The sequence below is a fragment of the Kumtagia ephedrae genome (assembly GCF_003012745.1).
Taxonomy (GTDB): domain Bacteria; phylum Pseudomonadota; class Alphaproteobacteria; order Rhizobiales; family Rhizobiaceae; genus Kumtagia; species Kumtagia ephedrae.
In genome coordinates this window covers 1-222,137 of the sequence record NZ_PXYK01000006.1, presented here as the reverse complement: position 1 = coordinate 222,137, position 222,137 = coordinate 1, and the positions used below count along the sequence as shown (strand labels likewise).

The following is a 222,137-nucleotide window of genomic DNA, read 5'->3' as shown; positions in this document are numbered from 1 at the left end:
GGGCATCGCGCTCTATTTCACCCAGGGCATCCCGATCTACGGCGTCACCGATACCTTCGTCAGCGGCGTCGGCCGCGGCCAGCTTCTCGGCCTGCCGGTCGTGCTCTGGGTGGCGCTCGCCGTGCTTGCCGGTTGCATCGTGCTGCAGCGGTTCACCGCGCTCGGCCGTCACATCTATGCCGTCGGTAGCGACGAGCGCTCGGCCCGCCTTTCCGGCGTGCGCACCGGCCGCACCCTGATGGCGGCCTATGTGCTGGCGGGTGTGCTGGCCGCGCTCACCGGTTTCCTGATGACGTCGCGGCTGGGCGCCGGCCACGCGACCATCGGCACGACTTTGGCGCTGGAGACCATCGCGGCGGCGGTGATCGGCGGCGTGTCGCTGCGCGGCGGCGTCGGCCGCGCCGAGCATGTGGCGCTTGCCGCCCTGTTCCTGGCGGTGGTCGCCAACGCCATGAACCTGGTCCAGGTCGACAGCAAGTACCAGACGCTGGTGCTCGGCGCCGTGCTGATCGTGGCGCTCGCCATCGAGCGGCTGCTTCTGCGGAGGCGGCAGGCATGAGCACCCCTTCGGGCACGCAAGCGGCAGCGGTGCGGGCCTCCGCCACGTCTTTAGTTGCCGGCCTGCGCGCCGCCCGCCTGCCGATCGCCATCCTCTGCACGCTGGTGCTGTTCGGCCTGATCGAGCCGCGCGTGTTGTCGCTCGGCAATTTCCGCAACATCGCCATCCAGGCGAGCTACCTCGCCATCTTCGCCATGGCGCAGACCATGGTCATCCTGACCCGCGGCTTCGACCTGTCGCTCGGCTACACCGTGTCGCTGGTCAGCGTGGCGGCGTCGATGGCGATGGTCGCGATGGGCGGCGGCGATGCCGCGATCCTCTGGGGCCTCGGCGCCGGCATCCTCGTCGCGGCGCTGATCGGCCTTGCCAACGGGCTGCTGATCGCCGGCATCGGCATCAATCCGCTGGTCACCACGCTGGGCATGGCCAATGTGGTGATGGCCTTCGCCTCGACCGTCAGCGACGGTTTTCCCGTCACCGGCCTGCCGCCGGGCTTCACCGCCATGTTCGCCCAGGCGAGCGTCCTGTCGATCCCGGTTCCGATCCTGGTCGCCGCGCTGGTTTTCGCGCTGCTGTTCCTGACGCTCAAGGCGACGCGTTTCGGCCGCAGCCTCTACATCATCGGTGCCAATCCGAGGGCGGCCGTTGCCGCCGGCATCCGCACCATGCCGGTGCTGGTGGTCGCCTACATGCTCTGCTCCGTGCTGATCGGCCTCGGCGCCTTGCTGCTCACCGCCCGCACGGGTTCCGGTGAGCCCAATCTCGGCGGCAACCTGACGCTGGAGGCGATCGCCGCGGCGGTGGTCGGCGGCGTGCGCCTCTCCGGCGGCGAGGGCGGCGTCGGCGCGGCGGTGCTCGGCGCGCTGTTCATCACCGTGCTCTCCAACGGCATGAACCTCGTCCAGATCGACGGCTATCTCCAGCAGATCTGCCTGGGCGTCATCATCATCGTCAGCCTGATCGTCAGCCGCGACGTCAGGCGCTGAGATCCCGCAAGATATCTTCGAGGACCCGTATGGCATATCAGGTTTGCATCGACATCGGCGGGACGTTCACCGACTGCCTGGTCTCCAACAGCAAGGGCGAGATCGCGATCTTCAAGTCGCCGACTACGCCGGGCGAGTTCGAGAAGGGCTTCATCGACGTCCTGCATGTCGCGGCCGAAGGCTACGGCCTGACGCCGGCGGACTTCATGAAGCAGGTCGACCTGATCGTGCACGGCTCGACGGTGTCGACCAACGCGCTGGTCGAGCGCAAGACCGTGAAGGTAGGGCTGATCCTGACGGAAGGCCACCAGGACATCCTCGTGCTGCGCGAGGGGCCGCGCAAGGGCGCCTTCCAGTGGCGCCTCGACTATCCCGATCCCTATGTGCCGCGCCATCTCACCAGGACCGTCGGCGGCCGCATCGACGCGCGCGGCCGCGAGCTGGTTGCGCTGTCGCTCGACGATATCGGCAAGGCGGCGGCCGACTTCCGCGCCCTCGGCGTCGAGGCGGTTGCAGTCGGCCTGCTCTGGTCGGTGGTCAACCCGGCGCATGAGCTTGCCGTGCGCGACCTGCTGGAGCGCGAGCTGCCGGGCATCCCGATCACGCTCAGCCACGAGATCAACCCGATGCCGCGCGAGTACAAGCGCATCATCGCCGCCGCGATCGACGCGTCGATCAACCCGATCGTGCGCACCTATATCGAGAAGCTGAAGACGGCGCTCGACGACGAGCGCTTCGGTGGCGAGCTGCTGCTCGCCAACTGCGTCGGCGGCATGATGCCGCTCGCTGACATGATCAGGAAGCCGATCTACAGCGTCATGTCCGGCCCGACGCTGGCACCGATGGCGGCGCTGGCGCTGTCGGACGAACCCGACATCATCGTCGGCGACATGGGCGGCACCACCTTCGACGTCTCGGCGCTGCGCGACCACCAGATCATCGTCACGCCCGACAGCATGATCCACGACGATTCGCTCGGCATCCCGAAGGTAGACGTGCGCTCGGTCGGCGCCGGCGGCGGCTCCATCGCCTTCGTCGACGAGGGCGGGCTGCTGCGGGTCGGTCCGCGCAGCGCCGGCGCGCGGCCGGGCCCCGCCTGCTACGGCAAGGGCGGCACCGAGCCGACGGTGACCGACGCCAATGTCGTGCTCGGCATCGTCGATCCCGACTATTTCCTCGGCGGCAAGATGCAGCTCCGCCGCGACCTCGCCGAAGCGGCGGTGGGCAGCATCGCGGCACGCCTTGGCGTCTCGCTGCACGAGGCGGCCTACGCCATCTACACCACCAGCAACCACAACATGGTCGCCGCCATCGAGGAGATCACGGTGCGCGAGGGCATCAACCCGCGCGACAGCTTCTTCGTCTGCGGCGGCGGCGCCACCGCCATCCACATCGCCGAGATGGCCGACATCCTCAGCCTCAAGCGCTACATGATCCCGCGCTTCATGGCCGGCCTCAGCGCCTTTGGCGGCCTGATCTCGGATATCCGCAACGAGGAGAGCGCCGTCTTCCTCACGTCCAGCGCAACCTTCGATGCCGCGGGCGCCGCCGACACGCTGCGGCGCCTGCGCCGCACCGGCGACGGCTTTCTCGCCGAGGCCGGCGTGGCGGCGGAGAACCGGCAGTTCGAATTCGCCTTCCTCGGCCGCTACGAATACCAGTCCTTCGAGATCGAGGTGCCGTTCGAGGCCGAAGGCGGCATGCTGACGGACGACGACCTGCCGGGCCTGGTGGAGGCCTTCCACCGCATGCATGAGCGCATCTATTCGATCCGCGCCGACAACGACGTCGTCGAGTTCACCGCCTGGAAGCTGCGCGCCATCGGCAAGCGCTCCGGCCAGGACATCTGGCAGAGGAACACGCTAGCCGATCAGGCGGGCGATGTGGCGCCCAAGGCGAAGCGCGGCGTCTACCGGCAGGAGAGCGGCCGGGTGGACGAGCTGCCCGTCTACGAGATGGGCGATCTCGGCGCCGGCGTCCGTCTTGCCGGGCCGTGCCTGGTCGAGGCCGAGACTTTCACCGCCTACCTCAAGGACCGGCACCACGGCGAGATCGACCGCTACGGCAATCTCGTCGTCGCCGTCGCCTGATCCAATCGTCGAACGAGGAAGTGACCGTCATGGACGCCATCAACACATCTGACCTCGACATCGCCGACCGGCGCGTGGACCCCTTCCTGATGTCGGTGCTGAAGAGCCGTTTCGAGGCGATCGTGCGCGAGATGACGCTGGTGGTCATGCGCGCCAGCCGCTCGGCCGTCATCAAGAACGCGCGCGACTTCTCCTGCGCCATCCTCACCTTCGACCACAAGCTGGTCTCGGTCGAGGATGCCTTGCCCATCCACGTCATGTCGATGGACATGGCGACCAGGCCGCTCACCGAGCTCTTCGACGACATCGCCCGGGGCGACATCTTCCTCAACAACTGCCCCTATACCGGCGGTACTCATCATGCCGACCTGATCATGGCGATGCCGGTATTTCATGAGGGCGAGCCGCTGTTCTGGGTGGTGGCGCTGTCGCATCATGCCGACACCGGCGCGCCGGTGCCGTCGACCTATCTGCCCTTCGCCAAGAACATCTTCGAGGAAGGGCTGCATTTCCCCTGCGTGCGGGTGGCGCAGGACTACCGGGAGAAGCAGGACATCCTGCGCATCGGCACCATGCGCAACCGCGTGCCGGACATGTGGCTGGGCGACGTGCGCGCCCAGATCGGCGCCTGCCGCACCGGCGAGCGGCGCATCGGCGAGTTGTTCGCTCGCTATGGCCGCGACACCATCATGGGCTTCGTCGAGGACTGGTTCGACTACGGCGCGCGCTGCGCCAAGGCGGCCATCGCCAAGCTGCCGGCAGGCAGCTACACCTACGAGACCAGGCACGATCCGGTGCCGGGCGTGGCCGAGGAGGGCATCCCGGTGCGTGTCACCATCCATGTCGATCCGGAGAAGGGCGAGATCGTCGTCGACGCCCGCGACAACATCGACAACGTGGCCGGCGGCCTAAACCTCTCCGAGAACACCGCCACCGGCTCCTGCCGCATCGGCGTCTTCAACAATCTCGACGAGAGCGTCCCGCACAATGAAGGCGCCAAGTCACAGATCAAGGTGCTGCTGCGCGAGGGCAGCGTCGTCGGCAAGCCGAAATATCCGGTGGGCACCTCGGTCGCCACGACCAACGTCAACGACCGCCTGATGATCGCCGGCAACTGCGTGTTCGCCGAGATGGGCGCGCCGCACGGCCAGGCCGAGAGCGGCAACCACCTGCCGGCGGGCGTCGGCGTCATCTCCGGCCACGATCCGTTCAAGAACGGCAAGCCTTACGTGAACCAGGTGTTCGTGGGCTATGCCGGCGGCGGCGCGCGCCACGGCTTCGACGGCTGGCTCACCTATTGCGGCCCGGCCAATGCCGGCCTGATCCAGCTCGACTCCGTCGAGGTCGACGAATCGATGTATCCGATCGTCATCGAGCGCCGCGGCGTGCTGCCCGGCTCGCAGGGTTTTGGCGAGTTCGAGGGCGCGCCGGCCATGGCCGGCGTCTTCTATCCGCTCGACCACGACATGACGATCGTCTACGCGGCCGACGGCACCAGCTTCCCGCCGCGGGGCGTGCTGGGCGGCGGCGACGGCAAGGAGAGCGAATCGATCAAGCTCGCCGGCTCGGAACGGGTCGTGCTGCCCGCCTTCGCCGAAGAGACGATCGAGGAGGGCGCCAAGATCGCCTTCACCGCCTGCGGCGGCGGCGGCTATGGCGATCCGCTGAAGCGCGATCCGCGCCGCGTCGCGGCCACCGTCAATCGCGGCTGGCTGTCGCGCGAAGCCGCCGAGACGGTCTACAAGGTCGCGCTGGTCGAAGGCGGTGAACTCGGCGTGCTCGTCGTCGACGAGGCGCGCACAAGGACGCTGCGCGCGGCCTGATACCAGCGGCTGCTTGCGCTGACCGTTCCGTTGTTAACTCTTCGCGCCCCCTCCACCATGCTTCGCATGGTCCTCCTCCCAGGCTAACGGGCAGGACGATCGCATATGGAAGTTCTGGAAGCGTCGCGCGGCCGGCTACCCCCACCCCTAACCCCTCCCCTCAAGGGGGAGGGGGACTTACGGCCGCCATGCCGAGCGAAATCGTCACCGTTTCATGTCTGGCACAACAGCGGCAAGATCCCCCTCCCCCTTGAGGGGAGGGGTTAGGGGTGGGGGTAACTACATATGCGATTGCCCTGCCTGCGCTAACGGGGGAGGATCGGGCGTGCAGGCGGCACCGCCAATCCTCCCCTGCGAAGCGGGGCAAGCGCGAAGCGGGCAGCTTCCATGCTCCCGGCACCGCTCATGTCGGGCACGGCATGCGACAATTCGCCGCGTGCAGCTTTGGCTCCGACCGTTAGCGCAGCAGAATCAAGCACTAAACATGATAAAAAGAGTAAGGTTTTAGCGAGAGCTCTCGGAAACCCGCTGCTTTCCCTAACGCCTTGGGCTTGCAGGGCATTTTTTGGTGGCCTAGTGGAGCGCTGAAGCTGCTGCTGCCGGCGGTGCCACGAAACGGGGTCCGGATGGAACTCACCAGGCTGCTCTCCAATTTCGCTGCGATGCGCCCGCGCGTCGAAGCGCTGACGCGTGGCCGGGTCGGATGCAGCGCCACCGCCGAGGACCTCGTCCAGGACGTCTGGATCAGGCTCGCCAGCGTCCGCAACGACGATTCCATCGACAACCATACGGCCTTCACCATGCAGGCGGCCAAGAACGCGGTCATCGGGCATTTCCGCAAGCAGAAGCGGCGCGGCGAGATCGACGCCGAGGTGCAGGACCTGCTGTGGCAGTCGGTCGACGAGATCTCGCCCGAGCGCGTGGTCATGGGCCGCGACCTCCTGCGCGCGGTCGAGACGGCGCTGCAGGCGATGCCGGAAAAGAGCCGCCGCATCTTCCTGATGAACCGTCTCGGCGGGGTCTCGCATCGCGAGATCGCGCGCCGCCTCGGCATCAGCGAGGAGGCCGTCTATTACCACATCCGCCGGGTGGTCGAGCGGCTGGCCGAACTGCGCGACACGCTCGACAGCGCGTCTTAGCAAAATTTTTTGCCCAAGAGCTTAGGCGTAGTGCCTTCTCGCCTGTCTATGATAGGCAAACGAGGGAGCATGCCCGGTACCGCGGGCTTTTGCTGCGTGACCGGGCAATGGGCAAAAGGCTGGGACAATCCGAAATTGACCGCAGGGTGGCGCTGGACGCCCGCGACTGGATCGTCCGGTTGTCGTCCGGCAATGTCAGCCGGGCGGAGCTTGAGCGCTTCCAGGCCTGGCGGGCGCAGTCGCCGGAGCATGACCGGGCGTTCGCCCGCGAGCAGGAGTTCTGGCAACTGCTGCAGGGCGTGAGCGACCGCGGCGAACTCGCTGCGATGAAGCCGTCTCCCGCCGCGCGATGGACCCTCAGCCGCCGCGCCGTCCTTGCAGGCACGGCCTTTGCCGGTGTTGCAACCGCGATCGTCGCGCCGCGCATCCTGACATGGGTGACGACCGACTTCGCCACCCGGTCGGGCGAGCAGACCACCGCTCGTCTGCCGGACGGCTCGACCATGCTGCTCAACACCAACAGCCGCGTCGCCCTCGATTTCGGCCACGGCCTGCGCCTTGTCGACCTCATTGAGGGCGAGGCCGAATTCACCGTCCGGCCGGACATCCCTGCGCCGTTCCGCGTCGCCGCGCTCGGCGGCCATGGCGAAACGGCGGCCGGGCGCTTTGCCATGCGCAGCGTCGAAGGCGAGGTGGCCGTCACGGTGTCCGAAGGCGCGGTCTCCGTCGCAAGCGGCGGTCCGGCAGGCGCCCGGTCGGCCGTGGTCGTCGCCGCCGGCCAGCAGACCCGTTATGCCGAGGGCGGCGTGCCGCTGCCAGCCGCGGCCGTCGATCTCGACGTCGAGCTGGCCTGGCGGACCGGCCGGCTGGTGTTCGAGGGCGAGCCGTTCCGCGCGGCGGTGAGGGAGCTCGGCCGCTACGTGCCCGAACGGCTGGTCATCGCCACCCACGCCTATGACGACAGCCCGGTCAGCGCGGTCGTGCAGACGCGCGACGCCCATGCCGCAATCGAGGCGCTGGCGCATGTCCACGGCCTCGCCGCGCACCGTATTCCCGGCGTCGTCATCCTGATCTCCTGATCGCCGGCGGCGAGCCCGAAAAATTTTCAGAAAAAGTGCGGACGGCCTTTAGGCGGCGATCCCCCTCGCGCGTCTTTGCGATCGAGGGCGGCCGATGAACGGATGCGCCCGAGAGTTTCTTGGGGGTTGTGGGATCGTGGGCAAGGACGGGGTTGAATTGGAGACCAGGGCGACGCGTCGCCTGCTGGCGAGGCTCGGCTTGGCGACCGTGCTCGGCACCGGGTTGCTGGCGCTGCCGGGCGTGCAGGGAGCGGCCTTTGCCCAGTCGGCCGCGGTCCACGACGTCAACCTTCCTGCCCAGCCGCTCGGCCGCTCGCTGAACCAGCTTTCCCGTCAGACCGGCCTGCAGATCGTCTTCGGCACGTCCGACGTCGCTGGCGCGCGGGCACCGGCGGTGAGCGGGTCGATCCCGGCCGAGCAGGCGCTGGCGCAGCTGCTCGCCGGCACCGGCATGCGCTACCGCTTCACCGGGCCGAACACGGTGTCGATCCAGTCCGGCACCGCCGCTGCCGCAGCGCCGGGTATCGCCGCGCCGGCAGCGGACGGCTCGGTGATCCTGGATCCCGTCACAGTGGCGGGCGGAGCCTGGGACGGCGGCGTCAACCAGGTTGAGATCACCGCCGAGGATCTGGAGCGCAAGAACCCGACCGACCTGCGCGACGTCTTCGCCGACGAGCCGAAGATCGCCGTCGGCAGCTCGATCCCGATGTCGCAGAAGGTCTATGTGCAGGGCATCGAGGAGACCAACCTCGCCGTGACGGTCGACGGTTCGCGGCAGAACGCAAAGGTCTTCCACCACAACGCCACCAACCTGATCGATCCGGCCCTGCTGAAGGCCGTCAGCGTCGATGCCGGCGTCGCTCCGGCCGATGCCGGCCCGGGCGCGCTCGCCGGCTCGATCAACTACGAGACCAAGGATGCGCGCGACCTTCTTGAGCCGGGCAAGACCTTCGGCGGGCTTGCCACCGCGAGCTACGACTTCAACAGCAACACCCACACTGTCGGCCTGTCGGCCTTCGGCGCGGAGGATGGCTTTGAATATCTCGGCTACCTGAATTTCGCCAAGGGCGACAATTATACAGCCGGCGACGGCAGCGTGGTTGACGGCTCGAGCTCCGACCTGATCAGCGGCCTCGGCAAGGTCGCCTACGAGATGGAAAGCGGCCACCGCTTCGAGATCAGCCACGAGCAGGTCCGTGACGACGCCCCGCGGCCGTTCCGGGCGAATATCCGTGAACTGACCAATCCCAGGCCGTGGGAGCCGAAGGTCCGCGACTATACGCTGAACCGCACCAACACGGTTTTCACCTATACGGACGTGTCGCCGGAAGGCTGGTGGGATCCGAAGGTGGTGGTCGCCTATTCCCGCAGCGAGGTCGAGACGCCCATCTACACGCGCTTCGACATCTATCCCGGCATCGGTACGACCGACAGCTTCAACGGCAAGGCAGAGAACCGCTTCGCCCTCGAGAACGGCAGCATCACCGCCGGCTTCGACTTCTACAAGGACGACGCCGATCTCGACGCCCGCGAGGATTCGGCCACCGAGCACGCCAGCAATGTCGGCGTCTATGCGCAGGCCCGGCTGGAGCCGTGGGATCATACGCGCCTGTCCTTCGGCGCCCGCGGCGACCACCAGTGGTTCGAGGGCACGACCGGCGAGAAGTGGGAGAATGCCGGCTTCAGCGGTAACGTGTCTGGGGAGTACGATCTTGTCCCGGAATTCCTGACGGCCAAGGCCGGCTTCTCGCATGTCTGGGCCGGCGTGCCGCTGGCCGAGAACTTCATCTTCAATCCGGGCTGGGACTACGGCGACGGGCCGGAGCCGGTCACCTCCAACAACGTCACGGCCGGTCTGGTGGCGACCTACAACGGCTTCACGCTGGAGGGCAACGTCTTCCGCACCGACATCTATGATGCGCGCGTGGCCAGATATGCGGTGGCCAGTGCCATCGCCATGAGTGACGTGCGCTCAGAGGGTTTCGAGGTCGGCCTCGGCTATGACTGGGGAGCGGGCCGCGCCAGCGTCAAATATGCCGACATCGACGTCACCATCAACGGGAGCGCTGCCGATTCCGACATCGGCACCTATCTCGCCACGCCGGTCGGCCAGATCATCACGCTGGCGGCCTACCACAGTTTCGACGAATGGAACGTGACCCTCGGCGGCGACGTCGAGATCGCGCTGAAGTATGACAACCCGTCCCTGCCAAGCTACGAGGTCGTCAACGTCTTCGCCGAATACAAACCCGAGGCGGCGCCGAACTTCACCTTGCGCGGCGACATCAAGAACCTGTTCGATGAGGACTATGTGAGCCGGGCCACCTATGGGCAGGAATTCGACAACGTGGAGCCGCTGCCGGAGCCTGGCCGCAGCTTCAAGCTGACGGCGACGGCGAGGTTCTGAACGGATGAACGGGCCGGGGGCGGCACGAAGAATCTGACGAGGAAGATCATCATGGTCGAGTCGACGGGACGCTTCGAGACCGCGCACGGTCCGAAATATCTCACCCAGCTGTGCAAGCACTTCGCCCACAAGATCGAGGTGGTGCATGGCGAGCGCCACGGCGAATGCCGTTTTTCATTCGGCACCGCCGTCATGGATGCCGACGACGAGGCGCTGACGGTCCGCCTCGCCGTTTCCGAGGCGGACCAGTTGCCCCAGGCGAAAGCGGTGATCGCCGACCATCTCGCCCGTTTCGCCTTTCGCGAGGAAGACCGGGCCATCGCCTGGAGCAGCTGACGCTCCCTGGGAAATCCGTTTCCAACAAACCGTCAGGACCCCAGCCGCTGCCACGGATTCTAATCGGTCAACCCTCGTGGTGATGACAGATGAAGCAGACCTCGCGGCAGGTCGCGGAACACGCGACGTTCCAGAATTTCGCCAATTGTTATGTGCGCGAGGTATCGCCCGGCCGGGTGATCCAGCACTGGAGCGACCCCGAAGAAGCGGTCGACTGCATCGAATGGGTTCTGTCGGCGCAGCAGGCGACGCTCCGCGCGGAAGTCGTTTCGCATTCCCGGTGCGGGCCGCATCGTTTCGGGCGGGCGTGGCTGCGGCGCAGCGGCGAGGCCGGCTGGCGGCAGGCGGAGCCGCTCGCCGCCCTGCAGATGCTGCTGCAGGAAGCATACCGGCAGCTGCCGGAGGAGCGCAGCGACCGGCTTCGCGGCCATGAGCTCGAACTGCTCGGCCGCGCGCTGCTGAGTTACCAGCAGACGGAGCGCTACATCGATGCGCGGCCGTGGCCGGCCGACGACGATTCTTTCATCGCCGCCGAGCAGTCGCTGGTCTTCGGGCATGCACTGCATCCGACGCCGAAGAGCCGCCAGGGCATGACCGGCTGGCAGGAGCCGGCCTATGCGCCGGAACTCGGCGGGAACTTCCAGCTGTTCTGGTTCGCCGCCGATGCCACGATGGTGAGCCACAAATCAGTGGCGGACCTTTCGGCGCCGCAGATCGCTGCGTCGCTGATCGGGCCGGAGACCGCCGGCCTAAAGCTGCGCGACGGCGAAGTGCCGCTGCCCATGCACCCCCTTCAGGCCGAGGCGCTGCTGCTCGATCCGGAGGTGCGCGCGCTGGAGCGCACCGGCCGGCTGCGGGCGCTCGGCCCGGCTGGTCCCGCCTTCACGGCAACTTCGTCGGTCCGCACCGTCTACAGCCCGGACGTGCCGTGGATGCTGAAGTTCTCGCTGCCGGTGCGCATCACCAATTCCATCAGGCTCAACCGCCGCAAGGAGCTGGAGGCGGGCGTCGCGATGGCCAAGCTGGTTGGACGGACCGGCATCGCCACCGCCAATCCACGGTTCCGCATGATCCTCGACCCCGCATTTCTCACGCTCGACATGCCGGATCGCGCCGAGAGCGGCTTCGAGGTGATCCTGCGCGAGAATCCGTTCGCCGCCGGCGCCGCACGGGGCAAGGTCACCGTGGCCGCCCTGACCGCGGAGCCGCTTAGCGGCGAGCCGTCTCGGCTGGAGCGCATCGTGCGGACCATCTGCGCCCGCGACGGCGCGCATCCCGCGCTGGTCGCCGAGCAGTGGTTCCGCCGCTATCTCGACTGCGTCCTCGACCCGTTGGTAATGCTCTACGACGACTATGGCGTCGCCCTCGAAGCGCACCAGCAGAACAGCCTGCTGGACGTGAGCGAGCTTTATCCGACGGCCAGCTACTATCGCGACAACCAGGGTTTTTACCTGTCCAGGCGCCACCGCGCCCGCTTCAGCCTGCATGTCCCGGAAACCGCCGGGATCGGCTCGCTCTTCTACGACGACCGCGATATCCAGGATCGTTTTGCCTATTACCTGATCGTCAACCAGGTCTTCTCCGTGGTCGCCCGCATGGGCCATGACGGACTGGCCGACGAGGAGCTGCTGCTGCGCATCCTGCGCGACCGCCTGGAGCATCTCGCCCGCACCACCGGCGGCGTGGGTCGCGAATTCGTCCGCGGCCTGCTCGACCGGCCCACCGTCACCTTCAAGGCGAACCTGACGGCCCGGCTGTTCGACGTCGACGAATTGCAGACCGACAACGAGCGCGCGCTCTATGCACCCCTGCCCAATCCGATCTTCGGCCTTACCGCCAGCTTCCATGGAGATGGCAGTGCCATTGCCTCTTGACCTGGGATCGGCACCTGAGCGGCGGGTCGTGCGGCAGCTGGCCGAGGCCATGCTGTTCGAGGGGCTTGTCGACCCCGAACTGCGCAAGAACGGCGACCGGCTCCGCTTCGAATGGCGGGCGGGTGGCAAGCACTTCCGTTGCCTGGGTGCCATCGCCGCTTATGACAGGGTACGGGTGGAGGCGGATTCGGTCGAGGCCGATTCCGACAAGGGATGGCGTGCAGCCCGACTCGCGGAACTCGTCGAATGCCTGCCCGGCGAACCGGAGCGCAGGCTGCGCTTGCTGGACGAACTGGAGCGCACCGTCGCCAACTGCCGCTGGAACGACGCCAACCTGCCCGCTGCGCACCGTCGCCCGATGGACTTCGCCGCGCTGGAGGGCGCCCTGGACGAGGGGCACGCGTATCACCCCTGCTTCAAGGCGCGCACCGGCTTCAGCGAGGACGACCAGCGCCGCTACGGGCCGGAAGCGGGTAATGCCTTCCAGCTCGCCTGGCTGCTGGTGGACCGCAGCGACGTCCACCAGCGCCTGCCGCGCAGCGAGACGGCTTTCTGGACCGAGGAACTCGGCGAGCCGGCATTCCATGAGCTGCAGCGGCGGCGCGTCGAGCGCGGGCTGGACAATGACCGCTTCGCCCTGCTGCCGCTGCATCCCTGGCAGTGGGGGGCGCTCAAGGACGGGCTGATGGCGCCGTGGCTGGCCGCCGGCAAGGCGCATTTCCTCGGCCTGGCCGGCGACCGCTACACGGCGAGCCAGTCGGTCCGCACCCTGCTCAACGCCGACCGTCCGGCCAGCGCCAACGTCAAGCTGTCCATGAACATGGTCAACACCTCGTCGCTGCGCACCATCGAGCCGCATTCGGTCTGCACCGCACCGCTGCTGTCGCGCTGGCTGGGCGACGTCGTCGCCGGCGATCCGCTGTTCGATACGCGCTACCCGCTCGCCGTCCTCGACGAATATGCCGGCATCATCGCCGGCCGCGAGGGACCGCTCGCCGGGCAGATCGCCGCGATCTGGCGCCGCAGCGCGGCCTCTATCCTCGGCCCCGGCGAGGCCGCCGTGCCGTTCAATGCGCTGATGATGGTCGAGCGCGACGGGAAGCCGTTCGTCGACGAATGGATCCGACGCTACAGCTTCCATGCCTGGCTGGCGCAGCTGCTGCAGGTCGCCGTCCTGCCGGTCTGGCACCTGCTGGTCGGCCACGGCATCGCCACCGAATCGCACGGCCAGAACATGGTTCTGATCCATCGCAACGGCTGGCCGGTGCGGCTGGCGCTGCGCGATTTCCACGACAGCCTCGAATACGTCCCGGACTTCCTGCGCAGCCGGGAGGGTCTTCCCGATTTCCTGGCGCTCGACCCCATCTACCGATCCGCACGGCCGGACGAGTTTTACTGGATGGAAACGGTCGAGAGCCTCGGCGAACTGGTGAGCGACGCGCTGTTCGTCTTCAATCTCGCCGAGATCGCGCACCTTTTCCAGGCCGGCTACGGCCTTCCCGAAGCCGATTTCTGGAGCACGGTGCGGCAGCTGCTGGCCGCCTATGCAAGCGAGCGCGGCCTCGTCGCTCGCCAGGATCGCCTTGGCCTCTTCCGGCCGAAGATCGCCGTGGAAACGCTGCTGGCCCACAAGCTCGGCACCGGCCGATCGAGCCGGCTGGTCGCCAACGCCCTCCATGCCTGAAGGAAAACGACGATGATCGAGATCGACGACAGGTATTTCGACAGACGGCAGTTCGATGAATTGGTAGCCGAAACCGCGGCGCAGGCCGGGTTGGGTGAAAAGCCGGACCGGCGCTATGCCGTCTGCTTCTCCGACACGGCGCGCTGGCTGGCGCTGTTCTTCGCCATCCGCGGCATCGGCGCCAGCGTCTTCCCGATTCATCCGGCGACACCGCACGCGGCGGCGCGGCGCATGGCCGAGGCGGCGGGCTGCGACACGCTGTTCTGGAACAGCCTCGCGGCGGAAGCCTTGTCGTCCGAGCCTTCCCAGCCGCCGCAGGGCCAACTCATCCAGATGAGCTCCGGCACCACCGGCGCGCCGAAATGCATCGCCCGCGGCTGGCGGGAGATCGACGCCGAGGTGGCGAGCTACGCCGCCGCCTTCCGCGAGCCGCGGGACATGACGCCGGTCGTGGCCTGTCCGACGACGCATTCCTATGGGCTGATCTGCGGCATACTGGTGGCGCTGCATCGCGGCAGGACGCCCGTCGTCGTCGATGCCGGCAACCCGAAATACCTGCTGCGCCGGCTGCACGGCATCGAGCGGCCGCTGCTCTATTCCTCGCCGGCGGTTCTGCACACGCTGGCGCGGCTCTTGCCGCAGGGCGAGGCGATCCACGCCGCCATGACCTCGGGCACCATCCTGCCCGGACCGTGGTTCGAGCGCATCCGTGCCCGCACCACGCATCTCTATCAGCAATACGGCTGCTCGGAGGCCGGCTGCATCGCAATCAATCCCGACCTCGCCGACCCCGCCGACATGGGCTTCGTGCTGCCGCATCACGTTGTGACAGCAAGCAACGATCCGACGGCGCCGGCCGAGATCGTCGTCTCCGGTCCAGCCGGCACGGTCCTCACCCGCGATCTTGGCTATCTCAGACCCGACGGCATGCTGGTCTTCGTCTCGCGGCTCGATGACACCATCAACGTCTCCGGCCTCAACGTCTATCCGAAGGAGGTCGAGGACGTGGTGATGGCCATGCCTGGCGTCACCGACGCCGTCGCCTTCCGCAAGGCCGATGCGCTGGCGGGCGAGCGGGTCGGCCTGCTGTTCAGCGCCGACAGGGCGCTCGATGGCCAGGCGCTGCGGGCCTGGTGCGCCGAAAATCTCGCCGGCCATCAGGTGCCGATGGAATTCGTCCAGATCGAGGCCGTACCGCGCCAGGCCAACGGCAAGATCAGCCGCCGCGAGGTGGCGGCGCAGTATGCCGCCGGCCGCTTCGCTGTCCCGGCGCGGGAGGTAGCGTGATGACGAAGGACCAGGTGATCGAGGCGATCCGCAGCGTTTTGCGCGATCAGCTCAACCACGCCCATCTCGACCGTTTCGGGCCCGGGGCGCGGCTCAACGAGGATCTCTATCTCGACTCGGTTCTCATCCTCGAGATCTTTCTGGCACTGGAGCTGCAGTTCGGCCTGTCGGCGCCGGAGGAGGCGATCAACCGGCAGGACATCGCCACGGTGGCGGAACTCGCCGGGCTGTTCACCGGTGACGCCATTGTCGCCGTCGCTCCCGCCAAGGCGGAGCCGGCGGGGGAGGGCGTCCATGGCGAGGACTATATCGACATCAAGGTGCATTGTTTCGTCAGCAGCGTCTGCGACGCGCTGAAGCGCTCCGGCATCGACCAGCGGCCCTTCTATTTCGGTGTCTGGGACGCGGATTTCGCCATCACCGAGCGCTGGGCGCTCGCCTATCACCACGGCTCCGTCGACCACCAGTTCTTCCGCTCCTGGTACGAGCGTCTCTACGGCGTGCGCATGCAGGAATGGTACGACCGCGCCCGCTCGAAGGACGAGAACGTCGCAGTCATGCTCGACCTCATCGAGCGCCGGCGCGACGGCCAGCACCTGATGGTGATGCTGGACCTGTTCCACCTGCCGGAGCGCGAGAACAAGTTCAACCAGAACCCTTTCCCGCATTACCTGATGCTGGAGAAGACCGACGACCCGATGGTCTGGCAGGTCAACGATCCCGACTTCCGCTGGGAAGGCCGCATCGAGCGCGACAAGATCCTCGACGCGATCCGCCAGCCGACCGTGGCCGGCGGCTTCCTCTTCGACCGCCACGAAGCCCGCCCCCCTGCGGATGCCGACCTGCGCGACTACTTCCTCGCCTGCCACCAGCCGCATGCCAACCCGCTGGTCGCCGCCGTGCGCCGTATCGTCCGCGCCCATCTCGACGGCCGGGACGGCGTGACGCTGGCCGACCTCGCCACGGCGCTGCGCGAACTGCCGGTCATCTCCATCCGCAAATACGCCTATGAGCACGGCTTCGCCTTCTTCTGGCGGTCGCTGAAGCTCGCCAATGCCGATTTCGACTTCTGGTGCGACGAGATCGAGCGGCTGATCCAGGAGTTCAAGGCCGTGCACTACGCGGCCATGAGGCTCGCTCAGACCGGCGACCGCGACCTCGCCGCTGACCTGTTCCGCCGGCTCGACACGCTCGACGGCATCGAGAGCCGCATCAAGGCGCGGCTGGGCGAGGTGTTCCGCGACTGGTGCGCCGCCCGTGGACTTGCCCCTGAAAATCCCGTCCCGATGCTGGGAGCCGCCGAATGAAGATCTCGCTCTGCACCATCAGCTTCCGCCACCATCTGGTCTCGCTCGAGGACATCGCCATGTGGGCGGCCGCGAACGATTTCCAGGGCATCGAATTGTGGGGCGTGCACGCCCGCAACCTCGTGCATCAGCCGCACCGCAACGCCGACTGGCTGGCTGGGCTCGGCCTGAGCGTGCCGATGCTCAGCGACTACCTGCCGCTCGAGGGCGACGCCGAAGCCTTGCGCAGGAAGACGGTCGACCTCTGCCGCCTTGCCTGCAACTGGCGCGCCGGCAAGCTGCGCACCTTCGCCGGCAGCCGCGGCAGCCGCGACACGCCGGCCGATGTCAGGCGTCTCATCGCCGCGCGGCTGCGCGAGATATCGGCCATCGCCGCCGATTTCGGCCTGTCCATGCTGGCCGAGACCCATCCCGACACGCTGGCCGACACCTGCGCCTCGACGCTCGACCTCGTCGCGGAAGTCGACCACCCGGCCTTCCGGCTGAACTTCGACACGCTGCATGTCTGGGAGGGCGGCGACGATCCCGTGGCGGCGCACGCGGCGCTGCGGCCCTATGTCAGCCATTACCACTTGAAGAACGTCCGCTCGCGCGCCGATCTCGCCGTGTTCGCGCCGGCCAACGTCTATGCCGCCGCCGGCAGCCGAGACGGACTGACGCCGCTCTTCGAGGGCGAGGTGGATTACGCACCTTTCTTCGACGAACTGGTCGGCGACCCGCAGGTCGAGGCGTCGCTCGAATGGTTCGGCAACGACTGCTTCAACGTGCTGCGCAAGGACCGGCTGGCGATAAAACGCCTGACGGGCCGTCATGACGCCTTGCCGCGCCCCGCCGCCTTCCCGTATGTGCAAAACCAGAGCGTTGCACGAAGGATTTAGCGGCGGCCCGGAGCATGCCGGCCGCGGAGGACGGAGACGGGATATGAAGCATGTTCGGCTGCTGGCCGGCCTGGTTGCGGCCATGGTCTTCGCGGCGGTCCCGGCGAACGCGGTCGAGATCGACACCGCGCGCGGTCCGGCGACGATCGACGGCGTTCCCGCCACGGTGGCCGTCTACGACATCGCCGCGATCGACACGCTGCTCGCCCTCGGCGTCGTGCCGGCCGGCATCCCCGACAAGCTCTATCTGCCGGAACTGGCACCGCTGGCCGAAAAGGCTGAAGTCGTCGGCACGCTGTTCGAGCCCGACCTCGAGGCGCTCAACGCGCTGGAACCCGACCTGGTGATCGTCGGCGGCCGCTCGTCGACCAAGGTGAAGGCCACCGCCCAGGTCGCGCCGACCATCGACATGACCGTGACCGGCGACGACCTGCTGGCCGAGGCGAAGGCGCGCGTCGCCGCCTATGGCGCGGTCTTCGGCAAGACGGAGGAGGCCGAGGCCGCCGCCGCCGAACTGGACGCCGCGATAGACGCCGTCCGCCAGGCGGCGAAGGGCAAGGGCAGGGCGCTCATCGTCATGACCAACGGGCCCAAGGTCACGGCCTACGGCCCCGGATCGCGCTTCGGCTGGGTGCACAAGACGCTCGGCGTCGAGCCCGCCGTCGAGGACGTGGAGGCGGCGAGCCACGGCGAGGCCGTCTCATTCGAGTTCATCGCCAAGGCCAACCCCGACTGGCTGCTGGTGCTCGATCGCGCCGCGGCGATCGGCACCGGCGAGCAGAACGCCAGGGCGACGCTCGACAACGAGCTGATCGCCGGCACGACCGCCTGGAAGAAGGGGCAGGTGATCTACCTGCCCGCCGCCGACTTCTACATCGCCGCCGGCGGCCTTCAGGCGACCCGCCGCGTGCTGTCGGCGATCGAGCAGGGCTTCGCGACGCCGCGATGACGGAGGCGGCACGGCCGGGTTTCCGGCTACTGCTCGTCGCCGGCCTGGTTGCCCTGTTCGTGGCGAGCCTCCTTGTCGGCGTCGGCGACCTGCCGCTGCGGCGCATCGCCGGCGATCCGGCGGCGCTCCAGCTTCTGCTGGTCAGCCGGCTGCCGCGCACGCTGGCCGCCCTGCTCGCCGGCGCCGGCCTGGCGATCGCCGGGCTGGTCCTGCAGATCCTGGCGCGCAACCGCTTCGTCGAGCCGGTGACCACCGGCACCGGGCAGAGCGCCGCGCTGGGCATCCTGCTCGTCACACTGCTGTTTCCGGCGGCCTCGATCGCCATGAAGACGGCCGTCGCGACGGTCGCGGCGCTCGCCGGCACGTCGCTCTTCCTCGCCGTGGCGCACCGGCTGCCGCCCACCCAGCCCTTCCTCATCCCGCTGTTCGGCCTCGTCTATGGCGGAGTGGTCGGCGCCGCCGCCACCTACATCGCCTGGCAGGCCGACCTGCTGCAATTCATCGAGGTGTGGACCAATGGCGAGTTCTCCGGCGTGCTGCGCGGCCGCTACGAGCTGCTGTGGATCACCGCGGCGGTCGTCGCCCTTGCCTGGTGGATCGCCGACCGGCTGACCATCGCCTCGATGGGCCGCGAGGTCAGCGTCGGCCTCGGCCTGGATTACCGGCGCATCGTCCAGCTCGGGCTGGTGATGATCGCGGTCGTCTCGTCGCTATGCGTGGTGGTGGTCGGCATCATCCCCTTCGTCGGGTTGGTCGTGCCCAATCTTGTGTCGCGCCTGCTGGGCGACAATCTGCGGCGCGCCCTGCCGTGGGTCGCGGCGGCTGGCGCGGCGCTGGTGCTCGCCTGCGACATAGTCGGCCGGCTGATCCGCTACCCCTACGAAGTCCCGGTCGGCACCGTGCTCGGCGTTGTCGGCGCCGGCCTGTTCCTGTGGATCCTATTCGGGCGGGCGGCGCGTGCGTAGCCTCGCTGTCTCGCGCCTGTCGGCAGCCACCCGGCTGTGGCTCCTCGCGGCGCTGGCCGTGGCGGCCATGGTGGCGTTCATGACACTCGGCCTGCGCGGCAACCTCACCTTCGCGCTCGAATTGCGGGCCGTGCGGCTGCTGGCACTGGTGCAGGTCGGCGTTGCCGTGGCGGTGTCGACGGTGGTGTTCCAGACGGTCACGGCCAACAGGGTGCTGACCCCTTCGATCATGGGGTTCGACGCCCTCTACGTGTTCGGGCAGATGCTGCTCGTCCTGCTTCTCGGCGCTGCGGGATTCGCGGCGCTCGACCCGCGCCTGAAATTCGCCGGCGAGGCGGTCGTGATGGTGGCGATGGCGCTGCTTTTGTTCGTTCCGCTGCTGCGCCGCCGCTTCGACATCGGCCTGCTGCTGCTGGCCGGGGTGGTGCTCGGCGTGCTGTTCCGCAGCCTCGCCAGCCTCGTCGCCCGGCTGATCGATCCCAACGAGTTCGCCGTGGCCCAGGGCATGAGCTTTGCCAACTTCAACACGGTGCGCCCCGACCTTCTGGCGATCGGCCTGGTCGTTACCGTGGCGGCGGCGGCGATCGTCTGGCGGCAACGCCACCTGCTCGACGTGCTGTCGCTCGGCGCCGACAGCGCCATCGGCCTCGGAGTCGACTGGAGCCGCGTGCTGATCGGCTTGTTGCTGCTGGTGGCGCTGCTGGTCGCGGTGTCGACGGCCCTGGTCGGCCCGGTGACGTTCCTGGGCCTGCTCGTGGCGGCGATCGCCGAGCGGGTGGTCGACAGCCGGCGCCACTTCCTGCTTCTGCCGGCCGCCGTGCTGACGGCGGTCGTCGTGCTGGTCGGCGGGCAGACGGTCCTGCAGCACGGGCTGGGCCAGGCGACGACGCTGGGCGTGGTCATCGAATTCGTGGGGGGCCTGGTGTTTTTGGGCATGCTTCTGGCGGCGGGCAGGCGATGATCGAGATCGAGAACGTTTCGCTGCGGCTGCAGGATACGCGGATCCTGCACGATATCTCCCTCACCCTGCCGAAGGGCGGGCTGACCGCGCTTGTCGGACCGAACGGCGCCGGCAAGTCGAGCCTGCTGTCGCTGGTCGCCCGCCTCCAGCCGCTGCAGTCGGGCAGGATAGTGGTGGATGGGCTGCCGGTGGACGCGACGCCCGGCCGGCAGCTCGCAAAACGCCTCGCCATCCTGCGCCAGGACCCCGCCGTCGCGGCCCGGCTCAGGGTGCGCGAACTCGTCGGCTTCGGCCGCTTCCCGCACGGGCGCGGACGCCTGGACGACCGCGACAGGGCGCTGATCGAGGCTGCATTGCAGCAGTTCGGCCTGCAGGACCTGGCCGACCGCTTCCTCGACACGCTCTCGGGCGGGCAGCGCCAGCGCGCCCTGGTCGCCATGGCCTTCTGCCAGGGCACCGACTACATGCTGCTCGACGAGCCGCTCAACAACCTCGACATGCAGTTCGCCCGCCAGTTGATGCGCGACCTGCGCAAGGCGGTGGAAGAGGAGCGGCGCACCGTCATCGTCGTGCTGCACGACATCAACCATGCCGCCGTCTATGCCGACCGCATCGTCGCGATGAAGGCGGGCAGGGTGGTCGCCGACGGACCGCCGTCGGCCGTGCTGCGGACGGAGGTGCTGGCCGAGGTCTTCGGCTATCCCATGCAGGTCGTCGAGATCGACGGCGCCCCGCTGGTGCTGCATCACCGGTAGATAGTCGATCAATCGAGCGGTCGGATCACCCTCACCGGCCCCTGCGTCGCTCGCGTTCGGCGGGAGAACTGGTCGCTGGGGACATGGCCATCGACCATATTGACATTTGTCTGGTCTCAGTCGACATATGTCAAAGCTGATGGGCGATCGGAATGGTCCGGCACGCCGGTCGGTTCCCGTCGTCCGCCGGTAGGTGGCGGACGCCAGTCCTTTGGGAGGAAAATCGATATGACTGTTGGTTCCGGATCCCGTGCCGGAAACGGCCTCGTGCTGCCTCGTCGCACGCTGCTCAAGAGCGGCGCGGCGCTCGGCCTCTCCGGCCTCGTTTCGGCTCCGTTCATCAATCGGCTCATGGCGCAGGAGAGCCACCCGCTCGCCGGCCAGAAGATCGAGATGAACATCCTCGGCATCGCCGGCTGGCTGCCATCGTCGCTCGGCGTGCAGATGTCGCCGCTGTTCGCCGAGTTCGCCAAGGAGAAATACGGCTACGACGTCAGCTTCGGCTTCGCCGAGGCGCCGTTCTCCGACCTGTTCCAGAAGGCGGCCACCTCGCTCGCCACCCGCAGCCAGGAATACAACATCATCATTTCCGACAGCCAGTGGCTCGGCGCGCTCGCCCGCCCCGGCTGGATCCTGCAGCTCGACGACATCATCGCCAAGAACCCGAACCTGCAGCTCGAGTGGTACTCGCAGACGGTCGTCGACACCTACATGACCTACCCCGACAACTCCGGCAACCGCTGGGGCCTGCCGCAGGAGGGTGACACCATCGCGCTGTTCGTGCGCAAGGACCTGCTCGAGAACGAGGAGGAGAAGTCGGCCTTCCAGGCCAAGTACAACATCCCCCTGCCGCAGACCTTCGAGGACTTCGAGAAGCTGACGATGGAGGACTTCGAGAAGGTCGCCGAGTTCTTCACCCGTCCGGACCAGCAGCTCTGGGGCACCGCCTCGCAGTACAGCCGCGTCTACGACTTCTGCACCTGCTTCCTCTACCCCTATATGTGGAGCCAGGGCGGCGAGATCTGGAACCCGGAAACCGGCCAGGTCGAGGGCATCCTGAACTCGGACATCAACGCCACCGCGATGGACCAGTACAAGGGCCTGCTCAAGTACCAGCCGCAGGGCGCGCTCAACTACGGCATCGCCGAGATCATCGACGTGTTCACCCAGGGCAAGGTGTTCTCGGCCTTCCAGTGGGCCGCCGTCGGCCTCGGCATGATCACCGACGCCAACCGCGACCAGGTGATGGTGGTGCCGCCGCCCATGCACGGCAAGGGTGCCGACGCCAAGCGCGTCTATTCGATGGGTGGTCAGCCCTGGGTGCTGAACGCCTTCAACGACGAGACCAAGATGCGGGTCGCCATCGACTTCCTGAACTGGTGGTACCTGCCGGAGACGACGCTCGAATTCGCCAAGCGCGGCGGCAACCCGACCGACAAGGCGACGCTGTCCAACCCGGATTTCGACAACATCAATCCGTGGAACCGCGCCTACAAGTACATGCTCGAGCCCGGCCGCTCGCGCGACTTCTGGCACCATCCGCGCTACTCGGAAATGCTGGCCGTCCAGCAGGAGGGCTTCACCTCCTTCATGACCGGCACCACTGCCTCGGCCAGGCAGGCGCTCGACTACATCGCCTGCCAGCAGCAGCAGATCCTCTACGATGACGGCTCGGCCGCCGAGCGTCCGTCGGACGCCTGCTCCGCCGTCTCGCTCTGAGTATCCGACCGTGATGGCGATTGCCGGGGCCGCGCGCCTCGGCAATCGCCGCTTTCCCGAGGGCCGATAGACGATGTCTTCCCGATTGATGCCCGGCGTGCTGGACAACCGGCGCTTCCTGGTGTTTGCGCTGCTGGTTCCGGTGCTGGCGTTCTTCGTGGTGTTCAACACCATCCCGACGCTGTGGCTGCTGGGCCTGTCCTTCCACAAGTTCTCGCTGATTTCCGGCATGCCGCCGGAGTTCTTCGGCCTGCGTAATTTCGAGGACATCTACTACAACAAGAACGGCATCTGGGGCGATCTCGGCCGCACCTTTCTGTTCGTCGGCGTCGGCGTCACCGTCCAGACGGTGCTCGGCGTGCTGCTCGGCTTCCTGTTCTGGGGATCGAAGGACATGCCCGGCCGGCGCATCGCGCTGACCCTGCTGTTCACGCCGATGGTGCTGACGCCGGTCGCCACCGGCACCTTCTTCCGCTTCATCTACGACCCGACCTTCGGCGTGCTCAACGCCCTGCTGACCGGCGGCCTCGGCATGGGCGTGGTCGATTTCCTCGGCAATCCGAAGATCGCCTACTGGGCGGTGCTGGCCGTCGACTGCTGGATGTGGACGCCGTTCATGACGCTGATGACGCTGGCCGCGCTCGGCTCCGTGCCCAAGGCCGAGTTGGAGGCCGCCGAGATCGACCGCCTGTCATGGCCGAAGCGCATCTCGCTGGTGATCTGGCACCACGGCAAGTTCATCCTGATGCTCGGCATCCTGCTCAGGACCATCGACGCCTTCAAGACGCTCGATCTCATCATCCCGATGACCAAGGGCGGACCCGGCCAGACCACCCGCCTCGTCGCCGTCGAGCTCAACAAGCAGAGCTTCGAGAGCTTCAACATGGGCTGGTCGTCGGCCTATTCGGTGCTGCTGCTGCTGATCTCGATCGCCATGACCTCGATCTTCATTTACATCCTCAACCGCCGCAGGAGGGCACGCTGATGTCCCACCGCCTGCGCACCTGGACCTATTACGGGGTCCTCTGGCTGGTCTCGCTGCTGTTCTTTTCGCCGGTCGCCTGGATCATCCTGTCGTCCTTCAAGACGCGTAACGACATCCTGGCGACGCCGCCGAAGCTGGTCTTCACGCCGACGCTCGACAACTACATCGACCTGTTCACGCGCAACACGTCGTTCCTGCTGCAGCTCGGCAATTCGATCCTGCTGTCGGTGTCGGCGGTGGTGATCGCGGTGTTCGTGTCCTTCCTCGCGGCCTTCTGCTTCTCGCGCTTCAAGCCGAAGGGCACCGACTTCCTGATGTTCCTGCTGTTGTCGATCCGCATGCTGCCGGGGCCGGCGGTGATCCTGCCGGTGTTCCTGATGTATGTGGCCTTCGGCTGGAAGGACAATCACCTGGCGCTGATCCTGTTCTACGCGATGTTCTCGATCCCCTTCTCGGTATGGATACTGAAGGGGTTCCTCGACGGCGTGTCGACGCGCTTCGACGAGACCGGTCGCGTCAATGGCGGCTCGTGGTTCCACGTCATCTTCAAGGTGGTGCTGCCGCAGGTAAAGCCCGGCCTGATCGCCGCCTTCATCTTCAACCTGATCTTCGTGTGGAACGAGTTCCTGTTCAACTTCATCATCGGCGGCGTGACCACCCAGAACATCCCCTATGCGCTGGCGGTCGGCGCCTATTCCGATGGCGGTCTCAACTGGACCTTCATCTCGGCGCTCACCTCCATCTACATCGTCCCGCCGGTGCTGTTCATCTACTTCTTCCAGAAGTATCTGCTGGTCGGCATGACCTTCGGCACCGTCCGCGGAGAGGTCTGATCATGGCAAGCAAGACCCCTTTCGCCGAGCGCGCCGAAGGCGTGCTGATGGCCTCGATCCTGGTCGGCATCGTGCTGGTCGCGCAGCAATATTCGCTGCAGCTCTACCGCTTCGGGCTGTGCCTGCTGGTCGCGGCCACCTTGCTGCAGATCGCCGTCGGCAACATCCCGAAGCATCTGGGTGCGGCGGCAAGCCTGGTGCGGATCGTCGTCATCCTCTGCGTCGTGGCGCTTATGTTCCTCCTCGGCATCCTGCTGGTGCCCTATTTCGCACAGTTGGGACGCTGACATGGCGGCGATCGAGTTCGACCGGGTTTCCAAATCCTTCGGTCAGGCGCGCGTCCTCGACACCTTCTCCTTGTCGGTGGAGGAAGGCAGCCTGACAGTGCTGTGCGGTCCGCCCAAGTCGGGCAAGTCGGTGCTGTTCCGCCTGGTGGTCGGGCTGGAGACGCCGGACGGCGGTACCATCCGGCTTTCCGGCCGCGACATCACCCATGAGCCGGCGAGCGCGCGCAACATCGGCTACGTGCCGCAGAGCTTTGCGCTCTACCCGCACCTGACCGTGTTCGACAACATCGGCTACCCGATGCGGCTTGCCGGCGCGCCGCGCGAGGAGATCGCCCGCCGCGTCGACCGCACGGCGGCGATGCTGTCGATCGGCCACCTGCTCAGGAAGACGCCGGACAAGCTCTCCGGCGGCGAGAAGCAGCGCGTCGCCGTGGCCCGCGGCCTGATGAAGGACGCGTCCGTCTTCCTGTTCGACGATCCGCTGGTCGGCCTCGACTACAAGCTGCGCGAGCGCCTGATGGACGAGCTGAAGCAGCTCTGCGAGACACTGAAGGCGACCTTCTTCTACGCCACCTCGGATTCGCTGGAAGCGCTGACCATGGCGCAGACGCTGGTGGTCGTCGACGATGGCCGGCTGGTCGAGCGCGCCGGCACGCTGAAGCTCTATGCCGAGCCGGGGCAGGTGCGCAGCCTGGAATTGATCGGCTTCCCCAAGGCCAACGTCATTGAAGGGATTTGCCGCAACGGGCGCATCGAGGCGGCCGGGCTGTCGCTGCCGGCGCCGGCCGGTCTCGCCGACGGCCCCGTCAAGGTAGGCATCCGCCCCGAGCATGTCCGGCTCGGCCGCCGCGAAGGCGTCGGCGCCGATGCGCGCGTCGCCATCGTCGAGCATCTGGGCTCGGAGATCGTCGTCTATCTCGACCTGAACGGCCACCCCGTGACGGCCGCCTATGCCGCCGGCCACGCCGCGCCGCCGGAGATCGACAGCGCGGTCAAAATCGACATCGATCCCGCGCGCGCCATGATCTTCGACCCGAACTCGGGCGCGCTGATCGGCCGCTGCGCGGCGGGAGGGGTTTGACATGGTGAAGATCGTCATCGACAAGGTGACCAAGCGTTTCGGCCCGTTCACCGCCATCGACGCCATGGACGCCGTCTTCGACGACGGCGCCGTCACCTGCCTGCTCGGCCCGTCGGGTTGCGGCAAGACCACGCTGATGCGCATGATCGTCGGCCTGGAGCAGCCGACCGTCGGCCGCATCTTCTTCGGCGACCGCGACATGAGCGGCCTGCCGCCGCGCAAGCGCAATGTCGGCATGGTCTTCCAGTACCCGGTCATGTACCAGACGCTGTCGGTCGAGGAGAACATCGCCCTGCCGCTGACGCAGGACAGGTCGCTGTCGGCGCAGGAACGCGACAAGCGCATCGACGAGGTGCTCGACATCCTCGACATGCGCGACAAGCGGAAGTTGTTCATCGGCGATCTCGACGCCGGCAGCCGCCAGAAGGTGGCGGTCGGCCGCGCCGTCGCCCGCCGCTCCGACATCGTGCTGTTCGACGAGCCGACCACCAATGTCGAGGTGCAGGCGAAGCTGCTGCTCATCCGCGCCTTCAAGCTGGTGACGCAGCGACTGAAGCAGACCATCGTTTACGTCACCCACGACCAGACCGAGGCGATGACGCTGGCCGACTGCGTCGCGCTGATGCGCGACGGCCGCATCATCCAGTACGACCGGCCGGCCGACCTCTATGCGACGCCCGCGACGGAATTCGCCGGCTGGTTCCTGGGCAATCCCGGCATGAATTTCATGCCGGCCCGCAAGACGGCGGCGGGTATCGAGACGCCGCTGACGGCGGCGCCGGTCGCCGCGGACGCCGAGGTGTCCGGCAACGGCACGCTGACCGCCGGCATCCGGCCGGAGCATGTGCGCCTCGGCGCCACCGCCGCCCCCGGCGCCGTGCCCGGCGTGCTGAAGGACCTGAGCGTCACCATCGCCGGCCGCTTCATCGCCAATGTCCGCATCGAGGGCGACACCATCGTCAAGGTGAAGACCGACGAGGCGATCGCCGCGCGGCCGGGCGACACCGTCTACCTGGCGGCCGACCCGGCGGGGCTCAGCTTCTACAGCGACGGCAACCGCGTCGCTGCCGCGGTCCGGCAGTCGCAATGACCAACGACAACAGGCCAGGGAGGTCCAAAATGGTTCATGACGTGTCCGTCGTCGGACTTTACATCCTCGACATCCTCGGACGCCCGGTCGATGCCATCCCCGCCGGCGGCAATGTCGAGTTCATCGACGAGATCCGGCTGACCGTCGCCGGCACTGCCGGCGGCACCGTGGTCGACCTCGCCAAGCTCGGGCTGAACTGCCTGGCGGTCGGCGCCGTCGGCGAGGACGAAAAGGCCGACTTCATGCTGGCCACCATGCAGCGCTTCGGCATCGACACCTCGGCCATGCAGCGCATCGCCGGCGTGCCGTCCTCGGCGACCATCCTCAACGTGCGCCGCAACGGCGAGCGGCCGGCGCTGCATGTGCGCGGCGCCTCCGACCATTTCGACGTGCCGCCCTCCGACTACGACCGCGTGCTGGCCCCGCGCATCGTTCATCTCGGCGGCACCGGGCTGCTGCGGCGGCTGGACGGAGAGCCGAGCCGCGTCCTGCTGGAAGAGGCCAAGCGGCGCGGCTGCACCGTTACCTTCGACCTGATCGCGGCGACCGCCGAGACCATCGGCCTGATCCGGCCGCTGCTGCCCTACATCGACTACTTCATGCCCTCGGTGGAGGAGGCGACGGTCATGTCCGGCCAGAAGACGGCCGAGGACGCGGCGCGCTGGTTCATCGACGCCGGCGTGCAGTGCTGCGTCTTCACGCTGGGCGGCGAGGGTGCCTTCTACGCCCATGCCGACGGCACGCGCCTGAAGCGGCCGGCCTATGACATCCAGGTGGTCGACACCACCGGCTGCGGCGACGCCTTCGACGCCGGCTTCGTCACTGCGCTGCATCACCAGATGGATACCGAGGCCGCGATCTCCTTCGCGCAGGCTTCCGCCGCGCTGGTCGCCACCGGGCTCGGCTCGGACGCGGGCATCCGCTCTTTCGAACATACTCTGGATTTCATGAAGACCTGCCCTGTGCGACAACAGTAACGGTTCGGCATTGCGGCGAAGGCAGGAGGACGGGTTCTGATGCAGACCAAGAAGATCATCAACAATGGTGACGACGCAGTCGACGAGATGGTCGAGGGCATCCTCGCCGCCCATTCCGACACGCTGCGGCCGGTCGGCGGCAACCTTCGCGCCCTCGTCGCGAAGAATGGCCCGCGCCCCGGCAAGGTCGGGCTGGTGATCGGCGGCGGCTCCGGCCACGAGCCGAGCTTCGTCGGCTTCGTCGGCAAGGGCCTGGCCGACGCGGCCGCCATCGGCAACGTCTTCGCCTCGCCGCCGCCCGATCCGATCATGGAATGCACCAAGGCTGCCGACGGCGGCGCCGGCGTGCTCTACATGTACGGCAACTATGCCGGCGACGTGATGAACTTCGACATGGCCGCCGAGATGATCGGCATGGACGGCATCGAGGTCCGCACCGTGCTGACCACCGACGACATCGCCTCGGCGCCGCCCGCCGAGCGGCACAAGCGGCGCGGCGTCGCCGGCAATTTCTTCGTCTTCAAGGCGGCTGGGGCGGCCTGCGACATGATGCTGTCGCTCGACGAATGCGAGCGCATCGCCCGCAAGGCCAACGACCGCACCTTCACCATCGGCGTGGCGCTCGGCGCCTGCTCGCTGCCGCAGACCCGCAAGTGGAACTTCGAGATGGGACCGGACGAGATGGAGGTCGGCATGGGCATCCATGGCGAGCCCGGCATCGCCCGCGAGCCGCTGCAGAGCGCGGATCAAATCGTCGACCGCATCATGGACCAGCTGCTGGCCGAGATGGATGCGCCCAAGGGCTCGAAGGTGGCGGTGCTGGTGAACTCGCTGGGCTCGACGCCGCTGATGGAGCTCTACATCATGAACCGCCGCGTCCACCGCCGCCTCGCCGACGCCCGCATCGAGACCCACCGCACCTTCGTCGGCACCTATTGCTCCTCGCTCGAAATGGCGGGTGCCTCGATCACGCTGATCCATCTCGACGACGAGTTGCAGCGGATGCTCGACCATCCCTGCGACTGCGCGATGTTCCAGGTCAAGTAGAAGGCTATCCCCATGTCGGCACTCACATCGGCGGATCTGATAAAAATGTTCCGGGCGCTGTCGGAGCGCATCGAAGCGGAGAAGGGCTTTCTCTGCGAGCTCGACGGCCATATCGGCGATGCCGACCACGGCATCGCCATGGCCCAGGGGTTCGGCGCCGTCGCCAGGGCGCTGGACGCGCTCGACCCTGCCGCCATCTCTCCGACCGACGTCTTCAACACGGCGGCGAAATCCTTCCTGAACGCGGTCGGCGCGTCCTCCGGGCCGCTCTATGCCACGGCCTTCATGCGCGCCGGCGCCGCCTTCAAGGGCAAGGACGCGATCGCCGCCGACGAGGCGCCGGCGATCATCGAGGCGATGGCGCGCGGCATCCAGGATCGCGGCAAGGCCGAGCCCGGAGACAAGACCATGATCGATGCCTGGCAGCCGGCCGCCGTCGCGGCCGCCGCCGGCCGCGAGGCCGGCAAGCCGGCGGCCGAGGTGTTCGCCGCCGCGCGCAAGGCCGCGGAGGAAGGCGCCGCCGCGACCGCCGGCATGGTAGCCAGCAAGGGCCGCTCCTCGCGCCTCGGCGAGCGCTCGCTCGGCCATGTCGACCCAGGGGCGGCGTCGGCGGCGATCGTCGTCGCGGTGATGGCGGAAAGCCTCGCCGGCTAGGCCCCGTCGCGCGACCGGGACGGTTTTTGCGGACGGTCGGAATGCTCGGGAGCGATGCCACGGCAGCCTGTCTTTGCCGACGCGGTGCGATCGGCCGGCGGCGGCCATGCGCATGCCGGAACTCGCCATCGACTCCGCCTCTGACTGCGCCTTCGACATCTCTTCGTCGATCGACGGGTAGGGCGATCGCATACGGCAATCGGCGAGAACCTTCGCCGCCTCGCACCCCCACCCCTAACCCCTCCCCACAAGGGGGAGGGGGACTTTGCGGCCGCCATGCCGCGCGAAACCGTCGACGATTGAGGCCTTGCGGTGATGCCAGCCAGTCCCCCTCCCCCTTGTGGGGAGGGGTTAGGGGTGGGGGTATACTCACATGCGGTCGTTCCCGTCCAACGGTGGAGAGGTGCCGATCCCGAGCTTGGCGAGGGGGAGGCAGTGAGGGGGTCGACGAACCGAGCTTCGGCCCAGGTTCAGAGCTCCGCCCCACCCCTGTTGATCGCCCCGCGCGCCGGGCGCATGCTTGCGCGCAAAAGCGACTGCCCGGCGGCTCCCGTGCCGGGCGAGGGGAGTGGCGATGAGGGGAAAGCAGGCGGCGCGCGCCGGGACGGCGGAAGCTCCCGTCCCCATACCGCTGCGCTACGGCGACGATCCCCTGGTCTGGGCCTGCTGGCTCTATTACGAAGAGCGCATGACCCAGGGCGACATCGCCGAGGCCATGGGCATCTCGCGCGCCACGGTGAACGCCTACCTGGCCGACGCCCGCGAGCGCGGCATCGTCAACATCACGCTCGACCCCGCCCGTCTGGCCTCACTGACGCTCGCGCAGGAGCTGAAGCGGCATTTCGGCCTGCGCGACTGCCTGGTGGTGCCCAGCGACGGCAGTTCGCGTTCGCTGATCGACCGGCTCGGCATCGCTGGCGGCCAGGCCATGCGGAAGCTGCTCAAGTCGGGCGACACGCTGGCCGTGGTGTGGGGCCGCACGGTGCTCGCGGTCGGCCGCAACACCAAGGTCGCCGGCCTGCATGACGTCACCGTCGTCCAGGCGACGGGCGGGACTGCCGGCAGGACCGACTACACGCCAGATCTCTGCGCCGCCGCCTTCGCCGACGCGGTCGGCGGCCGCTGCGTCAGCATCATGGCGCCGATGCTGGTGAGCTCGCCCGAGATCGCCAGGCTGCTGCTCGCCGAGCCGCTGCTGGAGGAGCAGTTCGCCACGCTTGCCGAAGCCAACAGGGTCGTCTTCGGCATCTCGTCGCTGCGGCCCAATTCGACCATCCATATGAGCGGCCTGCTCGAGAGCGTGTCGCTGCAGGATTATCTGGCGAAGAACGCCGTCGGGGTGATCGCCGGCCGTTTCATCGACGAGCGCGGCCAGCCGGTCGCCGGGCCGCTCGAGCAGCGCACCATCGGCATCTCGCTCGATGCGCTGAAGGCGATCCCGATGCGCATCGCGGTCGCCGGCGGCTTCGACAAGGTGCCGGCCATCCTCGCCGCGCTGCGCGGCGGCTATGTCAGCATCCTGGTGACCGACGCGGCGACGGCGCGCGGCATCCTCAAGGCCGACGGCATGGCCGGCATCGACGACAAGCTGGTGCAGCGGCCGAAGGCGGAGACGCTGCCCAACACCTATCGCAGCCACGTCAAGAAATTCATCAACGACCCGCAGGATGTCATCGAGGAGATGCTGGCGGGAGCGGTGGCAGCGCACCGCAAGCACATCGCGCCGATCGGCGGCTCGCACCGGGCGCTGGTCGCCCGCGACGGCCCGCGCCCCGGCAAGGTCGGGCTGGTCGTCGGCGGCGGCTCCGGCCACGAGCCGTGCTTCCTCGGCTATGTCGGCAGGGGCATGGCCGATGCCGTCGCCGTCGGCAACGTCTTCTCCTCGCCGCCGCCCGATCCGATCCTGCAATGCGCCAGGGCCGCGTCGCGCGGCCGCGGCGTGCTGTTCGTCTACGGCAACTATGCCGGCGACGTCATGAATTTCGAGATGGCGGCCGAGATGGCGGAGGAGGAGGGCATCGAGGTCCGTACCGTGCTCACCACCGACGACATCGCGTCCTCGCCGGTGGAGGACCGCGACGGGCGGCGCGGGGTGGCCGGCAATGTGTTCGTCTTCAAGATCGCCGGTGCCGCCTGCGATCTCGGTTGGAGCCTCGAGGCCTGCGAGGCGGTGACGCGCAGGGCTAATGCCCGCACCTACACCGTCGGCGTCGCGCTCGAACCCGGTTCGCTGCCGCAGACCAGGCGCCCGAGTTTCGAGATCGGCGCCGACGAGATGGAGATCGGCATGGGCATCCACGGCGAGCCGGGCGTGGCGCGCGAGCGGATGAAGACCGCCGACGAGATCACCGACGCGATGATGGACCGGATCTTCGCCGAGATGACCGCCGGCCGCGGCGACCGCGTCGCCGTGCTGGTCAATTCCTTCACCGCCACGCCGCTGATGGAGCTCTACATCCTCTACCGGCGCGTCGAGCAGCGGCTGTCCGCCAAGGGGATCGACATCGCGGCCAACTGGGTCGGGCCGTATTGCACGTCTCTGGACATGACCGGGGCGTCGATCACCATCCTGCATCTGGACGACGAATTGGACTCGCTGTTGAACCATCCGTGTGAGACTGCTTTCCTCCGCGTCGGTTAGCATGGGAAGACGCGTTTGAATGCGTCCGCTGGAGGAGGAGAAGTGGAGGCCAATATGCCGGGCAACGGGGCGCGCCGCCTGATCAGGATGTTTCACCTGATCTCGGCCGTTATCGAGCGCGAGAAGGATCGCCTGTCCGAACTGGACGGGGCGATCGGCGATGCCGATCATGGCATCACCATGTCTATCGGCTTCCTCGCCGTGAACGGCGCGCTCGCCAGGCTCGATCTCGACCGGACCATGCCGGCCGACGTGCTGTCGGTTGCCGCCACCGCCTTCCTGAACGCCGTGGGCGCTTCCACCGGCCCCCTCTATGCCACGGCCTTCAAGCGGGCCGCGCAGGCTCTTGCGGACCGCGAGGAGGAGACGCTGGGACTGGCCGGCCAGGCGGCGATGCTCGGCGCGATCGCATCTGGCATCCGCGACCGCGGCAAGGGCGAGCGCGGCGACAAGACCATGCTCGACGTCTGGATTCCGGCGGCCGAGGCGGCGGCGGACGCCGCGGCACGCGGCGACCCGGAAGCCGCGGCATGGGCGAAAATACTCCAGACGGCGCAGGCCGGGGCGGACGCGACGCGCACCATGGTGGCAACGCGCGGCCGCGCCGCCCGCGTCGGCCCGCGCTCGCTGGGCCACATGGATCCGGGCGCCGCCTCGGCAGTCTGCATCCTCGGCGCCATGCGGGATGCCTTTTGCGAGGGATGAGTTCGCAACGCTCTGGTTGCCCACGGTCTTGACCTTTGGGGCTGTTGCCAAATACCCCCTCTCCGTCTCGCCCTTCGGGCTCACCTCTCCCCCACTTCGTGGGGGCGAGGAACCGCTGCCGCGATGCCGGCGCCTCTCCAGCCTGGGTTCCTCGCCCCCACGAAGTGGGGGAGAGGTGAGCCCGAAGGGCGAGACGGAGAGGGGGGCTTCAGCGGTCAAAATTCGCTGCGTCACCCCACTTCCGCTTCACCTCGCCCCGCCAGGAAATCGATGACGGCCCGCACCGATGGCAATTGCCCGCGGCGGTGATGCGTGAGGATCGTCGTGGTGACCGAGCCGGCGGTCCATTCGGGCAGCACCCGCACGAGCTCGCCCCGCCCGATGGCCGGCGCGGCGATGGTCTCCGGCAAGCAGGCGATGCCGAGCCCCGCAGTAGCGGCGCCGAGCAGCACCACGGATTCATCGGCCAGGAAGCGCGGGACCGGCGTCACCTCGACGGCGTCGTCGGCCCGCCTCAGCCGCCATTGCCTTGCCGAGGGGCCGACGAGCAGGCCGTCGTGTTCCGCGAGAGCGTCGGGCTGTCTCGGCTCGCCTCTCCCTGCGAGATAGCCGGGCGCGGCCACCAGGATGATCGGTTCGGTACCCAGCCGCCGCTGCACCAGCCCGGAATCGGGCAGCGGTCCGAAATGGCTGCGAACTGCGATGTCGAAACCTTCCTGGACGAGGTCGACGAACCGGTCGGTGACGTGAAGCTGCACTTCGAGCTTCGGATAGGCGCGCGCCAGCGCCGGCAAGCGGTCGGCAAGCTGGAATTGCGCCGTCGGCACCGAGGTGGTGATCTTCACCACGCCGCTCGGCTCCGCCAGCCGCCGCCGCACCACGCTTTCGGCCGCCTCGGCCTCGATGACCGCGGCGCGTGCGTGGTCATGGAAATCGCGGCCGAGCTCGGTGAGCGCGAAGCTGCGCGAGGTGCGGTGGATCAGCCGCGCGCCCAGCGCCGCTTCCAGCTCGGCCACCCGCTTGCTGACGGTGGACTTCGGCAGGCCGAGCCGCCGCCCCGCCGCCGCGAATCCGCCCGTCTCGACAGCCTGCACGAAAATCACCAGATCGTTGAGGTTGTACATGCAATGTCCATATATGTGGACTTTGAAGCGCATAATGCCCCGCTACAGGTTCAAAGTCCATACAGCCATATTGCCGTCATCGACAACCAAGGAGACGGCACATGGAACCCATCCTTTTCTACGGCATCCCTTCGGGCTGCTCGTTCGGCTCGATCGTGGCGCTCGAATGGCTCGGCATTCCCTACAGGCTCAGCCGCATCGAGATGCCCGAAACGGTGCAGAGCGGGCGCTACCGCCGCATCAACCCGGTCGGCGAGACGCCGACGCTGATGACCGCCGACGGCCGGCTGATCTCGGAAAGCATGGCGATCCTCAACCATCTCGCCCCACACGGCGTCGGCAAGGGCCTCGCCTTTGCGCAGGGCACACCCGGCTTCGACCGTCTCAACCAGATGATCGCCTATCTGAACACCAGCCTCTTCAACGGCTTCAGCCCGCTCTGGTACGCACTCGAGCACGAGCTGGAGGGCGGCGAGAAGAAGGCCCTGCGGTCCTACGGCGCCGCCAACCTGCACAAGGTGCACGCCGATCTGGAGCGGATGCTCGGCGCGAGCGACTGGCTCCTGGGCGAGAGCCGCACGCTGGCCGACGCCTATTTCGCCGGCATCGCCCGCTGGACGAAATACCACGACGTCATCGACCGCAAGGACTATCCGGGGCTGCAGCGCCTGTTCGAGCGCCTGGAGGCCGATCCGGCGGTGCGGTTCGCCCATGCGATCGAGCGTGGCGAGGAGGCGCGCGGCGCCGGCGGCTTCCGCGGCCATGTCGGCCTCGACGAGGCGCTGGAGCGGCTTGGCGCGGCCTACGCCTGAGCCCGGCCGGGCGCCGCCGGAACGATCACCTGAAGTGCCCGCCGTCGAACGGCAGGACGCGTGCATCGCCGCCGACGTCGGTCAGCGTGATCGTGTCGGCGGCGATCTGGATGTCGCCCACCTCGGTCCAGCCTTGCGGCGCGGCGATGGCGCCGAAGGCATAGCGGATCGCCGTCGTCTTGCCGTCGCCGAGCGTCAGCCCGGTCGGCAGGCCGTCGGTATCGCCGCCGCCGGCGAGATGAAAGCCGACGACGGCTTCCTCCATGCCGATCACCGCCCGGTGCCGGCTGTTCCAGGGGGAATAACTGCGGCCGCCATTGCTCATCCACAGCACGGTGTGCGGCAGGGCCCGCGCATCCTTGACGGCGAAGAACAGGAAGCCGCCGGACGCCGCCAGCGCCGCCGTCCAGCCGATCGCGGTGCCGGGCATTTCCGACAGCGCCACCAGATCCTCGTGTCCACCGTCGAACGGATAGAGGCGCGCATCGGTGACGCCGCCGTCGGCCCGCCGCACCGCCGCAAGCGACGCGAAGCGCTGCGGGTAGGCGAGGATGGAGCGGCCGCGGGCCGGATCGGGCTCCGGCGCGCCGGAGGGGGTCCTGCCCGCCGATTTGGGCGAGAAGCTGAGCCGTGCGCCGCCCGGAACATGCAGCATGGCATGGTGCGCCACCGGGATCTTTCCGGCACCGCCCTCGAAGACATGGGTCTGGTAGACGACCGGATGGCCGTCGCGCAGCGCGATCTCCTTGGTGAGCCGCGCGCCTTCGACCGTCTCGCGCAGGCGGTAGCGTGCCGTCACCGTCCCGCCCGTCCGCGCGACCGTGCCGGCGCTCTCCCAGGTGCCGTTGGCCGGCCAGCCATGGATCGGCACGTCCGGCCCGGCATCGCCGAACGGTGCGCAGAAGAAGTCGCCGGCGAGCCGCCGCTCGACCGGCGCCACATGGTCGGGCAGCACCTCGCCGCCGTCCAGCCACGGTGCTCGGTGCAGCGGGCGCAGGTCGCCCGTCTCCGTGGCGATGACGAGGCCGTCGATGACCCCGCCCTCCGGCCGGAAGGAAAGCGTGATGCCCTCTGCCTCGATCGTGTCCATCGGTCTCTCCCCGGGCGCCTCGTCCGGGCACCCTTCTAGCGGAAGATCGAATGGAAAAGCATCCCCGCCGCCTCGATGCAGTCTCGTGGCGCCCGGACGGACCTTCGCGTCGGCACCGCCGCGAGCTTAGCCCACCCGGACCCGGACGCCTTCGCGCGAGGAGCGCTGGATGGCCTCCACCAGCTCTTGCACGCGCTGGCCGGCGCGGAAACCGAACGGTTCCGGCCGCCTGCCGGCGATCGCCTCGAGGAAGCGGGCGGCCTCGATCGCCTTCAAGTCGTTGAAGCCGAGCTGGTGGCCGGGCGCCACGCAGAACAGGCCGTAGGGCTCGTGGTCCGGCCCGGCCTCGATCCTGCGGAAGCCGCGCCGGCCGGAGGGATCGGCGGCGCTGTAGAAGTGGAGTTCGTTGAAGCGCTCCTGGCTGAAGACCAGCGCGCCCTTGCTGCCGTAGACTTCGAAATCGTGCTGCATCTTGCGGCCCATGGCGATCCAGTTGGCCTCGATGCAGCCGGTGGCGCGGCTGGCGAAACGCAGGAAGGCGCGGCCGATGTCGTCCACCTCGACGCTGCGCCGTCCGCCCCTGCCGTCGGGGCGTTCGCCGATCACGGTGATGCACTCGCCCGTCACCGCGCTGATCGGCCCGAGCAGGTATTCCGCGGTGGCGAGCGCATGGCTGCCGATGTCGGCGAGCGCGCCGCCGCCCGCCGGGTCGTGGCGGAAGGTGAAGGGGCCGTCCGCATCGGCCATGTAGTCCTCGGCATGGACGCCGCGATAGCTGCGGATCTCGCCGAGCTCGCCGCCGGCGATCAGCTCGCGCGCCAGGCCGAGCATCGGGTTGCACAGATAGTTGAAGCCGACCTGCGTCTTCACGCCGGCCTTCTCGGCCGCCTCCGCCATCGTCCGCGCATCCTGCGCGGAGGGCGCCAGCGGCTTCTCGCAATAGACGTGTTTTCCCGCCGCGATCGCCGCCAGCGCCATCTCCTTGTGAAAGGCGTTGGGCGCGGTGATGTCGATCAGGTCGATCTCGGGGTCGGCGACGAGCGCCCTCCAGTCGCCGCTCGATTTTTCGAAGCCGAGCGTGCGTGCGGCGTCCGCCGCCAACGCTTCGGTGCGGTCGGCTATCGCGTGCAGCACGATCTCGAACGGCAGGTCGAACACCCGTTGCGCGGTGGTGAAGCCGAACACATGGGTCTTGCCCATGAAGCCGGTGCCGATCAGGCCGAGGCGCAGGGGCGGCTTGTCACTTGCCATTGAGGTAGGCTCCGTTGACGACAAGGGCAGGATCGATGCGGCCGGCGAAGAAATCCAGCACGTTCTGCACGGCAGAGATCGCCATGCGCTCGCCGCATTCGGCGCTGAGCCCGGCAATGTGCGGCGTCAGCACCACCTGGTCGAGCGCGAGCAGCGGATTGTCCGGCTTCGGCGGCTCGTCGTCGAACACGTCGAGGCCGGCGCCGGCGATGCGGCCGGCGCGCAGCGCCTCGGCAAGGGCCGCCTCGTCGACCAGGCCGCCGCGCGCGGCGTTGACCAGGATGGCGGAGGGTTTCATGGCGGCGAGCTCGGCGGCGCCGATCAGCGGCCGCTCGGTCCTCGGCACGTTGAGCGACACGAAATCGGCCCAGGCGAGCGCCGCCGGCAGATCCCTGGCCGGCAAGGCCGGCCCGTCCGGCCAGCCGGACCGTTCGAGATAGGGGTCGTGCGCCCTGACCTCCATTCTGAAGGCGGCGGCCATGCGCGCCAGATGCCGGCCGATGCGGCCGTAGCCGACGATGAGCAGGTGCTTTCCGGCGAGGTCGACCGGCTCCAGCCGGCCGCGCCAGCTCCAGTCGCCTTGCCGCACCGAACGGTCGGCCGGCAGCGCCCGCTTGGCGGCGGCAAGCAGCAGCATCATCGCATGCTCGGCCACCGACACCGAATTGACGTCGCCGACGATCGCCAGCGCGATGCCGCGCGCGTTGAGCGAGGGCAGGTGCACGGCATCGTAGCCGACGCCGTGGCGCGACACGATCTTCAGCCTTTCCGCCCGCGCCACCGTGGCGGCCGAAAGCGGCTGCGTGCGGATCACCAGGCCGTCGGCGGCGGAAATCAGCGGCGCATAACTCGGCTCCGATACCGCCTCGACATAGTCGTAGGTGACATCGGGGGCGCCCTCGAGCAGCGCCATCCCGCTCGGGTGGATCTTTCCGGCGACCAGCACATGCGGCATCAGTAGCCTCCCTTGCCGCCCGTCGCCTCGTCGCCGGCCAGCGCGGTGAATTTCCTGACGCTCGCCTCCGCCGTGGCGGCGCGCATGCGCACGTCGTTGGGTACGGTGGCCATCTCGAAACCCCAGCGGATGGCGCGGGCCGCTGCCGCCTTGCGGCTGATCATCTCGTCGGCCGCCGCGTGCCGGGCGTCAGCCCGCGAGGCGCGAGGGCGCGCAGCGATGTCCGCCGAATGCATCCTGCCGATGCGACCGCAGCCGACGACGGCAATGCGCAACATCTAATCCTCCGAGGATTTTTGCAATGATCGTTGCGATCGAATTGCACTGTCAATAATCATTCTGTAGGAATCGAGAAAATCGTCGCGGGGGGCGGGAATCCGTGCCGCGCATGCGGCGCAGGTGGGACGCCCACGTCAACGCGTCGGGGTCTGACTTTCCCGTCCGGCTTTGGCCGGCACTGCCCGCAGGGGCGCTCTGCCGGCGCGGTGAGGGCTTAGGCCTCCCCCGCTTCGCCGCGCCGGCAGTTGGAGGCTGGGGCATGATCCCGGAAGTTGCAGGCGTTTCAGACAAAGATCATGCGCCAAAAGGCGGAGTGCCGATCCATTCCTGATCGTATTCGGCTCTAGTATCGTCCCGTCACCTTGTCGAAGCGGAGACCTGACATGAAAGCCAAACTGGGCATCGCGCCCATCGCCTGGTGGAACGACGATCTCGCCGAACTCAGCGACGACGTCTCGCTGGAGGAGTGCCTGTTGCAGGCCCGCCAGGCCGGCTTCACCGGCATCGAGACGGGCCGCCGCTTTCCGCTCGATCCGAACGAGCTCGGCCCCATCCTGACAGCGCATGGCATCCAGGTGTGCGGCGGCTGGTTCTCCGGACGCCTGCTGGACGGCGACATCGAAGCGGAGAAGGACCGCATCGCGGCGCAGATGGCGCTGTTCAAGGCGATGGACGCGCCCTGCATCGTCTACGGCGAGACCGCCGGCACCATCCAGGGCGACCGCAACGCGCCGCTCGCCACGCGGCTGCGCCTCGACGAGGATCAGATCAAGGCCTACGGCCGCAAGATGACGGCCTTCGGCGAGTGGTGCGCCGACCAGGGCATGCCGATCTCCTATCACCACCACATGGCTGCGCCGATCGAGTCGGAGGAGGACGTCGAGCTTTTGATGAAGCATTCCGGCGAGGGACTGCCGCTGCTCTACGATGCCGGCCATATGGCTTTCGCCGGCGGCGACGTGCTTCGCGTCATCGACAGGCACCACAGGCGCATCTCCCATGTCCACACCAAGGACGTGCGCCGGACCGTGATCGACGGCCTCGACCGGACGAAGGAGAGTTTTCTCGACGCGGTGGTGAAGGGCGCCTTCACCGTGCCGGGCGACGGCTCGCTCGACTTCGTCGCGATCGTCAGAAAGCTGGCGGGCTACGGCTACGAGGGCTGGTTCGTCGTCGAGGCCGAGCAGGACCCGCTGAAGAGCCCGCCGCTGGAGATGGCGCGGATCGGCCATGCCGAGCTGCTGCGCGTCATGGCTGCGTCTGGCTATACGGTGGAGGGGTGAGCATGAACCGCATGGATGGGAAGATCTGCGTCGTCACCGGCTCCACCCAGGGGCTCGGCGCGGCGGTCGCACGCCGCTTCGCCGAAGCCGGCGCGGCGGGCATCGTGGTGCTCGGCCGCAATGCGGAGAAGGGCGGGGCGGTGGCCGAGGCGATCACCCGCGACATCGGCGTTGCCGCGCATTTCGTCGCCGCCGACGTCGGCAGCGTCGAGGATTGCCGCAAGGTCATGGCCGAGACGGACCGCCTGTTCGGCAAGGTGCATGTGCTTGTCAACGCCGCCGGCATGACCGATCGCGGCACCATCCTCGACACCTCGCCGGAGCTGTTCGACCGCATGTTCGCTGTCAATGTGCGCGGCCCCTATTTCCTGATGCAGGAGGCGATCCGCCGCATGATCCGCGACGGCATCGAGGGTGCGATCGTCAACATCGGCTCGATCTCGGCGCTTTCCGGCCAGCCGTTCATCAACACCTATTGCGCCTCCAAGGGCGCGCTGACGACGCTGACCGCCAATACCGCCTTCTCCGTCGCGGCCAACCGCATCAGGGTGAACCAGCTCAACGTCGGCTGGATGTCGTCCGACAACGAGCGAGCGCTGCAGGCGCGCTCCGGCGATCCCGACTGGGAAGCCAAGGCTGCGGCGAACCTTCCGTTCGGGCGGCTGATCGATCCCGAGGAGGCGGCGCGCGCGATCAACTTCCTGGCTTCCGACGATGCCGGCCTGATGACGGGCGCCATCGTCAATTACGATCAGACGGTCTGGGGCGCGGCAGCCGGCGGCATGCCGGTGCCGGATGGCCCGATGAAGCTCTGAATGCGGCTTCGCCGTTGACAGAGCCATGCAGGGATGCACTAAATATTGCGCAATTGATGTGGAGGGAAAAGTCGTTGCAACAAACTCGCCGGCCGACTTTCCAACCTGGGGAGTTGAGTGGGATTGGCTGACGCTGCTCCGGCTCCGCTTCTCGAAGCGAAGGGCATTTCGAAATATTTCGGGGCGATCATCGCATTGCATGGCGTGAATTCCACGTCGATGCCGGCTAAGTGCTCGGCGACAAGTGGACGCTGATCAAGGCGGGCAAGACCGTCGACGAGGTGATCGACACGGGCACGCAACTCGTCGCCGGGGAGAATGCCGGACAGTACAAATACTGGCGGGATGCAATTACCTCCCCGTCTGCGACTTCTACCCGCAAGCCGGGAGCAACTCGCCATTGAAACCAGGAGAACTTCCATGCTGGGAATAGCCGTTCTGGGCGCCGGACGGATAGGCAAGATCCACGCGGCGAACGCAGCCACGAACAAGCGGAGCAGGCTGGTCGCCGTCGCCGACCCGGTCGACGCGGCGGCGGCCGCCCTCGCGGCGGAATGGGGCGCCGCCCCGCTCGCCGATCCGATCGCCGCGATCGAACGCGCCGACGTCGATGCGATCGTCATCGGCACGCCGACGCCGACCCATGTGGAGCTGATGCTGCACGCGGCAAAACTCGGCAAGGCGGTGCTGTGCGAGAAGCCGGTCGACCTCGACCTTGCGCGCGCCGACATGGCCGCGAAGGAGATCGGCCGGCTCGGCGCCCGTGTCATGGTCGCCTTCAACCGCCGCTTCGATCCCTCCGCGCGGCAGTTGCGCAAGGCGATCGACGACGGCGAGATCGGCGACGTCCGGCAGGTGGTCATCACCAGCCGCGACCCGGGACTAGCCCCGCGTGACTATCTGCGCAGCTCCGGCGGCATCTTCCGCGACATGACCATCCACGATTTCGATATGGCGCGCTGGTTCCTCGGCGAGGAGCCGGTCGAGGTCTCCGCCGTCGGCAGCCGCCTCGTCGACCCGACGCTCGACGAGCTCGACGACTACGACACGGTCATGGTGCAGATGAAGACGGCGTCCGGCAAGCAGTGCCACATCAACTGCTGCCGCGAGGCGGTCTACGGCTACGACCAGCGCTTCGAGATCTACGGCGCCCGGGGGATGGTGATGAACGAGAACCTGCGCCCTTCCACCATCCGCCGCTGGTCGAGCACCGCCACGGAGGTTCGCGAGCCGCTGCTCAACTTCTTCCTCGAGCGCTATGCCGACGCCTACAGGCTGGAGCTCGACGCCTTCATCGACGCGGTGGTCGACGGGCAGCCGATGCCGGTCACTGTGCATGACGGCCGCCAGGCGCTGCGGCTCGCCGACTGCGCGGTGGAATCGGCCGCCACCGGCCGGGCCGTCGCGGTCTGACATCGGGCGCGGGAGGACGGACGATGACGGCCGCTCCCCGCCGCCGTCGCGGCTGCCGCGACTGGAGGCAGGCTGGAGGTGTGACCGGCATGCATAACCAACGGAATCGGTACCGGCATTCGGAGCCCGCCCTATGACCGCGGAAGAAAAACCGCTGATCCTGATCGCCGATCCGGAACCGCGCACGCTCGACATGATCTTCGAGCCGGACGATCTCCGACGTCTTCATGCGCTGGGCGAGGTGATCGTCCATGCCGACGGCAGCCGGCTCGCCGCCGCCGATCTGGAGGCGGCGCTGGCGAGCGCGAAAGTGGTGATCGGCCAGGTCGACCTGCCGGCCGAGCGGCTGTCGCGCATGCCGAACCTGCGCGGCGTCATCAATGTCGAGGGCAATTTTTTGCCCAATGTCGACTACGACCACTGCTTCGCCCATGGCATCCACGTGCTCGTCACCAGCCCGGTCTTCGCGACCTCGGTGGCCGAAACGGCGCTCGGCATGGCGCTCGATCTTTCGCGCGAGATCACCGCCACCCACGAGGCCTTCCGCGACGGTTCGGAGAAATGGGGACTGGCCAGCAATGCCGGCAGCTTCCTGCTCACCGGCGCAAAGGTCGGCATCGTCGGCCTGGGCGATCTCGGCACGGCGCTGCGCCGCATGCTGGTGCCGTTCCACTGCGAGGTGCGCGTCTACGACCCGTGGCAGCCGGAGCGCCGCATCCTCGAGCAGAACTGCATTCCGAGCGGGCTGGACGAGTTGCTGTCGGCGTCGCGCGTCGTCTTTCTGTTCGCCAGTTCGACCAGCGAGAACCAGGGTTTCATCGGCGCCCGCGAGTTGGCGCTGATGCCGAAGGGGGCGGTGCTGCTGCTGATGAGTCGGGCCGGCATCGTCGATTTTCCGGCACTGGAGGAGGCGTTGCGCAGCGGCCACATCCGCGCCGGCATCGACGTCTTTCCGGTCGAGCCGCTCTCCGCCGACGCGCCCCTGCGCAAGCTGGACGGAGTGATCCTGTCCAGCCACCGCAGCGGCGGCATGCGCGAGAGCTTCCTGGAGATCGGCCGCCTCGTGCTCGCCGACACCGAACTCCTGCTGCGCGGCCTGCCGCCACAGATCTGCAAGCGCGCGGAACGCGAGACGGTTGCCCGGATGCGCAGCAAGCCGGTCGAGGTGTCGTGACAAGCCTCGCCCGACCTGCGCGAGCGGCCGGACGAGACGGCTGGCCCGTGTCTGAACGAAGGGCTTCCAACGGACCGGGACAACGGTAAGAACCGCTGTCGGCACGCGGCCAGGAAAGAGGGAACCGACGTGGCAAAGATGCCGCCAGCCAACTACGAAGCCTTCATGCGCGTCATCGAGGAAAGCTATGACGACCTCAGCGCGACTTACCAGCTCATCGGGCGGTTCCTGACCCAAAACCCCAACGACGTGGCGATCCGGACGCTCAACTGGATCGCCGATCGTTGCGGCGTGCATGCTTCCAGCCTCGTCCGCTTCGCCCAGCTCTTCGGCTACTCCGGCTTCAAGGAACTGCAGAGCATCTTCCAGGCCCGGCTGGCCACCGCGGCTCCCGGCTACGAGACCAGGGTGAGTGCGCTGAAGTCCGAGCTGGAGCTGCACAAGAGCGGCCCGCGCGGCGTGCTTGGCGACCTGGTGGCGCGCGACATCGCCTCGCTGCAGGATCTGCTCGGCCAGGCCGACGGGGACAAGTTCGCCCGGGCGGTCGACGTGCTCGCGGCAGCCGACACCATCTATCTTGCCGGCCAGCTGCGGTCCGAGCCGATCGCGCTGTTCATGCGTTACGTGCTGTCGATGCTGAACCGCCGGGTGGTGCTTCTCGATGCCAATGGCGGACTCGCCACCGAGATGGCCAAGGTCATGCGCGCGGGCGACGCGCTCGTCGCGGTGTCGTTCCGCTTCTACGCCAAGGAGGTCGTCGCCATCGCCGAGACCGCGCATGCGGCCGGCATTCCCGTTGTCGCCATCACCGACAGCCGGCTGTCGCCGCTCACCAAGACGGCAAGCGTGCTGTTCGAGATTCCGGAGGACGAGTACACCTTCTCGCGCTCGCTCGCCGCGCCGATGTGCCTCGCCCAGGCGCTGATGGTGGCGCTCGCGGCAAAGCTGCAGTCGGTCGAGGTGACGCATATCCGCATCCCGACCGTCACGCAGCCGGGGTGACGGAGCGGACACGCGCTTGACAAGCACCTGCCGTTGCGCGAACCGACGGCTATGTTCGTCCAGGTGAGGGAGGGCGGCGTGCGGCTCGGATGGTTGCGGCTCCCGCAATGCACAGGCGCATCGCGCCGCGTCGGCAGGTCGCGATGAGGCCGCGCACGCGACGCGGCGGCGGGCGGCCGACCATCGCCGACGTGGCGCGCAAGGCCGGCGTCGGCGCCATCACCGTGTCGCGCGCCCTGCGCGAGCCGGACCGCGTTTCCCGCGAGCTGCGCGAGCAGATCGACAAGGCCGTGGCGGAGCTCGGCTATGTGCTCGACCGCAATGCCCGGGCGCTCGCCTCGGCGCGTGCCGACGTGGTGGCGGTGCTGGTGCCGTCGCTCACCAACAACGTCTTCGCCGATGTCGTGCGCGGCCTCTATGACGGCCTCGGTGACAGCCACCTGCAGCTCCACATCGGCAATACCCATTATTCCGGGCTCGAGGAGGAGCGGCTGCTGCAGGGTTTCATCGGCCAGCGTCCTTCCGCGGTGGTCCTGTCCGGCATCGACCAGACGGCGACGTCGCGGGCGATCCTGAAGGAGGCGGGCTGTCCCGTGGTGCAGATCATGGAGATCGGCACCGACCCGATCGACATGATGATCGGCTTCTCGCATGTCGAGGGCGGCCGCGCGGTGACGCGCCACCTGATCGAGGCCGGCTATCGCCGGATCGGCTTCATCGGCGCGCGCATGGACCCGCGCTCGCAGCGGCGCCTGGCGGGTTACCGGGCGGCGCTCGAGGAGGCGGGGCTGTTCGACCTGCGGCTCGTCACCACGACGACCGCACCGTCGAGCGTGTCGCTCGGGCGCGAGCTCTTCCGCGATGCGTTGGCCAAGGTGCCGACCCTGGACGCCGTCTTCTGCAACAACGACGACTTGGCGGTCGGCGTGCTGTTCGAGTGCAACCGCGCCGCGCTCGCCGTGCCGGGCAAGATCGGCATTGCCGGTTTCAATGATCTGGAGATGATGGACGTCGCCTATCCCTCGATCACCAGCGTTCGTACCCCCCGCTATGACATCGGCAGGCGCGCGATCGCCATGGCGCGCGCGGCGATCGCTGGGGAGCGTCCCGAGCAGCGGGTAGTCGACACGGGCTTCGAACTGATGCGGCGGGAAAGCACGGCCCGCTGAGGTCGCGACCCCGTACGATTCCGCTTTACTCGCGATCTTGGTAGCGCTACCATTTCCCTTGCGTCATGACAGCTTAAACTTGGTCTCGTCCGGCATACCAAGATAATTCCCGGAGAGACGAGGTGCGGCTGGCAAGAGCGGAACGGAGGCCGCTCGACGAAGGCCAAAAAGCCATCCATGGGAGGACTACAATGATCAGGTTCGTCGCTGGCGGCGTGGTTGCCGCCGCAGCACTCGTGTATTTATCGTCATCGGCGCTCGCCGAGCCGGAGGTGGTCAGCGGTCCGGCCGGCGACCCCAACTGCTTCGCGCCGTGGGCGTCGGAAACCAAGTTCTTCAAATACCCGGCCAAGGAAGGCCCTTATCGGATCGCGCTCGCCAACGGCTACATCGCCAACACCTGGCGCATCCAGATGATCCAGACCGCCAAGGCCTATGCGGCGCAGCCGGATGTCGCCGCCAAGCTGAAGGAGTTCAAGGTGGTCTCGACCGGCGAGGACGTGCCGGCGCAGATCTCGGCGATCAACAACTTCATCGATTCCGGCTATGACGCCATCGTCGTCAATGCGCAGAACCCGACCGCCTTCACGCCGGTGATCAAGCGGGCCAAGGAAGCCGGCGTCGTGCTGGTCGCCTTCGACAACATCCTCGACACCGAGGACGCCATCAACGTCAATGTCGACCAGAAGGGTCTTGGCGTGCTGTGGGCCAACTGGCTGGCGAAACACCTGCCCGAGGGCGGCAAGATCCTCGAGGTGCGCGGCGTCGCCGGCACGTCGGTCGACACCGATCGCCACACCGGCATCCACGAGACCTTCGCCGCGACCGGCAAGAAATGGGACGTCGTCGAGGTGCTCGGCAAGTGGGATGACCCGACCGCGCAGAAGGCGACCGCCGACGCGATCGCCGTGCACAAGAAGTTCGACGGCATCACCGCGCAGGGCGGCGACACCGGCGTCGTGCAGGCGATGATCGATGCCAAGCATCCGTTCGTGCCGTTCGGCGGCGAGACGGAGAACGGCTTCCGCAAATTCTGCGCCAAGTTCGCCGGCGAGGGGCTGAAGTGCTCGTCGGCCGGCACAGGTCCGGCACAGGTCGCGGTCGCCATCAAGACGGCGATCGCCGCTTTGGAAGGCCAGGTGGTGCCGCAGTCGGTCAAGCTGCCGACCGCCATCGTCGAGGACCCGAACTTCAAGGAAGGCGAGGATTTTTATCCCGACCAGTCGGACAACTTCTTCGTCGGCAACTCCTTCCCGACCTGCGGCATCAACTTCACCGCGCAGGAGATCATGGGGCAGACCAAGGAGAACCAGTAGGCGAGTGGCTCTCTTCTCCCCGCTTACGGGGAGAAGATGCCGGCAGACAGATGGGGGGCCGCGTGATCGTACCTGGCGCAACCCCTCATCTTACCCTCCGCCCGTGATTCTTCGGGCGGCCGGGGAAGGGGCGTCATCGCCGGCCGGCTCTCTTCCCGCCCTTCGTGGAAAGCAGGTGCGGGCAGGCGAATGAAGGCTGCTCGGATCGGCCAAATCCAGCTCCGGTGATCGAAAACCAGCGATGCTTCAGGAACAAGCGGACCGACCTTCCCTCTTCCGCATGGAAGGCATCTCCAAGCGCTACGGCGGCGTGCGCGCGCTGGAGAAGGCCGAACTCGTGGTCGAGGCGGGCCGTATCCACGCCATCCTCGGCGAGAACGGCGCCGGCAAGTCGACGCTGATCAAGGTCATGGCCGGCGTCGTCTCGCCGGACGAGGGCAGGATGCTGCTCGACGGAAAGGAGGTGCGCTTCGCCGCGCCCGCCGACGCCAGGGCCGCCGGCATCGCCTGCATCTTCCAGGAGCTGTCGCTCGTCCCCGACCTCAGCGTCGCCGACAACATCGCCATCGCCGATCCGCCGAGGCGTTTCGGCCTGATCGACCGGCGCGCCCAGCGCCTGCTCGCCGAGGAGGCGCTGGCGCGCGCCGGCGCCGGCGACATCCACCCGCGCGCCCTGGTCCGCGACCTGCCGCTGTCGCGCCGGCAGATGGTCGAGATCGCCAAGGCGCTGGCGTCGAGGCCGCGCATCCTCATCCTCGATGAGGCGACCTCGGCGCTGACCGCCGCCGATGTCGCAAAAGTCTTTGCCGTGCTCAAGCGGCTGCGCGCCGAGGGCCTGGCGCTGCTCTACATCTCGCACCGGATGCACGAGATCGCCGAGCTGGCGGACGAGTGCACCGTCTTCCGCAACGGCCGCAACGTCGAAAGCTACAAGGCCGGCACGCGGACAGACGCGGAAGTCGTCCAGATGATGATCGGGCGCGAATACAGCAACGTGTTCCCGCCAAAACCGCAGCGATCGGATGACGCAGCGCCGCCCATGCTCGAATGCCGGGAGCTCGGCTGGGGCGGCCGGCTGCGCGACATCAATTTTTCCGTCCGCGCCGGCGAGGTCGTCGGGCTCGGCGGGCTGGACGGGCAGGGCCAGCGCGACCTGCTGCTGGCGCTGTTCGGCGTGCTGCGCGGCACGACCGGCGAGGTGCTGGTCGACGGCCGGCCGGCCACCATCGCCAGCCCGGCGCAGGCGCGATCGGCCAAGGTCGGCATGGCGCTGATCCCCGAGGATCGCAAGACCGAGGGCTTGATGCTGCCCATGACGGTGCGCGAGAACCTGTCCTTCGCAGTGCTCGACCGGGTGTCGATGGCCGGCATCATCGACCGCGAGGCGGAGGAGCGGCTGATCGACGAGATGGTGCAGTTGCTCGCCATCAAGACCGCCGGCATCGATGTGCCGGTCGGCGCGCTGTCGGGCGGCAACCAGCAGAAGGTGGTGATCGCCAAATGGCTGATGCGCAAACCCCGCATCATCCTGCTCAACGATCCGACCCGCGGCATCGACGTAGGCACCAAGCAGGAGATCTATCAGCTGCTGCGCCGTCTCGCCGACGCCGGGGCGGCGATCCTGTTCTATTCCACCGACTATGACGAGCTGATCGGCTGCTGCGACCGTGTGCTTGTCCTCTATGACGGCCGCATCGTGCGCGAGCTCGAGGGCAGCGGCATCACCGAGCATGCGCTGATCTCCAGCGCGCTCAATGTCGAGGCGGAGACGAGAGGGGCGGCCGCATGAACGCGCGAGACCAGGGGGAAGGCAAGCCGCCCGGTCGGGCCGCGGCGCCGGCTGGACTCGGGAGAGAGTTTCGTCCGGTCCACAGGGTAACCCGAAACTCGCCCGCGCGGGATCGACGCTCGAAGCGCGGCCAGGGGGGGCAGTTTATTTTGTTTCCGTCCCCGCCAGCCTTGAAGCGGCAGTGCCTTTACGCGGGAAAAAGTAAACTCTTTCCGTCGCTTGCCCGCCCTGCGGCGCGGCGTTCACATTTGAAGACATCCGCTTTTCGCGGGTATTTTATCCCCTCCGCTCTCGCTTGCCCTATACTTGCGTCCGAAAGCCGCTCCCTTGCGGGAACTTGGTGCGCACCGGGTATCAGGAGGGAGCGTCGGCGCCGGGTCGGTCGTGCAATCGGTAGCGCGGCTGGCGAGAGCTGGAGACCCGGGCCCCAGCCGCGAAGGTCGCGCGAATGCGGGCTAGCGGACGGGCAAGAACGCCGGCGGGGCGCGGGTCACCGCGCCACGTATTTCATTAGAGGCTCGGCCCCGCGCCCCGCTTCCCGCAGTTTCTTTCAATGGCCAGGGCCGAAGGGCAGCGTGGCGAGGATGAAGCTTGGCCGCAGGGGACAGTTTATTTTCCTTCCGCAGAAAAGCAGTGCCGCTTCAAGGTTGGTGCCGGTGGAAGAAAGCAACGGTCCCCGGCGCTTGCGCCGTTGCGGCCACGAGCCTCCGAAGCCGATTCCGGCTTATCCGCTGGACGGAGAAAAATGTCCCCGGTGCTTCCCAATCCGGAGCCACGCGCATGAGTGAATGGCGCTACTGGCTTGCCGAGCAGCGCGCCACGCTGATGGCGGTCGGCATCTTCGCCCTGATGTTCCTGATCTATGTCGCCAACCATCCGGCCGGTCTCACCGCCAACGTGGTGCAGACGGCCTCCAACAAGGGCGTGCTGCTCGCCTTCGTGGCGATGGCGCAGACGCTGGTGGTCATCACCGCCGGCATCGACCTGTCGGTCGGCATGATCTTCATCCTCACCAACTGCCTGGCCTCGTGGCTGGTGGTCGGCACCGCCATGGAGACGACGCTGGGCCTGTTCGCCGTGCTCGGCACCGGCCTCGCCTGCGGGGCGCTCAACGGGGCAATCGTCATTTTCGGGCGGCTGCAGCCGATCGTCGCCACCATCGCCACGGGCGCCATCTATTTCGGCCTGGCGCTGCTGCTGCGGCCGTTCCCCGGCGGCTCGGTCAACGAGGGCCTGGCAGACGCTTTGACCGGCCGGCTGTTCGGCTTGATACCCGCCAGCCTGGTGGTGCTGGCGGCCGTGGTGCTGGTGGTCTGGGTGCCGTTCAGCCGCTCGCTCACCGGCCGCACCGCCTATGCCTCGGGATCCTCCGAGGTCGCGGCCTACATGTCGGGCGTGCCGATCCGGCGGGCGAAATTCGCCGCCTATACGCTGGCGGGACTGCTTGCGTCGATCGGCGGGCTGTTCCTCACCTTCTTCACCTATACGGGCGAGGCGGCGCTGGCCAGCGGCAACGCCTACACGCTGTTCTCCATCGCCGCCGTGGTGCTGGGCGGCGTGTCGCTGTTCGGCGGCAAGGGCAGCGTCATCGGCGCGATCTTCGGGGCGCTCGCCTTCCGCACCATCGGCGACCTGCTGTTCGTCTTCGACCTTGAGCCGCTGTGGCAGCCGCTGTTCCAGGGCGTGGTGCTATTGGTGGCCGTCAGCCTCGGCGCCTTCGCGCTGTTCCGGGTCAAGAACCGTCTGGAGTGGTTCGGATGAGCGAGATGACGACCGAGCGGCAGCCGGCGCGGCGCCTGCCGAAATTCCTGCACGGGGTCGACCCGGCGGTGGCGACCGCCTTCGCCTGCATCCTGCTGCTGCTTGCCTTCGGCAGCTTCTACTCGACCAGCTTCCTGTCGCCCGAATATCTGCTGCAGCAGCTCAAGGTCGCCTCCTTCCTCGGCGTCATCGCCACCGGCATGATGCTGGTCATCCTGCTCGGCCAGATCGACCTGTCGGTGCCGTGGTCGGTGGCCGTCGGCGGCATGATGGCCTGCGCCGCCGCCGCCTTCGGGCCGGCGGGCGAGGTGCTGGCCATTCCCTTCGGCATCGCCTGCGGCATGGCGATAGGCCTGGTCAACGGCATCGGCGTGGCGTATCTGCGCATCCCGTCGATGATCATCACGCTCGCCACCAACGCCGTCGCCCAGGGCCTCATGGTCGTCTACACCGGCGGCTTCTCGCCGCAGGATTCGGCGACCGCGGCCATGCGCTGGCTGGCCACCGGCTCGCTTCTGCCGGGCGTGCCCAACGCCGTGGTGATCTGGGCGATCATCGGAGCGGTGGCGGTCTTCCTGCTCACCCGCACGACCTTCGGCCGATCCGTCTACGGCATCGGCAACCGCGAGCGCGCCGCCTACCTCTCCGGCGTCGACACGCGGCGCATCGTCATGGTGGCCTTCATCATCTCGGGCGCGCTCAGCGCCTTCGGCGGCGTGCTGCTTGCCGGCTACGCATCCAAGGCGGCGCAGTCCATGGGCGACACCTACCTGCTGCCGGCAATCGCCGCGGTGGTGCTCGGCGGCACGTCCATCCTCGGCGGCCGGGGTTCCTATCTCGGCACCGTCGCCGGCGTCATCCTGATCACGCTGCTGCAGTCGATCCTGTCGGTCATGCAGATGCCGGAGGCCGGCCGGCAGATCATCTACGGCGTGGTGATCGTGGCGATGCTGCTGCTTTACGGCCGCACGCCTCCGGTCCGGTGAATTGGGCAGTCCATGAACATACGATCTGGCGCTGCGGCGGGCATCCTTTCCGTCGCGGTGATGGGCGTGACCGGCTGCGGCAAGACCGAGGTCGGCCGGGCGCTCGCCGCCCGCCTCGGTGCGCGCTTCATCGAAGGCGACAGCCTTCACCCGCCCGAGAACATCGCCAAGATGTCGGCCGGCGTTCCGCTCACGGACGAGGACCGCGCCGGCTGGCTGGAAAAGATCGCCGCGGAGATTGCAGCATCGACCGCAGCCGGCGAGAGGACGGTTGCCGGCTGCTCCGCGCTCAAGCGCCGCTACCGCGACCGGCTGCGCGCGAAAAATCCGCGACTTGTCTTCGTCCATCTCGTCATCGACCGCGAGACCGCGCATCGCCGCGTCGCGGCGCGGCGCGGGCATTTCATGCCGTCCAGCCTGGTCGACAGCCAGTTTGCCGCCCTCGAGCCGCCGGGGCCGGATGAGGCGGCACTTCCCCTCGACGGGACGCGGCCCGTGGACGAACTGGTCTCCGAGGCGGCTGCCGTCCTGGCCGAAGCCTGAAGCGCCGAGTTCGGACCTTCCGAGCTTTTTTCGACTTTTCCATGTTCATGATTTGTTCTAAGCTGTGCCGATGCAGTACGAACTGGAGCTGGACGGCGGCCCGGAGGTCGCGGGCAAGGTGCGTCCGAAGCCGGCACCCCGTCCTCGGTTTCGCCGGACGGATGAAGGGCAGCCATTCCTTCCCGGTTGCCAGGTCGCCCGGCTCGACAGTCTCTTCTTCGGCATCCGCCCCGACGGCGCCGCCGCTCTGCGGATCACTGCCGAAACGGAAAGGCTGCGTGCCGAGCATGGCCTCACCGGCAGGCCGCTCGGCACGAAACGCCTTCACGTAAGCCTGCATGGCGTCGGGATCTATGAAGGCGTGCCGGCGGGGATCGAAGCCAGGGCGATCGCGGCGGCCGGGTTGCTGCGGGAGGCAAGTTTCGAGGTCTGTTTCGACCGTGCGATGAGTTTTGGGCAGGAGGACGGCGGCCGGCCGCTGGTGCTGTGCGGCCGCGGCGACGATCTCGTGCAACTGCACGCCTTCCACCGGCGGCTCGGCGAGGTCATGAAAACGGCCCGGCTCGGAAATATCCGCAAATCCTTCACGCCGCACATGACGCTGCTCTACGACAGGCGCGCGGTGGCGGCGGAGGCGATCGCGCCCATTCGCTGGCGCGTCGAAAGCTTCGTCCTCGTCCACAGTCTTCAGGGTCTTTCGCGCCACCACGATCTGTGCCGATGGAAACTGGCGACGTGACGAGGATCGTATTGAGATTTCTCCCCTGCGAGACGGTATTCCCGACAGCAGATATCGCCGCCACGCCGCGAAAAACGCCGCGCGGACCGTGCATCCCGATCTTCGTGCCCGGCAGGCCGCCGTCACGATGTGTCGGGCGGCTCCAGCGCCCACTGGGCAAGCCCGTGCACGACGTCCAGAACCTCGTGCACCTCGTGAACGGGCTTTTTTCGCCGCCAGCCCGGAGGCCGGCCGGGCTTCAGCGGCGAGAAGCGGCCGAACCGGCGCAGACCGCCGGTTTCCCGCTCGCGCGCGAGGGCCGCGTCGCGGCGTGCTCGCCAGCGGGCGAAGCGTCTGGCCTGGCCGGGCAGGTCGTCCAGCGCCAAAACCAGCGCCCGCAGCCGCGAGTCCAGCCGTGACGCGTCGATCGGGTCGTTGGGCGACCAGGCGGGGATGCGGAACGGCTCGCTGTAGCCGGGACAGGAGATGCGCGGCACGCCCCTGGGCGCCCGCCGCGGGCGGCGGTTCCAGGGTTTCAGCGGATCGAGCAGCGGCAGGGAGGTGCTGCGGGCGCGGGCTTTCGGCCGCGCCGGCATGCGGACGGGGCCGGCCCCGGGCCGGAATTTCGGCTGCGGCTTCTGCCGGGGCGGCGGCAGGACGACCACGAGGCCGCGCGCGGCCACGACGATGAGGCGCCGCACCGCGGCTTCGGCAGGGCGCAAGAGCCGGAGTATGGCACGGTGGAGGCGGCGTTGAAGGGTAAGTTCTGGGGACAGTTTACTTTTTTCGGCCCGCGAAAACCTTGAAGCGGCTGTGCCCTTCTGCCGAAACAAAGTAAACTGTCCCCTGAGTTCCTCGAGATCCAGCCCGGCCATGGCGACGAGCATGGCGAGGATGCGCTTCAGCGCCTCGCGATTCTTCTCGATTGCCGCATCCCAGTCCACCGCCGCCTCCTTTCCAGCACAGGCGGCGCAATTATCGCTGTGGTCGGGAAGGGAGGGGATAAAATGAAGGAAAATAATCCTGACGGATGCTGACAATGATCCGGGGCTGGCCTCGGCGGCGCTCCGTCCAGTACCCCTCATCCGGCCTCGCTTCGCGAGGCCACCTTCTTTCGCAAGGGGAGAAGGGGGAGCGTTGCTTTCCGCCTCGGCCAATCGCCGATGTTGGAGATTTGCCGAAGCGTTGGGTATGGCCTGATCAAAAGATGTGCATTTGCATCGAATTGCTGCAATGCAGCACGTGCGACCGCTTGACGCAGCCGGCGAACGAGCGGACATTCCTCGCAGGCAAGTTTTTTTATCAGACAATCGCCGCCGGACGGGCGGCTTGCCTCCGGGAGGGAACCTTGGCAGTCAGTGTCGGAGAAGGGATCGATGCACGATCCCTCGAAACGCGCATCGAGCGCATGCATCAGCGAGACAGAAAGGGCGCGATCGCCTTCGTCGTCGGCCTGTGGGTCGCGGTGCTGTTCGTGCTGTTCACCATGTGGCCGCTGGTCGGCGACGGCGCCATCCGCATCGTGCTGGCGGTGGCCGGCATCGCGGTGCTCGCCTTCAACACGGCGGCCATCGTCGCGATGCTGCGCCACTACCGCGACGACAAGCATTTCATCTACGGCCTCGACATCAAGCATCTCGACGAGATGCGTCGCCGCAAGCGGATCTAGGAGGAGCGCGTCATGGCTTATCAACCTCCGAAACAGAGCCTCGCCGGCCAGGTCGTCGACGTCATCGTGCTGCTCGTGCTGACCGTCGGGGCACTCTACCTGCCGCTCTACATGGGACTCGCGGGCGCGGCCAAGACGCCGGCTCCGATCGAGAACCCGACCTGGGAAGCGCTCGGCCAGAACGCGGCCGAACAGCAGCAGTGGGCGGCGCTCGGCTTCCCGGACGCGGCGTCGGCAAACGACATCATCACCGCGCGCTTCGATTACACTTTCAGCTGGACCGCGCTGATCGTCATGGTGGTCGCAGTCGTCGGCTACTTCATCCTCGTGGTCCGGCTTTCCGACAAGGAATACCGCGAGGTGATCGACGAGCGCTTCGGCAAGAGCGGCAAGGGCTGAGGGGCGCGTCATGGATATCTGGAATTATCTCGAAATCGCGGCCTGGGTGATCTCGGCGATCATCGCGGGGATCATGCTGCTCGACATGATCAAGGTCGACACGACCTACGACAACGAGCTTCTCACTTCATCTCGAGAGGGTGAACTCGAGCTGACGCAAGAACGTCACGAGCTTTAGGGGACGACGATGAGCAACGCTTCTGCTGTTCAGGCGCCAGAGAGGCTCGGCCTCCTGCGCGTGCTTGGTCCCGGCCATGTCTGGGCGCTCGGCGTCGGCATCGTGCTGGTCGGCGAATACATGGGTTGGAATTTCTCGGTCGGCAAAGGCGGCATGATCGCCGGCCTTGTGGCCTGCTGGGTCGCCGGCCTGCTCTACACCTGCGTCGCCATGATCGACTCCGAGGTGACCTCGACGGTCGCTGCCGCGGGCGGCCAGTACGCGCAGGCCAAGCACATCGTCGGCCCGCTGATGGCCTTCAATGTCGGCCTGTTCCTCGTCATGGCCTACACCATGCTGGAAGCGGCGAACGCCATCACCATCGGCTTCCTGCTCGACACGGTGGCGGGCATGCTCGGCCATACCGGCCTCAACCAGCAGCCCTTCATCATCATGACCATCCTGGCGCTCGCCTATCTCAACTATCGCGGCGTGCTGGCCTCGCTGTCCTTCAACCTTGTCATCACGGCCTTTGCCTTCGTCGCCATCATCGTGCTGTTCCTCGCGGTGCAGTTCGGCGCGTCGGCGGTGCCGCTCGACTTCTCGGCGGTGACCAACGAGCCGCTGCCCTATGGCTGGCTCGGCATCATCGCGGCGCTGCATTTCGGGCTCTGGTACTATCTCGGCATCGAAGGCACCTGCCAGGCGGCCGAGGAAGTGCGCTCGCCCGCCCGCTCGCTGCCCTTCGGCACGATGGCCGGCATCATGACGCTGGTGATCGCCGCGACGCTGACCTGGTACGTCTGCTCGGGTCTGATCCCGTGGGAGTATCTCGGCAGCGCCGGCACGCCGCTCTTCGACGCGGCGCGCGTGACGGGCAATTCGAGCCTGATGGTGCTGCTCTTCATCGGAACGGTCTTCGCGACGACCGCATCGGCCAACGGCTGCATCAACGATGCGTCGCGCGCGTGGTTCTCCATGGGCCGCGACCGCTACCTGCCGAGCTGGTTCGGCGCGGTGCATCCGCGCTACCGCACGCCCTACCGGTCGATCGTCTTCCTCATCCCGATCGCGCTGATCTTCGCGCTCGGCGCACCGCTCGACCAGGTGGTGACCTTCTCCATCCTGTCGGGCCTGCTCGGCTACACCTTCATGACCTTCAACATGGTGATGTTCAGAAAGAAATGGCCGCTCGACACGATCAAGCGCGGCTACGTGCATCCCTGGCATCCGCTGCCGGCGGTCGTGCTGCTGGTGCTGTGCGCGGCGACCTATTTCGCGGTGTTCCTCGGCTACGGCACGCAGCTCATTGCGATGCTCTGCTTCTACATCATCGCGTCGCTGTGGTTCCATTTCTGGCGCTACCGCTTCGTCAAGCGTGGCGACCAGTTCACCATGCCTTGGCCCAGGCCGCAGGGTTACTGAGGGCGTAGACCCATGCCCTCGGCGTTCGAGCAGTTCGCGATGCCGCTCTCCCTCCAGGGCATTGGGCTGCTCGTCTTCTGCCTAGCCGGCGTCGCGGTCATCGCGATGCTGGCCCGCAGGGAACTGTCACGCGACCTCCAGGCGCGAAAAGCCCTGCTCGACACGGCCGCCGCGCTGATCGACGACGCGCGCGTCTCGATCGGCGCCGACGGTTATCCCCGGCTCGACGGCAAGAGTGGCGGCAACCGGGTCAGCCTGGAAGTCGTCGCCGACAGCCTCGTGCCGCGCCGGCTGCCGCAACTCTGGCTGAAGCTCACCATGCTGAATCCCGAAGCCGCCGATTCTCGACAGAGTGGCGCCTCCATCGGCGTGCTGGCGCGGCCCTTCGGTACCGAATTCTATTCGCGCGTGCTCGGCCTGCCCGACACGATCGTGCCGCCCTTCGCCGCCGATTTTTCCCTTCTCGCGCGCGGCCGTGGCGTCACCGCTGCGACCGTCGAGAAGACAGGCGCACTTTTCCGCACGCTGTTCGCCGATCCGACCTTGAAGGAAGCCGTCATCACGCCGCGCGGTGCGGGCATCGTCCGGCGCATCGCCGAGGGCGATCGCGGCGCGCATGTGCTCTACAGGCAGATGCGCTTTCCGGTCGCTTCGGTGCCGGCCGACCTCGTGCGCACCGCGCTCGCGGAGCTGAGGCTGCTTAACGAGGCGCTCGGTCACGAAGCGGACCGCGAGCCGGAATCCATTCCCGCGTGACGGAGTTTCGATGAACCGCCCGATCAACCCCCGTCTCGTCCTCCTCCTCGCCATCCTGCTGCCCGGCGCCGGGCATGTCGCGATCGGCCAGGTGCTGCGCGGGCTGTGCTTCGTGCTCTTCGCCATCCTGCTGATGGTCTTGACGTACGTCACCACCACGCCCGATCAGTCCTTCATAGGCCGCCACGCCGGCGGGCTGTTCGTCTGGGCGCTGTCGATCACCGACGCCTACAAGCTGGCGAAGATACGCTGGGAAGCGTTTCGCCGGGCGGGCGTCCGGGGCTGAAGCGCCCCGTTTTCCGTAAACGCTGGACGTTACGAAAATCGCTTCCTCATATGAAGATTAGTTTCATGGGAGTTGAAAACGTCGCGCCTTCCTGATAGCAGTCTGATCACACGGGAGATTGCAGCCATGTGCGGAATTGTCGGACTGTTTCTGAAGGACAAATCGCTGGAACCGCAGCTCGGCGCCTTGCTGTCCGAAATGCTGGTCCTGCTGACCGATCGCGGGCCCGACAGCGCCGGCATCGCCATATATGGCGGCGCCAAGGAAGGACGGGCCAAGATCACCATCCAGTCGCCGTCGCCGGCCAGGGATTTTCCAAAACTCGCCGTCGAGCTGGAGAAGGAGATCGGCGCCAGGCCGACGGTGACGGTCAAGTCGACCCATGCCGTCGTCGAGGTGCCGGCCGACAAGGTCGGCGAGGCGCGCGAGGTCATCCTGGCGCTGCGCCCGGACGTGCGCATCATGGGCTCGGGCGAGGCAGTCGAGATCTACAAGGAGGTCGGCCTGCCCGAGGCGGTGGCGAAGCGCTTCGATCTCTCCGCCATGACCGGCACGCACGGCATCGGCCATACCCGCATGGCGACCGAATCGGCCGTCACCACCATGGGCGCCCACCCGTTCTCGACCGGCCCCGACCAGTGCCTCGTCCACAACGGCTCGCTGTCCAACCACAACAATCTGCGCCGCGAGCTGAAGCGCGAAGGCATGAGCTTCGAGACGGAGAACGACACCGAGGTCGCCGCCGCCTATCTGTCCTCGAAGATCGCGCACGGCCAGAACCTGGGCGAGGCGCTGGAGAGCGGGCTCAAGGATCTCGACGGGTTCTACACCTTCGTTGTCGGCACCAAGAACGGCTTCGGCGTGCTGCGCGACCCGATCGCCTGCAAGCCGGCGGTGCTGGCCGAGACCGACCGCTACGTCGCCTTCGGCTCGGAATACCGGGCGCTGGCCAATCTTCCCGGAATCGAGGACGCCAAGGTCTGGGAGCCCGAGCCCTCCACCGTCTATTTCTGGGAGCATTGAGATCATGAACGTTTCCAATGTCGCGACGGCGCCGGCGCGCGCGGTGAACTACGCGCCGCGGGTCTTCGACCTTGCGGCGACGCCGCTGCGCGAGCTCAACCTTGCTCTCCACCAGATCGCCGACGCGGCCGACGAGCCGGCCTGGGAGGTCGTCAATCCGAAGGGCAGCCACGCGGTGGCCGCCGGCGTCGACAAGCCGGTCGCGGTCGAGGTACGCGGCAGCGTCGGCTATTATTGCGGCGGCATGAACGACGGCGGCGAGATCACCGTCCACGGCTCCGCCGGCCCCGGCGTCGGCGAGAACATGATGTCCGGCAAGATCGTGGTGAAGGGCGACGCCAGCCAGTATGCGGGCGCCACAGGCCGCGGCGGCCTGCTGGTCATCGAGGGCAATGCCTCGTCGCGCTGCGGCATCTCGATGAAGGGCATCGACATCGTCGTGCGCGGCAATGTCGGCCACATGTCGGCCTTCATGGCGCAGTCCGGCAACCTCGTCGTGCTCGGCGACGCCGGCGACGCGCTGGGCGATTCGATCTACGAGGCAAAGCTGTTCGTGCGCGGCAGCGTGAAGAGCCTCGGCGCCGACTGCATCAAGAAGAAGATGCACCCGAAACATCTCGCCCGGCTCCAGGCGATCCTCGATCGCGCCGGCATCACCGACGTCAAGCCCGAGGAGTTCACGCGCTACGGCTCGGCCCGCACGCTCTACAATTTCAACATCGACAACGCCGACGCGTATTGAGGGGCGCCAGCATGACCTACCACAATCCGCCGACGACGCCGCGCCGCTCGGCGACGTTCGACGACTACACGCTGTCGGAAATCCGCCGCGCCGCGGCGACGGGTATCTATGACATCCGCGGCGGCGGCGCCAAGCGCAAGGTCCCGCATTTCGACGACCTGTTGTTCCTCGGTGCCTCGATCTCGCGCTATCCGCTCGAAGGCTATCGCGAGAAGTGCGAGACCAGCGTCACGCTCGGCACTCGCTACGCGAAGAAGCCGATCGAGCTGAAGATCCCGATCACCATCGCCGGCATGAGCTTCGGCTCGCTGTCCGGCCCCGCCAAGGAGGCGCTGGGCCGCGGCGCCACCATCGCCGGCACCTCCACCACCACCGGCGACGGCGGCATGACCGAGGAGGAGCGCGGCCATTCCAGGACGCTGGTCTACCAGTACCTGCCGTCGCGCTACGGCATGAACCCGCGCGATCTGCGCCGCGCCGACGCCATCGAGATCGTGGTGGGGCAGGGCGCCAAGCCGGGCGGCGGCGGCATGCTCCTCGGCCAGAAGATTTCCGACCGTGTCGCCGAGATGCGCACGCTGCCCAAGGGCATCGACCAGCGCTCGGCCTGCCGGCATCCCGACTGGACCGGCCCGGACGACCTCGAGATCAAGATCCTCGAGCTGCGCGAGATCACCGACTGGGAGAAGCCGATCTATGTGAAGGTCGGCGGCGCGCGGCCCTATTACGACACCGCGCTGGCGGTGAAGTCGGGCGCCGACGTGGTGGTGCTCGACGGCATGCAGGGCGGCACGGCGGCGACGCAGGAGGTGTTCATCGAGAATGTCGGCCAGCCGACGCTCGCCTGCATCCGTCCGGCGGTGAAGGCGCTGCAGGAACTCGGCATGCACCGAAAGGTCCAGCTCGTCGTCTCCGGCGGCATCCGCAACGGCGCCGACGTGGCCAAGGCGCTGGCGCTGGGCGCCGACGCCGTGTCCATCGGCACGGCCGCGCTGGTGGCGCTCGGCGACAACGACCCGCGCTGGGAGAGCGAATACGAGAAGCTCGGCACCACCGCCGGCGCCTATGACGACTGGCATGAGGGCAAGGACCCGGCGGGCATCACCACCCAGGATCCGGAGCTGATGAAGCGCGTCGATCCGATCGCGGCCGGCAGGCGCCTGGCGAATTATCTGAAAGTCATGACGCTGGAGGCACAGACGATCGCGCGCGCCTGCGGCAAGAATCATGTCCACAATCTCGAGCCGGAGGATCTCTGCGCCCTGACCATCGAAGCCGCCGCCATGGCCGGCGTTCCGCTTGCCGGAACGAGCTGGATACCGGGGCAGGGCGGTTTCTAGGAGGTCCCGCCGGGGACGGTTTGCGTTCTTGCCCCGGAGAAGGAGCGGCAGTTCAGGACATGGCGTCCGGGGCAAAAGGTAAACCGTGCCCAGCGCATTCGCGGGGAAAGCCCCGGGAGAAACCGGCAATCGGAAGGAGGCGCGGCGGACAACAGGAACTGTCCCGGCGCCAGACAGGGGAACGGCAATGAACAAGACGGTCGAAACGAAGGTGAACGCCGAGGTGGGCGATCTTCGGGAATTCGCCAAGGCGCGCGGCGTCAAATATTTCATGATCTCCTATACCGACCTGTTCGGCGGCCAGCGCGCCAAGCTGGTGCCGGCGCAGGCGATCGCGGACATGCAGCAGGACGGCGCGGGTTTCGCCGGCTTCGCCACCTGGCTCGACCTGACCCCTGCGCATCCGGACATGCTCGCCGTGCCGGACCCGGCCTCGGTCATCCAGCTGCCGTGGAAGCCGGACGTCGCGTGGCTCGCCTCGGACTGCCTGATGGAAGGCAAGAGCGTCGCCCAGGCGCCGCGCAACACGCTGAAGCGGCTGGTCGCCGAGGCGGCAGAGCTCGGCATGTCGGTGAAGACCGGCGTCGAGCCGGAATTCTTCCTGACTACGCCGGACGGCAAGCAGATCTCCGACGAATACGACACGGCGGCAAAATCCTGCTACGACCAGCAGGCGGTGATGCGCCGCTACGACGTGATCGCCGAGATCTGCGACGGCATGCTGGGTCTCGGCTGGGAGCCCTACCAGAACGACCATGAGGACGCGAACGGCCAGTTCGAGATGAACTGGGCCTTCGACAACGTGCTGGCGACCGCCGACAAGCACTCCTTCTTCAAGTTCATGGTGAAGTCGATCGCCGAGAAGCATGGCCTGCGCGCCACCTTCATGCCGAAACCGTTCCAGGGGCTGACCGGCAATGGCTGCCATGCCCACATCTCGGTGTGGGATCTCGCCGGCAAGACCAATGCCTTCGCAGATAAGAACATGGAGCTCGGCCTGTCCGAGCAGGGCCGCCACTTCCTCGGCGGCATCATGAAGCACGCCTCCGCGCTCGCCGCCATCACCAACCCGACCGTCAATTCCTACAAGCGCATCAACGCGCCGCGCACCGTCTCCGGCGCCACCTGGGCGCCGAACACGGTGACCTGGACCGGCAACAACCGCACCCACATGGTGCGCGTGCCCGGCCCCGGCCGCTTCGAGCTGCGCCTGCCCGACGGCGCCGCCAACCCGTATCTGATGCAGGCCGTCATCATCGCCGCCGGCCTGGACGGCATCCGCTCGAAGGCCGATCCCGGCCCGCGCAGCGACATCGACATGTACAAGGACGGCCACACCGTCAGCCATGGCGCGAAGCTGCCGCTCAATCTGCTCGACGCGCTGCGCGAATACGACAAGGACACGTCGCTGAAGGCGGCCATGGGCGAGGAGTTCTCGCAGGCCTTCCTGCGGCTGAAGCACCAGGAGTGGAACGCCTTCGCGTCGCACTTCACCCAGTGGGAACGCGACAACACGCTCGACGTCTGAGGCTGCCGGCAAGGACCGGAAGAGGCAAATGCGGTATTCGATCTTCTCGCTCGCCAGGGCGGCGCTTTCCGGCCACAAGGGCTGGACGCGCGCCTGGCGCGATCCCGAGCCCAAGAAGCACTACGACGTGGTCATAATCGGCGGCGGCGGCCACGGGCTGGCGACCGCCTATTTCCTGGCCAGGGAATACGGCATCCGCAACGTCGCCGTGCTGGAGAAGGGCTGGATCGGCTCCGGCAATGCCGGCCGCAACACCACCATCATCCGCTCCAACTACATGCTTCCCGGCAATACCGGCTTCTACGAGCTGTCGATGAAGCTGTGGGAGCGCCAAGAGCAGGACCTCAACTACAACACCATGGTGAGCCAGCGCGGCATCATCAACCTCTACCACTCCGACGGGCAGCGCGACGCCTTCGCGCGGCGTGGCAACGTCATGCGCATCAACGGCATCGACGCGGAGCTGCTGGACGCCGTGCAGATCCGCAAGATGCTGCCGTTCCTCAACTACGACAACGCCCGCTTCCCGGTGATGGGCGGGCTGCTGCAGCGCCGCGCCGGCACCGCCCGCCACGACGCCGTGGTGTGGGGCTATGCGCGCGCCGCCGATTCCTTCGGCGTCGACATCATCCAGAACTGCGAGGTCACCGGCTTCACCCGCGACCAGAACGGCAAGGTGACCGGCGTCGAGACGACGCGCGGCGCGATCGGCGCCGGCAAGGTCGGCATGGCGGTGGCCGGCAGCAGCTCGCGGGTGGCGGCCATGGCCGGCCTGCGCCTGCCGATCGAGAGCCATGTGCTGCAGGCCTTCGTCTCCGAGGCGATCAAGCCGCTCATCCCCGGCGTCATCACCTTCGGCGCCGGCCATTTCTACGTCAGCCAGTCTGACAAGGGCGGCCTGGTGTTCGGCGGCGACATCGACGGCTACAACTCCTATGCCCAGCGCGGCAACATGCCGGTCATGGAGGACGTCTGCGAGGGCGGCATGGCGCTGATGCCGATGATCGGCCGGGTGCGGCTGCTGCGCCAGTGGGGCGGCATCATGGACATGTCGATGGACGGCACGCCGATCATCGACCGGACGCCGGTCGACGGCCTCTACGTCAATGCCGGCTGGTGTTACGGCGGCTTCAAGGCGACGCCGGCCTCCGGCCTGGTCTTCGCCCATCTGCTCGCCCGCGACGAGCCGCACGAGGAGGCGAAGCGCTTCCGGCTCGACCGCTTCCGCCGTGGCGCCATGATCGACGAGAAGGGCCAGGGCGCCCAACCCAATCTGCATTGAGAGAAGCGCCATGCGCATAGCCTGCCCGTTCTGCGGAGAGCGCGAGCTCGGCGAGTTCACCTATCTCGGCGACGCCGCGCCGAAACGGCCCGCCGGCTTTGCCGCCGACGGCGGCGAGCTGCCCTCCGCGCAGGATGATTTTTTCGACTACGTCTACCTGCGCGACAATCTTGCCGGCGACATGACCGAGCACTGGTATCACGGCGGCGGCTGCCGCTCATGGCTGGCCGTCACCCGCAGCACGACCACGCATGAGATCAAGGCCGTCAGGCCAGCCCCGGGTGCCGGAGCGTCGAGGGCGGGATGATGCAACCAACGAGCTTTGCCCCCCACCCCAGCCCTCTCCCCTCGATCCTTCGACAAGCTCGGGACGAGGAGAGGGAAGCGGCACCGTTGCGGCCGGGCCCCTTCTCTCCGCTCGCGGCAGGGCTATCGCATATGGGTTCACCCCCACCCCTAACCCCTCCCCACAAGGGGGAGGGGGACTTGCTGGCCTCTCCGCTAGGCGCCAATCGTCGACGGTTTCGTGCGACATGGCAGCCACAAAGTCCCCCTCCCCCTTGTGGGGAGGGATTAGGAGTGGGGGCACGAAGCGGCGAAATTCATCGCTGTTTGCCATATGCGATTGCCCTGCCGCTGGCGGGGGGAAGGTCCCCGCAGGCGGATGAGGGGCGGACATGGTCTTCGGTGCGCACGCCTCTTGTCGCCTCAAGCAGGGAGTTCCCCAATGGCTGAGGCCGTGCAAACCGACCGGCTGCGGCGCGTCGACGCCTCCGGCCATGCTGCGTCGGCATCGGCGACCGCCCAGTCGCATCGCCTCGCATCGGGCGGGCTAGTCGACCGCGCAGAACCGCTGTCCTTCAGCTTCGACGGCAAGGTCATGACCGGCTTCGCCGGCGACACGCTCGCCTCGGCGCTGGTGGCCAACGGCGTAAGACTGGTCGGCCGCTCGTTCAAGTATCACCGGCCACGCGGCATCCTGACCGCCGGCGCGGAGGAGCCCAACGCGCTGGTCGAGCTGCGCACCGGCGCGCGGCGCGAGGCCAATACGCGGGCGACCACGACCGAGCTTTATGACGGGCTCAGCGCGCAGAGCCAGAACCGCTGGCCATCGCTGCGCCACGACGTCATGGCGGTGAACTCGCTGCTGTCGCCGATCTTCGTCGCCGGCTTCTACTACAAGACCTTCATGTGGCCGGCGAAACTTTGGGAAAAGCTGTACGAGCCGGCGATCCGCCGCGCCGCCGGGCTCGGCAGGACGGCGGGCGTCGCCGATCCCGATCACTACGAGAAGGCGTGGGCGCATTGCGACGTGCTGGTGGTGGGCAGCGGCCCGGCCGGCCTGTCGGCCGCGCTTGCCGCGGCCAGAGCCGGCGCGCGCGTCATCCTCGCCGAGGAGGACAGCCGCCTCGGCGGCCGCCTGCTCTCCGACGGCGGCGAGATCGACGGCAAGCCGGCAGCCGAGTGGCTGGCCGCGGCACTCGGCGAGCTCTCCGGCCTGCCTAACGTCCGCATCATGAGCCGCACCGCCGTGTTCGGCGTCTATGACGGCGGCACCTACGGCGCGCTCGAGCGCGTCAACGACCATGTCGCGGAGCCGCCCCAGCACCAGCCGCGCCAGCGGGTCTGGCGTATCGTCGCCAGGCGCGCCGTGGTGGCGGCCGGTGCGCTGGAGCGGCCGATCGTCTTTCCGGGCAACGACAAGCCCGGTGTGATGATGGCGTCGGCCGTGCGCACCTATCTCAACCGCTTCGCTGCCCTGCCGGGCAAACGCATCGCGCTGTTCACCAACAATGACGACGGCTGGCGCACCGTCGCGGCCCTGCGCCAGGCAGGCGTCGACGTCGCCGCGGTGGTCGACCCGCGCGGCGCTGCACCCGACCGGTACAGGGAGGCGGCCGCGGGTGTGCCGCTGATCGCCGGCCAGGTCGTGGATGTGAAGGGCGGCGTCGACGGCGTCTCCAAGGTCGTGGTTGCGCCATCAAGCGGCGGCCGGCACGAGATCGAGGCGGACTGCCTGGCGATGTCCGGCGGCTGGAACCCCAACGTGGCGCTGTCCTCCTTCCATCGCGGCCGCCCGGCCTGGCGCGACGACATCGCCGCTTTCGGTCCCGGTCAGTGCCCGCCCGGCATGGTGATGGCCGGGGCCGCCAATGGCGATCTTTCGCTCGGCGCATGCCTGCGCGACGGTCATGCCGCCGGAGCACAGGCCGCCGCGGACACAGACTTCTCGGGCGAAACCGGCGCTGCCGCGACGGCGGACGACGAGCCCTTCGCGATCAGGCCGCTCTGGCATGTCAAGGGCGGCAAGGCTTTCGTCGACTTCCAGCACGACGTGACCGCTTCCGACGTGACGCTGGCGCAGCGCGAGGGTTTCGAATCCGTCGAACACCTGAAGCGCTACACCACGCTCGGCATGGCGACGGACCAGGGCAAGCTCTCCAACGTCAACGGCCTCGCCATCATGGCCGAGGCGACCGGCCGCGCCATCGCCGACACCGGCACCACCATCTACCGGCCGCCCTATGCGCCGGTGGCGATCGGCGCGCTCGCCGGCCACCATCGCGACGAGAATTTCCACGCTTGGCGCCTGACCCCGTCGCACCACTGGGCCGCCGAGCGCGGCGCCGTCTTCGTCGACACCGGCCTGTGGAAGCGCGCGCAATGGTATCCGCTGCCAGGCGAGAAGGACTGGCTGGACTCGGTCAACCGCGAGGTGAAGGCGGTGCGCGGCGGCGTCGGCTTCTGTGACGTCTCCACGCTCGGCAAGGTCGACGTGCAGGGGCGCGACGCCGGCATCTTCCTCGACCGCGTCTACATCAATTCCTTCTCGACGCTTGCCGTTGGCAAGGCACGCTACGGCCTGATGCTGCGCGAGGATGGCCTCGTCATGGACGACGGCACCACCGCGCGGCTGGCCGAGGACCACTATTTCCTCACCACCACGACCGCCAAGGCCGGCCCGGTCATGCAGCATCTCGAATTCTGCCGGCAGGTGCTGTGGCCGGAGCTCGACGTACAGCTGACCTCGGTCACCGACCAGTGGGCGCAGTTCTCGATCGCCGGGCCGAAGACCCGCGACCTGCTGCGCGAGCTGGTCGACCCTGCCGAAGACCTTTCCAACGAGGCTTTCCCGTTCATGGGCGCGCGCGCGGTGGCGCTGAGGGGCGGCATGCGGGCGCGGCTCTACCGCATCTCCTTCTCCGGCGAACTGGCCTTCGAGATCGGCGTGCCGGCGCAGTATGGCGAGGCGATGGCGCGCAATCTGATGCAGGCCGGCGAGCGATACGGCGTGACGCCCTACGGCACCGAGGCGCTCGGCGTCATGCGCATCGAGAAGGGCCATGTCGCCGGTCCCGAACTTAACGGCACGACGACGGCCGGCGATCTCGGCCTCGGCAAGATGGCCTCGAAGAAGAAGGATTTTATCGGCCGCGCCATGGCCGGGCGCGAGGCGCTGAACGCTCCCGACCGGCAGGTCGTGGTCGGCATCAAGCCTGTGAACCCGGCGAGCCGCCTGCGCTCCGGCGCGCACATTGTTCCGAAAGACGCCATTCCCGGCCCCGACACCGACCAGGGCTATGTCACCTCCGTCTGCTTCTCGCCGATGCTCGGCCAGTGGATCGGCCTGGGGCTGGTCGAGCGTGGCCGCGAGCGTCTTGGCGAGATCGTGCGTGCCCACGACCCGCTGCGCGGCGAGGACATGGACGTCGAAATCTGCAGCCCGGTCTTCTACGATCCCGAGGGAGGGCGCCAGCGTGGCTGATTATCTGTGGAGCGTGGGCTCGCCGCTGCGGAAGGCTTTCGTGCCGGGCCGACAGGGTGTTCTCTCCGGCGAGGCCGGCGTTTTTCTGGCCGAGCTGACCGGTTTCAGCCTGGTCCAGGTGATGGCGCGACGCGGCCGCTGGGCCGACACGGCGAAGGCTGCAAAGACGCATTACGGCGTCGCCGCGCCGGACCGCCCGACCGCGCTGTTCGGTAAGCAGGCCACGCTGGTCTGGTCCGGTCCCGACCAGTTCTTCGCGTTGACCTCCGCCGACGGCCTGGCCGATCCACTGGCTCCGTTGCGCGGCGTTTTTGCCGGAATAGCGTCGCTGTCCGACCAGTCGGGCGGCCGCTGCCTGATCCGGATATCAGGAGCGCGCGTCCGCGACGCGCTTGCCAAGGTCTCGTCGCTCGACTTCCACGACACGGCGTTTCCGGTGGGCACAGCGGCGGCGACATCGATCGACCACACCAATGTCGGCCTGTGGCGCGCCGCGGATGCGGCCGACGGCAGCCCGGTCTACCACCTGCTCGTCTTCACCAGCTTCGCCGACAGCCTTTGGCACACCATCCTGGATGCCGCCGCCGAATACGGCGTGGACGCGTCGCGGGCGGGTGTCTTCGCATAGACATACAGTGCGTTCGCCGATGTGACGGCGCTTTTGCGGGGCGCCCGGTCGTGTCGCACCATATCGTCGGCGCCTTGCCGGCGGAAACGGGCGTCGGAGGACGCCCCGCCGGTCAAATCAGCATCTTATGTCACGCATCTCCCGGCACATGCTCGGGCCCGCGCGTGCGGCGATGCTGGATGAAGCTGTAGATCTTCGGCGCGAGCAGGGCGAGCAGCGCAAGCAGCAGCAGCGTCAGCGACAGCGGGTGCGTGTAGAACACCGACCAGTCGCCGGCGGAGATCGTCATGGCGCGGCGGAACTGCTGCTCCGCCAGCGGTCCGAGGATCATGCCGATGATGACGGGCGCCGTTGGGAAGTCGAAGCGTCGCATCAGGAAGCCCATGGCGCCGAGAACGTAGAGCAGCACCAGGTCGACGGGTGACTGCGAGATGCCGTAGGTGCCGACCGTAGCGAACACCAGGATGCCGGCATAGAGCTGCGGCGCGGGGATACGGAGAAGCCTGACCCACAGCCCGATCAGCGGCAGGTTGAGGATGACCAGGATGACGTTGGCGATGAACAGGCTGGCGATCAGCCCCCAGACCAGGCTGGACTGCGTGGTGAGCAGCAGCGGCCCGGGGTTGATGCCGTAGCTCTGGAACGCCGACAGCATGATCGCGGCGGTCGCCGAGGTCGGCAGGCCGAGGGTGAGCATCGGCACCAGCACGCCGGCGGCCGAGGCGTTGTTGGCTGCTTCCGGCCCGGCGACGCCCTCGATGGCGCCGGTGGTGCCGAACTCCTCCTTGTGTTTCGACAGCTTCTTTTCGACGGCGTAGGACAGGAAGGTCGGGATCTCAGCGCCGCCCGCCGGCATGGCGCCGATGGGGAAGCCGATGAGGGCGCCGCGGAACCACGCCTTCCACGAGCGCCCCCATTCCTGCGCCGACATGTAGAGCGAGCCTTTCAGCGGGATGATCTCGTCGCGGCCCGTGTAGCGCCGCGCTGCGACGTAGAGCGTCTCGCCGACGGCGAACAGGCCGACCGCGGCGATGATGACGTCGATGCCGTCCAGCAGCTCCGGCAGGCCGAAGGTGAAGCGCGCCTGGCCGGTCTGCAGGTCAATGCCGACCATGCCGATGAAGAAGCCGATGAACAGGCTGGTCAGGCCGCGCACCGAGGAGGAGCCGAGCACCGCCGAGACCATGACGAAGGCGAGCACCATCAGCGAAAAATACTCGGCCGGCCCGAAGGCCAGTGCCAGGCCGACCACCACCGGCGCCAGGAAGGCGATGCCGGCGGTGCCGATCGTGCCGGCGACGAAGGAGCCGATCGCCGAGGTCGCGAGTGCGGCGCCGGCGCGGCCGTTGCGGGCCATCTTGTTGCCCTCGAGCGCGGTGACGATGGTGGCGCTCTCGCCGGGCGTGTTGAGCAGGATCGAGGTGGTCGAGCCGCCATACATGGCGCCGTAGTAGATACCGGCGAACAGGATGAAGGAGGCCTCGGCCGGCACCTGGAAGGTGATCGGCAAAAGCAGCGCGATGGTGAGCGCCGGCCCGAGGCCCGGCAGCACGCCGATCGCCGTGCCGAGCGTGGTGCCGAGCAGGCACCACAACAGGTTCATCGGAGTGAAGGCGATGGCGAAGCCGTTTGCGAGTTGCGACAGCGTGTCCATGCATCAGGCTCCGAGCAGCCGTTCGATGACGCCGGCGCCGATGTTGACGCCGAGTGCCTTGGCGAAGCCGAAATAGGCGGCGAGCGACAGGACGAGGCCGATCGCCGCGTTGTGCAGCGGCTTGCGGCTGCCGAAGCCGTGCGTGACCAGCACGAAGAGCACGGTCGAGGCGAAGGTGAAGCCGAGCGGCTTGATCAGCAGGACGTTGGCGAGCAGGCCCGCGGCGACGAAGCCGGTCGAGCGCCAGTCGACGGCCACCTCCTTCTCGTCGTCCGGCTGCCAGCCGCCCCGCCACGCCTGAATGATCAGCAACACCGCGAACAGAGCCAGCCCGAACGCGGTCATGTAGGGGAAGACAGTCGGCCCGACCTTCGAATACATCGGCGAGACCGGCATTATCGCGGTCTGCCACAACACCACGGCCGCCACGAGCAGCAGGCCGACCCCGATCGTCGCCTCCGGCAGGGCGAATGGCGGGCGGGCGGGCGGTTGTTCGATGGACATGCTGCTCTTCCCCTGGCGTTTCTGTTCTTCGGAGCCCGGCTTGCAACGTTGCAGTGGCTTGGCCAGTTAGCAACTCGGCGGCGGGCGCCGCAGCGTCCGGCATCTACGCCCTGTCGACAGCAGGGCAATCGTATGCGGGATTACCCCCACCCCTAACCCCTCCCCACAAGGGGGAGGGGGATATTGCTGCGGCTCCGCCAGACGCCAATCGTCGGCAATTTCGCTCCGCACGGCGGCCGCAAAGTCCCCTCCCCCTTGTGGGGAGGGGTTAGGGGTGGGGGTGAGAAGTTGCGCAATCCCTCATTGCTCGTCATCTGCGATTGCCCTGCTGCTCATAGAGAGAAGATGCCGGCAGGCGGATGAGGCGCGGAACCTTCAGAATGGGTGTCCTCCATCCGCCCCTGCGGCACCTTCTTCCCGTCCTTCGACAAGCTCAGGACGGGAAGGGAGCGGGGCCGCAGCGCCGGCCGCTCCGCCTTTACGCCAGGCCGAGATCCTTCAGGATGCCCTCGACCCGCGCGGCATCCTCGGCGAGGAATTTTGCGAAGTCGTCGCCGGTGAGCAGGATCGGCGTCCAGTTGCGCTTGCCGAGCTGCTCCTTCCAGGAAGCGCTGTCGGCCATGGATTGGACCAGCTTGATCATCGCGTCCTTGTCCTCGGCCGAGACCTCGGGCGGGGCGAACACGCCGCGCCAGTTGAACAGCTCGACGTCGATGCCCTGTTCCTTGAGCGTCGGCGCGTCGATGCCCTGCTGGCGCTCGCCGGCGGAGATCGCCAGCAGCCTGAGCGCGCCCGCCGCCACCTGCTCGGAAAACTCGCCGTAGCCGGAGATGCCGGCCGCCACCTGGTTGCCGAGCAGGGCCGCCAGCGCCTCGCCGCCGCCGGCATAAGGCACGTAGGAGATCGTCGTCGGGTCGACGCCCGCGCCCTTGGCGATCAGGCCGAACATGATGTGGTCGGTGCCGCCGGCCGAGCCGCCGGCCACCGGCACTTTTCCGGGATCGGCCTTCAGCGCGGCGACGAAGTCCTGCGCGGTCTTGAACGGCGAGGCGGCGGGCACCACCAGCGCCTCAAACTCGCCGGTCAGGCGGGCGATCGGCGTGGTCTGGGCAAGCGTGACCGGCGCCTTGTTGGCGATGATGGCGCCGACCATCACCATGCCGCCGACCATCAGCGAATTGCCCTTGCCCTTCCACTGGTTGACGAATTGCGGCAGGCCGACCGTGCCGCCGGCGCCGCCGACATTGGTGATCTGCGAGCCGGAGATCAGGCCTTCCTTGCGCAGCACCTCGTCCATGGTGCGCGCCGTCTGGTCCCAGCCGCCACCGGGGGCGGCCGGCACGAAGATGTTCAGTTGCGGCGCCTGCGCGAAGGCGGGCGTCTGCCAGCCGGCGAGACCGGCGGCGCCGATCGCCGCGCCGCTCAAAAGAAGGCTGCGTCTGCTCAGCATGTGTTCTCCTCCAAGGGCACGTCCTCCGGTGCCTCGGGCGAACTCTGCCACAGAAAGAACGGGCTCGCACCCGGTAAAGCGAAATAAGGAATCCCGCCGCCGGCGTCTCCGCGCCGGTCTTGGAGGGGACGTCCGCCGGGCGGCCGGATCGCGCGCAGCTTGCTATAAGGCGCGGGAAACCGCCGATTCGACCGGGAAGAGGACCGATGGCGACGATCATCTACGGCATCAAGACCTGCGACACGATGAAGAAGGCGTGGACCTGGCTCGACGGCCACGGACACGCCTATCGCTTCCACGACTATCGGGTGGACGGCCTCGACGCGAAGACGCTCGACCGCTGGATCGGGCAGGTCGGCTGGGAAAAGCTGCTCAACAAGGGCAGCACCACCTTCCGCGAGCTGCCGGCCGCGGAGAAGGAGAACCTCGATGCCGCAAAGGCGGCGGCGCTGATGCTCAGGCAGCCGACCATGGTCAAGCGTCCGGTGCTGGACGTCGACGGAAAGCTGACCGTCGGCTTCAAGCCGGAGGTGTATGCGCAGGTCTTGGCGGGCTGAGTCCAGAGCCCCTGACTATCCAAGGCTCCCGGCAAAGCGCTCGGCGAGGCGCTCACGGCGAAGCACTCGACACGGCTGGAGATATTGCCATCGCTGGCTTGATACACAATGTGTATGCGTGCATTATGGACAGGAAGGAGCATGATCATGGCCAAGTCCGCAGCCCACGCCCGCGCCGTCAACCTGCGCATGCGCGAGGACGTGCGCGCGGTGATCGACCGCGCTGCTAAAATCCGCGGCAAGACGCGCTCGGATTTCATGATCGACGCGGCCTATCGTGCCGCCGAGGATACGCTGCTCGACCAGACGCTCGTCAAGGTCGATGCTGAGAGCTACAGCCGCTACCTGGCAATCCTGGACCAGCCGCCCGGCGGGGCAGGCTTTGCCCGGCTGATGAATGCGCCAAAACCCTGGAAAGCGTGATGCTGTCCGCGCCGTCGCTGCTGGCCGACGCGCACGACCTGGACTCCTTCGACAGCGGCAACGGCGCGCTCGACCAGTGGCTGCGGCGGCGGGCGCGCGCCAATCAGCTGAGCGGGGCTTCGCGCACCTATGTCGTGGCCGAAGACCAGCGCGTGGTCGGCTACTACTGCCTGTCGTCCGGCGCGCTCGCGCTGGCCGAAGCGACCGGCTCGCTGCGGCGGAACATGCCGGATCCGATTCCGATGGCCGTTCTCGGTCGGCTGGCCGTCGATGCGAACTGGCAGGGGAGGGGCATCGGCGTCGCCTTGTTGCAGGATGCGGTGGTGCGCGTCGCTCAGGCCGCGATGATCGTCGGCATTCGCGGCGTGCTGGTCCACGCGATTTCCGGCGAAGCCAAGGCGTTTTATGAGCGATACGGCTTCACTGCGTCACCGGCCAACCCGATGACCCTGGTCCTGTCGTTGAAGGGCATGACCGCAGCGCAGGATAAATAGGCTTACGCCCATTCGCCCTTGCGCATCACCGGCACCCTCGTGCCGTCGGCGCGCAGGCCGTCGATGTCGATCCGATCGGAGCCGATCATCCAGTCGATGTGGATCAAGCTCCGATTGCCGCCCTGCGCGGCGATCTGGTCGGGCGGGAGCTTGTCGCCGTCGACGAAGCATTTCGCGTAGCACTGGCCGAGCGCGATGTGGCTGGCGGCGTTCTCGTCGAACAGCGTGTTGTAGAACAAAAGCCCGCTCTTCGAGATCGGCGAGGAATGCGGCACCAGCGCCACTTCGCCCAGCCGGCGGGCGCCCTCGTCGGTGTCGAGCACCTTGTTCAGCACCTCCTCGCCGCGCGAGGCCTTCGCCTCGACGATCCGGCCCTGCTCGAAGCGCACCTGGATGTTGTCGATCAGCGTGCCCTGGTGCGACAGCGGTTTCGTGCTGGCGACAAAACCCTCGACGCGGCGCGCATGCGGCGTGGTGAACACCTCCTCGGTCGGGATGTTGGGATTGCAGGTGATGCCGTTCCTGGCGGTCGAGGCGCCGCCGTTCCACTCGTGCCCGTCGGCGAGCCCGATGGTGAGGTCGGTGCCGGGCCCGGTATAGTGCAGCGCGTCGAAGCGCTCGCCGTTCAGCCAGGCGGTGCGCTCGGCCAGCGTCGCATTGTGCTCGCGCCAGGCGGCGACCGGATCGTCGACGTCCACTCGCGACGCCGCGAAGATGGCGTCGGCCAGCTTGGCGACGGCGACGTCCTCTGCGTCGTCCGGGAACACCAGCTTCGCCCAGGACGGGCCGGGATAGGCGACGATGTTCCAGTTGATGTCGAAGCCGGCGATCTTCTCCAGCGCCGGCTTGTAGGCGAGCGAGTTCGCCTTGTTGGCGCGCGCCACCAAGGCCGGGTCCTCGCCGGACAGCAGCATCGGATTGTCGCCGACAATGGCGAGCCGCGCCGTGTTGGCGTCGAACGCCTTGGCGATGCCGTCGTAGAGCCAGCCCGGCGCCTTGTCGAAGCTGGCATCCGCGGCATGGCGATAGCGCGCCAGCGTGATCTCCTCGTCGGCGAAGATCGGCGTGACCAGCCCGGCGCCGGCCTCGTAGGCATGCGCGGCGATGCGGCGCACCAGCGGCAGCGCCGCCATCGGCGCCGTCAGCACCAGATCCTGCCCCGCCTGAAGCTGCAGGCCGATCTTAACCGCCACCTCGGCCAGCCGGTCGAGTTTTTCTGGATCGATCGAGGCGGAAAGCGAGCCGGGATGCGAGGTCATGGAGAAAATACCTTCAGAATCGGGATCGGGCCTTCCTAGATAGGGCAGTGTCGGGTGCCATTCCACGCCAAAAGCCATGCTCACTGCGCGCAGACCAGCGGCCCGAACTGGCGGATCGTCTGCTCGATCTCCTCGCGGATCCAGGCCTTGAACTGCGTCACCTTGCGCTGCTCCCGCTCCGACTGCGAGGAGACCAGCCAGTAGCCGAGGCCGCTGGTGGCGCGCACGCCGAAGGGCGCGACCAGCCGGCCGTCCGCAAGCGCGTCGGCGGCGAGCAATTGCCAGGCGAGCGTCACGCCGTGGCCGGCGATCGCCGATTCGAGGCAGAGCATCGGATCGGTGAAGCGGGCGCCGCGATGCATCGTCACCGGCTCGGCGCCGGCCGCCCGGAACCATTGTTCCCAGGTGAACATCGCATTCTCGTCGGTGATCTCCCAGGCCCCGGCGAGGTCGGCGGGCGTCTTCAGCGTCGCCGCGACTGCCGGGGCGCAGACGGGAAAGATCTCCTGCGCGATCAGCAGCTCGGAGTGCGCGCCGGGCCAGGTGCCGTCGCCCATGCGGATGGCGATGTCGATGTCGGAGTGGTCGATGTCGACCAGTTTCGTCGAGGCGTCGATGCGCAGGATCACCTCGGGATAGCGGGTGAAGTGGCGCGACAGCCGCGGCAGCAGCCATTTCGAGGCGAAGGCGGGCGCCACCGACACGGCGAGCACGCAGGCCTTCGCCCGCTCGGCCAGGGCGACGGCGCCTTCCAGCTCGCGGAAGCCGGCGGTCAGCCGCGCCGTGAACTCGCGGCCGAAGGCGGTCGGCTGCAGGCCGGTCGGCGAACGCTCGAACACCGCCTGGCCGATCCGCGCCTCGGTGCGGCCGATCTGCTGGCTCACCGCGCTCGCCGACACGCCGAGCTCCTCGGCCGCCTTCTGCAGCGATCCGCGCCGCGCCACCGCTTCGACGGCGCGAAGCCCGTTGAGATGCACGGAATTGAGCGGCATGGGTTTAGATTCTCTAATGGCGCCTATCCGCATTCTGGATTGCGGAAATGCCATCTTGGATCAGAATGGCGGAACGTGAAAGGCTTCGCAGGAGAGCCGAGATGAAGTTTTTCTCAAGGATACCAGCGGTCGGCCGCATCCTCTTCGAGCCGGCGGAACCGGAATTCGCTGGGGATGAGGACTGGCGGCGCGATCCGATCGCCCACCCGGTCCTGGCGGCGATGTCGCCGCGCGAGCTCGCCGACCTGCCGTTCGACCGCTGCTATCGGCTGCCCCGGGGATTCGCCGAGGGCTGATCCTGCCTGCATCCCGGCGGCGTCCGGCCGGCTCGTGCCCGGCACGCACGATCGCTGCTCCGGATCGACGCGCATGGATCGGCGAATGCTGACCGGCCCGGTTTGACATGCCGCGACGCGACGGAGGCGACATGTCTCCCGGGGACTGGCCCAATCGAAGCCTGTTGTGTTGCGGCGCAGCAAACCTATCCTGCCGGCCATGCTCGCACCGCTGCCACCGCTCCGACTTGCCCTTGCCGGCATGGTGGCGATGGCGGTGGCCATGGGCATCGGCCGCTTCGTCTACACGCCGATCCTGCCCGGCATGATGGAGGAGGTCGGGCTGTCGGCACGCGATGCAGGACTGATCGCCTCGGCCAACTTTCTCGGCTATCTCCTCGGTGCCGTGGCGGCGGGCGGGAATTGGGCGCAGGGACGGGAGCGGACGATCATGATCGCCGGCCTGGTCGCCAACGCGCTGCTGTCGGCCGCGATGGCGGTCGGCACCGGCGTCCTCGCCTTCATCGTGCTGCGCTTCCTCGCGGGTCTGGCCAGCGCCTTCGTCATGATCTTCACCACCGGCATCGTCTTCAGCCATCTTGCGGCGGGCGGTCGCGACGATCTGCAGGCCTTCCACTTCGCCGGCGTCGGTCTCGGCATCGTCGCCTCCTCGGTCATGATGGCGGGGCTGATCGGCGTCCATGCCGGCTGGCAGGCGGGCTGGCTCGGCGCGGCGGCACTGTCGGCAGCCGGTATCGCGGTTGCTGGCCTTGTCATCGACCGCGGGCCCGTCGCCACAGGTGGCAGCATCCGCCGCGAGCCGCCGCTGTCGGGCGGGCGGCCGATCGTCTTCACCATCCTCGCCTACGGGCTGTTCGGCTTCGGCTACATCGTGACGGCGACCTTCCTGATAGCCATCGTGCGGGACGGCGGCGGCGGGCGCCTGTTCGAGACCGGCGTCTGGCTGGTGACCGGGCTCGCCGCCCTGCCGTCGGTCTTCCTGTGGAACGCGGTGGCGCGCCGCATCGGTCTGGCCGCCGCCTTCGTGCTCGGCTGCCTGGTCGAGGCCCTGGGCGTGGCGGCCAGCGTCGGCCTCGGCGGCTGGACCGGCCCGCTGCTGGGCGGCGTTCTGCTCGGCGGCACCTTCGTCGGCCTCACCGCGCTCGGCCTGCAGGCCGGCCGCGAGCTGGCGCCTGCGTCGCCGCGCCGCGTGCTGGCGGTGATGACCGCCGCCTTCGGCATCGGCCAGATCCTCGGGCCGATCGCCGCCGGCTTCATCGCCGAGCGGACCGGCGACTTCGTCCTGGCCTCGGTTTTGGCGGCCGTGGCGCTGCTTGCGGCGGGGTTGGCGAGCCTGATGTCGCGTGGCACGGCAAAATCGCCATAATTTGCTTCTTCCTGCGCGGAAATGGCGACCGGCGCGCATTCTCTTTCGCGCCGAACTGTGACTTCATGCCGCCAGACGCCGCCGCTCGGGCGAAATGCCGGGTGACGGCGGCCGTCCAACCATGCGCTCCCGCGCCCCGCCCAAGGAAACCGCCAACGTGTTCGTATCCTTCTTCCCGCGGCCGAAGCTGTTCTTTCTCTCGGCCGTCCTGTGGAGCGCGGTGCTGATTGCTCTGTGGTATCTGGGCGGCGCGCGCCTTGGCGGGCTTTTCGGTCTGCCGCCGGCCGCGCCCGACGCGCCGCCGATCATCGGCATCAGCGTGTTCTGGTCGACGCCTTTCATATGGTTTTATCTGTATTTTATCGCCGGCGCCCTGATTTTCTATGCCTTCTGGCGCTGGTTTTCGCCCCATCCCTGGCTGGAATGGTCCATCCTCGTCACCTCCGTCATCCTTTTCCTGCTCTACTTCAACGTTCAGGTCAGCGTGGCGGTGAACAACTGGTACGGGCCATTCTTCGACTACGTCCAGGGCCTGATGGCCGGGACGCGCCAGTCTACCAATGCGGAGTTCTACGCGGGTGCATCCAGCTTCGCCTGGCTGGCGCTGATCGGCATGAACGTCTCCGTCGTCAATGCCTTCGTCGTCCAGCATTGGATATTCCGCTGGCGCACGGCCATGAACGACTACTTCATGGAGAATTGGGGCAAGCTTCGCCACATCGAAGGCGCCTCGCAGCGTATCCAGGAAGACACGATGCGCTTTTCGCAGATCATGGAGGATCTGGGATCCAGCTTCGTGACGTCCATCATGACGCTGATCGCCTTCGTTCCGGTGATGCTCGAATTGGAGAAACACATCAGCGAACTGCCGATCATCGGGGCGGTGCCGCATCCGCTCCTCGTGGCTGCGCTTGGCTGGTGCCTGTTCGGGACGCTGTCCGTCATGCTCGCCGGCATCAAGCTGCCGGGCCTGCAGTTCCGCAACCAGCGTGTCGAGGCGGCGTACCGCAAGGAGCTGGTCTATGGCGAGGATCACGCCGACCGTGCCCAGCCGGCGACCACCACCGAGCTGTTCGGCAATGTGCGCCGGAACTATTTCCGCCTCTATGCCCACTACGTCTACTTCAATGTCGTCCGCTACACCTATTTGCAGGCCGACAACATCTTCTCCTTCATCATCCTCGGGCCCTCGCTGGTCGCGCACAAGATCACGTTCGGACCGCTCAACCAGATATCGAACGCCTTCGGGCGCGTGACGTCGTCGCTGCAGTTCCTGCTCAATTCCTGGTCGACCATCGTCGAGCTGCAATCGGTGCACAAGCGCCTGCGTGCCTTCGAGGCAACGCTCCGCGGCGAGCCGCTGCCCGACATCGACCAGCTTTATCTCGAACACCGGGCCAAGCTCGGCCAGGAGGCGGCCGGCGCCGAATGAGGCGACGGGCCGACCGGGATCACAAGCTTGAGATGCAGCGTAGGCGTCGTCAGCCGCCGACGCCGCCCGCCGGCTTGTCCTTCTCCGTCTGCCGCGCCACGAAGTCGGCATAGCTGATGCAGTCGACGTCCGGCCGCGTGCAGACGTCACGGGCAAAGCGTTCCAGCGCGCGCCAGTAGGCGCCGCCGTTCATCAGCGTGAAATGGAAGCCGACCTGCAGCGGGGTGCGGTCGCCGCGATATTCCTTGTCGAAGGCGGCGAGCAGCGCCTTCACCGTGCGCTCCTCGAATGCGCCGGTCTCGTCGCCCCTCTCGAAACCGCCGGAATGGCGGACATAGAGGTTGTAGTCCATGGCGATCACCTTGCGGCCGGCCGGGCCTTCCGGGATCTGCGGCAGGGCGAAGGCGAGCAGCCCGCCCTTGCGCACCGGCTCGGCCGGCCCGCGCGACACGCCCGACGCGTCGTAGGCGAAGCCGGCTTCGGCGAGCGCCTGGTCAAGATGGCGACCGGTTGACAGGTAAGGCGCGCGAAAACCCTTCACCTCGGTCTCGGCGAAGTGCCGCCACCCCTGCGGCTCGCCGGCGAGGCCGTTGATGCGCCAGGCGTCGCGCAGGATGGTAGAGAAGGAAGCGAATTCGCGTCGCCAGTCGGCGGCACTCCATTTGGCGCCGTCGAAATGGCCGCAGCCGTGGCTGGCGATCTCGTGGCCTTCGTTGCGCGCCAGCCGGATCTGGTCGAGCCGCGCCGCGACGTCGGAGGTCGACGGCGCGAAGCCGACATTGGAGCGTCCGGCCTTCTCGCCGGGCGCCTGGTAGAGGCCGCGCGTGTCGCGCGTCAGCAGGAAGACGCAGGAGAGGAAATAGGTGAAGCGCGCGCCGGTGACCGCGGCGAGCGAGCGGCTGCGCTGCCACTGGGCGATGTCGTTGGCGCCGTCGAAGGAGACGATCACCACCTGCCGCGGCTTTGCCGGGAGGTTTTCCGCGGCTGCCGGGAAGGCGATCAGGCAGGCTGTCAGGGCGGCGGCGACGCGCGGATAAAGGGACATCGGCACTCGTGGACAAGGTACAAAGATGCCAGCTATGCCATGATTGTGGCACGGTTGGGAATGCGTCCAGGGTCCCCAACCAACATGTGAACCCCACCGCAGCGCGCAAAAGCCCGATTCTGGGGCGCGCCCCTTCCATGCCGACAAAATTCCGCTACAAGGCGGTTCCAGGTCGCCCCGGCGGCGAAAACGGTTTTTGGAACGATGTCGGACGACAGCTTTATCCGCGAAGTCAATCAGGAGATCCGCCAGGAGCAGGCGAAGGCGCTGTGGAACCGTTTTGGTCCCGCGGCGATCGCGGTCGCGGTTGTCGTCGTGCTTGGGACCGCCGCGTATGTCGGCTACCAATACTGGGTCGAGACCCGGGCGAACGCTTCCGGCGACCGGTTCTCGCAGGCGCTCACGCTCGCCGGCAGCGGCAAGCCGGACGAGGCGCTGACCGAATTGCGTGCGCTCGAGACTGACGGCTACGGCGCCTATCCGCTGCTCGCCCGAATGCGCGCCGCCACGGTGCTTGCCGACAAGGGCGACCTCGCCGGCGCGGTGGCCGAGTTCGACAAGGTGGCGGCCGACACGTCGATCCCGCAGGTGATCCGCGACATGGCCAAGCTGCGCGCCGGCTACATCCTCGTCGACACCGGCTCCTACCAGGATGTCTCGACGCGCGTCGAGGTGCTCGCCGCCGACACCAACACGTTGCGCCATTCGGCGCGCGAGGCGCTCGGCCTGTCGGCCTGGAAGGAGGGCAGGGGCAAGGACGCGCTCGCCTTCTTCGAGCAGATCGTCAACGACGAGGCGGCGCCGCGCGGCCTGCGCGACCGCGCCTCGATGATGTCCGAGCTGATCCGCGGCTCCGGCGCTTCCTAGGGCCATGAGCTTCAAGGTAGCCATCATCGGCCGGCCGAATGTCGGCAAGTCGACCCTGTTCAACCGGCTGGCCGGCAAGAAGCTGGCGCTGGTCGACGACACGCCGGGCGTGACGCGCGACCGGCGCATCCATCCGGCGAAACTCTACGACCTTTCCTTCGACGTCATCGACACGGCCGGGTTCGAGACGGCGGCGCCGCACACCTTGCAGGGCCGCATGCGCGAGCAGACGGAGATCGCCATCCGCGAGGCCGACCTGGTGATCTTCATGGTCGACGCCCGCGCCGGCCTGCTGCCCGACGACAAGGCCTTCGCCGATATCGTGCGAAAATCCGGCAAGCCGGTGGTGCTGGCCGCCAACAAGTCGGAATCGCGTGCCTCCGAAGGCGGCACGCTGGAGGCGTGGGAGGCGGGCCTCGGCGAGCCGATCCCGATCTCGGCCGAGCACGGCCAGGGCATGCCCGACCTGCGCGACGCCATCGTCGAGGCGCTCGGCGAGGCGCGCTGCTTTCCGGACGACGAGGAAGACGACCTGCCGGCCGAGAGCGACGTGCTGGTCGGCGAGGACATTTCCGAGGCCGACGCGGATCACGAGCCTGCCTATGACGAGACGAAGCCGCTGCGGATCGCCGTGGTCGGCCGGCCCAACGCCGGAAAGTCGACGCTGATCAACACGCTGATCGGCGAGGAGCGGCTGTTGACCGGCCCTGAGGCCGGCATCACACGCGACTCGATCTCGGTCGACTGGGACTGGCGCGGCCGCAGGATAAAACTGTTCGACACGGCCGGCATGCGCCGCAAGGCCAAGGTGCAGGAGAAGCTGGAGAAGCTCTCGGTCGCCGACGGCCTGCGCGCCATCAAGTTCGCCGAAGTCGTGGTCATCGTCTTCGATGCCACCATCCCGTTCGAGAAGCAGGATCTGCAGATCGCCGACCTGATCATCCGCGAGGGCAGGGCGCTGGTGATCGCCTTCAACAAATGGGACCTGATCGACACGCCGCAGGCGACGCTCGCCGAACTGCGCGAGAAGACGGAGCGGCTCCTGCCGCAGGTGCGCGGGCTGCGCGCCGTGCCGATCTCGGCCGAGACCGGCCGCGGGCTGGACAAGCTGATGGAAGCGGTGGTCGAGACGCACCGCGTCTGGAACAGCCGCGTCTCCACCGGGCGTCTCAACCGCTGGCTGGAGGGCATCCTGGCGCACCACCCGCCACCCGCCGTGGCGGGGCGCCGGCTCAAGGTGAAATACATCACCCAGGTGAAGGCGCGCCCGCCGGGCTTCGTCGTCTCCTGCTCGCGGCCCGACGCGATGCCGCAGTCCTATGTGCGTTATCTGTCGAACAGCCTGCGCGAGTCCTTCGACATGCCGGGCGTGCCGATCCGCATCGCGCTCAGGGCATCCGACAATCCCTACGCCGGGAAGGCGAAGAAGCGGTGACTGCGGCGATCCCTCCCCCTTGAGGGGAGGGTGCCGAGCGAAGCGAGGCGGGTGGGGTCATCGCGGCCGTACTCCAACGCTGCCTTGCGTCGAGTACGGCCGCGATGACCCCACCCGGCCGCTTCGCGGCCACCCTCCCCTCGAGGGGGAGGGATCGTTGCGGCTGGCAGCCGCCTCATTCCCGCCTCACCCCGCCTGTTAACCGTCCATCAAGGTTAATGCATCACTCTCGCTCTCCGGTGGGTTGCTGTTGCGTCCTGGAGAGTCAGTCTTGTTTCGACATCTTGTGTCGCGACGGTTTGCCGTTGCCTTGGTCGCGAAGACCCTTCTCATTGTCATTTCCTGTCTGGTCGCCGGCGCCCGCGCGGCACGGGCGCTGGGCGTCGCCGCGGGCGGCATGGCGCGGCGGGCGGCGCGGTCGCTGCCGCGCCTCGTGCCCCGGCTGGCGGTGCTGCCTGCGCTGGTCGTGGGAACCGGCATCTGGCTCGGCTTCCCCACCAGCGTCGCCTACCAGGACATGGCCAGCATGGTCTCCGGCACCGAGGCCGGGTCGACGCGCTGGAGCGGCTATGTCGAGAAGGCGGTCGCCGGCTCGGTGCATGCCGCCGAGATGCCTTTCACCGATACGGACGTTACCGGAACGATCTCCGGCTCCGGCATGTCCGCGCCCGGCATCGGCGCGGTGGCTTTCCGCGGCAAGGTCGGTGCCGCCGCTGCGCTTCCGGACGAGGATCGCATCAACCGCGCCGACAAGAAGGGCCGCATCGTCAATGTCGCGCCGGTGGCCCCGCCGAAATTCTTCAATGCCGGCTCGATCCTCGAGCGCACCTCGATGCTGCTGAGGCCCACGATCGAGCCCGAGCTGAAGATGGCCTTCGCCAAGCCCGACATCAAAGGCAAGGAGATCCAGATCGCCACCGCCTTCTACGTCAAGGAGGCGAAGAAGCCGGACCCTGCGATTCCCGCCTATCTCGCCGACCTGGTCACCAGCGACAAGGCCGACGTCCTGGCCACCGCCTATGCGGCGCGCGAGCCCGACTATGCCAGCGCCTCGCCCTTCGAGGCGCTGCTGAACGACGATCCCAATGACGGGCGCTTCGTGCCGCCGCTCGCCGAGGGCGACCACGCCTGGATGCAGCAGCCGCTGCCGGCTTCGGTATTCTCCGACAAGGAGCAGCAATGCCTCGCCAGCGCCGTCTATTTCGAGGCGCGCGGCGAATCCTTGCGCGGGCAGGCGGCCGTCGCCCAGGTGGTGCTGAACCGGGTGCGCAACCCCACCTATCCGAAGACGATCTGCGGCGTCGTCTATCAGAACGATTCCTGGTTCAACCGCTGCCAGTTCTCCTTCGCCTGCGACGGCAAGAAGGACCGCATACTCAGCCCCGGCCACTACCGCCGCGCCCAGGAAGTGGCGATGGCGGTCACGGCTGGAAAGATATTCATTCAGGAGGTCGGCTCCGCGACGCATTATTACGCCGAATATGTGAGCCCGGGCTGGGCGCGCGCCATGCAGAAGATGACCAAGATCGGCCTGCACATCTTCTACCGCACCTATGGCGGCGGCTGGAGCTGACGACTCTCCAAGGGCGCGTCGACCACGGCTTTTGCCCGATCCGGCGCCGACACGGCTGCCGAAATCGCGGGTCAGGATGTCGCACCCGAGCAAGCCATTGAATCATATCAGGAAAATACAACTGCTGTGAAGTCCCGACGCGGCTTGACGGGGGCAGGGCCTCTAACTATGTTGCCGGCGACTTTGAAGCGGACGGACACGAGCTCCCGTCCGGGCGAGGGGGTTGCGGTGGCTGGCGAAAAAAAGCCAGGTAAAGCCGGAAGAACCGGACCCGGAAGCGGCGACCCGCAGCATGCTGCGGACGACGAGCTGGAGCGCCGAAGGCAAAGGCTCGAAGCATCGCTTGCGGCGCGCGGCCGCGGCGAGGGCGACACGGGGAATGCAGCCAGATCGTCTGGCGCGGTCGGCTACGGCCAGGCGCTAAGGCTGTCGAGCGAATTCATCGCCGGAGTGGCGGTTGGAGCCGGCCTTGGCTGGTTCATCGACCGGTTGGCCGGAACCTCGCCCTGGGGACTGATCGTGTTCCTGCTGCTCGGGTTTGCCGCCGGCGTGCTCAACGTGATGCGGTCGGCGGGAAAGATCGCCGATGCAGGCGCCAGGGTGCCAACCCCGGACCGCCGCGAGGATTGAATTTGACTGGCGCGCTGCGCCGCAAGCCGAGGGGGGCCGAATGGCCAACGATCCGATCCATCAGTTCCAGATCGCGAAGCTGATTCCGATCGAGATCGGCGGCATGGACTTCTCATTCACCAATTCCTCCGCCTTCATGGTGGCGACGGTCGCCGTCTCCGGCGCCTTCCTCTATCTGACGACGTCGAGCCGCGGCCTGGTGCCGAGCCGGCTGCAGTCGCTGTCGGAAATGTCCTACGAGTTCGTCGCCAACATGTTGCGCGACGCCGCCGGCTCGCACGGCATGAAGTTCTTCCCGATGGTGTTTTCGCTGTTCATGTTCGTGCTGGTCGCGAACCTGCTCGGCCTGTTCCCCTATTTCTTCACCGTCACCAGCCACATCATCGTCACCTTCGCCCTGGCGCTGCTGGTGATCGGCACGGTGATCGTCTACGGCTTCATGAAGCACGGTTTCGGCTTTCTGAAACTGTTCGTGCCGCAGGGCGTGCCGGGCATCCTCGTGCCGCTGGTCGTGCTGATCGAGGTGATCTCGTTCCTGTCGCGGCCGATCAGCCTCTCGGTCCGTCTGTTCGCCAACATGCTCGCCGGCCACATCACGCTGAAGGTCTTCGCGGGCTTTGTCACCTCGCTCAGCGCGTTCGGCGCGGTCGGCGTCTTCGGCGCCATCCTGCCGCTGATCATGACGGTCGCCATCACCGCCCTCGAATTCCTCGTGGCGTTCCTGCAGGCCTACGTCTTCGCCGTGCTGACCTGCATGTACCTGAACGACGCGCTGCACCCCAGCCACTAAGGACGAACCGGCGGCGCGCGCCGCTCTCGTAGATTTTCTCAACCGGATTACGATCCACAAGGAGTTTGACATGGAAGTAGATGCAGCAAAGGCGATCGGCGCGGGTATCGCCTGCCTCGGCATGGGCGGCGCCGGTATCGGCCTGGGCACCATTTTCGGCAATTATCTGGCGGGCGCGCTGCGCAATCCGTCGGCCGCCGACGGCCAGTTCGGCCGCCTGATCTTCGGCTTCGCCGTGACGGAAGCGCTGGGCATCTTCTCGCTGCTCGTCGCCCTCCTGCTCCTCTTCACCTGATCTTTTCGGGTGAAGATGTTGCCGGCCGCATGGCGCGGCCGGTTCCGGACAGGGGAAGAAGATGTTTGTGACACCTGGCTACGCTCAGGAAACCGCCCCGGCGGAAGGCGAAGCTCATACGCAAGGCGGGACGCACCCGGCGGGCGAAGCGCATCCGATCGGAGAAGCCCATCCCGAGGGCCAGGCGCATCCGGCAGGCGGGGCTCATACCGAAACCGGCGCCGACCACGGCTCGGACCTGTTTCCGCCGTTCGATTCATCGACCTTCCCGTCGCAGCTCCTGTGGCTGGCGATCACCTTCGGGCTTTTCTACCTGTTCCTGAAGAAGGTCGTGCTGCCGCGCATCGGCGGCATCCTCGAGGTGCGGAGCGACCGCATCGCCCAGGATCTCGATCAGGCTGCCCGCATGAAGGGCGAGGCCGACGCGGCCGTCGCCGCCTATGAGCAGGAACTGGCCGAGGCCAAGGCCAACGCCAACACGATCGGCCAGCAGGCGCGCGACAAGGCGCGGGCCGACGCGGAGGCCGAGCGCAAGCGCGTCGAGGCCGATCTGGATCGCCGTCTCGGAGAGGCCGAGGCCAGCATCGCCGCGATCAAGGGCAAGGCCATGAACGAAGTCGGCACCATCGCCGAGGACACGGCAACCGCCATCGTGCGCGAGCTGGTCGGCGGGACCGTCGACAAGGCCGCGGTCGCCGCGGCCGTGAAGTCGGCGCAAGGCTGAGGGAGCGGATCATGGACGCCACATTCTGGGCCACCGTAGCCCTCGTCCTCTTCCTGGCCCTCATCTTCTACATGAAGGTGCCGGGCACGGTCGGCAAGTCGCTCGACGCCCGCGCCGAGAAGATCAAGGCCGAGCTGGAGGAAGCCCGCCGCCTGCGCGAAGAGGCGCAGCAGCTCCTGGCCGAGTACCAGCGCAAGCGCAAGGAAGCCGAGAAGGAAGCGGCCGAGATCGTCGAGCACGCCAAGCGCGAGGCCGGCCAGCTCGTCGCCGAGGCCAAGCAGAAGACCGAGGATTATGTGACGCGCCGCGCCGCGCTGGCCGAGCAGAAGATCGGCCAGGCCGAGCGCGACGCCGTCAACGAGGTGCGCGCCAGGGCGGTCGATATCGCCGTCGAGGCGGCGCGGACCGTGCTCGCGGGCAAGGTCGACCAGAAGGTCGGCGGCGAGTTGTTCAAATCCTCGCTCGACGCGCTGAAAACCCGCCTGAACTGATCGCTTTTTCGGTTAGCAGATACAAAAAGCCGCCGGATTCCGGCGGCTTTTTGTTGTGATCCGGCGGTGATTTGCGTGTGACACCGCCGGTTCGGCCTCAGAACGGCGCGATGATCTCGTGCCCCTCGACCACCAGGCGCAGGCCGAGGTCGCCGGCCTTGCGGCGCACCAGGAAGCGCGGCCGGCGCGCCCGGGTGGCGCGCCCCTGGCGCCGCGCCTGCGGCGGCAGCGCCCTGATCGCGGCGCCGAGCGATTCCTCCAGCGTGCGGGCGACGCCGTCGGCCTCGACCAGCAGCATCGGCAGCCCGTAGGCGTCCGACCAGGCGCGCCAGTCGGCGGCCACGTCCTCGAGATCGTCGGCGACCAGCAGCGGCACCGACAGCATGGGGTCGCGGTGCAGGAGCTCAAGCGTCACCGTGACGGTGCCCGTCTCGTCCTCCATGGCGCGGGCCGCCACGCCGAGAAAGGCGCGCGCCGGCAGCGCCACCGTCACCGGCAGGCCGCTGCGGTCGAGCCGCCGGCGCAGCACGGCGCCGCGGCGGTCGATGGTGAAGGTGACGTCGCCGAGGTCGTCGCGGCTGGCGTAGCTCACCACCTGCGGCAAGCGGGAGGGGTCGAGGCGCATGTTGCGTCCCGCCCAGACTGGCATCAGTCGGGTGCTCGTGCTCATTTTTGACTGCCTTCCTGTCGCTCTCGAGAGCCGGTGTTCCGGTCTCCCTGTCCCGGTTGGCCGGGTTCTTTATGAGCAAGACAATAGCGCGGCGGGTTTACCTGCCCGCTTAAGGAAATCGGTTAAATTTTCCCTGATCCGGCCGATGGTTAGCGGAATGCAACCCACCGCAAGGATTGGGAAATCCATCTCAACGGGAGGTTAAATGCGCGAGCAGAACGCCGCTCACGAGCGCATGCCATGGCATGCGCCTGAACACCGAAGCGACGGCAGCTGGTGCCGGCGCCGGATCAGGTCGGATCGAGCAAGGCCTCGTCGCAGAGGACTTCGGCCACCTCCCGGGCGGCATCTTCCTCGCGCAACCGGGCGCTGGGCGCTTTGGCGGGGACCGGTGCCTCGCCCTCTTCCGCGGCGTGCTGGAAGAACAGCCTCATGACGTGGCGCACGCCCTCCTCGGTCACGGAGCGCAGGTCCCGGTCGAAGTACCGCCCCTGGGCATGGTTGCCCGTGATGATCTCGTAGGACGGGAAATAGGCGACGTTGGCGATCTCGCGCGACAGCGTGTCGGCGGCGACGCGCAGCACGCTCTTCGACAGCGTCGTCGACACCAGGACATGGCGGTCCTCGGCCGTCGCCGCCAGGGGAACGGGCGAGACCGTGAGGATGATCTTGAGTTTCGGATTGAGGCGCCGCAGCGCCTGGATCGCCAATTTCATGTCCAGGAGGACTTCGGCGAGGGAGAAGTTGACGAATGCGTAGCGGTCCGGGCTGAACGTGCCGCCCTCCACCCCCGGGCAGATCGGGAAGACGGCTCCGTCCTCGCGGTCGACCCACGCCTCGGTCAGCCCGAGCGTGAAGACGAACACGCGAGCGGCCTTGAACGCGTGAAGCACCCGCTCCAGATGCTGCTTGCGGTCGCGGCGAAGCTCCTCCAGGGAATGGAAGCCGCCGGGATTGATCTGCGGACGAAACGGATCGAGATACCGTTCTCCCTTCAGCCAGTACTCCTCCTTCGGCACGAAGCGGCCATGCGCGCGCTGCAGAAGCTGCCGCAGCTGGCGGGCCGTATAGATGTTTCCGTACCGGGCCGAGAACATGCCGTAATTGTGTTCTCTTGCGACCTCTTCCCTCAGGACCGTGTGCGGCCGCTCGGCGATGTAATGGTTGAAGCCCTGCTCGGTGAGATAGCGGGCGATATGCTGGGCGAAGCAGCTCCCGGCGGTCACGACCCGCTCGGTTCTGCCGACCCTGAAGGGGAACGACACGACGGGATCGACGGCCTCGCCGGCGAGACCTCCCATCGCCCGGCTCCAGCGTCGGTAGTCGGGCGCATTCCTGTAGGGATGTGTCACGCGTGCTGCCTCATCTGTTCGAGGACGAGCTTGCCGTAGGCGGCGTTGGCGTGCGTCGGGTCGCCCCAATATTTCCGCTTCAGGAAGCCCGACCGCGTTATCGAGGCAGACGGCACGGGAACGAACTTGACCCCGAGTTCGGCGCACCTTTCTTCGAATATCTCCGAGTTGAGCCGCCACAGCTTGTACCGCAGGGCGGCGGGGGCGATGCCGAATTTTGCCAGCCCGGTCTTTCTGGCATCCGTTCCCTTGTCCACGATACCCTGGCGAATGAAGGTCTCGTCCTCGATCTGCGGTGGCGACTGCAGGTGGACCACGCGTCCGGGATAGCGTTCCGCAAAGCCCTGCAGGAGCCGCAGGAATGTTCCGGCGGTCTGCTCGATGCTCTGCTTGACGGCCGAAAACGGCACCCAGGTCCTGTCATCGTCGGTCTTGGCCTTGGTCTTGATCCTGGGGTGGACGAAGTCGAAGGGAGCCCGGTGCTCGATCAAGCCCATGACGTTGTGGCTGTTGCCGCCCAGCGACGAGAAGATGGTGCCTTCGAGACCGTTGAACTCTGCCAGGAATTCCGGCTGGAACAGCTCTTTTCCGGATGGCCAGAGCGGGGAGTTGCGGTGAAAGACGTGGAAGTTCAGGTCGACACCCATCGACCGGGCCGCCTGACGTATCGCCGTTGCATGGCTGCCACCCACCAGGATCATACGGCCGCCTCTCTCGCGCTTGCGAAGGGATGCCTTCGCATCTGCGAGATGCTAGGCCGGCATCGGCGCGACAGTCAAGAGACAGGGCGGGCCGAGCGCCTCGAAAGCCTTAGCAGCAGGCAGTCGCAGTTTCGCTGCCGGTCCCGCGACGCTTCGGGGCGGCCAAGCCGGGGCGATCGATCCTGCGTCGGGGAGGTGCGGCGGAACCGGGGCGTGGGCAGGACGTTTGAGCGCAAAGGAGGTCCCGATGCAATCGAACCCGCCCAGACCGTTTCCCGATCCCGATCCTGCGCCCGACCCGACGCCGACACCGGTGCCGCCGACCGGGCCGATCCCGGTGCCGCCGGTGCGGTGAAATCTGTGCAAAGCCCCTTGTCAGAGCCCCGAGGGCACGGAAGCGGATCCCTCAGATCACCTTGCCCGGATTCATGATCCCGGCCGGGTCGAAAGCGGCCTTGACGCGCCGCATCAGGTCCAGTGCCACGGGCGGGGCGGTGAGGGCGAGTTCGGCCCGCTTCATCTGCCCGATGCCGTGCTCGGCCGAGATCGAGCCGCCGAGGTCGCGCACGACATCGTGCACGGCCTTGTTCATCGGCTTGTAGAGGGCGAGATATTCCTTCGGGTCGGCGCCTACCGGCTGCGACACATTGTAGTGCAGGTTGCCGTCGCCCATGTGGCCGAAGCAGACGACGCGCGCCTGCGGGCTGACCGAGGCGACGGCCTCGGCCGCGCGCGCGATGAAGGCGGGGATCGAGGCGACCGGCACCGAGATGTCGTGCTTGATCGAGGCGCCCTCGGGCTTCTGCGCGTCGGAAATGTCCTCGCGCAGCTTCCAGAAGGCGGCGGCCTGCGCCAGGCTCGCGGCGATCACCGCGTCGCCGACCAGCTCAGCCTCCAGCGCCTCGCCGAGGATTTCCTCGATCGTCGCACGGGCTTCCTCGGCCGAGCGGCTGGAGGAGACCTCCATCAGCACGTACCAGGGCCATTGATCGGCGAGCGGAGCGACACCCCCGGACAGATGACGCAGCGCGAACTCGATCGGGCGCGCGCCGATCAGCTCGAAGGCGGTGAGTCCCGAGCCGGCGCGCTCCTGCGCGCGGCCGAGCAGGTCGAGCGCCGCTTCCGGCGAGACCAGCCCGGCAAAGGCCACCTCCTTGCCGCGCGGCTTCGGGAAAAGCTTCAGCACCGCCGCGGTGATCACGCCCAGCGTGCCTTCCGCGCCGACGAACAGGTTCTTCAGGTCGTAACCGGTATTGTCCTTCTTCAGCTTGCGCAGATCGTCGAAGATCTCGCCGGTGGGCAGCACCACCTCGACGCCGAGGCAGAGTTCGCGCGCATTGCCATAGGCCAGCACCGCCGTGCCGCCGGCATTGGTGGAGAGATTGCCGCCGATCTCGCAGGAGCCTTGCGAGGCGAGCGACAGCGGGAACAGCCGGTCCACCGCCTCGGCCGCGTCGTGCAGGCTCTGCAGGATCACGCCGGCCTCGGCGGTGATGGTGTTGGAGAGCGTGTCGACCTCGCGGATGCGGTTCAGCCTGGACAGCGACAGCACCACCTGCCGGCCGGAACGGTCAGGCACGCCGCCGCCCACCAGACCGGTGTTGCCGCCCTGCGGCACGATGGCCGTCCCGGTCTCGCTGCCGAGCTTCAGGATGCGGCCGACCTCCTCGACGCTGCCCGGCTTCAGCACCAGTCGCGTCAGGCCGGGATAGAGGCCGCGATGCTCGGTGACGAAGGGCGCGATGTCGGCGGCGTCGGTCAGCGCATGCGCGGGGCCGACGATTTTCGCGAAGCGGTCGAGCACTGCCTGGAAGGACACGTCGTCAAAGATCTCGGTTGTCATCTCTCACTCATTGTCGTCGTCTGCATCGCGCGGCGCCGCGGCGCGCGCCAGCCGGTCGTTGATCGCCTCGCCGAGGCCGGTGTCCGGCACCGGCTCGACGGCGATCATGGCCGCGCCGAGCCGGTCCAGTTCCTTCAGGTGGAAGAACAGGTTGGCAGCCGCCTCGCGCAGGTCGCCGCGCTCCGAAAGATTGCGGATGGCGAGCGCCTGCTCGGCGCCGCGGGCGCGCTGCGGTCCGAAGGCGAGCAGCGCCTCGTCTGCGAACGTCTCGACCGCGTTCAGGCGGACCGCGGCACCCGGCGCGTAGTGCGAGGTCATCATGCCCGGCGCCTCGATGCCGGCAGCGGCGCCGCTCCTTGCCAGCGCCATGCCGGCAACCGCCTCGATCTCCGCCGCTGCGACCCCGCCGGGGCGCAGCAGCCTCGGCCGCCCGTCCTCAACCTTGACGATGGTGGATTCGACCCCGACCGGCGTCGGGCCGTCGTCGACGACCAGCGGGATGCGCTCGCCCAGATCCTCGGCCACCGCCGCGGCCGTGGTGGCGCTGATGCGGCCCGAGCGGTTGGCGCTGGGGGCGGCCAACGGCCGGCCCAGCCGCGCGATCAGCCCGGCGGCGAAGCCGCGCGGCATGCGCAGCGCCACCGTGTCGAGACCCGCGGTGACCAGCGGATGGATGGCCGATCCGGGTTTGAGCGGCAGGACGAGGGTCAACGGCCCCGGCCAGAATTTTTCGGCCAGCCGCCGCGACAGCGGGTCGAAGATCGCGAGTTCCTCGGCCATGGCGAGCGAGCCGACATGCGCGATCAGCGGGTTGAAGCGCGGCCGGCCCTTCGCCTCGAAGATGCGCGCCACCGCCTCGCCGCTGGTGGCGTCGCCGGCCAGCCCGTACACGGTCTCGGTGGGCACGGCGACCACTTCGCCGGCCGAAAGCAGCGCCAGCGCGGCCTCCATCGCGGAGCCAGCGGCGATCACCTCAGCCAAGCGTTAACCCTCTCTCCAGAATGGGCCCGCGCGATCATGGCTTTGCCCCGGTCTCGTGAAACTTGATCAACCACTCGATGCGATTGTGGCCACGGCATCGGCTTCGGCACGCCGAAAGTCAATCGAAGCGTTTTTGGGGGACCCATGCGGCTGACAGGCGCGACCTTGGCGATTCTCGCGCTGGTTTCGGGCAGTGCGCAGGCGTCGTCGCTGGTCGAGGCGCCGCCGCACCAGGCAAGCGGGTCTTCTTCCATCACGGCTGTCGACAAGCCGCAATCCGCCGGCGCTGAGCGGGCAGCGGCGGATGCCGCCGCCCCGACGCGGCGGGCGGTTAGCCCGTCGATGGTCGCTTTCGGCCGGCCGGCGGCGGGGCAAGCGGCCGGGGCCCACGCCACCCCTGTGGTGATCCGCGGCGGCGTTGTCGACGAAGCCTCGGGCGGGGCGGCCGAGCCGGTCGAGCCGCCGCAGTCGAAGTCCCGGAATGGCCGCAAGGAAGGGAAAAAGGACAAGGCCGTGGCGTCCCGGCAGCCTGCTCCGCCAATGGCGGAACCGCAACCTGCCGCCTCCGGGCCGGCGCCTGTTTCCACGCCTCGGCCCGAGTTGGCGCCGCCCACGCCGCCAGCCGCGCCGGGACCGGCGATCCTGCCCATGTGACGCCGGAAACAGGCGGGCCGACGCATCCGGGCCGGCGCCGGCTCGGGCGAAAGGATCATCCGGCGATTCTCGAGAAATCGGCGACCTGGCCGGTGGCGGCGCGGATGCGCGCCAGCAGCGCCAGCCGGTTGGCCCGCACCGCCACGTCCTCGTCGTTCACCAGCACCTTGTCGAAGAAGCTGTCGACCGGCGCCCGCAGCGCCGCCAGCGCCCGCATGGCGGCCGAAAAATCCTCCTGCCGGATCGCCTCGCCGGCCTCCCGCTCGGCCTGGTTCACGGCCGCGAACAGTGCCTTCTCGGCATCCTCGCGGAACAGCGCCGGGTCAACGATAGCGGCGATCGCCGTGCCCTTCTTCTCCTCGGCGGCAAGGATGTTGGCGGCGCGCTTCGTCCCGGCGAGCAGGTTCTTGCCGTCCTCGCTGTCGAGGAAGGAGCCCAGCGCCTCGACCCGGCGCACGATGGTGAGCAGGTCGTCGTTCGCCGACGCGCCCTCCCCCCTTGCGGGGGAGGTGCCGCCGAAGGCGGCGGTGGGGGTAGCTTCGGCGGTGCTCGACGTTCCTTTGGCGGTGCCTCCTGAGGTTACCCCCTCTGTCGGCTTCGCCGACATCTCCCCCGCAAGGGGGGAGAGTGGCGCCCGGCTCGCCAGCACCGCGTCGATCAGGTCATGCCGCGCGCCCTGGTCGCGGAGGTAGACTTTCAAGCGGTCGTGGAAGAAGGAGAGGAGATCAGGAAGAGCATCGTCGCTGTGTGGATTTCTTCGCGAGCGAGGAAGTGAATCGATAAACTCTTTCAGCCTTGCAAATCGCACAGATGGAGACATATGCTCAAGTGTCAGAAGATGATCTTTGATGATCTTTCGCTGATCAGACCGCTCATTCAGCAAATGAAATATCCATAGCGATTGAAAATGAGGAAATAGCCTTAATCGCACCTGATTCTCTACCGCAATCCTGATCACCCCCAGCGCCGCGCGGCGCAGCGCATAGGGGTCTTTGCTCCCTGTGGGCTTCTCGTCGATCGCCCAGAATCCGACCAGCGTGTCCAGCTTGTCGGCCAGCGCGACGGCGATCGACACGGGATCGGTCGGCACGCGGTCGGACGGGCCTTGCGGCTTGTAGTGCTCCTCGATCGCGGCAGCGACGGACGGGTTCTCGCCCTGAAGCAGCGCGTATTTGCGGCCCATGGCGCCCTGCAACTCGGGAAACTCGCCGACCACCTCGGTCGTGAGGTCCGCCTTGGCGAGCAGCGCGGCGCGGCGGGCGAGGGCGCCAATCTCCGGGGAGATGTCGCCGGAGGCGACAGAGGGGGGCGTCCCGGCAGTGCTCGACGCTTCCCTCCCCCTTGAGGGGAGGGTGGCCGCGAAGCGGCCGGGTGGGGTCGTTCCGGCAGTGCTCGACGTTCCGGTGGTGCCTTCTGAGGGTACCCCCTCTGGCCTGCCGGCCATCTCCCCCGCAAGGGGGGAGAAAGCTAGCGCGACCGTCGGCGCCAGCTCTTCAGCAAGTCTTGCGATGCGCTCGACACGCTCGCCCTGCGTTCCGAGCTTCGCATGAAAGGTCACGCCGAGATGGTCGAGGCGGGCCATGCGCTGGTCGAGCGGCAGGAGTTTTCCGACCGCATCGCGCTTCAGACCGAACTTTTCCGCCGATGCTTCCAGCTTGTCGAGGTCGGGCAGGTCGGCCTGATCGGTCTTCCAGAAATACAGCGCGTCGGATAGCCGCGCCCGCACCACCTTGCCGTTGCCGTGGGCGATCTCACGCCCGCCGTCCCTGGCCTCGATGTTGGCGGTGAGGAGGAACCGCGGCGCCAGCCTTCCCTCCCCCCTCGAGGGGGAGGTGGCGCCGAAGGCGGCGGAGGGGGTTGCCTCGGCAGTGCTCGACGTTCTTTTGGCGGTGCCTTCTGAGGTTACCCCCTCTGTCGGCTTCGCCGACATCTCCCCCTCGAGGGGGGAGAGGGGCGCCGTCACGAAACACTTCTGGTTTGCCCGGATCGTCAGCCGGATCACCTCGGCCGGGATGGCGAGGAACGCCTCGTCGAACTCGCCCATCAGCACGACCGGCCATTCGACCAGCCCCGACACCTCCTCCAGCAGGCCCTCGTCCTCGACCAGGTCGAGCCCGTTGGCGAAAGCGAGATTTTTCGCGTCGCTGAGAATGATCTCCTTGCGCCGCTCGGCATCGATGATCACCTTGGCCGCCTCCAGCTTGGCCACGTAGTCGTCGAAGCGCCTGACGGAAATCGCCTCGGGCGCGTGAAAACGGTGGCCGTAGGTGGTGTTGCCCGAGCGGATGCCGTCGACCGCGAAATCGACCACCACCGGCTCCTCGGTCTCCGGCCCGAAGGTGCAGACGATCGACTGCAGCGGCCGCACCCAGCGCAGCGCCTCGCCGCCGCGCCCCTCGGTCTTGCCGTAGCGCAACCCTTTCGGTCCCGACGCGGCGCCCCAGCGCATCGATTTCGGCCACGGAAACGTCCTGATCACCTCCGGCAGCAGCGCGGCGATGATCTCCTCCGCCGCGCGGCCCGGCTTGACGACGCGGGCGACGTAGAAATCGCCTTTTTTCGGGTCCGTCTGGATTTCCGCCTGCGCGATGTCGGTAAGCCCGGCGGAGCGCAGAAAACCCTGGATCGCCTGGTCGGGCGCTTTTGTGCTCGGGCCCTTGCGCTCCTCGCGCACGTCCTTCGAGCGGGCAGTGAGCCCCCGCACATCGAGCACGAGCCGCCGCGGCGTCCAGTATTCGCGCGCCGCCTCGTAGATTAGGCCGGCCTCGACAAGACCGTCCGTGACCATCTTGCGCAGGTCGCCCGCCGCCTTGCGCTGCATGCGGGCGGGGATTTCCTCGGAGCGGAGTTCAAGGAGAATGTCGGGCATCGGCTAGAATTTTCCAAAAAGCGGATGATTCTTGTATGCGTCAGTATTATTGGGAGCATTATTGGGAGCGAATCCGCCCGCCTCGGTCTTAAGAAATGCAAGACCACATTGCTTCGCCAATTCTCTTACCCGGAAAATGTAGCTCTGCCGCTCGGTGACCGAGATGACGCCGCGGGCATCGAGCAGGTTGAAGACGTGGGAAGCCTTGATCGCCTGGTCGTAGGCGGGGAAGACCATGCGGTGGCTCCCCTCCCCCTTGAGGGGAGGGTGGCCAGCCGAAGGCTGGTCGGGAGGGGTCGCTACGGCCGTGCTCGACGTTCTGGAGGTGCCTTCTGAGGTTACCCCCTCTGGCCGCTTTGCGGCCATCTCCCCCTCGAGGGGGGAGAGGGGCGCGCCGGCCTTCAGCAGGGCCTGGCATTCCTTCTCGGCGTCGTCAAAGTGGCGCAGCAGCATGGCCGTGTCGGCATGCTCGAAATTGTGGCGCGAATATTCCTGCTCGGCCTGCAGGAAGACGTCGCCATAGGTGACCTTCTCGTCGCCGTCGCGGCCGTTGAAGTTCAAGTCGTAGACGTTGTCGACGCCCTGCACATACATGGCCAGCCGCTCAAGCCCGTAGGTGAGCTCGCCCGACACCGGCGCGCATTCGATGCCGCAGACCTGCTGGAAATAGGTGAATTGCGACACCTCCATGCCGTCGCACCAGCACTCCCAGCCGAGCCCCCAGGCGCCCAGCGTCGGGCTTTCCCAGTCGTCCTCGACGAAGCGGATGTCGTGCAGCAGCGGATCGACGCCGATCGCCTCCAGCGAGCCGAGATAGAGTTTTTGGAGGTCCGGCGGGTTCGGCTTCAGGATGACCTGGTACTGGTAGTAGTGCTGCAACCGGTTGGGGTTCTCGCCATAGCGGCCGTCCTTCGGCCGCCGCGACGGCTGTACATAGGCGGCGTTCCAGCGTTTCGGCCCGAGCGCGCGAAGCGTCGTCGCCGGATGGAAGGTGCCGGCGCCGACCTCCATGTCGTAGGGCTGCAAAACCACGCAGCCATAGGCGGCCCAGTAATTGTGCAGCGTCAGGATCAGCCCCTGGAACGAACGGCTGGGGTGCATATGGTCGGGCAGGCTGGCAGACAACGGAGCCTCGTCGGCGGGCTGGAAAAGGTGGCCCCGTCCTAGTGTTCCGCGCTGGGAGCGTCAAGTTTGGCGGAACGGGATGGTGCGCCGGTCGCTCCACGTCGGAGAATCGTCACAACAGCCGGACATCCAGCTCAAACGGTTCGATACGCTCGATCGTGATTTCAGCCGTGGCCGGGTGACGGTGGTTGACGATCAGATTCTGATCCGGACTGCCGGCGATGGGCACGATTACCGAGGGGACGAACAGGATGGCGGCCTCCAGGCGGGCCAGCCATTCGTCGCCGATGTGCTGCGTCTCGGTTTCCCGGCGTCGCCAATCCGGCGGAAGATCGTCCAGATCGCGGCGCGCAACCGGCACATCGTCCGGCACGCGATAGATCACCATCGCCAGCGAAGGCATCAGCGCCGGATCTTCGACATGGACGAGCTTTTCCAGAACGCACAGTGACGGAGAGGTTGCGGCGTAAGTTACCGGCCGCCCCACCGTATTCCATCGCCCGTCGAACAGCAGGCCGTAGCCGCCGTCGAAACTTTCCGCGAATTGCCGGCTGGAAAGCCGCCACAGCCGCATCAGGCGGCCGCACCCCAGGCGATCTTGCCGATAATGGTTTCGATTACGCGCGCCCCGGCCTCGGTCTGCGCCACCGTCAGCGGCGCCTCTCCGTCCAGCTCGGCCAGCTCCTTGCGCAGCCAGCGGTTCGCCTTTCCGACATCGCCGAAGGTCTCTTCCGCCAGGGACTGGATGCGGACGAGCCGGACGGCACGGTCGGATTCCTCGACCGTCAGCCGCTGATTCCTTTCGGCGCGGTGTCGGCGCGTGCGTTGCGGGATGATGAAACGCTCGATCTCCTGCTCACTCAGGCCGGCTGCCGAAAGACCTTTCAAGGCGGACAGCGGAAGCCGCCGCCGGACCGCCATTGCTAGGTCGGCCTGCGACCGGACGTCCGTTCCAAGCACGGCAGTACCGCCAAGCTTGTGGGCCACATTCTCGATTACTGCTGTGTAGGCAGCCATGAACTGTCTCCGGCAATCTGCCTAAAAATATAGGGCATGTTGCCGGATGTGCAATGGAAAGCCGCGATAAGCCTTCAGTGTGCGATGGCACGGTAGTCCGCATCGGACCTGAGCCTGTCGCGAGCCTCCATCAGGGCAAAGCCGAGCAGGTTATCGCCGCGCCACTGCCTTGGGTCGAGCGCTCCCTCGTCGTCGACTGCAAGCCCGATCCCCCACACCCGGTCCACCGGGCTTGCCTCGACCAGCACGACATCGCCGGTAGAGAGCAGGAAGTCCTTCAGCGGCTCGTTCTGCCCGAACTTGTGGACGCTGCCCTCCACGACGATGCCCAGCTTCTCTTCATCCCATCGCCGCTCGTCGAAACCGCGCACCAGCCGTCCGAACTGCTTGGCTTCCTTCGGGCTGTCGGCCGCTATGATGCGCGCGGTCGTCTCGGCATCGCCGAAGAGCCTCGCCTTGCCGGCCATCATCCAGTGTTCGGCCGTGGGATAGCGGACGCCATCGACCTCGAACTGCGCTGGCCACCACTGGCTGAAGCAGGAGGCGTTGGGCTTGCCGTCCTTCGACGGCTGATGGCCCCAAAAGAACAGGAAGCGAGGCGACGCACCGGCGCCGATCTCCCGCTCCAGCCGCTGGCGGGAGAATTTCATGGCTGACATGGATGCGTCTCCTCCCATGCCGTCGGTTCGCCGCCGGTGGCCTGAGCCAGAGGACGCAGGTCTTCCGCGCCACCGGTTCCGGTCACGATCCCGGACTACCCCTTCTTGTCGGGGTCGACCACCTTCGGGGCGGGCGGGGCAGGGGCTTCGAGCGCCGTCTTGCCTTCCAGCGCCGGCAGGCCTTCCTTCAGCTTCTTCTGGACGGAAAGCAGCACGTCCGGATCGGGCTTCAGATCGCGCGCGTGGCGCCACTGGAACGTCGCCTCGAGCTTGCGGCCGACCCGCCAGTAGGCGTCGCCGAGATGGTCGTTGAGCACCGGGTCGTCCGGCTTCAGGGACACGGCGCGCTCCAGCTCGACCACCGCCTCGTCGAAGCGGTTGAGCCGGTAGTAGGCCCAGCCCAGCGAGTCGACGATGTAGCCGTCGCTCGGCCTGAGATCGACTGCCTTGCGGATCAGCTCCAGTCCCTCGCTGAGATTGATGTTCATGTCGACCCAGGAATAGCCGAGATAGTTCATCACCTGCGGCTGGTCGGGGTAGAGTTCCAGCGCCTTGCGGAAGTTCGGCTCCGCCTTCGGCCATTGCTTCAGCCGCTCATAGGCGATGCCGCGCTGGTAGAACACGTTCCAGTTGGCGTTGGTCGGCTCCTTCAGCCGCTCGACCGCGCGGTCGTACAGCTCGGCCGCCGACTTGTAGTCCTCCTTGGAGGCATAGACGCCGCCGAGCGCAAGATAGGCGCGCATGTCGGTCGGATCGGAATCGAGCAGCCGCGTCAGATGCTTGATCGCCTCGTCGTGGCGCTTCAGGTCGGCGAGGTTGAGACCGAGCTGCAGCTCGGCCGCGCGCTTCAGCGGCGAGGCGGCCGGGATCCGCTCGTAGAATGAGATCGCCTCTTCCGAATCGCTCTGCTGCTCGGCCACCGAGGCGAGCTGCAGCAGCACCGCGTCGCTGTTCGGCCGCATCGCCAGCGCGAGCTGCAGGTAGAGTTTCACGAACGGCTCGCCGCCGCCGCGGTTGAGCGCAGCGCCCAGGTCGAGCAGCACCTCGCTGGCGCCGTCCGCCGGCGTGGTGACGATCGCTTCCGGCGTCTCGCCCTTTTCGATCCGTTCGCGCAGCGCCACCAGCGACAGCCGCCCCGAGGCGAATTCCTCCGCCTTGCCGATGACGGCGAGCGCTTCGTTCCTGTCGCCGCGCCGCGCCAGGAAGCCGGCATAGGCTTCGGCCGCGCGCAGCCAGGTCTCGGGCGCGGCGCTGCCGGCCGCCGCATTGTCAAGCGTCGCCTGATAGGAGGCTTCCGCCTCCTCGGTCAGCCCGGCCATGTCGGCGATGAGGGCGCGGTGGTAGGTGGCGAACATCGCGAACCATTCGGGGCCGTCGAGCGCGTCGAGGTCGGCGAGCGCCTCCGAGCCCTCGTTGCGACCGGCCTTTGCCCAGGCGCCCATGAGACCGGTGACCAGCCGGTCGAGGTCGGATTCCAGCGCCAGTTGCAGCCAGTTGCCGGCTTCCCGGTAGTCCTTCTTGCGGAAGGCGTCGACCGCCAGCGCGACGCGCGAGAAGCGCTCGACCTCCGGCACGGTCTTCAGCCGGTCGGCCAGCGGCAACGCCTCGTCGAAGCGGCCTACGGAGATCAGCACCAGCATCAGGCTCTGCTGGAGCTGCTGGTTGTCGGGATCGAATTCGAGCGCGCGCCGGTAATAGTCGATCGCCGCGCCCATGTCGTTGTCGACCTCAGCGACGCGGGCGGCGAGATAGGCGCCGGTGAACGATCCGATCTGGACGGAGTCGGCCGCGCGCTTGGCCAGCGCCGGTGGTCCCATCAGGATCGCGGCCGTCAGGGCCGAGACGCTCGCAAGCCAAACCAGACGTTTCCGCATCACTGTCCTTTCCGGCATTGCCGCGCCAAGCGGATCAAGTCGCGACCCGGTGAAGCGCACAAGCATGGCCTTTTTGCGATCCCGGTTCAATCCGCCGCGGCGGCCGGCGAATCACGAGGACGCGAGGCGCGTCATCAGACCACGCGACTTATGCAGAAATCGATAACGTCGAGCAGTGCCGCCTTCTGCGGCGTCGCCGGCAGCGGCGCCAGCGCGTCGCGGGCGATCTCGCCGAAATGGCGCGCCCGGCCGATCGTGTCGGCGATGGCGCCGTGCCGCGTCATCAGCGCGAGCGCCTTCTCAAGCGCCGCGTCGTCGGCAACATTGTCCTCGATCGCCTGCTTCCAGAAGGCGCGCTCCTCCGCGGTGCCGCGCCGGTAGCAGAGGATCACCGGCAGCGTCACCTTGCCCTCGCGGAAATCGTCGCCGACATTCTTGCCGAGTTTCTTGGAATCGCCGCCATAGTCGAGCGCATCGTCGATGAGTTGGAAGGCAAGCCCGAGATTCATGCCGTAGGAGCGCAACGCCGCGCGGTCGGTGCGGGTCGCTCCCGCGACCACCGGCCCGACCTCGGCGGCGGCCGAGAACAGCGCCGCCGTCTTGGCCTTGATGACGGCGAAATGCTCGTCCTCGGTGGTCTCCAGGTTCTTCGCCGCTGCAAGCTGCATCACTTCACCCTCGGCGATGATGGAGGCCGCGGTCGAGAGAATGTCGAGCGCCTCCAGCGAGCCGACGTCGACCATCATGCGGAAAGCCTGGCCGAGCAGGAAGTCGCCGACCAGCACGCTCGCCTGGTTGCCCCAGATCATGCGCGCCGTCTTCCTGCCGCGCCTGAGGTCGCTTTCGTCGACCACGTCGTCATGCAGCAGCGTCGCCGTATGCATGAACTCGACGCTGGTGGCGAGCTTGATGTGGCCGTCGCCGGAATAGCCGAACATCTGCGCGGTGGCGAGCGTCACCATTGGCCTGAGCCGCTTGCCGCCCGAAGAGATCAGGTGGTTGGCGATCTCCGGGATCATCTCGACATCCGATCCCGCCTTGGACAGGATCAGTTCGTTGACGCGGCCCATGTCGGCGGCCGTCAGCTCCAGCAGCCGGTTGATCGACGGGCGCTTGCCGTCTTCGATGTTGAGCACGACACCCAAGGCGAGACTCCTCGATTTCGAGCCGCACGAAATACCCATGATGCGGCGATACGCAAGCCCTTCCGGCCAAGCTAGGGCGCCCGGCAGGCCAACGAAAGGGGACGAATTGGCGCGGCTGGCGGCCGCCGGCGGCTCCGCCTCTAAAAATGCGCTTGACGGAAGGTGGAAAAATGTTCTCTTATGAGTAGATCATTCATATGTGAATGCACGATCGATCATGTCGATCGGATAGGGAGGCTTATCTTGATACGTGTCGTCGCAGCCGCCGTAGCGGCCGTCATCTCCGTTTGCGCAGCCGCATCCGCTCAGGAATACAGCCTGCGCTTCTCCACCTCGCAGGTGAACCCGAACGAGCCGATCGTGCGGGCCATGAACACCTTCGCCGAGCGCATCAAGGAGCGCTCGGACGGCCGCATCGCCATAACGGTGATGACCGGCGACCAGCTCGGGCCGCAGAAGAAGGTCAACGAGATGGTGATGAGCGGCGCCAGCCTGCTCAGCGCCACCGACTACGGCCAGCTCGGCCAGTTCCTGCCCGATCTTTCCGTCCTCGCCGGTCCCTATGTCTATCCGAGCCTGGAGGCCAGCGACCGCTTGTTCGCCTCCGAGCTCTACAAGGAGCTTTCGGGCAAGCTGGAGGCGCAGGGCCTCAAGATCATCATGCCCAACGGCCTGTTCGGCTATCGCCACGTCATCTCCGACAAGGCGGTGCGCAAGCCGGCCGACCTCGAAGGCGTGACGATCCGCGTCCCGTCCTCGCCGATCATGCTGGCGACCTTCCGCGGCTTCGGCGCGCGGCCGACCGAACTGCCCTGGGGCGACGTCTACAACGCGCTGCAGACCGGCGTGGTCGATGCGGCGGAGGCGCCGTTCGGCTCGGTGGTCGGCGCCAAGCTCAACGAGGTGCGAAAAGTCATCTCCAAGACCAACCACCAGGCCATGTTCACCGCCTGGGTCACCTCGGCCAGCTTCTACAACAGCCTGCCGGAGGATCTGCAGACGATCTTCATCGAGGAAGGCCAGAAGATCGCCGGCGAGCTGACGAAGATGACGCTCGAGACGGACGACGGCTATGCCAAGCAGCTGGCCGACTCCGGCGTCGAGATCGTCGAGGATGTCGACGTGCCGGCCTTCATGGAAGCCTCGCGCGCCGCCTACGCGTCCGTCCCCAATCTGACGCCCGGCATCTACGACCGTGTCCAGGACGCGATGAAGTAGAGTTCTTCCGGCAGGCCGCCCCGTCCGCCTGCCGCGAGAACCCGCAGAAAGGGCTGGAAAGCCGTCCGCTGACGGCAGCCGGCCGCTATCGAACACAGGAAGGCTCATGGCTCTCCAGCCGGAATCCCGCAAGGAAAAACCCTTGCTCAGCCTGGCGCGCGCCGACGAGGCCGTCGGCGTCGTCGCGCTGCTCGCCATCGTCGGCTCCATCCTGTGGGGCGTGGTCAGCCGCTACGTCTTCCCGCAGCCGGCCGCCTGGACCTACGAGATAGCGGTCATCGCCTTCGCCTACCTCGTCTTCTTCGGCGCGGTGGCCGGCGTGCGGCTCGGCACGCATGCGGCGATCGACGGGCTCGTCGCAGCACTTCCCGACGGCTGGCAGAAGGCCATCGTCTGGTTCAACTACCTTTTGCTCGCGGCGTTCTTTCTTGCCATGGCGCTGCTTTTCGCCTGGCAGGCCTGGACGGCGCGCAACGTGCACACGATCGCGCTCGATCTGTCGCGCGGCCTGATCTATGCGCCGCTGGCCGTCGCCTCGCTCGGCATGCTGGCCCAGCATCTCGCCGTCATGCGGCCCTGGGCGCCAAAACCGCTCCAGCACGCGGATTCGCTGATATGACCCTGCTGCATCTCGCCGGGCCTTCCGCCCTGGTCGTGCTCCTGTTCCTGCTGTCGGTTCCCATCACCTGGGCGATGGCGATCGGCGCGCTCTCCTTCTTCCTGCTCAACATGGACATGATTCCGCTGTCCAATTTCGCGCAGGAGTTCGCCGAAGGTACCCAGTCCATCTCGCTCTTGGCGCTGCCGCTGTTCGTGCTCGCCGGCTGCATCATGAACGCTTCCGGCATCACCCGGCGGCTGCTTAATCTGGCCGACGTGCTGGTCGGCCACATGACCGGGGCGCTGGCGCAGATGTGCACCGTGCTCGGCACGCTGCTCGGCGGCCTCACCGCCTCCGCCAATGCCGATGCCGCCATGCTCGCCAAGACGCTGGGCATCCAGATGGCCGAGCGCGGCTACAGCCGCGCCTTCGCCGCCGTCATCACCTCGTCGGCCGCCATCATCACCAGCCTCATCCCGCCGTCGATCGGCCTCATCGTCTACGGTTTTCTCGCCGAGACCTCGATAGGAAGACTGTTCGCGGCAGGCGTGGTGCCGGGGCTGCTGCTTGCCGCCGGCCTGATGGTGACGACGTACTTCATCGCAAAGAAGCGCGGCTACAAGGCGCTGCGCGACAAGCGGGCGACACGCGCCGAGGGCTGGCAGGCGCTGGTCGACGGGCTGTGGGCGCTGTCCATTCCGATCGTCATCTTCGCCGGCACACGCTACGGCCTGTTCACCACGACGGAAGCCGGCGCCGTGGTGGTCGTCTACGTGCTGTTCGTCGCCGTCTTCGGCTACCGCGAGTTCACCATCCGCCAGATCCCGGAGGTGCTGGCGGAGGCCGTGCGCGATTCCGCCACCGTCATGATCATGATCTGCGCGGCCGCCGCCTTCGGCTTCTATCTCGCCTGGGAACAGGTGCCGCAGGCCATGTCCAGCTGGCTCGGCGGCATCACCGACAACCCGCTGCTGATGCTGCTCCTCATCAATTTGGTGCTGATCATCATCGGCACGGCGATCGAGGGCTCCGCGGCGCTCATCATCCTGACACCGATGCTGCTGCCGATCATCGACGGCGTCGGCATCGACCGCGTGCATTTCGGCATCGTCTTCATCGCCAATCTCACCATCGCCGGCATCACGCCGCCGGTCGGCGGCCTCATGTACATCTCCTCCATGGTGATGCGCGTGCCGATGATGGATTATGCGCGCGAGGTGCTACCCTACCTCGCCATGATGGCGCTGCTGCTCGTCATCCTGAGCGCCGTGCCCGGCCTGTCGCTGTGGCTGCCGAATATGGTCTACGGGTCGGTGGCGGTCCAGTAGCGGCCGTTTACATCAGTCGCGCAAGCTGCCACTTTCCGCCGATGATCGAGCTGATCCGCACCAATGACGCCGTCGTCCTCTCCTTCGCGCAGTCGCTGCTGCGCGACGCCGGCATCGAATGCCTGGTCGCCGACCAGAACATGAGCGTGCTCGACGGCTCCATCGGCATCCTGCCGCGCCGCATCCTGGTGGCCGACGACGACGCCGAGGAGGCGCGCCGCCTGTTCGCCGACGCCGGCATCGGCAACGAGATGCGGGAGCGGTGAAGGCGAGTTTTCGCAGCTTGAAATTCCAATCGCAGCACTCCGGCTCGCCGCCTTGATCGCGCAAAGCCCGCACACGATCGACACCTTCCATCGCGGCCGCTTCGTCCTCGTGCAGCCGGCGAAGGGCGGGCATCGCGCCGGCATGGACGCGCTGGTGCTGGCAGCGGCGGTGCCTTCCAATTTTTCCGGCCATGTCGCTGATTTCGGTGCCGGCGCCGGGGCCGCCGGCCTGGCGGTGATGTCGCGCTGTCCGCAAGCCTCGGTTCTGCTGGTCGAGCGCTCGCCGGAGATGGCCAGCTATGCCCGGCTGTCGCTGGACCACCCCGGCAATGGCGAGCTTGCCGCGCGCGCTTCCGTGCTGGTCGCCGACGTCGCGCTCGCCGGCAAGGCGCGCCAGGCCGCCGGGCTTGCCGACCGCTCGGCCGATTTCGTGCTCATGAACCCGCCCTTCAACGACGGCCGCGACCGCGCCACTCCCGACGCCCTGCGGCGCGAGGCGCATGTCGCGGAGGATGGCTCGTTCGAGACCTGGCTGCGCAGCGCCGCCGCCGTGCTCAGGCCGCGCGGAAAAGTGGCGCTGATCGCCCGCCCGGCATCGCTCGCGCCGATCCTGGCCGCTCTGTCGGGCCGCTTCGGCTCGGTCGAGATTCTTCCCGTGCATCCCGGCGCCGCCGAGCCGGCGATCCGCATCGTGCTGCGGGCGGTTCGCGGCGGGCGCGGCGCGCCGTCGCTGCTGCCGCCGCTTTTCCTGCACGAGGGCGCGGAGCGCCGCTTCACCTCCCGCGCCGAGGCGATCGGCGCCGGCGAGGCTTCGCTTTTCGGGGACTGACCGCGACATCGGCATTGCGCGGCGCGCGGCAATGCCTACATGCGTTGCGACACGTTTGAAGATGGAGCCCCGCACCCGTGAAGTCCTTGCTGCGCCGCCTGCTGCCGAAATCGATGCGGCCGGAGGGCGTGACCATTCCCGTCGTGCGCCTCAGCGGCGCGATCATGGCCGGCGGCAGCCAGTTCCGCCAGAACCTGTCGCTCGCCTCGACCGCCGGGCTGCTGGAGAAGGCCTTCGCCGACAAGGAGGCGCCGGCCGTCGCCATCTCCATCAACTCGCCCGGCGGCTCGCCGGTGCAGTCGCGGCTGATCCACAAGCGCATCCGCGACCTCGCGGTAGAGAACAACAAGAAGGTGTTCGTCTTCGTCGAGGACGTCGCCGCCTCGGGCGGCTACATGATCGCCACCGCCGGCGACGAGATCATCGTCGATCCGTTCTCGATCGTCGGTTCGATCGGCGTCATCTCGGCCACCTTCGGCTTTCCGGAACTGCTCAAGAAGGTCGGCGTCGAGCGCCGCGTCTATACGGCCGGCGCCAACAAGTCGGTGCTCGATCCTTTCCAGCCCGAGAAGCCGGAGGACGTCGAGAGGCTGAAGGCACTGCAGCTCGACATGCATGAAAGCTTCATCGAGCTTGTCAGGCAGCGGCGCGGCGCGCGGCTCGCAGACAATCCGGACCTGTTCACCGGCTTGTTCTGGGTGGGCAGGAAGGGCGTGGAGCTGGGGCTGGCCGACGGCATCGGCGACATGCGCGGCTTCCTGAAGGACCGCTTCGGCGCCAAGACGCGGCTGAAGCTGATCGCGCCGCCGCGCGGGCTGTTCGGCCGCCGGCTCGGTCTCTTCAGCGTGCGCGGGAGCTCGCCGGCGGCCGACATCGCATCCGCAGCCGCGGACGGGCTCATCGACGCCGCGGCCGAGCGGGCGCTGTGGAGCCGCTTCGGGCTTTGATGGCAGGGCAGTTGACGCTATGATGGGGCTTGCCTCGACCTGAACGGTCATGCAGTCCGCTCGACGCAGGGAGGAATGGACATGCCGCAGCTCATCTTCTTCGCGATCATCGGCATCGTGGCCTATTTCGGCTACCGCCACTTCGTGCGCGAGGCGGAGCGGGTGACGGCGAAGATCCGGCGGCACGAGCAGCAGGCGCGCAACCACGCCGACGGTACGCTGGTCTTCGATCCCAAGACCGGCGAATACCGGCCCGCCAAGGACTGACGGGTTTTCCATGCAGCTTGCCGTCGCGGCGGTCGCCGAGGCCGCGCCCGCCAAGATCAACCTGGCGCTGCACGTCGTCGGCCGGCGCGCCGACGGCTATCATCTGATCGAGAGCCTGTCCGTCTTCACCGCCTTCGGCGACCGGATTGCCGTCGAGCCGGCCGCGCGGGATGTCGTTTCGGTCCGGGGGCCGTTCGCCGCAGAGGTTCCAGACGGCCCGGAAAACCTTGTCGTTCGGGCGCGCGACGCGCTGCGCGCCGTCGCCGGCCGGAGAGCCGGCGATCCCGTCCTGATCGCGCTCGAGAAGAACATCCCCGCCATGTCGGGCGTCGGCGGCGGGTCGAGCGACGCGGCCGCCGTGTTGCGGGCGCTTGCACGCCACTGGGATCTCGATATCGGCGCCGCCCGCCTCGCGGAAATCGGGCTCTCCCTCGGTGCCGACGTGCCGATGTGCCTGCGCTCCAGTCCGCTGATGGCACGCGGCGTCGGCGAGGACATCGAGGATATCGATGGCTTTCCGCCGCTTTTTCTGGTGCTGGTCAATCCGCGCGTGGCAGTTGCCACGCCGCGTGTCTTCGCCGCCCTGGCGAGCCGCGACAACGCACCACTGCCGCCGCTGCCGAAGCGGATCGCCGCTGCCCCGCTGCTCGACTGGCTCGCCGTCACCCGCAACGACCTGATGACGCCGGCGCTGTCGCTCGAACCGGCGATCGGCGGGACGCTCGACGTCCTGGCGGGGGAGGGGGCGCTGTTCTCCCGCATGTCCGGCTCGGGAGCCACCTGCTTCGGCGTGTTCGCCGACGGCGCGGCCGCCCAGGACGCGGCGGCCGCGATCGCCGCGGCGCGGCCGGGCTGGTTCGTCACGGCGACCGGGACGGGTGGTTCCGGTTCGTTTGGACAAGAGGACTGACCATGGCGCTCCTTCGCACCCCCCTCTGTCCTGCCGGACATCTCCCCCGCAAGGGGGGAGATTGGCCGCTTCCCCCTCGCCGCTCGTCCTGCAACGCAAGCGATTGGCGAAACCAAAACTGCTGGCCCATCTCCCCCCTTGCGGGGGAGATGTCCGGCCCATTCGACAGGCTCAGGACAGAGGGGGGTGCGAAGGAACGCGGTCTGTCGGAGTTTGCGCGACGACAAGACTGGACGAGACCCTGATGGCTCCTTCCGACCGCCCCTTCATCCCCGTCCGCATCGCGGTGCTGACCGTCTCCGACACGCGCACGCTGGCCGACGACAAGTCCGGCCAAACGCTGGCCGACCGCATCGCGGAGGCCGGGCACATCCTCGCCGACCGCGCCATCGTCACCGACGACAAGGACAAAATCCGGGAAAAGGTGCTGGCCTGGTCGCGCGACGAAAAGGTCGACGTCGTCGTCACAACCGGCGGCACCGGCTTCACCGGCCGCGACGTGACGCCGGAGGCGCTGGAGCCGATCTTCGACAAGCGCATGGACGGCTTTTCCGAGGTTTTCCACCGCATCTCCTACGACAAGATCGGCACCTCGACGGTTCAGAGCCGGGCGACCGGAGGCGTCGTCAACGCCACCTTCGTCTTCGTGCTGCCGGGCTCGCCCGGCGCCTGCCGCGACGCCTGGGATGGCATCCTCAAGTCGCAGCTCGACTACCGGCACACGCCCTGCAACTTCGTCGAGATCATGCCGCGGCTGGACGAGCATCTGCGGCGCGGCGGCAAGTCCTGACGGCCGCGCCAGAGGTCAGCTCCGGATAGACGGCCGGCCCAAGGGCTATTTCCGCCGCGGCTCGGCGACCCGGATCTCGGCCTCCAGCCGCCTGCTCGCAAGCCCTCGCGCCACCGCCTCGGCGCTGGCCGCCGACTTGGACAGCGCAACCGCCTGCCCCTTGCGGATGACCAGCCCTTCGGCCAGCGCGCTCTGTCCGGAGAACATGCGCGTGAACAGCGCACGGCGCTCGCCGCGGGCGCGCGAGAAGCGCGCCGGCATCGACTGGCGCGAGACGTGATCGATCACCGACTCGGTCCAGCCGTCGGCCAGCCGTGCGCCCGGCTCGAGCATCAGCAGCCATTCGCCCTTCGCCTGGCGTATGCCGGCGGCCACGCCCTCGGTCACGTAGTGGCAGCCGGCGTGCTCGGCGACGCGGTGTGTCTGGTCGGTCGAGCCGCTGTCGCAGACGATGACGTCGCGCACGATGCCCTCCACCGCCGCGCCGACCAGGGAGGCCAGCGTGCGCGCCAGCGCCTCCTCGTCGTTCCTGGTCTCGATGAGCACGGTGAGCATTGCTTAGCCAGTAGCGGATGCGCGTGCCGAGTGCCAGCCGACAAGGCGCCGCAATGCGGCGGCAAGCCGTTCCCGCTAGAATGTTCTTGATATGTTCCGATCTAGCGGATAGGAATAGTTTCATGGACACCGCGATTCGACAGACCGCAGAAACGCCATGGCAGCGCGCTCGCATGGAACAGGTCGTGCGCGCCGACATTGCTGCTTTTGGAAGCGGCAGGGCGGAAATGGCCAATGCGATGATCGAGGAGAGCGGGGTCAGGGTCGGCGAGGAGCGGCGGCGAGGCCGCGCCGCCGGGGTCAATCCGACCGGCCGCTTCGAGCCGCTGAGCCGCCATGTCTTCGACGACGGCTGGAGCGGGCTCGAGGACCTGCCGCCCTTCAAGACCGAGGTGCAGGTCGAGAAGCCGCGCACCATCATCACCCGCAACAACTCGCCGGACATCTCCTTCGACCGGTCGATCAATCCCTACCGCGGCTGCGAGCACGGCTGCGTCTACTGCTTCGCCCGGCCGACGCACAGCTTCATGGGCCTGTCGCCGGGACTGGACTTCGAGTCGAAACTGTTCGCCAAGCCGGACGCGGCGAAACTGCTCGACAGGGAGCTTTCCAAGGACGGCTATCAGCCGCGCACCATCGCCATCGGCACCAATACCGACCCCTATCAGCCGATCGAGCGGAAATACCGCATCATGCGCGAGATTCTCGAAGTGCTGGAGGCGCGCGAGCATCCGGTCGGCATCGTCACCAAGTCGGCGCTGGTGCTGCGCGACATCGACATCCTCGCCCGCATGGCCGAGAAGGGCCTCGCCAAGGTGGCCCTGTCGATCACCACGCTCGACCGCATTCTGGCGCGCACGATGGAACCGCGGGCCTCGACCCCGCCCAAGCGGCTCGAGGCGCTGCGGGCGCTCGACGAGGCGGGTATTCCGGCATCGGTGATGATGGCGCCGATCGTGCCCGGCCTCAACGACCACGAGATCGAGCGCGTGCTGGATTCGGCCGCGCATGCCGGGGCGCGCGAGGCCGGCTACGTGCTGCTGCGCCTGCCGCTGGAGGTCAGCCCGATCTTCAAGGACTGGCTGCTGCGCCATTATCCCGACCGCTACCGGCATGTGATGTCGCTGATCCGCTCCATGCGCGACGGCAAGGACTACGATTCGGAATGGGGCAAGCGCATGAAGGGCGCCGGTCCCTATGCCTGGCAGATCGGCCGCCGCTTCGAGATCGCCGCCAAGCGGCTCGGCCTCAACAAGGAGCGTACGCGACTGCGCACCGACCTGTTCAAGGGCAATGAAGGGAGGACCGAGCAGTTGATGCTTTTGTGAAGCAAATAGGCAGTAGGCAGTAGGGGAGAAAGCCCGGCATCTTGCCGCCTTGTTGGCTTTGAAGATCTGCCTACTGCCTACTGCCTACTATCTCAGCTTCCGTCAGGCCGCCCCACCCTGACGGAATGCCTTCCCCGCTCGCCCCCGACGGCCGGGAAGGCCTTGCGGAGAATCGGAACGGATGCGAGTTTCGCCGCCAAATGGCTCGCCCGTCTTCCGATTCTCCGCCCCTCTTCGATCTGGCGATCAAGCCGGATTTTTCGTTCGAGCGGAAGGCGATGAAGCGCGGGCTGTGGCCGCTCGCCGGCCTCGACGAGGCCGGGCGCGGGCCGCTCGCCGGCCCGGTCGTCGCCGCCGCGGTGATCCTCGATCCCGACCGCATTCCCGACGGCCTGGACGATTCCAAGCGTCTGAGCGCCGAGGCGCGAGAGGCGTTGTTCGGCCTGATCCTCGGCTCCGCCCTCGGTGTGTCGGTGGCGTCGGTGAGCGCTGCCGGCATCGACCGCATCAACATTTTGCGCGCCAGCCTGGAGGCGATGCGGCGCGCCTTCTGCGGTCTGCCGGTGAAGCCGCTGCACGCGCTGGTCGACGGCCGCGACGTGCCGCCGGGTCTTCCCTGCGGCGCCGAGGCGCTGGTCAAGGGCGATCAGCGCTCGCAGTCGATCGCCGCCGCGTCGATCGTCGCCAAGGTGGTGCGCGACCGCATGATGGAGAATTGCGGACGCACCCACATGCATTACGGCTTCGAGAGCCATATGGGCTATGCGACGGTGCGCCACCGCACCGCCATCGAGCGCCACGGCGCGCTGCCGCGCATCCACCGCACGAGCTTTGCGCCGTTCCGGCTGGAGGCGGAGGTCAGCGTCGAACTCTTGAATCTCGACGCTGCCGAGTAGGGCACGAGCCGGGAAGGGCGCACGGCTTATCGGAAGATCATGCGCTAAAACAAGGAGTTGGAGCAGGATGATGATTCCTGCTCTTCGCTCCTCAGATCGGCACGGCCGGCTTCAGCGCCATCCACAGCCCGCCGCCGAGCAGTCCAAGGAAGATCAGCCATCCGACGATGTTATTGGAGCGGAACAGCGCCAGGCACTGGTCCGGGTTGTCGATGTCGAGCACCCGGATCTGCCGGGCCATATGGGCGCCGGCGGCGACCAGCCCGGCCAGAGCCGGCAGCGGCACTTCGGCCGACGCGAAGGCGATGGCGAAGCAGGCCAGCGCGCCGCCATAGAGGCCGGCGAGCCATACCTTGGTGTTCTCGCCGAACAGCCGTGCCGTCGAGCGCACGCCGACCAGCGCGTCGTCTTCCTTGTCCAGGTGCGCATAGATCGTGTCGTAGCCGATCGTCCACAGGATCGAGCCGAGATAGAGCATGACGGCCGGGCCGTCGATATCGCCGAACTCGGCCGCCCAGCCCATCAGCGCGCCCCAGGAAAAGGCAAGCCCCAAAACGAGTTGCGGCCAGTCGGTGATTCGCTTCATGAACGGGTAGGCGGCGACCACCACCAGCGAGGCGAGGCCGAGCAGCACGACGAAGCTGTCGAATTGCAGCAGCACGACGAGCCCGACCAGCGCCTGCAGGACGAGGAACGTCCAGGCCTGCCGGCGGCTCACCTTTCCCGAGGGCAGCGGCCGCGAGCGCGTGCGCTCGACCGCGGCGTCGATCCGCTCGTCGACGATGTCGTTGTAGGTGCAGCCGGCGCCGCGCATGGCGATGGCGCCGACCAGGAACAGCGCGAGCGTCAGCGGCGAGGGCAGCAGGCTGGCGAGCGTGTCCTCGGGCCGCGCATAGGCGCTTGCCGCGAGCGCCGCCGACCACCAGCAAGGCCATAGCAGCAATTGCCAGCCGATCGGCCGGTCCCAGCGGGCGAGCTGCGCATAAGGCCACAGCGCGCGCGGCAGCAGCCGGTAGACCCAATGCCGGCTCGGCGCGTCGGCGACCCGGCCCTGGGCCGCGCGGGACTGGATGGTTTCCATGCGGCTGGAGTGACAGCGCGGCGCCTTGGCGTCAAGAAGGCGAAGTGTCGCCAAGGAGCACGGGGTGCAACCTCGGGCCTGAACTTGCAGAAATGAATATGTACACGTGTATGTACAGAAGTCTTCCAGGATGCGCGCAATGCCCTATGTGACCTTCACCGACCTGCGGAACAATCTGGCCACCCACCTCGATCGGGTCGAGGACGACCGCGCCGAGCTGGTCGTGACGCGACAGGGGCACGATCCCGTCGTCATCGTCTCTCTCGCCGAGTGGGAAGGGATGAAGGAGACGCTGCATCTCCTCAGTTCGCCCGCAAATGCCGAGCGCCTGCTGCAGTCGATTGCGGAAGCGGATGCCGGCAAGCTGGTCGAGCATGAATTGATCGATCCGTGAAGCTTCTCTGGACCCGACAAGGCTGGGACGATTATCTCTACTGGCAGGGCGTGGATGCGAAGATGGTTTCCCGGATCAACGAATTGATCCGGGATATGCGGCGCAGCCTGTTTCAGGGTATCGGGAAGCCTGAGCCGTTGCGGAACGAACTGTCCGGCTGGTGGGCCCGACGCATCACGCAAGAGCACCGCATTGTTTATCGCGTCACCGGCAGCGGCGAGGCTCAGGCGATCGAGGTCACCGGCTGCCCGTTCCGCTATCTGCGCTGAAAGGTGAGAGCACGCCTTGACCACGCGGCTGGGGCGCCATAGGCGGTCCTCTTTGCGGATTACGGTGAACTGCATGAACGTACTTCTGATCGGCTCGGGCGGACGCGAGCATGCGCTGGCCTGGAAGCTGGCGGCCTCGCCGCTGCTGACCAGGCTCTATGCCGCGCCCGGCAATCCCGGCATCGCGCGGGAGGCCGAGATCGTCGGGCTCGATATCGGTGATCACAACGCCGTTGCCGCTTTGTGCAAGGACAAGGCGATCGACCTGGTGGTGGTTGGGCCGGAGGCGCCGCTGGTCGCCGGCATCGCCGACGACCTGCGCGCCGCCGACATCCGCGTCTTCGGTCCCTCGAAGGCCGCCGCGCAGCTGGAAGGCTCGAAGGGTTTCACCAAGGACCTCTGCGCCCGCTTCGGCATTCCGACGGCCGCCTATGGCCGCTTCGCCGATGCGGCCGCGGCTGCGGCCTACATCCGCGCGCAGGGCGCGCCGATCGTCGTCAAGGCGGACGGGCTCGCCGCCGGCAAGGGCGTGACCGTCGCCATGACCGTCGAGGAGGCGCTTGCCGCCGTTGCCGCCTGTTTCGACGGTGCCTTCGGCGGCGCCGGCGCCGAGGTCGTCGTCGAGGAGTTCTTGACCGGCGAGGAGGCGAGCTTCTTCTGCCTGTGCGACGGCAGCACCGCGCTACCTTTCGGCACGGCGCAGGACCACAAGCGCGTCGGTGAGGGCGACACCGGCCCCAACACCGGCGGCATGGGCGCCTATTCGCCGGCGCCGGTGATGACGCCGGAGATGGTCGAGCGTGCCATGCGCGACATCGTCGAGCCGACCATGCGCGGCATGGCCGAACTCGGTGCGCCGTTCGCCGGCGTGCTCTTCGCCGGCCTCATGATCACGCCGGGCGGGCCCAAGCTGATCGAATACAATACCCGTTTCGGCGACCCGGAATGCCAGGTGCTGATGACGCGGCTGAAGGACGACCTTCTGGTGCTGCTGTCGGCCGCCGCCGACGGCCAGCTTGCCCATATGTCGGCGCGCTGGCGCGACGATGCTGCGCTGACCGTGGTGATGGCGGCGAAAGGCTATCCCGGCACGCCCGAGCGCGGCGGCGTCATCGCCGGCCTCGACCGTGTACCCGACGGGGTCGAGGTGTTCCATGCCGGAACGGCGGAGAAGGACGGAAAAATCGTCGCCAATGGCGGCCGCGTCCTCAACGTCACGGCGACCGGTCGCTCGGTGACGGAAGCGCAGGCGCGCGCCTATGCCGGCGTCGACGCCATCGACTGGCCGCAGGGTTTTTGCCGCCGCGATATCGGTTTTCGCGCAGTGGAACGGGAGGAGGGTTGATGAGCGTCACCATCTATCACAATCCCCGATGCAGTTCCTCGCGGCTGGCGCTGGAGACTGTCCGCGCCGCCGGCATCGAGCCGACGATCGTCGAGTATCTCCAGACACCTCCGACGCGCGAAAAGCTGGTGGAGCTCCTCGCCGCCATGGGCATGCGTCCGCGCGCCCTGCTGCGGACCAACGAAAAGGCGTACGAGACGCTGAAATTGGCCGATCCGAAATGGACCGATGGCGAGATCGTCGGCTTCATGGTCGAGAACCCGATCCTGATCAATCGCCCGATCGTGGTGACGCCGAAGGGCGCGCTGCTGGCGCGGCCGGGGGACAAGGTGAAGGCGTTCCTGCCGTGACAGGCGTTTAGTGCGCGTTCAACCCGTTGCGCGAGGCTCATTCGCCAGGATGCAGGCGATCTCTCGGCGCGACGCCCTGCCGGCGTAGCGCAACCAGCATCACTGCGATGCCTACGACGGGGACGAGCAGCAGCAGGTAGTTGTAAACGGTCATCGGTCCATTTCGTCCAGATGCTCCATCGCATGAGAATGTAGGACGAAGCCGAGGGCAAAGCAAATCGCTGCCGATATGGCCATGAAAACGAAGGTGTCTACACCAACGGTCGGATCGTAGGCTGCGCGCGTAATTGGTGTGAAAACACCGATCAAGACCACACCCATTGCCAAGCCATTGACGAAGCTAGCGCGTAGCTTGATTTTCTCTTTCGTGGCATCGGAAAGCGGCATCGATCGTTCCCCCAAGCGTAGGGAAGAATTCCACAGCTCGACCGGTTTTGCTACTCCGAAGCGGCCTCAGTTCACCGCCCGTATTCGAACGGGTTCGGCGCCGGCGCTGTGGGCAGCGTCCCCTCCGCGTCGCGCCGTTGATGGTGCACCAGCGAACAGGCCGGCGAGCACAATATGCCGCGGTCGGACCAGTAGGCGGGGCCGTTGTCGATGCTGCCGTGATAGTAGTTGAAGCCGGGCATGCCGAAGGGCAGCCCGCATTCGATGCAGCGGCGGGTTTCCGGTCTGGCGAGCATGGGGCGGGTTCCGTGGGCTGGGCTGCGACAGTCCAACCTAGCGCAATTTCCGCTGTCGCGCGACCGCCTCTCAATTGACGTTTACGTCAAAAGCACATATCGATCGGAGAAGACAAGCGCTGCGGTGAGGGTGGCGCCTTCGAGTGGAGGATTTTCGATGTACCGTGCTCCCGTCGACGAGATCGCCTTCACGCTGAAGCATGTCGCCGGCCTGAAGGCGGCGATCGAGGCCGGTTCGCTGGGCGATCTCTCCGAGGATCTGGTCGATGCCATTCTTGCCGAAGCCGGCCGCTTCGCCAGCGAGGAGGTGGCGCCGCTGCGGCAGGTCGGCGACCGGCAGGGCGCCGTTCTGGAGGACGGCGCGGTGCGCATGCCCGAGGGCTGGCCGGATCTCTACCGACGCTGGATCGAGGGCGGCTGGAACGCGCTTTCCGGACCCGTCGACTATGGGGGGCAGGGGCTGCCGACCATGCTCGGCGTCGCGGCGCTGGAGATGTGGAATTCCGGCGCGATGGCTTTCGGCCTCGGCCCGACGCTGACCATGGGCGCGGTCGAGGCGCTGGATAGGCACGCGTCGGAAGAACTCAAGGCGACCTATCTCGAAAAGCTCGTCTCCGGCGAATGGATGGGGACGATGAACCTCACCGAGCCGCAGGCCGGCTCGGACCTGGCGGCGCTGCGCACCCGCGCCGAGCGTGCCGGCGACGGCACCTACCGCATCTTCGGCCAGAAGATCTTCATCACCTATGGCGAGCACGACTTCACAGACAACATCGTGCATCTGGTGCTGGCCCGTCTGCCGGACGCGCCGACCGGCACCAGGGGCATATCGCTCTTCCTCGTGCCGAAGTTCCTGGTGAACGAGGACGGCAGCCTCGGCGCCCGCAACGATCTGTTCTGCGCCTCGATCGAGCACAAGCTCGGCATCCATGCCTCGCCCACCTGCACCATGATCTATGGCGACGGCTTCGCCGGGGATCGCGAGCCGGGCGCCGTCGGCTGGCTGGTCGGCGAGGAGAACCGGGGGCTGGCCTGCATGTTCACCATGATGAACAATGCCCGCCTGGCCGTCGGCATGCAGGGCGTGGCGGTAGCCGAAGCCGCCTTCCAGAAGGCGCTGGCCTATGCCAACGAGCGCCGGCAGGGCAGGGCGGCGACCTGGCGGGGCGAGGGTATGGCGCCGATCGTCCATCATCCCGACGTGCAGCGCGACCTGCTCGCCATGAAGGCGCTGACCTCGGTCGCCCGCGCCATCAGTTATTGCTGTGCCCACGCCACCGACATGGCGCGGGCCGGCGGCGACAAGGCAAACTTCTGGCAGGAGCGCGCCAACCTGCTGACGCCGGTCGCCAAGGCCTTCTCGACCGACGTCGGCTGTGAGGTTGCGTCGCTCGGCGTGCAGGTGCATGGCGGCATGGGCTTCATCGAGGAGACCGGCGCTGCCGCGCTGCTGCGCGACGCCCGCATCGCGCCGATCTACGAGGGCACCAATGGCATCCAGGCGATCGACCTGGTGACCCGAAAGCTGCCGCAGTCGGGCGGCGACCATGTGCGCGGCTACATCGCTGAATTACGCGAGGCCGTCGATGCGCTGCGGTTGTCCAACCTCGACGGGCTCGGCCGTTCGGCGGAAAGGCTGGAAAGGGCGCTGGACCACCTGGACGCCGCCACGCAGGCGCTGCTCAAGATGCTCGGCGACGGCGCCATGCAGGCCGCCCTTGCCGGCGCGACGCCCTATCTGCGGTTGTTCGCGCTCGCTTCCGGCGGGGCGCTGCTGGCACGCGGCGCGGTCGCATCGGGCGCGGGAGACCGGGTCGCGCTGCTGCGCTTCTTCGCCGAAAATCTTGCCGGCGAGACGGCCGCCTTGCGGGAGACGGTGATCGACGGCGGCGCCAGCCTCGAAGCCGCGGCAAAAGCCCTGGTCGCCTGAGGAGGATTGATCTTGAACGAACATGTGCTCGTCGAGCAGCGCGGCGCCGCTCAGCTTATCCGTATGAACCGGCCCGACAAGAAGAACGCCATCACCCGCGCCATGTACCGCGCGATGGCCGACGCGCTGGCCGCCGGCGACGCCGATCCCGGCATCCGCGTCCAGGTCTTTCTCGGCGTGCCCGGCGCCTTCTCGGCCGGCAACGACCTCGCCGACTTCATGGCGGTCGCCATCGGCGGCGAGGGCGGCACCGAGGTCTGGGATTTCCTGCTGGCGCTGGCCGGGGCCGAAAAGCCGCTGGTGTCGGGCGTTGACGGCATCGCCGTCGGCATCGGCGCCACGCTGAACCTGCATTGCGACCTGACCTTCGCGACGCCGCGCACCGCCTTCCACACTCCCTTCGTCGATCTCGGGCTGGTGCCCGAGGCGGCGTCCAGCCTGCTTGTTCCGGCCGTGCTCGGCCATCAGCGGGCCTTCGCGCTGCTCGGCCTGGGCGAGCCGCTGCCTGCGGAACGCGCGCTCGCCGCCGGCCTGATCCATGCGGTCGTGCCGGAGGATCGGCTGGAGGCCGAGACGCTGGCGGCTGCCGAAAAGATCGCCGCCAAGCCGCCCGAAGCGCTGAAGATCGCCCGCGACCTGATGCGCGGGCCGCGCGAGCCCGTGCTGGCACGCATCCGTGAGGAAGCCGGGCATTTCCGGGCTCGCCTCAAGTCGGACGAGGCGCGCGCCGCCTTCAGGGCCTTCCTGTCGCGCAAGAAGGCGACCTGATCTCAGAAAACCCGAGCCGGCCGCGGTGATCGCGGCCGACTCGGGGATCGGCAGGAATGGACGGCGGCCTGTGCCGTCGGCTCAGGGATGAGGCCGGGAACTCAGACGGGCGCGTAGCAGACGTGCCGGTAGCCGTAGCCGTCCCGGAAGGTATTGCTGTAGGGGTTGTAGTTCGCATGGTGCTCGTAGCACCAGCGCACATGGGCGCCGCCGACCGGCACCACGCGCTCATAGACGGGCTGAGAGGCGATGGCGTCGCCGAGAATCATGCCGGCAACGAGGCCCGCGGCCGGCGGTACCCACCCGCCGCCCCAGCCGTGGCGGTAATAGGGGTGGTCCCACCCGCCGTGCCAGCCGCCGCGATGGGAGCCGCCGCGATGGTCGTGGTCGAAGCGGATGTCGGTGAAGCCTGCCGGCCCGACCGGGTCGGGGCCGGACTTGGCGTAGGCCGGAAAACCTGAAGCTGTCGCGGCAAGCGACATCGCTGCCGCGCAAGCAGTGCACAGGAGCTTGGTCATGTCGAAACCTCATGAAATCCGCGCCCACCAGGGGCGCCGGAATCAACGGCGGCAGGCTCCTCGGGGTTGCCATTAAATCTTTGTAATCCCTTGCGGCGGAGGCAGGCGCCATCCGCCGGTCGGGTTGGCGAAGACCCGTTGAACGACGCTGCGTCAGCGCCTACTTTCTAGCGAGTTGCGCGGGGCGGCGCAGGAGCGGCGAAGAGGAAAGCGGGATGGACATTGCAGACCGCAAGCTGACCACCGTCTTTTCCGCCGACGTGCAGGGCTATTCGCGGCTGATGGAGGCCGACGAGGAAGGCACCTTCGCCACCCTCAAGAGCTATCGCGACGCCATGGCGAGGCTGATCGCGGCGCAGAACGGCCGTGTCGTCAACACCTGGGGCGACGGCCTCATCGCCGAATTCTCCAGCGTTGTCGCGGCCGTGCGCGCCGCCGTCGACGTGCAGAACGAACTCGCCGAACGCAATGCCGGCCGGTCGGACGGGGCGCGCATGCAGTTCCGCATCGGCATCAATCTGGGCGACGTCATCGTCGACGGCGACGACATCTATGGCGATGGCGTCAACGTCGCCGCGCGCCTGCAGGCGGAAGCGCCGGCCGGCGGCATCCTGATCTCCAACACCGTCTACCATCAGGTCCGCAACAAGCTGCCGGTCGGCTTCGAGTTCCTCGGCAATCTGTCGGTGAAGAACATCGAGGAGGGCGTGCCGAGCTATGCCGTGCGCATCGGCGAACGGTCGGACCCGGCGGCGGGTTGGGGGCGGCAGGCGGCCGAAACCGTAACGGCGCCGCTGTCCGCCATGGCCGAACCGTCGGCTGCGTCCGGCTTGCACGTGCTGGGGTTTCGCCTCGACCGCACGCAGGCCACGCTGCTTGTGATCGGCGCGGCACTCGTCGCCATCAATCTTGTCGCCTCGCCGCAGGTCTTCTGGGCGCGCTGGCCGCTGCTGGTGCTGGCGCTCATCGGCGGGCTGCGCTGGACCCGCCGCACGCGCTTCGACCGAACCTTGGCCGCGCTGCTGGTGGTCGGCTTGTTCGTGACCGGCATCAACCTGGCGTCGTGGCAGGGCGAGTTCTGGGCGGTCTGGCCGCTGCTCGCCTTCGCCCTCGCCGCCGCCGCGCGCTGGCTGATGCGAAAGCGCGCCTAAAGGGCTCACGGATAGAGCCGCGTCTTCTCCCAGCCGTCTTCCGTGCGGGTGAACAGCACCCGGTCGTGCAGGCGGAACGGCCGGTCGTGCCAGAACTCGATCGAGGTCGGCACGATGCGGAAGCCCGACCAGTAGTCCGGCCGCGGGATGGCGCCGACGGCGAATTTCGCCGTGTATTCCGCCGCCGCCTTTTCCAGCGCGAAGCGGCTCTCCAGCGGTCGCGACTGCTTCGAGGCCCAGGCGCCGATGCGGCTACCGCGCGGCCGCGTCGCGTAGTATTCGTCGGCCTCCGCGTCAGAGACGACCTCCACCGGCCCGCGCACCCGCACCTGCCGGCGCAGCGACTTCCAGTGGAAGCACATGGCCGCCTTGCGGCTCGCCAGGATCTCGCGGCCCTTGGCGCTTTCGAAATTGGTGTAGAAGACGAAGCCGCGCTCATCGAAGCCCTTCAGCAGCACCATGCGGACATTGGGCAGGCCGTCCGGGTCGACGGTCGCCAGCGCCACGCCGTTGGGGTCGTTGGGCTCGTTGCCGGTCGCGTCCTCCAGCCATTCGGCGAACAGCCGGAACGGCTCGGCGCTTTCGGTGAAGTCACCATTTGTTAAGGCGGCGTCGCCCATCATTCCGCTCCATTGTCTGTCCGGCGGGGAGATTGCCGATTGCTGCGAGGCGCGCAAGCCTCTCGGGACACATATAGGTGTCTTCGTCGCCGTGCCGGCGTGATGGCGGTGGTCCTGCTTGCGGCCGCCGGCCTGAGCGGCTGCGCCGCCGGCATCGGCCTCGATACGGTCGAGGCGGACAGGACGATCGTCACCGGCAACGTCGGCAACGCCGTCGCGATCCCCGACGATCCCGACCAGCTTTCCGACGAGGCGACCATCCGCAACGCGGTGTCGGCCGCCGACGTCGAGCTGCTGAAGGGCGCGCCGATTCCCTGGGCCAATGCCGAGACCGGCTCGCGCGGCGCCATCAGCGGCCTGGTCGAGGAGAAGATTGCCGAAATGCCGTGCCGCCGCTTCACCACCTCGCGCGAGCGCTTCGACGGCATCGCCCTGTACCGCGGCGAGGTCTGCATGGTGGCGCCCGGCGCCTGGCAGGTGAAGGATTTTGCCGCGCTCTGACCGCCAAGGCGCCAAAGTCCTGTCCTGCCTCTGGAATTTGTTCCTAGCAGGACGCATATAGGGGGGCGACTACAACTCCACCGCCGCGGGCAGAGACAATGCGCGATCCCTATGACGTGCTGGGTGTTGCGAAATCCGCGACGCCCAAGGAAATCAAATCGGCCTACCGGAAGCTGGCCAAGAAGTATCACCCGGACCAGAATCCGGACGATCCGAAGGCCAAGGAGCGGTTCAACGCCGCCACCCAGGCCTATGAGATCGTCGGCGACGAGAAGACGCGCGCCGCCTACGACCGCGGCGAGATCGACGCCGAGGGCAAGCCGAAGTTCCAGGGTTTCGAGGCGCATGCCGGTGCCGATCCCTTCGCCGGCTTCCGCCGGCAGGGGCCAGGCGCGACGCATTTCGAGTTCCGCGGCGGCGGCGGCGATGCCGGCGACATCTTCAGCGAGATCTTCGGCCAGGCCTTTTCCGGACGCGGCGGTCCCGGCATGGGCGGTCCGGGCGGCGGCAGGCGTCACGCCCCGCCGGCCGGCGCCGATCTCAATGCCACCCTCGACGTCAGCGTCGAGGAGGTGGCGACCGCCGCCAAGGTAAGCGCGCTGTTCCCGGACGGCCGCCGGCTGGCGGTCAAGCTTCCGGCCTATGTCGAGGAGGGGCAGACGATCCGCCTGAAGGGCCAGGGCGAGCAGGGGCCGGGCAGCGCCGGCGACGCGCTGGTCAAGATCCACATCCGAAAACATTCGCGCTACCGCGTCGAGGGACGCGACCTGCATGTCGACCATCCGGTGCCGCTCGAGGATGCCATCCTGGGCGAGAAGGTGGCGGTAGAGACGCCGACCGGCAAGGTGGCTGTGACCGTGCCGCCGTGGTCGAGCTCCGACAAGGTGCTGCGCCTGAAGGGCAGGGGGCTGCCGGTGAAAACCGGCGGCCATGCCGACCTCTACGTTCACCTGCGCGTCATGCTGCCGGCCACGCCCGACCCCGACCTGGAGGCTTTCGCCCGCAAGCGGCGCGGCTGAACGGCCGGCCACGGTCGATCCGGCCCGTCGGGCAGCCATCGGAACGCCGCGGACCGCGGTGGCCCGGCGGGATGCCTCGCGACTTGCCATGGACTCCTTCCTCGCGCTCCAGTCGCGCTTCAGGTTCAGCGGCGGCGTCGCGGCTTCTCCAGCAGCGCCACGGCCTCGACATGCGGCGACCAAAGGAACTGGTCGACCGGTGTGACGCTCCTCAGCGCATAGCCGCCGTCGGCGAGGATGCGCAGATCCCGCGCCAGCGTCGCCGGATTGCATGAGATCATCGCGACATAAGGGACGTCGGAGCGCGCAAGCTGCTTCGACTGGTCCTCGGCGCCGGCGCGCGGCGGATCGAGCACGACGCCGTCATAGGCGTTGAGCTCCTTGAAGGTCAGCGGCCGGCGGAAGAGGTCGCGCTTTTCCACGGTCACGCGCCTCAGGCCCGGTGTCGAGCGGAAGCCGCGATCGAGTGCGGCGAGTGCGGCCGCATCTGCCTCCACCGCATGCACCTCGGCGTTTTCCGCGAGCCGCAGCGCGAAGGCCCCTGCGCCGGCGAACAGGTCGGCGACCTTCCTGGCGCGCCGGAGATGCGCCAGCGCCATGCCGGCCATCGCCGCCTCGGCCGAGGCCACCGCCTGCAGGAAGCCGCCGGGCGGCAGGGGGACCGCCGCCGCTCCAAACGCCACCAGCGGCTTCCTCGGCTCGATGACGATCTCTCCGTCGATGGAAAGCCGGGCGAATTGCTGGCGCATGGCGAAGTCGGCCGCGGTGCGCCGGGCCGCCTCCGGCAGCGGTCCGGAGCCGGTGCAGGCGACGTCGAATCCGGAAGCCGTCTCGGTCACGGTGATGTGGAAGGCGTCGCGCGTGGTGCCGACGAGCGTCGCCAGCGCGCGCAGAATCTCCAGCGCCGCCTCGATGCGCGGCAGCACCACATGGCACTCGGAAATGTCGATGATGGTGTGCGAGGCCATGCGGTTGTAGCCGAGCACCGCGCCCTTCTCGGTGCGGCGCGCCGAGAAGACGGCGCGGCGGCGCGAGCGGCGCTCGCCGGGCACGGTGTCGGAGACGGCCGTCTCGATGCCGCGCGAGCGAAGGGCCTGCGCCACCTTGTCGTGCTTCCAGGCGCGGTACGGGCCGTCGGCGAGATGCTGGATGGCGCAGCCGCCGCACTCGCCGAAATGGCGGCAGGGGGCCTCGACACGTTCCGGCGAGGGTTCCAGCACCGACAGCAAGGTCCCGCGCTGGCCTTCGACGGCGGCGTTGACCCGCTCCCCCGGCAAGGCGAACGGAATATAGACGGGTCCCTGCCCGGTCTCGAAAACGCCGTCGCCCTGGGCGCCGAGACGATCGATGGTGAGCACGGTCATGGGCTGTCCTTGATGGCGCCGAGCAGGAATTCGCGGTTGCCGTCGCCGCCCTCGATCGGCGAGGCGTGCAGGCCGAGCGACCGCCAGCCGGACATCGCGTCCAGCCATGAGGCGATGTCCTCGGCGACGCGCGCGCCGTCTTCCGGATTCTTCAGGATGCCGCCCTTGCCGATCGCCTGCCGGCCTGCCTCGAACTGCGGCTTGACCAGGAAGACGGCCTCGGCGCCCGGCGCGGCGAGCGCAAGTGCCGGCGGCAGCGCCAGCCTGAGCGAGATGAAGCTGACGTCGCTGACCAGGAAGTCCGGCGCCTGCCCGTCGAGATCGGCGGCGCCGAGCGCGCGCGCGTTGAGTCCCTCGCGGACGATGACGCGCGGATCGGCGCGAAGGCCCGGGTCGATCTGGCCGTGGCCGACATCGACCGCGAACACTTTTTGCGCGCCGCGCTCCAGCAACACCTGGGTGAAGCCGCCGGTGGAGGCGCCGATGTCGAGCGCGATACGACCGGCCGGGTCGAGCCCGAAATAGTCGAGGCCGGCGACCAGCTTGAGCGCGGCGCGCGACACATAGGCGCTTGCGGGGTCGTCCACCTCGATCGCGGCGTCCTCGGCGACCGTCGCGCCGGGCTTGCTGACGACCGCGCCCGCAACCCGCACGGTCGCGCGCTCGACCGCGTCGCGGGCACGCGAGCGGCTGGCAAAGAAGCCGCGCCGCACCAGCACCTCGTCGAGGCGCGACCCCTTTCCGCTTTTGCGTTCCGCCGTCATCCGGCTTCCTTGGCGAATGGTTGGGCGGATGGCAAGCACGGTCACGATATCCTGTCGCCTGAGCGCCCGGTTCCCTCCACCTCCGCCTGCGGGGCGGCAGGACCCTGATGCGGAGAACCGCTTCCGTCCGCCCTCCTCAAGGGGCAGGGCTACCGCATATGAGTTGTATAGGAGCGGCAGACAGCTCTGCGTCGTCATTCCGGGGCCGCGCAGCGGAACCCGGAATCCAGAGTGCCGACGCTGCTCGAAATTCCTGGATATTTGCGACGTTTCGCTTTTCCTTCGATACCAACGCTCTGGATTCCGGGTTCCGCTGCGCGGCCCCGGAATGACGGTCTTCATCTGCATATGCGATTGCCCTCCACTCAAGAGGGGAGCCAAGCTTCATCATCACCACGCCCTGCTTTTGCAGTCTGGCCATTGAGAGAAAGTGCGGGAAGCGGGGCGCGGGGCCGAGCCTCTCTAATTAAGTACGTGGCGCGGTGACCCGCGCCCCGCCGGCGTTCTTGCCCGTCCGCTAGCGCTGCATTCGCGCAGGTGTCGCGGCTGGGGCCCGGGTCTCCAGCTCACGCCAGCCGCGCTACCGTTTGCGCGGCCGACCCGGCGCCGACGCTCCCTCCTGATACCCGGTGCGCACCAAGTTCCCGCAGGGAGCGGCTTTCGGGCGCAAGTATGAGGCAAGTGGGAGGGGAGGGGATAAAATAATTGCCTCCCGCCATGCGCTTGAGTTGGCCGAATTAGGTAAGTGCCGAAGGCAGCTCATTTTTTTTTACCCCCGACGGCGTTGCGTGGGCACCGCCTTCCTGCGAAAGGAGGAAAACTGTCCCCTGTGCTCCCTTCGGAACGACGCGGAAGTGCATGACAAAATCCGGTCCTGCAGCGGACGTGGCGAGATCCAGAGCAGCTAAAACTGGATGACGCGCGACACGGTTTTCGACGGCGCGTCGCGAAGCTCTTCCACGGTTGGGCGCAAATCGCCATCGGCGAAGGTCAGCATCGATCCGGTCGCCTGCATGTCCATGCCGCGCTCGGAGCCGATGACCTGCCAGCCGGGACCCGCCAGGCGCCGCTCGCGCGGGACGATGAAGGCCAGCTGCTGGCCATAGCCGAAGCCCGGGCGGATGTCGCCGATCCGGCTGGCGACGCGCTCCATGACGGCGCGCTCCAGCTTCTGGTCGTATTTCGGCTGCGCGCCGGCGGCGGCCCCAAGCGCCGGAACGAATGCTGCCGCCAGTAGAAACGCCGCCCTTGCCATGGCCGTACCCTTGCCCGGCGGCAGTTATCGTCGCTGCGCGCTAAAATCCGGCCAAGAAAGACGGTAAGTAAAGGGCAAATGGGCGGGAGCCGCGTTAACGATGGCATGCGGCGGGCCGCTTCTATGCCGAAGCAGACCTTACCGTGCGGCCGAGCGCGCCGAACACCGTCTTGACGATGCCGGCGCTGTCGAGACCGGCGTCGGCATACATCTTCTCCGGCTTGGCATGGTCGGTGAAGGCGTCGGGCAGGATGAGCGGGCGCACCTTCAGGCCATGCTCCAGCAGGCCTTCGCGGGCGAGGAAATGCAGCACCTGGCTGGCAAAGCCGCCGATGGCGTTCTCCTCCACCGTGATCAGCACCTCGTGCCCGGCGGCCAGGCGTCGCACCAGCGCCTCGTCCAGCGGCTTGGCGAAGCGCGCATCGGCGACCGTGGTGGAGAGGCCGGAGGCGTTCAGCTCCTCGACGGCGAGCAGGCAGTCGGCCAGCCGCGTGCCGAAGGAGAGCAGCGCCACCTTGCTGCCCTCGCGCAGGACGCGGCCCTTGCCGATCTCCAGGAAGGAGCCGCGCTCGGGCATGTCGACGCCGACGCCGTTGCCGCGCGGATAGCGGAAGGCGATCGGTCCCTCGTCATAGTCGGCGGCGGTGCGCACCATGTGGCGCAGCTCCGCCTCGTCGGCGGCGGCCATGATGACGAAACCCGGCAGGCTGGCGAGGTAGGTGGTGTCGAAGGCGCCGCAATGCGTCGCGCCGTCGGCGCCGACGAAACCGGCGCGATCGATGGGAAAACGCACCGGCAGCTTCTGGATGGCGACGTCGTGCACGACCTGGTCGTAGGCGCGCTGCAGGAAGGTCGAATAGATGGCGGCGAACGGCTTCAGGCCCTCGGCGGCAAGCCCGGCGGCGAATGTGACCGCATGCTGCTCGGCGATGCCGACGTCGAAGGTGCGCGACGGAAAGGCCTCGCCGAACAGGTCGAGGCCGGTGCCGGACGGCATGGCGGCGGTGATCGCCACGATCCTGTCGTCGCGCTCGGCCTCCTGGATCAGGCTTTCGGCGAAGATCTTGGTGTAGCTCGGCGCGTTGGCGGGCGCCTTGGCCTGGGCGCCGGTGATGACGTCGAACCTGTTGACGCCGTGATACTTGTCGCTGGCGGCCTCGGCCGGCGCGTAGCCCTTGCCCTTCTGGGTGACGACATGGATCAGCACCGGCCCGTCGCGATTGTCGCGGACGTTCTTCAGCACCGGGACCAGGTGGTCGAGATTGTGCCCGTCGATCGGCCCGATATGATAGAAGCCGAGCTCCTCGAACATCGTGCCGCCGGTGACGTAGCCGCGCGCATGCTCGACGGCGCGGGTGACGGCGCGGTCGACGCGCTTGCCGAGATAGGAGGTGAGTTTCTTGCCGATGTCGCGAAAACCCATATAGGCGCGCCCGGAGGCGAGCCGCGCCAGATAGGCGCTCATGGCGCCGGACGGCGGGGCGATCGACATGTCGTTGTCGTTGAGGATGACGATCAGCCGGGCGTCCAGCGCGCCGGCATTGTTCATCGCCTCATAGGCCATGCCGGCCGACATGGCGCCGTCGCCGATGACGGCAATCACGTTGTTGCGGCCGCCCTTGAGGTCGCGCGCCACCGCCATGCCGAGCCCGGCGGAGATCGAGGTGGAGGAATGCGCCGCGCCGAACGGATCGTACTCGCTCTCGGCCCGCCTGGTGAAGCCGGACAGGCCGCCCTCCATGCGCAAGGTGCGGATGCGGTCGCGCCGGCCGGTCAGGATCTTGTGCGGATAGGCCTGGTGGCCGACGTCCCAGATCAGCCGGTCGCCCGGCGTGTCGAAGACATAGTGCAGCGCCACCGTCAGCTCGACCACGCCGAGCCCGGCGCCGAGGTGCCCGCCGGTGTGCGACACCGCGTCGATCAGCTCGGCGCGCAGCTCGTCGGCGACCTGGCGCAGCTCGCCTTCGGGCAGGGCGCGCAGGTCGGCCGGAATGCGGACCTTGTCGAGAAGGGGCGTCTTCGGGGGCTGGGTCACTTGTCTTTCGCCTGCACGTGTCTTTGTGCCTGCACGCAGCATCAAGTCGAAGGGGATAAGGTCTAAATCTGCCCTTGTAAATGCGCGGCGGTGACGCGGGCCGGGCAGCCATGCCGCGTCAGGACGGTGCGCTCACCCTGTCTCCTCGCCGTCCCAGTAGCGGCGCGTCGCCGCCATGTCGAGGATGTCGTCGTCGCTGCGCAGCGCGCGCACCATCACCTTGTTGGAATCCGGATAGACGCAGACGTCGTTGGGGTTGCGCTCGCCGATCATCAGATAGGCGCAGGGACCGCCGCCGCTGTTCAGGAAGGAATGCCCGACCTTGCGGCCGGCCGGGAAGCAGACATAGTCGCCGGGCCTCATCACGTGGCGTTCGTCGCCGAGCAGCAGCGTCACCTCGCCTTCCAGGACCAGGGCATGCTCCTCCTCCAGCATGTGGTAGTGGCGGGGACACAGGCGCATGCCCGGCGCCGGCGATTCGATCAGCACGCCGACATGATAGTTCTCGCCGACCGCGGCATGGGTCAGGTGCTTCGAGCGGCCGCCGAAGCGCGGGCCTTCGCCCTCGATCGTCCATGCGACGTCGCCGGAGGAAATCGGCGGCACAATGCCGGCGGGCGGGTCGAGCGCGTCGGCCGCCGCCTCGGACGGCGCCTCCTCGCCGTCGGGCAGGCCGGTATCCTCGCCGTCCCAATAGCCGCGCAGCGCTGCCAGGTCGAAGACGGCGCGCCGTCCGAGCGCGCGCACCAGCACCTTTCCGGAATCGGTGTAGACGGCAACCTCGTCCGGCCTGTTCTCGCCGAGGATTACGTAGCGGCAGACGGCGCCGCTGTCGTTGACGAAGCCGTGCCCGGCCTTCAGCCCGGCGGGAAAACAGGCATAGTCGCCGGCCTTCAGCGGATAGGACGCCGCGCCGATGCGCACCGTCATCGCGCCGTCGAGCACGTAGACATGCTCCTCCTCGAGGATGTGATAGTGCGCCGGATTGCTGCGCATGCCGGGCGCCAGCTCCTCGATGCCGACGCCGACATGATAGCCCTCGCCGACCGCCGCCAGCGTCAGGTGGCGGTAGCGCATGCCGAAGCGCGGGACCGGCGCGTACTCGATCCATGGCACGGCGGCTGCGGAGATGGGCCTCGAGATCGACATGCCACAGCGTTCTCCCGTGGGCGCGCAATGTCAATCGGGCCGCGTCCGGCAGGTGACAGCCCTACACGGCCGACAACGCCTCATCCCTCCGGCAGCGGGATGAACTCCTCCTCGTCGCCGGGCACGATGTCGAAGCGGCCGGTCTTCCACTCCTGCTTGGCCTGCTCGATGCGCTCCTTCGAGGAGGAGACGAAGTTCCACCAGATGTGGCGCGGCGAGCCGAGCGAGGCGCCGCCGAACAGCATGAAATGCGCCCCGCGCTCCGACGACACGACGATCTCGTCGCCGGGGCGGAAGACCAGCAGCCGGTCGGACGGAAAACGGTCGGCGGCAATGTCGACGTCGCCTTCAAGCACGTAGATGGCGCGCTCCTCGGCGTCGGCGGGGATCGCCACCCTGGCGCCGGGGGCGAGAGCGATGTCGGCATAGAGCGTCTCGCTCGCCGTGCGCACCGGCGAGCGCAGGCCGGAAAAGCCGCCGATCACCAGGCGCCCCGACACGCCGCCGTCGTCGAAGGTCGGCAGCACCGCGCGGGCGGTGTTCTCGAAGCTGGGCGCCACCTCCTCGCTGGTCTCCGGCAAGGCGATCCAGGTCTGCAGGCCGGACATCGACATCGGCGCGCCGCGCAGTTCCTCCGGCGTACGCTCGGAATGGACGATGCCGCGTCCGGCGGTCATCAGGTTCACGTCGCCTGGCTCGATCACCATCTCGGTGCCGAGGGAGTCGCGGTGCCTGATCCTGCCGTCGAACAGATAGGTGACGGTGGCGAGCCCGATATGCGGATGCGGGCGCACGTCGAGCGCCTGGTCGGCGCGCAGGATCGCCGGCCCCATGCGGTCGAAGAAGATGAACGGGCCGACAAGACGGCGCTTCGCCGTCGGCAGGGCGCGCCGCACCTCGAAGCCGCCGATGTCCCTGGCATTCGGGATCACCATCAGCTCGATCGCGTCGCAGGCGAAGGCATCGCCGGGTTGGGGGTCGTTTCCGGGGAAGAAGCTCATGGGACACCTATTCCGTGGCAGCTTTCGCGATCGCCCCTTCTAGCGTATTCTCCCGGACATGAACGAACTTTTGAGAAAGGCTGTGGAAGCGGTGCAGCGCCTGCCTGACGCGGATCAGGAGGAGGTCGCTCGCATGATGCTCACAGTCGCCGAAAGCGATGCTGTCGAGGACATAGATGCCGCGCATCTGCCGGATGTCCTGGAAGGTCTTGCGCAGATGCGGCACGGCGAGTTCGCGAGCGATGCGGGGATCGCGGCCACGTTCCGGCGGTTCGCATCGTGAAGCTGCGGCTTACGCGCCGCGCCAACGACAATCTTGCCAGCATCGCCGATTATTCCAGAGCGCACAGCCCGCACGCGGCGCGACGCGTCCGGGCAAACATTTTTTCGTCTTTTCAGTTGCTCACGTCGTTCCCGTTCGCCGGCCGGCGGCAATCGACCGAGGGCGTCCGTAAACTGGTGACGACCAAATATTCCTACTTGATCTATTATGCCGTGGATGAGGGGACAATGCGATTGTCGTGCTGAGCGTCAAGCATCCTTCGCAGGAATGCGAACACGAGGACGAATAGAGAAGCCGACCCTGGCGCCCGGCTGCGCGCCAGCGAGATGCGGGCTGCTCCCCGAGGAAAGAAGCTCATTCGAAAACGATCTCCGGCTGCTTCGGGAAGCGCTGAGCCGAACGGGCGCGCGCCTTTATGGCCTCTTCCTCGCGATCCCGGGGCGGCTGGTTGGTCTCCATGGAAGAGAGCAGTTCATGCGCAGCTGCCGCGATCGTCTCGACGGCGCGGTCGAATGCCGCCTCGTTGCGCTTCGACGGCCGCGTCGAGCCGCTGACCTTGCGCACGAACTGCAGTGCGGCGTCGCGGATTTCCGCATCGGTCGCCGGTGGATCGAAGTTGAACAGGTTCTTGATGTTGCGGCACATGGGTCAACCTCCCTGGCCTATGGCTTGTTCTCCGGATCGCGGCCGATCCTCAACGTCGCGCCGTCGGAGCGGGTGATTTCGATGACGGTCTCGATCCGGACGAGCCGGCGGTCGATGTCGTCGACCTGCCCTGCAAGCTTGTCGACATTCCGTTCCAGCCTTTCGACCTTGCCGGTCAGTTCCACGACCGTCTTGAGACCGGCCATGATGTCGCCCAACGCACTCATGTGCGCCGCCGCTCGGCAAGCTCCTCCAGCGTTTTCTCGATGCTGGCGTTGGTACGGTCAACCGCACGCGATGCCCGCTCTGCACTTGCCCGGAATTCACGCGCCAGCACGGCTAGTTCCTCCAGTTGGCGCATCTCTTCCGGATCGTAGGCTTCCACCGATCGGCGAACGATCTCCCCCACGGAAAGCCCTGCCTTTCGGGCTTTCGCCTCGAGATTGGACTTTTCGCCCGGGGTCATCAGGGTAACGACCCGTGCGGTCGCGGTTTCACGGCCAACATCCATGCCGACCTCCTATGCACATGACATTATCATAGTCACAGGCGGAAGGTCTTTCAAGCAAGCGCCCAGCGCGTCGGTCTACTCCCCGTCGAGCGGCTCGACGCCGACCGGCTTGCCCTCGCGCGACAGCCGGATTTTCTCGACCTTGTCTTCCGCTGCCTTGAGCAGCCGGTCGCAATGCGACTTCAGCGCCTCGCCGCGCTCGTAGATGCGGATCGACTGGTCGAGCGGCACGTCGCCGCGCTCGAGGTCGTCGACGATGCGCTCCAGCGCCTCGAGCGCCTGCTCGAAGCTCATGGCCTTGATGTCGGTGTTGGCTTCCTCGGCCATGCTCATCCTTTCATCATGCGCCGGACATGGACGGCCACCGACGACGACAGGCCGTCGAGGTCGTAGCCGCCCTCCAGCAGGCTGACCAGGCGGTTGCCGGCGCTTTTCGCGGCGCGGTCGAGCAATTGGCCCGTCGCCCAGTCGAAGTCTTCTTCGGTCAGGTTGATCTCGGCCAGCGGATCGCGGTGATGCGCATCGAAGCCGGCCGAGACGATGATGAGATCCGGCGCGAAATCGCCGACCGCCGGCAGCACGCGGGCGCGAAAAGCCTCGCGGAACAGGTCGCTGCCGGTGCGCGGCGACAGCGGTGCGTTGACGATGTTGCCGGCGCCCGTCTCGTGCTTGGCGCCGGTGCCGGGATAGAGCGGCATCTGGTGGGTCGAGCAATAGAGCACGCTCGGATCGTCCCAGAAAATGTCCTGCGTGCCGTTGCCGTGGTGGACGTCCCAGTCGACGATGGCGACGCGCTCGGCGCCGTGCCTGCGCTGCGCGTGGCGGGCGGCGATCGCCGCGTTGTTGAACAGGCAGAAGCCCATCGCCGTCGATTTCTCGGCGTGGTGGCCGGGCGGGCGCGACGCGACGAAGACATTGTCGGCCTTGCCGGAAAACACGTCGTCCACGGCCGCATTGGCCGCGCCAACGGCGCGGATCGCCGCCTCCCAGCTCTTCGGGCTGACGGTCGTGTCGGCATCGATGGCCTGGATGCCTTCCTCGGGGATCGCCTTGCGCACGGCTTCGACGTGGCGCTCCGGATGGGTATAGAGCAGCGTCGCCTCATCGGCTTCCGGCGCCTCGGCGCGGTCGAGCGCATCGAAAGCCTCGTCGTCGAGCACGCGGGTGACGGCGCGCAGGCGGTCCGGCCGTTCCGGATGGCCGGGCGGCGTCAGATGCTCCAGGAAGACCGGATGCGAATAGAGCTTGGTGACCATGCCCCGATATAGGCGCCTCATTTCGTTTTGGCCATGGCCGGGAATGGCACGATCGGCGTTGCTCAACAGGCTTCCTGACAAGCGCGTTTTGCCGTCGCGGCCCGGCGACGCCGGCGGCATCGCTCACGCAATCGTGTCGAACAACGTTCCCGATCCGGCCATGGTTGCCCGATAATGCCCGCGCAAGGAGACGGACATGCGAAGAACGATTCCCGGTCTGCTGGCGCTGCTCGTTGCCCTCGGCCTCGCGGTCGCGGCGGCGGCCGAGCCGCTGCGGTCCGGACATCCCGTCTTCGACCGGGCCGTCCAACTGGTCACCCGCGAGTTCTACGACGGTTCGGCGCTCGACCGCTTCAATGAAGCGGTTCGGCGCGAAATCGAAGATCCGCGGTCCCCGGTCGGAGCGGAAAGCCCGCCCTCCCGCGTCGATGCCGCCATCGAGGCGATCCTTGCCAGCCTCGGCGTCTCCCACACCGACCGTTTCCGCCCCGGGACGATCGACTACTACGAACTGGCCGACATCTTCCGCTACGCCATCCGCGACGACAGGCGCAGGCTGTTCCCGCCCGACGGCGACGCCAGCTATCCGGGCATTGGCATGGTCGCCCGGCAGGACGACGGCCGCTGGTTCGTCACCGACGTCTATGACGGCCTGCCCGCCGACCGGGCCGGCATTCTTGTCGGCGACGAGATCGTGACGGTCGACGGAAAACCCTATGACGAGATCGCCTCGTTCCGGGAAAAAGTCGGCATGACGGTCGGGATAAGGCTCCGCCGCCGGGCGGATGCGGAGCCGGTCGTCGTCGAGGCTGGGGTCGAGCATCTGCGGCCGCTGGCCATGTTCGAGCGGGCGATTGCACAGAGCGCGGAAATCATCGAGCGCGACGGCCGCAAGATCGGCTATGTCCGGCTGTGGACGCTTGCCGCGCCGCGCTCCATGGAGGTGGTGGCCGAAGCCCTTGCGAGAGGGCCGCTCAAGGATGCCGAGGGCCTGCTGCTCGACCTGCGGGGGCGGTGGGGCGGCGGCAGCGCCGACGCGGCCGAACTCTTCCTCGGCCGCACGCCGCCGTTCCGGCTGATCCCGCGCAGCGGCCAGGATTTTCTCGCCAACGTGCGCTGGCATCGGCCAGTGGTCGCCATCGTCGACGAGGGCACGCGCAGCGGTCTCGAAGTGTTCGCATACGCGCTGAAGCTCAACGGCATCCCGCTCGTAGGCACGCGCACGGCAGGCGCCCTGCTGGCCGGCCGCGCCTATGTGCTGCCGGACGACAGCCTGCTCGAACTGGCGGTCTCGGACGCGGTCATCGGCGACAATGTCCGCCTCGAGGGCGCCGGCGTCGAGCCCAGCGTCGCCGTGCCGTTCAGGCTGCCCTATGCGGCCGGCGGCGACGCGCAGCGCGAGGCGGCAACCGAGGAGATGCGGCGCATCCTGGCGCGCGGGTGAGTTCGGCGCCGGAGCTCCGGCCTCGCCCGGGCGGGCGAGTCGAACTCGGCGGCCTCGGCTCGCGGTCCGGCCCAATCTCGTCGGCACGACCATCGCCGCGCTGCTGCAGGGACCGCGCCCGCATGATGCCCCGCCTTTGGGCGGGAAGGTGACGGACGGGCGGGGAGAGGTTCCATTTCGGCCGGAAAGGCGCCGCGCGGACGGAAGTCCGCCATGGGTCGATAGACCGCGGTGGACATGCTCTTGATCGTCGCGACGATCCGGCGCCGGATGCCGTCGTTCTCAAACTGGACCCGCAAAGCCTTGAAACTGGATATTCCAAGCGAGCCAAATCCTGCGCATCTTGCCCTCCAGCGCAAGGAGCTTGCCATGTATACGCCTCCCGCCTTTCGTGACGACGATCAGCAGAGCCTGAGGGCCACGATCCGTGCGGCACGGCTGGCGAATTTCGTCACCGCGACCACGGAAGGCCCGCTGGCCACGCCGTTGCCGCTCTACCTCGACGAAAGCGAGCGCGAGCACGGCGTGATCTACGGCCATCTGGCCAAGGCCAATCCCCAGTGGCGCGTTCCGCCGCTGGGCGATGGACTGGCGATCTTCATGGGACCGGACGCCTATGTGACGCCGTCGTGGTATGCGACCAAGCAGGAAACCGGGAAGGTGGTGCCGACCTGGAATTATGTCGCCGTCCATGCCTACGGCCCGGTCGAGTTCTTCACTGATCCAGGAAGGCTGCTGCAAGTCGTGAGCCGCCTGACCGATCTGCACGAGGGCGAACGGCCCTCGCCCTGGACGGTGTCGGACGCGCCGGCGGATTTCATCCAGGCGCAGCTACGCGGCATCGTCGGCCTGCGCATGCCGATCGCCCGCCTGGAGGGCAAGCGCAAGATGAGCCAGAACCGCGCTGCGGCCGACCGCGCCGGCGTTGCCTCGGGCCTCGCCGCGAGCGCGCGCGCTTCCGATCGTGACGCCGCGCGTCTCATCCCCCGCGAAGACCTGCTCGCCGGTTCCGCGTAGCGGTGTCGATCATGATGCCAGCGACGTAATTCACGCGCTGCGGTTTCGCTGGTCGTCTCACCCGGGCCGGGTCCCTTCTGCGTCGCGGTGCATACGTTCGCCGGCGTGGCGCGGAAGGCGTCGCTTCCCCGGATCGCTACGGACGCTCAGGGAAATGTTCGCCGGACGATGTCGCCCCGGGGGTCGCGTCCGATAACTTTCCGGCATAGAGTGCCGCCATTGTCCGGTGCCCGCCTCGCGGGAGAATCGGGAACACGGTGGAATCCCGTGGCGTGCCCAACGCTGTAAGGGGGACCGCGCCGGCATGTGCCACCGCCTTGCGGCGGGAAGGCGCCGGAGGCGGGGCGAACCCGAGCCAGAAGACCGGCCGGACAGGAAGGTCATCCGCAAGGCCGGGCGGATCGACTTGTCCAATGATCGCGAGGGGACAAGCGATGCCCGCAGGCGCCACATCTTCAGCCCATGCCTTCGAGGAGGCGGACCGCGAGGCGGTCTACCGGGCCATCTCAACGCGCCGCGACGTGCGCGCGCATTTTTCCGGCGAGCCGGTCGACGACGCCGTGCTGGCGCGGCTGATCGAGGCCGCCCACCACGCGCCCTCGGTCGGCTACATGCAGCCGTGGAATTTTGTCGTCATCCGCGACGCGGCGCGCCGCGAGAGGGTGCGCGACCTCTTCCTCGCCGCCCGACTGGAGGAGGCGGAGCGGATCGCGGGCGACAGGCAGGCGCTCTACAAAAAGCTGCGGCTGGAGGGCATCTGCGAGAGCGCGCTCAACCTCTGCATCACCTGCGACCGCAGCCGGGCGCAGGAAACGCCGCTCGGCCGCTGGCACAACCCGCAGATGGACCTCTACAGCACCGTCTGCGCCGTCCAGAATTTCTGGCTTGCGGCGCGTGCGGAAGGCATCGGCGTCGGCTGGGTCAGCATCTTCGACGAGGCGGCGCTGAAGGCGTTGCTCGGCATTCCCGAGCATGTCGTGCCGGTGGCCTATCTCTGCGTCGGGCGCGTTTCCTGCTTCGCCGAGAAACCCGACCTGGAGACGCAGGGATGGCGTAGCCGCATGCCGGCGGCCGAACTCGTCATGAGCGAGACTTTCGGCGGGGAAGGCGAAACAGGGCTGAAAGCGGCGATCGCCGGCAGGTAGTCGCCCCGTGGCCGACCGAAAGAAAAAAATCATCAGCGCACCAAAAACCCTTCCAGCATTGCCTTGAAAGCTGCCACCGCCTTCTTCGAGGTCGCTTCCGGGTCATCGGAATTGGCGATCCACTGTGCCGCGTAGAGGGAGGCGCCGCTGATCAGGCGCGCCGCCGCCTCCGGATCGATGTCGGCGACGGCGCCGTCCGCCTTCAGCCGGGCGAGGCTCCGGGTCATGGACGAGATGCAGGCATTGGCGTTGGGCCATTGCGCGGGATCGCCTAGCACGGCAGGCCCGTCGCGCAGCATGATGCGCTGGATCTCCGGCTCGAGCGCCATCTCGATATAGGCGACAGACTCGTCGACAAAACCCTGCCAGCGGTTCGGCGCGCGGCCCGAGATGGTGCACAGCCGCTCGTTCATCTCGGCATCGATCTCGGCGATGACCGCCTGCAGCAGGCCTTTCTTGTCGCCGAAGTGATGGTAGAGCGCGCCGCGGGTGAGGCCGGCGGCGGCGGTGAAATCGTCCATCGACGCGTCCGCGTAGCCGACGGTTCCGAAGGCCTGGCGGGCGGCGGCGAGCAGCTTTGCGCGGGTTTCCGCGATCATCTCGCTGCGCGGTCTGTGGGCCATTGCCGTCCTTTCCCATACGAGCGGTATATTGATTTCACGTACGACGCGTATATTAATTGACATACGATCCGTATGCAATTATCTGAATGCATACGCTACGTATGTAAGTGGCGTCGCCCCGGGAATCCAGGAGCATCCCCATGTCCAATCCCTATCGCGAAATCTTCAGGGCGCCAGGCGCCAAGGGCTTTGCCGCCGCCGGCTTCCTGGCGCGGCTGCCGCTCGCCATGGCTCCCATCGGCATCGTCGCCATGCTGTCGCAGGCGCTCGGCGAATACTGGCTGGCCGGCGCGGTGTCGGCCACCTTCGCGCTGACCAACGCCCTGGTGGCGCCGCAGATCTCCCGGCTGGTCGACCGCCTCGGCCAGGCCAGGGTGATGGTGCCGGCCACGATCGTCTCCGTGGCCGCCTTCACGGCCCTGATCGCGGCCACCAACCAGGGATGGCCGACCTGGACGCTGTTCGCCTCGGCGCTGCTCGCCGCCACCATGCCCAGCATTCCGGCGATGGTGCGCGCGCGCTGGACGGAGATCTTTCGCGACCGTCCCGAGCTCAACACCGCCTTCGCTTTCGAATCGGCCGCCGACGAGCTCGTCTACATCGCCGGCGCGTCGGTATCGGTGGGCTTGAGCGTGGCGCTGTTCCCGGAAGCCGGAATGCTGGTCAGCACGCTGTTCCTGGCATTCGGATCGGCGGCCTTCATCCTGCAGCGCTCGACCGAGCCGCGGGTGCGGCCGGTGGAACACGGCGGCGGCGGTTCGGCGATCCGGCAGAGGCCGGTGCAGATCATCACCTTCGCCCTGATCTTCATCGGCGCGATCTTCGCGACCGCCGAAGTCAGCGCCGTGGCGATCACCAAGGAGCTCGGCCAGCCCGGCGCCGCCAGCCTGGTCATCGGCGTCTACGCGGTCGGCTCCTTCGTCGTCGGCCTGATCGTCGGCGCGCTCAACCTGAAGATGGCGCTGCAGCGGCAGCTCGCCATCGCCGTCGCCATCATCGCGCTGACCACGCTGCCGCTGCTGGTCGCCGACACGGTGCTGCTGCTGGCGCTGGCCGTGTTCGTCAGCGGCGTGGCGATCTCGCCGACCTTCATCACCGCCTTCGGCCTGATCGAGCGGCGCGTGCCGGAGGCGATGCTGACCGAGGGCGTCACCTGGGTGATGACCGGTATCGGCATCGGCATGGCGCTCGGAGCCTTCGCGGCCGGTTGGGTGGTCGACAATTTCGGCGCGCAGAACGGTTTCTGGGTATCCGTCGTCGCCGGGACGATCTCCCTGCTCACGGTGTTGCTCGGCCAGCGCACGCTGGCCGGCGACGGGGTCAGGAGCCTGCCCGCCGCGGCCCCGCAACCGGCGGAATGATCCGGCGCATAAGCGAAAAGGGCTCCGGCGGAACGTCGGAGCCCTTTTCATTTGGGATGATTTGCTTCTCCGGCACGCTTGCGGCCGGACAATCCGTCAACGATCCCGGCGCTTGCGCGGCGGCCAACGCTGGGCTCCGTGCAGCAGGCGGAGGATCTGAACTTCTGCCTTCGCGCGAATACGATACACCGCCAGGAAAGGCGTACCCGTAATCACCAGCTCGCGCGTGCCGCGCTTGCGGCCGGGACGTCCGATCTCGGGGAAGTCGAACAGCTTGTCGGTTTGCCTTTCTATTTCTTCGAGTTGGCCCAACGCCGCCTGCGGGCTATCCCGAGCAATATAGTCGATCGCCTTTTGCCGTTCGATCCGTGCTCTGGCCAGCCAAACGACCCTCACTTCTCGCCGGCCTCAAGCCGGGCAAGAAGCTCTGCCCGTTGCCTCGCCATATCCTCCTTGACGACTTCATGCGGAACCCACTCCGTATTCGGGTCGTCGGCTTCCTTGAGCGCGGCATCGATTTCGGCATCGAACCACGCATCATACTCCCGTTTCGCCTGCGACCGCTCGACCGCCTCGCGCATCAGCACGCGCAGAAGCTGGGCGGCCGTGCGATCCTCGGCCCTGGCGGCATCGGCGAAGGCGGATTTCAGCTCTTCATCGACGCGGAAGGTGAACGTGCTGTCGGCCATTGCGGCCCCCGTGTGTTACATGTCGAGTACATCATAACACACGGCTGCGCGGCCGCCAACGCGGCCGCGTCAGGCCTAAAGGATCGTCGTTCTGGCGATCCTGATGCCGAACCCTTCCAGGCCGACATAGTGACGCTCGCGCGAGGCGACTAGGTCGATCGACTGCACGCCGAGATCCTTGAGGATCTGCGCGCCCAGCCCGATCTCGCGCCACTCCGCTTCGCGGCGGCGCGCCTCCTCGTGGCTCTCGCGCTCCTCGTTGGCCGGGCGGTTGCGCCCGGCATGGGCGACGCCGACGGAACCCTCGCGCAGATAGACGACGACGCCGCGCTTGCGCTCGCCGAACGAGGCCAAGAGCTCCTTGAGCGCCGTGCCCTTGCCGAACACGTCGTTGACGACGTCCTCCGAATGCAGGCGCACCGGCACGTTCTCGCCGTCGCGGATGTCGCCGAACACCACGGCGAGATGGTGCATGACGTCCCAGGGCAGGCCGTAGGTGAAGACCTGCGCCTTGCCGCCGGCCGTCTCGATCTCGGTGCAGGCGAGACGCTGGACCAGCGTCTCCTTGCGCTGGCGGTAGGCGATCAGGTCGGCGACCGACACCTGCTTCAGCGCATGTTTTTCGGCGAAGGCCGCCACCTGCGGCCCGCGCATCACCGTGCCGTCGTCATTGACCAGTTCGGAGATGACGCCGACCGGCGGCAAATTGGCGAGCTTGCACAGGTCGACCGCCGCCTCGGTATGGCCGGAACGCATCAGCACACCGCCCTCGCGCGCGATCAGCGGGAAGATGTGGCCGGGGCGCACGAAGTCGGAGGCGCCGGCATTGCCGTTGGCGAGATTGCGCACGGTGAGCGTGCGGTCGTCGGCCGAGATGCCGGTGGTGGTGCCGTGCTTGAAGTCGACGCTGACGGTGAAGGCGGTGGTGTGGGCCGAATCGTTGTCGGCCACCATCGGCGCCAGGTTGAGCCGGCGCGCGTCCTCGCGCGTCATCGGCGTGCAGACGATGCCCGAGGTGTTGCGCACGATGAAGGCCATCTTCTCCGGCGTGCAGTGGATCGCCGCCACGATCAGGTCGCCTTCGTTCTCGCGATCGTCGTCGTCGGTCACCACGACGATCTCGCCGCGCTCGAAGGCGCGGATGGCTTCGACGACTCGTTTTTGATCGTAGGGCATTATTCGCTCGATCCGTTGGCTGAGCGAATAGCGAATAGGGAACAGCGAATAGAGAAGAAGAGCGCGCCGCCCGGCGTCACGCTGTCGATATCCACCATCTATTCGCTACTCCCTATTCGCTATTCGCAAAATTCTACCCGTCTGCCCCCGATGCCGCAGATAATGGTCGGCGATGGCGCAGGCAACCATCGCCTCGCCGATCGGCACGGCGCGGATGCCGACGCAGGGGTCGTGGCGGCCCTTGGTCATCACCTCGACGTCGCGGCCGTCCTTGTCGATCGACCGGCGCGGGGTGAGGATCGACGAGGTCGGCTTGACGGCGAAGCGCGCCACCACCGGCTGGCCGGTCGAGATGCCGCCCAGAATGCCGCCGGCGTGGTTGGAGAGGAAGATCGGCTGCCCGTCATTGCCCATGCGCATCTCGTCGGCATTCTCTTCGCCGGTCAGCCGCGCCGCGGCAAAACCCTCGCCGATCTCGACGCCCTTCACGGCATTGATCGACATCAAATTGCCGGCGATGTCCTGGTCGAGTTTTGCGTAGATCGGCGCGCCGAGCCCCGGCGGCACGCCTTCCGCGACGATCTCGATGAGCGCGCCGACCGAGGAGCCGGCCTTGCGGATGCCGTCGAGATAGGCGGCGAAAACGGGAACCGAGGCCGGGTCAGGCGTGAAGAACGGGTTTTCGGCATCGTGCACGAAATCCCAATTCCAATTGGCGCGGTCGATGTCCTTCCCGCCGATGGCGACCAGCGCGCCGCGCACGACGAGGCCCGGCACCACCTTGCGGGCGAGCGCGCCGGCGGCGACACGCGCCGCCGTCTCGCGCGCCGACGAGCGGCCGCCGCCGCGATGGTCGCGGATGCCGTATTTGACGTCATAGGCGTAGTCGGCGTGGCCCGGCCGGTACTGGCGGGCGATGTCGCCATAGTCCTTGGAGCGCTGGTCGACATTCTCGATCAGCATCGACACCGGCGTGCCGGTCGTCACCAGCGCGTCACCGTCCTCGACTACTCCGGAGAGGATCTTGACCTCGTCCGGCTCGCGCCGCTGGGTGACGAAGCGCGACTGGCCGGGGCGCCGGCGGTCGAGTTCAGCCTGGATGTCGGCGCGGGTGAAGCGGATGCCGGGCGGGCAGCCGTCGACCACGCAGCCGAGCGCCGCGCCGTGGCTCTCGCCCCAGGTGGTGACGCGGAAAAGATGGCCGAACGTGTTGTGCGACATGGAAAGGGTCCGAACCGACGCCCGCCTTCTATTGGCGTTTTCCCACGGGGTCAAATGCGCGAACCGGCAGAAATAGTTTTGACACATTCCCCTTGTTTCTGGTCAGGTAGGTCGGGGGAACCATCCGCGAAAACGCGGACAAAAAGCAGAAAGAGGACTCGACATGCGTACCCTGATCGGCGCGCTCTGCGCAGTATTGATGCTCACCGGAACCGCTTTGGCAGCCGAGGCGGAGGGCCAAATCAGGTCGATCGACACCGAAGCGCTGACGATCACGCTGGACGACGGAAAGTCCTACAAGCTGCCCGGCGAGTTCGATCTCGATTCGATCAAGGAAGGCATGGAAGTCCTGCTCGCCTATGACGAGATCGACGGGCAGAACCTGATCACCGACATGCAGCTTCCGGAATAGCCCTGCCGGCCGTCCAGCCTCACAGCCACTCCAACTCGCCGTCCTCTACCCGCAGCACGCGGTCCTGGAAGATTTCGAGACGGGCGGCGCCGCGCGGCGGCGTGTCGGCAAGCATGCGGAAGACGGTGCGGATGACGCCGCCATGGGTCACGCAGACCGTCGGGCGGTCGAGTGCCTCGAGCCAGGGGCGCACGCGGTCGAGCAGCATCTGATAGCTCTCCGCGCCCGCTCCCGGCGGCACGAAGTTCCACTTGTCCTTGTGGCGGGCAACGGTGCATCCGGGCTCGGCCTGCTCCAGCTCGATGAACGTAAAACCCTGCCAGTCGCCGAAACTCACCTCGACCAGCCGGGGGTCGGTGACATAGACCTTCGGGGGAAGGCCCATGGCGGCGCGGACGCGTTCCATGGTCTCGCGGGTGCGCCGCATCGGGCTGGCGACGAAGTCGAACTTTTCCGGATCGTCGATCAACTCGCGCAGCCTGGCGCCATTCCTGTCCGCCTGCTGTCGGCCGAGCTCGGTGATGTCGTTCTCGGCCTGGCCCTGCAGCCGGCCCTCGAGATTCCAGGCGGTCTGGCCGTGCCGGACGAAATAGACGAGCGGAAGCATGCGGCGCCCCGGTTGCAGGCGTTGGACGGCCGCCGTCACTCCTTGACGACGCTGATGTCCGGCGCGTCGACGGCCTTCATGCCGACCACATGGTAACCCGAATCGACGTGGTGCACCTCGCCGGTGACGCCGCGCGACAGGTCGGAGAGGAAATACATGCCGGCATCGCCGACCTCCTCCGGGGTGACCGTGCGCTTCAGCGGCGCATTGTATTCGTTCCAGCGCAGGATGTAGCGGAAGTCGCCGATGCCGGAGGCGGCCAGCGTCTTGATCGGGCCGGCCGAGATGGCGTTGACGCGGATGTTCTTGCCGCCGAGGTCGACGGCGAGATAGCGCACGCTGGCCTCCAGCCCCGCCTTGGCGACGCCCATGACGTTGTAGTGCGGCATCACCTTCTCGGCGCCGTAATAGGTGAGCGTCAGCAGCGAGCCGCCGTCGGGCATCAGCGCCTCGGCGCGCTTGGCGACGTCGGTGAAGGAGAAGACGGAAATCTCCATCGTCCGCTGGAAGTTGGCGCGCGTGGTGTCGACGTAGCGGCCGTCGAGCTCCTCCTTGTCGGAGAAGGCGATGGCGTGCACGACGAAATCCAGTCTGCCCCACAGTTTCTCCACCTCGGCGAAGACGGCATTGAGCGTCTCCGGCTCGGTCACGTCGCAATGGCCGACGATGTGGGCGCCGAGTTCCTGCGCCAGTGGCTCGACGCGCTTCTTGAAGGCGTCGCCCTGATAGGTCAGCGCCAGCTCGGCACCCTGGTTGGCGCAGGCCTTGGCAATGCCGTAGGCGATCGACCGGTTGTTGGCGACTCCCATGATCAGGCCGCGCTTGCCGGCCATCAGCCCCTGTCCACCCGCCATTGCAACGTCTCCGAAATGCTGTCGCCCGCCCTATCGCATACGCTTTTCCGGCCTTCAAGCTTTGAAGAGCGCAAGTCCTGCCACACGATCGCGTGTCAAGCGGGAAACCGATGGGGCGGGGCATCAAGCCATGATCGATTGTGCTTCGCCGCCGGGCAACCGGGCATGACGCTTCCGCAGAGCACGCCGCGGCGCGATCTCGTCGACCCGCCTCCCCGACATGCTCGGCCGGTTTCTTGCTCGACGTCTTGAAATGGGCGCAACTTGAGCGCAGGGTATTCAAGTTGCGTAATAACCATGAGCAACACTCCCTTGCAAACGTCGGCGAAGCGCTTCGGCAGCGACGGCACGCCGTATCTGTCAGCCCGCCGTGTCGCCGAGCGGCTCGGCGTCACATTGGCGGAACTCGCCGCCATGATCGGCGTGGCGCGCAACACGTTGGTCGCCAAGAGCGGGGCGCGCAAGGTCGATCAGGCGCTGAGCCCGGTGGTGCGCATTCTGGCGATGGCGGGCGAGATGGCCGGCGGGGAGGACCGCGCGGCGATCTGGTTCAAGCACCAGCCGATCCCCGGCTGGGCGGGCAAGACTGCCCACGACCTCGTCCGGGAGGGCAAGGCCGACAAGGTGCTGGCCTATCTGGAGGCCGTCCGCGCCGGCGTCTATGCCTGAAGCGGCGGCGGGGCTGGTTCTGTGGCGCGCTTACGTGCCGCGCTGGCCCTGGCTGCCGCTGTCGGGCGACGGCGCGGCTCGCTTCGGCGGCCGCTGGAACCCGGTCGGTGCCCCGACCATCTACGCAGCGCGCGAGCTGTCGACGGCCTGGGCCGAGTACAATCAGGGTTTTGTCCAGCACCCGGCATTGATAGCCCGGCTCGAACTGACCGGCGCAAGGCTTGTCGACCTTATCGACTTGCGGGTTTTCGAGCGGCTCGGCCTGACGCCGGACATCCACCACTGCGAGTGGCGGGCGATCCTTGATGCGGGCGGTCAGCCCGAAACGCACAGGCTGCGCGGGAAGCTGCTGGGGGAGGGCGCCGATGGCGTGATCTACCCGTCCATCATGTCGCCGGGCGGCACCTGCGTCGCTCTGTGGCGGTGGAATGCCGCGGGCGCGCCGCGGCTCGACGTCGTCGATCCGGAAGGCCGGCTGCCGAAATCGCCGGCCTCGTGGGTCTGAAGGCTACACCCTCGTCCCGCCGAGCGTCATCTGATTCATCCTGAGATGCGGCTGGCCGACGCCGACCGGCACGCCCTGGCCAGCCTTGCCGCACATGCCGATGCCGGTGTCGAGCTTCATGTCGTTGCCGACCATGCTGACGCGGTGCATGGCGTCCGGGCCGTTGCCGATCAGCATGGCGCCCTTGATCGGCCGGGTCACCTTGCCGTCCTCGATCATGTAGGCCTCGGTGCAGCCGAACACGAATTTTCCCGAGGTGATGTCGACCTGGCCGCCGCCGAAGGAGACGGCGTAGACGCCGTTCTTGACCGAAGCGATGATCTCCTCGGGCGTATGCTCGCCGGCGGTCATGTAGGTGTTGGTCATGCGTGGCATCGGCTGGTGAGCGTAGCTCTCGCGCCGGCCGTTGCCGGTCGCCTTCATGCCCATCAGCCGGGCGTTCTGGCGGTCCTGCATGTAGCCGACCAGCTTTCCGTCCTCGATCAGCACGGTGCGGTTGGTCGGCGTTCCCTCGTCATCGATGGTGAGCGAGCCGCGCCGCTCGGCAATCGTGCCGTCGTCGACCACCGTGACGCCCTTGGCGGCGACCTGCTGGCCCATCAGGCCGGCGAAGGCGGAGGTCTTCTTGCGGTTGAAGTCGCCTTCCAGCCCGTGGCCGACCGCCTCGTGCAGCATGACGCCCGGCCAGCCGGAGGACAACACGATGTCGAAGGTGCCGGCGGGGGCGGGGATCGCCTCCAGATTGACCAGTGCCTGGCGCAGGGCCTCCTTCGCCGCATGCTTCCAGCTGTCCTCCACAAGGAATTCGCCAAAACCTTTGCGGCCGCCCATGCCGTAGGAGCCGGATTCCTGGCGGTCGCCGTCGCCGACCACGACCGAGACGTTCATACGCACCAGCGGGCGCACGTCGCGCACCAGCTGGCCGTCGGCGCGCACGATCTCGACCTGCTGCCACGACGACACCAGCGACGCCGTCACCTGGCGCACGCGCGGGTCCTCGGCCCGCACCCAGGCATCGATCTCCTGCAAGAGCTTCGCCTTCCCCTCGAAACTGGGCGATCCGGTCGGGTTCTCCTCGCCGTAGAGATGGCGGTTGGTGCGCGGCGGCGCCTCGGCGAGCGTGCCGGAATAGCCGCCCTTGACCGCCGACACCGCATCGGCGGCGCGCAGCAGCGCCGCATGCGAGAGCTCGCTCGAATGCGCGTAGCCCGTCGCCTCGCCGGCCACCGCGCGCAGCCCAAAACCCTGCTCGGTGTTGAAGTTGGCCGTCTTCAGCCGGCCGTTGTCGAACATCAGCGCTTCGCTCTCGCTGTATTCGAGGAAGAGCTCGCCGTCGTCGGCGCCGGAAATCGTGTCGGCGACGAGCGCCTTCAGGCGGCTCTCGGGGATATCGAATCTTTGGGTCAGCGGAATGGGCATTGTGGAGTCTCGTTTTGCGAAGGGCTTGATCTAGTCCTTCCGAGGTCCACTTTCCAGCACAAGCGCGGATATGGCCGCGGTTCAGTCATGATCGGTATTGGCGAACTCAGGATCGACTATGGCCCCGGCTACCGTGTCTATTTCCAAAAACGCGGCGGGACTCTGATCATCCTGCTTTGCGGCGGCGACAAGTCGAGCCAGGCTTCGGACATCGCATTGGCCAAAACCATCGCCGCGGGATGGAAGGAATGAAAATGGCGACCGAGACAACCAGATGGGATGCGACAGAGCATCTAGACAGTCCCGAGGCGATTGCCGCCTATATCGATGCGGCGATGGAGGACGGCGATCCAGCGCTTGTTTCCGCCGTGCTGGGAGACGTCGCCCGCGCCATGGGCATGACCCAGATCGCCCGGGAGACCGGGATGTCGCGGGAATCCCTCTACCGCGCCTTGAGCGAGGAGAGGCGTCCGGAATTTGCAACGGTAGCCAAGGTCATGAAGGCTCTCGGCCTGCGACTGTCGGCGGTTCCCGCCAACTGATACCAGAGACCTGGTGAGTATGACCGCCGGCGGCGCTCCTTATCTGCCTGCATCCTCTCCTGGATTGCGTTCATCGGAAAACTGCAACCATTGTCACGGATGTCAAAATATGTACGAAATTTCGCACTGAATAAGGTGCGATTGAGAAATCCGAAGGATGAACAAGCCATGCGGCGCATCGAAGCCGCCCTGGGAGTCTCGATTTCCGACCTCAGGAAAAGCCCGTCGTCGGTGATCGAATCCGCAAAAGGCGAGCCTGTCGCCATTCTGAACCATAATCGGGTCATGGCCTACATGGTCCCGGCTGACGTCTATGAAGCCATGCTCGAGCGTCTCGACGATCTCGACCTTGTGGAAATAGCCAAGGCGCGTGCCGGCGAGAAAGGCGTGCCGGTCGACATAGATGCCCTATAGGCTGGGAATTCCTGCCATCCGCCCGAAAGGAGTGGGACAAGCTCGGAGCGACGATCCGCGCGCAATTCGTCAAGAAGCTGCGCGAACTGCTTGAACGCCCGCGCGTTCCGGCCTCGGCCCTTCATGGGATGCCGGACCACTACAAGATCAAGCTCCGCCAGTCGGGTTACCGTCTGGTCTACCGCGTTGCGGACGAAACCATCACGGTCACGGTTGTGGCGGTGGGCAAACGCGAACGAAGTGAAGTCTACGAAGCCGCGCGACGGCGCTGAGCAGGCTACGCCCGGGTCACGGCAGCGCCGCGAAACCCTCGCCGAAGCCGGAGAGGTCGACCGGGATGCCGATGCCTTCCTCGGGTGTCTGGAAGACGATGAAGGTCGCCGCCTTGCCGGTCTTCAGCGTGTCGAGCAGCGGCTTCTCCAGGATCACCTCGGCATAGCAGCCGTCGCCGAAGCAGCGCACGAAATAGGCGCGGCCGATGTCCTTGCCGTCGATGTTGAGGCCGAGGCCGTTGGGCAGCAGCACGCCGAGAGGCGCCAGCACCCGCAGGATCTCGGCCTTGTTGTCGGCGGTGCGCAGCACCACCACCGAAAGGCCCATTTCCGGCCGGTCCTCGGCGATCACGTTCTGCATCATCACGCACTGCTCGGCGGTCGCCCCGGCTGGCGTGTCGCAGATGATCGACCAGGCGCCGTGAGTCGCGCGCACCTTGCCGCTCTGCTGTGCGCCGGCGGGCAGGGTCGTCGCGAGTAGCGCGAGGCCGAACAGGCTCGCGAGGGCTTTCGAAAGGCCGGGTCTCATGGAGGCTCCGTTACGAATCAAGGCGCTTTCCGCCGCAATCATGGCAACTATAGGACATCGGGCCGGCCCGGCCAGTCGGGGCGGCCGATTTGCCCGGCTTTTCCGCAGCGCAGCGCCCCGCATGCCGCGCGGTGGCTCCCCCGGCGGTGCGGTCGGTGGTCGCGGGAGCCGCCGGAACGGCGCCCGCATCGCGCGCAAAAATGCCGCATGCCACCCGGTGCTCCTTCCTTGCGGTCGGAAACAGAGTATGGTTTGAACCAGCCGAACGGCGCCGGGATTCCCTTTCCGGCGGTCGAGCCATGCCGATGCGCGACGGGCGTCGAAGCGGGAGTGAAGAGGGCAATGAAGAGACTTGTGACCGGTGCCGGGACGTTGGCGCTCATCCTTGGTTCGGCGGCCGCCGCCTTTGCCGACCAGCCGCATCCCTGGCAGTGGCGTTTCCAGGAAGCCGCGACCGGCATCATGGAGCAGATCGAGTGGTTCGAGGTCTGGACGCTCTGGTTCATCGTCCCGATCACCGTCCTGGTTCTGGGGCTGCTCGCCTACTGCATCGTCAAGTTCCGGGCGAGCGCCAATCCGGTCCCGTCGCGGACCAGCCACAACACCCTGATCGAGGTCATCTGGACAGTCGGCCCGGTCGTCGTGCTGCTGTTCATCGCCGTGCCGTCCTTCCAGTTGCTGACCGCCCAGTACAACCCGCCGGAAGAGGCCAGCATCACCATCAAGGCGACCGGCAACCAGTGGAACTGGGACTACGAATACCAGGTCGACGAGCCGCTTTCCTTCAATTCGGCAATTCTCCAGGACGCCGACCGGGCCGCCGCCGGCAAGGAGGACAGGGCCAGGTATCCGCGGCTGCTCGCCGTCGACAACGAGGTTGTCGTTCCGGTCAACGCCACCGTGCGCGTGCTGGTCACCGCCGCCGACGTCATCCACGCCTTCGCCATGCCGGCCTTCGGCATCAAGACGGACGCGGTGCCGGGCCGCATCAACGAGATCTGGTTCAACGCGCGCAAGGAGGGGCTCTATTACGGCCAGTGCTCCGAGCTCTGCGGCAAGGACCACGCCTTCATGCCGATCGCGATCCGCGTCGTCTCGGACGAGCAGTACAACGCCTGGCTGACGGCAGCCCGCACCGACCTCAACGGCGCCAACCGGGCGCTGATGGCCGCCGTCGACGGCGCGCCGTCGGTCGCGGTGGCGGGCAACTGAGCGCGTAGCGCAGGCAGAAATTAGGGAACGGAGCGGAACATGGCAGGCGCTGCAGCTCACGAAGACCATCACGACCACAAGCCGCGCGGTTGGGTCCGCTGGGTCTATTCGACCAACCACAAGGACATCGGCACGCTCTACCTGATCTTCGCGATCTGCGCCGGCATCATCGGCGGCTTCCTGTCAGTGATGATGCGCTGGGAGCTCGCCGAGCCGGGCATCCAGATCTTCACCGGTCTCGCCCAGATGGTCTACGGCTTCGAGGGCGACGCCGCCATCGACGGCGGCAAGCACATGTTCAACGTGTTCACCACCGGCCATGCGCTGATCATGATCTTCTTCATGGTCATGCCGGCGCTGATCGGCGGCTTCGCCAACTGGATGGTGCCGATCATGATCGGCGCCCCGGACATGGCGTTCCCGCGCATGAACAACATCTCCTTCTGGCTGCTGCCGCCGGCCTTCCTGCTGCTGCTGCTCTCCATGTTCGTGCCCGGCCCGACCGGCGGCTACGGCGTCGGCGGCGGCTGGACGATCTACCCGCCGCTCTCGACCTCCGGCCAGCCCGGACCGGCCATGGACCTGGCGATCCTGGCGCTGCACATCGCCGGCGCCTCGTCGATCCTCGGCGCCATCAACTTCATCACCACCATCTTCAACATGCGCGCGCCCGGCATGACGCTGCACAAGATGCCGCTGTTCGCCTGGTCGGTGCTGATCACCGCCTTCCTGTTGCTGCTGTCGCTGCCGGTGCTGGCGGGCGCCATCACCATGCTGCTGACGGACCGCAATTTCGGCACGACCTTCTTCGCGCCGGACGGCGGCGGTGACCCGATCCTGTTCCAGCACCTGTTCTGGTTCTTCGGTCACCCCGAGGTCTACATCCTGATCCTGCCGGGCTTCGGCATCGTCAGCCACATCGTCTCGACCTTCTCGAGAAAGCCGATCTTCGGCTATCTCGGCATGGCCTACGCCATGGTGGCGATCGGCGCCGTCGGCTTCGTCGTGTGGGCCCACCACATGTACACCACCGGCATCTCGCTCGACACGCAGCGCTACTTCGTGTTCGCCACCATGGTGATCGCGGTGCCGACGGGCGTGAAGATCTTCTCGTGGATCGCCACCATGTGGGGCGGCTCGATCTCGATGCGCACCCCCATGCTGTGGGCGATCGGCTTCATCTTCCTGTTCACCGTGGGCGGCGTCACCGGCGTGCAGCTCGCCAATGCCGGCCTCGACCGCTCGCTGCACGACACCTATTACGTGGTGGCGCACTTCCACTACGTGCTGTCGCTCGGCGCCGTCTTCGCCATCTTCGCGGGCTGGTACTACTGGTTCCCGAAGATGACCGGCTACATGTACTCGCCGCTGATCGCCCGCACCCATTTCTGGGTGACCTTCATCGGCGTCAACCTGGTGTTCTTCCCGCAGCATTTCCTCGGCCTGGCCGGCATGCCGCGCCGCTACATCGACTATCCCGATGCCTATGCGGGCTGGAACATGGTTTCGTCCTACGGCTCCTACATCGCCGCCATCGGCGTGCTGATCTTCCTGTTCGGCGTCTTCGAGGCGTTCTCCAAGAAGCGCGTCGCCGGCGCCAACCCGTGGGGCGAGGGCGCGACGACGCTGGAGTGGCAGCTCTCCTCGCCGCCGCCCTATCACCAGTGGGAGCAGCTGCCGAAGATCAAGTAGCGGCGCTGCAATGACATTCCGCCGCCGGGCGACCGGCGGCGGCAGCCAAACGGAAAGCGAATTTCGTACGCATGGCTTTCTTGAACAGGACCATTCTGGAGGACCGCGGCGCCGGCATGTCGGAAGCGACCGCCGGTGACTTCTTCGCGCTGCTCAAGCCGCGCGTGATGTCGCTTGTGGTCTTCACCGCCTTCGTCGGAATGGTCGCGGCACCCGTGGCCGTCAATCCCTTCATCGCGCTCACCGCGATCCTGTCGATCGCCATCGGCGCCGGCGCCTCGGGCGCGCTGAACATGTGGTACGACGCCGATATCGACGCGCTGATGCGGCGCACCGCGAGCCGGCCAGTGCCGGCCGGCCGGGTCAAGCCGGGCGAGGCGCTGGCCTTCGGCCTGGTGCTGTCGGTCCTGTCGGTCATGGCGCTGGGCTTCCTCGTCGACTGGCTGGCCGCCTCGCTGCTTGCCTTCACCATCTTCTTCTACGCCGTCATCTACACGATGTGGCTGAAGCGCTGGACGCCGCAGAACATCGTCATCGGCGGTGCCGCCGGCGCCTTCCCGCCGGTGATCGGCTGGGCCGCGGCGACGGGCTCGGTCACGCTCGAGCCGGTCATCCTCTTCCTCATCATCTTCCTGTGGACACCGCCGCATTTCTGGGCGCTGGCGCTGTTCAAGGCCGACGAGTATGGCCGCGCCGGCATCCCGATGATGCCGAACGTCGCCGGTGCGGCCTCGACGCGGCGCCAGATATTCGCTTATTCGGTCGTCGTCGCGATCGTCGGCCTGCTGCCCTGGTGGCTGGACTATGCCGGCGCCCCCTATGGCGCGGTTGCCGCGGTGCTGGGCGCGGGCTTCGTCTGGTATGCCTGGAAGGTGCTGCGCATGGCCGACGGCGACCGCGAGATGCGACCGGCGAAGCTGCTGTTCGCCTATTCGCTGCTCTATCTGTTCGCGATCTTCGCCGTCTATCTGGCGGACACCGTCGCCGAACGTGCGTTCGGCCTGCCGGGAGTCTGATTGGTCATGGAAATCGAAACCGTCAAGCCCACCGAGGCGCAGCTCAAGGCCCGCCGCAGCCGCTCGGTCGCGATCGCGCTGGCGCTCGTCGCCTTCGTCGTCGTCGTCTACGCCGTCAGCGTGGTGCGCATGGGGCCGGCCGTCATCGAGCGGAGCTTCTGAGGCATGGCCGAGGCGAAGCCCGTGGATGCGCGCGTCGAGCGGTCGAACCGCATGGTGGCGGCCGTGTGCGTGGCCTTCTTCGCCGGCATGGTCGGCATGGCCTATGCCGCCGTGCCGCTCTACGCGATGTTCTGCCAGATCACCGGCTACGGCGGCACCACCCAGCGCGTCACCCAGTATTCCGACCGGGTGCTCGACCGCACCGTCACCGTGCGCTTCGACGCCAATGTCGCCGGCGGCGTGCCGTGGGACTTCCAGCCGGTGCAGCGCGACGTCACCATGAAGATCGGCGAGACGACGCAGATCGCCTACAAGGCGACCAACCTGTTCGACCGTCCGTCGGCCGGCCGCGCCACCTTCAACGTCACGCCGGAGCTCGCCGGCGCCTATTTCAACAAGGTGGAGTGCTTCTGCTTCACCGACACCACGCTCAACGCGGGCGAAACGATCGACATGCCGGTCGTCTTCTACGTCGATCCGGCGATCGAGGACGTGCCCGAGCTGAAGAACATGAAGACCATCACCCTTTCCTACACCTTCTTCCCGATCGAGCCGGCCGCCCCCAAGGCCGCCGCCGCGACCGGAAAGACGGGCAAAACTGCCGACGAAAAAATCGGGGGCTGAGACATGGCAGACGCGCACGCGAAACCGAACCACGACTATCACATCATCGATCCCAGCCCGTGGCCGTTCCTGGGTTCCGTCGGGGCGCTGATCGCTGCCCTCGGCGGCGTCGCCTGGATGCAGTACCTGAAGGGCGGCAGCCTTCATCTTTTCGGGATGGATTTCGCCAGCGCCCGCTACTTCATCTTCGCCATCGGGCTTCTGGTGATCCTCTACACCATGTACGGCTGGTGGTCGGACACCATCAAGGAAGCGCATGAGGGCCACCACACCCGTGTGGTGTCGCTGCACCTGCGCTACGGCATGATCATGTTCATCGCCTCCGAGGTGATGTTCTTCGTCGCCTGGTTCTGGGCCTTCTTCGACGCCAGCCTGTTCCCTAACGAGGTGCATCAGGTGACGCGCGCCGAGTTCACCGGCGGTGTCTGGCCGCCGAAGGGCATCGAGGTGCTCGATCCTTTCCATCTGCCGCTCTACAACACCATCATCCTGCTGCTGTCGGGCACGACGGTCACCTGGGCGCACCACGCGCTGCTGCATGACGACCGCAAGGGCCTCATCAACGGCCTGGTGCTGACCGTCGGGCTTGGCGTGCTGTTCTCCTTCGTCCAGATCTACGAGTACATGCATGCACCCTTCGCCTTCGCCGACTCCATCTACGGCGCGACCTTCTTCATGGCGACCGGCTTCCATGGCTTCCACGTCTTCATCGGAACCATCTTCCTGCTGGTCTGCCTGATCCGCGCCATGCGCGGCGACTTCACCTCGAAGCAGCATTTCGGCTTCGAGGCGGCCGCCTGGTACTGGCACTTCGTCGACGTCGTCTGGCTGTTCCTGTTCGCCTGCATCTATGTGTGGGCGTCCTCCGGCGCGCCGATCGCGGCGGGCCACTGACGGCCGGACAGGGTTTCTACAGGGGCGGTCATGGCAGCATGGCCGCCCCTCTGCTTTTCCGGAAGGCCGCGCGTTCCTAAATCCGCCGGATTTGGATCGCTGAGGCAGGTGGCGCGTTTACGCCGCACGCAGGAGACATGGACATGGTCGAGGACAAGGCGCACTGGCCTCCGGTCGACCCTTTCAGCGTCGGGCTGAAGGGGCGCTGCCCGCGCTGCGGCGAAGGCCGTCTGTTCTCCGGCTTCCTGACGGTCGCACCGGCCTGCGGCGTCTGCCGGCTCGACTATTCCTTCGCCGATGCCGGCGACGGTCCGGCCGTCTTCGTCATCCTGATCGTCGGCTTCGTCATCGTCGGCCTGGCGCTGTGGACGGAGGTCTCCTACGGCCCGCCGCTGTGGCTGCATTTCCTGCTGTGGATTCCGCTGACGATAGCGCTAAGTCTCTCGGCGCTGCGTCTCATCAAGGGCATGCTGATTTCGCTGCAGTATCGCAACAAGGCGGCCGAAGGTCGGCTCGACCGGCCGGAGTAGTGTCATGACGGTCGGCCCGGTTCAAGACGACAGGCCGTTCCCGTGGCTGCTGGTGGCCCTGTCGGCGCTGGCCTTCGCCGCCCTGGTCGCGCTGGGCACCTGGCAGGTGGAGCGTCTGCACTGGAAGGAAGGGCTGATCGCCACCATCCACGACCGCATCGCCCAGCCGCCGATCTCGATCGATTCGCTCGAGGCGCGCTATGCCCGCAGCGGCGACGTCGACTACTGGCCGGTGGAGCTGCGCGGTACCTTCCTCAACAGCGGCGAGCGCCATTTCCTGGCGACCCACAAGGGGCAGTCGGGTTTCTATGTCTACACGCCGCTGCGCCTGCCCTACAACCGCTTCGTCTTCGTCAACCGCGGCTTCGTGCCCTATGCGCTGAAGGAGGCGGCCTCGCGGCCGGCGTCGCAGGTCGAGGGCGAGGTGACGGTGAAGGGACTCGGCCGCAATCCGCTGCCGGCAAAGCCGTCGTCCATCGTGCCGGACAACGAGCCCTGGAAGAACGTCTTCTACTGGAAGGACCTCAACGCCATGGCGTGGTCGGCCGATTTGCCGCGCCGCGCCGACGTCCTGCCCTTCTTCATCGATGCCGACGGCACGCCCAATCCGGGCGGCCTGCCGATCGGCGGGGTGACGATGATCGACCTGCCCAACAATCACCTGCAATACGCGCTGACCTGGTACGGGTTGGCGGCGGCGCTGGCCGGCGTCACGGCGCTGTGGCTCTACGGCCGGCGCAAGCGTCCGTGACGATTTGCGTAGCGCATCGCTGGTCGGCAGAAGGTCGCGGCCCTTGACAGGGCAGGGGTCGACCCTTCAAGTCGGCGCCTGAAAGCAACCACCCGCCATGCCAGCCCTACCGATCAAACCACCACTCACCATCCGGCTCTGTCAGCCGCGCGGCTTCTGCGCGGGGGTCGACCGCGCCATCCAGATCGTCGTGCTGGCGCTGAAGAAATATGGCGCCCCGGTCTATGTGCGCCACGAGATCGTGCACAACCGCTACGTGGTCGAGGGCCTGCAGCAGCTCGGCGCGGTGTTCATCGAGGAACTCCACGAAATCCCGGCCGAGCATCGCGACGCGCCGGTGGTGTTCTCGGCCCACGGCGTACCGAAATCGGTGCCGGCCGACGCGGTGGCGCGCAATCTCTTCTATCTCGACGCGACCTGCCCGCTGGTATCCAAGGTGCACAAGCAGGCGATGCGCCACCAGCGGCTCGGCCGCCATGTTCTGCTCATCGGCCATGCCGGCCATCCGGAGGTCATCGGCACGATGGGGCAATTGCCGCCCGGTGCCGTCACGCTGATCGAGACGGAAGCCGACATCGACCGGTTCGAGCCGGAGGATGCGTCGGCCCTCGGCTTCGTCACCCAGACGACGCTGTCGGTCGAGGACACGGCCGGGCTGCTCAAGGCGCTGGAGCAGCGCTTTCCCGACCTCAAGGCACCCGCCGCCGAATCGATCTGCTATGCCACCACCAACCGCCAGGAAGCGGTGAAGGAGGCGGCGCCCGGCGCCGACCTCTTCCTCGTCGTCGGTGCCCCCAATTCGTCCAACTCCAAGCGGCTGGTCGAGGTCGCCGAGCGCGCCGGCGCGAAAATGTCGCTGCTGGTGCAGCGCGCCTCGGAAATCCCGTGGGACGAGATCGGCGCGGTCGCCACCGTCGGCCTGTCGGCCGGAGCCTCGGCGCCGGAGATCATCGTCGGCGAGATCATCGACGCCTTCCGCGAGCGTTTCGACGTCAGGCTCGACCTTGCCGTGACGGCGACCGAGCTGGAGAACTTTCCGGTGATGCGGGCCCTGCGCGACGTCGAGCTGACAGCGGCCGACATGGCCTTCGTGAACGGCGGTAACTGATGGCGGTCTATACCGACGTTTCGGAAGGCGAGCTGGCAGCGTTCCTCCGCAACTACGCGGTCGGCGATCTCCTGTCCTACAAGGGCATCGCCGAGGGTTCCGAGAACTCCAACTACCTGCTCCACACGACCTCCGGCGCCTATATCCTCACCCTCTACGAGAAGCGGGTGGAGCGGCAGGATTTGCCCTTCTTCCTCGGCCTGATGGACCATCTGGCCAGGAAGGGCATCGTCTGCCCGCTGCCGGTGCACCGCAGGGACGGCGCGCTGGTCGGGGAGCTGGCCGGGCGCGCGGCGGCGCTGATCACCTTCCTCGAAGGCATGTGGATGCGCCGCCCGACCGTTGCGCAATGCCGCGAGGTCGGCAGGGCGCTGGCGGCCATGCACATCGCCGGCGCCGATTTCCCGCTGACGCGGCCGAACGCGCTGCAGATCGACGGCTGGCGAAAGCTGTGGGCCGGCGCCCGCGACCGTGCCGACGAGGTCGAGCCCGGCCTTGTCGCCGAGGTCGACCGCGACTTCGCCGAGCTCGAGCGAAACTGGCCCGAAAACCTGCCTTCAGGCATCATTCATGCCGATCTTTTTCCCGATAATGTGTTCTTTCTGGGCGAAAAACTGTCGGGTCTGATCGATTTTTATTTCGCCTGCAACGACTTCTACGCCTACGATCTCGCCACCTGCCTCAACGCCTGGTGCTTCGAGAAGGATCATTCCTACAACCTCACCAAGAGCACGGCGCTGCTCGCCGGCTACCGCTCGGTGCGGCCGCTGGAGCAGGCGGAGGTCGAGGCGCTGCCGCTTCTGGCGCGCGGCTCGGCACTGCGCTTCATGCTGACCAGGCTCTACGACTGGCTGACCATTCCCGACGGCGCCCTGGTGCAGAAGCGCGACCCGCTGGAATTCGTGCGGCGCCTGCGCTTCCACCGCAACATCCGCTCCGCCGCCGAATACGGGTTCTGACATGAAGCAGATCGAGATCTTCACCGACGGCGCCTGCTCGGGCAATCCAGGGCCGGGCGGCTGGGGCGCGATCCTGCGCTTCAACGACACGGTCAGGGAATTGTCGGGCGGCGAGGCGGCCACCACCAACAACCGTATGGAACTGATGGCGGCGATCGAAGGGCTGAACGCGTTGAAGGAGCCCTGCACGGTCGACCTCTATACCGACAGCAACTACGTGCGCGACGGCATCTCCGGCTGGATCCACGGCTGGAAGAAGAACGGCTGGAAGACCGCGTCGAGGCAGCCGGTGAAGAATGCCGAGCTGTGGCAGGCGCTGGACGAGGCGACGCGCCGCCACAAGGTGACGTGGCACTGGGTCAAGGGCCATGCCGGCCATCCGGAGAACGAGCGGGCCGACGAACTCGCCCGCATGGGCATGGCGCCGTTCAAGAAGAAGCCGTCGCGGCCCGCCGATCCGCTGGCCGGCGGCGCGGCCCCGGCGCCGCGAAAGCCGCGGCGCTCGACGCAGAGCTATTGAGGCCGGAGAGTAGGTCCCGCGCTGTCTGCTGTCTTATGTTGGTTTACGAACGCCGGAGGAAGGTTCCAGAGAATTGCCGCATGCTTTCTTAACGCGGCTTACAAAAAGCTTTGATTTACCTTGAATGAATTCTTTCTTTTCCTTGATGGAAGAGAAGTTGTGATGATCGTAGACAGTAGAATATACCAAATCATCGAATGCGCGCAGCGCAGAGTTTTCATCGGTAGATTTCAGATATATATTGAAAATTGGATCGTTATCAACCAATGATTGAGATACGTCCACTACGCATTCGCAATAAGTTGCGTTCTCAGCTTTGTTTATCTGAGAATGTAACTGGGAGCACTTCCGTACGGCGTCGTTTCTGGATTGGTCAGCTGCTGAAGCCAAGCTTCCAGTCAGCAACAGAAATACAGCCGCTATCGCACGCTCCATGCGCCCCCCCCGCTAGTGTGCAGCCCGTCCCCAAGCGAGCTTGCAGCATAGCACTATTTGGCACGCTGTTACCGGATCAGCAACGCCGTGCCGAAAAGGCCGAGGGCGAAGACGGTGTGGGCGACCAGGTTGAGCGCCCGCGCCTGCGTCGGGTTGGGGTGTTTCGAGGCGGCCCAGCCGCCGCCCATGCCGGGCGCCAGCAGGAACCAGCCGGCGCCGACGGTGACGATGCCGAGGATGAAGGCCGGCAGGAAGGTCGGCGCGGCAAGCCAGCCGGACCCGACGAACGCCACCAGGACGATGCCGTAGAGGATGCCGACGGCATAGTGGAACGCCCAGCCAAGCGCCAGCTCGTGCTTGTAGGGCGCCGCCTTGCCGATGTCGTCGTGAAAGACCTTGCCGCCGCCGAGGTGCCAGACCCAGCGGCCGACGAGATCCCATTTCGGCAGGCCGAGGCCGAACAGCCGGTTCAGCAGGATCGCCCATATATCCATCAGGGCGGTGGCGCCGATCCCGATCGCCACGGCGCGCCACAGCATGTCGGCCATCAGAGCTGCTCGAGGATCTTTGCCGCGCCCGACTCGCTGACGCCCGACTGGGTCTCGACATTGAGCTGGGTGACTTTGCCGTCGTCGACGATCATCGAGAAGCGCTTGGAGCGCAGGCCCATGCCGTTGGCGCTGAAATCGGCGTCGAGGCCGATCGCCCTGACGAAGTCGCCGCTGCCGTCGGCCAGGAACAGGATCTTGTCCTCCGCGCCGGAGAAGCGCGCCCATGCGGCCATGACGAACTGGTCGTTGACGGCGACGACCGCGATCGTGTCGACGCCGCGCGACAGGATGGCGTCGCGGTTCTCCAGGTAGCCGGGCAGGTGATTGTTGCTGCAGGTCGGGGTGAAGGCGCCGGGCACGGCGAACAGCACGACCTTCTTGCCCGAGAACACGTCCGCCGTGGTCAGCGTCTTGGCGCCGTCCGCCGTCATGACCTTGAAGCTGGCTTCCGGCAGTTTTTCGCCGACCGTGATCGTCATCCTGTCTCTCCGTCCTCTGGGAAATACCTGGACCGATTACGCGCTAACCGTCGGCTCCGCAATCGGCTCCTTCAGAAATAGGGAAGGATGCCGCTGACGGCGCCGCCCGCGGTCACCAGCGTATAGTGCAGCCCGTCGCCCTCCGGCGGCGTGTCCGGCCGGACGGCGGGGATGGTAAAATAGGTCCGGCCATCCCTCTCGGATTTTTTCGGCTCCTCGAAGGCGTAGCCGTTGTCGGCGGCGACGAAGAGGTCGGCGCCGTCCGCCGATCCGGGAAAAATGGCCTCGACCACGAGATTCTTGCCTTCCATGCCGACCACGCGGACGCCGAAGTCCGGCGTCGCAGGGGCGGGCAGGCCGGCGCGGGCGGAGGAGACCAGCGCCACGTCGTCGGGATTGTCGGGATCGGCGTCGGGGTCGAGCGCCAGCGTCGCCTTGACCGGAACGCAGATGGTTTCGCATATGCCGAGGAAGATGGTGGCGCCGACGGTTGCCGGCAGCGTCGGATCGTCGAGCTGGAAGGTGACGGGAAGCCCAACGGGCCGGCTGTAGCCGGCCCAGGAAAAGGTGCCGTCGTGGTGGCGCTCGGGAGCCGGGAAGTCGAGCGACGCGCCGACGACGTTGCGGCTGGTGGAGATGTCGATCGTCGGCGGCACGCCGGCGGCGCCGGGATCGCGCCAGTAGGTCTTCCAGCCCGGCGACAGCTTTATGTCGAGAACACCCTGCAGCCGGCCCTCGGCATCGGGCCTGCCGCTGGTCACCAGCCGCACGCTTCCGCCCTCCACCTCGATCCACGGGCTCGACGAGGCGAGCGCGCCGCCGCACAGCAGAAACGAAGCGGCGGCCGAGGCCGCCAGTGGGCGGAGCATCTTCATGGCGCGGGTTTGCCGATGCGGCCGGCCATTTGCAATGGCCGGGGTCGTCGCCTCAGGGTCATTTTTACGTGACTCGAATCAGGCCGCCGGCGCTTAGCCTCTGCAAAGCCGTCTTTCAAGCGGGCGAAAAAAACGTTACTTTGGGGCATGGACATCCTGAAGCACAAAGCCTCGGCCAAGCGCGGTTTCCTCGACGGGCATTTCCTGATCGCCATGCCCGGGATGAAGGACGACCGTTTCGCCCGCGCGGTCATCTATGTCTGCGCCCACAGCGAGGAAGGGGCGATGGGGCTCATCATCAACCAGGCCCAGCAGATGCTGTTTCCCGACCTGCTCGTCCAGCTCGGCCTGATGGACGAGCGCGAGGCGATCAGGCTTCCCGATTCCGCCCGCAATTTCGTCGTGCGCAATGGTGGGCCGGTCGATCGCAGCCGCGGCTTCGTGCTGCACACCGGCGACTATCGCGTCGAATCCTCGCTGCCGGTGTCGCAGGACATCTGCCTTACGGCCACCATCGACATATTGCGCGCCATCTCGAAGGGAAGGGGGCCGAGACAGGCGCTGATGGCGCTCGGCTATTCCGGCTGGGGCGCCGGCCAGCTCGAAAGGGAGATTCAGGAGAACGGCTGGCTGACCTGCCCGGCCGGTCCGGATCTTCTGTTCGATGCCGACATGGACCGGAAATACGACCGTGTGATCGCCTCGCTCGGCATCGACCTCGCGCATCTCAGCCCGGTCGCCGGTCACGCCTGAACGGCCGGGTACTGCTCCTTCAGCATCTTCAGCGCCGCATCGGCCGGCATCGGCGCGCCGAACATGTAGCTCTGCACGAACTCGCAGCCCATCTGCCTGAGCTCCAGCGCGTCGCGTTCGTCCGAAATGCCTTCCGCCACCACCGCCATGCCGAGCTCGTGCGCCATGCTGACCATGGACTTCAGCAGCACCGCGCGCTTGGGCGAGGGGTCCTCCAGGAAGCTCTTGTCGATCTTGATCGTGTCGAACGGGAAGCGGGTGAGATAGGAGAGCGACGAATAGCCGGTGCCGAAATCGTCGATCGACAGGCCGATGCCGAGCTTCTTCAGCTTTGCGAGCACATGCGCGCTCTGCTCGGGATTGTCCATCACCAGCGACTCGGTGAGCTCCAGGCGGAAGCAGATCGGCTTGATGTTGGCGCGTGCCACCACCGAGCGCACGTCGCTGACGAGGTCGCGGCGCAGAAGCTGCCGGCTTGACAGATTGACCGAGACCGACAGCGGCGTCTCGCCGATCTGCGTCTGCCAGGACGCCAGATCCTCGGCGGCGCGCTGCATGGCGAACAGGCCGAGCTGGACGATCAGCCCGCTGTTTTCGGCGACCGGGATGAAGTCGGAGGGCGGGATGGCACCGCGGCGCGGATGCTCCCATCTGAGCAGCGCCTCGAAGCCGGCGACGGAACGGTCCTCCAGCCGCACGATCGGCTGGTAGACGAGCGTCAGCTCCTTGCGCTCGACGGCACGGTGCAGGTCGGATTCGAGCTGCAGCCGGTCGGTGCCGACGGAGCGGAAGGCCGGGCGGAACGGCTCGATACGGTCGCCGCCGAAACGCTTCGCCTGCTGCATGGCGAGCTCGGCGTCCTTGACCATGTCGGCGGCGGTGCCTTGTGTCGTCGTCCAAGTGACGAGGCCGACCGAGGCGGTGAGGATGATCTCGCGCTTCGCGAAGTTCACGGGCGTGCGGATCGCCTGCTTGATCGAATCGGCGAAGGCGGCGATGCGCGCCGGATCCTGCTCGGACAGGAGCATGAAGGCGAACTGGTCGCCGGAGAAGCGCGACAGCGCGTCAGCCGGCTTCAGCAGCCTGTGCAGGCGGCGCGCGATGGTCAGCAGGATGGTGTCGCCGGCGGAGATGCCGAGGCCGTCATTGACCTGCTTGAAGCGGTCGATGTCGATGACGAGCACGGTCGGGCGCACCGTCTCCTCGGTCTTGGCGATGGAGATCACCGTTTCCAGCCGGGTCAGGAACAGCTCGCGGTTGGGCAGGCCGGTGAGGTTGTCGTGCACGGCGTCCTGCAGCAGCCGCTCCTCCGACTTCTTCTGCTCGGTGATGTCGACCAGCGTGCCGACGCAGCGAATGACCTCGCCGTCCGATCCCACCACCGGCCGCGCCTTGAGGGCGAACCAGTGATAGTGGCCGTCGGCGCCGCGCAGGCGGAAATGCTGCATCACGCGCCCGCGCCGGTGCTCCAGCACCACGTCGAGCGTGGTGCGGAAGCTGTCGCGGTCGTCGGCGTGCAGCACCGGCAGCCAGGTGCGGGCGGGGCCGCCGAGCGCGTTGGGCGAGAGGCCGAGCGGCAGGCTGACATCGGGGCGCGTCGTCACCCGGTCGCGCAGCACGTCCCAGTCCCAAACGGTGTCGCCGGATCCGGCGACGGCCAGCGCCTGCCGCTCGAGATCGCTGAACAGGCCCTGGTGCAGGGCGCCGCCGGCGAAGGCGTGCTGGATGACGGTGAAGCCGATCAACAGGATGATCAGCACCAGGCCGCCGCCCAGCGCCGGCTGCACGATGTCGTTGTTGAGGACGCCGGTGATCGCCATCCACGACGCCGTCATCCAGGCGAGCACCATGACCCAGCTCGGCACCAGCATGATGGCGCGGTCGTAGCCGCGGAAGCCGAGCATGACGATCAGCCCGAGCCCGACCGCCGCCGTGGCTGCGAAGGAGACGCGCGCCGTGCCGGCCGCGACCGCCGGGTCGACGACGGCGACGCCGGCGATCAGCGCCAGTCCGGCGATCCACAGCAGCGCGCCATAGCTGAAATGGCCGTGCCATCGGTTGAGGTTGAGATAGGCGAACAGGAACACCACGAAGGTGGTCGCCAGCGCCACTTCCGTTCCGGCCCGCCAGATCTGCTGGCTGCCCGGCGTGATCTCGATCACCTCGTTGACGAAGCCGAAATCGACGCAGATATAGGCGAGAACCGCCCAGGAGAGTGCCGCCGTGGCCGGGAACATCGAGGTTCCCTTGACCACGAACAGGATGGTCAGGAACAGCGCCAGCAGGCCGGCGATGCCGATGACGATGCCGCGGTAGAGCGTGTAGGAATTGATGGAGTCCTTGTAGGCGTCGGGCGCCCACAGATAGACCTGCGGCAGGCGCGGCGACGCCAGCTCGGCCACGAAGGTCACCACGGCGCCGGGGTCCAGAGTGACCTGAAAGACGTCGGCGTCCGGGCTGACCTGCCGGTCCAGCGCAAAGCCTTCGCTGGGGGTGATGGCGGCGATGCGGCTCGAGCCGAGATCGGGCCAGAACAGGCCGGAATTCACCAGCCTGAAATGCGGCGCCACGATCAGCTTGTCGATCTGCTGGTCGGTGGTGTTGGCGAGCGCGAAGACGGCCCAGTCGCCCGATGCCGCGTCCTTGGCCTCCACCTCGATGCGCCGCACGATGCCGTCGGGGCCGGGCGCCGTCGAGACCTGGAAGTTCTGGCCCTGGCTGCGATGGATCTCCAGCGCGCCGGAAAGGTCCAGCGCCACGTCGTCGCGCGCGATCTTGATCGGCTCGATGGCATAGCCCGGCGCGACAGCCATCAGGCTGAGCAGCACCGCGCCCAGAAGGGCGATCAGGTATCGGATGGAAAACTGCAACAATCAGTCCTTCAGGGCGGCGCCGCGATCGTCGGCGATCAGGGCGTAGAGATAGTGGTCGTGCCAGATGCCGTTGATCCTGAGATAGGATCGCAGCAGTCCCTCGCGCTGGAATCCGGCTTTTTCAAGCACGCGGATGGATCGTGTGTTGTCGGGAATACAGGCGGCCTCGATGCGGTGCAACCGAAGCGTATCGAAGGCGTAGCCGGCGACAAGGCGCAGCGCCTCGGGCATGTAGCCCTTGCCGGCGTAGCGCTCGCCGATCCAGTAGCCGATCTGGCCGCTCTGCGAGACGCCGTAGCGTACATTGCCTATGGTGATGCCGCCCATCAGCTTGCAGGAGGAGGCCTCGAAGATGAAGAAGCCGACGCCGATGCCCTGGTGGAAGTCCTCGCGGTAGCGGTGGAGCCGCTGGCGCCAGGACGGCCAGTCGAGTTCGTCGCTGGCCCAGCGCGGCTCCCACGGCTCGAGGAAACGGCGGCTTTCGGCGCGCAGCGCCGCCCATTCGCGATAGTCGCCGGAGGCCGGCATGCGCAGGACGACACGTTCACCCTTCAGCGACGGAAAGTCGCGGCGGAAGAAGGGAAGCGCGATCATGCATCAGGACGTCAGACGGCGAGCTTGCGAACCGCGGGGGCGGCGCCGACCAGCGAATCGCGGATCGCCTCGTAGGAGGGCAGGGATCCCACCGGCCCGATGCCCGCCACCGTGGGCAGCGTCGAGAACAGCCGTGCCGACAGGTCGGTCAGCCGCTCCACCGTCAACGCGGAAAGCCGCTCCATCAGCTCTTCCTTGCTGATCGGCCGGCCGAACAGCAGGATCTGCCTGGCGATCTGCGAGGCGCGGCTGGCGGCGCTTTCGGCGGACATGATGAGGCCGGCGCGATACTGGGCGCGCGCGCGGTCGAGCTCGGACTGGTCGATCCGCTCGCCGCTCTTCTGCAACTCCTCGATGATCACCGGCACGAGCCTGGCGATGTCGCCCTGGCCCGTCGCCGCATGCACGCCGAAGATGCCGGTGTCGGAGAAGCCCCAGTGGAACGCGTAGACCGAATAGCAGAGGCCGCGCTTTTCGCGCACCTCCTGGAACAGGCGGGACGACATGCCGCCGCCCAGGATCATCGACAGCACCTGCGAGGCGTAGAAGTCGCGCACGTGATAGGCGCGGCCCTCGAAGCCGAGCACGATCTGCGCATCCATCAGGTCGCGCTCTTCGCGGAAGTCGCCGCCGACATAGTGCGCCGGATGCGGAACGACGCTGCGCGCCTTGGGCCGGAAGCCGCCGAGCTTCTTCTCCACCTCGCGCACGAAGGCGTCGTGTCTCACGTCGCCGGCCGCCACCACCACCATGTCGTCGGCGCCGTACTGCCGCTCCATGAAGGCGTGCAGCTGCCGCGAGGTGAAGGAGCGCACCGTGTCCGGCGTGCCCAGGATCGAGCGGCCGATCGTCTGCTGGCGGTAGGCGGTCTCGGTGAACTTGTCGAAGACGATGTCGTCCGGCGTGTCGAAGGCCGCGCCGATCTCCTGCAGGATGACGTGCTGCTCGCGCTCGAGCTCGTCGGGGTCGAAGGTCGAGTCCTGCAGGATGTCGGCGAGGATGTCGATGGCGAGCGGCACGTCGCCGCCGAGCACGCGGGCATAGAAGGACGTGGTCTCGACGCTTGTCGCGGCGTTGATCTCGCCGCCAACATTCTCGATGTCCGAGGCGATCTGGAAGGCGCTGCGGCCGCTGGTGCCCTTGAAGGCCATGTGCTCGAGCAGGTGGGCCATGCCGTGCTCTTCGTCGCGCTCGTTGCGGGCGCCGGACTTGACCCAGACGCCCAGGGCGACGGTTTCGATGCTGGGAAGGGTTTCGGTCGCGACTGTCAGGCCGTTCGACAGACGGCTTACCTCAACACCCATCAAGATCAAACTCCCTGGCGCGCCGCACGTGCGTGTCGGCTAATGTGATCTTCCACCATTTTCAGGTCGGAGGGAAGTACCGTGTATCTTTCCTCTGCGTCCATCAGGCCCGACAGCCACTCCGGTAGGGCGGGAAACACGCCCGATGCCGCCTTGACGGCATCCGGGAATTTTGCCGGATGGGCGGTGGCGAGCACGATCATCGGGCTCTCCGTCAGCTGTTGCGAGGCGACGTGAACGGCGGTCGCCGTATGCGGATCGAGCAGGTAGCCGCTGGCCTTCAGCGTCCGGCCGATGGTCTGGGCGGTCTCCGCCATGGAGGCGCGGCCGGCGTCGAAATCCCCGCGGATCGCCGAGAGAGTCGGGGTGTCGATGGTGAAGCCGCCGGACTGCTTCAGTCCGTTCATGGAGCGGATTACCGCGCCGCTGTCGCGGCCGGAGGCCTCGAACAGCAGCCGCTCGAAATTCGAGGAGACCTGGATGTCCATCGACGGCGAGGTGGTGGCGACGACGCCGCGCGTCCGGTATTCGCCGGATGAAAGCGTGCGCGCCAGGATGTCGTTGTCGTTGGTGGCGATGACCAGCCGGTCGATGGGCAGGCCCATGCGCTTGGCGGCGTAGCCGGCGAAGATGTCGCCGAAATTGCCGGTCGGCACGGTGAAGGAGACCGGCCGGTCCGGGCTGCCCAGCGAGAGCGCCGAGGAGAAGTAGTAGACGATCTGGGCCATGATGCGCGCCCAGTTGATCGAATTGACGCCGGACAGCGACACGCCATCGCGGAAGCGATGGTCGTTGAACATGTCCTTCACCAGCCCCTGGCAGTCGTCGAAATTGCCCTCGATGGAGAGCGCATGGACGTTGGCGGCCGTGGACGTGGTCATCTGCCGCTGCTGCACCGGCGAGACGCGGCCATGCGGGAAGAGCACGAACATGTCGGTGCGCTCGCGGTCGGCGAAAGCCTCGATGGCCGCGCCGCCGGTGTCGCCGGAGGTCGCCGCGGCGATCGTGGCGCGCTCGCCGCGCTCGGCCAGGATATGGTCCATGAGGCGGCCGAGAAGCTGCATCGCCACGTCCTTGAAGGCGAGCGTCGGGCCGTGGAAGAGTTCCAGCGCGAATGTCCGGCCGTCGAGCTGCACCAGCGGACAGACGGCCTCGTGGCGGAAGCTGGCATAGGCCTCGCGCACGATCCTGCCGAAGGTCGGCCGGTCGATCTCGCCACCGAGAAAGGGCGTGAGCAGCCGGATCGCCAGCTCGGGATAGGAGAGGCCGCGCAGGGCGCGAAGCTCGGCGGGCGACAGTTCCGGCCATGCATCGGGGACATAGAGCCCGCCGTCGCGCGCCAGTCCGGATAGCACCGCATCGGAAAAACCGAGCGTCGGAGCGCTGCCGCGCGTGCTGACATATCTCATCGTCAATGGCTCCCTGCGAGACCGTTCGGATGGCCCGTTTGTGCAAATCGCCGCGCCACCCGTCGCATTTCGGACGCGCCGTTGCTATAGAGCAAACGCTTTGCGGGTGGGAAGAGCGGTATATGGAGTTTCGTTTGGCTAACCGACGTATCGTGCCGGGCCTCATCGTGTCCGGCTTTATTTTCGCCGTCGCGGGCTGCCAGTCCGGCGACGGGGGCAGTCTTCTGGGGAGCTCGGGCGGCGGGGACGCGAAGCCGCCGCAGGGCAAGGTTCTGGAAAGCGAGCTGCGCGGCTATTGCCCGCGCGTCACGCTGCGCGACGGGACGGCCTATTTCAACAGCTACGCCAAGGGCGGCCAGGACGACCCGACGAAGCTGCAATACCAGGCCTCCATCACCGACGTCACGCGCGCCTGCTCGCGCTCCGGCGGCAATCTGACCATCAACGTCGCCGTCGCCGGTCGGGTCGTTCCCGGGCCGGCCGGCGGCTCGGCGAGCGCCACCGTGCCGATCCGCATCGCCGTGGTGCAGGGCGACACCATCCTCTATTCCCAGCTTCACAAGCACCAGGCGGCGAGTGCCGATTCCTCGACCGCCACGCAGTTCATGTTCAACGACCCGAACATCACCATTCCCGAGCCGTCGCAGCAGAACATCCAGATCTTCGCCGGCTTTGACGAGGGACCGCCGAAGAAGAGCGCATCGGCCCAGTAGGAGGATCACCGCCGCCCCGGTCAGGCGTCCGACCATTCCGCCAGCGCGGCGAGGACCCCGCGGAAATCCGACCAGCGGTGGATGACCGTCTCGGCGCCGGCATCGGTCAGCATGTCGGCGTGGCCGGGATAGGTGTGGGCCGCACCCGTGAAGCCGATGACGCGCATGCCGGCAGCCTTGGCGCCGTGGATGCCGTGCACCGAATCCTCGACGACGAAGGTGTTGGCCGGGTCGGCCGCATAGTGCTTTGCCGCGTGCAGGAAGACGTCGGGCGCCGGCTTCGGCCTGCCGCTCGGCGTGCTCAGCGCCGAGAAGACGTCGTCCGCGCCGAACAGATGGTCGAGCCCGGTCTTCTCCAGCATGAAGCGGATCCGCTCGGTGCGCGAATTCGAGCAGATGCATCTTTTCGCCCCGACCGCGGCGACCGCGGCCCGCGCGCCGTCGATCATGCGCACCTCGGCGCGCAGCTTGCGGTCGACCAGCACCTCGGCCTCGCCGATCAGCGAGGCCTGCAGCGGCACATGCGCCTCCTCCTCGATCCTCAGCATGATGTCCTTGAAGGTAAGGCCGGCATAGCGCACGCACATCTCCTCGCCGGTGATCGGAAACCCGGCGCGGGTGAGCAGGTCGGCCTCGACGCGGGCGGCGATGATCTCGGAATCGACGAGCGTTCCGTCGAAGTCGAAAATGACGAGGTCTGGCTGGTTCATGAGCTTCGCGGATCGGGAGGGGAGAGGATGCGGGGTGGGTCGCCGTTTCCCGCGCCGCATACACCATGCGCCGGCAATCGGCAAATTTCGGCGCTGTTGTATCGGATGCGCGAGTGGTTCGTCCGGTCCAGCGAAGATGCTGGTTCGAACAGCAAGGTTGCTTTATTCTTGAGATCAGGAGACTTCAATGGCGAGTACCCAGAAGACTGCGACAGGTCACAGCCTGGACGAGGAGTGCGACTTGATCGATCGACTGATCATCGAACTCGAGCCCCAGGCGTTCGCTCAATTCCTGGCAAGGCTGGATATGCCACCCCAGTCAAACGACCGACTCCGTAGGACGATGCAGACGCCAGCGCCTTGGGACAAGGTTTGACGGCGAGCATTGACCGATCCTCGACTGCTCCCGCTTCATTAAAAATTTACGCGAAACGGTAACCATAACGGCGGGTAAACAGTCACGCGTATTCGGGTAGCAGCATGCAAGCGTCTCTCGCCGTCTCGTCCTTCCAGCCGGCCGAAGCTCCCTGGCTCGACACCATCCTGAAGGGCGACTGCGTCGCCGCGCTCGACAGGCTTCCCGAAAGGAGCGTCGACGCGATCTTCGCCGACCCGCCCTACAATCTCCAGCTCAACGGCGACCTGCATCGCCCCGACCAGTCCAAGGTCGACGCGGTCGATGACGACTGGGATCGCTTCGAGAGTTTTGCCGCCTACGACGCCTTCACCCGCGCCTGGCTGCTCGCGGCCCGCCGGGTGCTGAAGCCCAACGGCACCATCTGGGTGATCGGCTCCTACCACAACATCTTCCGCGTCGGCGCGGCGATGCAGGATCTCGGCTACTGGATCCTGAACGACATCGTCTGGCGCAAGACCAACCCGATGCCGAATTTCCGCGGGCGCCGCTTCCAGAACGCGCACGAGACGATGATCTGGGCTTCGCGCGACGCCGCCGCCAAGGGCTACACCTTCAACTACGACGCGCTGAAGGCAGCCAATGACGACGTGCAGATGCGCTCCGACTGGCTGTTCCCGATCTGCACCGGCGCCGAGCGGCTGAAGGACGACAGCGGCAACAAGCTGCATCCGACGCAGAAGCCGGAGGCGCTGCTGGCGCGCGTCATGATGGCCTCGACCAAGCCCGGCGACGTCGTGCTCGATCCCTTCTTCGGTTCGGGCACGACCGGCGCGGTGGCGAAACGTCTCGGCCGCCATTTCGTCGGCATCGAGCGCGAGCAGGCCTATATCGACGCCGCGCGCGAGCGTATCGATGCCGTGGTGCCGCTGCCCAGCGTCGACCTGTCGCTGCTCACCGGCAAGCGCGCCGAGCCGCGCGTCGCCTTCGTCAGCCTGATCGATGCCGGTATCGTGCGGCCCGGCATGTTCCTCTATGACGCCAGGAAGCGCTGGGTGGCCAAGGTGCGCGCCGACGGCACCATCGCGGCCGGCGACCGCGTCGGCTCGATCCACCGCGTCGGCGCGCAGGTGCAGGAACTCGACGCCTGCAACGGCTGGACCTTCTGGCACTACGAGCGCAATGGCGGGCTGACCGCGATCGACGAGTTGCGCCGCATCGCCCGCCTCGGCATGGAGCGGGCAGGGGCGTAATCGGCGGAACGAACGCCGTCCCGCGTGGTTTTGCCGGCTCCACGGAGGAGCCGGCCATGCCCGATCACGCTACCGCCCACCCGGACAGACGCGTCCGCCACCGCTATGCCGATGTCGGCGGCGTGCGCACCTTCTACCGCGAGGCCGGGCCTATGGGTGCGCCCGTCGTGCTCCTGCCGCACGGCTATCCGTCATCGTCCTTCGAGTTCCGCAACTTCATGCCGGCGCTTGCCGATCGCTGGCGGCTGCTCGCGCCGGACTTTCCCGGCCAGGGCTTCAGCGATACGCCGGACGGATTCGATTACAGCTTCGCCGGCTATACGCGCTTCCTCGGCCAGTTCGTCGAGGAAATGGGCGTCGCCCGCTTCGCCATCTATCTGCACGACTACGGCTCGCAGATCGGCCTGCGCCTGGCGATGGAGGATCCGCGGCGCATCGCGGCGCTGATCATCCAGAACGGCGACATCTACGAGGACGCGCTCGGCCCGAAATACGAGGGCCTGCTCGACCACTTCGCCGAGCCGACGCCGCAAAGCCGGAAGGTGCTGGAGGACGCGGTCAGCGAGCAGGGATTCCGCGAAGAATTCCTCAACGAGGTTACGCGGGAACTGGCTGAGACCATACCGCCGGACCTGTGGAAACTGTCATGGCCGCTGGTGACGCCGACGCGCAAGCAGATAGCCGTCGGCCTGATGGAAGGCCTGAAGGAAAATCTCGACTGGTTTCCCCGCTACCAGGCCTATCTGCGCGAGCACCGGCCGCCGACCCTGATCGTCTGGGGTCCGCATGACGGCTACATGCCGGAAAAATCGGCGCGTGCCTATCTCAGAGACCTGCCCGACGCCGAGCTTCATCTGCTCGACGCCGGGCATTGGCTGCTCGAGACGCATCTGGATGAGGTGGTGGCGCTGGTCCGGGATTTTCTCGGCCGGGTACATGGTTGAACCCGGTGCCGCGAAACGAACGCGGCACGGGGACAACCGGGCGCGTTCACGCGTCGTGGACGTCGACGCGCTCGATCTTGCCTTCGGCGTCGAGGAAAATCGTCTCCTCGCCCTTGCGGACCAGCTTTTCGCCGGTCGTGGCGCTGGTCGCCTCCAGATGCCAGCTTGACCGGGCCGACGTCTCACCGAGCTTCTCGACACGGTCGTCATGCGCGACCTGGTCGGGATGCTCCGAAAAATATCGGCGGAACGCCGCCATGATCGCCGCCTTTCCCTTCAGCGCGCCGACGCCCTTCGACGCATAGCTCGCGTCTTCGGCGAAGAACGCCTCGATCGCGGCATAGTCCAGTGCGTCGATGGCGTCGTGGTAGCGCCGCAGGACGTCGACGGGATCGCTCATGCCTCGATGCGTCTCGCGCCGAGATCCCGGCGCAGCGTCGCGGCATCGGTGAACAGCACCGCCTGCCAGCCGGCGGCGATCGCTCCGTCGACGTTCTTCTGGCTGTCGTCGATGAACAGCGTCCGCGCGGGGTCCAGGCCGAAGCTCGCGGCGTGAAGCTCGTAGATGCCGCGCTCGGGCTTGATCATGCGGACCTCGCCGGAGACGGTGACGCCGCGCGGACGGTCGAGGAAATCGAAGCGTTTGCGCGCCTCGACGAAGGTGTCCGCGGCGAAATTGGTCAGCATCGTCACGTCGTGGCCGGCCTCGATCAGCCCCTCCATGATGCCTACGGTGTCGTCGTAGGCGTGCGGCACCATCTCGTGCCAGCAGCGGCGGAAATTGCGGATGTTTTCCTGATGGGCCGGGTGTTCGGCGATCAGCAGCGCCTCCGCCTCCTCCCACGAGCGGCCGCGGTCCTGCTCGATGTTCCAGTCCGCCGTGCAGACATTGTCGAAGAACCATTTGCGATCAGTCGCATCGGGGATCAGCCGGCTGAACGGCAGGTCGGGATCGTAGTGGACCAGCACCTTGCCGATGTCGAAGACGATGTGACGGATTTCGCTCATATGGTCCCTCGGTTCGCTGTCGTGCGCTGCTTTCTGGTCGCGCCGGGTATCGCGGCCTCGATGGCCTTTTTCATGACGGTTGGCAGCGCCTCGCCGGCAACGTCGCGCGCCGCCACCCAGCGATGGCCGGGCGGGGCCTCGGCCGGCCCGACATCGGCGCGGAAGACGTCGAGGTCGAGTGAAAAATGCGTGAAGACGTGGGCGATCGTGCCGGCGCGGCGCCAGTCGGCGGGAAAAGGCGGATCGTCACGGCCGTTCGGCGCGGCGCGCCCGCCGTCCCAGCCGCTGCTCGGCACTTCGGTCATGCCGCCGAGCAGGCCCTTTTCCGGCCGGGTGCGCATCAGCACCGCGCCGTCGGCGCGCACCGCCACATAGGCGACGCCCCTTCGCTTCGGCCTGTCGGCCTTCGGCGCCTTGAGCGGCAAGAGTTCCGGATCGCCGGAAAGGATCGCCCGGCAATCCGCGCGCAGCGGGCAGAGCATGCAGCGCGGCCGCTTCGGCGTGCAGATCGTCGCGCCGAGATCCATCATCGCCTGCGCGAAATCGCCGGGCCGGTCGGCCGGCACCAGTTCCGCCACGCGTTCCCTGATCTCGGGCTTCGCTTCGGGGAGCGGCGTCCGGATGTCGAACAGCCGCGCCGTCACCCGCTCGACATTGCCGTCGACCACGGCGGCCGGCCGGCCGAAGGCGATCGCCGCGATCGCCGCCGCCGTGTAGGCGCCTATGCCGGGCAGCGCCCGCAGGCCGTCTTCCGTGTCGGGAAAGCCGTCCGGCAACGTGGCGACCAGGTTCGCGCAGGCCTTCAGGTTGCGTGCCCGCGAATAGTAGCCGAGGCCGGCCCAGGCGCGCATGACGTCCTCGGCCGGCGCGGCGGCGAGCGCCTGCACATCCGGCCATTTGGCAAGGAAATCGCGAAAATACGGCTTCACCGCCTCGACTGTCGTCTGCTGCAGCATGATTTCCGACAGCCAGACGTGGTATGGATCGGGACGGACGCCGCGCTTCAGTTCGGCCGGAGGCACCCGCCAGGGCAGGTCGCGATGGTGGGCGTCGTACCAGGCGAGCAGGCGCGCGGCCACGTCCGGCGGGGCGGCGTCGGCGATGATCGATCTGCTGGCGGTTGCCATTTTCACGGGAACGTGGCTTGAGGCTGGCATCGGCTGACTTGGAGGACGACATGGCAGGGAAAAGGCCGTTCGGCAATCCGGTTCCGGTGAGCGATCTCGTGAGCCAGGTGCTCGATCCCGTCATGCGCAAGCGGGCGGGCCTGTCGATCGGGCTGATACAGTCGTGGGAGGAGATCGTCGGTCCGCGCATCGCCGCGAAGTCGCGGCCGGAAAAACTGCAATGGCCGCGCCGCGTCAGCGAGGACGAGGCGTTCCGCCCGGCCGTCCTGGTTGTCGCCTGCGAGGGGCTGGCGGCGCTGCACCTGCAGCATGAGACCGGCGAGGTGATCGGCCGGGTCAATTCCTTCCTCGGCTTCGAGGCGATCGACCGCATCCGCATCGTGCAGAAGCCGGTAGCCGCGCCCGAACGGGCGCTGCGGCGGAAGCCGCGGCCGGTTTCGCCGTCCGAACGCTCCGCGATCGAGGGCAAGGTGCGGCTGATCGAGGATGAGGGCCTGCGCGCCTCGCTGGAGCGGCTCGGCGAGGCCGTGGTGGGCACGCGGCGGCGCTAGGCGCCGGTGCCGCGACCGCGAAAATGGGCCCGCACTCGCATTTTCGTGAAGCTTTGCGGCATGATGCCGCTTGGTTCGCGCCCGGGAATGCCTTATTTCGCGCCAACTCTCGCTTTTTGTTGCATTCCAGCTTCATCATCCTCCCGTCGTTTCAGGTGATTCGCATGCTCCGGTCCGTCTCGCGCAGAACCGTTCTTTCCTCGCTCGCGGTGCTTTCCGCCGGCGCCGTGCTCGCCGCCTGCAGCGACGGCGGCGACGAGACGCCGACCGCCGCCGCCGACCAGCCTGCGGAGCCGACCACGACGGCATCGACGACGACGGCGGCGAAGGCACCCGAGCCGGCCGGCACGGTCGACATGGCCAAGCTGCTGGAGCCCGGCGCCCTGCCGGACATGGCACTCGGCAAGGCCGACGCCCCGGTGACCATCGTCGAATACGCCTCCATGACCTGCCCGCACTGCGCGCATTTCCACGAGACGACGCTGCCGGAGATCAAGACCAAATATATCGACACCGGCAAGGCGCGGCTTATCCTGCGCGAGTTCCCCTTCGATCCGCGCGCCGAGGCCGGCTTCATGCTCGCCCGCTGCTCCAAGGACAATTATTTCCCGATGGTCGACGTGCTGTTCAAGCAGCAGCAGGGCTGGGCCGCCGCCGAAAACGCTCGCGATGCGCTGCTGCAGATCTCCAAGCTTGCCGGTTTTACACAGGAGAGCTTCGAGGCCTGCTTGACCGACCAGAAGCTTCTGGACGAGATCAGGGCTGTGCGGACGCGCGGCGCCGAGGAATTCAAGGTCGACTCGACGCCGACCTTCTTCATCAACGGGAACCAGTACAAGGGGGCTTTGTCGATTGAGGAAATGTCGGCGATCATCGACGGCATGCTCTGACGCTCCTTCCCTTCTCCCCCTGTGGGAGAAGGTGGATTGGCGCGCAGCGCCAAGACGGATGAGGGGTGTTGGCAGGATCGCCAACGTTTCCACTCCGTCCAACACCCCTCATCCGACCTCCCCTTCGACCGCTCGCTTCGCTCGCGGCTCAGGATCGGCCACCTTCTCCCACAAGGGGAGAAGGGGAAGAGCGCCGGCATGAAGTTCAATCGCCTTCGCCTCGTCGGCTTCAAGTCCTTCGTCGAGCCCGGCGAGTTCGTCATCGAGCGCGGCCTGACCGGCGTGGTCGGGCCGAACGGCTGCGGCAAGTCGAACCTCGTCGAGGCGCTGCGCTGGGTGATGGGCGAAAGCTCCTACAAGAACATGCGCGCGTCCGGCATGGACGACGTCATCTTCTCCGGTTCCGGCACCCGCCCGGCCCGCAACACCGCCGAAGTCACGCTGTTCCTCGACAATGCCGACCGCACCGCGCCGCCGCCCTTCAACGAGGCCGACGAATTGCAGGTGTCGCGCCGCATCGAGCGCGAGGCGGGCTCGGTCTACCGCATCAACGGCAAGGAGGCGCGCGCCCGCGACGTGCAGCTCCTCTTCGCCGACCAGTCGACCGGCGCGCGCTCGCCCTCCATGGTCGGGCAGGGCCGCATCGGCGAGCTGATCCAGGCGAAGCCGCAGGCGCGGCGCGCGCTGCTGGAGGAGGCGGCCGGCATATCCGGCCTGCATACGCGCCGCCACGAGGCGGAGCTGCGCCTGCGCGCCGCCGAGCAGAATCTCGAGCGCCTCGACGACGTCGTCGGCGAGCTGGAGAGCCAGATCGACAATCTGCGCCGCCAGGCGCGCCAGGCCGCCCGCTTCAAGAACCTGTCGGCCGATATTCGCAAGGCCGAGGCCACGCTGCTGCACCTGCGCTGGACGCTCGCCAAGGCGCAGGAGGGCGAGGCCCAGTCTGCGCTCGCGGTCGCAACCTCGCTGGTCGCCGAGCGCGCCGCCGCCCAGATGGAGGCCGCCAAGGCGCAGGGCGTCGGCGCCCACCATCTGCCGGCGCTGCGCGACAAGTCGGCCGCCGCCGCCGCGACCTTCCAGCGCCTGTCGATCGCCCGCACCCAGCTCGACGAGGAAGCGGAGCGCATGCGCAACCGCCAGGCCGAGCTGGAGCGCCGGCTGGCGCAGCTCGCCGCCGACATCCAGCGCGAAGAGCGGATGGTCAGCGACAATGCCGACGTGCTGGCGCGCCTCGACGCCGAGGAGACATCGCTGCGCGGCGAGGATGCCGGGACGGACGAGCGGGAGCGGGAGAAGCGCGCGGCCCTCGACCACGCGTCCTCGGTGCTCGCCGAAAGCGAGGCTAGCCTCGCCGCGCTGACGGCGCAACGCGCCGAGGCGCAGGCGGCGATCGGCCAGATCGAGCGCAGCCTGCGCGAAAGCACCGAGCGCCGCGACCGTTTTGCCCGGCAGCTGGCGGAGGTTGAGCGCGAGGCCGGCGAGATCGGCGCCAGGATTGCCGCGCTGGCGGACCCGGCGGAGAAGCGCGTGCTGGTCGATCGGGCGGTTGCCGCCGCCGAGACGGCCGAGACGGCGACCTCCGCCGCCGAGACGTCGGTCGCCCGGGCGCGGGCAGCGGAAACGGCGGCGCGGCCGCCGGTGCAGGAGGCGCGCGCCGCGCTTGCCCGCATCGAGACCGAGGCGCGCACGCTGGCCAAGGTGCTGAATGCCGGCGGCGGCGGGCAGTACCCGGCTGTGCTGGAGCAGATCGCGGTGGAGCGCGGTTTCGAGACGGCGCTGGGCGCGGCGCTCGGCGAGGATCTGGACGCGCCGCTCGATACCCGCGCCCCGGCGCATTGGGGCGAAAGCGCGGCCGTGGCGGACGACCCGGCCCTGCCGGAGGGCGTCAGGAGCCTGGCGGAGGTGGTGCGGGCGCCGTCGCAGCTCGCCCGTCGCCTCGCCCTGATCGGCCTGGTCGACGACGCCGACGGGGCACGTCTGCGGAAGCTGCTGAAGCCCGGCCAGCGGCTGGTGAGCCGGAAAGGCGCGTTGTGGCGCTGGGACGGCTTTGTCGCCGGCGCCGATGCGCCGACGGCGGCCGCGCAGCGGCTTGCCCAGAAGAACCGGCTGCTGGAGCTGGAGACCGAGGCGCGCGACACCGCCGAGCGCGTCAAGGCCGCCGAAGCCGCACTTGCCGCCACGGAAGCGGCGGTGAAGGCCGAGGCCGAGGCCGAGCGGCTGGCGCGCGAGCAGTGGCGCAATGCCCAGCGCGCGGTCGGCGAGGCGCGCGAGGCGCTGGCTCGGGCCGAGCGCGCCGCCGGCGAATTGTCGGCGCGTCGAGCCGCGCTGGACGAGGCGCGGGCCCGCGTCGGCGCCGATCTCACCGAGGCCGAGGCGGCACTTGCCGAAGCCACGGCGCGCCGGGCCGAGGCGCCGGACGTTTCCGCATTGCAGGCGCGGCTCGACCAGGCGGCGCAGGCCGTCGCCCGCGATCGCTCGGCGCTGGCCGAGGCGCGCTCCGCTCTCGACGGGCTGCAGCGCGAGACCGCCGCGCGCCTGCGCCGTATCGACGCCATCGCGGTGGAGCGAGCGGGCTGGAAGAGCCGGGCCGAGAATGCCGACGCGCAGATCGCGGCCCTTGCCGAGCGGCGCGCCGAGGCCGACGCCGAGCGTCGCAAGATCGAGGACGCGCCCGACGAGATCGACCAGCGCCGGCGCTCGCTCTTGTCCGAGCTCGCCAGGGCGGAGGAGGCGCGCAAGCAGGCCGGCGACGCGCTGCTGCAGGCCGAGAACCGGCAGGTGGGGCTGGACAAGGCCGCCACCGACGCCATCCAGGCGCTTGCCTCCGCCCGCGAGGAGCGCGGCCGCGCCGAAGAGCGGCTGACCGCCGCCGACGAGCGCCGCCGTGAGGTCGAGGCGCGCATCCACGAGGCGCTGAACACGCCGCCGCATCTGGTCATCCGCCTGACCGGGCTGGCGCCCGACGCGCGCCTGCCGGAGATTCCCGACGTCGAGCGCCAGCTCGAGCGGCTGAAGATCGAGCGCGAGCGGCTCGGCGCCGTCAACCTGCGCGCCGAAGAGGAGCAGAAGGAGCTGTCCGAGCGGCTGGAGACGATCGTGTCGGAGCGCGAGGACGTGGTGGAGGCGATCCGCAAGCTCAGGCAGGCGATCCAGAGCCTCAACCGCGAGGGCCGCGAGCGGCTGCTAGCCGCCTTCGAGGTCGTCAACGAGCAGTTCAAGCGGCTGTTCACTCATTTGTTCGGCGGCGGCACGGCGGAGCTGCAGCTCATCGAATCGGAAGACCCGCTGGAGGCCGGCCTCGAAATCCTCGCCCGCCCGCCCGGCAAGAAGCCGCAGACCATGACGCTTCTGTCGGGCGGCGAGCAGGCGTTGACGGCGATGGCGCTGATCTTCGCGGTGTTCCTGACCAATCCCGCGCCGATCTGCGTGCTCGACGAGGTCGACGCGCCGCTCGACGACCACAATGTCGAGCGCTTCTGCAACCTGATGGACGAGATGGCGCGCACCACCGAGACGCGCTTCGTCATCATCACCCACAACCCGATCACCATGGCGCGCATGAACCGGCTGTTCGGCGTCACCATGGCCGAGCAGGGCGTGAGCCAGCTCGTCTCCGTCGACCTGCAGACGGCGGAGCGCCTGCGCGAGGCGAGCTAAGCAGCGGGGACGGCTACTTTTTTCTGCCCCTGCTTCGGTCTGGACCGTCGCGCCGTCCTGCGGCAACAAAGTAACAGTCCCCCTGCAGCTACGCCCTGGGCGCCGCTTCCTTGAAAAATTTTCGACGCCGGTGTCGGAACGCCGCGCGTCCGGCCGTCCTTAGGCCGACTTCATTCGGCACATATCTCCGAGGCAATTGAGCGGTTCGCTTCGCAGCCATGGGCGGCGAAGAGTGCGTCGCCTTGCTCGTGGAGGGCGGTGCGAATGGTCGTAATAAAGAGGAGAGAAAGATCATGAGAAAAGTCATCGCAGCCACCTTCCTCAGCATCGACGGCGTCATGCAGGCGCCCGGCGGCCCGGAGGAGGACACCGACGGCGGCTTCAAGTTCGGCGGCTGGACCTTCCACTATTGGGACGAGATGATGGGCGGCATCATGGACGAGTCCTTCAGCCAGCCGTTCGATCTGCTGCTCGGCCGAAAAACCTACGACATCTTCGCCGCCCACTGGCCGCGCGTCCCGGAAGACGATGCTATCGGCAAGAAGTTCAACGCAATCACCAAATACGTGGCCACCTCGACGCCGCGGACGCTGTCGTGGAAGAACTCCGAATGGCTCGGCGAGGATGCTGTCGCCGGCGTCGCGAAGCTGAAGCGGCAGGATGGTCCGGACCTGCTCATCCAGGGCAGCAGCCAGCTCGTCCAGGCGCTGCTCAAGGCCGACCTGATCGACGAATACCGGCTGTGGACCTTTCCCGTCGTGCTCGGCGGCGGCAAGCGCTTTTTCGGCGAGGGCTCGCTCTCCGGCGGCATGAAGCTCCTCGACAGCAAGGCCTCGACCACCGGTGTGGTCATCAGCACCTATGTGCGCGACGGTGCCGTCAAACAGGGTTCCTTCGCCCTGGAATAGATGGCGCCCGCTTCAAGGCTGGTGGCGGAACGGCGCGCCAGCCTTGAATTCCGGCTCATTCGGAGATATTCTAGTCAGCATGACCAGAAAAGTTGCAAGAACAATCAGGCCTCGTGTCGGCGAGGTGGGGCTGCCTGCAGCCAGATGGGCCCTGCAGGACGCCAAGGCACGGTTCAGCGAACTGGTGCGCCGTGTCCGCAGCGATGGGCCTCAGCACGTCACCGTGCATGGGCGCGAGGAAGTCGTGGTCATCGCCGCCGAGGAGTTCCGGCGGCTCAAGGGCGGCGCAACGGGCGAGGTTCTGATCGCGGCCATGCAGGCTTCGCCGCACCGCGACGTGGAGATCGCGCCGGAGCGCACGCCAATGCCGGTGCGCGACGTGGTCCTTTGAGCGGTTGGCTTCTTGACACCAATGTCCTGTCGGAGCTTCGCCGACCGCGGCCGGAACCGAAAGTCATCGCCTTCGTGTCGGCCCAATCGCTGGAAACGTTGTTTGTCAGCGCGGTGACCTTCGCCGAAATCCGCTTCGGCATCGAACGGCTCGAGGACCTTGGCCGCCGCGCCGAGCTGCACGACTGGCTGTCGCACCGGCTGAGGCCGATGTTCGACGGGCGTGTGCTGCCGGTCACCGAGGACGTCACGCTCAAATGGCGGGTGCTCGTCGAGGAAGGACGCAAGTCCCGCCATACTTTTTCTCAGCCCGATCTGATCATCGCCGCGACCGCCCTGCATCATGGGTTGATCCTGGTCACGCGCGATACGGCCGACTACGAAAAGGCCCGCGCGCCGGTATGCAATCCCTGGCTGGATTGATCTGCTCCGGCATCCTGCACCGGACGCGCCGGACCGGTCTTCCGCCGCCTCTTTGTGGCGACTGTCGCCACAATTCACCGGCAATGAGACCGATTGTGGCTTGTTCAAGCGCGTGTCTGTTTATTTTTCCGTTATTTGAAAAGCCGCGCGGGCGGCTCTAGTTCTGCCTCAATGCGAGAGCAGCGGAGGAACCGCGTGAAATGCGGGTCGCCGCGCTTCGCGCTCGATGGGGCCGCGCTGCAATTGGTGTGCACGCGGCCGGATCCATCATCGGGGAATGCCATGACGCGCAGTGCAATTGTTGCCGATGCCGTTGCAGCCCGCAAGGAGCTGTCCCCGAGGCATGACCCGGGCACGGGCGGGCGAAAGCGGCCCGCCGCCAGTGCGGCGCGCGTCTGACGGGCATTCCACGACAGGAACTGGAAACCATGCAACAGGCGGAGACGGCCGTCGAGAAAGCCGGCGGCCGCAGGAGCGTCCAGCAGGTCGTGGTCGGGCTGCTGGAGCCGCGCGTGCTCGGGCCCTTGTTCGGTGCCGGGCTGGTGGTGGTGGCGCTGGTGGTGATCCATCAGATTTCCGGCCGCGTGCACCTCGACGACATCCGTGCCGCGCTGGCGCAAACCAGGCCCGCCGCGGTCGTCCAGTCGCTGGCGCTCACCGTCGTCAGCTTCGCCGCGATGGCGCTCTATGACGTGATGGCGGCACGCCGCGTCGCCGCCGGACGCGTCCCGGACCGGCTCGCCGCCTTCGCCGGACTGGTCGGCTACGGCATTTCCAACGCGGTCGGCTTCAATGTCGTCGTCGGCGGGCCGGTGCGCTACCGCATCTACCAGGCGGCGGGACTCGACGCCGCTGATGTCGGGCGCATCGTCGGCGTCTCCTTCCTCGCTTTCAGCTGCGGCATCGTCGTGCTGGCCGGACTGGCGCTGGTGCTCGATCCGGCGGGCGTGGCGTTCCTGAAAGGCCTGTCGGCGAACGCCGACCGCACGATCGGTGCCGCCATCCTGGTAGCGTTCGCCGCGGTCATCCTGTGGCTGTCGCGCGGCGTGCGCGAGATCGCCCTGTTCGGCTGGCGCCTGCCGCTGCCGTCGGCCCGCAGCGCGCTTGCCCAGATACTCGTCGCCGTTATCGACATCGCCGCGGCGGCCGGCGCGCTCTACGTGCTGCTGCCGGCGGATGTGGCGCCGGGTTTCGCCACCTTCCTGCTGCTGTTCGTCGCCGCCATCGCCGCCGGCGTGCTCAGCCACGCGCCGGGCGGGCTGGGCGTGCTGGAGGCGACGATCCTGGTCGGGCTCGGCGCCGGCACGCGTCCGGACGTGGTGGCGGCCCTCATCGTCTTCCGGCTGGTCTATTACGCCATCCCGCTGGCTTTCGCCGGCGTTGCGCTGCTCGCCTTCGAAGCCTACCGGGCGCGCGCCGCCGTTCTGTCCGGGTCGCGGCGTGCGGCCTCGGTCATGCGGCCGGTCGTTGCGCCGCTGTCGGCGACGCTGGTGTTCTGCGGCGGCGTGGTGCTGCTGCTGTCCGGCAACCTGCCGGCGGAGGACGAGCGCATCGGCTTCCTCAGCCATGTGCTGCCGCTGCCCTTCGCCGAGGCCTCGCACCTGCTGGCGAGCCTGGTCGGGCTGATGCTGATCGTATTGGCGCGCGGGCTCTACCGGCGCATCGCGCTTGCCCGCATCGCCTCGATCCTGCTGCTGCTGGCGGGCGCCTGCTTCTCGCTGCTCAAGGGGCTGGATTGGGAGGAGGCAGCCATCCTCATGCTCGTCGCCGGCCTGCTGTTCGCCTATCCGAAAGTGTTCTACCGCAAGGGCAACTGGCGCTCGTTCCGGCCGACGCCGACCTGGCTGGCGCTGATCGTCATCGTGCTGTCGGTGCTCACGCTGGTCGGTTTCCTCGCCTATCGCCATGTCGAGTACCAGTCTTCGCTGTGGTGGGAGTTCGCCTGGGGCGGCGACGCCCCTCGCTTCCTGCGCACCACGCTGGCGCTGGTGGTCGTGGCGGCCGCGCTCTCCATCGACGCGCTGATCAACCGGCCGCACCAGCCCCGGCCAAGCAAGACGCCGCAGCCGGTGCCGGACGCCGTGCGCCGGCTGGTCGCGCAGAGCAGCGATACCCATCCGGCGCTGGCGCTGCTCGGCGACAAGCGGTTCATGCTGTCGCCCGACGGCAAGGCGTTCATCATGTACGGCATCGCCGGCCGCAGCTGGATCACCTTGGGCGATCCGGTCGGCGAGGCGGAAGCCGCGCGCGGCCTCGTCTGGCAGTTCGCCGAGGCCGCCGACCGCGCCGGGGCGCGCGCCGTCTTCTATGCCATCGGCCCGGACCTGCTCACCACCTATCTCGACCTCGGCCTGGCGATCCTGAAGACGGGCGAGGTGGCGCGCGTCGACCTCGCCCGGTTCTCGCTTCAGGGTTCGGCCCGCCAGGATTTCCGCTATGCCGAGAAGCGGGCCGAACGCGAGGGGCTGGACTTCTCCGTCGTGCCCCAGGCCGACGTGCCGGCCGTCCTGCCCGAGCTGCGCGCCGTCTCCGACGCCTGGCTTGCGACGAAATCCGGCCGCGAGAAGAGCTTTTCGCTCGGCCGCTTCGACGAAAACTATCTCGCCGAGTTCGACTGCGCGGTAATCCGCAAGCAGGGCGAGATCGTCGCCTTCGCCAATCTGTGGCGGGGCAGCGGCAACAGCGAGCTGTCGGTCGACCTCATGCGCTACCGCCACGGCGTCTCGAAGATCCTGATGGACGCGCTGTTTGCGAAACTGCTGCTCTACGGCAAGGCGGAGGGCTATCGCTGGTTCAATCTCGGCGCGGCGCCGCTGGCGGGCCTTGCCGACCATCCGCTGGCCTCGACCTGGAACCGGCTCGGCACCTTCATCTACCGGCGCGGCGACGAATTCTACAATTTCGAGGGGCTGCGTGCGTTCAAGCAGAAATTCGATCCCGTCTGGACGCCGCAATATCTTGCCTGCCCGAACGGGCTGGCGCTGCCGCAGGTGCTGGTCGACGTGACGAGCCTCATTTCCGGCAATCCGATCAGGATATTCAAGCGATGAGATTTTTTGCCGTTTTCCTCGTCGGCGCGGGCCTGCTGGCCGCCGCGCTGGCCTTTGCCGCGACGGCCGACCCGGCCGCGCGGACCGTGTCGGCCGGCCGCCTGGAGAACGTGCCGATCCATGTTCCCGACGACGCGCCGGACGCGCTGGTGGTCTATCTGTCGGATAGAGCGGGCTGGAAGCCTTCCGACGACGCCGTGGTCGAGGCGCTGCGATCGCAGGGCGACGTGGTGCTGGCGGTCGATCTCGCCCGCTACGCCGAAAAGCTCGACGCGGACGACGGCGAATGCCTGTATGTCGTCGGCGAGATCACCGATCTGGCCCAGACGGCGCAGCGCCAGCTCGACATCCAGACCTACATGCCGCCGATCGTCGTCGGCTCGGGGCAGGGCGCCACCTTCGCCTATGCGGCGCTGGCCGACTCGCCGGCCAACACGCTCGGCGGCGCCGTCGCCTCCGGCTTTACCAACCGGCTCGACCTGAAGCTGCCCTTCTGCCCCGGCGCTTCCTCCAGGAAACGCGACGACGGCGGTTTCAGCTACGGCTTCGACATAGACCTTCCCGGTCCCGCCTGGCTGTTCGTGCCGTCCGATACGCTCGACGACGCACTGAACCGCGTCCACGCCCGGGAGAACATCACAGTCGACACCCTCGCCGAGGGCGGCGAGCCGGCGCAGATCGCCGACGCGGTCGCGCAGATCGCCGATGCCGACCAGCCGTTCGGCGACCTGCCGGCCGTCGACCTGCCGGCGCATGGCAAGCCGACCGCCGTGGCCGTGCTGGTCTCCGGCGACGGCGGCTGGCGCGACATCGACAAGTCGGTGGGCGAGTGGCTCGCCACCCAGGGCGTGCATGTGGTCGGCCTCGACGCGCTGCATTATTTCTGGGCCAGGCGCACGCCGCAGGAGCTGGCGACCGACATCGCCGACATGCTGCGGCGGGCCGACCCAAGCCGCAAGCTGCCGGTGATGCTGATCGGCTATTCCTTCGGCGCCGACACGATCCCCTTCGCCTATCCGCTGCTGCCAAAGCCGCTGCAGGAGCGCACCAAGCTGATCGCGCTGATGGCGCCGGGGCAGACGACCTCCTTCCAGGTCACCATCTCGGGCTGGCTCGGCATCGACAACAGCGGCTACCGCATCGTGCCGGCGATCGCCGCGCTGCCGGCGGCAAGCGTAATGTGCGTCTACGGCGAGGACGAGGACGACAGCGCCTGCCCCGATCCGGCGCTGAAGGACACGACGGTGATAAAAACCTCCGGCGGCCATCATTTCGACGGCAACTACGAGGCGCTGGCGCAGCGGTTTCTGGACAGGATGAGGGGGTAGGGCGGCTGCCGATCCACTCGGGAACCCGTCCGGACCGGACCTTTTAGTTTTGGCTGGGGCGCCTGGATTCGAACCAGGGAATGGCGGTACCAAAAACCGCTGCCTTACCGCTTGGCTACGCCCCAGCAGCCCGGCGCGCGCGCCGGAGACGCCGCCTTATAGGCAGAGTGTCGGTGAAGCGCAATCGTGACGCAACGGCGGCGAACAGGACAGTCGTGCCGAGCGCCGGCGGCGCGGCGGCCAATCCTCCATCTTGAATCCCTTGAGGTAGAAGGGCAATCGCATATGGGTTTACCCCCACCCCTAACCCCTCCCCACAAGGGGGAGGGGGACTTTGCGGCCGCAATGCCATGCGAAATCGTCGACGATTGGCGTCTGGCGGAGCCCAGCCGGTCCCCCCTCCCCCTTGTGGGGAGGGGTTAGGGGTGGGGGTAGTTCCGTATGCGCCTTTGAGGGGGAGGGCTGGATCGCGCTCTACTCGCCCCACACTGCCAGTTCGTTGCCGGCCGGGTCGGTGAAATGAAAACGCCGGCCGCCGGGGAAGGAGAAGATCGGCTTGACGATCTTTCCGCCCGCCGCCTCGACCGCCGCCAGCGTCTCCTCCAGCACCTCCGAGTAGAGGACGGGCAGCGGCCTTTGCGCGGCTTCGGTGCTTTCGGCCTGGAAGCCGCCTTCCAGCCCTTCGTCGAACGCCGAGTAGGTCGGGCCGTAATCGGTGAAGGACCAGGAGAAGGCGGCGCTGTAGAACGCCTTGACGCTGTCCAGCGTACCGCGCGGGGCGGCCATTTCGAGGTAATCGAGCTTTCCGGTCTGTTTCATCACGCAACTCCTCGTTCTCTGTATGTTCTACAAGAACGGAGTGCCGGCGGCAAGCCCCGAAAAAGCCGGAATTTCTAATCGATTGTAGGGGTTAGCGGCGCCCTCCGGCGCTTGCCTTTCGCAGCGCAGCATCCTATCGCTGCCTCGATGCCAGCCGGCAAGGAGCGAGCATGACCAAGTGGGTCTACACCTTCGGTGACGGAGCGGCGGAAGGCCGCGCCGGCGACAGGAACCTGCTCGGCGGCAAGGGCGCCAACCTTGCCGAGATGTGCAGCCTCGGCCTGCCCGTGCCGCCCGGCTTCACCATCACCACGGAAGCCTGCAATTTCTACTATGCCAACGGCAACGGCCATCCGGAGGAGCTGGCCGGGCAGGTGAAGGCGGCTCTCGCCGAGGTCGGCAGGATAGCCGGTCGCCGCTTCGGCGACCCCGAGAAGCTGCTGCTGGTGTCGGTGCGCTCCGGCGGGCGCGCCTCCATGCCGGGCATGATGGACACCGTGCTTAACCTCGGCCTCAACGACGTCACCGTCGAGGCGCTGGCCAGGGATTCCGGCGACGCGCGTTTCGCCTATGACAGCTACCGCCGCTTCATCCAGATGTATTCCGACGTGGTGCTCGGCCTCGACCACGAGCTGTTCGAGGAGATCCTGGAGGAGGAGAAGGCGCGGCTCGGCTACGAACTCGACACCGAATTCTCGGCCGGGCAATGGCAGGAGGTGATCGCGCTCTACAAGGACAGGGTCGAGGAGGAACTGGGAAAGCCGTTCCCGCAAGATCCGGACGAGCAGCTCTGGGGTGCCATCGGTGCGGTGTTCTCCAGCTGGATGAACGCACGCGCCATCACCTATCGCCGCCTGCACGACATCCCCGAAAGCTGGGGCACGGCGGTCAACGTGCAGGCCATGGTATTCGGCAACATGGGGGAGACCTCCGCCACCGGCGTGGCGTTCACGCGCAATCCGTCGACCGGCGAGAAGGCGCTCTACGGCGAATTTTTGGTGAATGCGCAGGGCGAGGACGTCGTGGCGGGCATCCGCACGCCGCAGAACATCACCGAGAAGGCGCGCATCGCCGCCGGCTCCGACCGGCCGTCGCTGCAGAAGCTGATGCCGGAGGCGTTCGCCTCGTTCGTCGACATCTGCGAGCGGCTGGAAAGGCACTACCGCGACATGCAGGATCTCGAATTCACCATCGAGCGCGGAAAATTGTGGATGCTGCAGACCCGCTCGGGCAAGCGCACGGCCAAGGCGGCGCTGAAGATGGCGGCCGACATGGCCAATGAAGGGCTGATCAGCCGCGACGAGGCGGTTTTGCGCATCGACCCGGCCTCGCTCGACCAGCTGCTGCATCCGACCATCGATCCGAAGGCCGAGCGCAACGTCATCGGCACCGGCCTGCCGGCCTCGCCGGGCGCGGCGACCGGCGAGATCGTGTTTTCCTCCCACGAGGCGGAGGAGGCGAGGAAGGCCGGCCGCAAGGTTATCCTGGTGCGCGTCGAGACCAGCCCGGAAGACATCCACGGCATGCATGCGGCCGAAGGCATTCTGACGACGCGCGGCGGCATGACCAGCCATGCCGCCGTGGTGGCGCGCGGCATGGGCAAGCCCTGTGTCTCCGGCGCCGGCTCGCTGCGTGTCGACTACCGCGCGGGAACGCTGGTGGCCATGGGCCACACGCTGAAGGGCGGCGACGTCGTCACCATCGACGGCGGCACCGGCCAGGTGCTGAAGGGCGCGGTCGCCATGCTGCAGCCGGAGCTCTCCGGCGATTTCGCAGCCATCATGGAATGGGCGGACAAGGCGCGCCGCATGAAGGTGCGTACCAATGCCGAGACGCCCGCCGACGCGCGCATGGCCCGCTCCTTCGGCGCCGAGGGCATCGGGCTGTGCCGCACCGAGCACATGTTCTTCGACGGCGACCGCATCGTCGCCATGCGCGAGATGATTCTCGCCGAGGACGAGAAGGGCCGGCGCGCCGCGCTCGCCAAGCTGCTGCCGATGCAGCGTTCCGACTTCGTCGAGCTGTTCGAGATCATGGCGGGCCTGCCGGTCACCATCCGCCTGCTCGACCCGCCGCTGCATGAGTTCCTGCCCAAGACCGAGAAGGAATTCGAGGAGGTGGCGGCGGTGCTGAACGTGCCTGCCGACAAGCTGCGGCACCGCACCGAGGCGCTGCACGAGTTCAATCCGATGCTCGGCCATCGCGGCTGCCGGCTCGCCGTCTCCTATCCGGAGATCGCCGAGATGCAGACGCGCGCCATCTTCGAGGCGGCGGTGGAGGCCGGCCGCAAGACCGGCAGCCCGGTGGTGCCGGAAATCATGGTGCCGCTCGTCGGGCTGAAGAAGGAGCTCGACTATGTGAAGGCGCGCATCGATGCTGTGGCGAAAAGCGTGATCGAGGAAGCCGGCGTTTCGGTCGACTATCTCACCGGCACGATGATCGAGCTTCCGCGTGCCGCCATCCGCGCCCACGTGATCGCCGAGACCGCGGAATTCTTCTCCTTCGGCACCAACGACCTCACCCAGACCACCTTCGGCATCAGCCGGGACGACGCCGCGCCGTTCCTGGAGACCTATCGCCAGAAGGGCATCATCGACCAGGATCCGTTCGTGTCGATCGACGTCGACGGCGTCGGCGAGCTGGTGGCGATGGCGGCGGAGAAGGGAAGAAGCACGCGGCCCGGCATAAAACTCGGCATCTGCGGCGAGCACGGCGGCGACCCCGCCTCGATCCGCTTCTGCGAGAAGGTCGGTCTGGACTATGTGTCGTGCTCGCCCTTCCGCGTGCCGATCGCCCGGCTGGCGGCCGCGCAGGCGGCGGTGGGGAAGGGCGGCTGATCACTTCGCAGTGACTGCCCCGCCGTGCGCGACACCGGGCTTGCGGATGCCGCAAAATGGACGCGAAGCAGGAGGATCGGGACCGCGATCCTTCCTCAAGGCGTTTTCATGATCTCCATGCTTCGATCGACTGTCGTCGCGGCGGTGCTGCTGGGAACTGCCCTGTCCGCACGGGCCGGTGCCCTGGTGGAGCCCTCCCTGCATCTGAAGTCGTCAGCGGCCGGCGAGACTCGGGTGGCGCTCACCCTCGACGCCTGCGGCGGCCGCACCGACAACCGCATCCTGGCGGCGCTGGTCGAACACCGCATCCCGGCCACCATCTTCGTCACCGGGCTGTGGCTGAAGCGCAATCCCGAGGCGCTTGCCGTGATGCGCGCGCATCCCGACCTGTTCGAGATCGAGAACCATGGCGACCGGCACATTCCGGCCGTGGACGCGCCGATGCGCATCTACGGCATCCGCTCCGCCGGCAGCCCGGCGGCGGTTGCCTCGGAGATCAACGACGGCGCGGCCGCGATCATCGCAGCCGGGCTCGCCCAGCCGCGCTGGTTCCGCGGCGCGACCGCAAAATACAGCCGGACGGCGATCGCAGAGATCAAGGCGCTCGGCTTCCACGTCGCCGGCTATTCGATCAATGCCGACGGCGGCGCGCTGCTTTCGGCCGGCAGCACCGAAAGGCGGGTGGCGGCGGCCAAGGACGGCGACGTGCTGATCGCCCACATCAACCAGCCGACGCGTTCGGCAGGCGCGGGTCTGGTGAAGGGCCTGCTCAAGCTGAAGGCGCGCGGCGTCACCTTCGTGCGCCTGGACGACGCCGACCGCGACGGCAGCTACGAGATGGATGACTGAGCGGAGAGACCATGGCGAAATTCTTCTGGAGGTGCCTTAGGCCCTTGGGTCGCTAAATTCGGGCATCTAATTGATATAAAATGGTTATAGGAAAATCTGGGCTTTCCTATAACTCTTTTTGCCTGGCGATGATTCATTGGGGAAGCTAGTTATAGGAAAATCCGGATTTTCCTATAACTAGCCATGCAACCGATCGATCAGGCAACTCAAACCGTATTCGCCGATCTCAATCAACGTACCCTGGATGCAGCCTTCGACGAGGCGTTTCCGGAAAACGGCAGTTTTTCCAGGAGCACGGTCAAGGGCCGGGATTATTGGTACTACGACGGCTACGAACCTTTGACGGGCAAGAAGTCGCGCAAATATGTCGGCCCCGCTTCTGACGAGGCGATTTCATCCCGAGTGGAAGCATTCGACCGTAACAAGACGGCTTTGAAGGCCCGCCTGGAAGCGGTTCGCATGCTTCGGGCTGCCGGCCTTCCGGTGCCAGACGCGATGACGGGCGCGCTGGTCGACAAGATCGCCAGGGCCGGGTTCTTTCGCCTGCGCGGCGTTCTGATCGGAACGATTGCGTTCCAGACCTATCCGGGATTGGTAGGAGCGCGCCCTGAGCGGTATCTGCAGACCGGCGACATCGATCTCGCTCAGGATCACGGCATCTCGATCGCTATCGACGACAATATGTCACCGGTTCTCGAAAAGATCGCGCAGATTGACCTGTCGTTTCGAGCGGTATCCAACATGACGGACGGGCGCAAAACCACCAGCTATGTGAATGCGCGCGGCTACAAGATCGAGTTTCTCGTTCCGAACAGGGGCTCGGATGACCATTCCGGCAAGCCCTCGACGATGCCCGCCCTTGCTGGCACGGCGGCGCAGCCGCTGCGCTTTCTCGATTTCCTGATCCGCCACCCCGCTCGATCCGTGTTGCTTTATGGCGGCGGCGTGCCGGTCACCGTTCCCGCTCCGACGCGGTACGCGATCCACAAGCTGATCGTCGCGACGCGGCGCAAGGACAGGGAGAAGGCGGCCAAGGATCTGGGGCAGGCGTCTTTCCTGATCGAAGCCCTGGTGAGGCTCAATGGGTTCGAGTTGATCGAAGCCTGGATGGAGGCATGGCAGCGCGGTCCAACCTGGCGCCACGCGCTGACGCTCGGCAAGACCAGGCTCACGTCCGAAATCGGCGGCATGCTCGACGAGGCGGCGGAGCGATGGGCGCCGCAATTCGGCGTTTCATCGGACGATATCGGCCTGGCCGGAATGCCCGTCCAACTGGCCGGCAAGCCGGTTAGGCCGTCCTGATCGTCACCTTGTCGGGATAGAAGGCGCCGTGGTCCTTGATGGCAATGGCCTCGTCGAACGGTGCCTCATAGGCCCACATGGTGTTCCTGCCGGCTTCGCCGAGCGCCTCGATGCTCCAGTAGCTGGCATCCCCCTTGTAGGGGCAGTGGGTCGAATGATCTGTCTTCGACAGCTTGCCGAAATCGATGTCCGAAAAAGGAATGTAGAAGACCGGCGCGTAGGGCGTTTCCGCCAGAATCTTGGCGCTTGCCGACCTTGCGATCGGCACGTCGCCGGCGCTCACCGTCACCTCGCCGTCATGGGCTTCGATGGTGATCACCTTGGATGGATTGCGGGCGAAGCCCGGGGCCGGATTCGAGCGTGTCATCGGGCGATCCTTTCGGTCCTGTGGTCGTATCCGGCCGTGCGGCCGATGCGATCGCCTTGATGTGGGGTCGTCGCGGCAGCGCGCAAGGCCGCTTATGCGGCGGCCGCGAACACGTCCGCCAGCCCGGCATAGGAGGCGGCGATGCCGGCGACCGGATTGTCGCTGTCGCCCGCCGGCTCGACCCGCAATTCGCCGCCGGCCGTGGGCATCGACAGGATGAGGAACTGCCGGGCCTCGCCGTCGCCGACCGCGCCGGCCGCGACGTGCTGGCTCTCCGCGCCGCCGTCGATCCGCATCCTGAACAGGATGGTGCCGCCGACGCCTTCCAGCGCCTGGACGGCGATCTCCTCGAACTGGCCTTCGCTGACGGCATCCGCTTCGGTGGCGGCGATGGATTCCGCCTCGGCAGCGGGAGCGATTTCGCCTTCGGCCGCCGGTGTGGCTGCTTCCGCCTTTGCCGCTTGCCGGAGTTCTTCGGCGTTGCCGTGCTCTTCGACGGACTTCTGCTCGTCGACGGGTTTTTTCTGCGCGTCCATGACAAACCTCGCGCCTGTTAACCAACCTCGCCCGTTTTCCATGTTGGCGCCGACATTGGCCGCAATGTGGCACGGACCGGCTACGCTGCGGAAACCGGCTCTGGACAGGGAAGGGGTTGCGCCGCAATCTTCCGGCGGGAACGAACAAGAGGAGGAACCCCGATGCTCGGTCTGATGCAGCCCTGGCCATTGCTCTGCCACAAGATTCTCGACCACGCCGCCGCCCAGCATGGCGGGCGAGAGGTGGTGTCGCGATCGGTCGAGGGGCCGGTCGTGCGCACGACCTATGCCGGGATACGGACCCGCGCTTTAAAGGTGGCGCAGCGGCTGGAGCGCGACGGCTATCGTGTCGGCGACCGCATCGCCACGCTCGCCTGGAACACCGCCCGGCATCTGGAGGCGTGGTACGGCATCATGGGCATGGGCGGCATCTACCACACGCTCAATCCGCGCCTGTTCCCCGACCAGATCGCCTGGATCATGAACCATGCCGAGGACCGGCTGCTGTTCGTCGACCTGACCTTCCTGCCGCTGGCGGAGAAGATCGTGCCCTCCGTCAAGTCGGTTCGGAAGGTGGTGGTGCTTACCGACCGGGCGCACATGCCTCAGACCAGCCTGCCCGATGTCATGCCGTATGAGGAATGGCTGGCCGAGGCCGACGGCGACTTCGCCTGGCGGAGCTTTGACGAGAACACGGCGGCCGGCATGTGCTACACCTCCGGCACCACCGGCAATCCCAAGGGCGTCGTCTACAGCCACCGCTCCAATGTGCTGCACGCGATGATGGCTGCCATGCCCGACGCCATGGGCATCTCGGCGCGCGACGTGGTGCTGCCGGTCGTGCCGATGTTCCATGCCAACGCCTGGGGGCTGGCGCAGAGCTGCCCGATGGTCGGCGCAAAGATCGTCATGCCGGGCGGCAAGATGGACGGCGCCTCGATCTACGAGCTGCTGGACACCGAGAAGGTGACTTTCTCCGCGGCCGTGCCGACCGTCTGGCTGATGCTGCTGCAATATCTGGAGGAGACCTGCAGCATGCTGCCGCATCTCGGGAAAGTGGTGATCGGCGGGGCTGCCTGTCCGCTCGCCATCACCCGGAAGTTCCAGGAGAATTACGGGGTCGAGGTCATCCACGCCTGGGGCATGACCGAAATGTCGCCGCTGGGCTCGCTGTGCACGATGAAGCCGGACTACGACGCGCTCGAGGGGGAAGAGCGCCTGGCGGTGCAGCAGAAGCAGGGCCACGCGCCCTTCGGCGTCGAGATGAAGGTGACGGACGACGACGATCATGACCATCCGTGGGACGGAAAAACCTTCGGCCGGCTGAAGGTGCGCGGGCCGGCTGTCGCGGCCGCTTATTATGGCGGCGACGGCAAGGAGCAGTTCGACGAAGACGGCTGGTTCGACACCGGCGACGTCGCCCATATCGACGCCTGCGGCTACATGCAGGTCACCGACCGGGCCAAGGACGTGATCAAGTCCGGCGGCGAGTGGATATCGAGCATCGACCTGGAAAACCTGGCGGTCGGCCATCCCGACGTGGCCGAAGCCGCGGTGATCGGCGTGCGCCACTCGCGCTGGGACGAGCGGCCGCTGCTGGTGGTGGTGAGGAAGCCGGGCAAGGAGCCTGAGAAGGCCGACATCCTCGCCTTCATGGACGGCAAGGTGGCGAAGTGGTGGATGCCGGACGAGGTGGTGTTCGTCGACGAGATCCCGCACACCGCCGCCGGCAAGATCAGGAAGACGGCGCTCCGCGAACAGTTCAGGGATTTTCGCCTGCCGACGGATGCGTGAGCGGGAAGGCGCGGGCGCATTGTTGCCGCGATGGGCGGCTGATAATGAGTGTGCGTCAGCCGCTGCCGGGCAGCACCCTTTGGCGGCGGTCACGGACAGCGGATTGCATGGCGGCGGTTCTGGAACGGCGGGCGGCGGGTTGGGCGCGGAGGACCGGCGCCTTCGCCCTTGTTCTTTCCGTCACCGCCGGTCTCTCGCACCGCTATGGCCTGCTCGACACGCCGGCGTTCCTGACCGTCTTGACCCTCGTCCCGGCGATCGCCTGCGCGGCGCTGGTCTTTGCCGGCGTCGCCTTCCATCGATTCTGGAACGACGGCGACCTCGGCGGCTTCGACCTCGGCGTCGGCACGCTTCTCGCCTTGATCGTGCTTGCCCCGTTCCTGTTCGCCGGCTACCGCGCCGCCGTCCTGCCGATGCTGGCGGACATCTCGACCGACACCGCCGATCCGCCCAGCCTGGTCCAGGCGGCGGCCGCGCGCGGCTCTGGCATGAACCGGGTGCTGCCGATCGCGCCGGCCGCGGCGGCCGAGCAGGCGCGCGCCTATCCGAACGTCACCGGTCGTCGCTACGACCTGCCTTTCGACCAGGCGCTCGAAGTCGTGGAAGCCGTCATGGCGGCCAAGGGCTGGCGCTTCCGCCCCGGCGGGCTGGAGCATCCGCCCGGCGAGGTCACGATCGAGGCGGAAGCGGCGACGCCGCTGATCGCGCTTCCGGTGGATGTCTCGGTCCGCCTCACCGACGAGGCCGGACCGACCTATGTCGACATGCGCTCGGCCTGGCGTTACGGGCGCCACGACCTCGGCGACAACGCGGCGCGGATATCCGCCTTTCTGGCGGAACTCGACGCGGAGGTGATCCGCAGGACGACCGCCGTGGCGGTCGAGTAGCGCCTCAGCCCGGCCGGAACTCGCCATGCAGCGACGGCGGCCCGTCGGTGGCGACGGCGCCGCGCCCCACCAGGTCCTCCAGATGGGCGAAGACGGACAGACCGGCGGCGCCGAACAGGCGGGGATCGGTGTCGCGGTAGATCGCCGCGACGATGTCCGGAATTTTCCGGTTGCCCTGCATCACCCGTTCGAGGATGGTGCGCTCGCGCATCCTGCGGTGCGTGCGCAGGCCGCGCATGAAGGCCGCCGGATTGCCGATCGGGCCGCCATGGCCGGGCAGGAACAGGCGGTCGTCGCGTGCGAGCAGGCGCTCGAGCGAGGCCATGTAGTCGGCCATGGCGCCGTCGGGCGGTGCCACGATGGTCGTCGACCAGCCCATGACATGGTCGGCGGAAAACAGGATGCCCGTTCCTTGCAGCGCGAACACGGCGTGGTTGGCGCTGTGGCCGGGCGTCAGCACGGTGCGCAGCGCCCAGCCGTCACCCTCGACCAACTCCTGGTCGGCAAGCGCATGATCGGGCGAAAACTCGACGTCGTTGCTGGCGTCGAGCCGGTCGGCCTCGCCAACCTGGGCGATGCGCGCCGGCCGGTACGGGCCTTCCGCCAGCACCGTCGCGCCCGTCCGCTCCGCCAGCGGCCGCGCCAGCGGCGAGTGGTCGCGATGCGTATGGCTGACGAAGATATGGCTGACCGGGCGTCCGTCGATGGCTTTGACGAGGGCGGCGAGATGCTGCTCGTCATTCGGGCCGGGATCGATCACGGCCAGCGTGTCGGTACCGACGATGTAGCTGTTGGTGCCGTGGAAGGTGAAGGGGCTGGCGTTCGGCGCCGTCACCCGCAGCACGCCCTTCGCGACTTCGACGGCCTGGCCATGCCTGGGGTCGAATTTGGTGTCGAATTCCATCGGACCGCCTTCCGCCTGCAACGGGGCGCGGCCCCGAAAAACGGTTTGCCGCATAACACGGAAGCCAATATACCGGAAGCCGAATGGCGGGCGTGCCGCCGACCTGGAGAATGGGGATCGATATGGCAACAGCAGTCACCGCGGCCCGTCCGCTCGTTTCCTTGGCGCTGCCGGAAAACCCGGCCCTGCGACTGGCGACGCAAATCGTCCTGGCCGTTCTGGGCACGCTGCTCCTCACGCTTTCGGCCAAGACCAAGGTGGTGCTCGGCCCGGTCGACATGTCGCTGCAGACGCTGGCGATCATGCTGATCGCCGTTGCCTATGGCCGCCGCCTTGCGGTCGCCACGCTGCTGCTCTACCTCGCCGAGGGTGCCGCCGGCCTGCCGGTGTTCCAGAGCACGCCCGAGAAGGGTATCGGCCTCGCCTATATGCTGGGCTCCACCGGCGGCTATCTCGCCGGCTTCGTCGCTATGGCGGCGATCGCCGGCTGGGCCGCCGACCGCGGCTGGGACCGCAGCCCGTTCAAGCTGTTCGGCGCGCTGCTGGTGGCCGAGGTGGTGATGATGGCCATGGGCTTCGCCTGGCTCGCCGGCCTGATCGGCGTCGAAAAGTCGTGGCAGTTCGGCGTGGTGCCCTTCATCGTGCCCGACCTGATCAAGGTGGCGCTCGCTGCCGCCATCCCGCCGGCCATCTGGGCGCTGCTGCCCAATCGCCGCTGAGCGGGCCAGTCCGAGCATTTCAGCCGACGGCCGCGCGCCCGCGCGGCCGTCGGGGTTTGGAGAGACGCAAACTTGCGGTGGCGCTACCCTCCACGCAGCGGGAAACCGGATTTCGTTATTCAACGGTTCTTTCCGGCAAGTGCCGCTTCCACCGCCTCCGGATTGCTGGCAATCACGCGCAGCAGGTTTTCGGCCGGCTTGTCCGGGTGCCGGCGCTTCTGTTCCCAATCGCGCACGGTGGCCGGCGACAGGTTGAATTTCTCGGCGAAACCGACCTGCGAAAGCCCCAGGGATTTGCGGATAGCCGCCACATCGACGCTTGAGCCTTCGAACACGCGGCCGGGCTTCATTTCGCCCTTTGCAATGGCCACCGCCTGGCTGGCGCTCTCGATCAGACCCTTTCCGAACTTGGACATAACCTTTTCCTTTCCAGACTGCGGCTAGGCCGCACTTGACTTGATTCTGCCCCGACCAGGGTGCCTATCTCCGGGCTCGGTAGCTGTCGGCGATCGTCGGGAGCAGCTTCGCAAGTTCGTTCCGCTCCTGCTTCGACAGGTTGCCTTTCTCGCCCTTGCTGTAGACCGACAGAAGGAACACCGGCACGTCATCGCCACCGAAGTAATGAATGGTGCGATAGCCGCCGCTCTTGCCGAAACCGCGACCAGCATGGCGCAATTTGCGCGCGCCGCCCGTGCCCTGCATCAAATCGCCGGCCAGAGGATCGGCGGCAATGGTCGAAACGATCTCCGTCAACTCCTCGGACGTCAGCCCGACGCGGTCAGCTTCCCTATCGAAATAAGGGGTGGTGAGAACGGTGTGCACTTTGGCAATATACGGCAATGCCGTACCAAACTCAACGGACAGATATGGCATTGCCGTTCTGATTTGATGGTGCGGGCGCCATCCGGTGGCAGCGACGCAAGATTTTCTTGGCGATGGGGTGGTCCTTTGAGACCGGCACCGCAATCGCGCTCCTGACCGGGTTGTCCGTCAGAATGCCGGCGCCACTATCCGCTATACGCCCGTGATCGTCGGGATCGGCGACCCCCGCCATTCCAGGCGCCATATCCCTCCCTGCCGCAGGTTCTGGACGAGATCGGGATGGAAGGCGGCGAGGCAGGTTCCGCCGGCATACCGCACGGACGGATAGACGAGGCCGATCGCCGCCAGCTCCTTCCGTAGATGCCGCGCCAACGCCTGGCCGGCGGGATAGGCGACCTCGGTGTCCGGGTCGAGCACCGGGTGCTCGCTGAATTCAGAGCCGCGCAGATCGTGGAACGAGCCGACGAAATCGGCCACGAGCTCGGCATAGTCGGTGACATTGTCGAACCGGTCGACAGCGGCGAGCTCGCGCGTCAGGTGGAACGACACCTCGCCGAGCGCCGTGTCGGCGTCGAAGCCGCAGTACCACGCGCCCCGCGCGTCGTCGTTGAAGCGGTTGCCGCCGGGGCGGGTATAGGCGAAGGCGGCATTGACGAAGGTGTAACCCGGCCTGCCGAACACCAGCTCGCGCGGATCGAGGTCGGGCAGGCCGCCTTCCTGCGCCTGCAGGCGGCCGCTGGTTGCGCCTTCGAGTTCCGCAAGGTTCTCCAGCTCTTCCCGGTTCGCGGCCAGCGGCAACAGCACGGGCTGCTTGAGCCTGCCCGTCGAGATCAGCCGGATCGTGTCGCGCTGCGAAATGTCGGCGCGTGGCGGGACCAGCATTCAAAGTCCGCCGCGCAAGGCGTCGATGTGCTGACGGACCTGCAGCAGCCTGGGAATGCCGCCTTCGATCATCACGTCGAGGGGCCGCCGGCCGCCGTAAAGCGGTCCCTTGTTCGGCAGCCGCACCCATTCGTCGGCCAGCCGTTCCGAAAACAAGAGCCGCAAGCCCTTGAAGATGCCGACCAGCGCGCTGACCCGTGTCAGCGAATCCTGGGAGAGCACGCCGTCCCACTCGCCCTTCTTCATGCGGAACCAGGTTCGCTCCGACACGTCGCCGACCAACGTGCAGATCTCGGCGCTGGTCAGGCGCCAGATGTCGGCGAGCCTGACGACACCGGCGACCGCCGCCGGCGTGAGCCGCGCACGTGCTGTCTGATCGGCGAGATTTGCCGGCAGAACCTGGGGGTCTTGAGTCGCGGGGGCGAGGGACATTTCCGATCTCCGTCAACTGGCATGAAATATACTGCCAATTGGCAGAAATACAAGAGCCTGCCGCAGCTCGCCGTAGTGTGGCGCCAGCACGCTCACGCTTCACCATCGAGATGGTACGGCTTGACCAGTTCGTCGGCCGGAAGCTTCCATGCCGCGGAGATAGCATGGACTTGTGCGATATTGAGTGCGCGCTTCCGGTTCATGATTTCCGACGCTCTCGATTTCGATCCGATGATCTCGGCCAATGCGGCCTGCTTCTTGCCGGTTCGCTCGAGATAGTCGGCGATCAGGGAGACGGGATCGGGAGCCTTGATCGGATAGTGCTTGTCCTCGTAGGCCTCGATAATATCGGTCAGCAGGACGAAACGGTCCGCGTCGGGAGTGCCCGGGGCGGGCTCATTCTCGAAATACCTCGTCACCTCGGCGATCGCCCAATCGTAGTCGTCCTCGGTGCGGATGGGTCGTATGTTTTCCATTAGACTTTCTCCGGGTCTATCCTGTCGTATTCGGCGTGGGTGCCGACAAACTTTATGAGCACGCTCTTGTAGGTGTAGCTCACGTGAGCAATCAGCCGGTAGTTGTTGCCCCCGATATCGAAGATGACGCGATTGTCTCCGACGAAATCGACGGAACTGAAATCGTTGCGGATGTCCTGCGGGGTCTTCCATTCCGCGGCTCTTGCGGCAACGAACCAGGTCGACAGCGGAGCTTCGGCTCTTGGGTGTTTTTCCCAGAAGGCGACCAGCGTCTTGCGGCTCACGACCTGCATGGCAAATAGTAATACGTTCCCACATATGGAACAAGGGCTAGGTTCCATTTTGTGGAATTGTGATACTATCCACGTACCGCAGCCGGGCTAGTGGTCCGACGCACAGGAAGTTGAAGGAAAGAATTTCCTTGGGTCTGTCGAGTACGCAGAAAACGCAGGAACAAGATTCCATAGAATGTGTCGCGGGCGGAAGTGAAACCCTCGATCCGCCGGCTTTTTGGTAGGCCTCTCCTTGAGACGAGCCGCTTTTCTGCGAGACTGCCAGCCAATCCGGATATTGGGCCGGGCCGCCCTGTTCCGGCCGGCCCGCCGTCTCGCAGTGGACCATCATGCTGGCAAAGCTTTCCCATCTCGATCGGCTCGAAGCCGAGTCGATCCATATCTTTCGTGAGGTCGCGGCGACCTTCGCCAAGCCGGTGATGCTCTATTCGGTGGGCAAGGATTCCTCCGTGCTCATGCATCTGGCCATGAAGGCGTTCTATCCGGCCAAGCCGCCTTTTCCGTTCCTGCATGTCGACACGACATGGAAGTTCCGCGAGATGATCGCGTTCCGCGACGAGATGGCGCGCAAGCTCGGTTTCGACCTTCTGGTCCACATCAACCAGGACGGGGTGCGCGACGGCATCGGCCCGTTCACGCACGGCTCGAACACGCACACCCACGTCATGAAGACGGTGGCGCTGCGCCAGGCGCTCGACAAATACGGTTTCGACGCCGCCTTCGGCGGGGCGCGACGCGACGAGGAGAAGAGCCGCGCCAAGGAGCGCATCTTCTCCTTCCGCAACGCCAGCCACGTCTGGGACCCGAAGAACCAGCGGCCGGAAATGTGGAACATCTACAACACCCGCGTTGCCCCCGGCGAGTCGATCCGGGTCTTCCCGCTGTCCAACTGGACCGAGGCCGACATCTGGCAATACATCCTACGCGAAAATATCCCGATCGTGCCGCTCTACTTCGCCAAGCAGCGGCCGGTTGTCGAGCGCGACGGCATGCTCATCCTCAAGGACGACGATCGCATGGAACTCCGTCCGGGCGAGACGGTCGAGAACCGCATGGTCCGCTTCCGCACCCTCGGCTGCTATCCGCTGACCGGCGCCATCGAGTCGGACGCCGCCGATCTCGAAAGCATCGTCGGCGAGACGCTGGCGGCCGCCACCTCCGAGCGGCAGGGCCGCGCCATCGACCGCGACGAGGCCGGCTCGATGGAAAAGAAGAAGCGCGAAGGGTATTTCTGAAGATGCGCCATCTCAAAGCGGACGCGCTGGTCGGCACCGTCATCGATCCCCTCGATGCCGCCGACCAGACCCGGAAGTCGCTGCTGCGCTTCCTCACCTGCGGCTCGGTCGACGACGGCAAGTCGACGCTGATCGGCAGGCTTCTGTCCGACACGCGCCAGATATTCGAGGACCAGCTCGCCGCGCTGGAGCGCGATTCGCGTCGTCACGGCACCACCGGCGAGGAGGTCGACTTCGCGCTGCTGGTCGACGGGCTGGAGGCCGAGCGCGAGCAGGGCATCACAATCGACGTCGCCTACCGCTTCTTCGCGACGCCGCGCCGCAAGTTCATCGTTGCCGACACGCCCGGCCACGAGCAGTACACCCGCAACATGGCGACGGGCGCCTCGACCTCCGATCTCGCCATCGTGCTGATCGACGCGCGCCAGGGCGTGCTGCGGCAGACGCGGCGCCATTCCATCATCGCCTCGCTGCTCGGCATCCGGCACATCGTGCTGGCGATCAACAAGATCGACCTGGTCGGCTTCGACGCCGGCGTGTACGGCCGTATCGCCGAGGACTATTCGGCCTTTGCGCGTGGGCTCGGCTTCGCTTCGGTCACGCCGATCCCGATCTCGGCCCGCTACGGCGACAATGTCTCGCAGCGCTCGGACAACACGCCCTGGTATTCCGGGCCGACGCTGCTGGAGCATCTGGAGACGGTGGACGTCGACGGCGCTTCCGCCGAGCGGCCGTTCCGTTTCCCGGTGCAGTATGTCAACCGGCCGAATCTCGACTTCCGCGGCTTCGCTGGCACGGTGGCGTCCGGCTCGATCGCCGCCGGCGACGAGGTGGTGGTGGCGAAGTCCGGCCAGAAGTCGCGCGTACGCCGCATCGTCACGGCCGGCGGCGACCTGCGGCGCGCCGTCGAGGGGCAGGCGGTCACGCTGCTGCTCGAGGACGAGGTCGAGGTGTCGCGCGGCAATCTGCTGGCGGCGCCTTCCGCCCGCCCGGACGTGGCCGACCAGTTCGCCGCCACCGTCGTCTGGTTCGACGAGCAGGCCATGCTGCCCGGCCGCTCCTATATCCTGCGCACCGCCACCGACCAGGCGAGCGCGACGGTCACCGAGCTGAAGCATCGCCTCGACGTCAACAGCCTGGAGCACCAGCCGGCCAGGTCGCTCGCCATGAACGAGGTCGGCGAGGTCAAGATCGCGCTGCAGGCGCCGATCACCTTCGACAGCTTTTCGGCCAACCGCGCCACCGGCGCCTTCATCCTGATCGACCGCATCACCAATGCGACCGCCGGTGCCGGCATGATCCTGCATCCGCTCAGGCGCGCCGACAACATCCACTGGCAGTCGCTCGACGTCACCAGGAAGTCGCGCGCCGCCGCCAAGAACCAGCAGCCGGCGGCACTGTGGCTGACCGGCCTGTCCGGCTCAGGCAAGTCGACCGTCGCCAACCTCTTGGAAAAGAAGCTGCACGCTGCCGGGCGCCACACCTACATTCTCGACGGCGACAATGTCCGCCATGGGTTGAACCGCGACCTCGGCTTCACCGAGGCCGACAGGGTGGAGAACATCCGCCGCGTCGCCGAGGTGGCGAAGCTGATGGTCGATGCCGGGCTGATGGTGATCGTCTCCTTCATCTCGCCCTTCCGCGCCGAGCGCGACATGGCGCGCCGGCTGTTCGAGGACGGCGAGTTCGCCGAGATTTTCGTCGACACGCCGATCGAGGAATGCACCCGGCGCGATTCCAAGGGCCTCTACGCCAAGGCGCTGGCCGGCGAGATCAAGAATTTCACCGGCATCGATTCGCCCTACGAGGCGCCGGAGCGGCCGGAGATCCATTTGAAGACCGTCGGCCGCGCGCCGGAGGATCTGGTCGAGGAGATCGAGCGCTGGCTCGACCGCCGCGACCAGGCCGGCCAGCAGTTCGACGACGGCGCCGGGATTTGAGATTGTCCTGCTCTTAGGGCGGACGGGTCAAATCGCATATGCAGCAGCGGAACCCGGCCCGCATCGCGGCTCCAAGGTAGGTGCGGGCCGAAAAAATAAATCGTCCCCGGCGCTTCCCCTTCTCCGTCTCGGGCTTCGCCCTCGACACCTCTCCCCCTGCGGGGGCGAGGAACCGCTGCCGCGCGGACGGCGCTTCTCGAGCCTGGGTTCCTCGCCCCCACGGAGTGGGGGAGAGGTGTCGAGGGCGAAGCCCGAGACGGAGAGGGGGAACTTGGCACGGAAAGCGCCGATGCGGGTGCCTAGTCTTGTCGCGGCAAGGGCGAGGTCGTGAAACGGCCGGGTGTGCTCGCCGCGGCAAGGATCGAAACAACCCGCAGCGCGAGTGCAGGGTCCCCGCTATCCCACCTCCGCCCGCCAGGGCGGGTTGGCGCCGGCGCGCGACACGGTGATGGCGGCGGCCCGGCCGCTGAAGCTGAGCACCGCCCGGATCTGCTCCTCGGAAAGCTCGGCCAGTGCGGCCTTGGTCAGCAGGCCCTGGTCGCGCAGCGACGCCAGAATGCCGGCATTGACGGTGTCGCCTGCACCCACCGTGTCGACGACGGTCACCGGTACGGCGGGAACCGACACGGCGTGGCGCCTGGTGAAGGCGAGGGCGCCCTTGCCGCCCCTGGTCACCACCATCAGCTTCGGCCCGAGTTCCAGCCAGCGCGCGGCGATGTCCTCGACGTGGCCGCTTTCGCCGAACCAGTCGAGATCCTCGTCCGACAGCTTCACGATGTCGGCCATCGCCAGCATGCGCTTCATGCGCGCCAGATGCGACGGCTTGTCGGCGATGAAGTTCTCGCGGATGTTGGGGTCGAACATCATCACCCGGTTGTTGTGCTCGCGCCGCATCAGCGCCTCGTAGGTCGAGCCGCAGGGTTCCGGAATCAGGCTGATGCAGGAGAAATGCATCGCCTCGACCTCCGGCCCGATCGCCGGCAGGTCTTGCTCGAACAGCATGCGGCCGGCGGTGTTCTCGTCGTAGAAGAGATAGCTGGCGTGCCCGTCGACCAGCCGCACGAAGGCGAGCGTGGTCGGCCGCTCCGAGAATTTGACGAGGTCGAGGCCGACGCTGCTGGCGGCCAGCGCCTCGCGCAGCATGCCGCCGAAAAAATCGGTGGAGATGCCGGTGAAGAAGCCGACCGGCAGGTCGAGCCGGCCGAGCGCGATCGCCGTATTGAAGACGGCGCCGCCGACATAGGGCGCGAAGGACGGCTCGCCCGCGCTGCTCTCCCTGGGCAGCATGTCGATCAGCGCTTCACCGCAGCAGACGATCATATCGGGATTCCCCCAGGGCAGTGGATGAACATGCGGGTGCCGCCATACAAGCGCGGTCCTCGCGCGGCAATCGGGACGTCGCGCTCATGTCTCGCGCGACGACGCGGCTCCGCCGAGCAGAAAACGTTCCGACAGCGGCAGGCTGGCGCCGCCGAGCGCGCGTGCGTGGATGCCGACGGTGCCTTCACGCACCCTCGGAATGTCGAGGCCCTCGACGTCGATCTTCACCAGCGCGACGGCGACCGCCTCCACCAGCCTCGCCCTGACGGAGGCCGGCATCCAGCCGTCGATAACCGCCGCCTCGAAGTCGATCACCGCCGAAGCCGATGCGATGGCATAGGCGAGCGCCGTGCCCGACCCGTCGATCCAGGCGTCGAGTTCGGGACCGACCTCGCCCCAGTCCTCGGGCGAGGTCCACAGATGCGAGGCGTCGCGGCCGCCGGCCTTCAGCGCCTTTTCCAGGATGGCGATCGAGGCGACGTCGATCAGCTGCGCCGGCCGGCCGTCCGGGCCGATCACCGGCATCGAGCCGAGCGCGCCGGCATTGCCGGTGGGGCCGCGATAGAGCTTGCCGTCGAGCACCACGCCGCCGCCGGCGAAGGCGCCGATGTAGAAATAGACGAAGTCGCGCAGATTGCCGCTGCGTCCGAACACCAGCTCGGCGCCGCAGGCCGAGGTCGCATCGTTCTGCAGATAGATGGGGAAGGCGAAATCGGTCTGGATCTCGGCGCGGATGTCGAGGCTGCGCCATTGGTCCATGGCCCCGCGCGGCGCGCCGACCGTGTCGGCCCAGTTCCACAGCTCGAACGGCATGGCGATACCGAGCCCGGCGATCCGCCGATCCTGCTCGGCGGACAGGGTTTGGCGCAGCGAGGCGATGCCGTTGCGCACGAAGGCCACAGTCTCCTTCGGTGCGGGATAGAGATAGGAGCTGTGCAGCATGCCGCGCACCGTGCCGACGAAGTCGATCAGCACCAGCTCGGCGCTCCGCCGCCCGATCTTGAGGCCGAGGAAGAAGGCGCCTTCCGGATTGAGCGACATCGGGATCGACGGCTGGCCGATCTTGCCGCGGATCGGCTCCTCCTTCACCAGCAGCCCGTCCTGCTCCAGCTCGCGCATGATGACCGACACGGTCTGCGCCGACAGCATGGTCATGCGGGCGATGTCGGACTTGGCGAGGCTGCCGTGCTGGCGCACCAGCGACAGCACTAGGCGCTCGTTGTGCGCCCGCATCCCGCTTTGGTTGGTGCCCAACTGGAAGCGGCTTGCGCCGGCTTCCTGGAAGCCCAGCCTGGTGCCGCCGGTCTCCACCCGTCTCCTCCCTCAGGCTGCATGTTTTGCCTGGCAGATTGGCGCGCGAAACAGCACCTGTCAATAATAAATCAGAGTGATTTAATTATTGACAGGTGTGCGGCTTCCTGATTTCCTGATGCCGCGAGCGGGGCAGGAGGCGCCCGATCTCGCCGCTGCGTCCGGCCTGGGCGCGTGGTGTTTTTCCACTGGGAGGACTATCGTGAAGAGAACCGCTTATCTGAAGACATCCGTATTCGCCGCCGCGGCCGTCGGCCTGATGGCATTCGCGTCGTCGGCTTCCGCCGCCGGCATCGCCGCATGCCTGATAACCAAGACGGACAGCAACCCATTCTTCGTGAAGATGAAGGAAGGCGCAACCGCAAAGGCGCAGGAACTCGGCGTCGAGCTGAAGTCCTATGCCGGCAAGATCGACGGCGACAATGAAAGCCAGGTCGCCGCGATCGAGACGTGCATCGCCGACGGCGCCAAGGGCATCCTGCTGACACCATCCGACACCAAGGCGATCGTGCCTTCGGTGCAGAAGGCGCGCGCGGCCGGCGTCCTTGTGATCGCTCTCGACACGCCGCTCGAACCCATCACCGAAGCCGACATGACTTTCGCCACGGACAACCGCGAAGCCGGACGCCTGATCGGCAAATGGGCCGCGGCGACGATGGGCGACAAGGCCAAGGATGCCGTTATCGGCTTCCTGAACATCAACCCGTCCTACCCGACGGTCGACGTGCTGCGCGACCAGGGCTTCCAGGAAGGCTTCGGCATCGACGTCAAGGACCCCAACAGGATCGGCGACGAGGACGATGCGCGCATCGCGGGCCACGACTTCACTGACGGCAACGAGCAGGGCGGCCTGCGCGCCATGGAGAACCTGCTGCAGCAGAACCCGAACATCAACGTGATCCACACGATCAACGAGCCCGCCGCTGCAGGCGCCTATCAGGCGCTGAAGTCCGTCGGCAAGGAGAACGACGTGCTGATCGTTTCGGTCGACGGAGGGTGCCCGGGCGTCAAGAACGTCGCGGAAGGCATTATCGGCGCGACCTCGCAGCAGTATCCTCTGCTGATGGCCTCGATGGGTATCGAGGCGATCAAGAAATTTGCTGACAGCGGCGACAAGCCGAAGGCGACCGACGGCAAGGACTTCTTCGACACCGGCGTCACGCTCATCACCGATAAGCCGGCCGCGGGCGTCGATTCGATCGACACCAAGACGGGTCTGGAAAAGTGCTGGGGATGAGAGGCGCGGGCGCTTCAGCGCCGGTAAGAAGTCACGAAATGGGCTTTTCAAGCGTCGAACGCCCGAAGTCGTAGCGATGGCGGAAGCGACGGGCTTCGAACGGTGATATCCGGATTTGCCCGTAGCAAATCCGGAATTCGCGGGAGTTTCGAGGATCGAACGCTCATAGCCATCGCCGGCCATATGGTCGACGGGGGACTTGATCCCCCGTCTGTTTCAACGGACGATGAGGCAGCCGCCGTAACTGGGCAACAGCCTGTCAAGAATTGCAGACGCGGCAGTCTTGGTCCGCGCGATTGATTCGCGCGCCATGGGGAGAAGACATGGCTCAAGTACAGGAATTCGAGACCACTCTCGACGGGGGTGATAAGACGGTCGCCTCATTCGACGTTCATGATACCGGCCTGCGCCGCATCCAGAACTTCCTGCACGCCAATCCAGCCGCGGTTCCGCTGATTGTTCTGGTCGTCTCGTTGCTGATCTTCGGCTTGTTGCTTGGCAGCAAGCTGTTCTCGCCCTTCACGCTGACGCTTATCCTGCAGCAGGTGGCCATCACCGGCATCATCGGGGCCGCGCAGACATTGGTCATACTCACGGCGGGCATCGATCTTTCTGTGGGCGCGATCCTCGTCCTGACGTCCGTCGTGATGGGGCAGTTCACGTTCCGCTATGGTCTGCCGCCCGCCATTTCGATCCTTTGCGGCATCGGGGTCGGCGCCTTGTGCGGCTGGGTGAACGGCGCGCTCGTCTCAAGGATGAGGCTGCCGCCGTTTATCGTTACCCTGGGCACCTGGCAGATCATTCTGGCCATCAATTTCATCTATTCGGCCAACGAGACCATCCGCTCCCAGGACATCGATGCGCATGCCCCGATCCTGAAGTTTTTCGCCAACGACATCCGTTTCGGCGGCGCGGTGCTGACCTACGGCGTCCTCGCCATGGTACTGCTGGTCCTGATCTTGTGGTACGTGCTCAACCACACCGCCTGGGGCCGTCACGTGTATGCCGTGGGCGACGATCCGGACGCGGCGGAGCTCGCGGGCGTACGTACCAGCCGCATTTTGCTTTCCGTCTACACGCTCGCCGGAATCATTTGCGCCTTCGGCGGCTGGGTGCTGATCGGTCGCGTCGGCGCCATTTCGCCGACCTCCGGCGCGTTCGCCAACATAGAGTCGGTGACTGCGGTGGTGATCGGGGGCATTTCGCTGTTTGGCGGACGTGGCTCGATCCTGGGCATGATTTTCGGTGCCTTGATCGTCGGGCTGTTCTCGCTGGGCCTGCGCATGATCGGCACCGATCCTCAATACACCTACATGATGATCGGCGTGCTGATCATCATGGCGGTCGCTGTCGATCAATGGATCAGAAGGGTTGCAGGCTGATGGTGCGGGAACCGATTCTGACGTGTCGCGGCCTAGTCAAGCGCTATGGTCGCGTCACCGCGCTCGATCATGCCGATTTCGACCTGTATCCAGGCGAGATCCTTGCCGTCATCGGCGACAACGGCGCCGGCAAATCGTCGATGATCAAGGCCATCTCCGGTGCGATCCTGCCGGACGAAGGGGAGATCACCCTCGAGGGCAAGCCGGTGCACTTTTCGTCGCCGATGCGGGCGCGGGAAGCCGGCATAGAGACCGTCTACCAGAACCTCGCGCTGTCGCCGGCGTTGTCGATAGCCGATAACATGTTCCTGGGGCGCGAGATCCGCAAGCCCGGCGTGCTCGGCAGCTGGTTCCGCATGCTCGATCGTCGGGCGATGGAGAAACACGCCCGCGACAAGCTTTCGGAGCTCGGCCTGATGACCATCCAGAACATCGGCCAGGCGGTGGAGACGCTGTCGGGCGGCCAGCGCCAAGGCGTGGCGGTGGCGCGCGCCGCCGCCTTCGGCTCCAAGGTGGTGATCATGGACGAGCCGACGGCGGCGCTGGGCGTCAAGGAATCGCGCCGCGTGCTCGAACTCATCCTCGACGTGAAGCGCCGCGGCCTGCCGATCGTGCTGATCTCGCACAACATGCCGCATGTGTTCGAGGTGGCCGACCGCATCCACATCCACCGGCTCGGCCGCCGGCTGGTGGTGATCGATCCGAAGGAATACACCATGTCCGACGCCGTAGCCTTCATGACCGGCGCCAAGGCGCCACCCGAGCCGGCGCTGGCGGCGTGAGACAGCCGGCATGGACCTCGGAGCTCTTCACCGGCCTGTGAGGGGTGCTGGAGCAGGTAGCGGCGGGAGAGGCCGGGCTTCGAAACAAAAGCCTTGCAGGCCGGCGCGTCATACTCGCTGTGCGAAGTAGCGGTAAAACGCCCTGCGCGATGTTGTTGCGAAAGCAAAAACATCGCTTGTTCTAATCGATTGTACTTCCCGTGGTTTTGGATAGCATAGAAGCGGGAGGTAGCCGATCACTGGCGCTCGGCGACGAGCGGGCGCCAAGCCGTGGGGCATTCAGTTGAGCGTGATGGCACCGGAACTCCCGACCTTGCAGTCCGACCCGAAATCCCTGGCAGCCGACATTTTGAACGTGCTGCGCTACCGCGTCGGCAAGGACCCGTCCGTGGCCACGCCCCATGACTGGCTGACGGCAGCGATCAAGGCGGTGCGCGACCGCATCATCGACCAGTGGATCGAATCCACGAAAGAGACCTACGAGCACGGCAAGAAGCGCGTCTACTACCTGTCGCTCGAATTCCTGATCGGCCGGCTGATGCGCGACGCCTTCTCCAACATCGGCCTGATGGACGACATGCGCACGGCACTCGCTAGCCTCGGCGTCGACATCGACCTGATCGCCACGCTGGAGCCGGACGCAGCCCTCGGCAATGGCGGCCTCGGGCGCCTCGCCGCCTGCTTCATGGAGAGTATGGCGACCGTCGGCGTGCCCGGCCACGGCTACGGCATCCGCTACGTCAACGGCATGTTCCGCCAGGAGATTCATGACGGCTGGCAGGTCGAGCTGCCGGAGACCTGGCTCGACCACGGCAATCCGTGGGAGTTCGAGCGGCGCGAGCGCGCCTTCGAGATCGGCTTCGGCGGCGCGGTGGAATCGATCACCGACAAGTCGGGCCGGCTGGAGCGGCACGTCTGGAAGCCGCAGGAGCGGGTGCTGGCGGTGGCCTACGACACGCCCGTGGTCGGCTGGCGCGGCAACCGGGTGAACACGCTGCGCCTGTGGTCGGGCTTTCCGGTCGATCCGATCCTGCTCAGCCGCTTCAACGCCGGCGACCATATCGGCGCGCTTGCCGAGAGCAACAAGGCGGACGCGCTGTCGCGCGTGCTCTATCCCGCCGATTCCAGCGAGGCCGGGCAGGAGCTGCGGCTGCGCCAGGAGTATTTTTTCTCCGCCGCCTCGCTGCAGGACATTTTGCAGCGCCACGTCAGCGCCTATGGCGACCTGTCGCTGCTGCCCGAGAAGGCTGCCGTCCATTTGAACGACACGCATCCGGCGATCGCGGTGGCCGAGCTGATGCGGCTGTTGATGGACATCCACGGCCTCGACTTCGACAAGGCGTGGAAGATCACCAGAGGAACCTTCGCCTACACCAACCACACGCTGCTGCCGGAGGCGCTGGAAAGCTGGCCGGTGCGGCTGTTCGAGCGGCTGCTGCCGCGCCACATGCAGATCATCTACGCCATCAACGCGGAAGTGCTCCTGGAGGCCCGCGCCGTCGGCCGCTTCGGCGAAGACCAGATCCGCCGCATCTCGCTGATCCAGGAGGATGGTGACCGGCGCGTGCGCATGGGCAATCTCGCTTTCGTCGGCTCGCACTCGATCAACGGTGTGTCGGCGCTGCACACGGAGCTGATGAAGGAGACGGTGTTCGCCGACCTCCATAGGCTCTATCCCGACCGCATCAACAACAAGACCAACGGCATCACGCCGCGGCGCTGGCTGTTCCAGAGCAACCAGGGCCTGACGTCGCTGATCCGCGAGACCATCGGCGACACATTCCTCGACAATGTCGAGGCGCTGAAGGAGCTGGACGATTTTGCCGGGGACGCCGCCTTCCGCGAGAAATTCGCGGCGGTGAAGCGGGCCAATAAGGAGCGGCTGGCGGCCGTCACCGCCGAGCGGCTAGGCATCCGCGTCGATCCCTCGGCGCTGTTCGACATCCAGATCAAGCGCATCCACGAATACAAGCGGCAATTGCTCAATATCGTCGAGGCCGTGGCGCTCTACGACCAGATCCGCTCGCATCCCGAGCGCGACTGGGCGCCCCGCGTGAAATTCTTCGGCGGCAAGGCGGCGCCGAGCTATCACAACGCCAAGCTGATCATAAAGCTAGCCAACGACGTGGCGCGTGTGATCAACCGCGACCCGGCGGTGCGCGGCCTGCTCAAGGTCGTGTTCATGCCGAACTACAATGTCAGCCTGGCCGAGATCATGATGCCGGCGGCCGACCTGTCCGAGCAGATCTCCACCGCCGGCATGGAGGCCTCCGGCACCGGCAACATGAAATTCGCGCTGAACGGCGCACTCACCATCGGCACGCTCGACGGCGCCAATGTCGAGATCAAGGAGTGCGTCGGCGACGACAACATCTTCATCTTCGGCCTCAAGGCCGACGAGGTGGCGAGCCGCCGCGCCGACGGCTATCAGCCGCGCGAGGTGATCGAGAAATCGCCGGAGCTGGCGCAGGCGCTGTCGGCGATTTCCTCCGGCGTCTTCTCGCCCGAGGAGCCCGGCCGCTACCGCGGGCTGATCGACGGCATCTACCAGAGCGACTGGTTCATGGTGGCGGCGGACTTCGATGCCTATGCCGACGCGCAGCGGCAGGTCGACGCCGTCTGGCAAGACAGCCCGGACTGGTACGCCAGGGCGATCCGCAACGTGGCGCGGGTCGGCTGGTTCTCGTCGGACCGCACCATCCGCCAGTATGCCGAAGAAATCTGGGGGGTTCCCCTGTGACGTGATTTCGGGAAAGCTGCCGCCAGAGCAGCCTCTGCCCAAGGGAGGAAGATCGCACGATGAAGCAGGCGCGCCGGCTCGCCACGTCCCCGACACCGTCGGTCGCGGCCGACCAGGGGGACGTGGCGGCGATCGTTGCCGGCACGCATGGCGACGCCTTCGCCGTCCTCGGCGTGCAGCAATGCGGAGCGGGTCTCGTGGCGCGCTGCTTCATCCCGCATGCCGAAGCCGTCACCGCCTACACGCTCGCGGGAAAAAAGGCCGGCGAACTGTCGCGCCGCCACGACGACGGCTTCTTCGAGGGCAAGCTGTCGCTCCGCAAGCGTCAGCCGCTCCGGTATCACGCCCGCAACGCCGGCGGCGACTGGTGGCTGGCCGATCCTTTCTCCTTCGGGCCCGTGCTCGGGCCCATGGACGACTACTACATCGCCGAGGGCACGCATCTCAGGCTGTTCGACAAGCTCGGCGCGCATCTGATCGACCATGAGGGCGCGCCGGGCGTGCATTTCGCCGTCTGGGCGCCGAACGCCCGGCGGGTCTCGGTGGTCGGCGACTTCAACGACTGGGACGGGCGCCGCCATCCCATGCGGTTCCGCCAGGACACCGGCATCTGGGAGATTTTCCTGCCGGACATCGGCGCCTGGCGCGCCTACAAATACGAGATCATCGGCCCGAAGGGCGAGCGGCTGCCGCTGAAGGCCGATCCCTTCGCTTTCCATTCCGAGCTGCGTCCGGCGACCGCCTCCGTCACCACCGCGCCGCTGGCGCACCGATGGGGCGACGAGGCGCACCGCTCCTTCTGGCGCGCCGCCGATGCGCGGCGTCAGCCGATGTCGATCTACGAGGTGCATGCCGGCTCGTGGCAGCGCCGCGACGACGGCGCCTTCCTGTCCTGGGACGAACTGGCGGAGCGGCTGATTCCCTATGCCGCCGACACCGGCTTCACCCATATCGAATTTCTGCCAATCACCGAGCATCCCTACGACCCGTCCTGGGGCTACCAAACCACCGGCCTCTACGCGCCGACTTCGCGCTTCGGCGACCAGGAGGGGTTCGCGCGCTTCGTCGATGGCGCCCACCGGGCCGGCATCGGCGTCATCCTCGACTGGGTGCCGGCGCATTTTCCGGTCGACGCGCACGGGCTCGCCTGGTTCGACGGCACCGCGCTCTACGAGCACGCCGACCCGCGCAAGGGGTTTCACCCCGACTGGAACACGGCGATCTACAATTTCGGCCGCCGCGAGGTCGTCTCCTTCCTCGTCAACAACGCCCTCTACTGGGCGGAAAAATTCCATCTCGACGGGCTGCGCGTCGATGCGGTGGCATCGATGCTCTACCTCGACTATTCGCGCAAGCAGGGCGAATGGATTCCCAACGAGAAGGGCGGGCGGGAAAACCTGGAGGCGGTAAAATTCCTCCAGGCCATGAACACAGCCGTCTACGGCAACCATCCCGGCGTCGTCACCATCGCCGAGGAATCGACCTCCTGGCCGAAGGTGTCGCAGCCGGTCCATGAGGGCGGGCTCGGCTTCGGCTTCAAGTGGAACATGGGCTTCATGCACGACACGCTGGAGTATTTCTCCAAGGAGGCGATCCACAGGAAGCACCATCACGACCAGATCACCTTCGGCCTGGTCTACGCCTTCAGCGAGAATTTCGTGCTGCCGCTCTCTCATGACGAGGTCGTTCATGGAAAAGGCACGCTGCTGTCGAAAATGGCCGGCGACGACTGGCAGAAATTCGCAACGCTGCGCGCCTACTACGCGTTCATGTGGGGTTATCCCGGCAAGAAGCTGCTGTTCATGGGCCAGGAATTCGCGCAGCGCGGCGAATGGAGCGAGGAGAGGGCGCTCGACTGGTTCCTGCTCGACCACGCCCCACACCGCGGCGTGCGCGCCACGGTGCGCGACCTCAACCGGCTCTACCGCTCAAGGCCGGTCTTGCATTTGCGCGACTGCGAGCCGGAGGGTTTTCGCTGGCTGATCGTCGACGACCGCGCGAACTCGGTCTTCGCCTGGGAGCGCTCGGCGCCGGGCCACGAGCCGGTCGTGGTTGTCTGCAACTTCACGCCTGTGCAGCGCGAGAACTACCGCGTGCCGATGCCGAAGGCCGGCACCTGGCGCGAGATCATCAACACGGACGCCGCCGACTATGGCGGCTCGGGCAGGGGCAATGGCGGCGCCGTCCTTGCTCGACAGGAAGAGGGGGGACCGGCGGCGACGATGCTGTTGCCGCCGCTGGCGACGATCATGCTCGAATTCGCGGGCGAATGAAGGGGAGGAACAGATGGTGGAGCTCAAAAGGAACCAGCCGCTTGCGCGCGACGCCATGGCCTATGTGCTGGCCGGCGGCCGCGGCAGTCGCCTTGCCGAACTGACCGACCGGCGCGCCAAGCCGGCGGTCTATTTCGGCGGCAAGACGCGTATCATCGACTTCGCCTTGTCCAATGCGCTGAATTCCGGCATCCGCCGCCTGGCGGTGGCGACGCAGTACAAGGCGCATTCGCTGATCCGTCACCTGCAGCGCGGCTGGAACTTCCTCAGGCCGGAGCGCAACGAAAGTTTCGACATCCTGCCGGCCAGCCAGCGCGTGTCGGAGACGCAGTGGTACGAGGGCACCGCCGATGCGGTGTTCCAGAACGTTGACATCATCGAGCCCTACGGCCCGGAATACATGATCATCCTGGCCGGCGACCACATCTACAAGATGGACTACGAGCTGATGCTGCGCCAGCACGTCGACGCCGGCGCCGACGTGACCATCGGCTGCCTGGAGGTGCCGCGCATGGAGGCGACCGGCTTCGGCGTCATGCATGTCGACGAGAAGGACAACATCATCGCCTTCGTCGAGAAACCGTCCGACCCGCCCGGCATACCGGACAGGCCGGACTATGCGCTGGCCTCGATGGGCATCTACGTGTTCAAGACGAAATTCCTGATCGAGCAGCTGCGCCGCGACGCCGCCGAGCCGAGCTCCAGCCGCGACTTCGGCAAGGACATCATCCCCTACATCGTCCGGCACGGCAAAGCGGTGGCGCACCGCTTTACCAAGTCCTGCGTGCGCTCCTCCATGGAGCGCGAGGCCTATTGGCGCGACGTCGGTACGGTCGACGCCTATTGGGAGGCCAACATCGACCTGACCGACGTGACGCCGGAGCTCGACCTCTACGACCGCGACTGGCCGATCTGGACCTATTCGGAGCTGAAGCCGCCGGCCAAATTCGTGCATGACGACGAGAGCCGGCGCGGCATGGCGGTGTCGTCGCTGATCGCCGGCGACTGCATCATCTCCGGCGCGTCGCTCCGGCGCAGCCTCATCTTCACCGGCGCACGCATCAGCTCCTATTCCTCGCTGGAGGAGGTGGTGATGCTGCCCGACTGCGTCGTGGGTCGCTCCGCCCGGCTCCGGCGCTGCGTTCTGGATCACGGCGTGATCGTTCCCGAGGGGCTGGTGGTCGGCGAGGATATCGAACATGACCGCGCACGCTTCCGCGTCACCGAGAAGGGCATCTGCCTGATCACGCAGACGATGATCGACCGGCTGGGGTAAGAGGTTGACCGCCGGGGACAGGTTACTTTCTTTCCGCAGAAAGGCCGAAGCGCTTCAAAGTGGGCGCGAGCGGAAAGAAGTAAACTGTCCCCTGCGCTTGCGCTGGAGACGCTGACGAATGCAGGTCCTTGCCGTCACGCCGGAAATCTTCCCGCTGATCAAGACCGGCGGCCTTGCCGACGTGACCGGTGCGCTGCCGGTCGCGCTCGCCAAACACGGCGTGGCGACGCGCACCCTGGTGCCTGGATATCCGGTGGTGATGGCGGCCTTCAAAAAGAAGAAGCCGGTGCATCAGTATGCCGGCCTGCATGGCGGCAAGGCGGCGGTCCATGCCGCGCGCGTCGGCGAGCTCGACCTGCTAGTGCTGGAAGCGCCGCATCTGTTCGACCGCGTCGGCGGTCCCTATGGCGACGCCGGCGGCAAGGACTGGCCGGACAACTGGCGGCGCTTCGCCGCCCTCAGCCATGTCGGTGCCGACATCGCCGCCGGCGCGCTGACCGGCTACCGGCCGGACATCGTCCATGTGCATGACTGGCAGGCGGCGATGACGCTGGCCTATATGCGCTTCGGCGATGCGGTCGGCGTGCCGTCGGTCATCACCGTCCACAATCTCGCCTTCCAGGGCCAGTTCGGCGCCGCGATCTTTTCGGAGCTCGGCCTGCCGCCGCGGGCCATGGCTCTGGACGGCGTCGAATATTACGGCGGCGTCGGCTTCCTCAAGGCCGGTCTGCAAGCGGCCTGGGCAATCACGACGGTGAGCCCCACCTATGCGCAGGAGATCCGGACGCCGCAATTCGGCATGGGGCTCGACGGGCTGGTCAACAGCCGCGCCGCCGACCTCCACGGCATCGTCAACGGCATCGATGTCGACATCTGGAACCCCGCCGCCGACCCGCATCTCGCCTCCCGCTACACCCGCACGACGCTGGCGGCGCGCAAGCCGAACCGGCGTGTGGTGGAGCAGCGCTTCGGCCTCGACCGCGACGACAGCCCGCTGATCTGCGTGGTCAGCCGGCTGACCTGGCAGAAGGGCATGGACGTGCTGGCGGCCGTGCTCGACGAGATCGTCGCCGCCGGCGCGCGCCTTGCGGTGCTGGGCTCCGGCGATGCCGGGCTGGAAGGCGCGCTGCATGCCGCCGCCGCCCGCCATCCCGGCCGGGTCGGCGTGGTCGTGGGCTATGACGAGGCGCTGTCGCATGTCATGCAGGGCGGCTGCGACGGCATCGTCATCCCGTCGCGCTTCGAGCCCTGCGGCCTCACCCAGCTCTACGGGCTTCGCTACGGCTGCGTGCCGCTGGTGGCGCGCACCGGCGGGCTGGCCGACACCATCATCGACGCCAACGAGGCGGCGGTTTCGGCGGGCGTCGCCACCGGCCTGCAATTCGCGCCGGAAAGCGGCGCCGCGTTGCTGCACGCCGTGCGCCGGATGATTGCGCTCCATGCCGACAAGGCGGTCTGGAGCACGATCCAGAAACAGGGCATGAAGGCCGACGTCTCCTGGGACGGGAGCGCGGCGAAATATGCCGGGCTGTACAAATCACTGCTGGCAAGAAAGGCGGCCTGACCATGACCATCAGGACGGTCGAGACGACACCCTATGACGACCAGAAGCCGGGAACCTCGGGGCTGCGCAAGAAAGTGCCGGTGTTCCAGCAGAAGAACTATGCGGAGAACTTCATCCAGTCGGTGTTCGATTCGCTCGACGGCTTTTCCGGCAAGGCCCTGGTGATCGGCGGCGACGGCCGCTACTACAACCGCGAGGTGATCCAGAAGGCGATTGCCATCGCCGCAGCCAACGGCTTCGGCAAGGTCATCGTCGGCAAGGGCGGCATCCTGTCCACGCCGGCGGCTTCCCACATCATCCGCAAATACATGGCCTTTGGCGGGCTGGTGCTGTCGGCCAGCCACAATCCCGGCGGCCCGCACGAGGACTTCGGCATAAAATACAACATCGGCAATGGTGGGCCGGCGCCTGAAAAGATCACCGACGCGATCTTCGCCCGCACCAAGGCGATAACGAGCTACAAGATTGCGGACATGGCCGAGGTCGACATCGACCGGATCGGCACCGTCCAGGCGGGCGGCATGACGGTCGAGGTGATCGATCCTGTCGAGGACTATGCAGAATTGATGGAGACGCTGTTCGACTTCGACGCGATCCGCGCGATGTTTGCCGGCGGCTTCCGCATGCGTTTCGACGCCATGCATGCGGTGACCGGTCCGTACGCCAAGGAGATACTCGAGAACCGGCTGGGCGCGCCGAAAGGAACGGCCCGCAATTTCGTGCCGCTGCCGGATTTCGGCGGCCACCATCCCGATCCCAACCTCGTCCACGCAAAACATCTCTATGACGAGATGATGGGGCCGGACGCGCCGGATTTCGGCGCCGCCTCCGACGGCGACGGCGACCGCAACCTGATCATCGGCAAGGGCATCTTCATCACGCCGTCGGACTCGCTGGCGATGCTCGCCGCCAACGCCCGTCTGGCGCCGGGCTACGAGGCGGGGCTGAAGGGCATCGCCCGCTCCATGCCGACCAGCGCCGCCGCCGACCGGGTGGCCGAGGCGCTGGGCGTCGGCATCTACGAGACGCCGACCGGCTGGAAGTTCTTCGGCAACCTGCTCGACGCCGGCATGGCGACCATCTGCGGCGAGGAGAGCGCCGGCACCGGCTCCGACCATGTGCGCGAGAAGGACGGTCTTTGGGCCGTTCTGCTGTGGCTGAACATTCTCGCCGTCCGCAAGGAGAGCGCCAAGGCGATCGCGGAAAAGCACTGGGCGACCTACGGCCGCAACTACTATTCGCGCCACGACTACGAGGAGGTGGAGTCCGACGCCGCCAACCGGCTGGTGTCGGAGCTGCGCGCGAAACTGCCGTCGCTGCCGGGTACCAAGGTACGGGGCCTCACCGTCGAGGCGGCGGACGACTTCGCCTATCACGATCCGGTCGACGGCTCGGTCTCGAAGAACCAGGGCATCCGCGTGCTGTTCGAAGGCGGTTCGCGTTTCGTCATCCGGCTTTCCGGTACCGGCACCTCGGGCGCGACGCTGCGGCTCTATGTCGAGCGCTACGAGAAGGACCGGTTCGACCTCGACACGCAGCAGGCGCTGGCCGACCTGATCGCCGCCGCCGACGACGTCGCCGGCATCCGCAGCCATACGGGGCGGCAGAAGCCTAGCGTGATCACGTGATGGTGGACATGAAGGTCGAACTCCCCCCTTGCGCGGGAGATGTCCGGCGGGACAGAGGAGGGCAACGTAAAGCGCCGTCCCGGATGAGCATGATGCATCTCCGCAGGCGCTTGCGTTGCGGCCAGATCCGAGCGACTGCAGCCGGCTATAACCGTGCTCCTTCGCGCCCCCCTCTGTCCTGCCGGACATCTCCCCCACGAGGGGGGAGATCGGCCTTCACGGCTGCCAGCTTTCTTCCTCCGCCGCCTGTTCGCCATCCCGACAACAGATGACCGCAGCGACACCTCGCCTCGGTGCATCGGTCATCGCCTCCGGAACCGATTTCGCCGTCTGGTCGGGGGCCGCGGAGCGCATGTGGCTCTGCCTGTTCGAAGAGGAGAGCAGCGCCGCGACCCGGCGCGTCGAGATGGTGCGGGAACCCAGTGGCGTGTTCTCGACCAGTGTTCCCGGTATTCGCGACGGCATGCGCTACGGTTTTCGCGCCGACGGGCCTTATGCGCCGGAGCAGGGTCTCTGGTTCGATCCCGACAAGCTCCTGATGGACCCTTATGCGGTCGCGATCGACATGCCCTATGCCTATGACGCGCGACTGGCGGAACGGCGCGGGGCAGGGGACGACACGGCGCCGCTGATGCCGAAGGCGGTGGTGACCGACCTGACCGAGCCGGCAATGCCGAAACCGCCGCTGTTTTCGCCGGGCGGCCTGATCTACGAGGTCCAGGTGCGGGCCTTCACCAAATTGCACCCCGATGTCCCCGAGGCGCAACGCGGCACGATCGCGGCGCTCGCCCATCCGGCGGTGATCGAGCACCTGCGCAGGTTGAACGTTTCCGCGGTCGAGCTGATGCCGGTGACGGCCTGGATCGACGAGCGCCATCTGCCGCCGCTCGGGCTGACCAACGCCTGGGGCTACAACCCGGTGTCCTTCATGGCGCTCGATCCGCGCATCGCGCCGGGCGGGATCGTCGAGCTGCGCGATACGGTGGGGGCGCTGCGCGATGCCGGCATCGGCGTCATCCTCGACCTCGTCTTCAACCACACCGGCGAGAGCGACGCGCTCGGCCCGACGCTGTCGCTGCGCGGCCTGGACAACCGCGCCTACTACCGCCACGCGCCCGGCGAACCCGGCCGGCTGGTCAACGACACCGGCACCGGCAACACGCTCGCCTGCGACCACCCCGCGGTGGCGCGGCTGGTGCTGGATTCGCTCCGCCATTTCGTCCTGCATGCCGGCGTCGACGGCTTCCGCTTCGATCTCGCGCCGGTGCTGGGACGGACCAGCGGGGGCTTCGACCCCGACGCGCCCCTGCTACGGGCGTTGACTGAAGATGCCGTGCTCAAGGACCGCGTGATGATCGCCGAGCCCTGGGACATCGGCCCGGACGGTTATCAGCTCGGAAAATTCCCCACACCCTTCCTCGAATGGAACGACCGCTTCCGCGACGATGTCAGGCGCTTCTGGCGCCGCGACCGCGGCATGGTCGGCCAACTGGCGACCCGGCTCGCCGGCTCGTCGGACATTTTTTCTGGCGCGGCGACCCGCACGGTCAACTTCCTCGCCGCCCATGACGGCTTCCCGCTCGCCGACCTCGTCGCCTATGAGCGCAAGCACAACGAGGCCAATGGCGAGCAGAACCGCGACGGCCACCACGAGAATTTTTCCTGGAATAACGGCGTCGAGGGCGACACCGCCGATCCCGGCATCGCCGGCGAGCGCCGCCGCGACCTGATGGGCCTGCTCGCCACCCTTTTCTTCTCGCGCGGCACCATCATGCTGACGGCCGGCGACGAGTTCGGCCGCACGCAGCACGGCAACAACAACGCCTATGCACAAGACAATGCGACCACCTGGCTCGACTGGGCCGGCCGCGACCGCGAACTGGAAAGCTACGCCTGCGCGCTGTCCGCGATCCGCGAGCGGTTGCCGGTCCTGCGCGACGGCACGTTCCTGACCGGCGAGCCGACCTCGGCCGGCTTTCCCGACGTCGCATGGCTGACCGAAGCCGGCGCGCCGATGACGGAACAGGACTGGACCGATCCCGGCCGCTTCCGACTGACCATGGCGCTGGCCGGTCCCGACGGCTTTCGCGTCGCCGTCGTCGTCAATGGCGACCGTCGCGCCTCCAGCGTCGCGCTGCCGCAGCGGCCCGGCTTCCGCTGGAAGAACCTCATGCCAGGCCCCGACGACAGCGGGCAAAACCCGCTTCTGGTGCCCGGCCGCGCCTGCCTCTGCCTCATGGAGACCGCCGAATGACGCAAAAATCCGACTGGTGGCGCGGCGCGGCGATCTACCAGGTCTATCCGCGCTCCTACCAGGACAGCACCGGCGACGGCAGCGGCGACCTCAAGGGCATCGCCCGGCGGCTCGGCCACATCGCCTCGCTCGGCGTCGACGCGGTCTGGCTGTCGCCTTTCTTCAAGTCGCCCATGGCCGACATGGGCTACGACGTCTCAGACTACTGCGCCGTCGACCCGATGTTCGGCACGCTCGACGATTTCGACGCCATGATCGCCGAGGCGCACCGGCTCGGCCTCAGGATCATCATCGACCAGGTGCTGTCGCACACTTCCGACCGCCACCCCTGGTTTCTCGAGAGCCGCGCCAGCCGGCAAAACCCGAAGGCCGACTGGTATGTCTGGGCCGACCCGAAGCCCGACGGCTCGGCACCCAACAACTGGCTGTCGATCTTCGGCGGCCCGGCCTGGGAATGGGATTCGGTACGAAAACAGTATTACCTGCACAACTTCCTCGCCGCCCAGCCCGACCTCAACTTCCACAATCCCGAGGTGCAGGATGCCCTGCTGGCGAGCGTAAGATTCTGGCTGGAACGCGGCGTCGACGGTTTTCGCCTCGACACCGTGAACTTCTACGTCCACGACCGGAAACTGCGCGACAACCCGCCGCTGAAGCTGAGCGCCGCGGCCAAGGCGAAGCAGACCAACCCCTACGAGTACCAGGACCACCTCTACGACAAGACGCGGCCGGAGAATCTCGTCTTCCTCAGGCGCTTCCGGGCGCTGCTCGACGAGTATCGCGAGCGCACCTCGGTGGGGGAGGTGGGCGACGGCAAACGCTCGCTGAAGACGGTGGCCGCCTATACCGGCGGCGGCGACAAGCTCGACATGAGCTACACCTTCGACCTGCTCGGCCCGGATTTCTCCGCCGCCTACGTCAAGAAATGCATAAACGCCTTCGAGGCCGCCGTGACCGACGGCTGGATCTGCTGGGCCTTTTCCAACCACGACGTCATCCGCCATGTGACTCGCTGGACCAAGCCGGGCGACTCTCCGGATGAGACGGCGAAGTTCGCGATTTCCCTGCTCGCCTGCCTGCGCGGCTCGATCTGCATCTATCAGGGCGAGGAACTCGGGCTGGAGGAGGCCGAGCTTGCCTTCGAGGACCTTCGCGATCCCTACGGCATCCGCTTCTGGCCGGGTTTCAAGGGACGCGACGGCTGCCGCACGCCGATGCCCTGGCAGGCGCAGGCGCCGGCTGGCGGCTTCACCACGGGAAAGCCGTGGCTGCCGGTGCCGGATGCGCATCGCGAGCGCGCCGTCGACTGTCAGGACGGCGCGGCAGCATCAGTGCTCGCCCGCTACCGCGAGGTGCTGGCCTTCCGGCGCGGCCAGTCGGCGCTGGTGAAAGGCTCGATCGCGTTGCTCGACGCGCCGGCCGACGTGCTGATGTTCTTGCGCGAGCACGGCAACGAGCGGCTGCTGTGCGCCTTCAATTTTGCCGATGCCGAGACGGCCGTACCGCTGGCGCGTGAAACCACGGGCGCGGCCGCGCTCGGCTTTCCCGGCGCGGCGGGGCGGCTCGACGGGACCAACCTGCTTCTGCCGCCGCTGGGCGTCTTTGTCGGGCGGGTGGAATAAACGCACGCGGGACGTTTCCCCTCGTGACCGGTGGGGCAACCGCATGGCAGCCTACCCCCAACCCCTCCCCACAAGGGGGGATCTTGGCTTGCGTCTCTGCCAAGCGCCTATCGTCGGCGATTTCGCTCGGCATGGTGGCCGCAAGATTCCCCTCCCCTTGAGGGGAGGGGTTAGGGGTGGGGGTACCGGCGACAAAGCGGCAGCTTACTTTGGGTGAACCGACGCCCGGTTGAATTGGCGGTTGCGGGTGCTACTGTCGGCGCCACAGGAGCGGCTTCGGGAACAGCCGAGCCGCGTCAACCGCGCCGGGATAACCCTGCGCAACGAGGCAAAGTCGTCGCTGAGGGGCTTCGACCGAGTTGGGAGACCGAACCATGATGATGCGCAATTTCCTCAAGGCGACGGTGTTTGCCGTCGCGCTGGTTTCGGCTGGCGGAACCTATTACGCCACGCCTGCCTATGCCGAGATGGTGTTCAACCGCGGCAACTCGGCCGATCCGGAATCGCTCGACCCGCACAAGACCTCTACCGTCTATGAGGCCAACATCCTGCGCGACCTGTTCGAAGGCCTGGTGATGCAGGACCAGAACGCCGAGATGATCCCCGGCGCCGCCGAAAGCTGGACGGTCTCCGACGACGGCCTCGTCTACACCTTCAAGCTGCGCCCGGACGGCAAATGGTCGGACGGCTCGCCGGTCACGGCCGAGGATTTCGTCTATTCCTTCCGCCGCCTCGAGGACCCGGCGACGGGCGCCGAATATGCCTCGATGCTCTACGTCGTGAAGAACGGCGAGGAAGTGAATACCGGCAAGATGAAGCCGGAAGAGCTCGCCGTAAAGGCGATCGACCCCTCCACCTTCGAGGTGACGCTGAAGGCGCCGACGCCCTATTTCCTCGAAATGCTGACGCACCAGTCGACCTATCCGGTCAACAAGGCGTCGATCGAAAAGCTCGGCGCCGACTGGATCAAGCCCGGCAATCTCGTCTCCAACGGTGCCTTCAAGCTCGCCGAATTCGTGCCCAACGACCACATCAAGCTGGTCAGGAACGAGAATTTCCACGCCGCCGACACCGTCAAGCTCGACGCGGTGAACTACATCCCGACCGAGGACCGCTCGACGGCCATCAAGCGCTTCGAGGCCGGCGAGATCGAGTTCAACGACGACATACCGACCGAGCAGATGGCCGACCTGAAGGCCAAGTTCGGCGATCAGCTCAAGTTCGGCCCCTATCTCGGCTCCTACTACTACGCGATGAAGTGGGACAAGGAGCCGTGGACCAACGTCGAGCTGCGCAACGCCATATCCATGGCCATCGACCGCGACTTCCTGGCCGAAAAGGTCTGGCAGAACTCGATGATCCCCAGCTACTCGCTGGTGCCGCCCGGCATCGAGGGCTACACGCCGGAACTGGCGAAGTTCGCCGAGATGTCGCAGATCGACCGTGAGGACGAGGCCAAGAAGATCCTCGAGAAGCTCGGCTATACGCCCGAGAAGCCGCTCAAGATGGAGATCCGCTACAACACATCGGAGAACCACAAGAACACCGCCATCGCCATCCAGGAGCAGTTGAAGCCGCTCGGCGTCGACGTGACGCTGCTCAACACCGACACCAAGACCCACTACGCCTTCCTCGAGCAGAAGGGCGACTACGATACCGCCCGTGTCGGCTGGATCGCCGACTACAAGGACCCGGAAAGCTTCCTCGGCGTGGCCCGCAAGGCGAGCGGCAACAACTACTCGCTCTACGACAGCCCCAAATTCGAGGAACTGATGGACAAGGCTGCCGCCGCCGGCGGCAAGCCGGAGGAGCGCATGAAGGAACTGGCCGCGGCCGAGCGGGTCCTGATCGACGATCAGGGTTTTCTGCCGCTGCTCTATTACAGCTACAAGAACCTCGTGTCGGCCAAGCTGCAGGGCTACAGCCCCAACGTGATGGACATCCATCCGAGCCGCTTCATCAGCAAGACGGAATAGCGTCGCCGGCCGCCGCTCCGCTGAGTGCGGCGGCCGCTCTCTGCTGAAGGAGCGTCCATGCTTCTCTACGTGCTCAGGCGCCTGCTCACCGCGATTCCGACGCTGTTCGTCATCGTGACGCTGGCGTTCTTCCTGATCCGCGTGGCGCCCGGCGGGCCGTTCAACCAGGAGCGTGGGCTGCTGCCGGAGATCAAGGCGAACCTGGAAGCCCAGTTCGGCCTGAACGACCCGCTCTGGCTGCAATATCTCAACTATCTGAAGAACCTGCTGCAGGGCAATTTCGGCCCCAGCTACAACCTGCCCGATTTCACCGTCGGTGAATTGTTCGCCAACGGCCTGCCGATCTCGATCCAGCTCGGCGCCTCCGCGCTGGCGCTGGCGCTGGTGATCGGATCGGTGCTCGGCATCATTGCGGCACTCAATCAGAATAGAGTGGCGGACTACGCCGTGATCGCCACCGCGACGGCCGGCAGCACTATCCCCACCTTCGTCGTCGCGCCGGTCATCCAGCTCCTGTTCGGCCTCACCTGGAGCCTGCTGCCGATCGGCGGCTGGAACGACGGCGCCTTCCTCAACCGCATCGGCCCGACCATCACATTGGCACTGCCGCAGATCGCCATCGTTGCCCGGCTGATGCGTGGCTCGATGATCGAATCGCTGCGCTCGCACCACATCCGCACCGCCCGCGCGCTAGGCCTCTCGGAATGGTCGGTGGTGGTGCGGCACGCGCTGCGCGGCGCGCTCCTGCCGATCGTCTCCTACGCCGGACCGGCGGCAGCCGCGCTCCTCACCGGCTCGATCATCGTCGAGACGATCTTTGCAGTGCCCGGGGTCGGCCGCTATTTCGTCGATGCGGCGCTCAACCGCGACTACACGCTGGTCATGGGAACGGTGGTGGTGATTGCCATCTTCACCATCCTGTTCAACCTGATCGTCGACATCCTCTACGCCGTCGTCGACCCGCGGGTGCGTTATGACTGACGCGCGTGCCCCCTCCACCACGCTTCGCGTGGTCCCCCTCCCCCGTAAACGCAGGGCTGTCCGGGGAAAGTCATGCATAGTGGAAAGCCATCTGGTTTGGCGAGCATCGGGGTCTTCTATGGCTCGGATTGACGGGCGGCGGGCGTTCGATGGCGGCGATGTGGCGGCGCTCGAACA

General features: G+C 67.1%; 221 protein-coding genes, 1 tRNA gene, 1 pseudogene and 1 riboswitch (1 of these 224 running past the window's edge). Of the genes and pseudogenes, 148 read left to right on the top strand and 75 right to left on the bottom strand.

Annotated elements, in window-relative coordinates:
• The 28 genes from C7I84_RS08595 to dhaL (C7I84_RS08460) form a co-directional block, all read left to right on the top strand.
• Positions 1 to 559, top strand: the 3' portion of a protein-coding gene (locus C7I84_RS08595; protein WP_245428357.1) for an ABC transporter permease. It extends 476 nt beyond the left edge of the window; the window shows 559 of its 1,035 coding nt (coding positions 477–1,035); its start codon lies off the left edge, out of view; its stop codon occupies positions 557 to 559.
• Positions 556 to 1,545 carry an ABC transporter permease gene (locus C7I84_RS08590; RefSeq protein WP_106771745.1) on the top strand — a complete coding sequence of 330 codons (990 nt, stop codon included), beginning with the start codon at positions 556 to 558 and terminating at the stop codon, positions 1,543 to 1,545. The genes C7I84_RS08595 and C7I84_RS08590 overlap by 4 nt, the downstream gene beginning before the upstream one ends.
• A 29-nt stretch (positions 1,546 to 1,574) precedes the next feature.
• A complete protein-coding gene (locus C7I84_RS08585; RefSeq protein WP_106771744.1) occupies positions 1,575 to 3,635 on the top strand; it encodes a hydantoinase/oxoprolinase family protein in 2,061 nt (686 codons plus the stop codon).
• A 29-nt stretch (positions 3,636 to 3,664) separates the two neighbouring features.
• Positions 3,665 to 5,458: a hydantoinase B/oxoprolinase family protein gene (locus C7I84_RS08580; RefSeq protein WP_106771743.1), complete on the top strand. Its 1,794-nt coding sequence runs from the start codon at positions 3,665 to 3,667 to the stop codon at positions 5,456 to 5,458.
• A gap of 626 nt (positions 5,459 to 6,084) precedes the next feature.
• Positions 6,085 to 6,597 carry an RNA polymerase sigma factor gene (locus tag C7I84_RS08575; protein WP_106771742.1) on the top strand — a complete coding sequence of 171 codons (513 nt, stop codon included), beginning with the start codon at positions 6,085 to 6,087 and terminating at the stop codon, positions 6,595 to 6,597.
• A 146-nt stretch (positions 6,598 to 6,743) separates the two neighbouring features.
• Positions 6,744 to 7,676: a FecR family protein gene (locus C7I84_RS08570; RefSeq protein WP_245428356.1), complete on the top strand. Its 933-nt coding sequence runs from the start codon at positions 6,744 to 6,746 to the stop codon at positions 7,674 to 7,676.
• Between the two features lie 157 nt (positions 7,677 to 7,833).
• On the top strand, positions 7,834 to 10,083 hold the full coding sequence (locus C7I84_RS08565; protein ID WP_245428355.1) for a TonB-dependent receptor: 2,250 nt from the start codon (positions 7,834 to 7,836) through the stop codon (positions 10,081 to 10,083).
• Between the two features lie 51 nt (positions 10,084 to 10,134).
• Positions 10,135 to 10,419 (top strand): DUF2218 domain-containing protein, encoded by a 285-nt coding sequence (locus C7I84_RS08560; protein WP_106771739.1) that lies wholly within the window; start codon positions 10,135 to 10,137, stop codon positions 10,417 to 10,419.
• Between the two features lie 89 nt (positions 10,420 to 10,508).
• On the top strand, positions 10,509 to 12,293 hold the full coding sequence (locus C7I84_RS08555; protein WP_106771738.1) for an IucA/IucC family protein: 1,785 nt from the start codon (positions 10,509 to 10,511) through the stop codon (positions 12,291 to 12,293).
• Positions 12,277 to 13,977: an IucA/IucC family protein gene (locus tag C7I84_RS30545; RefSeq protein WP_245428354.1), complete on the top strand. Its 1,701-nt coding sequence runs from the start codon at positions 12,277 to 12,279 to the stop codon at positions 13,975 to 13,977. Before C7I84_RS08555 ends, C7I84_RS30545 begins: the two co-directional genes overlap by 17 nt.
• A gap of 12 nt (positions 13,978 to 13,989) precedes the next feature.
• On the top strand, positions 13,990 to 15,264 hold the full coding sequence (locus C7I84_RS30540; RefSeq protein ID WP_245428353.1) for an AMP-binding protein: 1,275 nt from the start codon (positions 13,990 to 13,992) through the stop codon (positions 15,262 to 15,264).
• Positions 15,264 to 16,571, top strand: a complete 1,308-nt coding sequence (locus tag C7I84_RS08545) for a DUF6005 family protein (RefSeq protein ID WP_106771737.1) — start codon at positions 15,264 to 15,266, stop codon at positions 16,569 to 16,571. Before C7I84_RS30540 ends, C7I84_RS08545 begins: the two co-directional genes overlap by 1 nt.
• Positions 16,568 to 17,449, top strand: coding sequence for a sugar phosphate isomerase/epimerase family protein (locus C7I84_RS08540; protein ID WP_106771736.1), 882 nt, complete (start codon positions 16,568 to 16,570; stop codon positions 17,447 to 17,449). The genes C7I84_RS08545 and C7I84_RS08540 overlap by 4 nt, the downstream gene beginning before the upstream one ends.
• A gap of 43 nt (positions 17,450 to 17,492) precedes the next feature.
• Positions 17,493 to 18,398 (top strand): siderophore ABC transporter substrate-binding protein, encoded by a 906-nt coding sequence (locus C7I84_RS08535; protein WP_106771735.1) that lies wholly within the window; start codon positions 17,493 to 17,495, stop codon positions 18,396 to 18,398.
• A complete protein-coding gene (locus tag C7I84_RS08530) occupies positions 18,395 to 19,363 on the top strand; it encodes an ABC transporter permease (protein ID WP_106771734.1) in 969 nt (322 codons plus the stop codon). The genes C7I84_RS08535 and C7I84_RS08530 overlap by 4 nt, the downstream gene beginning before the upstream one ends.
• A 67-nt stretch (positions 19,364 to 19,430) precedes the next feature.
• Positions 19,431 to 20,324, top strand: a complete 894-nt coding sequence (locus C7I84_RS08525) for an iron chelate uptake ABC transporter family permease subunit (protein WP_106771796.1) — start codon at positions 19,431 to 19,433, stop codon at positions 20,322 to 20,324.
• Positions 20,321 to 21,079, top strand: coding sequence for an iron ABC transporter ATP-binding protein (locus C7I84_RS08520; protein ID WP_106771733.1), 759 nt, complete (start codon positions 20,321 to 20,323; stop codon positions 21,077 to 21,079). The genes C7I84_RS08525 and C7I84_RS08520 overlap by 4 nt, the downstream gene beginning before the upstream one ends.
• Positions 21,080 to 21,307: 228 nt before the next feature.
• The gene (locus tag C7I84_RS08515) at positions 21,308 to 22,798 is read left to right on the top strand and encodes an ABC transporter substrate-binding protein (RefSeq protein WP_245428352.1); all 1,491 of its coding nucleotides are present in this window, start codon (positions 21,308 to 21,310) and stop codon (positions 22,796 to 22,798) included.
• A gap of 73 nt (positions 22,799 to 22,871) precedes the next feature.
• Positions 22,872 to 23,783, top strand: coding sequence for a carbohydrate ABC transporter permease (locus C7I84_RS08510; RefSeq protein ID WP_106771732.1), 912 nt, complete (start codon positions 22,872 to 22,874; stop codon positions 23,781 to 23,783).
• The gene (locus C7I84_RS08505; RefSeq protein ID WP_106771731.1) at positions 23,783 to 24,616 is read left to right on the top strand and encodes a carbohydrate ABC transporter permease; all 834 of its coding nucleotides are present in this window, start codon (positions 23,783 to 23,785) and stop codon (positions 24,614 to 24,616) included. Before C7I84_RS08510 ends, C7I84_RS08505 begins: the two co-directional genes overlap by 1 nt.
• A 2-nt stretch (positions 24,617 to 24,618) precedes the next feature.
• Positions 24,619 to 24,903 carry a hypothetical protein gene (locus C7I84_RS08500; protein ID WP_106771730.1) on the top strand — a complete coding sequence of 95 codons (285 nt, stop codon included), beginning with the start codon at positions 24,619 to 24,621 and terminating at the stop codon, positions 24,901 to 24,903.
• A gap of 1 nt (position 24,904) precedes the next feature.
• Complete coding sequence (locus tag C7I84_RS08495) at positions 24,905 to 25,984, top strand: ABC transporter ATP-binding protein (protein WP_106771729.1); 1,080 nt, start codon at positions 24,905 to 24,907, stop codon at positions 25,982 to 25,984.
• A 1-nt stretch (position 25,985) separates the two neighbouring features.
• A complete protein-coding gene (locus C7I84_RS08490; RefSeq protein WP_106771728.1) occupies positions 25,986 to 27,074 on the top strand; it encodes an ABC transporter ATP-binding protein in 1,089 nt (362 codons plus the stop codon).
• A 29-nt stretch (positions 27,075 to 27,103) separates the two neighbouring features.
• Positions 27,104 to 28,051 carry a carbohydrate kinase family protein gene (locus tag C7I84_RS08485; protein WP_106771727.1) on the top strand — a complete coding sequence of 316 codons (948 nt, stop codon included), beginning with the start codon at positions 27,104 to 27,106 and terminating at the stop codon, positions 28,049 to 28,051.
• Positions 28,052 to 28,090: 39 nt separating this feature from the next.
• The gene (locus tag C7I84_RS08480) at positions 28,091 to 29,098 is read left to right on the top strand and encodes a dihydroxyacetone kinase subunit DhaK (RefSeq protein WP_106771726.1); all 1,008 of its coding nucleotides are present in this window, start codon (positions 28,091 to 28,093) and stop codon (positions 29,096 to 29,098) included.
• A gap of 12 nt (positions 29,099 to 29,110) precedes the next feature.
• A complete protein-coding gene (gene dhaL / locus C7I84_RS08475) occupies positions 29,111 to 29,752 on the top strand; it encodes a dihydroxyacetone kinase subunit DhaL (protein WP_106771725.1) in 642 nt (213 codons plus the stop codon).
• 574 nt (positions 29,753 to 30,326) lie between these two features.
• Positions 30,327 to 32,393, top strand: a complete 2,067-nt coding sequence (locus C7I84_RS08465) for a bifunctional sugar-binding transcriptional regulator/dihydroxyacetone kinase subunit DhaK (RefSeq protein ID WP_106771724.1) — start codon at positions 30,327 to 30,329, stop codon at positions 32,391 to 32,393.
• A gap of 54 nt (positions 32,394 to 32,447) precedes the next feature.
• A complete protein-coding gene (gene dhaL / locus C7I84_RS08460; RefSeq protein ID WP_106771794.1) occupies positions 32,448 to 33,098 on the top strand; it encodes a dihydroxyacetone kinase subunit DhaL in 651 nt (216 codons plus the stop codon).
• A 230-nt stretch (positions 33,099 to 33,328) separates the two neighbouring features.
• Here the strand turns inward: dhaL (C7I84_RS08460) and C7I84_RS08455 are convergent, their stop codons facing one another.
• The gene (locus C7I84_RS08455; protein WP_106771723.1) at positions 33,329 to 34,222 is read right to left on the bottom strand and encodes a LysR family transcriptional regulator; all 894 of its coding nucleotides are present in this window, start codon (positions 34,220 to 34,222) and stop codon (positions 33,329 to 33,331) included.
• Between the two features lie 101 nt (positions 34,223 to 34,323).
• Here C7I84_RS08455 and C7I84_RS08450 point away from each other — a divergent pair, with 101 nt between their 5' ends.
• On the top strand, positions 34,324 to 35,034 hold the full coding sequence (locus C7I84_RS08450) for a glutathione S-transferase family protein (protein ID WP_106771722.1): 711 nt from the start codon (positions 34,324 to 34,326) through the stop codon (positions 35,032 to 35,034).
• A 25-nt stretch (positions 35,035 to 35,059) separates the two neighbouring features.
• Here the strand turns inward: C7I84_RS08450 and C7I84_RS08445 are convergent, their stop codons facing one another.
• The 4 genes from C7I84_RS08445 to C7I84_RS08430 all read right to left on the bottom strand — a co-directional run bounded on the left by C7I84_RS08445 (position 35,060) and on the right by C7I84_RS08430 (position 38,608).
• Positions 35,060 to 36,124, bottom strand: a complete 1,065-nt coding sequence (locus C7I84_RS08445; protein ID WP_106771721.1) for a hypothetical protein — start codon at positions 36,122 to 36,124, stop codon at positions 35,060 to 35,062.
• A gap of 126 nt (positions 36,125 to 36,250) precedes the next feature.
• Positions 36,251 to 37,375 carry a Gfo/Idh/MocA family protein gene (locus C7I84_RS08440; protein WP_106771720.1) on the bottom strand — a complete coding sequence of 375 codons (1,125 nt, stop codon included), beginning with the start codon at positions 37,373 to 37,375 and terminating at the stop codon, positions 36,251 to 36,253.
• Entirely contained in the window at positions 37,365 to 38,330 is a 966-nt protein-coding gene (locus C7I84_RS08435) for a hydroxyacid dehydrogenase (protein WP_106771719.1), read from the bottom strand. The genes C7I84_RS08440 and C7I84_RS08435 overlap by 11 nt, the downstream gene beginning before the upstream one ends.
• The gene (locus C7I84_RS08430; protein WP_106771718.1) at positions 38,330 to 38,608 is read right to left on the bottom strand and encodes a hypothetical protein; all 279 of its coding nucleotides are present in this window, start codon (positions 38,606 to 38,608) and stop codon (positions 38,330 to 38,332) included. The genes C7I84_RS08435 and C7I84_RS08430 overlap by 1 nt, the downstream gene beginning before the upstream one ends.
• Positions 38,609 to 38,992: 384 nt before the next feature.
• On the opposite strand from C7I84_RS08430, the gene iolE reads away from it, so the two are divergent.
• From iolE to C7I84_RS08370, 13 genes are all read left to right on the top strand, one after another.
• Complete coding sequence (gene iolE / locus C7I84_RS08425) at positions 38,993 to 39,892, top strand: myo-inosose-2 dehydratase (RefSeq protein ID WP_106771717.1); 900 nt, start codon at positions 38,993 to 38,995, stop codon at positions 39,890 to 39,892.
• Between the two features lie 2 nt (positions 39,893 to 39,894).
• On the top strand, positions 39,895 to 40,707 hold the full coding sequence (locus C7I84_RS08420) for an SDR family oxidoreductase (protein WP_106771716.1): 813 nt from the start codon (positions 39,895 to 39,897) through the stop codon (positions 40,705 to 40,707).
• A 230-nt stretch (positions 40,708 to 40,937) separates the two neighbouring features.
• A complete protein-coding gene (locus C7I84_RS29975; protein ID WP_165816028.1) occupies positions 40,938 to 41,111 on the top strand; it encodes a hypothetical protein in 174 nt (57 codons plus the stop codon).
• Positions 41,112 to 41,127: 16 nt separating this feature from the next.
• Positions 41,128 to 42,120: an inositol 2-dehydrogenase gene (gene iolG, locus C7I84_RS08415; protein ID WP_106771715.1), complete on the top strand. Its 993-nt coding sequence runs from the start codon at positions 41,128 to 41,130 to the stop codon at positions 42,118 to 42,120.
• 133 nt (positions 42,121 to 42,253) lie between these two features.
• Positions 42,254 to 43,294, top strand: coding sequence for a hydroxyacid dehydrogenase (locus tag C7I84_RS08410; RefSeq protein ID WP_106771714.1), 1,041 nt, complete (start codon positions 42,254 to 42,256; stop codon positions 43,292 to 43,294).
• 138 nt (positions 43,295 to 43,432) lie between these two features.
• Entirely contained in the window at positions 43,433 to 44,296 is an 864-nt protein-coding gene (locus C7I84_RS08405; RefSeq protein WP_106771713.1) for a MurR/RpiR family transcriptional regulator, read from the top strand.
• A 143-nt stretch (positions 44,297 to 44,439) separates the two neighbouring features.
• Positions 44,440 to 45,465, top strand: a complete 1,026-nt coding sequence (gene gntR / locus C7I84_RS08400; protein WP_106771793.1) for an HTH-type transcriptional regulator GntR — start codon at positions 44,440 to 44,442, stop codon at positions 45,463 to 45,465.
• A gap of 191 nt (positions 45,466 to 45,656) precedes the next feature.
• Complete coding sequence (locus tag C7I84_RS08395) at positions 45,657 to 46,781, top strand: sugar ABC transporter substrate-binding protein (RefSeq protein ID WP_106771712.1); 1,125 nt, start codon at positions 45,657 to 45,659, stop codon at positions 46,779 to 46,781.
• Positions 46,782 to 47,022: 241 nt separating this feature from the next.
• Complete coding sequence (locus tag C7I84_RS08390) at positions 47,023 to 48,570, top strand: sugar ABC transporter ATP-binding protein (protein ID WP_106771711.1); 1,548 nt, start codon at positions 47,023 to 47,025, stop codon at positions 48,568 to 48,570.
• 780 nt (positions 48,571 to 49,350) lie between these two features.
• On the top strand, positions 49,351 to 50,331 hold the full coding sequence (locus tag C7I84_RS08385) for an ABC transporter permease (RefSeq protein ID WP_106771710.1): 981 nt from the start codon (positions 49,351 to 49,353) through the stop codon (positions 50,329 to 50,331).
• Positions 50,328 to 51,317, top strand: coding sequence for an ABC transporter permease (locus C7I84_RS08380; protein WP_106771709.1), 990 nt, complete (start codon positions 50,328 to 50,330; stop codon positions 51,315 to 51,317). The genes C7I84_RS08385 and C7I84_RS08380 overlap by 4 nt, the downstream gene beginning before the upstream one ends.
• 12 nt (positions 51,318 to 51,329) lie before the next feature.
• Entirely contained in the window at positions 51,330 to 51,860 is a 531-nt protein-coding gene (locus tag C7I84_RS08375) for a gluconokinase (RefSeq protein ID WP_245428351.1), read from the top strand.
• A gap of 70 nt (positions 51,861 to 51,930) precedes the next feature.
• A complete protein-coding gene (locus tag C7I84_RS08370) occupies positions 51,931 to 52,599 on the top strand; it encodes a 2'-5' RNA ligase family protein (RefSeq protein ID WP_106771707.1) in 669 nt (222 codons plus the stop codon).
• A gap of 122 nt (positions 52,600 to 52,721) precedes the next feature.
• Here the strand turns inward: C7I84_RS08370 and C7I84_RS08365 are convergent, their stop codons facing one another.
• A complete protein-coding gene (locus tag C7I84_RS08365; protein ID WP_106771706.1) occupies positions 52,722 to 53,522 on the bottom strand; it encodes a hypothetical protein in 801 nt (266 codons plus the stop codon).
• 404 nt (positions 53,523 to 53,926) lie between these two features.
• Here C7I84_RS08365 and C7I84_RS08360 point away from each other — a divergent pair, with 404 nt between their 5' ends.
• From C7I84_RS08360 to C7I84_RS08300, 14 genes are all read left to right on the top strand, one after another.
• Positions 53,927 to 54,247, top strand: coding sequence for a hypothetical protein (locus tag C7I84_RS08360; protein WP_425351310.1), 321 nt, complete (start codon positions 53,927 to 53,929; stop codon positions 54,245 to 54,247).
• A 12-nt stretch (positions 54,248 to 54,259) separates the two neighbouring features.
• The gene (locus tag C7I84_RS08355) at positions 54,260 to 54,646 is read left to right on the top strand and encodes a hypothetical protein (protein ID WP_106771704.1); all 387 of its coding nucleotides are present in this window, start codon (positions 54,260 to 54,262) and stop codon (positions 54,644 to 54,646) included.
• A gap of 10 nt (positions 54,647 to 54,656) precedes the next feature.
• Entirely contained in the window at positions 54,657 to 54,824 is a 168-nt protein-coding gene (locus C7I84_RS29970) for a hypothetical protein (RefSeq protein WP_165816027.1), read from the top strand.
• 9 nt (positions 54,825 to 54,833) lie between these two features.
• Positions 54,834 to 56,228 carry an APC family permease gene (locus C7I84_RS08350; protein ID WP_106771703.1) on the top strand — a complete coding sequence of 465 codons (1,395 nt, stop codon included), beginning with the start codon at positions 54,834 to 54,836 and terminating at the stop codon, positions 56,226 to 56,228.
• A 12-nt stretch (positions 56,229 to 56,240) separates the two neighbouring features.
• On the top strand, positions 56,241 to 56,984 hold the full coding sequence (locus C7I84_RS08345) for a hypothetical protein (RefSeq protein ID WP_106771702.1): 744 nt from the start codon (positions 56,241 to 56,243) through the stop codon (positions 56,982 to 56,984).
• 10 nt (positions 56,985 to 56,994) lie between these two features.
• On the top strand, positions 56,995 to 57,270 hold the full coding sequence (locus C7I84_RS08340; RefSeq protein ID WP_106771701.1) for a hypothetical protein: 276 nt from the start codon (positions 56,995 to 56,997) through the stop codon (positions 57,268 to 57,270).
• A 126-nt stretch (positions 57,271 to 57,396) separates the two neighbouring features.
• The gene (locus C7I84_RS08335) at positions 57,397 to 58,293 is read left to right on the top strand and encodes a class II glutamine amidotransferase (protein WP_106771700.1); all 897 of its coding nucleotides are present in this window, start codon (positions 57,397 to 57,399) and stop codon (positions 58,291 to 58,293) included.
• Positions 58,294 to 58,297: 4 nt separating this feature from the next.
• Positions 58,298 to 59,035, top strand: a complete 738-nt coding sequence (locus C7I84_RS08330; protein WP_106771699.1) for a GltB/FmdC/FwdC-like GXGXG domain-containing protein — start codon at positions 58,298 to 58,300, stop codon at positions 59,033 to 59,035.
• 11 nt (positions 59,036 to 59,046) lie between these two features.
• Entirely contained in the window at positions 59,047 to 60,375 is a 1,329-nt protein-coding gene (locus C7I84_RS08325; protein WP_106771698.1) for an FMN-binding glutamate synthase family protein, read from the top strand.
• A 187-nt stretch (positions 60,376 to 60,562) separates the two neighbouring features.
• Positions 60,563 to 61,903: a type III glutamate--ammonia ligase gene (gene glnT / locus C7I84_RS08320; RefSeq protein WP_106771697.1), complete on the top strand. Its 1,341-nt coding sequence runs from the start codon at positions 60,563 to 60,565 to the stop codon at positions 61,901 to 61,903.
• A 28-nt stretch (positions 61,904 to 61,931) separates the two neighbouring features.
• Positions 61,932 to 63,185, top strand: coding sequence for a sarcosine oxidase subunit beta family protein (locus C7I84_RS08315; protein WP_106771696.1), 1,254 nt, complete (start codon positions 61,932 to 61,934; stop codon positions 63,183 to 63,185).
• A gap of 10 nt (positions 63,186 to 63,195) precedes the next feature.
• Entirely contained in the window at positions 63,196 to 63,492 is a 297-nt protein-coding gene (locus C7I84_RS08310; protein ID WP_106771695.1) for a sarcosine oxidase subunit delta, read from the top strand.
• A 420-nt stretch (positions 63,493 to 63,912) separates the two neighbouring features.
• Positions 63,913 to 66,951: a sarcosine oxidase subunit alpha family protein gene (locus C7I84_RS08305; protein ID WP_106771694.1), complete on the top strand. Its 3,039-nt coding sequence runs from the start codon at positions 63,913 to 63,915 to the stop codon at positions 66,949 to 66,951.
• A complete protein-coding gene (locus C7I84_RS08300) occupies positions 66,944 to 67,579 on the top strand; it encodes a sarcosine oxidase subunit gamma (RefSeq protein WP_106771693.1) in 636 nt (211 codons plus the stop codon). The genes C7I84_RS08305 and C7I84_RS08300 overlap by 8 nt, the downstream gene beginning before the upstream one ends.
• A 130-nt stretch (positions 67,580 to 67,709) precedes the next feature.
• On the opposite strand, the gene C7I84_RS08295 is transcribed toward C7I84_RS08300, so the two are convergent.
• The 3 genes from C7I84_RS08295 to C7I84_RS08285 all read right to left on the bottom strand — a co-directional run bounded on the left by C7I84_RS08295 (position 67,710) and on the right by C7I84_RS08285 (position 71,187).
• Positions 67,710 to 69,233 carry a tripartite tricarboxylate transporter permease gene (locus tag C7I84_RS08295; protein WP_106771692.1) on the bottom strand — a complete coding sequence of 508 codons (1,524 nt, stop codon included), beginning with the start codon at positions 69,231 to 69,233 and terminating at the stop codon, positions 67,710 to 67,712.
• 3 nt (positions 69,234 to 69,236) lie between these two features.
• Positions 69,237 to 69,737, bottom strand: a complete 501-nt coding sequence (locus tag C7I84_RS08290; protein ID WP_106771691.1) for a tripartite tricarboxylate transporter TctB family protein — start codon at positions 69,735 to 69,737, stop codon at positions 69,237 to 69,239.
• Between the two features lie 478 nt (positions 69,738 to 70,215).
• Positions 70,216 to 71,187, bottom strand: coding sequence for a Bug family tripartite tricarboxylate transporter substrate binding protein (locus C7I84_RS08285; protein ID WP_106771690.1), 972 nt, complete (start codon positions 71,185 to 71,187; stop codon positions 70,216 to 70,218).
• 206 nt (positions 71,188 to 71,393) lie between these two features.
• On the opposite strand from C7I84_RS08285, the gene C7I84_RS08280 reads away from it, so the two are divergent.
• From C7I84_RS08280 to C7I84_RS08270, 3 genes are all read left to right on the top strand, one after another.
• Positions 71,394 to 71,744: an ArsC family reductase gene (locus C7I84_RS08280; RefSeq protein WP_106771689.1), complete on the top strand. Its 351-nt coding sequence runs from the start codon at positions 71,394 to 71,396 to the stop codon at positions 71,742 to 71,744.
• Positions 71,745 to 71,888: 144 nt separating this feature from the next.
• Entirely contained in the window at positions 71,889 to 72,167 is a 279-nt protein-coding gene (locus tag C7I84_RS08275) for a type II toxin-antitoxin system TacA family antitoxin (protein WP_106771792.1), read from the top strand.
• On the top strand, positions 72,167 to 72,661 hold the full coding sequence (locus C7I84_RS08270) for a GNAT family N-acetyltransferase (protein ID WP_106771688.1): 495 nt from the start codon (positions 72,167 to 72,169) through the stop codon (positions 72,659 to 72,661). The genes C7I84_RS08275 and C7I84_RS08270 overlap by 1 nt, the downstream gene beginning before the upstream one ends.
• Positions 72,662 to 72,663: 2 nt before the next feature.
• Here the strand turns inward: C7I84_RS08270 and C7I84_RS08265 are convergent, their stop codons facing one another.
• Together C7I84_RS08265 and C7I84_RS08260 are read right to left on the bottom strand one after the other, a co-directional pair.
• On the bottom strand, positions 72,664 to 73,920 hold the full coding sequence (locus tag C7I84_RS08265; protein ID WP_106771687.1) for an aminopeptidase: 1,257 nt from the start codon (positions 73,918 to 73,920) through the stop codon (positions 72,664 to 72,666).
• Positions 73,921 to 74,000: 80 nt separating this feature from the next.
• Positions 74,001 to 74,912: a LysR substrate-binding domain-containing protein gene (locus C7I84_RS08260; RefSeq protein ID WP_106771686.1), complete on the bottom strand. Its 912-nt coding sequence runs from the start codon at positions 74,910 to 74,912 to the stop codon at positions 74,001 to 74,003.
• Positions 74,913 to 75,013: 101 nt separating this feature from the next.
• Between C7I84_RS08260 and C7I84_RS08255 the strand changes: the two genes are divergently transcribed.
• The 3 genes from C7I84_RS08255 to sbmA all read left to right on the top strand — a co-directional run bounded on the left by C7I84_RS08255 (position 75,014) and on the right by sbmA (position 78,006).
• Positions 75,014 to 75,208: a hypothetical protein gene (locus C7I84_RS08255; RefSeq protein WP_106771685.1), complete on the top strand. Its 195-nt coding sequence runs from the start codon at positions 75,014 to 75,016 to the stop codon at positions 75,206 to 75,208.
• A gap of 199 nt (positions 75,209 to 75,407) precedes the next feature.
• The gene (locus tag C7I84_RS08250) at positions 75,408 to 76,574 is read left to right on the top strand and encodes a YbfB/YjiJ family MFS transporter (RefSeq protein ID WP_425351314.1); all 1,167 of its coding nucleotides are present in this window, start codon (positions 75,408 to 75,410) and stop codon (positions 76,572 to 76,574) included.
• Positions 76,575 to 76,731: 157 nt separating this feature from the next.
• Positions 76,732 to 78,006, top strand: coding sequence for a peptide antibiotic transporter SbmA (gene sbmA / locus C7I84_RS08245; RefSeq protein WP_106771790.1), 1,275 nt, complete (start codon positions 76,732 to 76,734; stop codon positions 78,004 to 78,006).
• A 49-nt stretch (positions 78,007 to 78,055) separates the two neighbouring features.
• Here sbmA and C7I84_RS08240 read toward each other — a convergent pair whose 3' ends face one another.
• Positions 78,056 to 79,051, bottom strand: coding sequence for a polysaccharide deacetylase family protein (locus C7I84_RS08240; RefSeq protein ID WP_106771684.1), 996 nt, complete (start codon positions 79,049 to 79,051; stop codon positions 78,056 to 78,058).
• A gap of 204 nt (positions 79,052 to 79,255) precedes the next feature.
• Between C7I84_RS08240 and C7I84_RS08235 the strand changes: the two genes are divergently transcribed.
• The 8 genes from C7I84_RS08235 to C7I84_RS08195 all read left to right on the top strand — a co-directional run bounded on the left by C7I84_RS08235 (position 79,256) and on the right by C7I84_RS08195 (position 85,856).
• The gene (locus C7I84_RS08235) at positions 79,256 to 79,918 is read left to right on the top strand and encodes a tetratricopeptide repeat protein (protein WP_106771683.1); all 663 of its coding nucleotides are present in this window, start codon (positions 79,256 to 79,258) and stop codon (positions 79,916 to 79,918) included.
• Positions 79,919 to 79,922: 4 nt separating this feature from the next.
• Positions 79,923 to 81,353, top strand: coding sequence for a ribosome biogenesis GTPase Der (der, locus tag C7I84_RS08230; RefSeq protein WP_106771682.1), 1,431 nt, complete (start codon positions 79,923 to 79,925; stop codon positions 81,351 to 81,353).
• 397 nt (positions 81,354 to 81,750) lie between these two features.
• A complete protein-coding gene (locus C7I84_RS08220; RefSeq protein ID WP_106771789.1) occupies positions 81,751 to 82,926 on the top strand; it encodes a cell wall hydrolase in 1,176 nt (391 codons plus the stop codon).
• 228 nt (positions 82,927 to 83,154) lie between these two features.
• Entirely contained in the window at positions 83,155 to 83,556 is a 402-nt protein-coding gene (locus C7I84_RS08215) for an AtpZ/AtpI family protein (protein ID WP_245428350.1), read from the top strand.
• Between the two features lie 40 nt (positions 83,557 to 83,596).
• Positions 83,597 to 84,346, top strand: coding sequence for a F0F1 ATP synthase subunit A (locus C7I84_RS08210; RefSeq protein WP_106771680.1), 750 nt, complete (start codon positions 83,597 to 83,599; stop codon positions 84,344 to 84,346).
• Positions 84,347 to 84,416: 70 nt separating this feature from the next.
• Entirely contained in the window at positions 84,417 to 84,641 is a 225-nt protein-coding gene (locus C7I84_RS08205) for a F0F1 ATP synthase subunit C (protein ID WP_091918644.1), read from the top strand.
• Positions 84,642 to 84,702: 61 nt separating this feature from the next.
• A complete protein-coding gene (locus C7I84_RS08200; RefSeq protein ID WP_106771679.1) occupies positions 84,703 to 85,365 on the top strand; it encodes a F0F1 ATP synthase subunit B in 663 nt (220 codons plus the stop codon).
• Positions 85,366 to 85,376: 11 nt separating this feature from the next.
• Positions 85,377 to 85,856: a F0F1 ATP synthase subunit B gene (locus C7I84_RS08195; protein ID WP_106771678.1), complete on the top strand. Its 480-nt coding sequence runs from the start codon at positions 85,377 to 85,379 to the stop codon at positions 85,854 to 85,856.
• A gap of 97 nt (positions 85,857 to 85,953) precedes the next feature.
• On the opposite strand, the gene C7I84_RS08190 is transcribed toward C7I84_RS08195, so the two are convergent.
• The 5 genes from C7I84_RS08190 to C7I84_RS08170 all read right to left on the bottom strand — a co-directional run bounded on the left by C7I84_RS08190 (position 85,954) and on the right by C7I84_RS08170 (position 91,403).
• On the bottom strand, positions 85,954 to 86,526 hold the full coding sequence (locus tag C7I84_RS08190; RefSeq protein WP_106771677.1) for a DUF6101 family protein: 573 nt from the start codon (positions 86,524 to 86,526) through the stop codon (positions 85,954 to 85,956).
• A 290-nt stretch (positions 86,527 to 86,816) separates the two neighbouring features.
• On the bottom strand, positions 86,817 to 87,878 hold the full coding sequence (locus C7I84_RS08185) for a GSCFA domain-containing protein (protein WP_165816026.1): 1,062 nt from the start codon (positions 87,876 to 87,878) through the stop codon (positions 86,817 to 86,819).
• Positions 87,875 to 88,579, bottom strand: a complete 705-nt coding sequence (locus C7I84_RS08180) for a hypothetical protein (RefSeq protein ID WP_133170074.1) — start codon at positions 88,577 to 88,579, stop codon at positions 87,875 to 87,877. The genes C7I84_RS08185 and C7I84_RS08180 overlap by 4 nt, the downstream gene beginning before the upstream one ends.
• A gap of 406 nt (positions 88,580 to 88,985) precedes the next feature.
• Positions 88,986 to 90,422: an FAD-binding oxidoreductase gene (locus tag C7I84_RS08175; protein ID WP_106771674.1), complete on the bottom strand. Its 1,437-nt coding sequence runs from the start codon at positions 90,420 to 90,422 to the stop codon at positions 88,986 to 88,988.
• 3 nt (positions 90,423 to 90,425) lie between these two features.
• Positions 90,426 to 91,403: an L-threonylcarbamoyladenylate synthase gene (locus tag C7I84_RS08170; RefSeq protein ID WP_106771673.1), complete on the bottom strand. Its 978-nt coding sequence runs from the start codon at positions 91,401 to 91,403 to the stop codon at positions 90,426 to 90,428.
• Between the two features lie 144 nt (positions 91,404 to 91,547).
• Between C7I84_RS08170 and C7I84_RS08165 the strand changes: the two genes are divergently transcribed.
• Positions 91,548 to 92,057, top strand: a complete 510-nt coding sequence (locus C7I84_RS08165; RefSeq protein WP_106771672.1) for a hypothetical protein — start codon at positions 91,548 to 91,550, stop codon at positions 92,055 to 92,057.
• 55 nt (positions 92,058 to 92,112) lie between these two features.
• Here the strand turns inward: C7I84_RS08165 and C7I84_RS08160 are convergent, their stop codons facing one another.
• The 7 genes from C7I84_RS08160 to C7I84_RS08125 all read right to left on the bottom strand — a co-directional run bounded on the left by C7I84_RS08160 (position 92,113) and on the right by C7I84_RS08125 (position 100,746).
• Positions 92,113 to 94,926 carry a glycine--tRNA ligase subunit beta gene (locus C7I84_RS08160; RefSeq protein WP_106771671.1) on the bottom strand — a complete coding sequence of 938 codons (2,814 nt, stop codon included), beginning with the start codon at positions 94,924 to 94,926 and terminating at the stop codon, positions 92,113 to 92,115.
• 3 nt (positions 94,927 to 94,929) lie between these two features.
• A complete protein-coding gene (locus C7I84_RS08150) occupies positions 94,930 to 96,027 on the bottom strand; it encodes a glycine--tRNA ligase subunit alpha (RefSeq protein ID WP_425351313.1) in 1,098 nt (365 codons plus the stop codon).
• Positions 96,028 to 96,163: 136 nt separating this feature from the next.
• The gene (locus C7I84_RS08145) at positions 96,164 to 96,625 is read right to left on the bottom strand and encodes an RES family NAD+ phosphorylase (protein ID WP_106771670.1); all 462 of its coding nucleotides are present in this window, start codon (positions 96,623 to 96,625) and stop codon (positions 96,164 to 96,166) included.
• Positions 96,625 to 97,068, bottom strand: a complete 444-nt coding sequence (locus C7I84_RS08140) for an antitoxin Xre/MbcA/ParS toxin-binding domain-containing protein (protein WP_106771669.1) — start codon at positions 97,066 to 97,068, stop codon at positions 96,625 to 96,627. Before C7I84_RS08140 ends, C7I84_RS08145 begins: the two co-directional genes overlap by 1 nt.
• A 74-nt stretch (positions 97,069 to 97,142) precedes the next feature.
• A complete protein-coding gene (locus tag C7I84_RS08135; RefSeq protein ID WP_245428348.1) occupies positions 97,143 to 97,727 on the bottom strand; it encodes a riboflavin biosynthesis intermediates N-glycosidase in 585 nt (194 codons plus the stop codon).
• A gap of 95 nt (positions 97,728 to 97,822) precedes the next feature.
• Positions 97,823 to 99,601, bottom strand: a complete 1,779-nt coding sequence (locus tag C7I84_RS08130; protein WP_106771667.1) for a tetratricopeptide repeat protein — start codon at positions 99,599 to 99,601, stop codon at positions 97,823 to 97,825.
• Positions 99,602 to 99,735: 134 nt separating this feature from the next.
• Positions 99,736 to 100,746 (bottom strand): polyprenyl synthetase family protein, encoded by a 1,011-nt coding sequence (locus tag C7I84_RS08125; protein ID WP_106771666.1) that lies wholly within the window; start codon positions 100,744 to 100,746, stop codon positions 99,736 to 99,738.
• A gap of 243 nt (positions 100,747 to 100,989) precedes the next feature.
• Between C7I84_RS08125 and C7I84_RS08120 the strand changes: the two genes are divergently transcribed.
• From C7I84_RS08120 to moaB, 9 genes are all read left to right on the top strand, one after another.
• Complete coding sequence (locus C7I84_RS08120) at positions 100,990 to 101,964, top strand: C4-dicarboxylate TRAP transporter substrate-binding protein (protein WP_106771665.1); 975 nt, start codon at positions 100,990 to 100,992, stop codon at positions 101,962 to 101,964.
• 106 nt (positions 101,965 to 102,070) lie between these two features.
• Entirely contained in the window at positions 102,071 to 102,583 is a 513-nt protein-coding gene (locus C7I84_RS08115) for a TRAP transporter small permease (protein ID WP_106771664.1), read from the top strand.
• Positions 102,580 to 103,893: a TRAP transporter large permease gene (locus C7I84_RS08110; RefSeq protein WP_106771663.1), complete on the top strand. Its 1,314-nt coding sequence runs from the start codon at positions 102,580 to 102,582 to the stop codon at positions 103,891 to 103,893. The genes C7I84_RS08115 and C7I84_RS08110 overlap by 4 nt, the downstream gene beginning before the upstream one ends.
• A gap of 41 nt (positions 103,894 to 103,934) precedes the next feature.
• Positions 103,935 to 104,159 (top strand): putative signal transducing protein, encoded by a 225-nt coding sequence (locus C7I84_RS08105; RefSeq protein ID WP_106771662.1) that lies wholly within the window; start codon positions 103,935 to 103,937, stop codon positions 104,157 to 104,159.
• Between the two features lie 52 nt (positions 104,160 to 104,211).
• Positions 104,212 to 104,988 carry a tRNA1(Val) (adenine(37)-N6)-methyltransferase gene (locus C7I84_RS08100; protein WP_245428347.1) on the top strand — a complete coding sequence of 259 codons (777 nt, stop codon included), beginning with the start codon at positions 104,212 to 104,214 and terminating at the stop codon, positions 104,986 to 104,988.
• 77 nt (positions 104,989 to 105,065) lie between these two features.
• Positions 105,066 to 105,935 carry a S49 family peptidase gene (locus C7I84_RS08095; RefSeq protein WP_106771661.1) on the top strand — a complete coding sequence of 290 codons (870 nt, stop codon included), beginning with the start codon at positions 105,066 to 105,068 and terminating at the stop codon, positions 105,933 to 105,935.
• Positions 105,936 to 106,016: 81 nt separating this feature from the next.
• Positions 106,017 to 106,202 carry a hypothetical protein gene (locus C7I84_RS08090; protein ID WP_106771787.1) on the top strand — a complete coding sequence of 62 codons (186 nt, stop codon included), beginning with the start codon at positions 106,017 to 106,019 and terminating at the stop codon, positions 106,200 to 106,202.
• A 10-nt stretch (positions 106,203 to 106,212) separates the two neighbouring features.
• Entirely contained in the window at positions 106,213 to 107,112 is a 900-nt protein-coding gene (locus C7I84_RS08085; protein WP_106771660.1) for a 4-(cytidine 5'-diphospho)-2-C-methyl-D-erythritol kinase, read from the top strand.
• A gap of 244 nt (positions 107,113 to 107,356) precedes the next feature.
• Complete coding sequence (gene moaB, locus C7I84_RS08075; protein ID WP_106771658.1) at positions 107,357 to 107,902, top strand: molybdenum cofactor biosynthesis protein B; 546 nt, start codon at positions 107,357 to 107,359, stop codon at positions 107,900 to 107,902.
• 45 nt (positions 107,903 to 107,947) lie between these two features.
• Here moaB and C7I84_RS08070 read toward each other — a convergent pair whose 3' ends face one another.
• Positions 107,948 to 108,457, bottom strand: coding sequence for a glycosyltransferase (locus C7I84_RS08070; RefSeq protein ID WP_106771657.1), 510 nt, complete (start codon positions 108,455 to 108,457; stop codon positions 107,948 to 107,950).
• A gap of 173 nt (positions 108,458 to 108,630) precedes the next feature.
• Between C7I84_RS08070 and C7I84_RS08065 the strand changes: the two genes are divergently transcribed.
• Together C7I84_RS08065 and C7I84_RS08060 are read left to right on the top strand one after the other, a co-directional pair.
• Positions 108,631 to 109,785, top strand: coding sequence for a PA0069 family radical SAM protein (locus tag C7I84_RS08065; protein ID WP_120785114.1), 1,155 nt, complete (start codon positions 108,631 to 108,633; stop codon positions 109,783 to 109,785).
• A gap of 200 nt (positions 109,786 to 109,985) precedes the next feature.
• Positions 109,986 to 110,681, top strand: coding sequence for a ribonuclease HII (locus tag C7I84_RS08060; protein WP_106771655.1), 696 nt, complete (start codon positions 109,986 to 109,988; stop codon positions 110,679 to 110,681).
• 91 nt (positions 110,682 to 110,772) lie between these two features.
• Here the strand turns inward: C7I84_RS08060 and ubiA are convergent, their stop codons facing one another.
• Complete coding sequence (gene ubiA / locus C7I84_RS08055) at positions 110,773 to 111,762, bottom strand: 4-hydroxybenzoate octaprenyltransferase (protein WP_106771654.1); 990 nt, start codon at positions 111,760 to 111,762, stop codon at positions 110,773 to 110,775.
• A gap of 139 nt (positions 111,763 to 111,901) precedes the next feature.
• Between ubiA and C7I84_RS08050 the strand changes: the two genes are divergently transcribed.
• The 4 genes from C7I84_RS08050 (at position 111,902) to arsC (ending at position 114,120) form a co-directional block, all read left to right on the top strand.
• Positions 111,902 to 112,156 (top strand): type II toxin-antitoxin system Phd/YefM family antitoxin, encoded by a 255-nt coding sequence (locus tag C7I84_RS08050; protein WP_106771653.1) that lies wholly within the window; start codon positions 111,902 to 111,904, stop codon positions 112,154 to 112,156.
• Positions 112,153 to 112,425, top strand: coding sequence for a Txe/YoeB family addiction module toxin (locus C7I84_RS08045; protein WP_106771652.1), 273 nt, complete (start codon positions 112,153 to 112,155; stop codon positions 112,423 to 112,425). Before C7I84_RS08050 ends, C7I84_RS08045 begins: the two co-directional genes overlap by 4 nt.
• A 73-nt stretch (positions 112,426 to 112,498) precedes the next feature.
• Positions 112,499 to 113,770 (top strand): phosphoribosylamine--glycine ligase, encoded by a 1,272-nt coding sequence (gene purD, locus C7I84_RS08040; RefSeq protein ID WP_106771651.1) that lies wholly within the window; start codon positions 112,499 to 112,501, stop codon positions 113,768 to 113,770.
• On the top strand, positions 113,770 to 114,120 hold the full coding sequence (arsC, locus tag C7I84_RS08035; RefSeq protein WP_106771650.1) for an arsenate reductase (glutaredoxin): 351 nt from the start codon (positions 113,770 to 113,772) through the stop codon (positions 114,118 to 114,120). Before purD ends, arsC begins: the two co-directional genes overlap by 1 nt.
• A gap of 150 nt (positions 114,121 to 114,270) precedes the next feature.
• On the opposite strand, the gene C7I84_RS08030 is transcribed toward arsC, so the two are convergent.
• Positions 114,271 to 114,507: a hypothetical protein gene (locus C7I84_RS08030; RefSeq protein WP_106771649.1), complete on the bottom strand. Its 237-nt coding sequence runs from the start codon at positions 114,505 to 114,507 to the stop codon at positions 114,271 to 114,273.
• Between the two features lie 71 nt (positions 114,508 to 114,578).
• Positions 114,579 to 114,803: a hypothetical protein gene (locus tag C7I84_RS08025; RefSeq protein WP_106771648.1), complete on the bottom strand. Its 225-nt coding sequence runs from the start codon at positions 114,801 to 114,803 to the stop codon at positions 114,579 to 114,581.
• Between the two features lie 157 nt (positions 114,804 to 114,960).
• Between C7I84_RS08025 and C7I84_RS08020 the strand changes: the two genes are divergently transcribed.
• A complete protein-coding gene (locus C7I84_RS08020; RefSeq protein WP_106771647.1) occupies positions 114,961 to 116,733 on the top strand; it encodes an acyl-CoA dehydrogenase family protein in 1,773 nt (590 codons plus the stop codon).
• Between the two features lie 12 nt (positions 116,734 to 116,745).
• Positions 116,746 to 117,501, top strand: a complete 756-nt coding sequence (locus C7I84_RS08015) for a crotonase/enoyl-CoA hydratase family protein (protein WP_106771646.1) — start codon at positions 116,746 to 116,748, stop codon at positions 117,499 to 117,501.
• A 101-nt stretch (positions 117,502 to 117,602) separates the two neighbouring features.
• Here the strand turns inward: C7I84_RS08015 and C7I84_RS08010 are convergent, their stop codons facing one another.
• The gene (locus C7I84_RS08010; RefSeq protein WP_133170073.1) at positions 117,603 to 118,019 is read right to left on the bottom strand and encodes a BA14K family protein; all 417 of its coding nucleotides are present in this window, start codon (positions 118,017 to 118,019) and stop codon (positions 117,603 to 117,605) included.
• Positions 118,020 to 118,234: 215 nt separating this feature from the next.
• Between C7I84_RS08010 and C7I84_RS08005 the strand changes: the two genes are divergently transcribed.
• The gene (locus tag C7I84_RS08005) at positions 118,235 to 119,170 is read left to right on the top strand and encodes an adenylate/guanylate cyclase domain-containing protein (RefSeq protein ID WP_106771644.1); all 936 of its coding nucleotides are present in this window, start codon (positions 118,235 to 118,237) and stop codon (positions 119,168 to 119,170) included.
• 5 nt (positions 119,171 to 119,175) lie between these two features.
• Here C7I84_RS08005 and pdxH read toward each other — a convergent pair whose 3' ends face one another.
• Positions 119,176 to 119,790 (bottom strand): pyridoxamine 5'-phosphate oxidase, encoded by a 615-nt coding sequence (gene pdxH, locus C7I84_RS08000; protein WP_106771643.1) that lies wholly within the window; start codon positions 119,788 to 119,790, stop codon positions 119,176 to 119,178.
• 102 nt (positions 119,791 to 119,892) lie between these two features.
• On the opposite strand from pdxH, the gene C7I84_RS07995 reads away from it, so the two are divergent.
• Both C7I84_RS07995 and C7I84_RS07990 read left to right on the top strand, forming a co-directional pair.
• Positions 119,893 to 120,291: an RT0821/Lpp0805 family surface protein gene (locus tag C7I84_RS07995; protein ID WP_106771642.1), complete on the top strand. Its 399-nt coding sequence runs from the start codon at positions 119,893 to 119,895 to the stop codon at positions 120,289 to 120,291.
• Between the two features lie 98 nt (positions 120,292 to 120,389).
• Complete coding sequence (locus C7I84_RS07990) at positions 120,390 to 121,310, top strand: DnaJ C-terminal domain-containing protein (RefSeq protein WP_106771641.1); 921 nt, start codon at positions 120,390 to 120,392, stop codon at positions 121,308 to 121,310.
• A 125-nt stretch (positions 121,311 to 121,435) separates the two neighbouring features.
• Here C7I84_RS07990 and C7I84_RS07985 read toward each other — a convergent pair whose 3' ends face one another.
• The 6 genes from C7I84_RS07985 to C7I84_RS07960 all read right to left on the bottom strand — a co-directional run bounded on the left by C7I84_RS07985 (position 121,436) and on the right by C7I84_RS07960 (position 128,878).
• Complete coding sequence (locus C7I84_RS07985; RefSeq protein ID WP_106771640.1) at positions 121,436 to 122,674, bottom strand: class I SAM-dependent RNA methyltransferase; 1,239 nt, start codon at positions 122,672 to 122,674, stop codon at positions 121,436 to 121,438.
• Complete coding sequence (locus tag C7I84_RS07980; RefSeq protein WP_106771639.1) at positions 122,671 to 123,438, bottom strand: TlyA family RNA methyltransferase; 768 nt, start codon at positions 123,436 to 123,438, stop codon at positions 122,671 to 122,673. The genes C7I84_RS07985 and C7I84_RS07980 overlap by 4 nt, the downstream gene beginning before the upstream one ends.
• Positions 123,439 to 124,342: 904 nt before the next feature.
• Positions 124,343 to 124,693 (bottom strand): hypothetical protein, encoded by a 351-nt coding sequence (locus tag C7I84_RS07975; protein WP_106771638.1) that lies wholly within the window; start codon positions 124,691 to 124,693, stop codon positions 124,343 to 124,345.
• A gap of 121 nt (positions 124,694 to 124,814) precedes the next feature.
• Positions 124,815 to 126,770, bottom strand: a complete 1,956-nt coding sequence (gene dxs / locus C7I84_RS07970) for a 1-deoxy-D-xylulose-5-phosphate synthase (RefSeq protein WP_165816025.1) — start codon at positions 126,768 to 126,770, stop codon at positions 124,815 to 124,817.
• A gap of 90 nt (positions 126,771 to 126,860) precedes the next feature.
• Positions 126,861 to 127,877, bottom strand: a complete 1,017-nt coding sequence (locus tag C7I84_RS07965) for a cupin domain-containing protein (protein ID WP_106771636.1) — start codon at positions 127,875 to 127,877, stop codon at positions 126,861 to 126,863.
• Positions 127,878 to 127,957: 80 nt separating this feature from the next.
• Positions 127,958 to 128,878 (bottom strand): pirin family protein, encoded by a 921-nt coding sequence (locus C7I84_RS07960; protein ID WP_106771635.1) that lies wholly within the window; start codon positions 128,876 to 128,878, stop codon positions 127,958 to 127,960.
• Between the two features lie 58 nt (positions 128,879 to 128,936).
• Here C7I84_RS07960 and C7I84_RS07955 point away from each other — a divergent pair, with 58 nt between their 5' ends.
• Together C7I84_RS07955 and C7I84_RS07950 are read left to right on the top strand one after the other, a co-directional pair.
• Entirely contained in the window at positions 128,937 to 129,161 is a 225-nt protein-coding gene (locus tag C7I84_RS07955; RefSeq protein WP_106771634.1) for a hypothetical protein, read from the top strand.
• Entirely contained in the window at positions 129,158 to 129,406 is a 249-nt protein-coding gene (locus tag C7I84_RS07950; protein ID WP_245428346.1) for a type II toxin-antitoxin system RelE/ParE family toxin, read from the top strand. Before C7I84_RS07955 ends, C7I84_RS07950 begins: the two co-directional genes overlap by 4 nt.
• 109 nt (positions 129,407 to 129,515) lie before the next feature.
• On the opposite strand, the gene C7I84_RS07945 is transcribed toward C7I84_RS07950, so the two are convergent.
• From C7I84_RS07945 to C7I84_RS07925, 5 genes are all read right to left on the bottom strand, one after another.
• The gene (locus C7I84_RS07945) at positions 129,516 to 129,806 is read right to left on the bottom strand and encodes a DUF2277 domain-containing protein (RefSeq protein WP_106771633.1); all 291 of its coding nucleotides are present in this window, start codon (positions 129,804 to 129,806) and stop codon (positions 129,516 to 129,518) included.
• Between the two features lie 17 nt (positions 129,807 to 129,823).
• Positions 129,824 to 130,033, bottom strand: a complete 210-nt coding sequence (locus C7I84_RS07940) for a hypothetical protein (protein ID WP_133170072.1) — start codon at positions 130,031 to 130,033, stop codon at positions 129,824 to 129,826.
• The gene (locus C7I84_RS07935) at positions 130,030 to 130,317 is read right to left on the bottom strand and encodes a hypothetical protein (RefSeq protein WP_106771631.1); all 288 of its coding nucleotides are present in this window, start codon (positions 130,315 to 130,317) and stop codon (positions 130,030 to 130,032) included. Before C7I84_RS07935 ends, C7I84_RS07940 begins: the two co-directional genes overlap by 4 nt.
• Before the next feature lie 75 nt (positions 130,318 to 130,392).
• Entirely contained in the window at positions 130,393 to 130,644 is a 252-nt protein-coding gene (locus C7I84_RS07930) for an exodeoxyribonuclease VII small subunit (RefSeq protein ID WP_106771630.1), read from the bottom strand.
• Positions 130,645 to 130,646: 2 nt separating this feature from the next.
• The gene (locus C7I84_RS07925) at positions 130,647 to 131,573 is read right to left on the bottom strand and encodes a histone deacetylase family protein (RefSeq protein WP_106771629.1); all 927 of its coding nucleotides are present in this window, start codon (positions 131,571 to 131,573) and stop codon (positions 130,647 to 130,649) included.
• Between the two features lie 196 nt (positions 131,574 to 131,769).
• Between C7I84_RS07925 and C7I84_RS07920 the strand changes: the two genes are divergently transcribed.
• The 3 genes from C7I84_RS07920 to bluB all read left to right on the top strand — a co-directional run bounded on the left by C7I84_RS07920 (position 131,770) and on the right by bluB (position 135,179).
• Positions 131,770 to 133,017: a S41 family peptidase gene (locus tag C7I84_RS07920; protein WP_106771628.1), complete on the top strand. Its 1,248-nt coding sequence runs from the start codon at positions 131,770 to 131,772 to the stop codon at positions 133,015 to 133,017.
• Positions 133,018 to 133,386: 369 nt separating this feature from the next.
• Complete coding sequence (locus C7I84_RS07915) at positions 133,387 to 134,034, top strand: FMN-binding negative transcriptional regulator (RefSeq protein WP_106771786.1); 648 nt, start codon at positions 133,387 to 133,389, stop codon at positions 134,032 to 134,034.
• 207 nt (positions 134,035 to 134,241) lie between these two features.
• A riboswitch (cobalamin riboswitch) is annotated at positions 134,242 to 134,420 on the top strand.
• A gap of 48 nt (positions 134,421 to 134,468) precedes the next feature.
• On the top strand, positions 134,469 to 135,179 hold the full coding sequence (gene bluB, locus C7I84_RS07910; protein WP_106771627.1) for a 5,6-dimethylbenzimidazole synthase: 711 nt from the start codon (positions 134,469 to 134,471) through the stop codon (positions 135,177 to 135,179).
• A gap of 32 nt (positions 135,180 to 135,211) precedes the next feature.
• On the opposite strand, the gene C7I84_RS07905 is transcribed toward bluB, so the two are convergent.
• Positions 135,212 to 135,802, bottom strand: a complete 591-nt coding sequence (locus tag C7I84_RS07905; RefSeq protein WP_106771626.1) for a TetR/AcrR family transcriptional regulator — start codon at positions 135,800 to 135,802, stop codon at positions 135,212 to 135,214.
• 140 nt (positions 135,803 to 135,942) lie between these two features.
• Here C7I84_RS07905 and C7I84_RS07900 point away from each other — a divergent pair, with 140 nt between their 5' ends.
• On the top strand, positions 135,943 to 137,163 hold the full coding sequence (locus C7I84_RS07900; RefSeq protein ID WP_106771625.1) for an MFS transporter: 1,221 nt from the start codon (positions 135,943 to 135,945) through the stop codon (positions 137,161 to 137,163).
• A gap of 96 nt (positions 137,164 to 137,259) precedes the next feature.
• Here C7I84_RS07900 and C7I84_RS07895 read toward each other — a convergent pair whose 3' ends face one another.
• The 4 genes from C7I84_RS07895 to aroC form a co-directional block, all read right to left on the bottom strand.
• Positions 137,260 to 137,559 (bottom strand): type II toxin-antitoxin system RelE/ParE family toxin, encoded by a 300-nt coding sequence (locus tag C7I84_RS07895; RefSeq protein WP_106771624.1) that lies wholly within the window; start codon positions 137,557 to 137,559, stop codon positions 137,260 to 137,262.
• A complete protein-coding gene (locus tag C7I84_RS07890) occupies positions 137,556 to 137,852 on the bottom strand; it encodes a hypothetical protein (protein WP_106771623.1) in 297 nt (98 codons plus the stop codon). The genes C7I84_RS07895 and C7I84_RS07890 overlap by 4 nt, the downstream gene beginning before the upstream one ends.
• Before the next feature lie 75 nt (positions 137,853 to 137,927).
• Positions 137,928 to 139,028 (bottom strand): 3,4-dihydroxy-2-butanone-4-phosphate synthase, encoded by a 1,101-nt coding sequence (gene ribB, locus C7I84_RS07885; protein ID WP_106771622.1) that lies wholly within the window; start codon positions 139,026 to 139,028, stop codon positions 137,928 to 137,930.
• A gap of 105 nt (positions 139,029 to 139,133) precedes the next feature.
• Complete coding sequence (gene aroC / locus C7I84_RS07880) at positions 139,134 to 140,249, bottom strand: chorismate synthase (RefSeq protein ID WP_106771621.1); 1,116 nt, start codon at positions 140,247 to 140,249, stop codon at positions 139,134 to 139,136.
• A 163-nt stretch (positions 140,250 to 140,412) separates the two neighbouring features.
• Between aroC and C7I84_RS07875 the strand changes: the two genes are divergently transcribed.
• On the top strand, positions 140,413 to 140,661 hold the full coding sequence (locus C7I84_RS07875) for a DUF1344 domain-containing protein (RefSeq protein WP_106771620.1): 249 nt from the start codon (positions 140,413 to 140,415) through the stop codon (positions 140,659 to 140,661).
• 19 nt (positions 140,662 to 140,680) lie between these two features.
• Here C7I84_RS07875 and C7I84_RS07870 read toward each other — a convergent pair whose 3' ends face one another.
• Both C7I84_RS07870 and fabI read right to left on the bottom strand, forming a co-directional pair.
• Positions 140,681 to 141,268 carry a histidine phosphatase family protein gene (locus C7I84_RS07870; protein ID WP_106771619.1) on the bottom strand — a complete coding sequence of 196 codons (588 nt, stop codon included), beginning with the start codon at positions 141,266 to 141,268 and terminating at the stop codon, positions 140,681 to 140,683.
• 35 nt (positions 141,269 to 141,303) lie between these two features.
• The gene (gene fabI, locus C7I84_RS07865; protein ID WP_106771618.1) at positions 141,304 to 142,122 is read right to left on the bottom strand and encodes an enoyl-ACP reductase FabI; all 819 of its coding nucleotides are present in this window, start codon (positions 142,120 to 142,122) and stop codon (positions 141,304 to 141,306) included.
• A gap of 297 nt (positions 142,123 to 142,419) precedes the next feature.
• Here fabI and C7I84_RS07860 point away from each other — a divergent pair, with 297 nt between their 5' ends.
• Positions 142,420 to 142,791: an antitoxin Xre/MbcA/ParS toxin-binding domain-containing protein gene (locus C7I84_RS07860; protein ID WP_106771617.1), complete on the top strand. Its 372-nt coding sequence runs from the start codon at positions 142,420 to 142,422 to the stop codon at positions 142,789 to 142,791.
• A complete protein-coding gene (locus C7I84_RS07855) occupies positions 142,784 to 143,296 on the top strand; it encodes an RES family NAD+ phosphorylase (protein WP_106771616.1) in 513 nt (170 codons plus the stop codon). Before C7I84_RS07860 ends, C7I84_RS07855 begins: the two co-directional genes overlap by 8 nt.
• Positions 143,297 to 143,299: 3 nt before the next feature.
• Here C7I84_RS07855 and tldD read toward each other — a convergent pair whose 3' ends face one another.
• Entirely contained in the window at positions 143,300 to 144,715 is a 1,416-nt protein-coding gene (gene tldD / locus C7I84_RS07850; protein WP_106771615.1) for a metalloprotease TldD, read from the bottom strand.
• A gap of 93 nt (positions 144,716 to 144,808) precedes the next feature.
• On the opposite strand from tldD, the pseudogene C7I84_RS07845 reads away from it, so the two are divergent.
• From C7I84_RS07845 to C7I84_RS07830, 4 genes and pseudogenes are all read left to right on the top strand, one after another.
• Positions 144,809 to 144,967: pseudogene (locus C7I84_RS07845) on the top strand (type II toxin-antitoxin system RelE/ParE family toxin); the annotation flags it as partial.
• Between the two features lie 2 nt (positions 144,968 to 144,969).
• The gene (locus C7I84_RS07840) at positions 144,970 to 145,257 is read left to right on the top strand and encodes an addiction module antidote protein (protein ID WP_106771613.1); all 288 of its coding nucleotides are present in this window, start codon (positions 144,970 to 144,972) and stop codon (positions 145,255 to 145,257) included.
• A 168-nt stretch (positions 145,258 to 145,425) separates the two neighbouring features.
• The gene (locus tag C7I84_RS07835) at positions 145,426 to 145,671 is read left to right on the top strand and encodes a type II toxin-antitoxin system Phd/YefM family antitoxin (RefSeq protein ID WP_106771612.1); all 246 of its coding nucleotides are present in this window, start codon (positions 145,426 to 145,428) and stop codon (positions 145,669 to 145,671) included.
• Positions 145,668 to 145,943, top strand: coding sequence for a type II toxin-antitoxin system RelE family toxin (locus C7I84_RS07830; protein ID WP_106771611.1), 276 nt, complete (start codon positions 145,668 to 145,670; stop codon positions 145,941 to 145,943). The genes C7I84_RS07835 and C7I84_RS07830 overlap by 4 nt, the downstream gene beginning before the upstream one ends.
• Positions 145,944 to 145,959: 16 nt before the next feature.
• Here C7I84_RS07830 and C7I84_RS07825 read toward each other — a convergent pair whose 3' ends face one another.
• Positions 145,960 to 146,472, bottom strand: a complete 513-nt coding sequence (locus tag C7I84_RS07825; protein WP_106771610.1) for an invasion associated locus B family protein — start codon at positions 146,470 to 146,472, stop codon at positions 145,960 to 145,962.
• Between the two features lie 342 nt (positions 146,473 to 146,814).
• Here C7I84_RS07825 and coxB point away from each other — a divergent pair, with 342 nt between their 5' ends.
• The 11 genes from coxB to rnhA all read left to right on the top strand — a co-directional run bounded on the left by coxB (position 146,815) and on the right by rnhA (position 155,940).
• Complete coding sequence (gene coxB, locus C7I84_RS07820; protein ID WP_106771609.1) at positions 146,815 to 147,684, top strand: cytochrome c oxidase subunit II; 870 nt, start codon at positions 146,815 to 146,817, stop codon at positions 147,682 to 147,684.
• Between the two features lie 39 nt (positions 147,685 to 147,723).
• The gene (ctaD, locus tag C7I84_RS07815) at positions 147,724 to 149,376 is read left to right on the top strand and encodes a cytochrome c oxidase subunit I (RefSeq protein WP_106771608.1); all 1,653 of its coding nucleotides are present in this window, start codon (positions 147,724 to 147,726) and stop codon (positions 149,374 to 149,376) included.
• A 71-nt stretch (positions 149,377 to 149,447) separates the two neighbouring features.
• Entirely contained in the window at positions 149,448 to 150,392 is a 945-nt protein-coding gene (locus tag C7I84_RS07810) for a heme o synthase (protein ID WP_106771607.1), read from the top strand.
• Positions 150,393 to 150,398: 6 nt separating this feature from the next.
• A complete protein-coding gene (locus tag C7I84_RS29965) occupies positions 150,399 to 150,554 on the top strand; it encodes a hypothetical protein (RefSeq protein WP_165816023.1) in 156 nt (51 codons plus the stop codon).
• 3 nt (positions 150,555 to 150,557) lie between these two features.
• Positions 150,558 to 151,178, top strand: a complete 621-nt coding sequence (locus C7I84_RS07805) for a cytochrome c oxidase assembly protein (protein ID WP_106771606.1) — start codon at positions 150,558 to 150,560, stop codon at positions 151,176 to 151,178.
• Between the two features lie 3 nt (positions 151,179 to 151,181).
• A complete protein-coding gene (locus C7I84_RS07800; protein WP_106771605.1) occupies positions 151,182 to 152,072 on the top strand; it encodes a cytochrome c oxidase subunit 3 in 891 nt (296 codons plus the stop codon).
• A gap of 143 nt (positions 152,073 to 152,215) precedes the next feature.
• Positions 152,216 to 152,602, top strand: a complete 387-nt coding sequence (locus tag C7I84_RS07795; RefSeq protein ID WP_106771785.1) for a DUF983 domain-containing protein — start codon at positions 152,216 to 152,218, stop codon at positions 152,600 to 152,602.
• Positions 152,603 to 152,606: 4 nt separating this feature from the next.
• Positions 152,607 to 153,353, top strand: coding sequence for an SURF1 family protein (locus C7I84_RS07790; protein WP_106771604.1), 747 nt, complete (start codon positions 152,607 to 152,609; stop codon positions 153,351 to 153,353).
• 97 nt (positions 153,354 to 153,450) lie between these two features.
• Positions 153,451 to 154,461, top strand: a complete 1,011-nt coding sequence (gene ispH / locus C7I84_RS07785; RefSeq protein WP_106771603.1) for a 4-hydroxy-3-methylbut-2-enyl diphosphate reductase — start codon at positions 153,451 to 153,453, stop codon at positions 154,459 to 154,461.
• On the top strand, positions 154,461 to 155,420 hold the full coding sequence (locus C7I84_RS07780) for a homoserine kinase (RefSeq protein ID WP_106771602.1): 960 nt from the start codon (positions 154,461 to 154,463) through the stop codon (positions 155,418 to 155,420). Before ispH ends, C7I84_RS07780 begins: the two co-directional genes overlap by 1 nt.
• Position 155,421: 1 nt before the next feature.
• A complete protein-coding gene (gene rnhA / locus C7I84_RS07775; protein WP_106771601.1) occupies positions 155,422 to 155,940 on the top strand; it encodes a ribonuclease HI in 519 nt (172 codons plus the stop codon).
• Between the two features lie 33 nt (positions 155,941 to 155,973).
• Here the strand turns inward: rnhA and C7I84_RS29650 are convergent, their stop codons facing one another.
• From C7I84_RS29650 to C7I84_RS07760, 4 genes are all read right to left on the bottom strand, one after another.
• Positions 155,974 to 156,375: a hypothetical protein gene (locus tag C7I84_RS29650; protein WP_133170071.1), complete on the bottom strand. Its 402-nt coding sequence runs from the start codon at positions 156,373 to 156,375 to the stop codon at positions 155,974 to 155,976.
• A 68-nt stretch (positions 156,376 to 156,443) separates the two neighbouring features.
• Positions 156,444 to 156,923, bottom strand: coding sequence for a DUF2938 domain-containing protein (locus C7I84_RS07770; protein ID WP_106771600.1), 480 nt, complete (start codon positions 156,921 to 156,923; stop codon positions 156,444 to 156,446).
• Positions 156,923 to 157,405 (bottom strand): peroxiredoxin, encoded by a 483-nt coding sequence (locus tag C7I84_RS07765; RefSeq protein WP_106771599.1) that lies wholly within the window; start codon positions 157,403 to 157,405, stop codon positions 156,923 to 156,925. Before C7I84_RS07765 ends, C7I84_RS07770 begins: the two co-directional genes overlap by 1 nt.
• Before the next feature lie 71 nt (positions 157,406 to 157,476).
• Positions 157,477 to 158,280, bottom strand: coding sequence for a protein-disulfide reductase DsbD domain-containing protein (locus C7I84_RS07760; protein WP_165816022.1), 804 nt, complete (start codon positions 158,278 to 158,280; stop codon positions 157,477 to 157,479).
• 147 nt (positions 158,281 to 158,427) lie between these two features.
• On the opposite strand from C7I84_RS07760, the gene C7I84_RS07755 reads away from it, so the two are divergent.
• Entirely contained in the window at positions 158,428 to 159,033 is a 606-nt protein-coding gene (locus tag C7I84_RS07755) for a YqgE/AlgH family protein (RefSeq protein ID WP_106771598.1), read from the top strand.
• Here C7I84_RS07755 and C7I84_RS07750 read toward each other — a convergent pair.
• The 4 genes from C7I84_RS07750 to thrC are packed head-to-tail and all read right to left on the bottom strand — an operon-like array spanning position 159,024 to position 165,213.
• Entirely contained in the window at positions 159,024 to 161,846 is a 2,823-nt protein-coding gene (locus C7I84_RS07750) for an EAL domain-containing protein (protein WP_165816030.1), read from the bottom strand. The two genes, C7I84_RS07755 and C7I84_RS07750, sit on opposite strands and share 10 nt — an antisense overlap.
• A gap of 60 nt (positions 161,847 to 161,906) precedes the next feature.
• The gene (locus C7I84_RS07745) at positions 161,907 to 162,500 is read right to left on the bottom strand and encodes a GNAT family N-acetyltransferase (RefSeq protein WP_106771596.1); all 594 of its coding nucleotides are present in this window, start codon (positions 162,498 to 162,500) and stop codon (positions 161,907 to 161,909) included.
• A gap of 11 nt (positions 162,501 to 162,511) precedes the next feature.
• Positions 162,512 to 163,804 (bottom strand): M16 family metallopeptidase, encoded by a 1,293-nt coding sequence (locus C7I84_RS07740; RefSeq protein ID WP_106771595.1) that lies wholly within the window; start codon positions 163,802 to 163,804, stop codon positions 162,512 to 162,514.
• A 5-nt stretch (positions 163,805 to 163,809) separates the two neighbouring features.
• Positions 163,810 to 165,213, bottom strand: coding sequence for a threonine synthase (gene thrC / locus C7I84_RS07735; protein ID WP_106771594.1), 1,404 nt, complete (start codon positions 165,211 to 165,213; stop codon positions 163,810 to 163,812).
• A 134-nt stretch (positions 165,214 to 165,347) separates the two neighbouring features.
• On the opposite strand from thrC, the gene C7I84_RS07730 reads away from it, so the two are divergent.
• Positions 165,348 to 165,926, top strand: coding sequence for a hypothetical protein (locus tag C7I84_RS07730; protein WP_342587154.1), 579 nt, complete (start codon positions 165,348 to 165,350; stop codon positions 165,924 to 165,926).
• 20 nt (positions 165,927 to 165,946) lie between these two features.
• On the opposite strand, the gene C7I84_RS07725 is transcribed toward C7I84_RS07730, so the two are convergent.
• Entirely contained in the window at positions 165,947 to 166,636 is a 690-nt protein-coding gene (locus tag C7I84_RS07725) for an HAD family hydrolase (protein WP_106771592.1), read from the bottom strand.
• Positions 166,637 to 166,823: 187 nt separating this feature from the next.
• Between C7I84_RS07725 and C7I84_RS07720 the strand changes: the two genes are divergently transcribed.
• From C7I84_RS07720 to C7I84_RS07710, 3 genes are all read left to right on the top strand, one after another.
• Positions 166,824 to 167,012 (top strand): type II toxin-antitoxin system TacA family antitoxin, encoded by a 189-nt coding sequence (locus C7I84_RS07720; RefSeq protein ID WP_106771591.1) that lies wholly within the window; start codon positions 166,824 to 166,826, stop codon positions 167,010 to 167,012.
• Positions 167,013 to 167,116: 104 nt separating this feature from the next.
• A complete protein-coding gene (locus C7I84_RS07715; protein ID WP_106771590.1) occupies positions 167,117 to 168,244 on the top strand; it encodes a site-specific DNA-methyltransferase in 1,128 nt (375 codons plus the stop codon).
• Positions 168,245 to 168,300: 56 nt separating this feature from the next.
• On the top strand, positions 168,301 to 169,188 hold the full coding sequence (locus tag C7I84_RS07710) for an alpha/beta fold hydrolase (RefSeq protein WP_106771589.1): 888 nt from the start codon (positions 168,301 to 168,303) through the stop codon (positions 169,186 to 169,188).
• Between the two features lie 46 nt (positions 169,189 to 169,234).
• Here the strand turns inward: C7I84_RS07710 and C7I84_RS07705 are convergent, their stop codons facing one another.
• Genes C7I84_RS07705 through mutY form a run of 3 tightly spaced genes read right to left on the bottom strand, consistent with a single transcriptional unit; the run spans position 169,235 to position 171,323 of the window.
• Positions 169,235 to 169,588, bottom strand: coding sequence for a nuclear transport factor 2 family protein (locus C7I84_RS07705; RefSeq protein ID WP_106771588.1), 354 nt, complete (start codon positions 169,586 to 169,588; stop codon positions 169,235 to 169,237).
• Positions 169,585 to 170,196: an HAD family hydrolase gene (locus C7I84_RS07700; RefSeq protein ID WP_106771587.1), complete on the bottom strand. Its 612-nt coding sequence runs from the start codon at positions 170,194 to 170,196 to the stop codon at positions 169,585 to 169,587. The genes C7I84_RS07705 and C7I84_RS07700 overlap by 4 nt, the downstream gene beginning before the upstream one ends.
• The gene (mutY, locus tag C7I84_RS07695; protein WP_106771586.1) at positions 170,193 to 171,323 is read right to left on the bottom strand and encodes an A/G-specific adenine glycosylase; all 1,131 of its coding nucleotides are present in this window, start codon (positions 171,321 to 171,323) and stop codon (positions 170,193 to 170,195) included. Before mutY ends, C7I84_RS07700 begins: the two co-directional genes overlap by 4 nt.
• A gap of 50 nt (positions 171,324 to 171,373) precedes the next feature.
• Between mutY and C7I84_RS07690 the strand changes: the two genes are divergently transcribed.
• The 8 genes from C7I84_RS07690 (at position 171,374) to C7I84_RS07655 (ending at position 182,520) form a co-directional block, all read left to right on the top strand.
• Positions 171,374 to 171,874, top strand: a complete 501-nt coding sequence (locus C7I84_RS07690) for a DUF721 domain-containing protein (protein ID WP_106771585.1) — start codon at positions 171,374 to 171,376, stop codon at positions 171,872 to 171,874.
• A gap of 164 nt (positions 171,875 to 172,038) precedes the next feature.
• On the top strand, positions 172,039 to 172,764 hold the full coding sequence (locus C7I84_RS07685; RefSeq protein ID WP_106771783.1) for a DsbA family protein: 726 nt from the start codon (positions 172,039 to 172,041) through the stop codon (positions 172,762 to 172,764).
• A 198-nt stretch (positions 172,765 to 172,962) separates the two neighbouring features.
• On the top strand, positions 172,963 to 176,421 hold the full coding sequence (gene smc, locus C7I84_RS07680) for a chromosome segregation protein SMC (protein WP_106771584.1): 3,459 nt from the start codon (positions 172,963 to 172,965) through the stop codon (positions 176,419 to 176,421).
• A 293-nt stretch (positions 176,422 to 176,714) separates the two neighbouring features.
• Complete coding sequence (locus tag C7I84_RS07675) at positions 176,715 to 177,329, top strand: dihydrofolate reductase family protein (protein ID WP_106771583.1); 615 nt, start codon at positions 176,715 to 176,717, stop codon at positions 177,327 to 177,329.
• 79 nt (positions 177,330 to 177,408) lie between these two features.
• Positions 177,409 to 177,720, top strand: coding sequence for a type II toxin-antitoxin system Phd/YefM family antitoxin (locus C7I84_RS07670; protein WP_106771582.1), 312 nt, complete (start codon positions 177,409 to 177,411; stop codon positions 177,718 to 177,720).
• The gene (locus C7I84_RS07665) at positions 177,717 to 178,142 is read left to right on the top strand and encodes a type II toxin-antitoxin system VapC family toxin (RefSeq protein ID WP_106771581.1); all 426 of its coding nucleotides are present in this window, start codon (positions 177,717 to 177,719) and stop codon (positions 178,140 to 178,142) included. The genes C7I84_RS07670 and C7I84_RS07665 overlap by 4 nt, the downstream gene beginning before the upstream one ends.
• 428 nt (positions 178,143 to 178,570) lie before the next feature.
• Positions 178,571 to 181,192 carry a bifunctional lysylphosphatidylglycerol flippase/synthetase MprF gene (mprF, locus tag C7I84_RS07660; protein WP_106771580.1) on the top strand — a complete coding sequence of 874 codons (2,622 nt, stop codon included), beginning with the start codon at positions 178,571 to 178,573 and terminating at the stop codon, positions 181,190 to 181,192.
• Positions 181,189 to 182,520: a virulence factor family protein gene (locus C7I84_RS07655; protein WP_106771579.1), complete on the top strand. Its 1,332-nt coding sequence runs from the start codon at positions 181,189 to 181,191 to the stop codon at positions 182,518 to 182,520. Before mprF ends, C7I84_RS07655 begins: the two co-directional genes overlap by 4 nt.
• Positions 182,521 to 182,570: 50 nt before the next feature.
• Here C7I84_RS07655 and C7I84_RS07650 read toward each other — a convergent pair.
• Positions 182,571 to 182,645: transfer RNA gene (locus C7I84_RS07650), tRNA-Gln, on the bottom strand.
• Between the two features lie 349 nt (positions 182,646 to 182,994).
• Positions 182,995 to 183,339, bottom strand: coding sequence for a VOC family protein (locus tag C7I84_RS07645; RefSeq protein ID WP_106771578.1), 345 nt, complete (start codon positions 183,337 to 183,339; stop codon positions 182,995 to 182,997).
• Positions 183,340 to 183,509: 170 nt separating this feature from the next.
• On the opposite strand from C7I84_RS07645, the gene ppdK reads away from it, so the two are divergent.
• From ppdK to C7I84_RS07630, 3 genes are all read left to right on the top strand, one after another.
• Entirely contained in the window at positions 183,510 to 186,176 is a 2,667-nt protein-coding gene (ppdK, locus tag C7I84_RS07640) for a pyruvate, phosphate dikinase (RefSeq protein ID WP_106771577.1), read from the top strand.
• Between the two features lie 117 nt (positions 186,177 to 186,293).
• Positions 186,294 to 187,025, top strand: a complete 732-nt coding sequence (locus C7I84_RS07635; RefSeq protein ID WP_165816029.1) for a polysaccharide deacetylase family protein — start codon at positions 186,294 to 186,296, stop codon at positions 187,023 to 187,025.
• Between the two features lie 183 nt (positions 187,026 to 187,208).
• Positions 187,209 to 188,327, top strand: a complete 1,119-nt coding sequence (locus C7I84_RS07630) for a nucleotidyltransferase family protein (RefSeq protein WP_106771575.1) — start codon at positions 187,209 to 187,211, stop codon at positions 188,325 to 188,327.
• On the opposite strand, the gene C7I84_RS07625 is transcribed toward C7I84_RS07630, so the two are convergent.
• Positions 188,314 to 188,694, bottom strand: a complete 381-nt coding sequence (locus tag C7I84_RS07625; protein WP_106771574.1) for a DUF427 domain-containing protein — start codon at positions 188,692 to 188,694, stop codon at positions 188,314 to 188,316. The two genes, C7I84_RS07630 and C7I84_RS07625, sit on opposite strands and share 14 nt — an antisense overlap.
• A 92-nt stretch (positions 188,695 to 188,786) precedes the next feature.
• Positions 188,787 to 189,230, bottom strand: a complete 444-nt coding sequence (locus C7I84_RS07620; protein ID WP_106771573.1) for a hypothetical protein — start codon at positions 189,228 to 189,230, stop codon at positions 188,787 to 188,789.
• A gap of 162 nt (positions 189,231 to 189,392) precedes the next feature.
• Here C7I84_RS07620 and C7I84_RS07615 point away from each other — a divergent pair, with 162 nt between their 5' ends.
• Both C7I84_RS07615 and C7I84_RS07610 read left to right on the top strand, forming a co-directional pair.
• Positions 189,393 to 191,024 (top strand): long-chain-fatty-acid--CoA ligase, encoded by a 1,632-nt coding sequence (locus C7I84_RS07615; RefSeq protein WP_106771572.1) that lies wholly within the window; start codon positions 189,393 to 189,395, stop codon positions 191,022 to 191,024.
• 107 nt (positions 191,025 to 191,131) lie between these two features.
• The gene (locus tag C7I84_RS07610) at positions 191,132 to 191,911 is read left to right on the top strand and encodes a DUF1499 domain-containing protein (protein ID WP_106771571.1); all 780 of its coding nucleotides are present in this window, start codon (positions 191,132 to 191,134) and stop codon (positions 191,909 to 191,911) included.
• 4 nt (positions 191,912 to 191,915) lie between these two features.
• On the opposite strand, the gene C7I84_RS07605 is transcribed toward C7I84_RS07610, so the two are convergent.
• Positions 191,916 to 192,815: an MBL fold metallo-hydrolase gene (locus tag C7I84_RS07605; RefSeq protein WP_106771570.1), complete on the bottom strand. Its 900-nt coding sequence runs from the start codon at positions 192,813 to 192,815 to the stop codon at positions 191,916 to 191,918.
• 122 nt (positions 192,816 to 192,937) lie between these two features.
• Between C7I84_RS07605 and C7I84_RS07600 the strand changes: the two genes are divergently transcribed.
• Positions 192,938 to 193,534 (top strand): biotin transporter BioY, encoded by a 597-nt coding sequence (locus C7I84_RS07600; RefSeq protein ID WP_106771569.1) that lies wholly within the window; start codon positions 192,938 to 192,940, stop codon positions 193,532 to 193,534.
• Positions 193,535 to 193,653: 119 nt separating this feature from the next.
• Here the strand turns inward: C7I84_RS07600 and C7I84_RS07595 are convergent, their stop codons facing one another.
• The 6 genes from C7I84_RS07595 to C7I84_RS07570 form a co-directional block, all read right to left on the bottom strand.
• Positions 193,654 to 193,950: a helix-turn-helix domain-containing protein gene (locus tag C7I84_RS07595; RefSeq protein WP_106771568.1), complete on the bottom strand. Its 297-nt coding sequence runs from the start codon at positions 193,948 to 193,950 to the stop codon at positions 193,654 to 193,656.
• 64 nt (positions 193,951 to 194,014) lie between these two features.
• Positions 194,015 to 194,407, bottom strand: a complete 393-nt coding sequence (locus C7I84_RS07590; protein WP_106771567.1) for a type II toxin-antitoxin system RelE/ParE family toxin — start codon at positions 194,405 to 194,407, stop codon at positions 194,015 to 194,017.
• Positions 194,408 to 194,548: 141 nt separating this feature from the next.
• Complete coding sequence (locus C7I84_RS07585; RefSeq protein ID WP_106771566.1) at positions 194,549 to 195,238, bottom strand: RES family NAD+ phosphorylase; 690 nt, start codon at positions 195,236 to 195,238, stop codon at positions 194,549 to 194,551.
• Positions 195,239 to 195,670 (bottom strand): antitoxin Xre/MbcA/ParS toxin-binding domain-containing protein, encoded by a 432-nt coding sequence (locus C7I84_RS07580; protein ID WP_106771565.1) that lies wholly within the window; start codon positions 195,668 to 195,670, stop codon positions 195,239 to 195,241. It lies immediately after the preceding gene.
• A gap of 92 nt (positions 195,671 to 195,762) precedes the next feature.
• Positions 195,763 to 196,146 carry a helix-turn-helix domain-containing protein gene (locus tag C7I84_RS07575; protein WP_106771564.1) on the bottom strand — a complete coding sequence of 128 codons (384 nt, stop codon included), beginning with the start codon at positions 196,144 to 196,146 and terminating at the stop codon, positions 195,763 to 195,765.
• Entirely contained in the window at positions 196,146 to 196,439 is a 294-nt protein-coding gene (locus C7I84_RS07570) for a type II toxin-antitoxin system HigB family toxin (protein ID WP_106771563.1), read from the bottom strand. Before C7I84_RS07570 ends, C7I84_RS07575 begins: the two co-directional genes overlap by 1 nt.
• 329 nt (positions 196,440 to 196,768) lie before the next feature.
• On the opposite strand from C7I84_RS07570, the gene cysD reads away from it, so the two are divergent.
• Together cysD and cysN are read left to right on the top strand one after the other, a co-directional pair.
• A complete protein-coding gene (cysD, locus tag C7I84_RS07565) occupies positions 196,769 to 197,674 on the top strand; it encodes a sulfate adenylyltransferase subunit CysD (protein WP_106771562.1) in 906 nt (301 codons plus the stop codon).
• Between the two features lie 2 nt (positions 197,675 to 197,676).
• Positions 197,677 to 199,614, top strand: a complete 1,938-nt coding sequence (cysN, locus tag C7I84_RS07560; protein ID WP_165816020.1) for a sulfate adenylyltransferase subunit CysN — start codon at positions 197,677 to 197,679, stop codon at positions 199,612 to 199,614.
• A 396-nt stretch (positions 199,615 to 200,010) separates the two neighbouring features.
• On the opposite strand, the gene C7I84_RS07555 is transcribed toward cysN, so the two are convergent.
• Positions 200,011 to 200,934, bottom strand: coding sequence for a carbohydrate kinase family protein (locus C7I84_RS07555; RefSeq protein ID WP_106771561.1), 924 nt, complete (start codon positions 200,932 to 200,934; stop codon positions 200,011 to 200,013).
• A gap of 84 nt (positions 200,935 to 201,018) precedes the next feature.
• Entirely contained in the window at positions 201,019 to 202,245 is a 1,227-nt protein-coding gene (locus C7I84_RS07550) for an ROK family transcriptional regulator (protein WP_245428345.1), read from the bottom strand.
• A 259-nt stretch (positions 202,246 to 202,504) separates the two neighbouring features.
• Here C7I84_RS07550 and C7I84_RS07545 point away from each other — a divergent pair, with 259 nt between their 5' ends.
• The 12 genes from C7I84_RS07545 to C7I84_RS07485 all read left to right on the top strand — a co-directional run bounded on the left by C7I84_RS07545 (position 202,505) and on the right by C7I84_RS07485 (position 221,960).
• Positions 202,505 to 203,482: a sugar ABC transporter substrate-binding protein gene (locus C7I84_RS07545; protein WP_425351312.1), complete on the top strand. Its 978-nt coding sequence runs from the start codon at positions 202,505 to 202,507 to the stop codon at positions 203,480 to 203,482.
• 323 nt (positions 203,483 to 203,805) lie between these two features.
• Positions 203,806 to 204,864, top strand: a complete 1,059-nt coding sequence (locus tag C7I84_RS07540) for an ABC transporter permease (RefSeq protein ID WP_106771560.1) — start codon at positions 203,806 to 203,808, stop codon at positions 204,862 to 204,864.
• Positions 204,864 to 205,646, top strand: a complete 783-nt coding sequence (locus C7I84_RS07535; protein WP_106771559.1) for an ATP-binding cassette domain-containing protein — start codon at positions 204,864 to 204,866, stop codon at positions 205,644 to 205,646. The genes C7I84_RS07540 and C7I84_RS07535 overlap by 1 nt, the downstream gene beginning before the upstream one ends.
• Before the next feature lie 292 nt (positions 205,647 to 205,938).
• Positions 205,939 to 208,386 (top strand): glycogen/starch/alpha-glucan phosphorylase, encoded by a 2,448-nt coding sequence (locus tag C7I84_RS07530; protein ID WP_106771558.1) that lies wholly within the window; start codon positions 205,939 to 205,941, stop codon positions 208,384 to 208,386.
• A gap of 59 nt (positions 208,387 to 208,445) precedes the next feature.
• Entirely contained in the window at positions 208,446 to 210,659 is a 2,214-nt protein-coding gene (gene glgB, locus C7I84_RS07525) for a 1,4-alpha-glucan branching protein GlgB (protein ID WP_106771557.1), read from the top strand.
• 13 nt (positions 210,660 to 210,672) lie between these two features.
• Complete coding sequence (gene glgC, locus C7I84_RS07520; RefSeq protein ID WP_106771556.1) at positions 210,673 to 211,935, top strand: glucose-1-phosphate adenylyltransferase; 1,263 nt, start codon at positions 210,673 to 210,675, stop codon at positions 211,933 to 211,935.
• Positions 211,936 to 212,053: 118 nt separating this feature from the next.
• Positions 212,054 to 213,499 carry a glycogen synthase GlgA gene (gene glgA / locus C7I84_RS07515; protein ID WP_106771555.1) on the top strand — a complete coding sequence of 482 codons (1,446 nt, stop codon included), beginning with the start codon at positions 212,054 to 212,056 and terminating at the stop codon, positions 213,497 to 213,499.
• Positions 213,500 to 213,501: 2 nt separating this feature from the next.
• Positions 213,502 to 215,127: an alpha-D-glucose phosphate-specific phosphoglucomutase gene (locus C7I84_RS07510; protein WP_106771554.1), complete on the top strand. Its 1,626-nt coding sequence runs from the start codon at positions 213,502 to 213,504 to the stop codon at positions 215,125 to 215,127.
• 268 nt (positions 215,128 to 215,395) lie between these two features.
• On the top strand, positions 215,396 to 217,381 hold the full coding sequence (gene glgX / locus C7I84_RS07500) for a glycogen debranching protein GlgX (RefSeq protein WP_106771552.1): 1,986 nt from the start codon (positions 215,396 to 215,398) through the stop codon (positions 217,379 to 217,381).
• Positions 217,378 to 219,003 (top strand): beta-galactosidase BglA, encoded by a 1,626-nt coding sequence (gene bglA, locus C7I84_RS07495; protein ID WP_106771551.1) that lies wholly within the window; start codon positions 217,378 to 217,380, stop codon positions 219,001 to 219,003. The genes glgX and bglA overlap by 4 nt, the downstream gene beginning before the upstream one ends.
• A gap of 377 nt (positions 219,004 to 219,380) precedes the next feature.
• On the top strand, positions 219,381 to 220,979 hold the full coding sequence (locus tag C7I84_RS07490) for a peptide ABC transporter substrate-binding protein (RefSeq protein ID WP_106771779.1): 1,599 nt from the start codon (positions 219,381 to 219,383) through the stop codon (positions 220,977 to 220,979).
• Between the two features lie 57 nt (positions 220,980 to 221,036).
• Entirely contained in the window at positions 221,037 to 221,960 is a 924-nt protein-coding gene (locus tag C7I84_RS07485; RefSeq protein ID WP_106771550.1) for an ABC transporter permease subunit, read from the top strand.
• Positions 221,961 to 222,137: the final 177 nt, after the last annotated feature.

Excerpts from the sequence above, each read along its gene's own strand:
- C7I84_RS07765 (WP_106771599.1), bottom strand. The coding sequence starts at position 157,405 with ATGACGATCACGGTCGGCGAAAAACTGCCGGAAGCCAGCTTCAAGGTC.
- C7I84_RS07580 (WP_106771565.1), bottom strand. The coding sequence starts at position 195,670 with ATGTCCCTCGCCCCCGCGACTCAAGACCCCCAGGTTCTGCCGGCAAAT.
- coxB (WP_106771609.1), top strand. The coding sequence starts at position 146,815 with ATGAAGAGACTTGTGACCGGTGCCGGGACGTTGGCGCTCATCCTTGGT.
- C7I84_RS07740 (WP_106771595.1), bottom strand. The coding sequence starts at position 163,804 with ATGGGTGTTGAGGTAAGCCGTCTGTCGAACGGCCTGACAGTCGCGACC.
- C7I84_RS08315 (WP_106771696.1), top strand. The coding sequence starts at position 61,932 with ATGCGGTATTCGATCTTCTCGCTCGCCAGGGCGGCGCTTTCCGGCCAC.
- C7I84_RS07825 (WP_106771610.1), bottom strand. The coding sequence starts at position 146,472 with ATGAGACCCGGCCTTTCGAAAGCCCTCGCGAGCCTGTTCGGCCTCGCG.
- C7I84_RS08345 (WP_106771702.1), top strand. The coding sequence starts at position 56,241 with ATGCCCTCGGCGTTCGAGCAGTTCGCGATGCCGCTCTCCCTCCAGGGC.
- C7I84_RS07540 (WP_106771560.1), top strand. The coding sequence starts at position 203,806 with ATGGCTCAAGTACAGGAATTCGAGACCACTCTCGACGGGGGTGATAAG.
- bluB (WP_106771627.1), top strand. The coding sequence starts at position 134,469 with ATGCCCGCAGGCGCCACATCTTCAGCCCATGCCTTCGAGGAGGCGGAC.
- C7I84_RS07920 (WP_106771628.1), top strand. The coding sequence starts at position 131,770 with ATGCGAAGAACGATTCCCGGTCTGCTGGCGCTGCTCGTTGCCCTCGGC.
- C7I84_RS08285 (WP_106771690.1), bottom strand. The coding sequence starts at position 71,187 with ATGCTGAGCAGACGCAGCCTTCTTTTGAGCGGCGCGGCGATCGGCGCC.
- C7I84_RS08340 (WP_106771701.1), top strand. The coding sequence starts at position 56,995 with ATGAACCGCCCGATCAACCCCCGTCTCGTCCTCCTCCTCGCCATCCTG.
- glgB (WP_106771557.1), top strand. The coding sequence starts at position 208,446 with ATGAAGCAGGCGCGCCGGCTCGCCACGTCCCCGACACCGTCGGTCGCG.
- tldD (WP_106771615.1), bottom strand. The coding sequence starts at position 144,715 with ATGCCCATTCCGCTGACCCAAAGATTCGATATCCCCGAGAGCCGCCTG.
- C7I84_RS07570 (WP_106771563.1), bottom strand. The coding sequence starts at position 196,439 with ATGCAGGTCGTGAGCCGCAAGACGCTGGTCGCCTTCTGGGAAAAACAC.
- C7I84_RS07755 (WP_106771598.1), top strand. The coding sequence starts at position 158,428 with ATGGACATCCTGAAGCACAAAGCCTCGGCCAAGCGCGGTTTCCTCGAC.
- C7I84_RS08465 (WP_106771724.1), top strand. The coding sequence starts at position 30,327 with ATGAGGGGAAAGCAGGCGGCGCGCGCCGGGACGGCGGAAGCTCCCGTC.
- C7I84_RS08335 (WP_106771700.1), top strand. The coding sequence starts at position 57,397 with ATGTGCGGAATTGTCGGACTGTTTCTGAAGGACAAATCGCTGGAACCG.
- C7I84_RS08410 (WP_106771714.1), top strand. The coding sequence starts at position 42,254 with ATGACCGCGGAAGAAAAACCGCTGATCCTGATCGCCGATCCGGAACCG.
- C7I84_RS29965 (WP_165816023.1), top strand. The coding sequence starts at position 150,399 with ATGGAAATCGAAACCGTCAAGCCCACCGAGGCGCAGCTCAAGGCCCGC.
- C7I84_RS08535 (WP_106771735.1), top strand. The coding sequence starts at position 17,493 with ATGAAGCATGTTCGGCTGCTGGCCGGCCTGGTTGCGGCCATGGTCTTC.
- C7I84_RS08270 (WP_106771688.1), top strand. The coding sequence starts at position 72,167 with ATGCTGTCCGCGCCGTCGCTGCTGGCCGACGCGCACGACCTGGACTCC.
- smc (WP_106771584.1), top strand. The coding sequence starts at position 172,963 with ATGAAGTTCAATCGCCTTCGCCTCGTCGGCTTCAAGTCCTTCGTCGAG.
- C7I84_RS07750 (WP_165816030.1), bottom strand. The coding sequence starts at position 161,846 with ATGGCTGTCGCGCCGGGCTATGCCATCGAGCCGATCAAGATCGCGCGC.
- C7I84_RS08145 (WP_106771670.1), bottom strand. The coding sequence starts at position 96,625 with ATGCGGCTGTGGCGGCTTTCCAGCCGGCAATTCGCGGAAAGTTTCGAC.
- dhaL (WP_106771725.1), top strand. The coding sequence starts at position 29,111 with ATGTCGGCACTCACATCGGCGGATCTGATAAAAATGTTCCGGGCGCTG.
- C7I84_RS08180 (WP_133170074.1), bottom strand. The coding sequence starts at position 88,579 with ATGATCCTGGTGGGTGGCAGCCATGCAACGGCGATACGTCAGGCGGCC.
- C7I84_RS29650 (WP_133170071.1), bottom strand. The coding sequence starts at position 156,375 with ATGGAGCGTGCGATAGCGGCTGTATTTCTGTTGCTGACTGGAAGCTTG.
- C7I84_RS08295 (WP_106771692.1), bottom strand. The coding sequence starts at position 69,233 with ATGGACACGCTGTCGCAACTCGCAAACGGCTTCGCCATCGCCTTCACT.
- C7I84_RS07995 (WP_106771642.1), top strand. The coding sequence starts at position 119,893 with ATGGCGGTGGTCCTGCTTGCGGCCGCCGGCCTGAGCGGCTGCGCCGCC.
- C7I84_RS08355 (WP_106771704.1), top strand. The coding sequence starts at position 54,260 with ATGGCTTATCAACCTCCGAAACAGAGCCTCGCCGGCCAGGTCGTCGAC.
- C7I84_RS07585 (WP_106771566.1), bottom strand. The coding sequence starts at position 195,238 with ATGCTGGTCCCGCCACGCGCCGACATTTCGCAGCGCGACACGATCCGG.
- C7I84_RS07875 (WP_106771620.1), top strand. The coding sequence starts at position 140,413 with ATGCGTACCCTGATCGGCGCGCTCTGCGCAGTATTGATGCTCACCGGA.
- C7I84_RS07490 (WP_106771779.1), top strand. The coding sequence starts at position 219,381 with ATGATGCGCAATTTCCTCAAGGCGACGGTGTTTGCCGTCGCGCTGGTT.
- C7I84_RS08250 (WP_425351314.1), top strand. The coding sequence starts at position 75,408 with ATGCTCGCACCGCTGCCACCGCTCCGACTTGCCCTTGCCGGCATGGTG.
- C7I84_RS08280 (WP_106771689.1), top strand. The coding sequence starts at position 71,394 with ATGGCGACGATCATCTACGGCATCAAGACCTGCGACACGATGAAGAAG.
- C7I84_RS08560 (WP_106771739.1), top strand. The coding sequence starts at position 10,135 with ATGGTCGAGTCGACGGGACGCTTCGAGACCGCGCACGGTCCGAAATAT.
- C7I84_RS08445 (WP_106771721.1), bottom strand. The coding sequence starts at position 36,124 with ATGGACACGATCGAGGCAGAGGGCATCACGCTTTCCTTCCGGCCGGAG.
- glgC (WP_106771556.1), top strand. The coding sequence starts at position 210,673 with ATGGTGGAGCTCAAAAGGAACCAGCCGCTTGCGCGCGACGCCATGGCC.
- C7I84_RS07985 (WP_106771640.1), bottom strand. The coding sequence starts at position 122,674 with ATGACCGTGCTCACCATCGATCGTCTCGGCGCCCAGGGCGACGGCGTT.
- C7I84_RS08480 (WP_106771726.1), top strand. The coding sequence starts at position 28,091 with ATGCAGACCAAGAAGATCATCAACAATGGTGACGACGCAGTCGACGAG.
- C7I84_RS07795 (WP_106771785.1), top strand. The coding sequence starts at position 152,216 with ATGGTCGAGGACAAGGCGCACTGGCCTCCGGTCGACCCTTTCAGCGTC.
- C7I84_RS07935 (WP_106771631.1), bottom strand. The coding sequence starts at position 130,317 with ATGGATGTTGGCCGTGAAACCGCGACCGCACGGGTCGTTACCCTGATG.
- C7I84_RS08580 (WP_106771743.1), top strand. The coding sequence starts at position 3,665 with ATGGACGCCATCAACACATCTGACCTCGACATCGCCGACCGGCGCGTG.
- C7I84_RS30540 (WP_245428353.1), top strand. The coding sequence starts at position 13,990 with ATGATCGAGATCGACGACAGGTATTTCGACAGACGGCAGTTCGATGAA.
- C7I84_RS07645 (WP_106771578.1), bottom strand. The coding sequence starts at position 183,339 with ATGAAACAGACCGGAAAGCTCGATTACCTCGAAATGGCCGCCCCGCGC.
- C7I84_RS07685 (WP_106771783.1), top strand. The coding sequence starts at position 172,039 with ATGCTCCGGTCCGTCTCGCGCAGAACCGTTCTTTCCTCGCTCGCGGTG.
- iolG (WP_106771715.1), top strand. The coding sequence starts at position 41,128 with ATGCTGGGAATAGCCGTTCTGGGCGCCGGACGGATAGGCAAGATCCAC.
- C7I84_RS08175 (WP_106771674.1), bottom strand. The coding sequence starts at position 90,422 with ATGACAACCGAGATCTTTGACGACGTGTCCTTCCAGGCAGTGCTCGAC.
- C7I84_RS08375 (WP_245428351.1), top strand. The coding sequence starts at position 51,330 with ATGAACATACGATCTGGCGCTGCGGCGGGCATCCTTTCCGTCGCGGTG.
- C7I84_RS08495 (WP_106771729.1), top strand. The coding sequence starts at position 24,905 with ATGGCGGCGATCGAGTTCGACCGGGTTTCCAAATCCTTCGGTCAGGCG.
- C7I84_RS07725 (WP_106771592.1), bottom strand. The coding sequence starts at position 166,636 with ATGAACCAGCCAGACCTCGTCATTTTCGACTTCGACGGAACGCTCGTC.
- C7I84_RS08135 (WP_245428348.1), bottom strand. The coding sequence starts at position 97,727 with ATGTCAGCCATGAAATTCTCCCGCCAGCGGCTGGAGCGGGAGATCGGC.
- C7I84_RS08200 (WP_106771679.1), top strand. The coding sequence starts at position 84,703 with ATGTTTGTGACACCTGGCTACGCTCAGGAAACCGCCCCGGCGGAAGGC.
- C7I84_RS07810 (WP_106771607.1), top strand. The coding sequence starts at position 149,448 with ATGGCTTTCTTGAACAGGACCATTCTGGAGGACCGCGGCGCCGGCATG.
- iolE (WP_106771717.1), top strand. The coding sequence starts at position 38,993 with ATGAAAGCCAAACTGGGCATCGCGCCCATCGCCTGGTGGAACGACGAT.
- ubiA (WP_106771654.1), bottom strand. The coding sequence starts at position 111,762 with ATGGAAACCATCCAGTCCCGCGCGGCCCAGGGCCGGGTCGCCGACGCG.
- C7I84_RS07965 (WP_106771636.1), bottom strand. The coding sequence starts at position 127,877 with ATGTCGATCTCGAGGCCCATCTCCGCAGCCGCCGTGCCATGGATCGAG.
- C7I84_RS08210 (WP_106771680.1), top strand. The coding sequence starts at position 83,597 with ATGGCCAACGATCCGATCCATCAGTTCCAGATCGCGAAGCTGATTCCG.
- C7I84_RS08505 (WP_106771731.1), top strand. The coding sequence starts at position 23,783 with ATGTCCCACCGCCTGCGCACCTGGACCTATTACGGGGTCCTCTGGCTG.
- C7I84_RS07555 (WP_106771561.1), bottom strand. The coding sequence starts at position 200,934 with ATGATCGTCTGCTGCGGTGAAGCGCTGATCGACATGCTGCCCAGGGAG.
- C7I84_RS08440 (WP_106771720.1), bottom strand. The coding sequence starts at position 37,375 with ATGGCAAGTGACAAGCCGCCCCTGCGCCTCGGCCTGATCGGCACCGGC.
- gntR (WP_106771793.1), top strand. The coding sequence starts at position 44,440 with ATGAGGCCGCGCACGCGACGCGGCGGCGGGCGGCCGACCATCGCCGAC.
- C7I84_RS07630 (WP_106771575.1), top strand. The coding sequence starts at position 187,209 with ATGCAACCGATCGATCAGGCAACTCAAACCGTATTCGCCGATCTCAAT.
- ispH (WP_106771603.1), top strand. The coding sequence starts at position 153,451 with ATGCCAGCCCTACCGATCAAACCACCACTCACCATCCGGCTCTGTCAG.
- C7I84_RS08540 (WP_106771736.1), top strand. The coding sequence starts at position 16,568 with ATGAAGATCTCGCTCTGCACCATCAGCTTCCGCCACCATCTGGTCTCG.
- C7I84_RS07905 (WP_106771626.1), bottom strand. The coding sequence starts at position 135,802 with ATGGCCCACAGACCGCGCAGCGAGATGATCGCGGAAACCCGCGCAAAG.
- C7I84_RS08585 (WP_106771744.1), top strand. The coding sequence starts at position 1,575 with ATGGCATATCAGGTTTGCATCGACATCGGCGGGACGTTCACCGACTGC.
- C7I84_RS08085 (WP_106771660.1), top strand. The coding sequence starts at position 106,213 with ATGCAGCTTGCCGTCGCGGCGGTCGCCGAGGCCGCGCCCGCCAAGATC.
- C7I84_RS08265 (WP_106771687.1), bottom strand. The coding sequence starts at position 73,920 with ATGACCTCGCATCCCGGCTCGCTTTCCGCCTCGATCGATCCAGAAAAA.
- C7I84_RS08110 (WP_106771663.1), top strand. The coding sequence starts at position 102,580 with ATGACCCTGCTGCATCTCGCCGGGCCTTCCGCCCTGGTCGTGCTCCTG.
- C7I84_RS08555 (WP_106771738.1), top strand. The coding sequence starts at position 10,509 with ATGAAGCAGACCTCGCGGCAGGTCGCGGAACACGCGACGTTCCAGAAT.
- C7I84_RS07990 (WP_106771641.1), top strand. The coding sequence starts at position 120,390 with ATGCGCGATCCCTATGACGTGCTGGGTGTTGCGAAATCCGCGACGCCC.
- C7I84_RS07915 (WP_106771786.1), top strand. The coding sequence starts at position 133,387 with ATGTATACGCCTCCCGCCTTTCGTGACGACGATCAGCAGAGCCTGAGG.
- C7I84_RS07890 (WP_106771623.1), bottom strand. The coding sequence starts at position 137,852 with ATGGCCGACAGCACGTTCACCTTCCGCGTCGATGAAGAGCTGAAATCC.
- moaB (WP_106771658.1), top strand. The coding sequence starts at position 107,357 with ATGGCTCCTTCCGACCGCCCCTTCATCCCCGTCCGCATCGCGGTGCTG.
- C7I84_RS08485 (WP_106771727.1), top strand. The coding sequence starts at position 27,104 with ATGGTTCATGACGTGTCCGTCGTCGGACTTTACATCCTCGACATCCTC.
- C7I84_RS08140 (WP_106771669.1), bottom strand. The coding sequence starts at position 97,068 with ATGGCTGCCTACACAGCAGTAATCGAGAATGTGGCCCACAAGCTTGGC.
- C7I84_RS08205 (WP_091918644.1), top strand. The coding sequence starts at position 84,417 with ATGGAAGTAGATGCAGCAAAGGCGATCGGCGCGGGTATCGCCTGCCTC.
- C7I84_RS08260 (WP_106771686.1), bottom strand. The coding sequence starts at position 74,912 with ATGCCGCTCAATTCCGTGCATCTCAACGGGCTTCGCGCCGTCGAAGCG.
- C7I84_RS07700 (WP_106771587.1), bottom strand. The coding sequence starts at position 170,196 with ATGAGCGAAATCCGTCACATCGTCTTCGACATCGGCAAGGTGCTGGTC.
- C7I84_RS07945 (WP_106771633.1), bottom strand. The coding sequence starts at position 129,806 with ATGTGCCGCAACATCAAGAACCTGTTCAACTTCGATCCACCGGCGACC.
- C7I84_RS08065 (WP_120785114.1), top strand. The coding sequence starts at position 108,631 with ATGGAACAGGTCGTGCGCGCCGACATTGCTGCTTTTGGAAGCGGCAGG.
- C7I84_RS07960 (WP_106771635.1), bottom strand. The coding sequence starts at position 128,878 with ATGAGCTTCTTCCCCGGAAACGACCCCCAACCCGGCGATGCCTTCGCC.
- C7I84_RS07670 (WP_106771582.1), top strand. The coding sequence starts at position 177,409 with ATGACCAGAAAAGTTGCAAGAACAATCAGGCCTCGTGTCGGCGAGGTG.
- C7I84_RS07805 (WP_106771606.1), top strand. The coding sequence starts at position 150,558 with ATGGCCGAGGCGAAGCCCGTGGATGCGCGCGTCGAGCGGTCGAACCGC.
- C7I84_RS07770 (WP_106771600.1), bottom strand. The coding sequence starts at position 156,923 with ATGGCCGACATGCTGTGGCGCGCCGTGGCGATCGGGATCGGCGCCACC.
- C7I84_RS07705 (WP_106771588.1), bottom strand. The coding sequence starts at position 169,588 with ATGAGCGATCCCGTCGACGTCCTGCGGCGCTACCACGACGCCATCGAC.
- glgX (WP_106771552.1), top strand. The coding sequence starts at position 215,396 with ATGACCGCAGCGACACCTCGCCTCGGTGCATCGGTCATCGCCTCCGGA.
- C7I84_RS08325 (WP_106771698.1), top strand. The coding sequence starts at position 59,047 with ATGACCTACCACAATCCGCCGACGACGCCGCGCCGCTCGGCGACGTTC.
- C7I84_RS07955 (WP_106771634.1), top strand. The coding sequence starts at position 128,937 with ATGAACGAACTTTTGAGAAAGGCTGTGGAAGCGGTGCAGCGCCTGCCT.
- C7I84_RS08510 (WP_106771732.1), top strand. The coding sequence starts at position 22,872 with ATGTCTTCCCGATTGATGCCCGGCGTGCTGGACAACCGGCGCTTCCTG.
- C7I84_RS08490 (WP_106771728.1), top strand. The coding sequence starts at position 25,986 with ATGGTGAAGATCGTCATCGACAAGGTGACCAAGCGTTTCGGCCCGTTC.
- C7I84_RS08455 (WP_106771723.1), bottom strand. The coding sequence starts at position 34,222 with ATGTACAACCTCAACGATCTGGTGATTTTCGTGCAGGCTGTCGAGACG.
- C7I84_RS08105 (WP_106771662.1), top strand. The coding sequence starts at position 103,935 with ATGATCGAGCTGATCCGCACCAATGACGCCGTCGTCCTCTCCTTCGCG.
- C7I84_RS07535 (WP_106771559.1), top strand. The coding sequence starts at position 204,864 with ATGGTGCGGGAACCGATTCTGACGTGTCGCGGCCTAGTCAAGCGCTAT.
- ppdK (WP_106771577.1), top strand. The coding sequence starts at position 183,510 with ATGACCAAGTGGGTCTACACCTTCGGTGACGGAGCGGCGGAAGGCCGC.
- C7I84_RS07835 (WP_106771612.1), top strand. The coding sequence starts at position 145,426 with ATGCGGCGCATCGAAGCCGCCCTGGGAGTCTCGATTTCCGACCTCAGG.
- C7I84_RS08240 (WP_106771684.1), bottom strand. The coding sequence starts at position 79,051 with ATGTCCCTTTATCCGCGCGTCGCCGCCGCCCTGACAGCCTGCCTGATC.
- C7I84_RS07620 (WP_106771573.1), bottom strand. The coding sequence starts at position 189,230 with ATGGACGCGCAGAAAAAACCCGTCGACGAGCAGAAGTCCGTCGAAGAG.
- C7I84_RS08405 (WP_106771713.1), top strand. The coding sequence starts at position 43,433 with ATGCCGCCAGCCAACTACGAAGCCTTCATGCGCGTCATCGAGGAAAGC.
- C7I84_RS08430 (WP_106771718.1), bottom strand. The coding sequence starts at position 38,608 with ATGTTGCGCATTGCCGTCGTCGGCTGCGGTCGCATCGGCAGGATGCAT.
- C7I84_RS07860 (WP_106771617.1), top strand. The coding sequence starts at position 142,420 with ATGAGCAACACTCCCTTGCAAACGTCGGCGAAGCGCTTCGGCAGCGAC.
- C7I84_RS08370 (WP_106771707.1), top strand. The coding sequence starts at position 51,931 with ATGCAGTACGAACTGGAGCTGGACGGCGGCCCGGAGGTCGCGGGCAAG.
- C7I84_RS07610 (WP_106771571.1), top strand. The coding sequence starts at position 191,132 with ATGGCGGCGGTTCTGGAACGGCGGGCGGCGGGTTGGGCGCGGAGGACC.
- C7I84_RS07675 (WP_106771583.1), top strand. The coding sequence starts at position 176,715 with ATGAGAAAAGTCATCGCAGCCACCTTCCTCAGCATCGACGGCGTCATG.
- C7I84_RS08090 (WP_106771787.1), top strand. The coding sequence starts at position 106,017 with ATGCCGCAGCTCATCTTCTTCGCGATCATCGGCATCGTGGCCTATTTC.
- C7I84_RS07720 (WP_106771591.1), top strand. The coding sequence starts at position 166,824 with ATGGCGAGTACCCAGAAGACTGCGACAGGTCACAGCCTGGACGAGGAG.
- C7I84_RS07485 (WP_106771550.1), top strand. The coding sequence starts at position 221,037 with ATGCTTCTCTACGTGCTCAGGCGCCTGCTCACCGCGATTCCGACGCTG.
- C7I84_RS08010 (WP_133170073.1), bottom strand. The coding sequence starts at position 118,019 with ATGACCAAGCTCCTGTGCACTGCTTGCGCGGCAGCGATGTCGCTTGCC.
- C7I84_RS07745 (WP_106771596.1), bottom strand. The coding sequence starts at position 162,500 with ATGATCGCGCTTCCCTTCTTCCGCCGCGACTTTCCGTCGCTGAAGGGT.
- C7I84_RS08005 (WP_106771644.1), top strand. The coding sequence starts at position 118,235 with ATGGACATTGCAGACCGCAAGCTGACCACCGTCTTTTCCGCCGACGTG.
- C7I84_RS07545 (WP_425351312.1), top strand. The coding sequence starts at position 202,505 with ATGGCATTCGCGTCGTCGGCTTCCGCCGCCGGCATCGCCGCATGCCTG.
- mutY (WP_106771586.1), bottom strand. The coding sequence starts at position 171,323 with ATGGCAACCGCCAGCAGATCGATCATCGCCGACGCCGCCCCGCCGGAC.
- C7I84_RS07530 (WP_106771558.1), top strand. The coding sequence starts at position 205,939 with ATGGCACCGGAACTCCCGACCTTGCAGTCCGACCCGAAATCCCTGGCA.
- C7I84_RS07510 (WP_106771554.1), top strand. The coding sequence starts at position 213,502 with ATGACCATCAGGACGGTCGAGACGACACCCTATGACGACCAGAAGCCG.
- thrC (WP_106771594.1), bottom strand. The coding sequence starts at position 165,213 with ATGAGATATGTCAGCACGCGCGGCAGCGCTCCGACGCTCGGTTTTTCC.
- C7I84_RS08330 (WP_106771699.1), top strand. The coding sequence starts at position 58,298 with ATGAACGTTTCCAATGTCGCGACGGCGCCGGCGCGCGCGGTGAACTAC.
- pdxH (WP_106771643.1), bottom strand. The coding sequence starts at position 119,790 with ATGGGCGACGCCGCCTTAACAAATGGTGACTTCACCGAAAGCGCCGAG.
- C7I84_RS07980 (WP_106771639.1), bottom strand. The coding sequence starts at position 123,438 with ATGACGGCGGAACGCAAAAGCGGAAAGGGGTCGCGCCTCGACGAGGTG.
- C7I84_RS08310 (WP_106771695.1), top strand. The coding sequence starts at position 63,196 with ATGCGCATAGCCTGCCCGTTCTGCGGAGAGCGCGAGCTCGGCGAGTTC.
- C7I84_RS08060 (WP_106771655.1), top strand. The coding sequence starts at position 109,986 with ATGGCTCGCCCGTCTTCCGATTCTCCGCCCCTCTTCGATCTGGCGATC.
- C7I84_RS08160 (WP_106771671.1), bottom strand. The coding sequence starts at position 94,926 with ATGCCCGACATTCTCCTTGAACTCCGCTCCGAGGAAATCCCCGCCCGC.
- C7I84_RS08150 (WP_425351313.1), bottom strand. The coding sequence starts at position 96,027 with ATGCACCCCAGCCGTTCGTTCCAGGGGCTGATCCTGACGCTGCACAAT.
- C7I84_RS07930 (WP_106771630.1), bottom strand. The coding sequence starts at position 130,644 with ATGGCCGAGGAAGCCAACACCGACATCAAGGCCATGAGCTTCGAGCAG.
- C7I84_RS07900 (WP_106771625.1), top strand. The coding sequence starts at position 135,943 with ATGTCCAATCCCTATCGCGAAATCTTCAGGGCGCCAGGCGCCAAGGGC.
- C7I84_RS08545 (WP_106771737.1), top strand. The coding sequence starts at position 15,264 with ATGACGAAGGACCAGGTGATCGAGGCGATCCGCAGCGTTTTGCGCGAT.
- C7I84_RS08380 (WP_106771709.1), top strand. The coding sequence starts at position 50,328 with ATGAGCGAGATGACGACCGAGCGGCAGCCGGCGCGGCGCCTGCCGAAA.
- C7I84_RS08165 (WP_106771672.1), top strand. The coding sequence starts at position 91,548 with ATGCGGCTGACAGGCGCGACCTTGGCGATTCTCGCGCTGGTTTCGGGC.
- C7I84_RS08050 (WP_106771653.1), top strand. The coding sequence starts at position 111,902 with ATGCCCTATGTGACCTTCACCGACCTGCGGAACAATCTGGCCACCCAC.
- fabI (WP_106771618.1), bottom strand. The coding sequence starts at position 142,122 with ATGGCGGGTGGACAGGGGCTGATGGCCGGCAAGCGCGGCCTGATCATG.
- C7I84_RS08385 (WP_106771710.1), top strand. The coding sequence starts at position 49,351 with ATGAGTGAATGGCGCTACTGGCTTGCCGAGCAGCGCGCCACGCTGATG.
- ribB (WP_106771622.1), bottom strand. The coding sequence starts at position 139,028 with ATGCCCTACGATCAAAAACGAGTCGTCGAAGCCATCCGCGCCTTCGAG.
- C7I84_RS07625 (WP_106771574.1), bottom strand. The coding sequence starts at position 188,694 with ATGACACGCTCGAATCCGGCCCCGGGCTTCGCCCGCAATCCATCCAAG.
- C7I84_RS08450 (WP_106771722.1), top strand. The coding sequence starts at position 34,324 with ATGGAACCCATCCTTTTCTACGGCATCCCTTCGGGCTGCTCGTTCGGC.
- C7I84_RS08220 (WP_106771789.1), top strand. The coding sequence starts at position 81,751 with ATGGCGCGGCGGGCGGCGCGGTCGCTGCCGCGCCTCGTGCCCCGGCTG.
- dhaL (WP_106771794.1), top strand. The coding sequence starts at position 32,448 with ATGCCGGGCAACGGGGCGCGCCGCCTGATCAGGATGTTTCACCTGATC.
- mprF (WP_106771580.1), top strand. The coding sequence starts at position 178,571 with ATGCAACAGGCGGAGACGGCCGTCGAGAAAGCCGGCGGCCGCAGGAGC.
- C7I84_RS07715 (WP_106771590.1), top strand. The coding sequence starts at position 167,117 with ATGCAAGCGTCTCTCGCCGTCTCGTCCTTCCAGCCGGCCGAAGCTCCC.
- C7I84_RS07800 (WP_106771605.1), top strand. The coding sequence starts at position 151,182 with ATGGCAGACGCGCACGCGAAACCGAACCACGACTATCACATCATCGAT.
- ctaD (WP_106771608.1), top strand. The coding sequence starts at position 147,724 with ATGGCAGGCGCTGCAGCTCACGAAGACCATCACGACCACAAGCCGCGC.
- C7I84_RS08590 (WP_106771745.1), top strand. The coding sequence starts at position 556 with ATGAGCACCCCTTCGGGCACGCAAGCGGCAGCGGTGCGGGCCTCCGCC.
- C7I84_RS08350 (WP_106771703.1), top strand. The coding sequence starts at position 54,834 with ATGAGCAACGCTTCTGCTGTTCAGGCGCCAGAGAGGCTCGGCCTCCTG.
- C7I84_RS08500 (WP_106771730.1), top strand. The coding sequence starts at position 24,619 with ATGGCAAGCAAGACCCCTTTCGCCGAGCGCGCCGAAGGCGTGCTGATG.
- C7I84_RS08530 (WP_106771734.1), top strand. The coding sequence starts at position 18,395 with ATGACGGAGGCGGCACGGCCGGGTTTCCGGCTACTGCTCGTCGCCGGC.
- purD (WP_106771651.1), top strand. The coding sequence starts at position 112,499 with ATGAACGTACTTCTGATCGGCTCGGGCGGACGCGAGCATGCGCTGGCC.
- C7I84_RS08420 (WP_106771716.1), top strand. The coding sequence starts at position 39,895 with ATGAACCGCATGGATGGGAAGATCTGCGTCGTCACCGGCTCCACCCAG.
- rnhA (WP_106771601.1), top strand. The coding sequence starts at position 155,422 with ATGAAGCAGATCGAGATCTTCACCGACGGCGCCTGCTCGGGCAATCCA.
- C7I84_RS07975 (WP_106771638.1), bottom strand. The coding sequence starts at position 124,693 with ATGGCAAGGGCGGCGTTTCTACTGGCGGCAGCATTCGTTCCGGCGCTT.
- C7I84_RS08190 (WP_106771677.1), bottom strand. The coding sequence starts at position 86,526 with ATGAGCACGAGCACCCGACTGATGCCAGTCTGGGCGGGACGCAACATG.
- C7I84_RS07940 (WP_133170072.1), bottom strand. The coding sequence starts at position 130,033 with ATGAGTGCGTTGGGCGACATCATGGCCGGTCTCAAGACGGTCGTGGAA.
- C7I84_RS08255 (WP_106771685.1), top strand. The coding sequence starts at position 75,014 with ATGAAGTTTTTCTCAAGGATACCAGCGGTCGGCCGCATCCTCTTCGAG.
- C7I84_RS07575 (WP_106771564.1), bottom strand. The coding sequence starts at position 196,146 with ATGGAAAACATACGACCCATCCGCACCGAGGACGACTACGATTGGGCG.
- cysN (WP_165816020.1), top strand. The coding sequence starts at position 197,677 with ATGCGCCATCTCAAAGCGGACGCGCTGGTCGGCACCGTCATCGATCCC.
- C7I84_RS08435 (WP_106771719.1), bottom strand. The coding sequence starts at position 38,330 with ATGCCGCATGTGCTGGTCGCCGGAAAGATCCACCCGAGCGGGATGGCG.
- cysD (WP_106771562.1), top strand. The coding sequence starts at position 196,769 with ATGCTGGCAAAGCTTTCCCATCTCGATCGGCTCGAAGCCGAGTCGATC.
- glnT (WP_106771697.1), top strand. The coding sequence starts at position 60,563 with ATGAACAAGACGGTCGAAACGAAGGTGAACGCCGAGGTGGGCGATCTT.
- C7I84_RS08525 (WP_106771796.1), top strand. The coding sequence starts at position 19,431 with ATGGTGGCGTTCATGACACTCGGCCTGCGCGGCAACCTCACCTTCGCG.
- C7I84_RS08515 (WP_245428352.1), top strand. The coding sequence starts at position 21,308 with ATGACTGTTGGTTCCGGATCCCGTGCCGGAAACGGCCTCGTGCTGCCT.
- C7I84_RS07855 (WP_106771616.1), top strand. The coding sequence starts at position 142,784 with ATGCCTGAAGCGGCGGCGGGGCTGGTTCTGTGGCGCGCTTACGTGCCG.
- C7I84_RS08030 (WP_106771649.1), bottom strand. The coding sequence starts at position 114,507 with ATGCCGCTTTCCGATGCCACGAAAGAGAAAATCAAGCTACGCGCTAGC.
- C7I84_RS08195 (WP_106771678.1), top strand. The coding sequence starts at position 85,377 with ATGGACGCCACATTCTGGGCCACCGTAGCCCTCGTCCTCTTCCTGGCC.
- der (WP_106771682.1), top strand. The coding sequence starts at position 79,923 with ATGAGCTTCAAGGTAGCCATCATCGGCCGGCCGAATGTCGGCAAGTCG.
- C7I84_RS07925 (WP_106771629.1), bottom strand. The coding sequence starts at position 131,573 with ATGGTCACCAAGCTCTATTCGCATCCGGTCTTCCTGGAGCATCTGACG.
- C7I84_RS07635 (WP_165816029.1), top strand. The coding sequence starts at position 186,294 with ATGCTTCGATCGACTGTCGTCGCGGCGGTGCTGCTGGGAACTGCCCTG.
- C7I84_RS08305 (WP_106771694.1), top strand. The coding sequence starts at position 63,913 with ATGGCTGAGGCCGTGCAAACCGACCGGCTGCGGCGCGTCGACGCCTCC.
- arsC (WP_106771650.1), top strand. The coding sequence starts at position 113,770 with ATGAGCGTCACCATCTATCACAATCCCCGATGCAGTTCCTCGCGGCTG.
- C7I84_RS07780 (WP_106771602.1), top strand. The coding sequence starts at position 154,461 with ATGGCGGTCTATACCGACGTTTCGGAAGGCGAGCTGGCAGCGTTCCTC.
- C7I84_RS07595 (WP_106771568.1), bottom strand. The coding sequence starts at position 193,950 with ATGTCCAAGTTCGGAAAGGGTCTGATCGAGAGCGCCAGCCAGGCGGTG.
- C7I84_RS29970 (WP_165816027.1), top strand. The coding sequence starts at position 54,657 with ATGGATATCTGGAATTATCTCGAAATCGCGGCCTGGGTGATCTCGGCG.
- C7I84_RS07710 (WP_106771589.1), top strand. The coding sequence starts at position 168,301 with ATGCCCGATCACGCTACCGCCCACCCGGACAGACGCGTCCGCCACCGC.
- C7I84_RS08025 (WP_106771648.1), bottom strand. The coding sequence starts at position 114,803 with ATGCTCGCCAGACCGGAAACCCGCCGCTGCATCGAATGCGGGCTGCCC.
- C7I84_RS08390 (WP_106771711.1), top strand. The coding sequence starts at position 47,023 with ATGCTTCAGGAACAAGCGGACCGACCTTCCCTCTTCCGCATGGAAGGC.
- C7I84_RS07760 (WP_165816022.1), bottom strand. The coding sequence starts at position 158,280 with ATGAAGATGCTCCGCCCACTGGCGGCCTCGGCCGCCGCTTCGTTTCTG.
- C7I84_RS08115 (WP_106771664.1), top strand. The coding sequence starts at position 102,071 with ATGGCTCTCCAGCCGGAATCCCGCAAGGAAAAACCCTTGCTCAGCCTG.
- bglA (WP_106771551.1), top strand. The coding sequence starts at position 217,378 with ATGACGCAAAAATCCGACTGGTGGCGCGGCGCGGCGATCTACCAGGTC.
- dxs (WP_165816025.1), bottom strand. The coding sequence starts at position 126,770 with ATGCTGCGTGCAGGCACAAAGACACGTGCAGGCGAAAGACAAGTGACC.
- C7I84_RS07790 (WP_106771604.1), top strand. The coding sequence starts at position 152,607 with ATGACGGTCGGCCCGGTTCAAGACGACAGGCCGTTCCCGTGGCTGCTG.
- C7I84_RS08070 (WP_106771657.1), bottom strand. The coding sequence starts at position 108,457 with ATGCTCACCGTGCTCATCGAGACCAGGAACGACGAGGAGGCGCTGGCG.
- C7I84_RS07655 (WP_106771579.1), top strand. The coding sequence starts at position 181,189 with ATGAGATTTTTTGCCGTTTTCCTCGTCGGCGCGGGCCTGCTGGCCGCC.
- C7I84_RS07690 (WP_106771585.1), top strand. The coding sequence starts at position 171,374 with ATGGCAGGGAAAAGGCCGTTCGGCAATCCGGTTCCGGTGAGCGATCTC.
- C7I84_RS08575 (WP_106771742.1), top strand. The coding sequence starts at position 6,085 with ATGGAACTCACCAGGCTGCTCTCCAATTTCGCTGCGATGCGCCCGCGC.
- C7I84_RS08290 (WP_106771691.1), bottom strand. The coding sequence starts at position 69,737 with ATGTCCATCGAACAACCGCCCGCCCGCCCGCCATTCGCCCTGCCGGAG.
- C7I84_RS07605 (WP_106771570.1), bottom strand. The coding sequence starts at position 192,815 with ATGGAATTCGACACCAAATTCGACCCCAGGCATGGCCAGGCCGTCGAA.
- aroC (WP_106771621.1), bottom strand. The coding sequence starts at position 140,249 with ATGTCGCACAACACGTTCGGCCATCTTTTCCGCGTCACCACCTGGGGC.
- C7I84_RS08235 (WP_106771683.1), top strand. The coding sequence starts at position 79,256 with ATGTCGGACGACAGCTTTATCCGCGAAGTCAATCAGGAGATCCGCCAG.
- glgA (WP_106771555.1), top strand. The coding sequence starts at position 212,054 with ATGCAGGTCCTTGCCGTCACGCCGGAAATCTTCCCGCTGATCAAGACC.
- C7I84_RS08520 (WP_106771733.1), top strand. The coding sequence starts at position 20,321 with ATGATCGAGATCGAGAACGTTTCGCTGCGGCTGCAGGATACGCGGATC.
- C7I84_RS07590 (WP_106771567.1), bottom strand. The coding sequence starts at position 194,407 with ATGCCATATCTGTCCGTTGAGTTTGGTACGGCATTGCCGTATATTGCC.
- C7I84_RS08130 (WP_106771667.1), bottom strand. The coding sequence starts at position 99,601 with ATGCGGAAACGTCTGGTTTGGCTTGCGAGCGTCTCGGCCCTGACGGCC.
- C7I84_RS07600 (WP_106771569.1), top strand. The coding sequence starts at position 192,938 with ATGGCAACAGCAGTCACCGCGGCCCGTCCGCTCGTTTCCTTGGCGCTG.
- C7I84_RS07840 (WP_106771613.1), top strand. The coding sequence starts at position 144,970 with ATGGCGACCGAGACAACCAGATGGGATGCGACAGAGCATCTAGACAGT.
- C7I84_RS07870 (WP_106771619.1), bottom strand. The coding sequence starts at position 141,268 with ATGCTTCCGCTCGTCTATTTCGTCCGGCACGGCCAGACCGCCTGGAAT.
- C7I84_RS08020 (WP_106771647.1), top strand. The coding sequence starts at position 114,961 with ATGTACCGTGCTCCCGTCGACGAGATCGCCTTCACGCTGAAGCATGTC.
- C7I84_RS08395 (WP_106771712.1), top strand. The coding sequence starts at position 45,657 with ATGATCAGGTTCGTCGCTGGCGGCGTGGTTGCCGCCGCAGCACTCGTG.
- C7I84_RS07615 (WP_106771572.1), top strand. The coding sequence starts at position 189,393 with ATGCTCGGTCTGATGCAGCCCTGGCCATTGCTCTGCCACAAGATTCTC.